Origin of the sequence: Arthrobacter sp. NamB2 (assembly GCF_005281365.1) — a bacterium.
GTDB lineage: Bacteria > Actinomycetota > Actinomycetes > Actinomycetales > Micrococcaceae > Arthrobacter_D.
Genome location: NZ_SZWI01000003.1, coordinates 1 through 229,122 on the forward strand (window position 1 = coordinate 1; position 229,122 = coordinate 229,122).

At 67.9% G+C, this 229,122-nt stretch carries 212 protein-coding genes, 2 tRNA genes, 1 pseudogene and 2 riboswitches (1 of these 217 only partly in view); of the genes and pseudogenes, 96 read left to right on the plus strand and 119 right to left on the minus strand.

Translation table 11 applies throughout. The annotated features are described in order from the left end of the window. Positions 1–761 (plus strand): annotated as a pseudogene (locus tag FDK12_RS15030) (hypothetical protein); the annotation flags it as partial. Positions 762–1,530: 769 nt separating this feature from the next. Here the strand turns inward: FDK12_RS15030 and pth are convergent. Together pth and FDK12_RS06535 are read right to left on the minus strand one after the other, a co-directional pair. After that, positions 1,531–2,115 carry an aminoacyl-tRNA hydrolase gene (gene pth / locus FDK12_RS06530; protein ID WP_137368834.1) on the minus strand — a complete coding sequence of 195 codons (585 nt, stop codon included), beginning with the start codon at positions 2,113–2,115 and terminating at the stop codon, positions 1,531–1,533. Between the two features lie 14 nt (positions 2,116–2,129). Beyond that, positions 2,130–2,780 carry a 50S ribosomal protein L25/general stress protein Ctc gene (locus tag FDK12_RS06535; protein WP_137368835.1) on the minus strand — a complete coding sequence of 217 codons (651 nt, stop codon included), beginning with the start codon at positions 2,778–2,780 and terminating at the stop codon, positions 2,130–2,132. 486 nt (positions 2,781–3,266) lie between these two features. Between FDK12_RS06535 and FDK12_RS06540 the strand changes: the two genes are divergently transcribed. Beyond that, entirely contained in the window at positions 3,267–4,580 is a 1,314-nt protein-coding gene (locus FDK12_RS06540; RefSeq protein ID WP_137368836.1) for a UDP-glucose dehydrogenase family protein, read from the plus strand. Positions 4,581–4,861: 281 nt separating this feature from the next. On the opposite strand, the gene FDK12_RS06545 is transcribed toward FDK12_RS06540, so the two are convergent. The 9 genes from FDK12_RS06545 to FDK12_RS06585 all read right to left on the minus strand — a co-directional run bounded on the left by FDK12_RS06545 (position 4,862) and on the right by FDK12_RS06585 (position 15,083). Then, entirely contained in the window at positions 4,862–5,842 is a 981-nt protein-coding gene (locus tag FDK12_RS06545) for a ribose-phosphate diphosphokinase (protein ID WP_104117842.1), read from the minus strand. Next, positions 5,839–7,257: a bifunctional UDP-N-acetylglucosamine diphosphorylase/glucosamine-1-phosphate N-acetyltransferase GlmU gene (gene glmU / locus FDK12_RS06550; RefSeq protein WP_411266154.1), complete on the minus strand. Its 1,419-nt coding sequence runs from the start codon at positions 7,255–7,257 to the stop codon at positions 5,839–5,841. The genes FDK12_RS06545 and glmU overlap by 4 nt, the downstream gene beginning before the upstream one ends. Positions 7,258–7,425: 168 nt before the next feature. Then, positions 7,426–7,497, minus strand: a tRNA-Gln gene (locus FDK12_RS06555). 114 nt (positions 7,498–7,611) lie between these two features. Beyond that, the gene (locus tag FDK12_RS06560; protein WP_137368838.1) at positions 7,612–8,688 is read right to left on the minus strand and encodes a glycoside hydrolase family 26 protein; all 1,077 of its coding nucleotides are present in this window, start codon (positions 8,686–8,688) and stop codon (positions 7,612–7,614) included. Positions 8,689–8,718: 30 nt separating this feature from the next. Further along, positions 8,719–10,539: an ABC-F family ATP-binding cassette domain-containing protein gene (locus FDK12_RS06565; RefSeq protein ID WP_137368839.1), complete on the minus strand. Its 1,821-nt coding sequence runs from the start codon at positions 10,537–10,539 to the stop codon at positions 8,719–8,721. A gap of 33 nt (positions 10,540–10,572) precedes the next feature. Further along, a complete protein-coding gene (locus tag FDK12_RS06570; RefSeq protein ID WP_137368840.1) occupies positions 10,573–11,520 on the minus strand; it encodes a 4-(cytidine 5'-diphospho)-2-C-methyl-D-erythritol kinase in 948 nt (315 codons plus the stop codon). Between the two features lie 47 nt (positions 11,521–11,567). After that, positions 11,568–12,458 (minus strand): 16S rRNA (adenine(1518)-N(6)/adenine(1519)-N(6))-dimethyltransferase RsmA, encoded by an 891-nt coding sequence (rsmA, locus tag FDK12_RS06575; protein WP_137368841.1) that lies wholly within the window; start codon positions 12,456–12,458, stop codon positions 11,568–11,570. Positions 12,459–12,508: 50 nt separating this feature from the next. After that, positions 12,509–13,759, minus strand: a complete 1,251-nt coding sequence (locus FDK12_RS15400; protein ID WP_317616719.1) for a transglycosylase family protein — start codon at positions 13,757–13,759, stop codon at positions 12,509–12,511. 334 nt (positions 13,760–14,093) lie between these two features. Further along, positions 14,094–15,083: a TatD family hydrolase gene (locus tag FDK12_RS06585; protein ID WP_137368842.1), complete on the minus strand. Its 990-nt coding sequence runs from the start codon at positions 15,081–15,083 to the stop codon at positions 14,094–14,096. A 185-nt stretch (positions 15,084–15,268) separates the two neighbouring features. Here FDK12_RS06585 and FDK12_RS06590 point away from each other — a divergent pair, with 185 nt between their 5' ends. The 3 genes from FDK12_RS06590 to FDK12_RS06600 are packed head-to-tail and all read left to right on the plus strand — an operon-like array spanning position 15,269 to position 20,291. After that, positions 15,269–16,294 carry an AAA family ATPase gene (locus tag FDK12_RS06590; RefSeq protein ID WP_137368843.1) on the plus strand — a complete coding sequence of 342 codons (1,026 nt, stop codon included), beginning with the start codon at positions 15,269–15,271 and terminating at the stop codon, positions 16,292–16,294. Positions 16,295–16,332: 38 nt separating this feature from the next. Then, the gene (locus FDK12_RS06595) at positions 16,333–17,877 is read left to right on the plus strand and encodes a DUF58 domain-containing protein (RefSeq protein ID WP_137368844.1); all 1,545 of its coding nucleotides are present in this window, start codon (positions 16,333–16,335) and stop codon (positions 17,875–17,877) included. Further along, positions 17,874–20,291 carry a transglutaminaseTgpA domain-containing protein gene (locus tag FDK12_RS06600; RefSeq protein WP_137368845.1) on the plus strand — a complete coding sequence of 806 codons (2,418 nt, stop codon included), beginning with the start codon at positions 17,874–17,876 and terminating at the stop codon, positions 20,289–20,291. The genes FDK12_RS06595 and FDK12_RS06600 overlap by 4 nt, the downstream gene beginning before the upstream one ends. 140 nt (positions 20,292–20,431) lie before the next feature. Here FDK12_RS06600 and FDK12_RS06605 read toward each other — a convergent pair whose 3' ends face one another. Both FDK12_RS06605 and rsmI read right to left on the minus strand, forming a co-directional pair. After that, positions 20,432–21,913 carry an NAD-dependent succinate-semialdehyde dehydrogenase gene (locus tag FDK12_RS06605; RefSeq protein WP_137368846.1) on the minus strand — a complete coding sequence of 494 codons (1,482 nt, stop codon included), beginning with the start codon at positions 21,911–21,913 and terminating at the stop codon, positions 20,432–20,434. Between the two features lie 144 nt (positions 21,914–22,057). Next, entirely contained in the window at positions 22,058–22,849 is a 792-nt protein-coding gene (rsmI, locus tag FDK12_RS06610; RefSeq protein WP_411266155.1) for a 16S rRNA (cytidine(1402)-2'-O)-methyltransferase, read from the minus strand. Between the two features lie 302 nt (positions 22,850–23,151). On the opposite strand from rsmI, the gene FDK12_RS06615 reads away from it, so the two are divergent. Next, the gene (locus tag FDK12_RS06615; protein WP_137368848.1) at positions 23,152–24,783 is read left to right on the plus strand and encodes a dolichyl-phosphate-mannose--protein mannosyltransferase; all 1,632 of its coding nucleotides are present in this window, start codon (positions 23,152–23,154) and stop codon (positions 24,781–24,783) included. 51 nt (positions 24,784–24,834) lie between these two features. Further along, positions 24,835–26,673, plus strand: a complete 1,839-nt coding sequence (locus FDK12_RS06620) for an AMP-dependent synthetase/ligase (protein WP_137368849.1) — start codon at positions 24,835–24,837, stop codon at positions 26,671–26,673. 116 nt (positions 26,674–26,789) lie between these two features. Here the strand turns inward: FDK12_RS06620 and FDK12_RS06625 are convergent, their stop codons facing one another. Beyond that, positions 26,790–27,080 carry a hypothetical protein gene (locus tag FDK12_RS06625; protein WP_137368850.1) on the minus strand — a complete coding sequence of 97 codons (291 nt, stop codon included), beginning with the start codon at positions 27,078–27,080 and terminating at the stop codon, positions 26,790–26,792. A 14-nt stretch (positions 27,081–27,094) separates the two neighbouring features. Here FDK12_RS06625 and FDK12_RS15035 point away from each other — a divergent pair, with 14 nt between their 5' ends. Further along, positions 27,095–27,268 carry a hypothetical protein gene (locus FDK12_RS15035; RefSeq protein WP_189636282.1) on the plus strand — a complete coding sequence of 58 codons (174 nt, stop codon included), beginning with the start codon at positions 27,095–27,097 and terminating at the stop codon, positions 27,266–27,268. A gap of 223 nt (positions 27,269–27,491) precedes the next feature. Here the strand turns inward: FDK12_RS15035 and FDK12_RS06630 are convergent, their stop codons facing one another. The 3 genes from FDK12_RS06630 to FDK12_RS06640 are packed head-to-tail and all read right to left on the minus strand — an operon-like array spanning position 27,492 to position 28,964. Beyond that, a complete protein-coding gene (locus FDK12_RS06630) occupies positions 27,492–28,010 on the minus strand; it encodes a hypothetical protein (RefSeq protein WP_137368851.1) in 519 nt (172 codons plus the stop codon). Next, positions 28,000–28,419 carry a hypothetical protein gene (locus FDK12_RS06635; RefSeq protein ID WP_137368852.1) on the minus strand — a complete coding sequence of 140 codons (420 nt, stop codon included), beginning with the start codon at positions 28,417–28,419 and terminating at the stop codon, positions 28,000–28,002. Before FDK12_RS06635 ends, FDK12_RS06630 begins: the two co-directional genes overlap by 11 nt. Then, positions 28,416–28,964 carry a hypothetical protein gene (locus FDK12_RS06640; RefSeq protein ID WP_137368853.1) on the minus strand — a complete coding sequence of 183 codons (549 nt, stop codon included), beginning with the start codon at positions 28,962–28,964 and terminating at the stop codon, positions 28,416–28,418. The genes FDK12_RS06635 and FDK12_RS06640 overlap by 4 nt, the downstream gene beginning before the upstream one ends. Before the next feature lie 436 nt (positions 28,965–29,400). Between FDK12_RS06640 and FDK12_RS15440 the strand changes: the two genes are divergently transcribed. Both FDK12_RS15440 and FDK12_RS06650 read left to right on the plus strand, forming a co-directional pair. After that, the gene (locus FDK12_RS15440) at positions 29,401–29,769 is read left to right on the plus strand and encodes a histone-like nucleoid-structuring protein Lsr2 (protein WP_137369196.1); all 369 of its coding nucleotides are present in this window, start codon (positions 29,401–29,403) and stop codon (positions 29,767–29,769) included. Between the two features lie 105 nt (positions 29,770–29,874). Further along, complete coding sequence (locus FDK12_RS06650) at positions 29,875–30,246, plus strand: hypothetical protein (RefSeq protein WP_137368854.1); 372 nt, start codon at positions 29,875–29,877, stop codon at positions 30,244–30,246. Between the two features lie 331 nt (positions 30,247–30,577). Here FDK12_RS06650 and FDK12_RS06655 read toward each other — a convergent pair whose 3' ends face one another. Together FDK12_RS06655 and FDK12_RS06660 are read right to left on the minus strand one after the other, a co-directional pair. Further along, a complete protein-coding gene (locus tag FDK12_RS06655) occupies positions 30,578–32,011 on the minus strand; it encodes a DUF1461 domain-containing protein (RefSeq protein ID WP_223263145.1) in 1,434 nt (477 codons plus the stop codon). A gap of 114 nt (positions 32,012–32,125) precedes the next feature. After that, positions 32,126–33,118 carry a stage II sporulation protein M gene (locus FDK12_RS06660; RefSeq protein WP_137368855.1) on the minus strand — a complete coding sequence of 331 codons (993 nt, stop codon included), beginning with the start codon at positions 33,116–33,118 and terminating at the stop codon, positions 32,126–32,128. Positions 33,119–33,292: 174 nt separating this feature from the next. Between FDK12_RS06660 and FDK12_RS06665 the strand changes: the two genes are divergently transcribed. Continuing rightward, on the plus strand, positions 33,293–34,093 hold the full coding sequence (locus tag FDK12_RS06665; RefSeq protein ID WP_137368856.1) for an RDD family protein: 801 nt from the start codon (positions 33,293–33,295) through the stop codon (positions 34,091–34,093). Between the two features lie 35 nt (positions 34,094–34,128). On the opposite strand, the gene FDK12_RS06670 is transcribed toward FDK12_RS06665, so the two are convergent. The 4 genes from FDK12_RS06670 to FDK12_RS06685 all read right to left on the minus strand — a co-directional run bounded on the left by FDK12_RS06670 (position 34,129) and on the right by FDK12_RS06685 (position 37,818). Next, positions 34,129–35,418 (minus strand): Ig-like domain-containing protein, encoded by a 1,290-nt coding sequence (locus FDK12_RS06670; protein ID WP_189636283.1) that lies wholly within the window; start codon positions 35,416–35,418, stop codon positions 34,129–34,131. Positions 35,419–35,575: 157 nt separating this feature from the next. Beyond that, positions 35,576–37,075 (minus strand): adenosylhomocysteinase, encoded by a 1,500-nt coding sequence (ahcY, locus tag FDK12_RS06675; RefSeq protein ID WP_223263146.1) that lies wholly within the window; start codon positions 37,073–37,075, stop codon positions 35,576–35,578. 64 nt (positions 37,076–37,139) lie between these two features. After that, entirely contained in the window at positions 37,140–37,334 is a 195-nt protein-coding gene (locus FDK12_RS06680) for a hypothetical protein (RefSeq protein WP_104117862.1), read from the minus strand. Positions 37,335–37,431: 97 nt separating this feature from the next. Further along, on the minus strand, positions 37,432–37,818 hold the full coding sequence (locus tag FDK12_RS06685) for a DUF3499 domain-containing protein (protein WP_137368859.1): 387 nt from the start codon (positions 37,816–37,818) through the stop codon (positions 37,432–37,434). Positions 37,819–37,939: 121 nt separating this feature from the next. Between FDK12_RS06685 and FDK12_RS06690 the strand changes: the two genes are divergently transcribed. Beyond that, on the plus strand, positions 37,940–38,434 hold the full coding sequence (locus FDK12_RS06690; protein WP_104117870.1) for a metallopeptidase family protein: 495 nt from the start codon (positions 37,940–37,942) through the stop codon (positions 38,432–38,434). A gap of 59 nt (positions 38,435–38,493) precedes the next feature. Here the strand turns inward: FDK12_RS06690 and FDK12_RS06695 are convergent, their stop codons facing one another. The 3 genes from FDK12_RS06695 to FDK12_RS15345 are packed head-to-tail and all read right to left on the minus strand — an operon-like array spanning position 38,494 to position 44,623. Then, on the minus strand, positions 38,494–40,593 hold the full coding sequence (locus tag FDK12_RS06695) for a DUF5719 family protein (protein ID WP_137368860.1): 2,100 nt from the start codon (positions 40,591–40,593) through the stop codon (positions 38,494–38,496). After that, on the minus strand, positions 40,590–44,051 hold the full coding sequence (locus tag FDK12_RS06700; RefSeq protein WP_411266156.1) for a glycosyltransferase: 3,462 nt from the start codon (positions 44,049–44,051) through the stop codon (positions 40,590–40,592). Before FDK12_RS06700 ends, FDK12_RS06695 begins: the two co-directional genes overlap by 4 nt. Then, positions 44,030–44,623, minus strand: coding sequence for a WhiB family transcriptional regulator (locus tag FDK12_RS15345; protein WP_137368862.1), 594 nt, complete (start codon positions 44,621–44,623; stop codon positions 44,030–44,032). The genes FDK12_RS06700 and FDK12_RS15345 overlap by 22 nt, the downstream gene beginning before the upstream one ends. Before the next feature lie 230 nt (positions 44,624–44,853). Between FDK12_RS15345 and FDK12_RS06710 the strand changes: the two genes are divergently transcribed. Next, positions 44,854–45,654, plus strand: coding sequence for a TIGR03089 family protein (locus FDK12_RS06710; RefSeq protein ID WP_137368863.1), 801 nt, complete (start codon positions 44,854–44,856; stop codon positions 45,652–45,654). Here FDK12_RS06710 and FDK12_RS06715 read toward each other — a convergent pair. Beyond that, the gene (locus FDK12_RS06715) at positions 45,629–46,183 is read right to left on the minus strand and encodes a GtrA family protein (RefSeq protein WP_137369198.1); all 555 of its coding nucleotides are present in this window, start codon (positions 46,181–46,183) and stop codon (positions 45,629–45,631) included. The genes FDK12_RS06710 and FDK12_RS06715 overlap by 26 nt on opposite strands. 302 nt (positions 46,184–46,485) lie before the next feature. Here FDK12_RS06715 and FDK12_RS06720 point away from each other — a divergent pair, with 302 nt between their 5' ends. The 4 genes from FDK12_RS06720 (at position 46,486) to manA (ending at position 51,290) form a co-directional block, all read left to right on the plus strand. After that, complete coding sequence (locus FDK12_RS06720) at positions 46,486–47,661, plus strand: 5-(carboxyamino)imidazole ribonucleotide synthase (RefSeq protein WP_189636284.1); 1,176 nt, start codon at positions 46,486–46,488, stop codon at positions 47,659–47,661. Between the two features lie 41 nt (positions 47,662–47,702). Further along, positions 47,703–48,206 (plus strand): 5-(carboxyamino)imidazole ribonucleotide mutase, encoded by a 504-nt coding sequence (purE, locus tag FDK12_RS06725; protein ID WP_411266157.1) that lies wholly within the window; start codon positions 47,703–47,705, stop codon positions 48,204–48,206. After that, on the plus strand, positions 48,203–49,792 hold the full coding sequence (locus FDK12_RS06730) for an LCP family protein (protein WP_137368866.1): 1,590 nt from the start codon (positions 48,203–48,205) through the stop codon (positions 49,790–49,792). The genes purE and FDK12_RS06730 overlap by 4 nt, the downstream gene beginning before the upstream one ends. A 94-nt stretch (positions 49,793–49,886) precedes the next feature. Then, positions 49,887–51,290: a mannose-6-phosphate isomerase, class I gene (gene manA / locus FDK12_RS06735; protein WP_137368867.1), complete on the plus strand. Its 1,404-nt coding sequence runs from the start codon at positions 49,887–49,889 to the stop codon at positions 51,288–51,290. On the opposite strand, the gene FDK12_RS06740 is transcribed toward manA, so the two are convergent. Both FDK12_RS06740 and glpX read right to left on the minus strand, forming a co-directional pair. After that, complete coding sequence (locus FDK12_RS06740; RefSeq protein ID WP_137368868.1) at positions 51,287–52,327, minus strand: lipid II:glycine glycyltransferase FemX; 1,041 nt, start codon at positions 52,325–52,327, stop codon at positions 51,287–51,289. The genes manA and FDK12_RS06740 overlap by 4 nt on opposite strands. A 66-nt stretch (positions 52,328–52,393) precedes the next feature. Then, positions 52,394–53,443 carry a class II fructose-bisphosphatase gene (gene glpX, locus FDK12_RS06745; RefSeq protein WP_137368869.1) on the minus strand — a complete coding sequence of 350 codons (1,050 nt, stop codon included), beginning with the start codon at positions 53,441–53,443 and terminating at the stop codon, positions 52,394–52,396. A gap of 154 nt (positions 53,444–53,597) precedes the next feature. On the opposite strand from glpX, the gene FDK12_RS06750 reads away from it, so the two are divergent. The 5 genes from FDK12_RS06750 (at position 53,598) to FDK12_RS06770 (ending at position 58,960) form a co-directional block, all read left to right on the plus strand. Further along, positions 53,598–54,335: a DUF4245 domain-containing protein gene (locus FDK12_RS06750; protein ID WP_223263147.1), complete on the plus strand. Its 738-nt coding sequence runs from the start codon at positions 53,598–53,600 to the stop codon at positions 54,333–54,335. Between the two features lie 19 nt (positions 54,336–54,354). Beyond that, entirely contained in the window at positions 54,355–54,969 is a 615-nt protein-coding gene (locus tag FDK12_RS06755) for a carbonic anhydrase (protein ID WP_137368871.1), read from the plus strand. A gap of 22 nt (positions 54,970–54,991) precedes the next feature. Further along, positions 54,992–56,467 carry a class II fumarate hydratase gene (locus tag FDK12_RS06760; protein ID WP_223263148.1) on the plus strand — a complete coding sequence of 492 codons (1,476 nt, stop codon included), beginning with the start codon at positions 54,992–54,994 and terminating at the stop codon, positions 56,465–56,467. Between the two features lie 127 nt (positions 56,468–56,594). Further along, positions 56,595–57,251 carry a TetR/AcrR family transcriptional regulator gene (locus FDK12_RS06765; protein ID WP_189636285.1) on the plus strand — a complete coding sequence of 219 codons (657 nt, stop codon included), beginning with the start codon at positions 56,595–56,597 and terminating at the stop codon, positions 57,249–57,251. Further along, a complete protein-coding gene (locus FDK12_RS06770) occupies positions 57,248–58,960 on the plus strand; it encodes an MDR family MFS transporter (protein WP_137368873.1) in 1,713 nt (570 codons plus the stop codon). The genes FDK12_RS06765 and FDK12_RS06770 overlap by 4 nt, the downstream gene beginning before the upstream one ends. Positions 58,961–59,040: 80 nt before the next feature. On the opposite strand, the gene FDK12_RS06775 is transcribed toward FDK12_RS06770, so the two are convergent. Next, positions 59,041–59,511: an NUDIX hydrolase gene (locus FDK12_RS06775; RefSeq protein WP_137368874.1), complete on the minus strand. Its 471-nt coding sequence runs from the start codon at positions 59,509–59,511 to the stop codon at positions 59,041–59,043. A 5-nt stretch (positions 59,512–59,516) separates the two neighbouring features. Continuing rightward, entirely contained in the window at positions 59,517–60,023 is a 507-nt protein-coding gene (locus tag FDK12_RS06780) for a prepilin peptidase (RefSeq protein ID WP_137368875.1), read from the minus strand. 59 nt (positions 60,024–60,082) lie between these two features. Here FDK12_RS06780 and FDK12_RS06785 point away from each other — a divergent pair, with 59 nt between their 5' ends. After that, complete coding sequence (locus FDK12_RS06785; protein WP_137368876.1) at positions 60,083–60,838, plus strand: hypothetical protein; 756 nt, start codon at positions 60,083–60,085, stop codon at positions 60,836–60,838. Between the two features lie 65 nt (positions 60,839–60,903). Here the strand turns inward: FDK12_RS06785 and FDK12_RS06790 are convergent, their stop codons facing one another. Together FDK12_RS06790 and FDK12_RS06795 are read right to left on the minus strand one after the other, a co-directional pair. Continuing rightward, complete coding sequence (locus FDK12_RS06790) at positions 60,904–62,244, minus strand: PhoH family protein (RefSeq protein WP_104117945.1); 1,341 nt, start codon at positions 62,242–62,244, stop codon at positions 60,904–60,906. A 275-nt stretch (positions 62,245–62,519) separates the two neighbouring features. Then, a complete protein-coding gene (locus FDK12_RS06795; protein ID WP_137368877.1) occupies positions 62,520–63,287 on the minus strand; it encodes an isoprenyl transferase in 768 nt (255 codons plus the stop codon). 304 nt (positions 63,288–63,591) lie between these two features. Here FDK12_RS06795 and trhA point away from each other — a divergent pair, with 304 nt between their 5' ends. Then, entirely contained in the window at positions 63,592–64,233 is a 642-nt protein-coding gene (gene trhA / locus FDK12_RS06800) for a PAQR family membrane homeostasis protein TrhA (protein ID WP_223263184.1), read from the plus strand. A 141-nt stretch (positions 64,234–64,374) separates the two neighbouring features. Here the strand turns inward: trhA and FDK12_RS06805 are convergent, their stop codons facing one another. Both FDK12_RS06805 and mca read right to left on the minus strand, forming a co-directional pair. Beyond that, the gene (locus tag FDK12_RS06805; RefSeq protein WP_137368879.1) at positions 64,375–64,689 is read right to left on the minus strand and encodes a hypothetical protein; all 315 of its coding nucleotides are present in this window, start codon (positions 64,687–64,689) and stop codon (positions 64,375–64,377) included. A 109-nt stretch (positions 64,690–64,798) separates the two neighbouring features. Beyond that, complete coding sequence (mca, locus tag FDK12_RS06810) at positions 64,799–65,698, minus strand: mycothiol conjugate amidase Mca (protein WP_137368880.1); 900 nt, start codon at positions 65,696–65,698, stop codon at positions 64,799–64,801. 109 nt (positions 65,699–65,807) lie between these two features. On the opposite strand from mca, the gene FDK12_RS06815 reads away from it, so the two are divergent. Together FDK12_RS06815 and greA are read left to right on the plus strand one after the other, a co-directional pair. Beyond that, the gene (locus tag FDK12_RS06815; RefSeq protein ID WP_137368881.1) at positions 65,808–66,242 is read left to right on the plus strand and encodes a DUF4307 domain-containing protein; all 435 of its coding nucleotides are present in this window, start codon (positions 65,808–65,810) and stop codon (positions 66,240–66,242) included. Between the two features lie 205 nt (positions 66,243–66,447). Then, complete coding sequence (gene greA / locus FDK12_RS06820; protein ID WP_223263149.1) at positions 66,448–66,939, plus strand: transcription elongation factor GreA; 492 nt, start codon at positions 66,448–66,450, stop codon at positions 66,937–66,939. Between the two features lie 21 nt (positions 66,940–66,960). Here the strand turns inward: greA and FDK12_RS06825 are convergent, their stop codons facing one another. Genes FDK12_RS06825 through FDK12_RS06840 form a run of 4 tightly spaced genes read right to left on the minus strand, consistent with a single transcriptional unit; the run spans position 66,961 to position 71,206 of the window. Further along, complete coding sequence (locus FDK12_RS06825) at positions 66,961–67,560, minus strand: rhomboid family intramembrane serine protease (RefSeq protein WP_137368882.1); 600 nt, start codon at positions 67,558–67,560, stop codon at positions 66,961–66,963. Between the two features lie 10 nt (positions 67,561–67,570). Beyond that, positions 67,571–68,926: a threonine ammonia-lyase gene (gene ilvA, locus FDK12_RS06830; protein WP_223263150.1), complete on the minus strand. Its 1,356-nt coding sequence runs from the start codon at positions 68,924–68,926 to the stop codon at positions 67,571–67,573. After that, complete coding sequence (locus FDK12_RS06835) at positions 68,923–70,254, minus strand: AI-2E family transporter (protein ID WP_137368883.1); 1,332 nt, start codon at positions 70,252–70,254, stop codon at positions 68,923–68,925. The genes ilvA and FDK12_RS06835 overlap by 4 nt, the downstream gene beginning before the upstream one ends. Before the next feature lie 34 nt (positions 70,255–70,288). Continuing rightward, positions 70,289–71,206 (minus strand): aldose 1-epimerase family protein, encoded by a 918-nt coding sequence (locus tag FDK12_RS06840; RefSeq protein ID WP_137368884.1) that lies wholly within the window; start codon positions 71,204–71,206, stop codon positions 70,289–70,291. Between the two features lie 132 nt (positions 71,207–71,338). On the opposite strand from FDK12_RS06840, the gene FDK12_RS06845 reads away from it, so the two are divergent. From FDK12_RS06845 to galK, 3 genes are read left to right on the plus strand one after another with little or no spacing between them, the layout of a single operon-like run. Further along, on the plus strand, positions 71,339–72,139 hold the full coding sequence (locus FDK12_RS06845) for a DeoR/GlpR family DNA-binding transcription regulator (RefSeq protein ID WP_137368885.1): 801 nt from the start codon (positions 71,339–71,341) through the stop codon (positions 72,137–72,139). Next, positions 72,136–73,266 (plus strand): galactose-1-phosphate uridylyltransferase, encoded by a 1,131-nt coding sequence (gene galT, locus FDK12_RS06850; RefSeq protein ID WP_137368886.1) that lies wholly within the window; start codon positions 72,136–72,138, stop codon positions 73,264–73,266. The genes FDK12_RS06845 and galT overlap by 4 nt, the downstream gene beginning before the upstream one ends. Next, the gene (gene galK / locus FDK12_RS06855) at positions 73,263–74,420 is read left to right on the plus strand and encodes a galactokinase (protein WP_137368887.1); all 1,158 of its coding nucleotides are present in this window, start codon (positions 73,263–73,265) and stop codon (positions 74,418–74,420) included. The genes galT and galK overlap by 4 nt, the downstream gene beginning before the upstream one ends. 128 nt (positions 74,421–74,548) lie before the next feature. Here the strand turns inward: galK and FDK12_RS06860 are convergent, their stop codons facing one another. Further along, positions 74,549–75,418, minus strand: a complete 870-nt coding sequence (locus FDK12_RS06860; protein WP_104117895.1) for a Bax inhibitor-1/YccA family protein — start codon at positions 75,416–75,418, stop codon at positions 74,549–74,551. 295 nt (positions 75,419–75,713) lie between these two features. On the opposite strand from FDK12_RS06860, the gene FDK12_RS06865 reads away from it, so the two are divergent. The 5 genes from FDK12_RS06865 to FDK12_RS06885 all read left to right on the plus strand — a co-directional run bounded on the left by FDK12_RS06865 (position 75,714) and on the right by FDK12_RS06885 (position 80,834). Beyond that, the gene (locus FDK12_RS06865) at positions 75,714–77,054 is read left to right on the plus strand and encodes an ABC transporter permease subunit (RefSeq protein WP_137368888.1); all 1,341 of its coding nucleotides are present in this window, start codon (positions 75,714–75,716) and stop codon (positions 77,052–77,054) included. 9 nt (positions 77,055–77,063) lie between these two features. Further along, on the plus strand, positions 77,064–78,044 hold the full coding sequence (locus FDK12_RS06870) for a branched-chain amino acid ABC transporter permease (RefSeq protein WP_104117896.1): 981 nt from the start codon (positions 77,064–77,066) through the stop codon (positions 78,042–78,044). Positions 78,045–78,226: 182 nt separating this feature from the next. After that, positions 78,227–79,222 (plus strand): ABC transporter ATP-binding protein, encoded by a 996-nt coding sequence (locus FDK12_RS06875; protein ID WP_104117951.1) that lies wholly within the window; start codon positions 78,227–78,229, stop codon positions 79,220–79,222. Next, entirely contained in the window at positions 79,222–79,962 is a 741-nt protein-coding gene (locus tag FDK12_RS06880; RefSeq protein WP_104117897.1) for an ABC transporter ATP-binding protein, read from the plus strand. The genes FDK12_RS06875 and FDK12_RS06880 overlap by 1 nt, the downstream gene beginning before the upstream one ends. A gap of 161 nt (positions 79,963–80,123) precedes the next feature. Beyond that, positions 80,124–80,834 (plus strand): hypothetical protein, encoded by a 711-nt coding sequence (locus FDK12_RS06885; protein ID WP_223263151.1) that lies wholly within the window; start codon positions 80,124–80,126, stop codon positions 80,832–80,834. A gap of 189 nt (positions 80,835–81,023) precedes the next feature. On the opposite strand, the gene FDK12_RS06890 is transcribed toward FDK12_RS06885, so the two are convergent. From FDK12_RS06890 to FDK12_RS06980, 19 genes are all read right to left on the minus strand, one after another. Then, a complete protein-coding gene (locus FDK12_RS06890; protein WP_137368889.1) occupies positions 81,024–82,421 on the minus strand; it encodes an ABC transporter substrate-binding protein in 1,398 nt (465 codons plus the stop codon). 263 nt (positions 82,422–82,684) lie between these two features. Next, a tRNA-Leu gene (locus FDK12_RS06895) sits at positions 82,685–82,757 on the minus strand. Between the two features lie 131 nt (positions 82,758–82,888). Beyond that, a complete protein-coding gene (locus tag FDK12_RS06900; protein WP_137368890.1) occupies positions 82,889–84,328 on the minus strand; it encodes an NAD(P)/FAD-dependent oxidoreductase in 1,440 nt (479 codons plus the stop codon). A 34-nt stretch (positions 84,329–84,362) separates the two neighbouring features. Continuing rightward, entirely contained in the window at positions 84,363–85,868 is a 1,506-nt protein-coding gene (locus FDK12_RS06905; RefSeq protein WP_137368891.1) for a S8 family serine peptidase, read from the minus strand. A gap of 4 nt (positions 85,869–85,872) precedes the next feature. Further along, positions 85,873–86,817 carry a Ppx/GppA phosphatase family protein gene (locus FDK12_RS06910; protein ID WP_137368892.1) on the minus strand — a complete coding sequence of 315 codons (945 nt, stop codon included), beginning with the start codon at positions 86,815–86,817 and terminating at the stop codon, positions 85,873–85,875. After that, entirely contained in the window at positions 86,817–87,575 is a 759-nt protein-coding gene (locus FDK12_RS06915) for a DUF501 domain-containing protein (RefSeq protein WP_189636286.1), read from the minus strand. Before FDK12_RS06915 ends, FDK12_RS06910 begins: the two co-directional genes overlap by 1 nt. A 91-nt stretch (positions 87,576–87,666) precedes the next feature. Then, complete coding sequence (locus tag FDK12_RS06920; RefSeq protein ID WP_137368894.1) at positions 87,667–88,554, minus strand: septum formation initiator family protein; 888 nt, start codon at positions 88,552–88,554, stop codon at positions 87,667–87,669. 97 nt (positions 88,555–88,651) lie between these two features. After that, positions 88,652–89,932 carry a phosphopyruvate hydratase gene (gene eno / locus FDK12_RS06925; RefSeq protein ID WP_137368895.1) on the minus strand — a complete coding sequence of 427 codons (1,281 nt, stop codon included), beginning with the start codon at positions 89,930–89,932 and terminating at the stop codon, positions 88,652–88,654. Positions 89,933–90,075: 143 nt separating this feature from the next. Then, positions 90,076–90,789 carry a MazG nucleotide pyrophosphohydrolase domain-containing protein gene (locus FDK12_RS06930; protein WP_223263152.1) on the minus strand — a complete coding sequence of 238 codons (714 nt, stop codon included), beginning with the start codon at positions 90,787–90,789 and terminating at the stop codon, positions 90,076–90,078. A 20-nt stretch (positions 90,790–90,809) separates the two neighbouring features. Continuing rightward, the gene (locus FDK12_RS06935; protein ID WP_137368896.1) at positions 90,810–91,967 is read right to left on the minus strand and encodes an adenosine deaminase; all 1,158 of its coding nucleotides are present in this window, start codon (positions 91,965–91,967) and stop codon (positions 90,810–90,812) included. A gap of 24 nt (positions 91,968–91,991) precedes the next feature. Beyond that, the gene (locus FDK12_RS06940) at positions 91,992–92,675 is read right to left on the minus strand and encodes a DedA family protein (protein ID WP_137368897.1); all 684 of its coding nucleotides are present in this window, start codon (positions 92,673–92,675) and stop codon (positions 91,992–91,994) included. Positions 92,676–92,946: 271 nt separating this feature from the next. Then, entirely contained in the window at positions 92,947–94,233 is a 1,287-nt protein-coding gene (locus FDK12_RS06945) for a thymidine phosphorylase (protein ID WP_137368898.1), read from the minus strand. 118 nt (positions 94,234–94,351) lie between these two features. Continuing rightward, on the minus strand, positions 94,352–94,747 hold the full coding sequence (locus FDK12_RS06950; RefSeq protein ID WP_137368899.1) for a cytidine deaminase: 396 nt from the start codon (positions 94,745–94,747) through the stop codon (positions 94,352–94,354). Positions 94,748–94,754: 7 nt separating this feature from the next. After that, a complete protein-coding gene (locus tag FDK12_RS06955) occupies positions 94,755–96,047 on the minus strand; it encodes an ABC transporter permease (RefSeq protein WP_137368900.1) in 1,293 nt (430 codons plus the stop codon). Continuing rightward, positions 96,044–97,441: an ABC transporter permease gene (locus FDK12_RS06960; protein ID WP_137368901.1), complete on the minus strand. Its 1,398-nt coding sequence runs from the start codon at positions 97,439–97,441 to the stop codon at positions 96,044–96,046. The genes FDK12_RS06955 and FDK12_RS06960 overlap by 4 nt, the downstream gene beginning before the upstream one ends. Next, entirely contained in the window at positions 97,438–98,982 is a 1,545-nt protein-coding gene (locus FDK12_RS06965) for an ABC transporter ATP-binding protein (RefSeq protein ID WP_137368902.1), read from the minus strand. Before FDK12_RS06965 ends, FDK12_RS06960 begins: the two co-directional genes overlap by 4 nt. Positions 98,983–99,135: 153 nt before the next feature. Beyond that, positions 99,136–100,242, minus strand: a complete 1,107-nt coding sequence (locus FDK12_RS06970) for a BMP family protein (RefSeq protein WP_137368903.1) — start codon at positions 100,240–100,242, stop codon at positions 99,136–99,138. Positions 100,243–100,509: 267 nt separating this feature from the next. After that, positions 100,510–101,715, minus strand: a complete 1,206-nt coding sequence (locus tag FDK12_RS06975; protein ID WP_137368904.1) for an amidohydrolase — start codon at positions 101,713–101,715, stop codon at positions 100,510–100,512. A gap of 79 nt (positions 101,716–101,794) precedes the next feature. Beyond that, entirely contained in the window at positions 101,795–102,940 is a 1,146-nt protein-coding gene (locus FDK12_RS06980) for a mannose-1-phosphate guanylyltransferase (RefSeq protein WP_137368905.1), read from the minus strand. Between the two features lie 235 nt (positions 102,941–103,175). Between FDK12_RS06980 and sdhC the strand changes: the two genes are divergently transcribed. The 4 genes from sdhC (at position 103,176) to FDK12_RS07000 (ending at position 106,690) form a co-directional block, all read left to right on the plus strand. Continuing rightward, positions 103,176–103,559, plus strand: coding sequence for a succinate dehydrogenase, cytochrome b556 subunit (gene sdhC / locus FDK12_RS06985; protein ID WP_104117914.1), 384 nt, complete (start codon positions 103,176–103,178; stop codon positions 103,557–103,559). A 6-nt stretch (positions 103,560–103,565) separates the two neighbouring features. Further along, positions 103,566–104,033: a succinate dehydrogenase hydrophobic membrane anchor subunit gene (locus FDK12_RS06990; RefSeq protein WP_104117915.1), complete on the plus strand. Its 468-nt coding sequence runs from the start codon at positions 103,566–103,568 to the stop codon at positions 104,031–104,033. A 93-nt stretch (positions 104,034–104,126) separates the two neighbouring features. Beyond that, complete coding sequence (sdhA, locus tag FDK12_RS06995) at positions 104,127–105,905, plus strand: succinate dehydrogenase flavoprotein subunit (RefSeq protein WP_137368906.1); 1,779 nt, start codon at positions 104,127–104,129, stop codon at positions 105,903–105,905. Further along, entirely contained in the window at positions 105,905–106,690 is a 786-nt protein-coding gene (locus tag FDK12_RS07000) for a succinate dehydrogenase iron-sulfur subunit (RefSeq protein WP_104117917.1), read from the plus strand. Before sdhA ends, FDK12_RS07000 begins: the two co-directional genes overlap by 1 nt. A 127-nt stretch (positions 106,691–106,817) precedes the next feature. On the opposite strand, the gene FDK12_RS07005 is transcribed toward FDK12_RS07000, so the two are convergent. The 5 genes from FDK12_RS07005 to FDK12_RS07025 all read right to left on the minus strand — a co-directional run bounded on the left by FDK12_RS07005 (position 106,818) and on the right by FDK12_RS07025 (position 110,913). Then, positions 106,818–107,915 carry a YihY/virulence factor BrkB family protein gene (locus FDK12_RS07005; RefSeq protein ID WP_137368907.1) on the minus strand — a complete coding sequence of 366 codons (1,098 nt, stop codon included), beginning with the start codon at positions 107,913–107,915 and terminating at the stop codon, positions 106,818–106,820. Continuing rightward, positions 107,875–108,402 carry a 2'-5' RNA ligase family protein gene (locus FDK12_RS07010; RefSeq protein WP_317616720.1) on the minus strand — a complete coding sequence of 176 codons (528 nt, stop codon included), beginning with the start codon at positions 108,400–108,402 and terminating at the stop codon, positions 107,875–107,877. Before FDK12_RS07010 ends, FDK12_RS07005 begins: the two co-directional genes overlap by 41 nt. A 75-nt stretch (positions 108,403–108,477) precedes the next feature. Beyond that, a complete protein-coding gene (gene trpS / locus FDK12_RS07015; protein WP_137368909.1) occupies positions 108,478–109,533 on the minus strand; it encodes a tryptophan--tRNA ligase in 1,056 nt (351 codons plus the stop codon). Then, the gene (locus tag FDK12_RS07020) at positions 109,530–110,384 is read right to left on the minus strand and encodes an exodeoxyribonuclease III (RefSeq protein ID WP_223263185.1); all 855 of its coding nucleotides are present in this window, start codon (positions 110,382–110,384) and stop codon (positions 109,530–109,532) included. The genes trpS and FDK12_RS07020 overlap by 4 nt, the downstream gene beginning before the upstream one ends. 43 nt (positions 110,385–110,427) lie before the next feature. Next, entirely contained in the window at positions 110,428–110,913 is a 486-nt protein-coding gene (locus FDK12_RS07025; RefSeq protein ID WP_104117922.1) for a hypothetical protein, read from the minus strand. A 171-nt stretch (positions 110,914–111,084) separates the two neighbouring features. Here FDK12_RS07025 and FDK12_RS07030 point away from each other — a divergent pair, with 171 nt between their 5' ends. Next, positions 111,085–111,864: a hypothetical protein gene (locus tag FDK12_RS07030; protein ID WP_137368911.1), complete on the plus strand. Its 780-nt coding sequence runs from the start codon at positions 111,085–111,087 to the stop codon at positions 111,862–111,864. A gap of 14 nt (positions 111,865–111,878) precedes the next feature. Continuing rightward, positions 111,879–112,577: a class F sortase gene (locus tag FDK12_RS07035; RefSeq protein WP_137368912.1), complete on the plus strand. Its 699-nt coding sequence runs from the start codon at positions 111,879–111,881 to the stop codon at positions 112,575–112,577. A 55-nt stretch (positions 112,578–112,632) separates the two neighbouring features. Here the strand turns inward: FDK12_RS07035 and FDK12_RS07040 are convergent, their stop codons facing one another. The 5 genes from FDK12_RS07040 to glyA form a co-directional block, all read right to left on the minus strand. After that, positions 112,633–113,466, minus strand: coding sequence for an ABC transporter permease (locus FDK12_RS07040; protein WP_137368913.1), 834 nt, complete (start codon positions 113,464–113,466; stop codon positions 112,633–112,635). After that, on the minus strand, positions 113,463–114,338 hold the full coding sequence (locus tag FDK12_RS07045) for an ABC transporter permease (protein ID WP_223263153.1): 876 nt from the start codon (positions 114,336–114,338) through the stop codon (positions 113,463–113,465). The genes FDK12_RS07040 and FDK12_RS07045 overlap by 4 nt, the downstream gene beginning before the upstream one ends. Then, positions 114,331–115,272, minus strand: a complete 942-nt coding sequence (locus FDK12_RS07050; protein ID WP_137368914.1) for an ABC transporter ATP-binding protein — start codon at positions 115,270–115,272, stop codon at positions 114,331–114,333. Before FDK12_RS07050 ends, FDK12_RS07045 begins: the two co-directional genes overlap by 8 nt. Before the next feature lie 59 nt (positions 115,273–115,331). Continuing rightward, positions 115,332–116,225 (minus strand): bifunctional methylenetetrahydrofolate dehydrogenase/methenyltetrahydrofolate cyclohydrolase, encoded by an 894-nt coding sequence (locus FDK12_RS07055; RefSeq protein WP_137368915.1) that lies wholly within the window; start codon positions 116,223–116,225, stop codon positions 115,332–115,334. A 141-nt stretch (positions 116,226–116,366) separates the two neighbouring features. After that, complete coding sequence (glyA, locus tag FDK12_RS07060) at positions 116,367–117,674, minus strand: serine hydroxymethyltransferase (RefSeq protein ID WP_137368916.1); 1,308 nt, start codon at positions 117,672–117,674, stop codon at positions 116,367–116,369. Positions 117,675–118,069: 395 nt separating this feature from the next. Between glyA and FDK12_RS07065 the strand changes: the two genes are divergently transcribed. The 7 genes from FDK12_RS07065 to FDK12_RS07095 all read left to right on the plus strand — a co-directional run bounded on the left by FDK12_RS07065 (position 118,070) and on the right by FDK12_RS07095 (position 126,921). Further along, positions 118,070–119,272 carry an FAD-dependent oxidoreductase gene (locus FDK12_RS07065; protein WP_137368917.1) on the plus strand — a complete coding sequence of 401 codons (1,203 nt, stop codon included), beginning with the start codon at positions 118,070–118,072 and terminating at the stop codon, positions 119,270–119,272. Beyond that, complete coding sequence (gene purU, locus FDK12_RS07070; RefSeq protein ID WP_137368918.1) at positions 119,273–120,133, plus strand: formyltetrahydrofolate deformylase; 861 nt, start codon at positions 119,273–119,275, stop codon at positions 120,131–120,133. 112 nt (positions 120,134–120,245) lie between these two features. Further along, entirely contained in the window at positions 120,246–121,493 is a 1,248-nt protein-coding gene (locus FDK12_RS07075) for an ROK family transcriptional regulator (RefSeq protein WP_223263154.1), read from the plus strand. A gap of 100 nt (positions 121,494–121,593) precedes the next feature. Further along, entirely contained in the window at positions 121,594–123,132 is a 1,539-nt protein-coding gene (gene mmsA, locus FDK12_RS07080; protein WP_104118654.1) for a multiple monosaccharide ABC transporter ATP-binding protein, read from the plus strand. Positions 123,133–123,157: 25 nt separating this feature from the next. Further along, on the plus strand, positions 123,158–124,459 hold the full coding sequence (mmsB, locus tag FDK12_RS07085) for a multiple monosaccharide ABC transporter permease (protein WP_137368919.1): 1,302 nt from the start codon (positions 123,158–123,160) through the stop codon (positions 124,457–124,459). Positions 124,460–124,538: 79 nt separating this feature from the next. Further along, complete coding sequence (locus FDK12_RS07090; protein ID WP_137368920.1) at positions 124,539–125,633, plus strand: sugar-binding protein; 1,095 nt, start codon at positions 124,539–124,541, stop codon at positions 125,631–125,633. Positions 125,634–125,844: 211 nt separating this feature from the next. Continuing rightward, positions 125,845–126,921: a Gfo/Idh/MocA family protein gene (locus tag FDK12_RS07095; RefSeq protein ID WP_137368921.1), complete on the plus strand. Its 1,077-nt coding sequence runs from the start codon at positions 125,845–125,847 to the stop codon at positions 126,919–126,921. 93 nt (positions 126,922–127,014) lie between these two features. On the opposite strand, the gene FDK12_RS07100 is transcribed toward FDK12_RS07095, so the two are convergent. The 4 genes from FDK12_RS07100 to purH all read right to left on the minus strand — a co-directional run bounded on the left by FDK12_RS07100 (position 127,015) and on the right by purH (position 134,743). Beyond that, entirely contained in the window at positions 127,015–129,405 is a 2,391-nt protein-coding gene (locus FDK12_RS07100) for a beta strand repeat-containing protein (RefSeq protein ID WP_137368922.1), read from the minus strand. An 86-nt stretch (positions 129,406–129,491) separates the two neighbouring features. Further along, the gene (locus FDK12_RS07105; protein WP_189636287.1) at positions 129,492–130,586 is read right to left on the minus strand and encodes a hypothetical protein; all 1,095 of its coding nucleotides are present in this window, start codon (positions 130,584–130,586) and stop codon (positions 129,492–129,494) included. 168 nt (positions 130,587–130,754) lie between these two features. After that, positions 130,755–132,977, minus strand: coding sequence for an NADP-dependent isocitrate dehydrogenase (locus FDK12_RS07110; RefSeq protein ID WP_137368924.1), 2,223 nt, complete (start codon positions 132,975–132,977; stop codon positions 130,755–130,757). Positions 132,978–133,138: 161 nt separating this feature from the next. Next, positions 133,139–134,743, minus strand: coding sequence for a bifunctional phosphoribosylaminoimidazolecarboxamide formyltransferase/IMP cyclohydrolase (gene purH / locus FDK12_RS07115; RefSeq protein ID WP_189636288.1), 1,605 nt, complete (start codon positions 134,741–134,743; stop codon positions 133,139–133,141). A 153-nt stretch (positions 134,744–134,896) separates the two neighbouring features. Between purH and FDK12_RS07120 the strand changes: the two genes are divergently transcribed. Beyond that, a complete protein-coding gene (locus tag FDK12_RS07120; RefSeq protein WP_137368926.1) occupies positions 134,897–136,249 on the plus strand; it encodes an MFS transporter in 1,353 nt (450 codons plus the stop codon). Between the two features lie 106 nt (positions 136,250–136,355). Here the strand turns inward: FDK12_RS07120 and FDK12_RS07125 are convergent, their stop codons facing one another. The 3 genes from FDK12_RS07125 to purN form a co-directional block, all read right to left on the minus strand. Beyond that, on the minus strand, positions 136,356–136,958 hold the full coding sequence (locus FDK12_RS07125) for a DUF6318 family protein (RefSeq protein ID WP_137368927.1): 603 nt from the start codon (positions 136,956–136,958) through the stop codon (positions 136,356–136,358). Positions 136,959–137,057: 99 nt separating this feature from the next. Further along, entirely contained in the window at positions 137,058–138,074 is a 1,017-nt protein-coding gene (gene corA, locus FDK12_RS07130) for a magnesium/cobalt transporter CorA (RefSeq protein WP_137368928.1), read from the minus strand. Between the two features lies 1 nt (position 138,075). After that, the gene (gene purN / locus FDK12_RS07135) at positions 138,076–138,657 is read right to left on the minus strand and encodes a phosphoribosylglycinamide formyltransferase (RefSeq protein ID WP_137368929.1); all 582 of its coding nucleotides are present in this window, start codon (positions 138,655–138,657) and stop codon (positions 138,076–138,078) included. Positions 138,658–138,713: 56 nt separating this feature from the next. Between purN and FDK12_RS07140 the strand changes: the two genes are divergently transcribed. After that, positions 138,714–139,160, plus strand: a complete 447-nt coding sequence (locus tag FDK12_RS07140; protein WP_137368930.1) for a hypothetical protein — start codon at positions 138,714–138,716, stop codon at positions 139,158–139,160. A 35-nt stretch (positions 139,161–139,195) separates the two neighbouring features. Here the strand turns inward: FDK12_RS07140 and FDK12_RS07145 are convergent, their stop codons facing one another. Together FDK12_RS07145 and FDK12_RS07150 are read right to left on the minus strand one after the other, a co-directional pair. Beyond that, a complete protein-coding gene (locus tag FDK12_RS07145) occupies positions 139,196–140,476 on the minus strand; it encodes a DUF6350 family protein (RefSeq protein WP_137368931.1) in 1,281 nt (426 codons plus the stop codon). A gap of 80 nt (positions 140,477–140,556) precedes the next feature. Then, positions 140,557–141,309 (minus strand): sulfite exporter TauE/SafE family protein, encoded by a 753-nt coding sequence (locus tag FDK12_RS07150; protein ID WP_104118642.1) that lies wholly within the window; start codon positions 141,307–141,309, stop codon positions 140,557–140,559. An 80-nt stretch (positions 141,310–141,389) separates the two neighbouring features. Here FDK12_RS07150 and FDK12_RS07155 point away from each other — a divergent pair, with 80 nt between their 5' ends. From FDK12_RS07155 to FDK12_RS07170, 4 genes are all read left to right on the plus strand, one after another. Further along, complete coding sequence (locus FDK12_RS07155) at positions 141,390–142,025, plus strand: DUF1684 domain-containing protein (protein ID WP_137368932.1); 636 nt, start codon at positions 141,390–141,392, stop codon at positions 142,023–142,025. Between the two features lie 81 nt (positions 142,026–142,106). Next, positions 142,107–143,279 (plus strand): glycosyltransferase family 4 protein, encoded by a 1,173-nt coding sequence (locus FDK12_RS07160; RefSeq protein ID WP_137368933.1) that lies wholly within the window; start codon positions 142,107–142,109, stop codon positions 143,277–143,279. 84 nt (positions 143,280–143,363) lie between these two features. Beyond that, positions 143,364–144,995, plus strand: a complete 1,632-nt coding sequence (locus tag FDK12_RS07165) for a stealth family protein (protein WP_189636289.1) — start codon at positions 143,364–143,366, stop codon at positions 144,993–144,995. A gap of 42 nt (positions 144,996–145,037) precedes the next feature. Further along, positions 145,038–145,847 (plus strand): MSMEG_6728 family protein, encoded by an 810-nt coding sequence (locus FDK12_RS07170; RefSeq protein ID WP_137368934.1) that lies wholly within the window; start codon positions 145,038–145,040, stop codon positions 145,845–145,847. A gap of 59 nt (positions 145,848–145,906) precedes the next feature. On the opposite strand, the gene FDK12_RS07175 is transcribed toward FDK12_RS07170, so the two are convergent. Beyond that, a complete protein-coding gene (locus tag FDK12_RS07175; RefSeq protein WP_317616721.1) occupies positions 145,907–146,776 on the minus strand; it encodes a phosphodiesterase in 870 nt (289 codons plus the stop codon). 224 nt (positions 146,777–147,000) lie between these two features. Between FDK12_RS07175 and FDK12_RS07180 the strand changes: the two genes are divergently transcribed. Both FDK12_RS07180 and FDK12_RS07185 read left to right on the plus strand, forming a co-directional pair. Next, complete coding sequence (locus tag FDK12_RS07180; RefSeq protein ID WP_308662921.1) at positions 147,001–147,483, plus strand: hypothetical protein; 483 nt, start codon at positions 147,001–147,003, stop codon at positions 147,481–147,483. Between the two features lie 73 nt (positions 147,484–147,556). Then, positions 147,557–148,312 (plus strand): SOS response-associated peptidase, encoded by a 756-nt coding sequence (locus FDK12_RS07185; protein ID WP_137368936.1) that lies wholly within the window; start codon positions 147,557–147,559, stop codon positions 148,310–148,312. A 17-nt stretch (positions 148,313–148,329) separates the two neighbouring features. Here the strand turns inward: FDK12_RS07185 and FDK12_RS07190 are convergent, their stop codons facing one another. Next, positions 148,330–148,593 (minus strand): hypothetical protein, encoded by a 264-nt coding sequence (locus tag FDK12_RS07190; RefSeq protein WP_137368937.1) that lies wholly within the window; start codon positions 148,591–148,593, stop codon positions 148,330–148,332. Between the two features lie 194 nt (positions 148,594–148,787). Here FDK12_RS07190 and FDK12_RS07195 point away from each other — a divergent pair, with 194 nt between their 5' ends. Together FDK12_RS07195 and FDK12_RS07200 are read left to right on the plus strand one after the other, a co-directional pair. Next, positions 148,788–149,531 carry an MBL fold metallo-hydrolase gene (locus tag FDK12_RS07195; protein WP_137368938.1) on the plus strand — a complete coding sequence of 248 codons (744 nt, stop codon included), beginning with the start codon at positions 148,788–148,790 and terminating at the stop codon, positions 149,529–149,531. A gap of 98 nt (positions 149,532–149,629) precedes the next feature. Then, a complete protein-coding gene (locus FDK12_RS07200; RefSeq protein WP_137368939.1) occupies positions 149,630–150,886 on the plus strand; it encodes a phospholipase D-like domain-containing protein in 1,257 nt (418 codons plus the stop codon). Between the two features lie 46 nt (positions 150,887–150,932). On the opposite strand, the gene FDK12_RS07205 is transcribed toward FDK12_RS07200, so the two are convergent. Then, positions 150,933–152,741: a gamma-glutamyltransferase family protein gene (locus FDK12_RS07205; RefSeq protein ID WP_137368940.1), complete on the minus strand. Its 1,809-nt coding sequence runs from the start codon at positions 152,739–152,741 to the stop codon at positions 150,933–150,935. Positions 152,742–152,841: 100 nt separating this feature from the next. Here FDK12_RS07205 and FDK12_RS07210 point away from each other — a divergent pair, with 100 nt between their 5' ends. Continuing rightward, positions 152,842–153,564 carry a YoaK family protein gene (locus FDK12_RS07210; RefSeq protein ID WP_137368941.1) on the plus strand — a complete coding sequence of 241 codons (723 nt, stop codon included), beginning with the start codon at positions 152,842–152,844 and terminating at the stop codon, positions 153,562–153,564. A 4-nt stretch (positions 153,565–153,568) separates the two neighbouring features. Beyond that, on the plus strand, positions 153,569–154,966 hold the full coding sequence (locus tag FDK12_RS07215) for a CPBP family intramembrane glutamic endopeptidase (protein WP_137368942.1): 1,398 nt from the start codon (positions 153,569–153,571) through the stop codon (positions 154,964–154,966). A gap of 100 nt (positions 154,967–155,066) precedes the next feature. Here FDK12_RS07215 and FDK12_RS07220 read toward each other — a convergent pair whose 3' ends face one another. Beyond that, positions 155,067–155,738, minus strand: coding sequence for a pentapeptide repeat-containing protein (locus FDK12_RS07220; protein ID WP_137368943.1), 672 nt, complete (start codon positions 155,736–155,738; stop codon positions 155,067–155,069). Positions 155,739–155,925: 187 nt separating this feature from the next. On the opposite strand from FDK12_RS07220, the gene FDK12_RS07225 reads away from it, so the two are divergent. The 3 genes from FDK12_RS07225 to glsA all read left to right on the plus strand — a co-directional run bounded on the left by FDK12_RS07225 (position 155,926) and on the right by glsA (position 159,838). Continuing rightward, on the plus strand, positions 155,926–157,377 hold the full coding sequence (locus tag FDK12_RS07225; protein WP_137368944.1) for an APC family permease: 1,452 nt from the start codon (positions 155,926–155,928) through the stop codon (positions 157,375–157,377). A gap of 69 nt (positions 157,378–157,446) precedes the next feature. Continuing rightward, complete coding sequence (locus FDK12_RS07230) at positions 157,447–157,911, plus strand: hypothetical protein (protein WP_137368945.1); 465 nt, start codon at positions 157,447–157,449, stop codon at positions 157,909–157,911. A gap of 112 nt (positions 157,912–158,023) precedes the next feature. After that, positions 158,024–159,838 (plus strand): glutaminase A, encoded by a 1,815-nt coding sequence (gene glsA, locus FDK12_RS07235; protein WP_137368946.1) that lies wholly within the window; start codon positions 158,024–158,026, stop codon positions 159,836–159,838. Here the strand turns inward: glsA and FDK12_RS07240 are convergent. Further along, complete coding sequence (locus FDK12_RS07240; RefSeq protein ID WP_137368947.1) at positions 159,835–160,344, minus strand: SRPBCC family protein; 510 nt, start codon at positions 160,342–160,344, stop codon at positions 159,835–159,837. The two genes, glsA and FDK12_RS07240, sit on opposite strands and share 4 nt — an antisense overlap. 145 nt (positions 160,345–160,489) lie before the next feature. Here FDK12_RS07240 and FDK12_RS07245 point away from each other — a divergent pair, with 145 nt between their 5' ends. Further along, positions 160,490–161,335 carry an NAD-dependent epimerase/dehydratase family protein gene (locus FDK12_RS07245; protein WP_137368948.1) on the plus strand — a complete coding sequence of 282 codons (846 nt, stop codon included), beginning with the start codon at positions 160,490–160,492 and terminating at the stop codon, positions 161,333–161,335. On the opposite strand, the gene FDK12_RS07250 is transcribed toward FDK12_RS07245, so the two are convergent. Next, positions 161,322–162,578 carry a glycosyltransferase 87 family protein gene (locus tag FDK12_RS07250; RefSeq protein ID WP_137368949.1) on the minus strand — a complete coding sequence of 419 codons (1,257 nt, stop codon included), beginning with the start codon at positions 162,576–162,578 and terminating at the stop codon, positions 161,322–161,324. The genes FDK12_RS07245 and FDK12_RS07250 overlap by 14 nt on opposite strands. A 99-nt stretch (positions 162,579–162,677) precedes the next feature. After that, positions 162,678–163,388 (minus strand): TetR/AcrR family transcriptional regulator, encoded by a 711-nt coding sequence (locus tag FDK12_RS07255; protein WP_137368950.1) that lies wholly within the window; start codon positions 163,386–163,388, stop codon positions 162,678–162,680. 129 nt (positions 163,389–163,517) lie between these two features. On the opposite strand from FDK12_RS07255, the gene FDK12_RS07260 reads away from it, so the two are divergent. Then, a complete protein-coding gene (locus FDK12_RS07260; RefSeq protein WP_137368951.1) occupies positions 163,518–164,471 on the plus strand; it encodes an NAD-dependent epimerase/dehydratase family protein in 954 nt (317 codons plus the stop codon). Positions 164,472–164,511: 40 nt separating this feature from the next. On the opposite strand, the gene FDK12_RS07265 is transcribed toward FDK12_RS07260, so the two are convergent. Then, complete coding sequence (locus tag FDK12_RS07265) at positions 164,512–165,492, minus strand: D-2-hydroxyacid dehydrogenase (RefSeq protein WP_137368952.1); 981 nt, start codon at positions 165,490–165,492, stop codon at positions 164,512–164,514. Beyond that, the gene (locus FDK12_RS07270) at positions 165,485–166,816 is read right to left on the minus strand and encodes an AI-2E family transporter (protein WP_137368953.1); all 1,332 of its coding nucleotides are present in this window, start codon (positions 166,814–166,816) and stop codon (positions 165,485–165,487) included. Before FDK12_RS07270 ends, FDK12_RS07265 begins: the two co-directional genes overlap by 8 nt. A gap of 271 nt (positions 166,817–167,087) precedes the next feature. On the opposite strand from FDK12_RS07270, the gene FDK12_RS07275 reads away from it, so the two are divergent. From FDK12_RS07275 to FDK12_RS07295, 5 genes are all read left to right on the plus strand, one after another. Further along, on the plus strand, positions 167,088–167,732 hold the full coding sequence (locus FDK12_RS07275) for a ScbR family autoregulator-binding transcription factor (RefSeq protein WP_137368954.1): 645 nt from the start codon (positions 167,088–167,090) through the stop codon (positions 167,730–167,732). A gap of 248 nt (positions 167,733–167,980) precedes the next feature. Continuing rightward, complete coding sequence (locus FDK12_RS07280; protein ID WP_137368955.1) at positions 167,981–168,955, plus strand: aldo/keto reductase; 975 nt, start codon at positions 167,981–167,983, stop codon at positions 168,953–168,955. Between the two features lie 165 nt (positions 168,956–169,120). Then, entirely contained in the window at positions 169,121–170,428 is a 1,308-nt protein-coding gene (locus FDK12_RS07285; RefSeq protein ID WP_137368956.1) for an ABC transporter substrate-binding protein, read from the plus strand. Continuing rightward, entirely contained in the window at positions 170,428–171,393 is a 966-nt protein-coding gene (locus tag FDK12_RS07290; protein ID WP_137368957.1) for a carbohydrate ABC transporter permease, read from the plus strand. Before FDK12_RS07285 ends, FDK12_RS07290 begins: the two co-directional genes overlap by 1 nt. Positions 171,394–171,440: 47 nt before the next feature. Continuing rightward, on the plus strand, positions 171,441–172,361 hold the full coding sequence (locus FDK12_RS07295) for a carbohydrate ABC transporter permease (RefSeq protein WP_137368958.1): 921 nt from the start codon (positions 171,441–171,443) through the stop codon (positions 172,359–172,361). Between the two features lie 18 nt (positions 172,362–172,379). On the opposite strand, the gene FDK12_RS07300 is transcribed toward FDK12_RS07295, so the two are convergent. Continuing rightward, the gene (locus tag FDK12_RS07300; RefSeq protein WP_137368959.1) at positions 172,380–173,192 is read right to left on the minus strand and encodes an SDR family oxidoreductase; all 813 of its coding nucleotides are present in this window, start codon (positions 173,190–173,192) and stop codon (positions 172,380–172,382) included. Between the two features lie 74 nt (positions 173,193–173,266). Here FDK12_RS07300 and FDK12_RS07305 point away from each other — a divergent pair, with 74 nt between their 5' ends. Continuing rightward, positions 173,267–173,713: a hypothetical protein gene (locus FDK12_RS07305; protein WP_137368960.1), complete on the plus strand. Its 447-nt coding sequence runs from the start codon at positions 173,267–173,269 to the stop codon at positions 173,711–173,713. Positions 173,714–173,862: 149 nt separating this feature from the next. Next, on the plus strand, positions 173,863–174,105 hold the full coding sequence (locus tag FDK12_RS07310; protein WP_104118614.1) for a hypothetical protein: 243 nt from the start codon (positions 173,863–173,865) through the stop codon (positions 174,103–174,105). On the opposite strand, the gene FDK12_RS15040 is transcribed toward FDK12_RS07310, so the two are convergent. Further along, positions 174,102–174,266 (minus strand): hypothetical protein, encoded by a 165-nt coding sequence (locus FDK12_RS15040; protein WP_189636310.1) that lies wholly within the window; start codon positions 174,264–174,266, stop codon positions 174,102–174,104. The genes FDK12_RS07310 and FDK12_RS15040 overlap by 4 nt on opposite strands. Positions 174,267–174,408: 142 nt before the next feature. Continuing rightward, entirely contained in the window at positions 174,409–175,218 is an 810-nt protein-coding gene (locus tag FDK12_RS07315) for a hemerythrin domain-containing protein (protein WP_137368961.1), read from the minus strand. 236 nt (positions 175,219–175,454) lie between these two features. Between FDK12_RS07315 and FDK12_RS15445 the strand changes: the two genes are divergently transcribed. The 3 genes from FDK12_RS15445 to FDK12_RS07325 all read left to right on the plus strand — a co-directional run bounded on the left by FDK12_RS15445 (position 175,455) and on the right by FDK12_RS07325 (position 176,827). Further along, positions 175,455–175,733: a DUF3592 domain-containing protein gene (locus tag FDK12_RS15445; RefSeq protein ID WP_411266158.1), complete on the plus strand. Its 279-nt coding sequence runs from the start codon at positions 175,455–175,457 to the stop codon at positions 175,731–175,733. 282 nt (positions 175,734–176,015) lie between these two features. After that, positions 176,016–176,420 carry a hypothetical protein gene (locus tag FDK12_RS07320; RefSeq protein ID WP_137368962.1) on the plus strand — a complete coding sequence of 135 codons (405 nt, stop codon included), beginning with the start codon at positions 176,016–176,018 and terminating at the stop codon, positions 176,418–176,420. An 89-nt stretch (positions 176,421–176,509) separates the two neighbouring features. Further along, positions 176,510–176,827, plus strand: a complete 318-nt coding sequence (locus FDK12_RS07325) for an STAS/SEC14 domain-containing protein (protein WP_137368963.1) — start codon at positions 176,510–176,512, stop codon at positions 176,825–176,827. A 195-nt stretch (positions 176,828–177,022) separates the two neighbouring features. Here the strand turns inward: FDK12_RS07325 and FDK12_RS07330 are convergent, their stop codons facing one another. The 4 genes from FDK12_RS07330 to FDK12_RS07345 all read right to left on the minus strand — a co-directional run bounded on the left by FDK12_RS07330 (position 177,023) and on the right by FDK12_RS07345 (position 180,747). Continuing rightward, entirely contained in the window at positions 177,023–177,682 is a 660-nt protein-coding gene (locus tag FDK12_RS07330; protein ID WP_137368964.1) for a methionine ABC transporter permease, read from the minus strand. Further along, positions 177,682–178,710 carry a methionine ABC transporter ATP-binding protein gene (locus tag FDK12_RS07335; protein ID WP_137368965.1) on the minus strand — a complete coding sequence of 343 codons (1,029 nt, stop codon included), beginning with the start codon at positions 178,708–178,710 and terminating at the stop codon, positions 177,682–177,684. Before FDK12_RS07335 ends, FDK12_RS07330 begins: the two co-directional genes overlap by 1 nt. A gap of 72 nt (positions 178,711–178,782) precedes the next feature. Further along, entirely contained in the window at positions 178,783–179,670 is an 888-nt protein-coding gene (locus FDK12_RS07340) for a MetQ/NlpA family ABC transporter substrate-binding protein (RefSeq protein WP_137368966.1), read from the minus strand. Positions 179,671–179,827: 157 nt separating this feature from the next. Further along, positions 179,828–179,943: riboswitch (SAM riboswitch) on the minus strand. A 165-nt stretch (positions 179,944–180,108) separates the two neighbouring features. Then, positions 180,109–180,747 carry a maleylpyruvate isomerase family mycothiol-dependent enzyme gene (locus tag FDK12_RS07345; protein ID WP_137368967.1) on the minus strand — a complete coding sequence of 213 codons (639 nt, stop codon included), beginning with the start codon at positions 180,745–180,747 and terminating at the stop codon, positions 180,109–180,111. 105 nt (positions 180,748–180,852) lie between these two features. Here FDK12_RS07345 and FDK12_RS07350 point away from each other — a divergent pair, with 105 nt between their 5' ends. The 3 genes from FDK12_RS07350 to FDK12_RS07360 all read left to right on the plus strand — a co-directional run bounded on the left by FDK12_RS07350 (position 180,853) and on the right by FDK12_RS07360 (position 183,565). Next, positions 180,853–181,770, plus strand: coding sequence for a hypothetical protein (locus tag FDK12_RS07350; RefSeq protein WP_137368968.1), 918 nt, complete (start codon positions 180,853–180,855; stop codon positions 181,768–181,770). Between the two features lie 89 nt (positions 181,771–181,859). Further along, positions 181,860–182,570: a GAF and ANTAR domain-containing protein gene (locus FDK12_RS07355; RefSeq protein WP_137368969.1), complete on the plus strand. Its 711-nt coding sequence runs from the start codon at positions 181,860–181,862 to the stop codon at positions 182,568–182,570. Positions 182,571–182,836: 266 nt separating this feature from the next. Further along, positions 182,837–183,565 (plus strand): GAF and ANTAR domain-containing protein, encoded by a 729-nt coding sequence (locus FDK12_RS07360; protein WP_189636291.1) that lies wholly within the window; start codon positions 182,837–182,839, stop codon positions 183,563–183,565. Positions 183,566–183,688: 123 nt separating this feature from the next. Here the strand turns inward: FDK12_RS07360 and FDK12_RS07365 are convergent, their stop codons facing one another. From FDK12_RS07365 to FDK12_RS07405, 9 genes are all read right to left on the minus strand, one after another. Then, positions 183,689–184,606 (minus strand): alpha/beta hydrolase family protein, encoded by a 918-nt coding sequence (locus tag FDK12_RS07365; RefSeq protein WP_137368971.1) that lies wholly within the window; start codon positions 184,604–184,606, stop codon positions 183,689–183,691. 225 nt (positions 184,607–184,831) lie between these two features. Beyond that, positions 184,832–185,851: an LLM class flavin-dependent oxidoreductase gene (locus tag FDK12_RS07370; RefSeq protein WP_137368972.1), complete on the minus strand. Its 1,020-nt coding sequence runs from the start codon at positions 185,849–185,851 to the stop codon at positions 184,832–184,834. 59 nt (positions 185,852–185,910) lie between these two features. Continuing rightward, positions 185,911–186,672, minus strand: a complete 762-nt coding sequence (locus FDK12_RS07375; RefSeq protein WP_262983290.1) for an ABC transporter permease — start codon at positions 186,670–186,672, stop codon at positions 185,911–185,913. An 88-nt stretch (positions 186,673–186,760) separates the two neighbouring features. Further along, complete coding sequence (locus FDK12_RS07380) at positions 186,761–187,192, minus strand: hypothetical protein (RefSeq protein WP_137368973.1); 432 nt, start codon at positions 187,190–187,192, stop codon at positions 186,761–186,763. A gap of 59 nt (positions 187,193–187,251) precedes the next feature. Beyond that, positions 187,252–187,788: a GAF domain-containing protein gene (locus tag FDK12_RS07385; protein ID WP_189636292.1), complete on the minus strand. Its 537-nt coding sequence runs from the start codon at positions 187,786–187,788 to the stop codon at positions 187,252–187,254. 220 nt (positions 187,789–188,008) lie between these two features. Then, complete coding sequence (locus FDK12_RS07390) at positions 188,009–188,404, minus strand: universal stress protein (protein ID WP_137368975.1); 396 nt, start codon at positions 188,402–188,404, stop codon at positions 188,009–188,011. Beyond that, positions 188,401–190,047 carry a tripartite tricarboxylate transporter permease gene (locus FDK12_RS07395; protein ID WP_137368976.1) on the minus strand — a complete coding sequence of 549 codons (1,647 nt, stop codon included), beginning with the start codon at positions 190,045–190,047 and terminating at the stop codon, positions 188,401–188,403. The genes FDK12_RS07390 and FDK12_RS07395 overlap by 4 nt, the downstream gene beginning before the upstream one ends. Then, on the minus strand, positions 190,040–190,582 hold the full coding sequence (locus tag FDK12_RS07400) for a tripartite tricarboxylate transporter TctB family protein (RefSeq protein ID WP_104118595.1): 543 nt from the start codon (positions 190,580–190,582) through the stop codon (positions 190,040–190,042). Before FDK12_RS07400 ends, FDK12_RS07395 begins: the two co-directional genes overlap by 8 nt. 3 nt (positions 190,583–190,585) lie before the next feature. Then, positions 190,586–191,593 carry a Bug family tripartite tricarboxylate transporter substrate binding protein gene (locus FDK12_RS07405; protein WP_137368977.1) on the minus strand — a complete coding sequence of 336 codons (1,008 nt, stop codon included), beginning with the start codon at positions 191,591–191,593 and terminating at the stop codon, positions 190,586–190,588. A 195-nt stretch (positions 191,594–191,788) separates the two neighbouring features. Here FDK12_RS07405 and FDK12_RS07410 point away from each other — a divergent pair, with 195 nt between their 5' ends. Genes FDK12_RS07410 through FDK12_RS07420 form a run of 3 tightly spaced genes read left to right on the plus strand, consistent with a single transcriptional unit; the run spans position 191,789 to position 194,857 of the window. Beyond that, positions 191,789–193,381: a sensor histidine kinase gene (locus FDK12_RS07410; RefSeq protein WP_223263155.1), complete on the plus strand. Its 1,593-nt coding sequence runs from the start codon at positions 191,789–191,791 to the stop codon at positions 193,379–193,381. Next, the gene (locus FDK12_RS07415; protein WP_189636293.1) at positions 193,378–194,136 is read left to right on the plus strand and encodes a response regulator; all 759 of its coding nucleotides are present in this window, start codon (positions 193,378–193,380) and stop codon (positions 194,134–194,136) included. Before FDK12_RS07410 ends, FDK12_RS07415 begins: the two co-directional genes overlap by 4 nt. Positions 194,137–194,170: 34 nt before the next feature. Then, positions 194,171–194,857 (plus strand): NADPH-dependent F420 reductase, encoded by a 687-nt coding sequence (locus FDK12_RS07420; protein ID WP_137368979.1) that lies wholly within the window; start codon positions 194,171–194,173, stop codon positions 194,855–194,857. A gap of 114 nt (positions 194,858–194,971) precedes the next feature. Here the strand turns inward: FDK12_RS07420 and FDK12_RS15215 are convergent, their stop codons facing one another. Next, positions 194,972–196,144: a hypothetical protein gene (locus FDK12_RS15215; protein ID WP_223263156.1), complete on the minus strand. Its 1,173-nt coding sequence runs from the start codon at positions 196,142–196,144 to the stop codon at positions 194,972–194,974. A gap of 17 nt (positions 196,145–196,161) precedes the next feature. Beyond that, a riboswitch (cyclic di-GMP riboswitch) is annotated at positions 196,162–196,236 on the minus strand. Between the two features lie 277 nt (positions 196,237–196,513). Between FDK12_RS15215 and FDK12_RS07430 the strand changes: the two genes are divergently transcribed. Further along, entirely contained in the window at positions 196,514–198,586 is a 2,073-nt protein-coding gene (locus tag FDK12_RS07430; protein WP_137368980.1) for a glycosyltransferase, read from the plus strand. Between the two features lie 7 nt (positions 198,587–198,593). Here the strand turns inward: FDK12_RS07430 and FDK12_RS07435 are convergent, their stop codons facing one another. The 5 genes from FDK12_RS07435 to FDK12_RS07455 form a co-directional block, all read right to left on the minus strand. Then, positions 198,594–199,124, minus strand: coding sequence for a DUF1992 domain-containing protein (locus tag FDK12_RS07435; RefSeq protein WP_137368981.1), 531 nt, complete (start codon positions 199,122–199,124; stop codon positions 198,594–198,596). Between the two features lie 408 nt (positions 199,125–199,532). Beyond that, a complete protein-coding gene (locus FDK12_RS07440) occupies positions 199,533–201,191 on the minus strand; it encodes a glycoside hydrolase family 13 protein (RefSeq protein WP_137369208.1) in 1,659 nt (552 codons plus the stop codon). Between the two features lie 118 nt (positions 201,192–201,309). Continuing rightward, positions 201,310–202,215 (minus strand): carbohydrate ABC transporter permease, encoded by a 906-nt coding sequence (locus tag FDK12_RS07445; protein WP_137368982.1) that lies wholly within the window; start codon positions 202,213–202,215, stop codon positions 201,310–201,312. Then, positions 202,215–203,141, minus strand: a complete 927-nt coding sequence (locus FDK12_RS07450; RefSeq protein WP_137368983.1) for a carbohydrate ABC transporter permease — start codon at positions 203,139–203,141, stop codon at positions 202,215–202,217. Before FDK12_RS07450 ends, FDK12_RS07445 begins: the two co-directional genes overlap by 1 nt. 1 nt (position 203,142) lies before the next feature. Further along, positions 203,143–204,429, minus strand: coding sequence for an ABC transporter substrate-binding protein (locus FDK12_RS07455; RefSeq protein WP_189636294.1), 1,287 nt, complete (start codon positions 204,427–204,429; stop codon positions 203,143–203,145). 209 nt (positions 204,430–204,638) lie between these two features. Here FDK12_RS07455 and FDK12_RS07460 point away from each other — a divergent pair, with 209 nt between their 5' ends. Then, on the plus strand, positions 204,639–205,778 hold the full coding sequence (locus FDK12_RS07460; protein WP_137368985.1) for an ROK family transcriptional regulator: 1,140 nt from the start codon (positions 204,639–204,641) through the stop codon (positions 205,776–205,778). 58 nt (positions 205,779–205,836) lie between these two features. Next, the gene (locus FDK12_RS07465; protein WP_137368986.1) at positions 205,837–206,502 is read left to right on the plus strand and encodes an SDR family NAD(P)-dependent oxidoreductase; all 666 of its coding nucleotides are present in this window, start codon (positions 205,837–205,839) and stop codon (positions 206,500–206,502) included. Between the two features lie 120 nt (positions 206,503–206,622). Here FDK12_RS07465 and FDK12_RS07470 read toward each other — a convergent pair whose 3' ends face one another. Genes FDK12_RS07470 through FDK12_RS07480 form a run of 3 tightly spaced genes read right to left on the minus strand, consistent with a single transcriptional unit; the run spans position 206,623 to position 209,700 of the window. Then, entirely contained in the window at positions 206,623–207,459 is an 837-nt protein-coding gene (locus tag FDK12_RS07470; RefSeq protein ID WP_137368987.1) for a carbohydrate ABC transporter permease, read from the minus strand. Further along, positions 207,453–208,415, minus strand: a complete 963-nt coding sequence (locus FDK12_RS07475) for a carbohydrate ABC transporter permease (RefSeq protein ID WP_137368988.1) — start codon at positions 208,413–208,415, stop codon at positions 207,453–207,455. The genes FDK12_RS07470 and FDK12_RS07475 overlap by 7 nt, the downstream gene beginning before the upstream one ends. Next, entirely contained in the window at positions 208,384–209,700 is a 1,317-nt protein-coding gene (locus FDK12_RS07480; RefSeq protein ID WP_137368989.1) for an ABC transporter substrate-binding protein, read from the minus strand. The genes FDK12_RS07475 and FDK12_RS07480 overlap by 32 nt, the downstream gene beginning before the upstream one ends. A 276-nt stretch (positions 209,701–209,976) precedes the next feature. Here FDK12_RS07480 and FDK12_RS07485 point away from each other — a divergent pair, with 276 nt between their 5' ends. From FDK12_RS07485 to FDK12_RS07495, 3 genes are all read left to right on the plus strand, one after another. Further along, a complete protein-coding gene (locus tag FDK12_RS07485; RefSeq protein WP_137368990.1) occupies positions 209,977–210,972 on the plus strand; it encodes an SIS domain-containing protein in 996 nt (331 codons plus the stop codon). Between the two features lie 109 nt (positions 210,973–211,081). Beyond that, complete coding sequence (locus tag FDK12_RS07490) at positions 211,082–212,011, plus strand: PfkB family carbohydrate kinase (RefSeq protein ID WP_137368991.1); 930 nt, start codon at positions 211,082–211,084, stop codon at positions 212,009–212,011. Between the two features lie 3 nt (positions 212,012–212,014). After that, on the plus strand, positions 212,015–213,142 hold the full coding sequence (locus FDK12_RS07495) for a LacI family DNA-binding transcriptional regulator (RefSeq protein WP_137368992.1): 1,128 nt from the start codon (positions 212,015–212,017) through the stop codon (positions 213,140–213,142). 36 nt (positions 213,143–213,178) lie between these two features. On the opposite strand, the gene FDK12_RS07500 is transcribed toward FDK12_RS07495, so the two are convergent. The 5 genes from FDK12_RS07500 to FDK12_RS07520 are packed head-to-tail and all read right to left on the minus strand — an operon-like array spanning position 213,179 to position 217,880. After that, positions 213,179–214,300 carry an NAD(P)/FAD-dependent oxidoreductase gene (locus FDK12_RS07500; RefSeq protein WP_137368993.1) on the minus strand — a complete coding sequence of 374 codons (1,122 nt, stop codon included), beginning with the start codon at positions 214,298–214,300 and terminating at the stop codon, positions 213,179–213,181. Beyond that, entirely contained in the window at positions 214,287–215,411 is a 1,125-nt protein-coding gene (locus tag FDK12_RS07505; RefSeq protein ID WP_137368994.1) for a Gfo/Idh/MocA family oxidoreductase, read from the minus strand. Before FDK12_RS07505 ends, FDK12_RS07500 begins: the two co-directional genes overlap by 14 nt. Next, the gene (locus tag FDK12_RS07510) at positions 215,411–216,178 is read right to left on the minus strand and encodes an amino acid ABC transporter ATP-binding protein (protein WP_137368995.1); all 768 of its coding nucleotides are present in this window, start codon (positions 216,176–216,178) and stop codon (positions 215,411–215,413) included. The genes FDK12_RS07505 and FDK12_RS07510 overlap by 1 nt, the downstream gene beginning before the upstream one ends. Then, positions 216,175–216,963, minus strand: a complete 789-nt coding sequence (locus FDK12_RS07515) for an amino acid ABC transporter permease (protein WP_137368996.1) — start codon at positions 216,961–216,963, stop codon at positions 216,175–216,177. Before FDK12_RS07515 ends, FDK12_RS07510 begins: the two co-directional genes overlap by 4 nt. A 59-nt stretch (positions 216,964–217,022) precedes the next feature. Continuing rightward, a complete protein-coding gene (locus tag FDK12_RS07520) occupies positions 217,023–217,880 on the minus strand; it encodes an ABC transporter substrate-binding protein (protein WP_137369209.1) in 858 nt (285 codons plus the stop codon). A gap of 175 nt (positions 217,881–218,055) precedes the next feature. On the opposite strand from FDK12_RS07520, the gene FDK12_RS07525 reads away from it, so the two are divergent. The 8 genes from FDK12_RS07525 to FDK12_RS07560 all read left to right on the plus strand — a co-directional run bounded on the left by FDK12_RS07525 (position 218,056) and on the right by FDK12_RS07560 (position 227,176). Then, entirely contained in the window at positions 218,056–219,156 is a 1,101-nt protein-coding gene (locus FDK12_RS07525; protein ID WP_137368997.1) for a LacI family DNA-binding transcriptional regulator, read from the plus strand. 79 nt (positions 219,157–219,235) lie between these two features. Next, positions 219,236–220,081 carry an NAD(P)-dependent oxidoreductase gene (locus FDK12_RS07530; protein WP_137368998.1) on the plus strand — a complete coding sequence of 282 codons (846 nt, stop codon included), beginning with the start codon at positions 219,236–219,238 and terminating at the stop codon, positions 220,079–220,081. A 390-nt stretch (positions 220,082–220,471) separates the two neighbouring features. Beyond that, positions 220,472–220,831 (plus strand): heavy-metal-associated domain-containing protein, encoded by a 360-nt coding sequence (locus FDK12_RS07535; protein WP_137368999.1) that lies wholly within the window; start codon positions 220,472–220,474, stop codon positions 220,829–220,831. Positions 220,832–220,960: 129 nt separating this feature from the next. Beyond that, positions 220,961–223,117: a copper-translocating P-type ATPase gene (locus FDK12_RS07540; protein WP_137369210.1), complete on the plus strand. Its 2,157-nt coding sequence runs from the start codon at positions 220,961–220,963 to the stop codon at positions 223,115–223,117. A 73-nt stretch (positions 223,118–223,190) separates the two neighbouring features. Then, positions 223,191–223,913: a DUF305 domain-containing protein gene (locus FDK12_RS07545; RefSeq protein WP_137369000.1), complete on the plus strand. Its 723-nt coding sequence runs from the start codon at positions 223,191–223,193 to the stop codon at positions 223,911–223,913. A gap of 123 nt (positions 223,914–224,036) precedes the next feature. Continuing rightward, complete coding sequence (locus FDK12_RS07550; protein ID WP_104116801.1) at positions 224,037–224,486, plus strand: hypothetical protein; 450 nt, start codon at positions 224,037–224,039, stop codon at positions 224,484–224,486. An 83-nt stretch (positions 224,487–224,569) separates the two neighbouring features. Beyond that, positions 224,570–225,793, plus strand: coding sequence for an MFS transporter (locus FDK12_RS07555; RefSeq protein ID WP_137369001.1), 1,224 nt, complete (start codon positions 224,570–224,572; stop codon positions 225,791–225,793). 165 nt (positions 225,794–225,958) lie between these two features. Further along, a complete protein-coding gene (locus FDK12_RS07560; protein ID WP_137369002.1) occupies positions 225,959–227,176 on the plus strand; it encodes a helix-turn-helix domain-containing protein in 1,218 nt (405 codons plus the stop codon). 18 nt (positions 227,177–227,194) lie between these two features. On the opposite strand, the gene FDK12_RS07565 is transcribed toward FDK12_RS07560, so the two are convergent. Then, a complete protein-coding gene (locus FDK12_RS07565) occupies positions 227,195–227,599 on the minus strand; it encodes a four-helix bundle copper-binding protein (RefSeq protein WP_137369003.1) in 405 nt (134 codons plus the stop codon). 109 nt (positions 227,600–227,708) lie between these two features. Further along, the gene (locus FDK12_RS07570) at positions 227,709–228,209 is read right to left on the minus strand and encodes a PGPGW domain-containing protein (RefSeq protein WP_137369004.1); all 501 of its coding nucleotides are present in this window, start codon (positions 228,207–228,209) and stop codon (positions 227,709–227,711) included. Positions 228,210–228,388: 179 nt separating this feature from the next. Between FDK12_RS07570 and FDK12_RS07575 the strand changes: the two genes are divergently transcribed. After that, complete coding sequence (locus FDK12_RS07575; protein WP_137369005.1) at positions 228,389–228,655, plus strand: GlsB/YeaQ/YmgE family stress response membrane protein; 267 nt, start codon at positions 228,389–228,391, stop codon at positions 228,653–228,655. A gap of 205 nt (positions 228,656–228,860) precedes the next feature. Further along, positions 228,861–229,122: the start of a LolA family protein gene (locus FDK12_RS07580; RefSeq protein WP_137369006.1), read on the plus strand. It continues 929 nt past the right edge of the window; only the first 262 of its 1,191 coding nucleotides appear in the window; the start codon lies at positions 228,861–228,863; its stop codon lies beyond the right edge, outside the window.

The following is a 229,122-nucleotide window of genomic DNA, read 5'->3' on the forward strand; positions in this document are numbered from 1 at the left end:
TTGCCATTGCCCGGGTTGCCATTGCCCGGGTTGCCATTGCCCGGGTTGCCATTGCCCGGGCCGGCCGGGCACGTGTCATTAGCGGGGTTCACCAGATCCTCGGCATGATCCTCGTGACCATTGAGTCCGTTAACGCTGACCTCGATCAGAACGAAAGGATTTGTGGCCGAGCCCGTAGCGTGGCAGATGAAGACTTTCTCGTTGCCACCGCCATTGCCAGCACCGTTACCGCCGCCGTTGTTTGGAGGAACCTCACCCGGAGCACCACCGCCGCCGCCGTTGCCGCCGCCGCCGTTGCCGCCGTTACCACCGCCACCATTGGCCGGAGGCTCAACCGGAGCACCACCACCGCCACCGTTACCACCGCCGCCGTTGCCGCCGCCGCCGTTACCACCGCCACCATTGGCCGGAGGCTCAACCGGAGCACCACCACCGTTACCACCGCCGCCGTTACCACCGCCACCATTGGCCGGAGGCTCAACCGGAGCACCACCACCGCCACCGTTACCACCGCCGCCGTTACCACCGCCACCATTGGCCGGAGGCTCAACCGGAGCACCACCACCGCCACCGTTACCACCGCCGCCGTTACCACCGCCACCACTGGCCGGAGGCTCAACCGGAGCACCACCACCGCCACCGTTACCGCCGCCACCGTTACCACCGCCGCCACCATTGGCCGGAGGCTCGACCGGAGCACCCGGCGGAGCGCCACCAGGGTTTGGATTGCCACCATCACCGGTGTCGGTGATCGTGCCTGAAGGACCGGGTTCCGCCGATGCTGGCGCCGCAGTGAAGAAGACTCCACCCGAGACAAGAGCGACCGCGGAACCTGCAGCGAGTAAACGATTACGATTTATCATCAGAATCTCCCACCAAGGACCGGAAGGCTCCCCGGAGAGCTCCGGAGAGCCGGGAGCCACTCCCCCGCAGGAGCTCCTACGCCCATGTCACACCCGCTGAATCACGGAGGTAACCTCTGGAACGGAAGACACGTAGGCCCGGTTGGAGGTCGGGCATAGTGCCCCTGGAAGGAAGTACCGCATGGGGATATTGGAGTAGCGTCGGCGCAACGACGGGTAGGCGCTACTCGGGACGCGCCAGCACCCCCGCCCGTAGGTTTGACGTGTGGGCAGTGCCCACAAATGGAGTCGGCGGCGCTTGGCCTTCCTGAGACCGAGGCCGTCCCCAGCCGCCGCCGGCTCCGTCCACCCTCGTTACGCCCTCGTGGTTGCGCGGTCGCGAAGCGCTCCTGCCGCTATTGCGCCGGGACGAGCACTCCAGGTGTGGACACAGCTTCTGCAGCCACTAGCTCGGGCTATAGGTCGTCGACGACGTTCACGTGCGGTTGAGGCTCCGCGTGCTCCCGCATTCTGGCCGAGACGATTCGCGCACGGCCTGTGCCGTCGACAGCTACCGCACGAGGGCGAGACGAACGAGGCCTCCGGTGAAGTGGATGCGGAACACGCCGGAGGTCCTTGGATCGGGCGTCGCCATGCCTCGTACTGCCATGGCTCGACGGCGGTTGAACTAGGCCGGTGCGTGGAACTTCTGCTGCGCGTCGACGAGGCCCTTGGTGATCAGCATCTCGACGGCGTCGGCGGCGTCGTCGAGCAGGAACGGCAGTTCCTTCTTCTCGAAAGCGCTGAAGTCCTTGAGGACGAAATCGGCGGCGTCCTGGCGCCCAGGCGGCCGCCCGACGCCAACGCGCACACGGTAATAATCCTTGGTGCCGAGTGCCTTGCTGATGTCGCGCAGGCCGTTGTGCCCGCCCTCTCCCCCGCCGTACTTGAGCTTCAGGGTGTTGAAGGGGATGTCGATCTCGTCGTGCACCGCGATCACGTGGTCGGGCGCGACGTCGTGGAAGCGAGCCAGTGCGGACACCGGGCCACCCGTGAGGTTCATGTAGGTCAGGGGCTTGGCGAGGACGAGCCGCGGCCCGCCGATGCCGAGGCGTCCCTCGAGCGTGACCGCCTGCGCTTTCGAGGACGTGAAGCGGCCGCCCAACCGGCCCGCGAGCAAATCGAGGACCATCTGCCCGACGTTGTGCCGATTGCCGGCGTAGCCGGGCCCGGGATTCCCGAGCCCGACTACGAGCCAGGTGTCAGTGGACACCGCGCAGATCCTGCTTACTGCTCGTCGGCGTCGGTGATGACGGCGTCGGCGTCAGCGTGCGAGGCCGTGGCGCCTTCGGAGGTGCCTTCGGTGTCGGCGTCGGACTCAGGGGTCTCGCCGAGGTCCTGCTCGGTCTCACCGGCGAGGTTGACGATGAGGGTGTCCGCATCGACCAGCAGGGTGACGCCCGAGGGAAGGACGATGTCCGAGGCAAGGACGTGCTCTCCGACCTGACGGCCCTCGATGTTGACGGTGAGGGTCTCGGGAAGGTTGGTGGCGTCGGCCTCGATGAGGACCGTGGTGGCCTCGAGGTTCGAGGTGACGTCGGCGGCGGGCTCGCCCTCGACGTGGATGGCGACGTCGACCTGGACGGTCTCGCCGCGGCGAACGGTCAGGAGGTCGAGGTGCTCGACGATGCGCTTGAGCTGGTTGCGCTGGATGTCCTTGACGAGGGCCAGGTGGTCCTCACCGTCGATCTCGAGGGTCAGCAACGCGTTGGGCGTGCGGACGGCGAGGGTGGTGGCCTTCGCGGGCAGGAGGACGTGGATGGGATCGGCGCCGTGACCGTAGATGACGGCGGGAATCTGGTTGGCGCGGCGGGCCTGGCGGGCCGAGCCCTTGCCGAATTCGGTGCGGATGTGCGCTGCGAGCTTCTGCTCAGACATGGTTTCTCCTGGACGTTGCGGCTCGTCGCACTTTGCGTGAGCACTGGGACGTTGCCGGGGCGGAGGGAACACGCGAGTGGGGCAGTCGTCTAGAAACCAAGTGCGTCACTAGCCACCGTCGATCACGGAGTACGGCCGGAATCATACAATCCGGCCCGCTCCCTCGCCTAGGCATCGTCATCAATCCTACAGGACGGAGTACTGCCTGCTGTCCCCGGCTCCGAGGGCCCCGACGCAGCGACGTCTCCGTCGGCCGGACTCGACGTACTCACCCTCGTTGTCGACGAACCACCTACGGTGATTCTTGCCGCTCGCGCCCGGCGGCAACGGCGAATGCTCGCCCGCCTGCTGCTGCCGATCGGCCGCCTGCCTCGAACGCCCTAGGTTTCACCCACTGTTCAACCCTTCATCGCTCCAGCTCCCTCGGCGCTTTCCCACTGCGGGCTAACGTCGGCGACGATTCAGTCACACGCGGTAGGAGTGGACATGCGCATATCCGTCATTGGTTGCGGCTATCTGGGAGCGGTGCACGCAGCGTGCATGGCGAAGTTGGGCCATGACGTGGTGGGCATCGACGTCGATGCCCGGAAGATCGACGAGCTACAGGCAGGGCGGGCGCCGTTCTTCGAGCCGGCCCTGCCGGAACTACTCGAAGAAGTGCTCGCGACAGGGCGTCTGAAGTTCACCTCCAGCATGGCCGACGCGAAGGGTGCCGAGGTCCACTTCCTCTGCGTCGGCACACCACAGCGCAAAGGCGAGTACGCAGCGGACATGCAGTATGTGGATAGCGCCTTCATGTCGCTGCTGGACTCGCTCGAACCTGGGAACGTGGTGGTCGGGAAATCGACCGTGCCGGTGGGAACTGCGGCACGCCTGGCTGACATCCTGGCTGCTCGCAGGCCCGATGCGGTGCTGGCTTGGAACCCCGAATTCCTCCGGGAGGGTTTCGCGGTCAAGGACACGCTCTCACCTGATCGGTTCGTCTACGGAGTGCCTCATGGTGAAGGAGGCTCCCGTGCCACGTCGGCGCTCGACGAGGTGTACAGCACTCCCCTCTCGCTCGGTACGCGTCGGCTTGTCGCTGACTATGGCACGGCCGAACTGGTCAAAGCAGCGGCGAACTCCTTCCTCGCCACGAAAATCTCCTTCATCAACGCGATGGCCGAGGTGTGCGAGGTCACCGGGGCCGACGTAACAGTTCTGGCCGACGCCATCGGGATGGACGAGCGCATCGGCCGCACGTTCCTCAACGCGGGTATCGGCTTCGGTGGCGGTTGCCTCCCGAAGGACATCCGCGCCTTCATGGCGCGGGCAGGCGAGCTTGGAGCAGACCAGGCACTCACCTTCCTCCGCGAGGTGGACGACATCAACGTCCGCCGTCGCATCCGTGTCGTGGAACTGACGCGCCGCCTGGTCGGCGGGTCCCTCCTCGGCAAGCGGATCACCGTTTTGGGCGCAGCCTTCAAACCCAACAGTGACGATGTCCGGGACTCGCCTGCATTGAACATCGCGGCCCAGCTGCAACTTCAGGGAGCGGAGGTGACTGTCACCGACCCCCAGGCGATCACCGGAGCTCAGGCTCGGTTCCCGGAACTGGCCTACGAGCGGGACACATCCGCCGCGATGTCCTCTGCGGACGCACTGCTCCTGTTGACCGAGTGGGAGGAGTACAAGGCTCTGACACCGCACCATGCCGCCAGCCTGGTGCGCACCAAGAACATTTTGGACGGGCGCAACGTGCTGGACCGCGACATGTGGCGCGCTGGTGGCTGGAACTACAAGGGAATCGGCCGGCCCTAGGACGATCGTGAGTTGCCAGGTGTCAGTTGTCACTAACGAATACTCGTGATTCGACGACGGCTGCCGAGTACTGCGACCCTGCTCGCCCGGTCGGTGAGGTCCTCTGAGTCCGATCACAAGGGCACGACCGGAATCTTGATCAGGGCGCGTGGCCCCGAAACACCCCGCAGCCCTGCTGTTGAGACAATGTGGTCTCCCTACGGGGCGAACATCCGCGCGCATGCGTCGACGCTCCTACCGCAAGGGAGCAGTTGCCTCGCTGCCCCGCACGGTCACCGGACCTACGCGTTGCCGTCGAACAGGCTGGTCACGGATCCGTCGTCGAACACTTCGCGGATGGCGCGCGCGATCAGGGGCGCGATCGACAGGACCGTGAGCTGCGGGAAGCGCTTCTCGGACGGGATCGGCAGGGTGTTCGTCACCACGACCTCGCGAGCACCCGACTCCGCCAGACGGCGTGACGCGGGCTCGGAAAACACTGCGTGCGTCGCCGCGATGATGACGTCCTTGGCTCCCGCGTTCTTGAGCACCTGGACGGCGCCGGAGATGGTGCCGCCCGTATCGATCATGTCGTCGATGAGCACGCAGGTGCGTCCCTCAATCTGCCCGACGACCTGCTTGGACACTGCCTGGTTCGGCACCGTGAGGTCGCGGCTCTTGTGCACGAAGGCCAGGGGCGCGCCGCCGAGCCGCTCCGCCCACTGCTCGGCCACCCGCACGCGGCCGGTGTCCGGCGACACCACGGTGACGTTGTCGGCATCCACCCGGGTCCGGATGTAGTCCGCGAGCAGCGGGATGGCCATCAGGTGGTCCACCGGTCCGTCGAAGAATCCCTGGATCTGCGAGGTGTGGAGGTCCACGGACATGAGCCGGTTGGCGCCGGCGGTCTTGTACAGGTCCGCGACGAGCCTGGCGGAGATCGGCTCGCGGCCACGGCCCTTCTTGTCCTGGCGGGCGTACGGATAGAAGGGCGAGACGACGGTGATGCGCTTGGCCGAAGCCCGCTTTAGGGAATCCACCATGATGAGCTGCTCCATCAGCCAGTTGTTGAGCGGAGCAGGGTGGGCCTGGATGACGAAGACGTCGGTACCTCGGACGCTTTCGCCCGAACGCACGTAGATCTCACCGTTCGCGAAGTCGTAGGCCGAAACCGGCAGGAGCTCCGTTCCCAGCCAGGAGGCGATCTCCTCGGCAAGCTCGGGGTGTGCCCGCCCGGAAGCAAGCACCAGTTTCTTCTCGCCGCGTGCCGTGATCTCGCTCATGACTGACCGCTTTCCTGGGGTTCCTGGTGTTCTGCTGTGGGGGTGGCACTGGCGGCGGCCGCGTCAGCCGAAGCTGTGCCGGGCCGTCGGGACGCTGTCCAGCCGTCGAGGTTCCGCTGGGGAGCGACACTGATGCCAAGCGCTCCTGCGGGCACGTCCTTGCGGACCACCGCGCCGGCTCCGGTGTAGGCGCCGTCCCCGACCGTCACCGGGGCGACGAAGACCGTGTTCGAACTTGTCCTGACGTGGGACCCGATGACCGTCCGGTGCTTGTTGACGCCGTCGTAGTTGGCCGTGATGTTGCCGCAACCGATATTGGTGTACTCGCCGATCTCGGCGTCACCGGCGTAGCCCAGGTGGGAGAGCTTCGAGCCGCGCCCGATCGTGACGTTCTTGGTCTCGTAGAAAGCGCCGATCTTTCCCTCTTCGCCGAGCACGGTGCCGGGCCGCAGGTAGGTGAAGGGTCCGACATGCGCGCCGGCGCCGATCCGGGAGCCGCTGCCGTGCGTTCGCACGACCTGCGCGCCGCTTCCGACCACGACGTCCGTGAGCGTGCTGTCCGGCCCGATCACGGCGTCGCGGGAGATGACGCTTGCTCCGTGCAGTTGCGTTCCCGGCAGGATGGTGACGTCCTCGTCGAGCTCGACCGTCGCGTCGATCCAGGTTGCCGCGGGGTCCACGATGGTGACACCGGCCCGCATCCAGCGCTCCAGGATCCTGCGGTTCAACTCCGCACCGAGGTGGGCGAGCTGGACGCGGTCGTTGGCGCCCTCCACCTGCCACCGGTCCTCCACTACGAGCCCGGCAACGCGGCCGTCGTCGCCGCGGGCGATTCCGAGGACATCGGTGAGGTAGAGCTCCCCCTGCGCGTTGCTCGCGTCGACGCGGCCCAGCGCGGAGCGCAGCACCGCTGCGTCGAAGGCGTAGATTCCCGAGTTGACCTCCCGGATGGCGCGCTGGCCCTCGTCCGCGTCCTTGTGCTCCACGATGCCGAGCACCGAGCCATCGGCGGCCCTGACGATCCGGCCATACCCTGTGGCGTCGTCGAGCACGGCGGTGAGCACCGTCACGGCGTTGCCGTCCCGAGCGTGGGCGGCGACCAGGGCGTCGAGGGTCGACGTCTCGAGCAGCGGGACGTCCCCGTAGGTCACCACGACAGTACCCTCGATCGTTCCCCGCGCGTCGAGGGCCTCGAGGGCCACCTGCACGGCTCGACCGGTGCCCGGGATGTCGTCCTGGTCCACGAGCAGCGCCTCGGGTTCGATCGCGAGGACGTGCGCGGCGACCAGTTCACGCTCGTGACGGACGACGACGGCGAGTTCCTGCGGCGAGAGGCCCCGTGCAGCTGAGAGCGCGTGCCCGACCATGGAGCGTCCGGCGAGGGTGTGGAGGATCTTCGGAGTGCGGGACTTCATGCGCGTTCCCGCGCCGGCAGCCAGGACGATGACCGCCGCTGGCCCGCTCAGGATGTGCTGGGACGTCGTCGCGGTCTCTTCGCTCTGGGGGCTCACGAAGCGGGCACTCCTACTGTTGTCTCTGGGCGGTCCGGGATCCATCGGGGATGGGCACCGGGGCTTGCGCCGTTCCGCCCATAGGATTCGAACCTATACTCCACAGCTCCAAAGGCTGGGGTGCTGCCATTACACCAGGGCGGACCATGCGGCAGCTACACCTCCAGCGGAAGGCACGTGCGCACGGTTATCTAGTTTGCCATGGAGTTGAAAGGACAGCGGCATTTTCGTTTCGGCAACCGGGGGCGGCCGCTCCCGCTAGCGGGTGGAGAGAGCAGCCTCGAAAGCGTCCCGCGCCGAGTCGCTGCTGGTGAACCGCCAGTCGGACTCCTTCCGGTAGTGGAACCAGATGAAGCCCTCGACATCTGGTTGCGCGCCGAGATAGGCGACCAGTTCGGTGATCCAGTCGGCCTTCGACCCGCCGGACTCGGTCGACGACGTCTCGCCGATCAGGATCGGCTTCTCCGGCGCCAGCTCGCGCACCTGCCGTAGCCCTTCGGCGAAGAGCTCCTCGGGCGTGAGCCACCGTTCGCCCTCGCGGGTCGTACCCCAGTTGTAGGCATCGAGCGCTACGACGTCGACGTAGTCGTTTCCCGGAAAGAAGGCCCGCAACTCGCCGGAGTCGCACGTCGGGGCCTGGGGGTTCCATACCCACGAGACGTTGGTCACGCCCGCGTCCTCGAACAGGTCGTGCACATGGCGCCAGCTCTCGACGTAGTCCTCAGGCGCGTTGCCGCTGGTTCCGGCCCCCCACGGGTACCACGGGAAGTTCATCTCGTGAGCGAACCGGATCAGGACCGGTTCGCCGTAGGAGCGGAGCGTGTTCGCCCACTCCCGCAGGTAGGGGTCATGATGCCCGTCCACGATCGTCGTCAGGCCGAAGCGGGTCTGGTCCGGTCCCGCCGCCGGATCCCACGGCTCCCAGGTCAGGACGGGCGTCGCCCCCCGTGCGGCAACTGCCTCGAGCCCGGCCAGCGGAACGGGTTCGAGGAAGCTGGAGTACGCCATGATCAGGGAGGGGCTCTCGCCGACGGTGCGGGCAACCTCGTCCCATTGGGAGGGTGAACCGAAGCCGCCGTCCGTCGCGACCCCGAATGCCGGACGCTTGCCACTGATGGTCGGTGCGCCGGCCTCGCTTCCAGTATCGGCTGCCTGGAGGCCAGCGGCGCCCTGCACCGCTTCCGGTGCCGGCGCCGGGACGCTTCTACATGCAGTGTCCCGGGCGGTGCCGGGGTCGGTTCCGGGGTCGGTTCCGGTAGGACGCTGCATGAGGACGACTATCCCCAGACAGAGGATGACCGCCGCGGTCACGGCCAGAATGACCATGCGCTTCATGGAGATGCTCCTGTCTCGGCAGGTGAAGGCCTACTCCCCCAGGATCTCGGCGGCTTCCATCCATTGTGCCTCGAGGTCCTCGATCTCGGCCTGCAATTCCTTGAGGCGGGTGTCGAGCTCGGCGATGTGGCCGAAATCCGCGTCGACCTTCGCACCGGCGTCGTTCATCTGCTGCTGCAGCTTGCCCTTCTGGGCATCGACCTTGGTGATCTGCCGCTCGATGCGGGCGAGGTCCTTGCGGGCCTGCCTCAGCTCCGCCTCCGAGGAGCCCCCGGTGGAACCGCCACTGATGGCCGGTGACGCTGCGCTTCCGGTGGCCGTCATGGGGCCCGCGGCGTTGCGCAGCTCGAGGTACTGGTCGACGCCGCCGGGCAGGTCACGCAACCTTCCATCGCCCAGCAGTGCCATCTGGGTGTCCGTGACGCGCTCGAGCAGGTAGCGGTCGTGTGAGACCACCACGAGCGTGCCGGGCCAGCCGTCGAGCACGTCCTCGATGGCGGACAGCGTGTCGGTGTCGAGGTCATTGGTCGGTTCATCGAGCATCAGCACGTTGGGCTCCCCCACCAGGAGGCGCAGCAACTGCAGGCGACGACGCTCGCCGCCGGAGAGCTCGCTGACCCGCGTCCACTGCTTCTCGTTCGTGAAGCCGAGCTGCTCCACGAGCTGGCTGGCGGACACCTCCTTGCCGCCTACCGCGAAGACCCGCTTCTCCGACTCGATGACCTCGATGACGCGGCTGTCGCTGACGTCGTCGAGTTCGCGTACCTCCTGGGAGAGCACGGCGGTCTGGACGGTCTTCCCCTTCTTCACCTTGCCCGCCGTTGGCTGGAGCTCCCCGTTGAGGAGCCGCAACAGGGTCGTCTTGCCGGACCCGTTGACGCCCACGAGCCCGAGGCGCTGGCCGGGCGCGAGCCGCAGCGTGATCTTGTCGAACAGCTGCCGGTCCTGGCCCTCGCCGTCGTTGATCGTCAGGCTGACGTCCTCGAGATCGAGGACGTCCTTGCCCAGGCGGGACATGGCCATCTTGCTGAGCGCCAGGGAGTCGCGTGGTTCGGGGACGTCGGCGATCAGCTCGTTCGCCGCCTCGATGCGGAACTTCGGCTTGGCGGTCCGAGCGGGGGCACCACGGCGGAGCCACGCGAGTTCCTTCTTGACGAGCTGCACGCGCTTCGATTCGACCACCGAGGCCATGCGGTCGCGCTCGGCGCGCGCCAGGACGTAGGCCGCGTAGCCGCCGTCGAAGTCGTCCACCATGGCGTCGTGCACTTCCCACGTGTGGTTGCAGATCTCGTCGAGGAACCAGCGGTCGTGGGTCACCACGAGGAGGCCGCCCTCCGTGGGACGCCAGCGCTGCCTCAGGTGGCGCGCGAGCCAGGCGACCCCTTCGACGTCGAGGTGGTTGGTGGGCTCGTCGAGCATGATGACGTCGTCGTCGCCGATGAGGAGCTTCGCGAGGGCGACGCGCCGCTTCTGGCCACCGGAGAGCGACGACACCTTCGCGTGCCAGTCCACCTCGCTGACGAGGCCTCCCATGACGTCGCGGATCTTCGGATTGGACGCCCATTCGTGGTCCGCCTGGTCGCCCACGATCGCGCGGCCGACCTCGAGGTCGCCGTCGAGCACGTCCGACTGGTCGAGGTATCCCACGGAGACGTCGCGCCGCTTGGTCACGCGGCCGGAGTCGGGGACGCTGCGCTGCGCGAGCAGGCGCATGAGGGTGGACTTGCCGTCACCGTTGCGCCCCACCATGCCGATGCGGTCGCCGTCCTCGAGTCCGAGGGACACGTTGTCCAGGATGGTGCGGGTGACGAAGGCGACGCTGAGGCTTTCGGCGCCGAGGAGGTGAGCCAAGGAGTACTGCTTTCGGTTGGAACGGTGGTGCGGTCAGGCCGCGAAGTCTGTGGCGATGCGGGCCCCGTGCGCGGGGCCGTGGACGGACGTCGCCTGCAGTCCCTCGATCCCGAGGAGGGACTCCAGTTCGGCGGCGTGGCCGGAGCTCTGGGCCAGGAAGGCGATGGTGGGACCGGAGCCGGAGACGATACCGGCGAGTGCACCGGCGGCCTTTCCCGTATCAAGGATATCGCCCAGCGCCGGAGCCAGTTCCAGGGACGCCTGCTGGAGGTCGTTGTGGAGCAGCGGGGCGAGGCCTGCTGCATCTCCTGCTCGCATCGCTCCGAGGATCGCGGGATCGATGTCCGGCTGCGGATCGGGGGTCACGCCGTCCCGCAGGCGTATCTCGTCGAGCGCCCGGTAGACCTCGGGCGTCGACAGACCGTAGTCGGAGGTCACCAGAACCCAGTGAAGGGGGGTCTTCGAGATGGCCGGTGTCAGTTGGTCCCCGACCCCGAGCCCGACGGCGGTGCCCCCGACGAGCGCGAAGGGCACGTCCGCCCCGAGGTCGACAGCGATCTTCGCCAGCTCGTCACGGGAGAAGCCGCTGCCCCAGAGCGCGTCACAGGCGAGCAGGGCCGCTGCGGCGTCCGCCGACCCGCCGCCCATGCCGCCCGAGATCGGGACACGCTTGGTGATGTCGAGATGAACCCCGGTCCGGCCCGGGCTGACCTCCGCCAGGAGTTCAGCCGCGCGTACTGCGAGGTTGGTCCGGTCCAGCGGAATCGACGCGGCCGGCAGGTTCAGCGTGCCCTGACCGTTGACGGTGACGGTGATGCCGTCGCCGGTCGTCTCCGTCGCCGTGACCTCCTCGTACAGGGACACCGCGAGGAAGACACTGGCGATGCCGTGGTACCCGTCCTCCCGCGGTGGACCGACCTTCAGCGAGACGTTGATCTTCCCGGGGGCCCTGACGCGCACCGAGCGCGTACCGGTACGCATGTCGACTGTTCTGCCCGGGACCATACCCACCAACCTAGCCCACCGGCTCAGTTCGTGGCGGGCGCATCCGCTGCCACGGCTCGGGCTTCCGCGATCCGCGCGAAGGCCCCGATGTCCAGCACTTCCCCCCGCGCCGTGGGGTCCACACCCGCGGTCCGGAGCGCCTGTTCCGCGAGGACGGGGCTGCCGGCCCACCCGGCGAGCGCTGCCCGCAGGGTCTTCCTGCGCTGCGCGAAGGCGGCGTCGATGACGGCGAACACCTGCTCGCGCGTCGCCGTGGTGGCGGGCGACTCCCTGCGTGTGAAGCGCACGAGGCCGGAGGCGATCTTGGGAGCCGGCCAGAAGACGTTCATGCCGATCACGCCGGCCTTGGACATGCTCGAGTACCACGCCGCCTTGACGGAGGGGACACCGTAGGTCTTGGAGCCGGGCGGAGCCGCCAGCCTGTCCGCGACCTCGTCCTGCACCATGACGAGGCCGTGGCGCAGGGAGGGGAAGCGCTCGAGCAGGTTGAGGACCACCGGCACGGCGACGTTGTAGGGAAGGTTGGCCACCAGCGCCGTGGGCTGGTGTGGAAGCTCCGTCACGCGCAGCGCGTCCTTCAGCACGACGTCGAGTGCTGCGGCACGGTCAGGACGCCACTGGGCGATCGTGCCGGGAAGCTTCGCTGCGAGGACCGGGTCGATCTCGACGGCGACGACCCTCTCCGCGGCATCGAGCAGGCCCAGTGTCAGGGAACCGAGACCTGGCCCGACCTCGAGGACGGTCTCGTCCGCCCCGAGGTTCGCGGCAGCCACGATCCTGCGGATCGTGTTCCCGTCGATCACGAAGTTCTGCCCGAGCGTCTTCGTGGGCCTGATGTCCACCTCTGCCGCGAGGCGCCGGATGTCTGCGGCTCCGAAGAGCGGTGCGGGCGGGCGGGCAGGGGGAATTGTCACCGTGCCATCGTATCGGTCCGGGGAGCGGCCGTTGCCGCAGGGGCTCACGACTAGAGGAGACCGAGCTTCCGGGCGCAGGACGGCCAGTGGCCCCAGCCACCACTCTGGCGGAGCACCTCCGCCGTCGCAATCTGCTGCTCGGGCGTGGCCTGGTTCGGCAGCGGCGCATACTGTCCACCGCCGGCTCCGATCCAGCTGGACCGGCTGAACTGCAGCCCACCGTAGTACCCGTTGCCGGAGTCGATCGACCAGTTGCCACCGGACTCGCACTGGGCGAGGGCAGCCCAAGGGCCCCCTGCAGGGGCAGGTCCGGCCGCCGACGCAGGAGCTGCCGCGGCGCCCCCGGACTGCTTCTGGCCGGCGGAAGCAGCCTCCGCTTCCCGTGCTGCGGCTTCCTCCGCCTCCCGCGCCTCGGCCTCCTCGGCTGCCTTCGCTGCTGGGTCCAGCGAGCCGACCCGGACCACGGCGGCCACCGGCTCGCGCGTCACGGTCTCCTGCACCAGGCGCCGGGACACCTCCCTGCCATCGACGCTGTCCACCGCGAAAGTCCGCGTGCGCTCGCCGTCGACGCCCTCCACGTCGACTTCCCTCTCGCCGAGGAGCAGCGTGGCGTCGTCCCTCTCGGTGACCGGGAACGTCATGGATTCCTTCTCCGTCACGGTGGCCCCCTTCACGACGCGCGTGATCTTGAGGCCGAGGCCGTCGACGACGGCGGAGGACGCCGGGATGGACAGGCGGTCGTCGGCGCCGAGCGTGAGCCCGAGTTCGTCGAGGAGCTCCGGTAGCCACGCCACCAGGGTGGTGTGCGTCGAGGTCTTGCCGTCGACGACGACGGTGACGTCCTTCTCCGTCAGCACTGTGATCCGGTCGCTGAGCGTCACGAGCTTCGTGTCCAGGGGAACCGAGACGCGGGCCGCGCCGGCCACGCCGAGTTCGACGACGAGGTCCCCGACCGTCTCGCCCGTGGTGTGGATCGTGGTCCCCGAGCCGTCGAGGAGGAGATCCACGGGGTGCGCGTGACTGACCGTGATGGTGCTTCCGTCGGTGACGGGTGAATCGAGGGCGGGGCTCACCTCGTCCTCCGCGCCCACGTGCACGTCAGCCTTGGCGAGCGCCTCGGCGACGGTACCGCCGTAGGTCTGCACGGTGCGGCCGGCGCCGTCGACGGTGAGGTGCACTTCCTTCCCCGTGCCCACGAAGGCCACGAGGCCGGCTCCGAGGGTCACCATGACCACGGACTGGCCCGTCAACCTCAGCCAGCGCTTGTGCCTGGACCTCGCCGATGTCGCCCTCGTCGCCACAGATTCCTCGCGTGTTGAAGCATCCGGGCACGGGGAACCTCCGATCCGGGTGCGGTGCACGACCAGCCCGATGGAACTACCGGGTCAGGGCGCACGCGAACCCGGCCTGCGCAGGGATCTGCGCGGGCAGGAGGGGCACGACATGGAACGGTTCCCCCGGGCAGGCTGGGACCCCTCGGGCCCTGCCTGCAGGGAGATACGTCGAATGGACGGTACTAGACCGGATGCCTTCCCCGACCCCGGCTAGTAGCTGCTAACCGTAATCGACCCGTGATTCGGCTGCAAGCACGCCGGTTGCGCGGGCACCGTGCCCCACCCCCAGCTGCCGCGGCGCTCAGTCCCAGCTGCCGTACACGGCTTCGGTGTTCGTCGTCAGCCGTGCACACAGGGCGTCGAGCGCGGTGTCCAGGATCCCGGCCATGGCACGCACGGTGTAGGGCACCGCATAGGACGCATTCGGGTGGCCGCGGTGCGGGTGCGGGGTGAGGAACGGCGCGTCGGTCTCGGTCAGCACGAGCGCAGGGTCGGCGACGAGCAACGCCTCCCGCAGGTTCTCCGCATTCTTGAAGGTGACCGTTCCGGCGAAGGACATGTACCAGCCTTGCTCGTTGCACGTGCGGGCGAGATCCGCGCCACTCGAGAAGCAGTGCAGCACCACACGGTCGGGAGCGCCATCCGCGAGAAGCGTCTTCACGACGTCGTCGTGGGCGTCCCGGTCGTGGATCTGCAGCGCCTTGCCCAGCCGCTTCGCGATGTCGATGTGGCTGCGGAAGGAGGACAACTGGCTCCCGCGGCCTTCCTCGCCCGTCCGGAAGTAGTCCAGGCCCGTCTCCCCGAGCGCCCGGACACGCTCACCGGAGGCGAGCAACTCGATCTCGGAGAGGGCGTCGTCGAGCGTTCCCGCGCCGGCCAGGAGGGGGGCTTCATTGGGATGGAGAGCGACCGCCCCGAGGAGTCTCGCGTCCTGCTCGACGACGGCCGCCGTGAAGCGCGACGACTCCAGATCGGTTCCTACCTGTACCGCCCCCCTGACACCGGCCGCTCCAGCGGCGTCCAGCGCTTCGCCGATCGACACCTCGACGGATCCGTCCCGGAAGTCGAAGTGCGTGTGGTTGTCGATCACGGGAAGAGGCAACGGCTCCGGCAGCGGCGGGTACCCGCCCTTGCGCCGTCGTCGGGCGGCCGCAGCGTCGCCGTCGTCGCTCGCGCCCCCTGCTTCACCCGTGCCGCCGGGGCTTGCACCGGCGTCCTCCGGCTCCCGATAGGCCGGCGGCGTCTCACCCGGCGTGTAGGGGTGGCGGACCGATGCTGCGCTGTTACACATGGTTCAAGCCTAATCAGCGCGCGGAACTTATCCCCCGGGGATCAAGTTGAGCTAGTAATCTGTTGAATCATTCAGCCCGGCCTGTCCTGCTCAGTGCAGGACAGGCCGCGGCCGTTACCTGCGTCCCGATCGCACGGCTGTCCGGCCTGCGCTTGCCGCCGCAGCCGCACGCATGGAAGGCACCCATGGACGTCCAGCACAACATCGCCGAGGTCGCAGAGGATCTCCGGCCGGCGGCACCAGCGGACCCGGACGTTCCCGGAGCGCGATTCCACGACATCAGCTCGCGTATCCTCCGCTCGATCGACACCGTCATCGACGGCAAGCCCGAAGCCGCGCGTCTGGCCCTCACCGTCCTGCTGGCGCAGGGGCACCTGCTTCTCGAGGACGTGCCCGGCGTCGGCAAGACGATGCTGGCGAAGACGCTGGCCCGCACGATCGACTGCACCGTCAACCGCATCCAGTTCACTCCCGACCTGCTGCCCTCCGACGTCACGGGGGTGTCCATCTTCAACCAGGATTCCCGCCGGTTCGAGTTCCGGCCCGGTCCGGTCTTCGCGAACATCGTCATCGGCGACGAGATCAACCGCGCGTCCGCGAAGACGCAGTCCTCGCTGCTCGAATGCATGGAGGAGCACCAGGTCACGGTGGACGGACACACCCATTCGCTCGGGGAACCGTTCATGGTGGTCGCGACGCAGAATCCGATCGAGATGGAGGGGACGTATCCCCTGCCCGAGGCCCAGCGCGATCGCTTCATGGCGCGGATCTCCATGGGCTACCCGGACGCCCGCGCCGAGGCTGCCATGCTCGAGGCCCATCAGTCGGTGTCCCCGCTCGAGGCGATCCGCCCTGTGGCGAGCGTGGCCGACATCGCAGCCATGATGCGCCAGGTCCGGGGCGTCTACGTCTCGCCCGCCGTGAAGGACTACACGGTCGCGATCGGACGCACCACGCGCGAGCATCCGCGGCTGAGGCTCGGCGCGAGCCCGCGGTCCCTCCTGCAGCTCCTGAGGGCCGCGAAGGCGGGAGCAGCGCTCGAGGGCCGCGACTTCGTGCTCCCCGACGACGTCGCGGCGATCGCCGACGCCGTCCTGGCGCACCGGCTCCTGCTCGACCGCAAGGCCACCAGCGCCGGGGAGACGGCATCGACCATCGTTGCCGACGTCCTTGCCCGGGTACCGGTGGCCCGCGAGGCCCAGCGGCGCTGACGATCATGACGCACCCCTTCTAGCTCCGGCGGTTCCCGATGGTCCTCCTCGACAAGCTTCCTTCCCGCATCCTCACGGTGCGCGGGTGGGGCTTCGTCCTCACAGCCGTCCTGGCCCTGCTGTTCGCGCAGATACTCGGCCGCCGCGACCTCCTGTACGTGGGCGTGCTGCTCCTGGCACTGCCGATGGCCTCGATCCTCGTCCTGAGGATCGTCAAACCCCGCTTCACCGTGAGCAGGCGCTTCCAGCCGCAGTCGATGGAGATCGGCTCGACGACGACCGTCACGTTGTCGCTCACCGCTTCCGTGGCGGGCGGCGCCAGCATCTCGATGGAGGAGCAGCTGCCGCCGCGGTTCGGACAGGCGCCCCGGTTCACCTATCCGTCGCGCAATCCGACCCGGGAGGGCGTCTCCCTCTACGAGTACCGCCTGCGCTCCGCCTACCGAGGGGTCTACGGCATCGGGCCGGTGACCGCCGAGTTCACCGACCCCTTCGGTCTGGGGAAGTCGCGCCACGTCCTCGGGGGCGAGGATGCCCTCGTCGTCACGCCCGCGCCCGTCGAACTGCTCGCCTCCCCGCTGTCCGGGTCCCGCGGGAACGACGGCTTGGCCGCCACGCGCCGCCAGGCGAATCCGAGCGACGACGACGTCATGACGCGCGAGTACCGGCACGGTGATTCCATGCGACGCGTCCACTGGGCCGCGACGGCGCGCCACAGCGAGCTGATGGTCCGGCAGGAGGAATCCGTGACGACGCCCCAGGCGACCCTGCTCATGGATCAGCGGCACGGCAGCTTCAGCACGGGGTTCATGGCCTTCGGGGCGGACGGCAACGGGCTCTCCACCTCCCCCACGTTCGAATGGGCCGTCACGGCCGTGATGTCGATCAGCACGCACCTCCTGGAGCGCAACTACGCACTGCGCTTCCTCGACCACCACGGAGCTCCCGCCCTGCTGCACTCCCCCTCCGCACCGTTCCCGTCGGAGGAGGAACACCAGGGCCAGGGTGCCGTCGCCGGCATCGCCGAGGGGCTGGCGGCACTCGAGCTCGCCCCCGAGGGCGGTCGCCGGTCCCAGGCGGAGGAGCGCGCGGGCAGCACCGTCATCCGCGCGGGTGAAGCGGCGCGCCAGGCCGCGCGCAGAATCCGCCGCTCCGCTGCGGACACGCCGCAGGGCGTTCATCATGCCGCCGCATTCGGTGACGACCTGCTGGACAAGCTCGTTGCGATGCGGCACCGTGGTCCGCTCATCGCCGTCCTCGGCGTCATCACCACCGAGGAGGCGCGCTCCCTCGCCTCGGCCTCCGACTACGGGTCGGCAGCGTACGCCATCATCGTCGCCGAGCGGCCTGCTGAATGCCAGCGGCAGCTTGACATCCTGCGCGATGCGGGCTGGCACGCCACGGCGGCTTCCCCCGCAGCCCGCCTGCCCGCGATCTGGGCCGGACTCGAGTACGCGGTCGGCCAGGCGCGCAACGGGAACGCCACCAGCTCCAGTACATCCGGGACATCCGGGACATCTGGCACATCCGGTACCGCACCGTCCCACCCTTCCCGCACCAGGACGCACAGGGGGAACGCATGACCTCGACACTGACCCGCCCGACGCCCGCCGCCGCGGCTGCACCGCGTACGCCGCAGCGCGCCTACCTCGCCGATCCATGGCACTGGGCCGTGACGGGTGCTTCCCTGCTCGCCGTCCTCGCCGCGGCGACCAGCCTGAACGGGGTCGTGGAACCATGGACCTGGCTTCCTCCAGTGCTCAGTACTCTCGTTCCGGTGCTGCTGGCAATGGCCCTGACCCGGACCCTGCGCCTGGGCGGAGCGCTCTCAGCCCTCGTCGGCGTGCTGGCACTCGTCGGTGCGCTCACTGCCCAGTTCTTCCCACGCCAGAGCATCGTCGGCGTGATGCCGGGGCCGGGAACGTCACGGGAACTGGGGCGGCTTCTCGCGCAGGCCGAGGAGACCGTCGTCTCGCAGGTCGCGCCCGTACTCCCGAGCGCGGGCATCTTCCTGGTCATGTGCGCCGCGCTGGGCCTGATCGCCATCATCGTGGACGTCTTCTCGACGACGATGCGCATGCCGGCCGCGAGCGGGCTGGGGCTCTTCACCGTCATGGTGGCACCGGCCATCGTGAAGCCGAACGGCGTCGGGATGTTCGCGTTCATCGTCACGGTGCTCGCCTTCCTCCTGCTCCTCGCCGCGGCGCAGTGGCGCGAGAACCGCCTCGCGTCCGGCGGCGCCCGTGCCTCGTCCGGCTTTGCCGGCCGCAGCGTGGCGATCGGCGCGGCGGCCCTCGCCGTGACCATCGTCCTGCCCATGTTCGTCCCGGGTTTCAACTCCGGGGCCTTTCCGCAGGGCTCTCGCATGAATGTGTGGGGCAACGCCACGGGCCTCAATCCCGCGGTCACCCTCGGCAATGATCTTCGCAATCCCACGGGCTTCGGCCGCATCGCGTACTCCACCAATTCGGATGCCCCGGTGTATCTGCGGGCCGTGACACTGGAGGACTTCAGCGGTCGCCGCTGGGAGCCCGATCAGCGCCTCGACGACCGCGAGGCGGGCGTCGCCGAGATTGGGACGGAGCAGGGCTCCCCCAGCGCCACTCCTGCCGGCAGTACCGTCTTCACCCGCATCACCACGCAGAGCTACGCCAGCCCCTGGCTGCTCTCGCCCTACGCGCCCGTCGCCATCTCGGACCTGACCGGGAACTGGGCATGGGACCCGGCGAACCTGTCCGTCCTCGCCACCGACGGAGGATCGACCGCACGGCAGGAGTACGTGGTGGAAAGCCGCTCGGCCGAGCTCACGCGCGAGGGCCTGGGCGTCATCGGCCCCTCGGAGCGCGAGCCGGTGCCGGAGGTGTTCACGCAGCTGCCGGACGACACGCCGGAGATCGTCCGCACGACGACGGAGGACGTGGCCGGCGAGTTCGTGAACCCGTACGACAAGGCGCTCGCCATCCAGAGCTACCTGCGCAGCTCCGAATTCACCTACTCGGTCGAGGCCCCTGTCGACGGCGGGTACGACGGCAGCGGCATGGACGTCATGGCGCGCTTCCTCGAGTCGAAGTCCGGGTACTGCGTGCACTACGCAGGCACCATGGCCGTCATGGCGCGGGCGGCCGGTATTCCCAGCCGTGTCGCCATCGGTTACACGCCCGGTAGCCCCACGGGTAACACGGAGGAGGGCCCCGACGGCGAGGAGCTGCGCGAGTTCGTCGTCGATTCCCGCAACGCACACGCGTGGCCCGAGTTGTACTTCGAGGGCGTCGGCTGGGTGCAGTTCGAACCGACCCCCTCCCGCGGCGTCGTCCCGACCTACGCCCAACAGGCCTTCGCACCGGTGGGGCCCCGCGCGGACGATTCCGATTCCCTCAACCCCGGCGCCCGCCCGGGCGCCCTCCAGCCGACGGGGTCGGCAACAGCACCTGCCGAGAACTCCGAGGAAAGCCAGGCCAGCGGACCCGGTGACGAGACGCAACCCGTCGCCGGTCTGCTCGCAGTCGCCGGGATCGGGCTCCTCGCTCTCCTGCCCCTGCTCCTCCGGACCGCGAGGACTCGATCGCGGCGCCGCTCGGTCATGGTCCCGAGTGCCTCGACGGGCAGCGGGGGCGCCGCGACCTCCGCCTGGGCCGAGACCACGGAGATCGCCGGCGACTACGGGTACCCCCTCGAGGCGACGGACACACCTCGGACCTTCGCAGGCCGCCTGAGCCGCGAGGCGGCCCTCGACGGCGAATCGGCCGGGGCGCTCGTGCGGCTGCGGTCCGCGTACGAGTACGAGGAGTACGCCGACCACGGAAGGCCCCTCGGGTCGTCGCCCGCGGCCCGGCCCTCCGTCCCGACCCTCGTCCGAGCGGTGGCACCCCCGCGGTGGGACGACGTGGACACCGTCACGCGCGCGGTCCGCAGCCGGTCCTCCTTCTCCACCCGGCTGAAGGCGCGCCTGTTTCCGCAGTCCCTCCTCAACCGGTTCCGGTCCGGCTCCCCGCGCTGATCGTCAGGACCACCGGCCAGCGGGTGTCCGCCACAGCCACCCGGCCCGCGCGAGCTCGTCAAGACCAGAGCCTGCCTGGAAGCAGGAAGGCCGGCACCCTGCAGCAGGTGCCGGCCTTCCGTCGTCGGACGGGATGTCCCCTAGGACGCGTAGGGGTCCGCGATGCCCACGTACTGCGTGTACAGGTACTCCTCGATGCCTTCCGCGCCGCCCTCGCGGCCGAGACCGGACTGCTTCACCCCGCCGAACGGGGCAGCCGCATTGGACACGACGCCCGCGTTGAGGCCCAGCATGCCGGTCTCGAGGCGTTCGCCGATGCGCAGGCCCCGGTTGAGGTCGCGGGTGAAGACGTAGGCGACGAGGCCGTACTCGGTGTCGTTCGCGAGGTCCACGGCTTCGTCCTCCGTGCTGAACGTGATGATCGGCGCGACGGGTCCGAAGATCTCCTCCTGCATGATGCGCGCGGTCCGCGGCACGTTCTTGAGCACGGTGGCCGGGTAGAAGTATCCGTCGCCCGTGACCGGCGAACCACCCGTGACCGTCTCCGCGCCGTCACCGACAGCCGCTGTCACCAGTTCGTGCACCTTGTCCCGGCTCTTCTGGTCGATCAGCGGGCCGAGCTTCGACTCGTCCTCCGTACCCCGGGCGGTCGTCATGCCGCCCATACGCTCGGCAAGGGCCGCGGCGAAGCGATCCGCCACCGATTCGTGCACGATGAAGCGGTTCGCGGCGGTGCAGGCCTCACCCATGTTCCGGAGCTTCGCGAGCATGGCACCGGTGACCGCCGCATCCAGGTCGGCGTCCTCGAACACGAGGAAGGGGGCATTGCCCCCGAGCTCCATGGAGGTCCGCAGGACGTTCTTCGAGGCGGCTGCCAGCAGGTTCCGCCCCACCGGGGTGGAGCCGGTGAACGAGAGCTTCCGGAGGCGGGAATCCTCGATGAGCGGTCCCGTGACATCCCCCGCGGTCGTGGTGTTCACGATGTTCAGGACACCGGCGGGGAGGCCCGCTTCCTGGAGGACGGTCGCGAACAGCGACGACGTCAAGGGCGTCAGATTAGCCGGCTTGAGCACCATCGTGCAGCCCGCGGCGATTGCCGGAGCGATCTTCCGCGTCGCCATGGCAAGCGGGAAGTTCCACGGCGTGATGAGCAGGCAGGGCCCCACGGGCTTCTTGCTGACGAGCAGCCGGGACTTGCCGTCGGGCGACATGGAGTAGCGGCCGGAGGCGCGGACGGCTTCTTCCGAGAACCAGCGCAGGAACTCGGCTCCGTAGGTAACCTCTCCGCGCGCTTCGGCGAGAGGCTTACCCATCTCGAGGGTCATCAGCAGGGCGAACTCGTCCGCCCGGGCAGTGACCAGGTCGAAGGCGCGCCGGAGGATCTCACCCCGTTCACGGGGTGAGACGCGCGCCCAGTCGGCCTGGGCGGCAGCGGCTGCGTCGAGTGCAGCCATGCCGTCCGCGGGGGTGGCGTCCGCGAGCGACAGGAGCGTGCGTCCGGTCGCCGGATCCTCGACGTCGAACGTGGCACCCGACGACGACGCCCGCCATTCCCCGCCGATGAAGAGCCCGGTGGGCACCTTGTCGAGTACAGCCTTCTCCTGGTCGGCTGTGACAGCCATAGTGAGCTCCTTCGCGAGGTTACGGGGCGCGCCCCGAGGGGGCATTCCCGCTCACGCTAGACCCGGCGGCGAAGGGGTGTCCAGTGATTGCTGCACGGCAGGTCGGCACTTCCTCTGGACATCTGCACAATGCCTGCAGCGCCCTCAGCGTGCGGCGATCACCGCCGCATACAGCTCGCGCTTGCTGACGCGGCTCTCGGCCGCCACGGCCGCGACGGCGTCCTTGAGCCTCATACCGCCCGCGATCAGGGCGTTGACGTCCGTCACGTGATCCTCCGGGCTGGACGGTAGGGCTTCGGGGGCACCCGCGACGACGACGGCGATCTCGCCTCGCACCTCGCTTGCCTGGGCCCACTGCAGGAGTTCGAGGAGCGATCCGCGGATCACCTGCTCATGGACCTTCGTCAGCTCGCGCGCCACCGCGGCCCCGCGATCCGATCCGAACGCCTGCTGCAGCGAGCGCAGCATCGGTTCCAGGCGGTGGGGTGCCTCGAAGAAGACCATGGTCCTGCGCTCGGCGGCGAGATCGGCCAGGCGCCCGGCGCGCACTCCCGGCTTGCGGGGCAGGAAGCCCTCGAAGCAGAACCTGTCCGTGGGCAGTCCGGAGAGGGCCAGGGCTGCCAGGACCGCGGAAGCTCCCGGCACCGCCGTGAGGTCGAGCCCTTCGGCGACCGCCGCCTCCACGAGCCGGTAGCCTGGGTCGGAGACGGAGGGCATGCCGGCGTCGGTCACCATCAGCAGCGTCGCTCCGTCGCGGACCAGATCGAGGAGTTCCGCGGTCCGTTCCGCTTCGTTGTGTTCGTGATAGCTGATGACGCGGCCCGACACGGTCACGCCGAGCGCCTGCACGAGCCGGTGGAGGCGGCGCGTGTCCTCCGCCGCGACCACGTCTGCCGTGTGGAGGAGTCCGATCAGCCGTTCGGTCGCGTCACCCATGTTGCCGATCGGAGTCGCCGCCAGGACGATCCTTCCCCTGCCACTGCCGTCCCCGGCTGTTCCCCGGTAGGCGGTGACGGGGGCACGGGTCTCCGCCTGCTCCTCGCCCGCGGCGTCGGGGTGCTCCCCTGCGCCCTCGTCCGTCAGGTCAGGGTCGGTGTCGTTAGGCTGGTTCACCGCTCCAGCCTAGCCCGCGGGGCCCCCGCTGCCCCTCCCGCCCTGCGGCATCCAGGACAGCTGGAACCCGGGAGCCGGTCCAGCACGTGAGGAGAACGCGCAAATGCCGCCGGTAGCATGTCAGTGTGAGCCACACCGCCGTCCGCCCTGACCAGGACAGTCCGAAGCACCGTGGCTCCTGGGTCGTTCCTCCCACTGAGGCTTACACCCTCCGGGCGCTGACGTCCCGACTCCTCGGCGCGGCTTCGGCAGGCGGCGCTCTCCTGTGGATCCTGCCGCTCGCCATGGCTCTCCTCGGCGGCGTCCTGCGTTTCGTCCGCCTCGGTGAGCCGGGATCACTCGTGTTCGACGAGACGTACTACGTCAAGGACGCCTACTCGATGCTGCAGTCGGGGTACGAGCGCGAGTGGCCCGAGAACGCCAACGATTCGTTCAACGCCGGCAACCCCGACGTCCTGCTCGACACACCCAACTACGTGGTGCATCCTCCCGTCGGCAAATGGATGATCGCCGTCGGCATGATGCTGTTCGGTGCGGACAACGCGTTCGGCTGGAGATTCTCCGCAGCGGTGATCGGCACGCTGTCGGTCCTCCTGCTCGCCCTCGTCGCGCAGCGGTTGTTCGGCTCGGCACTGCTCGGTGCCGCCGCCGGTCTGCTCCTCGCCGTCGACGGCCACCATCTGGTCGAATCCCGGACGTCGCTGCTCGACATCTTCCTCAGTTTCTGGATCCTGGCCGCCTTCGCAGCCCTCCTCGTCGATCGTGACGACGGGCGACGACGACTCGCGCGCCGTCTCGCGGCCCTGGCAGGAAGGGGCGACGGCGCCGTACCGTCGCGTCGGGATCTCTCCTACGGGCCGTTCCTGGGGTTCCGTCCCTGGCGGTTGGCCGCGGGCGTATGCCTCGGGCTGGCACTGGGCACCAAGTGGTCCGCCCTCCCGTTCATCGCGGCCTTCGGGCTGATGTCGGTCGCCTGGGACATGAGCGCCCGCCGCATCGCGGGTGTGCACCACTGGTTCCTCGGCGGTGCGGTCAAGGACGGACTGCTGGCCTTCATCTGCGTCGTCCCGGTGGCGCTACTGACCTACCTCGCCACCTGGGCGGGCTGGCTGCTCTCCGATGACGCCTACGACCGCACCTGGGCGGAGCGGAACCCTTCGGCACAGTGGGGCTGGGTGCCGGGTTCCCTGCACTCCCTCGCCGAATACCACCGCAGCGCCTACACGTTCCACCAGGGGCTCGGCTCCGACCACCCCTACGAGGCAACCGCCTGGTCGTGGCTGGTGATGGGCCGGCCGACGTCGTTCTTCTACGAGAAGCCCTCGGGCTGCGGAGCCGAAGCGTGCTCGCAGGCCGTCACCGTGCTGGGCAACCCGCTCATCTGGTGGACCGCGTCGCTCTCCCTCCTCGCGCTGCTGTTCTTCTGGCTCGGACGCCGCGACTGGCGCGCCTCCGCCATCCTCACGGGTGTCGCCGCCGGCTACCTGCCGTGGTTCCTGTACCCGGAGCGCACCACCTTCTACTTCTACGCCGTGGCCTTCGAACCGTTCCTCGTGCTGTCACTGGTCTACTGCCTCGGGGTCGTACTGGGCGGGCCGGGGTCGAGCCGTGCCCGGCGCCGACGAGGTATCGTGCTCGTGGGGGTCTTCCTGGCCGCCGTCGTCGCGCTGTCGGCGTACTTCCTCCCCATCTGGACGGCCGAAGTCATCCCCTACGACCAGTGGCGCATGCGCATGTGGCTTCCGAGCTGGATCTAGGCCCGCACCCCGCACCCCGCACCCCGCACCCCGCAATGAAAGCGAGCAACCGTGCGCGAGTCCATCAGTGAACTCCTGGTCCATCTCCCGTCGACCAGCAACACCACGGACCTCCTGCTGAGAACCCACGACGCCGATCCATGGCGACCGCTGTACGCGTTGCGGGAGGGCACTCTGTGGCGGGATGTCTCGGCCGCCGAGTTCCTGCAGCAGGTGACCGGGCTGGCCAAGGGCCTCATCGCGCACGGCGTGCAGCCTGGGGATGCCGTGGCTGTGATGTCGAAGACGCGCTACGAGTGGACACTTGCCGACGTCGCCATCTGGTTCGCCGGGGCGGTCACCGTCCCGATCTACGAAACCTCCTCCGCCCACCAGGTCGCCTGGATCCTCGAGGACGCCCGTCCCGCCGTCGTCTTCGTGGAGGACAGGCGCATGGCCGACGTCGTCCTCGATGCCGCCGGACGGGCCGGACGCCTGGACTCGACGACGGTCGTGCGCCTGACCACCGAGCCCTTCGACGGCGCGAGCCTCACCTCGATGACCGACGCCGGTGCCGCCGTCACCGACGGTGACCTGGAGACGGCGCGCTCTTCCCGCGGACTCGCCGACACCGCCTCCATCGTCTACACCTCGGGTACCACGGGCAGGCCCAAGGGCTGTGTCATCACGCACGGCAACTTCGCGCTCTTCGCCGTCAACACCCTGGAGTTCCTGCCCGAGTTCCTGAAGGAGGAGCATGCCCGGACCCTGATGTTCCTGCCCCTCGCCCATGTGCTGGCGCGGGCGGTGCAGGTGGTGTGCTTCACCGGCGGCATCACGCTGGCGCATTCGGGGTCGGCGGCGCAACTGCTGGAGGATCTGACGACCTTCCGCCCCACCTTTCTCCTCGCGGTTCCCCGCATTTTCGAGAAGATTCACGCGACGGCCGGGCAACGGGCAGCCGAGGCCGGCAAGGGACGACTCTTCGCGGCCGCGGAGCGCACCGCCGTCGCCTACTCGCGGGCTGTGGACGCACGTGGCCGGGGCGGGAGCGGGCCTTCGCCCGTCCTCCGGGTCTCGCACGCGGTCTTCGACCGTATCCTCTACCCGAAGCTGCGCAGTGTGTTCGGCGGCGACGTCAGGTACACCGTCTCGGGTGCCAGTCCGCTCAGCGAACACCTCGCGCACTTCTTCCGAGGTGCGGGCATCATGGTCCAGGAGGGCTACGGGCTGACTGAGAGCACAGCCCCCTGCACCGTGAACACCGTGCGGTTGACGCGCGTCGGATCGGTCGGCATCCCGATGCCGGGGACGAGCATCCGGCTCGACGCCGACGGCGAGGTCCAGGTCAGGGGTGTCGGTATCTTCGCGGGCTACCACCGCAACGACGAAGCGACAGCGGAAGCGTTCACCACGGACGGCTACTTCCGCACCGGCGACATCGGCTCTCTGGACGACGACGGATTCCTCACGATCACCGGCCGCAAGAAGGACCTGCTCGTGACGGCAGGCGGCAAGAACGTCGCACCCGGACCCCTCGAGGAGAAGCTCCGGGAGTGCCCGCTGGTTGCACAAGCTGTCGTGGTCGGCGAGGGCAGGCCCTTCATCGGGGCGCTGATCGCCCTGGACCGCGAGGCCGTCGCCGCCTGGGCCGCAGGGCACGGCAAGCCTGGGCTGACCACGCGGCAGGCCACCACGGATGCCGACATCCTGGCCGAGCTGCAGGCCGCTGTCGATGCCGCCAACACCACGGTGTCCCGGCCAGAGCAGATCCGGCGCTTCACGGTGCTGGACGCCGAGTTCACCGTCGAATCCGGGCACCTGACGCCGACCCTCAAACTCAAACGTGCCGCCGTCGTCGCCGACTACGCCGATGCTCTCGAGGAGCTGTACGGCGCGGCAGGGCGCTGACGCCCGGGTGTACGGCGGACGGTGGCACCGAACGGCACTGCGTTCCCGCCGGCGCCGCGCGCCCGGGCCCGCTTCTCCCACGGGCGGCGTGCCAAGTGTGCAGTGAAAGCGTTGTCTCAGTCCCGCAGCTCGAGGTGCTCCATCGCGAGATTCGAGCATCTCGCGGCCGGCGTCGCGGCGGCACCGCGGGTGAACAGGACGGTGGCCAGCAGTGAGGCCAGCGCCTGCGGCGAGGAGAGCACATCGTTGAACGCTTCAGCCGGGGTGGTTGCCGCAGTGCGGACTTCCAAACCATTCATCGTGGCGTCATCAACGCGCTGCACCAGGAACTGCCGGGCGATCTCCCGTGCTGCGTCGGAGTCGAGGATGTCCAGGTCGAACTCTGCCTTGATGCGGTAGGTAGCCATGATCCGATGATGGCATGTACCGGGTACACGATCCGGGCGGCTCGCGGCTGAGCACAGCCGAGATGAACCGGGCCCTGGACGGTGCCGGCACCAGCTCGCCGGCCGTCGAATCACAGACCGAGCCGGCGCTGGCGTCGACAGCGGACGACGTCGCGGAGCAGGTTGCCGCCGAGACGAAGGCTGCATAGTCAGCGGGTGGTCAGCATCGTGGATGGTGGCCATGGGTTGCACTTGTTCGCTCGTAGGGTGAGGGTGGGATTCCGTACCCGCGCGTCCCGCATTACCGCCCTCCGGGCTGGACCTGAGGCTTCTCAGGAACCTCCGGAACGAGGACCACGGGTGCGTCGAAGACCACCTGAACTCAGAGCCTGGCTCTGGGGCTCCTTCTTTGTCCTGTTCCTGCGTCCCGGGCTACCGGCTGGCAGGCGTCGCATACTGATCCGCGCTGCCCGCCGCAACCAGCTGGCGCTGTGTGTAGGACGTCGCCCAGGCCGTGCCGAAGAACCAGACGGCAGCCAGTGCGCTGAGGGGAGCTGCCACACCTCTGGAGGCGTCGTTCATCGGCACGAAGAGCAGGACGACAGTGGTGATGGCCAGCAGTACGCCGGCAGCCCTGCAGAACCTGGCGAACGGAGGGTTCGTGTGCAGGGCCCAGCCCAGACGGATCATGTCCCTGGCCGACTTCGGTGGTGTCTTCGAGTACCGCTTTCCGAGGGTGACCAGCCACATCAGGAGCGTCAGCACGGACCCGATGATGATGAAGACGATGCCGATCTCCAGGGTCTGCTGCAGGAGCAGCGACACCAGCAGGTGCGCGACGCCGCCAAGGGCCGTAAGCGTGGGAAACCAGATGGCGGAGAACAGCAGGGTCTTCCGCTGGGCGATCGCCACAGCCTGGGCGTAGCCGCTCTCAGTGTGCTCAGTGGTCATGCTGAGGTCCTCTCGGTTGTTCGTCAGGTGCAGGGAGGCCCGTGAGCCTGTGCCGGTATTTGACCGCGGCGGCGTCGGTGCCGTTCTTCAGCCGCTCATCGGAGTCCTTCATCCACTGTGGCTGCAGGGGGCGGGGCATCCAGAAGCAGCCGATGAGTGCCGCCGCCAGGCAGATGATCAGGAAGATCGAGATCATCCCGCTCAGTGGCTTTGGAAGAGCGGTGATCCAGTCGCTGAAGGGAACCAGCATCATCAGGATGCCGTTGGGCAGCATCGCCAGGCTCGGCTTGCCCGGCAGGAAGGAGTCCGCGACCAGCAGGTACATCCACTTCTGCCGGAGCATCGAGATGCTCGCCCATGTTAGGAAGATGCCCAGGGGAAGCACGGTGAAGACGAGGAGCGGGTTCACCTGCTGATCTCGACGACGATCGCTGCCTTGCGGGGCCAGATGGTGTAGCTGAGTGCCCAGATGAACTCCGCGACCACGGCGATTCCGAGGATGCGATACCAGCCGGTAAGCGCTTCAGTCCGGGAAGGATCATCGACCCACCAGGTGATGATCAGAAGAATGCCCGCGGCGATGGAAGCTGCGCCGAGGGTCCGCACGAAGTCACCCCAGCACCGCTGGGTGTACTCGCGTCCGGTCGTCCTCAAGGGAGCGGGCCCGCCGGCGAACCAGTGGGCGAACCGGGTGTCAGCCCAAGCAATCATCCGGTGTCCGTGGGTGACGGAAAACCCGATATACAACGCTGCGAGCCCGTGGTGCCAGGACGCCGTGGCGCCGGCTACCAGGTGCACAGTGACGGCTACCAGGAGCACCACGTCGATCAACGGGGCGATCAGGAGCAGAGCTGCACCAAGCCGCTTGTTCCCCCTGATGTACCGCATGGCCAATCCGGCAAGAATGGCGACGCAGAAGCCGATCTCACACGCGATGATCAGAGCCAGAATCATTGTTCCCCCATAGTGATGTGAATGTGGCGGCGAGGAGCAGGTTTAGTCGCCGATCTCGAGGGCGCCTGTCGGACGGTGCGGTCGGCTGGGTGTCCTGCCAACCATCAGCATGAGGCCCTCGTGCATCGGGACAACCGGTGGGTGATCTTGGAGGAACACCTCCGGCTCCCGGCTGAATGCCTGACGGTACAGCTCCAGCAGGGTTGCCGACCATTCGGGGGTGCCCATCATGTCCTCCGCCCACCGCGTGAACACCGTCCACCATCACCATTGTGCGTGGTGCGAGGTGCCTCAGCCATTATCAGACGGTGTCGTTGGAGAACGTGTCGTTCGCTCCCGCGTCGAGAACCGCAGGGCCATGGACTTCCCCAAGCCGAGGCGAAATAACGTCTGGATCCGCTATCCGCCAAAGGAACCGCGGATGCAGGCCCACGCCATGGCGTACACCAGGACCGCCGTACTGGTGGAACTGGTCGACGATCTGAATGGCGAAACGGCACAGGAGATTGTCCGCTCCACAGTGGACGGCGTTGGATATGAGATCAGCCTGATAACGGAGAAAGCTGGAGTACTGCGCTCCTTCATCACCGAATATGCAAGCAAAGGTCGGAAGGCCGGGAACCGGGAACCGGGAACCGGGAACCGGGAACCGGGAACCGGGAACCGGGAACCGGGAACCGGGAACCGGGAACCGGAAGAATGGTATTCGTCCTCAGGGGTGCTCGGGCGGTGCCTTTGGGACCGAGGTAGGGCAGAGTGGTCTGCATCTGACAGGGCAACCACGGGGCACGCAGGTACGAGATGAGTGATGACACGATGATCGCGCTGCCGGTTGACCAGCTACGACTGGTGGTCGACCGGGTCCTTGAGCACACCAGCCCTTTTGCCGGCGACGCACAGCTTTTCGCCGATGAGATCCTTCGCCTACGTGATGCCGGCCAGCTGTCCAGGGGGACCGCGCGATACCTGGCGTGGTTCATCTACCAGCGCCAACAGGGATGGCGAAGAGGAACGTGCGGCGCCGCCCTTCGTCGTGGTGGATCTCCTCGACGACTTGAAAGCCGCGCTTCAGCAGCCCGGCACCGGAACGTGGTTGTCATTGGTCATGACACTGTCGGCCTCGGGCACGTTGGACATCGACGACAACTACGACGAGAAACCTGACTTCGGTTTCGAGGTCAGCGCCCACGACTACTCCCTTGAGCTGCAGAGATTCCCGCGCGCTGATGAAGCGGTGCCAGCCTGGTGGCAGGAACGCATCGCGCAGGGTGGCCCGTCGTGACCAACACCAAGCCTGTCACGATGTTCGGCGCCCTGCTGTGCTCCAGCCTGCTGAGGGTGCTGACAGGGTGCGCTGCTTCGGACACAACCGACGCCGCCCGGCGACGTTCAGTGATGCCCGGGGCGGAGCACGTCGAGGCGCCGGGCACCAGGCTTCCGAGTCTCGCCAGGACCCCCACTAAACCCTTCTCCACGGGTGCATGCACGTGCCGGGGAGCCGACACGGAACTGGCGGCCACCATGATGTCTCAGGCCATGCAAGGGATTACGTGAACAGGGCTGTACGACGCCAACCGCTACGGCAGCAATTCGGAGCCCCGAGTGCACCACGGTCAGGACGCGTCGAGCGCCTTCCGGTACCGGGACTGCGCGGATTCCTGTGCCAGCATCGAGCGTTCGCGTCGCCCCCTGGTGGGCCAGGTGAGGACGAGGGTGAGAAGGGTTGCCGCGAGCACGAGCACGGCGACCGTGACGGCTGAGTCCGTCCAGAACTGTTCGGGGAACAGACGGATCAACGTGTCGTCGACGCGGAAGGTCCAGGTCCCGTCGGCGAAGAACAGGGCGTGCACCTGCGTGAAGAAGGTCTCCCAGGCCAGTACCGCGAGGACCGTCAGGACGGCGATGCCCGCGAGCGTCAGGACGGCTCCCGCGAAAAGGGCCCTCCTCACGCCACCCTTGTACCGCCGGGCGAGGTAGACACACGCGAGGACCGCCAGCACGAAGAGCACCAGCGCGATGGCGAAGGACAGGCCGAGGACACCTTTGACGTCCGCCATGTGGCCCACTTCCGAGGCGAGGAACAGCGGTTCCCCCTCCGGCGTCACCAGACCGCCCAGGTATCTGGGCGGCGCGAAGTTCATGACGTAGTCGAGGGCGTACGAACCGTACGTCATGCGGTCATCGAGGGAGAAGCCGAACCGGTCGGCGGGAAAACCGGGCCGGTGGTATTCGAGCCACAGGAACGACGACGTCGCGACGGCCCGCACGGCGGCCGCGACGACGATGATGGGGAAGAAGAGCGCGACGACCACCTGCAGGAACCGGGCCAGACCCGGTTTCGCCATGACCGCCTGATCGCGCGCTGCGGCCCGTCGCGCGGCTTCGTGGCCTCCCCCGCCCGGTGGTGCGGCGTCGGCGCGTTCCACCCCTTCACCGACGGACCGAACGCCGCCGTCGGAGTCACCGGTCGTACCGTCGGCGACGGAAGGAACGGCGACCGACGAACCGGTCGTACCGTCGGTGCCGGACGGAACAGCGGAAGGAACGGCGACCGACGAACCGGTCGTACCGTCGGTGCCGGACGGAACAGCGGAAGGAACGGCGACCGACGAACCGGTCGTACCGTCGGTGCCGGACGGAACAGCGGAAGGAGCGGCGACCGACGAACCGGTCGTTCCGTCAGGGCCGCCGGAGTGCTCCGCTCCGGTCGTGCTCGTCGCATCAGGAGCGGAACCGCCCGGAGCCATCGGGATCGTCCTGGTCGCGGGCGGCGTGCTGCCGGTGGTGGCTGCGTCCCTTGAGGAGCCGCCGTCCGGGTCCTCGTCCCGCAGGCCGGACAGGTCCGGCAGGGTGCTCGCCCGCCGTCGCGGGAGATTGTGGCGCTGTGCCACTCCGTACGCTGCATCACCAGGCGCTGCGTCATCTGGCGCTGCGCTACCGGGCGCTGCGTCACCCGATGGGGTGCCGGTCCTGCCGATCGCAGGATCGTCGTCGTTCAGGCGTCGAGCACCGGACGCGCCGGATCGCGGACTATCGATCTCTGCCACTGCACTGTCTCCTCGTTGACTGCCGCCGGCGGTGACTCCGGCGACTCCGACACTACCGGGCTCGAGCCTGCCTGGCGGGGAGGCTCCCCGCCCGAAGCACCGCGCCCGCAGCGCTCAGGAAGTGATGACGGTATCGCCCCGATCGACGATGCCCAGGTCTCCACTGTGCCCCGTAGCGAAAGCCCGCCGACCGAGTATCAGCGTGTAGGCCCAGTACGCCGCGAAGACCAGGAACCCGATCGACAGTCGCAGCCACGGCGGCAGCGCGCTCGGGGTCACGAACCCCTCGACGAGCCCGGAGACGAGCAGGACCAGCACGAGCCCGAGTGCGACCGTGATCAGGGCCCGACCCTCCTCGGCCAGAGCGACCGCTCGCAACCTGCGCCCTGGCGCCGCCCACGCCCAGAAGATCCGCAGGCCCGCCGCCGTCGCGATGAAGATCGCCGTGAGCTCCATGAAGCCGTGGGGCAGGATGTAGAGGAAGAAGACATCGAGCCGGTCGTAGGAGGCCATCATCCCGGCGGTGATGCCGATGCCCTGCGCGTTCTGGTACAGGATGAAGGCCGGCCAGATGCCGGAGACGCCGAAGGCGACAGCCTGCAGGGCTATCCAGGCGTTGTTCGTCCAGACCAGGCCCGCGAAGGAGGCCGCAGGGTTCTCCGAGTAGTAGTTGGTGAAGTCCTCCTCCACATAGCGCCGGAGGTCCTCGTCCGTCCCGAGCGCCTGGATGACCCCGGGGGTCCCGGCGACCCAGAGGGCGTAGAGCGCCGTCACCGCGAGGAAGAGCACTCCTACCGAGACCGTGAGCCACCGGACGCGGTAGAAGGCGGCGGGCAGGGAGTTCACGAAGAACTGCGCGATGTCCTCCGTGACGTTCGATCTCGCACCGGTGAACCGCGTCCTCGCCCGCGAGAGGCGCGTGGACAGTGCACCGGACAGGGCGCTCTCCGGATCCACCGAGCGGATGATGGACAAGTGCGTCGACACGCGCTGGTACAGCACGAGCAGTTCGTCCGCCTCCGCGCCGTTCAGCCGGCGCCTGCGCACGAGGTCGTCGAGGCGTTGCCAATCGCTGCGATGCACCGCGATGAATGCGTCCACGTCCATGGGCCAACCCTATAGTCCGACTCCCGCACCGTGCGGCAGGGTCCGCTCACCCGGCTGCGGGCACCGCTCAAATGCCTCCCCTGGACACCCGGCGATAGGCTGGGCGGGAGGTCCGGCCGCGAGAACCGCTGCCCACACCGGAAGCGCTCGTCAGCACCTGCCGAAGGGGAACACATGAGTTCGGTCGTCACCGGCGAAGCGGTCGTGCTCGAACTGAGGCCGGCCGGATTCGCGGCGCGCGGATTGAGTGTCATCATCGACATCACCGCTCAGATCATCCTGGCGATCCTGCTCGTGCTGCTGATCGGGAGGGTCTTCGGCGGAGTCCTCGACCCGGCACTGACCAACGCCCTCCTGCTGTCCGTCGTCGTCCTGCTGCTCCTCGTCGTCCCGGTGACCGTGGAGACCGTGACGCGCGGCAAATCCCTCGGACGGCTCGTGATGGGACTGCGGATAGTGCGCGACGACGGAGGGGCCATCCGCTTCCGCCATGCGTTCATCCGCGGAATGGTCGCCATCCTGGAGATCTACATGCTCGGCGGGTCGCTCGCGTTCCTCGTCTCCCTGTTCAACGAGCGGTCCAAGCGCCTCGGCGACCTGCTGGCGGGAACCTATTCTATGCGGGAGCGCGTGGTCGCCGCCCCGCGCACACTGGCCGTGATGCCGCCACGGCTGCAGCAGTGGTCCGAGACCGCCGACATCGGGCGCCTCCCGGATGCACTCGCCCGCAGGATGTCCCAGTTCCTCGCCGAGGCACCGAGGCTCACCCAGCAGGCGCGCCACAGGCTCGCCCTCGACCTCGCGGCCGAGGCCAGCCACCACGTCTCACCACCTCCGCCGGGCACTACCCATCCGGAGGAGTTCCTGCATGCCGTCATCGCGTCACGCCGGGAGCGCGACTACACCGCCATGATGCGCCAGCGCGAACGCTCGGAGAAGACAGCGAAGAGGCTCCACACACTGCCTTTCAGCTAGCGTGCGGAGCCTCGCGAACGATCGGGTGAGCGGACCTACGGCTGGTTGACCCACTCGTTCCAGGGCACGTTCCAGTCGCCGAAGCCGTCCCAGACGTACATCGGCCCGTAGTCGGTGTTGAGGATCTGGACCACATCGCCGGGCCCGAACGTGTTGTAGAAGTACTCCGCGCCTTCCGGGGACATACCGATGCAGCCATGGGAGACGTTGATGTTGCCGAGGGCCACCTGCGCCGCCGGCAGTGCCTCGTGGACGAAGGCACCGCCGTTGCTCAGCCGGCTGGCATGGTTGACGACGGTCGGCGGGTAGTAGGCAGGGTCACCGGGCTTGAGCCCGATCGACTCGGCTGTGAACCTCGTGGTCTCGTAGCGCTCCATGACCACCATGTACCCCTCGGTGGATGGCCACTCGTCGGTGCCGAGCGTGACCGGGAAGGTCCGGTCCAGCTTGCCGTCGAGATAGACGTTCATGGTCTTCGTGGTGTTGTCGACCACCGCAAGGCGGGTGTTGTGCGTCTTCACCGTCATGGTCTTGTCGAAGTTGCCGATCATGCCGTTGCCGAAGTCGACGCCGAACAGGTTCAGGTCGACCGTGATGGTGCTGTTCGGAGCCCAGAAGGTCTCCGGACGGTAGCGCACCTTGGTGTCCGACAGCCAGTAGAAAGCGCCGGGCTGCCCACTCGTGCTGGTCACCGTGATGGCCTTCTCCACGGCATCGCGCTTGGTGACCGGCTCACTGAAGGTGAACTCGAACGGCTGTCCGGTACCCACGGTGCTGCCGTCCAGGGGGAACATCGCGGCATCCGCTTCGTTGGCCGGTTCCACGGTGGTAAACCTCGACGTCTCGCGTCGCTCGTTCCCGCCCGAATCGAGCACCGTGTAGGAGAACTCGTACTCGGTGTCGAACGCCAGCCGCTCCGTCGCCGTCCAGCTCGCGCCGTCGGCGGATACGGTTCCGGCGATCGGGGTGCCACCTGCGCGCGGCGCCAGCTCGACGGCGTCGAGCGTGGCGCCCTCCACGGTCACGGCAGCTACGGTGACCGGGTTGACGCCGAAGGCTCCGTTGGTCGGTGTGAGCCCGACGGTGTACGGCTCGGCCCGCGCCGAGGAGGCCGACGGGCTGGGTGCTGCCGATCCTGGTGAACCGGAGGCCTCCGCGGAGGTGGAGGACGAGGGCAAGGACGAGGACGATGGCGACGCGTCGTTCCAGGGCGATGCCGTGGCGATACCGACGCCACCGCCGACCACGACGACCGCCGCGGCACCGATGGCTGCGATCTTCCAGCCCTTCCGGTTCGCCGCGGCCTTGCTCGACTCCTGCTTCATGCGCATGCTTCTGTGCCCCTCGACGTAGCTGCCCTGAGCGATTTTACGCGACCGGGTGGGGCACACCGGGTAGGCGGCATGCGGGTGTCTTTCCGATGCGGCCGCAGCCGGCGCCCGGGTGGCTCCGTCTGCGGCCGATCTGAGACAGCGGAGGAAATCAGTAGCGGTACTGCTCGGGCTTGTACGGTCCGGCGACGTCGATGTCGAGGTACTCCGCCTGGCCCTTGGTGAGCTCCGTGAGTTCGACGCCCAGTGCGTCCAGGTGCAGGCGCGCGACCTTCTCGTCGAGGATCTTCGGCAGGACGTAGACCTCGTTCTCGTACTCGCGGTTCCCCTCGGCGTCGTCCTGCTCGAACTTCGTGTAGAGCTCGATCTGGGCGATCGTCTGGTTCGCGAAGGAGTTGCTCATTACGAAGGAAGGGTGCCCGGTGGCATTCCCGAGATTCAGCAGGCGTCCCTCGGACAGCATGATGATCGAGTGCTGCTTCACGCCCTCGGTCTCGTCGGCGGGGATGACCCACTCGTGCACCTGCGGCTTGATCTCGATCTTCTCCACGCCGGGGATCCGGGCGAGACCTGCGATGTCGATCTCGTTGTCGAAGTGGCCGATGTTGCCGACGATGGCCTGGTGCTTCATACCCGCCATGTGGCGCGCCATGATGACGTCCTTGTTGCCCGTGGTCGTGATGAAGATGTCGCCCAGTGCGAGCACCGTTTCGAGCTTCGCGACCTGATACCCGTCCATCGCGGCCTGGAGTGCGCAGATGGGATCGATCTCCGTGACGATCACGCGCGCGCCCTGGCCACGCAGGGCCTCGGCGGCACCCTTGCCGACGTCGCCGTAGCCGCACACCACGGCCACCTTGCCGCCGATGAGCACGTCCGTGGCGCGGTTCAGTCCGTCGGGCAGGGAATGGCGGATGCCGTACTTGTTGTCGAACTTCGACTTCGTGACGGAGTCGTTGACGTTGATCGCCGGGAACAGGAGCTTGCCCTGGGCCGCGAGCTGGTACAGGCGATGCACGCCCGTCGTCGTCTCCTCGGTGACGCCCTTGATCCCTGCGGCGATGGTGGTCCACTTCTGCGGCTCGGACTCAATGGTCGAGCGGAGCGTGTCGAGGAAGACGGTGTACTCGTGCGAGTAGTCCGCATCACCCTCCTGTGGGTTGGCCGGGACTGCTCCGAGAGCCTCGAACTCGACGCCCTTGTGGACGAGCATCGTGGCGTCACCGCCGTCATCGAGGATCATGTTGGGACCGAGGTCCTCCGCCTGGCCTGGCCAGGTCAGGATCTGGGTCGCGGTCCACCAGTAGTCCTCGAGGCTCTCGTTCTTCCAGGCGAAGACGGGGACACCCGCGGGCTCCTCGACGGTGCCCGCTCCCACGACGACGGCCGCGGCGGCCTCGTCCTGCGTGGAGAAGATGTTGCAGGATGCCCAGCGGACCTCTGCCCCGAGGGCGATGAGCGTCTCGATGAGGACTGCTGTCTGCACGGTCATGTGCAGCGACCCGGCGATGCGGGCGCCCGCCAGGGGCTGCGCCTCGGCGTACTCGCGGCGCAGGGCCATGAGACCCGGCATCTCGTGCTCCGCGAGGCGGATCTGGTGGCGCCCCGCCTCCGCGAGAGAAAGGTCGGCAACTTTGTAGTCGAACGTCATGGTCTGCTGTTCCTTGCTTCGGGTTCGGGGAGTACGGGGGCGATGCGCGGAGAAGCGCGTCGGCCTAGGAGGCGCGGGCGGCACCATCGAGGAGTTCGGGGCGCAGCAGCACAGGGATGCCCTCATCGAGCCCGTACGTCAGCGGCTCCCCATCGGGGCCCGGAGATGATGACCGGAGCACGTCGCCGTCCTGAACGAGTTTCGACCCTGTGACGGGGCATCTGAGGACGTCGAGCAGCTGTGCTGGGATATTCGCCATGGAGAAGCTTTCGCTCGGGAGGGGTGGCTTTTGTACCTCCAAGTCTAACGCGGAAGCTCCACCCGTCCTTCATCCGGCGACGCCGATGAGCGCCCCGTCAGGGCTCGCGCAGGATCCTGAGATGGCCCCGACGGGGACCGTTGACGGCGGCAGGCGGCTCGATGGGTGACCTGCTCCCGCGCTGTCCCGTCGTCAGCTGCTCCGGCGAGGGCTCGGCCGCCGCTTCGCGCACCGCATTCGCCAGGGCAAGCAGGTCGTCCGAGTTGTGCTCGGGCGCAGCCTCCGGGAGCGTCAGCCGTACTACTTCCCATCCGCGCGGAACCGTCAGCCTCTCCGCGTGGACGGCGCAGAGATCGTACGTGTGGGGCTCGGCGTACATGGCGAGCGGGCCGAGCACTGCAGTCGAGTCGGCGTAGACATACGTGAGGGTAGCCACCGCCGGCCGCTGGCAGGCTGATCTGGAGCATTGACGGAGTGATCCCACGATGGGAAAGCCTACCGGGCATTGCAGCAGGCGGAGGTCAGGACGCGCACCGGGTGCCACAACCCTGGATGCCTCGGTTGTGGGGAGTGCGGGCGAGGTGTTCAAGGCTTAGAGTCTTTACATGCAGGATGCTTCCACTTTTTCGGTCAACCTGACCGATCCGACGTCCACTGGCGGGCGTCCGGCGCGGTCGTTCTACGAACGCCGGCGGAACCGTCGGGGGCGCGGCATGCGGGGTGAACTGCTTCCGCAGCACCTGCCCGGCTCACGCTCCAGGTCGGAACAATTCGACGACTGGGTGATGGAATCGGCCCAGCGGCTCGAGCGCCTGTGGGGCGAACGCATCCAGGACCTGCAGATCGTGGTGCAGGAGATACCGGACGGCCTCGAGGACATGACGCCCGAGACACTCCGCGGCCTCCTCGGGTCCTGCTCCCCTGCCGCGCCCGGCCGGCCGGCCGTCATCACGATCTACCGTCATCCCGTGCTCATGGCTGCCAAGGCGCTCATGCCGGTCAACGAACTGGTCCACGACGTCGTGGTCGAGCAGGCTGCCGAACTGATGGGACTCGCGCCCGAGGTGGTCGACCCGGCCTACGGTCGCTCCCAGGCCTGAGGTACGACGGCGTCGGCTCGGTTGTCCCAGGAGCGGGCAGCCACCGAACCGCACAGGAGCTAGTAGCCGAGTTCCACGGGAATGCTCTGTGGCCCCGTCGCTCCGGCCGGAACGCTGACGACCGAGACTCCGGCCCTCGCTCCCGGCAGTGTCGCGATCTGCGCACCGTAGACCGGATCGCCGGTCGCGTCGATGATGACACCAGCCGGCGTCGGGCCGAAGGACGACGACGGCACCGTCACGGAGGTGCCGCCGGCGATGCCGATCACCACCGGTTTCCCGAGTGCCCCGTCAGCGGCCACGGGGGTCAGCGTGACTTCTCCCCGCCCGCTCGGCGCGCCCAGTACGAGGGACACATCGGCGCCCTCGGCAAGCGCTAGCGCATGGTCGCTGCCGAGCCGGACTGCTGCAGGAGCACCGGCGAAGTCGACAGGCTCGCCGTCGTCGACGCCGCGAGTCACCTGCGCTGATGCCACCACGGAGACATCCGAAGTGACGGCGATCGTGTAGTTCCCCCCAGGCAGGGACTCGAGCGGCACCGCCGTGACCGACCCGGCCGCGGCCGTCACGACTCCCCCGCCCGGCCGTGCCACTTCCCCGTCGGGGCCGTAGACCTTGATGTCGAGCACGGCATCGCTCGAGCCCGGGACGAGTACCTGGAGCTGGGGGGCTGCGGAACCGTACCCCTCCTGCTCGCGAATGCGGCGGGCCGTAGCCTCGTCCTGTACGACGACGCCGGGCACCACCTGGGTGACCCCGGCCGGGCCGCTCGGCGCCAGCAGTTCGACGCCGCCGGGCGTGAGGCCGCGCAGGACGCTCTGCTGGATGAATCCCGCGATCCGTCCTCCATCGCTGCGGACCCGCACGGCGACCTGGTCCTGGTTGCCGGACACCCCGGCGAGGACGATCTGGCGTGTCTCCCCCGGTGCCACGAGCTGGCCCCTGGTACCGGCAGCCTCGATCGGCCCATCCTGGCCATAGAGCTCCAGTGCCACGGTGGCGGGCGTCTCGGTCGGGTTGGTCAGGATCAGGATCGAGGACTGGCCGACCGTCGTGGAAGCTCCCATGAGCCAGAAATCGCTCGAGGGCACCTGGCAGCCCGTCGCTGCAAGGCCCCGCAGGTCGCCGTCCGTGGCGGTGTACGTGGACGTGGCGGCTGCCACGGGAGTCAGTCCGCCCTGCGGCTGCGCGCGGAAGACGGACGGAGCGTCGACGGACATCCCTCGTGCCACACCCGCGGTGCGACCTGTCAGGCCGTCCTCGTTACTGCTGGCGGGCTGCTCTGCAGCTGGGTTCGGCTCGGGCGAGAACTCCTCGATCATCCTGATCGGCTCGCCGCCATCCGCCTGCAGCAGCCCACTGCCGGTGAGCGTCGCGCTGAGGTCACTGAGCACCAGTAGGGCGACGGTGGTCTTCGCGGTGGCGGAGGCAGGGCTGTACTCCGGATCCGATCCCTCCACTGCAGCCTGAAGCAGGCGGGGCGGCGCAGGACAGACCGCAGTGTAATCACCGGCGGGAACGGCGGCCGTCGGCACCGCGAGGCCTGTCCCGGGGGTGCGGATGAGTGTCTCGGTCACGGTCCCTGACGCGATCGCGGCCGTGGCCGCCAGCAGCATGACCCCGGTCGCCACACCGACCGCTGTCCCTGCGCGGGTTCGGCGGCGCGTACCGGCACCGCTTCCGGCCGCCCGGTCGCGCGCGACCGCGCGAGCGGCAACGGCGGCATCGACCCGCTCGGGTTCCGCGGCAGAATCCGTTCTCGCCCCATTGTCGGCGACACCTGCCGTCCTGCTCTCGGTCACCGGGGGCTCGACGGCGGCACCGGCCGGCGTGGCGTCGATATCGGCATCAGCCCGCTCCGATTCTGCGGCAGGATCCGCTGTCGCCTCGCTGTCGGCGACACCTGCAGTCCGGCTCTCCGTCACCCGGGGGTCGACGGCGGCACCGGCCGGCGTGGCGTCGATATCGGCATCAGCCCGCTCCGGTTCCGCGGCGGTGCCACTCACCGACGCTCCGCCTACCGGGGCTCCATCGGCCGGGGTCGTCGCTGCCGAGGACTCCTCCTGCAGGCGCTGGGCACTGTCCCCTGCCGATTGAGCGTCCGCGTTCTCAGCCGTGACACCTTCCATGGTGGTGTCGCGCTTGCGTCCCCAGATCACATCGAGCTTCTTCCGCTGGTTGCCGGCTGGTGATCGTCCTCGTGGGTCTCCACGTCCTCGCCACCAGCAGTGTGGCGGTCGGTCGGAGAGGGCGGTCGATGGCGTGCAGCAGGCTGCGATCGGCGGCTCCCCTTGGGTCGGGCGACTCCCGGCCTCGAGGGGATCGGAATTGCCAAAAGCACGGTCAGCGCCAGGACGAGCGCCTGGACCGCCTCAACCCAGGGCTGGTAGGGGCTCACGTAGGAGACGTCCACAGTTCCGCCCTCGGGCGGGAGGACGAATGCCTGCTGCCATCCGACGGACACCGGATCGAGCTGTCGTCCGTCGAGGCTGGCCTGCCAGCCGGGATCAACCTCCTCGGCGAGCACCAGTGTCCTGCCGTCGGCACCCGGCTCGATCGCACCGTGGGCACCGATCGCGGCGGACGGGACGACCGAGGTCGTGCGCCCGTCGGCGTCGACCACGCGGACGCGTGCGGTGCGATCACCCTCGTCCTCGGTGCCGTCGTCGAGCGTGGCAGGAACGACGCGCCACAGGCGCCCGGCGTCGGTATCGCCGACGGCGGTGAGGCCCGGAACGGAATCGATGCGCCCGCTGAGGAAGTCTCCCGCAGTGTCGGACTGCTGGAGGACGACGAACCCGACGCCGAGGTCGCGGAGGCTCGGGCGGGGGTCGGCACCGGTCGAGCCGACGATCACGGCGACAGCCGTGCGGAGTACGCGCGCGGACTCGCTGTCCTCACGTACTGTCACATCCTCCGCGCCCTGCAGGCTGCGTGCGGCGAACAGCGGGTTGAGCGCGTCGAGGGTCGTGCCCGATCCGCGCATGAGCGACGCGGCCACGTTGTCGTCCTCGTCCACCGTGATCACGAGGGTGCGGGTCCGCTCGGGACCGGCGCCCCGATCCGCGGCGGTTGCAGGCAGAGGACGTTCAGCGACGGGCTCGAGGACGACGCGCGTGCCGAAATCAGAGCTGTCGGCCGGCACCCGGGCCTCCTGTTCCGGGGCTCCCGGGATGGTGACGGGCTGCGTGACAGCAGCCGGAGGGCCGGAGCCCTCGGGCGCGAGCCACAGGCCCAGGCTGAGGACGGGACCGACGGCGAGGGCGATGCCCCCGGCAACCCGCAGCGACCGACGGCTGCCGCGAGGCTCGTCGAGCGGATCGGCCCCGCCCCGCTGGAAGGCCCGCCCCGAGAGCGCAGCCGCCAGCAGGCACAGCGATACGGCGGAGACGAGCGGACCGGGGAACACCCCGATGAGGGATGTCCTTCCCGCAGCGACGGGGAAGGCGGCCGCGAGAGCCGCCAGGGCCAGGGCCAGAACCGCCAGGACCCAGAACGAGCGCACCGCCGTGCCGCGCCCGCCCCGCCCGAACAGCGCGAGGGCAGCGAGGACCACGACGGGTGCACCGATGACGATGGCCGCGACGAGGGACCACGGCCCGGCGAGGAAGTCCAGTGCTGCGAGGGGCAGCAACGGCTCGAACGACACCGGGAAACCCAGGAGCTGCTGCCACGGCTCCGCCGCGTCGAAACCCACCGGCACCCCTGGGTCGCCGAGGAGCCCGCGGGGCTCCCGCACCGCTGACAGCGCGTACGGCAGGTGCAGCGCGACGACCGGCAGGAGAGTCCACCACAGGGTCCGGGTACGCCGGCGTCCGACGATCAGTGCCAGGACCAGCATGGCGAGCACGAAGGGAAGGAGGGACGGCGCCGAGGCCGTGACGATCGCGAGCACCAGGCCCGCGGCGGCGGCGGCGGTCCAGCTGCGGGTGCCCCCGACGCCGGGCTTGGCGATCTGCTCGGGCAACGGACGGTCGACGATCGCGCCGCCGACGGCCCGGACGACGCCGAGCAGCGCCAGCGGCAGCAGGATGTGGGCGATCAGTGCGCCGAGGCGCCCGCTTCCGAGCGCGACCTGCAAGGCGGGCGCGGCGCCCCAGAACAGGGCGGCCCACAGGCGCAGGCCGCGCGACCTCGTCAGCGCTCCGGCAGCGAACCATGCGGAGAGGCCGGCCAGCGGCAGTGCGCAGACGACGGCGACGACGACCGCCGTGTTCGCCGAACCCAGGCCGAGGAGGGAGAGCAGCCACAGCACGTAGGCGAACGGCGAGCCGTGAGCGGCGAAGCCCGTGCCGAGTATGGTCCACCACGACGTCGCGCTGTCCCAGATAGCACCCGGCGTCTCCGCGACGGGAAGCAGCGCACCGCCCGCCAGCGCCGACGCGCCGACCAGTCGGTGCAGCCCGACGAGCGAAACGGCCAGGAGCACGACGACGGCAGCGACTGCGCCCGCACCCACCCACAGCCGGGCAGGAGTCGCGAGTGCGGCGAAATCGTCGTTGCTGTCACCGGAAGGGATGTATTCCTCGGTGCCCACCGGACCGTGGGCTCCGCTCGCGCCGCGGGAGGTGAAGGCGTCGATGACGGACCGGCGATGCGACCAGACGTCGCGGCGCGGGGTCATCAGCGGTCGCACGATGGAGCGCGGCCGCTGCCTGGTCCGCCGTGCCGAGCGGCGTGACCGCCACAGGCTGACAGGGCGGAAGGCGCCTCCGATACTGCCCAGGAGCTGGCCCGTGCCGTGCGCGGGGTCCTTGGCCAGGAGTCCGAGCAGCAGCCGCGCTACGCCCCCGAGCACCGCTCCGACCGCGAGGAAGGGCACATTCCATGCGGCCGTGTGCTTGAGCCGCAGATAGACTTCGGCGGCCCGCGCGGAGTGCGGTGTGGAAAGAGGGTGCTGCCTGGAGGTGGCGTGCCGGACGACGGCGCCGGGGACGACGACGACGCGGTGGCCGGCGAGGCGGTTCCGCCAGCAGAAGTCGAGGTCGTCGCCCACACCGTGCAGCGCCGGGTCGAAGCCGTCCAGCGCATCCCACACGTCCCGACGCACCAGCATGCCCGCCGAATTCACTGCGAAGACGTCGCTCCGGGCATCGTACTGGCCCTGGTCGTGCTCATCGACGTCGATGAGGGTCAGCCGCTCGGCCCACCTGCTGATGGAGAGCCCCACATCGAGGAGTTCGCGGCGATCGTCCCAGGCGACCTGCTTGGTGCCGGCCACGGTCACCGAGGGAGCACGCTCGACGGCCAGGAGAAGCTCTGCGAGCGCATCGGGCTCCGGGGCTGAGTCATCGTGGAGGAGCCACAGCCACTCATGGGCCCTCCCCTCGTGCGAGTCCTTCCGGGCGGGAATCTCTGCAACGGCGGTGCGGACCGCAGTGCCGAAACCTGCACGGGGCGGAGCTCCTACGACAGGGCTCCCCGTGGGCAGGTGGAGCTGGAGGATGGAAGCCGACTGGTCCGTGGAGCCGGTGTCCACACCGACGCAGAAGTCTGCCGGGCGGGTCTGGCGTTCGAGGGCCTCGAGTGTCTCGGGAAGGTACTCAGCGCCGTTGTGGGCAACGACGACGGCGGTGACGCGACGGTGGAACTGAATCAGACTGCTCGCTTTCGCAATCTGCGCCGTTCGCGCTCGGAGAGCCCACCCCAGATGCCGAAGCGCTCATCGTTCTCCAGCGCGTACTCGAGGCACTCGGACTTCACCATGCACGAGCCGCACACCTTCTTGGCGTCGCGGGTGGAGCCACCCTTCTCGGGGAAGAACGCCTCGGGGTCGGTCTGCGCGCAGAGGGCGTCGGCCTGCCAGGACAGTTCGCCGTCGTCGTCCCCGTTGCCGGGCGCCATGGGCAGCCCGATCCAGACCGGCTGCGCTGCGGGTGAGCCCTGGGGCCGTGCATCTTCCTGCACGTCCGGCAGGAGCTGGTCGATCTCGGGGTCGAAGGTCGGCAGCACGAGGAGACTGCTCGGGCCCTCCTCGACATTCGGAAGCCCGGCGAGCGCCTCGTGGGCGGCGAGGAAAGCGGTCGCTTGGTCGTCGAGCGTCGAACGGCTGCCCTCGCGGTACCGTTCGGCTGCCATCGGGTCTGCAGGGTCGATGAACCAGTCCGCAGGCACGCCCCTCGAACCGTAGCGAGCCGAAGCCTGCGCTGCGATGTCTGGTCGTTCCTGTATGCGTTCTGCCTGCCCCATGGTCAGCCCTCCCGGTGTTGCCGTTCCAACATCAGCATGGGTCGACCCTCGCGCCCCGCTGCTGGAACAAATCCGATGCCTAATTACACGGGTGTAAGTCGGAATCCGTCAAGCCGCGGAGGGAATCTTATAGAGTCGGAGCCGCACCCCCCCGGCCGCCACGCCGAGGCGCGTACCTGTTCTCGTCGGCGCGTCGGCGGGAGCCACCATCGATCCGGAAGATGAGCACCATGTCACAGACACCAGCAGCGATCCTGGCCCGGATGCGGTCTGTCAGCCCATCCTCGCCCCGCCTCATCTGGCACGGGCGGGAGGGCCGGATCGAGCTGTCGGGGCGTGTCTTCGACAACTGGGTGGCCAAGAGCTCGAACCTCCTGGTCGACGAGCTCGACGCGGCGAACGGGACCGTCGTCGAGCTCGACCTGCCGGTGCACTGGAAATCCCTCGCGCTCGCTTTCGCATGCTGGCAGGTGGGCTGCGTGGTCGTCCTGCCGGACGACGCCGGCCAGGACACAGACGCCGGCCCGGGCACAGCGGCCTCGCCGGACGACAGGGAGAAGATCGGGGACGTCATCATGACCTCGCGGGCCATACCGGCCGTCGATCCCCCGCGCCTCCTCGTCTGCGTGGCGCTCGGCTCGCTCGCCCTGCGGTGGGACGGCCCCCTGCCCAGTGGCGCCGTGGATTACGCAGCGGAGATCCGTTCGCACGGCGACGTGTACTTCGGGGAGGAGGACGACGCAACCGCACCGCTCGTGCATGCCGGTCCAGCGATGCTGAACGCCGGGGACATGGCCTCGCTCGTGGACACGCCGCCACCCGGCGGTGGATCGGACAGCGCCTCACCGGACAGCGCCTCCCAGAACCCCACCCTGCTCCTGGAACCGGGCACGGATCTTCTGCACGCCCTTGCAGCGGCACTCGCCGTATGGCAGCAGGACGGGGCGATCGTCCTCGTCGAGGACGGCGTACCCGTCACCGACCGATTGCTTTCCGGGGAACGCGTTACGGCCCGGTCGGGGACTGCTTGACGGGTTCGCCCTCGGGCGACTGCCTGCTCCGGCCCGCTTCGCCGGACGTGCCGGCGTGCGGGTGGAGAAGCTCCTGGTCGTGGCTGAACTCGGGTTCGGCGTCGAGTTCGACGTTGAACACCCAGAACCGGTAGGCCACGAAGCGCACCAGTGTGGCGAGCACCGTCCCGAAGATACCGACGACGAAGATGGTGCTCGGTTCTTCCACCGAGAAACCATACTTGGCGACAGCGACGCAGCCCGCGGCGATGCCCATGCCGATGACGTTGATGAAGACGAACATGACGAGTTCACGCGCCGCGTTGGGCTGGCGGCGGTGCCGGAAGGTCCAGTAGCGGTTGGCGACCCAGGCGAAGATGGTGGCGACGCCAGCAGAGACGAACCGTGCCTTGACCTCACTGCCGCTCATGGGCCCGTGAATCAGGTACCAGTACAGGCCGTTGTCTATGACGAAGGCCACTCCGCCAACGGCTCCGAACTTCGCGACCTCGCGCCAAAAGAGGGATGCGAGGCCCCTGATCCGGTCCATGAGTCCTGCCACTGCCTACCTCCGCGGTTCGGTACGAACGCCGTGCCCGCCGGGCGTGATCCCCGGCGGTTGCAGGACGAACCGCGACAGGGGCCAGCAGAGCGAGCCACCCCGGCTGACCTTTGCATGGCGTGTTTCGGACTATTTTACGGTCTCCGGTGCCGCCGCGCGTCGGAATCCCGCAGCGTGGGGCTGGCAGTTGCCCGGCAGAACGAGGGGAACCAGCCGATTCCACCCGGGGTCGGGGCTCTCTCGGACGGTCGGTGGCAGAGCCGGGGGCACACGGTAGGTACCCTGTGATGGTGACTTTTCCCGTGATAGGCGTGGTGGGCGGCGGCCAACTCGCGCGCATGATGGCCGGTCCCGCCGTCGAACTGGGCCTCGAACTCCATGTCCTGGCCGAGGGGCCCGGTGTTTCGGCGGTAGCCGCGGTGGCCCACGCGGAGGTCGGCGACTACCGGGATCCGCAGACACTGCGAGCCTTCGCGGCAGGTGTCGATGTGGTGACTTTCGACCACGAGCACGTCCCGGGTGAGCTGCTCGAGGAGCTGGCCGGTAAAGGCGTCGCCATCCACCCATCCCCTGCGGCGCTTCGGCACGCACAGGACAAACTGGTGATGCGGCGCGCCGTCGAGGAACTCGGCCTGCCCAATCCGCGCTGGAGCGCCGTCAGCACGGCGGCAGAGGTCGAGGCCTTCGCTGCCGCGACGGGCTGGCCCGTGGTCCTCAAGACCCCCCGCGGCGGCTACGACGGCAAGGGCGTGCTCGTGCTGCGGGACGCGTCCGGATTGGCCGCGGCGGACGATTGGTTCACCGGCGGTGACCTCCTGGTCGAGCAGTTCGTCCCGTTCAGCCGGGAGCTCTCCGTGCTGGTGGCCAGGCGTCCGTCGGGTGAGGCCGTCACCTGGCCGGTCGTGGAATCCATCCAGGTCGACAGCGTGTGCGACGAGGTGATCGCGCCGGCTCCGGAGTTGCCCGTCGAGGTCGCCGACGCCGTGACCGCCGCAGCACTGCTCCTCGCGGAACGCCTCGACGTCACCGGCGTCATGGCCGTCGAGCTGTTCGAGACACCCGGCTCGGGGGCGGGCTATCTGGTCAATGAGCTCGCGATGCGCCCGCACAATTCGGGCCACTGGACGATGGACGGCGCGGTGACGGGCCAGTTCGAGCAACACCTTCGCGCCGTTCTCGACCTCCCGCTGGGCGCCACCGACGCCGTCGGAACGCATACCGTCATGAAGAACGTGCTCGGTGGAGCGAACACCGACATCTACGCGGCCTACCAATCAGCGATGTCCTCGGGGCCATCGGCTAAAGTGCACTTCTATGGCAAGGACGTGCGTCCCGGGCGCAAGATCGGCCATGTGAACGCGCTGGCGGGCCCGGGAGAACCCCTCGCCGCCGTCCGCGCACGTGCCACCAGGGTTGCTGCAATACTGCGTGACGGTACCGACGTGCCCTCCGCAGACCAGGAATGACCGAAGGGAACGCAGTGACGAACGCGCAGGTGGGCCTCGTGATGGGCTCGGACTCCGACTGGCCCGTCATGGAAGCCGCCGCAGCCGCACTGGCCGAGTTCTCCATCCCCTACGAGGCCGACGTCGTCTCCGCCCATCGCATGCCGGCAGCCATGATCGACTACGGCCGCACGGCCCACGAACGAGGACTGCGGGTCATCATCGCCGGGGCCGGCGGCGCCGCGCACCTCCCGGGCATGCTCGCCTCCGTGACTCCCCTGCCCGTGATCGGTGTGCCGGTCCCCCTGCGGTACCTCGACGGCATGGATTCCCTGCTCTCCATCGTGCAGATGCCTGCAGGCGTCCCCGTCGCGACCGTCTCCATCGGTGGCGCCCGCAACGCGGGGCTTCTCGCCGTCCGGATGCTGGCTGCGGGCACCGACGACCAGGCGCAGACGCTCCGCCGGCAACTCGTCGACTTCGCGGACGCACTGCGGGGGACGGCGGAGGCCAAGGGCGCGGCGCTCCGATCCCGCATCGCGGCGTCGACGACGGACCACGCATGATCACGGGCACGCGTGTCGCGGGTACCGGCGGCGGGGGCGCCGGGGGCAGTGGCACGACCGGCCTCACCGATCCCGTCAGGTATCCCCAGTCGGCGTCGCCCGCCGTCCGCACCAAAAGGGCGTTCGTCCTCCTGGCCATGACGCTCGTCCTTCCAGGGTCGGCGCAGGTCGTGGCGGGCAACCGGCGGCTCGGTCGGCGCGCCCTGAGGACGACCTTCACCTGCTGGGCGCTCGTCCTCCTCGCACTCGTCCTCGCGCTGACCGATCGCAGCCTCGTCGTCGGCATCGTCACCCACCGCTGGTGGTCGCTGCTGCTCATCGTGGCGATGCTGGGCCTCGCACTCGCGTGGGCGCTGCTCTTCGTCAACACGCTGCGCCTGATCCGGATGCCCCTGCTCGATCGCGGCGTGCGCCCGCTCGTGGCCGGCACGCTGGCACTGCTCATGGTGCTCACCAGCGGGTCGCTCGCCTACGGCGCCTACGTACTGAACGTGGGCCGTTCCACCGTCGGTTCGATCTTCCAGTCCGGGCCCGCGTTCGATCCCGTGGACGGGCGGTACAACTTCCTGCTCATGGGCGGCGACGCCGGCGAGGACCGCACGGGACGCAGACCGGACAGCATCTCCGTGATCAGCGTCGACGCCGCCACGGGCGCGACGGTGACCTTCAGCATCCCGCGCAACTTCCAGAACGCCCAGTTCTCTGCGGACTCGCCGCTCTGGGAGGTCTACCCCGAGGGTTACAACTGCGGTGATCCCTGCATCATCAACAGCCTGTACACCGACGTGGCGCAGAACTACCCCGACCTGTACCCCGGTGCCACGGATCCGGGGGCGGAGGCGATGATGGACGCCGCGAGCGGCGTGCTCGGGATCGAGGTCCAGGCCTACCTCCTGGTCGACATGGGCGGCTTCGAACAGCTCGTGGACGCAATGGGCGGCATCCGCATCGATGCCGGTGGCTGGGTGCCCATCACCGCGGGCGAGATCCCGGGTACCGACCCGATCCGCCACTATCCCCCGGACGGGTGGATCAAGCCGGGCGTGCAGACGCTCGACGGCTACCACGCGCTCTGGTACGCGAGGTCGCGCGAGTTCGTCACGGACTACGACCGCATCGCCCGCCAGCAGTGCGTCCAGCAGGCAATGATCGCCCAGCTCGATCCGGCGACCGTCCTCACCCGCTTCCAATCCATCGCGGCAGCCGGCACGCAGATCGTCGAGACGGACATCCCGCAGGACCAGCTGGCGAGCTTCGTGGACCTCGGGCTGAAGGCCCAGGGCCAGGAGACGCGCCGCCTGACGATCGGTCCCCCGGACTTCGGCACCCCCGCCGACAACTTCGTGACCTACCCCGACTTCGACCTCATCCACAGCCGCGTGCAGGAGATGTTCGTGCAGGAGCCGGCCGACCCTGCCGCGGACGCTCACCTGCAGCTGGAACGCGCGGTCGTCGTCGCGCAGCTGCCGGCGCAGACCACGGACGGAGAGATCACCGAGGAGTACCTGCAGGAACTCGCCACCATCGGCGACGACGCCACCCTCGGTGACCTGCTGGCCAACAACGGCCAGTGCTCCCCCGCCTGACCGACGCCTGCTACCGCTGACTGCGGCCGGCTGCTCCCGTTGAGCGGGCCACACGCCGGACGAACACACCTCCACGAGCCGAAGGAACCCGACGATGTACCTCCTGCACAACACGCTGCGCCCCTACGCCTGGGGATCGGAGAGCGCCATCGCCGAGCTGCTCGGACGGGAGCCGTCGGGCGGGCCCGAAGCCGAACTGTGGGTCGGGGCTCACCCCGATTCTCCGTCGCACGCGGTGTTCACGGACGGCAGCAGGCGCAGCCTCCAGGACCTGATCAGCCAGGATCCGCAGGGCCTTCTCGGGGAGACGGTCGCCGAGCGGTTCGACAACCGCCTGCCGTTCCTGATGAAAGTACTCGCTGCCGGATCCGCACTGTCCCTGCAGGTCCATCCGAGCCTCGAGCAGGCCGCTGCGGGCTACGACGCCGAGGAGGCCGCCGGGGTCCCCCAGGGCGCGCCGCACCGCAACTACCGCGACCGCAACCACAAGCCGGAGATGATCTACGCGCTGACGCCGTTCGAGGCCCTCTGCGGTTTCCGGCCGCTGCCCGAGGCGGTCGACATCTTCACGTTCCTGGCCTCCGCCGTCGGACCGGGCTCGCCCGCGCACGAACTCCTGGACAGCGTCGCCGGATACCTCGCGGCCGGTGACACCGCGGCCCTGCGCTCAGCCTTCACGCTCCTGCTCGAGGCACCGCAGGACGTCGTGATGGACGTCGAGAGGGCGGTCGCCGGCCGCACTGGTCCGTCGGACCAGGACCCGGACGCCGTCGCGCGTGACCTCAGGACCGTCACCGAGCTGAGCGGCCAGTACCCGGGAGATCCGGGCGTGCTCGTGGCGCTCCTGCTCAACCGTGTCTCCCTCGAGCCGGGAGAGGCGCTCTACCTTCCGGCCGGCAACATCCACGCCTACCTCAACGGGCTGGGCATCGAGGTGATGGCGTCGTCGGACAACGTGCTGCGCGGCGGCCTGACGCCGAAGCACGTGGACACGGACGAACTGCTCTCCACCGTGGTCTTCGAGCCCCTCGCGCCCCCCGCACTGTCACCCGAGTACACCCTCCTCGACCAGGAGCTCTACCGACCGCCCTTCGACGAGTTCCAGTTGCAGCGCATCGTGCTGGCGGACAGCGCCGCCGGTCCGGACGGGCAGCCCGCCGACGGAGTGGAGGCCGGGGTGGACGGCGGGGTGGACGCCGGGGTGGACACGGGAGTCAACGGCGGCCATGCCGACACGGCTCTTCCCTCCGATGAGAGCCTCACCCCCGCCCATGTCCCGGTGGTGCAGAACGGTCCCGTGGTGGTCCTCGCGGTCACCGGACCGATCCTGCTCGACACCCCGAATTCGACGCTCTCGGTGCCCCGCGGTGGGAGCGCCTTCGTCGCAGCATCGGAGGCCCCGCTCGTCGTCCGACCCGCAGCCGACGGATCCGGGGCGACGGACGGCCCCGTGCTGGCCTTCGCCGTCACGGTGGGCGGGGAGATGCCGGCGCTCTAGCGTGCCGCGCAGACTCCCCGTACGGCACCGACCAGACGACCGGCCTGCTTGCGGCCCACCTGCATACCGCGCTTCGCGACCGGCAGCGCGCGGCTGAACAGCGGATGGAACGGTGAGAGCGGCAGGTCCCAGGTGCCGGCGAGCTGGTCCTCGTGTTTCGCCCAGCCCATCTTGAAACGCGAGACGCCGTCGTTGAGCAGGCCGTTGAAATCGTAGCGGGACACCCCTCGGGCCTTCATCTCCTGGATGGCGAACCACTTGAGCGCGTAGTTCGCTCGTAGCCGCTCGCCCTCGTCGGTCATTCCGCCGTAGAGCTCGAAGGAGGTCGTGTCCGTCGTCGAGAGCCAGAGGAACGCGACGACGTCCTCCCCCTGGAAGGCCGCGTACACGGGCGAGGCATCGCCGAGGTTGTCGAAGATGTCGAGGTAGTAGGTGTCCTCGTGGATCCCGAATCCGGCGCGCTCTGCCGTCAGCCGGTACACGTCGAGGCATGCGCCGATCTCGCTGCGGACGACCCGCCGAATCTCCAGTCCCTCCCGGCCGGACTTGCGGATGTACTGGCGGTGCTTCTTCGTCATGTCCGCCAGCAGTTCGTCCTCCGACCGGTTGAGGTCCAGGATGAGCGTCCGACCGATCAGGATGGTGTTCGTGCTGGCCTTCCAGCCGGCACCCGGAAGCGCGCGTACGACGTCGCTCCCGGCATCCCAGTCCGGCTCGATGGACAGCGCCACCGACCGGTGCGCGGCGCGTACGTAGCCGGCAATGGCCTCGAGGACCTCGATCTCGCGCCCTTGCACCGTCTGCGGACCGCGCGGGATGTAGGCGAGGCTCCGGAGCGGCAGGGGCAGCGATTTGCACACGATCTGGGCGGCACCGACGACCACGCCGTTCTCCGCGACCAGCACCCGGTCGGCACTCCAGCCGTGCGCGGCCTTGGTCTCGCCCCAGCCCCATAGTTGCTGGGGATGGCCGGCCAGCTGGTTGACGGTGGTGTCCCAGAGGGCACGATCATGGCAGGGCGACACGGAAAGACTCATCGGACCAGCCTATAGGGGCACATCACGGACCCGCTGCGCCGGGGCTCGCGACGCGACGGGCGGGGTCTACTTGATGCGGGCGTAGGTCTCCCACTTGTGGGCCTGGTGCTCGCCGTCGACGACGCGGATGGTGCCAGACTTCGAGCGCATGACCATGGACTGGGTGAGGACCTTGTCCTTGCTGTAGCGCACGCCGCGCAGCAGGTCGCCGTCGGTGATGCCGGTGGCGGCGAAGTAGCAGTTGTCGCTGGTGACGAGGTCGTTGGTCGAGAGGACGCGGTCCAGGTCGTGGCCGGCGTCGAGGGCTTTCTGCTTCTCGTCGTCGCTCGTGGGCCAGAGCCTGCCCTGGATGACGCCGCCGAGGGACTTGATGGCGCATGCCGCGACGATCCCCTCCGGCGTGCCGCCGATGCCCATGAGGGCGTCGACGTCGGTACCTTCGCGAGCAGCCGCGATGGCTCCCGCCACGTCGCCGTCCATGATGAACTTCGTGCGCGCACCGGCTGCCCGGATCTCCTCGACGAGCGGCTTGTGGCGGTCGCGGTCCAGGATCATGACGTTGAGCTGACTGACCTTCTTGCCGCTCGCCTTCGCGATGAGGTGGAGGTTCTGCTTGACCGGCAGGCGCAGGTCCACCATGTCGGCGGCTTCCGGGCCGGTGACGAGCTTCTCCATATAGAACACGGCGGACGGGTCGAACATCGAGCCGCGCTCGGCCACCGCGAGGACGGCGAGCGCGTTGTTGATGCCCAGGGCGGTCAGGCGGGTCCCGTCGATCGGGTCGACGGCGACGTCGCACTCGGGTCCGCTGCCGTCGCCCACGCGCTCACCGTTGAACAGCATGGGCGCTTCGTCCTTCTCGCCCTCGCCGATGACCACGACGCCGTTGAAGTGGACGGTCTGCAGGAGGGAACGCATGGCATCCACAGCGGCGCCGTCGGCGAGGTTCTTGTCACCGAAGCCGACCCAGTGGCCGCCTGCGATCGCCGCTGCCTCCGTGACGCGTACGAGTTCCAGCGCGAGGTTGCGGTCCGGCTCGTCGTCCCCGACGGCAAGAGCCGGCGACAGTGTCGAGTACTGGGCGTTCGTAGCGTTCTGGGACACGTTTATCCTCATCGTCGAAGGTGTTCAGGCAGTACGCGGGCGTACCTGTTCCGTGCTGTCATCATAGGCGGGCACCGCCCCGCCCGCCCTGTGATGACGCGTACATGCATCCCGATGCGGCGCTCTCCGGTTAGGCAGCATGGCCGGTATCAGCGAAAATGGAAGGGTGAGCGAACACGGCGATGAGCGGACCACCCCAGCAACCGAGCCCGGTGCGGGTGCCGGCAGGGACGCGGCCGCGCACCCTGGGCAGCGCCCGGGTACGGACCCCCGGCTCGAGGCGGAGCTCGGTGACGACGCGCCTCCCATCACACTCACCCCGAACCAGGCGAAGCGCGCGAGCTCGACGGTGCGCGGCATGCTGCTCGCCACTGGCGCGACGATCGCCGTCGTGCTCCCCGTCTACTTCCTGAACCCCACCTACACGGCTGAGACGTACCGGCGCGACATCGACGTCGCCACCGTTGCCCGCCAGGCGGCGGGCGACGCCGGCTACCTCCCCGCTGCACCGAGCCTGCCCGATGGCTGGTCGTCCAACTACGCGCGCTGGGTCACAGGCCGCAGTGACAGCGTGGATTTCTGGGAGGTGGGCTTCCTGACGGCGGACACCGGCTTCATCCAGCTCACCCAGACCGACGACGCCAATCCCACCTGGATCGCGCAGCGGATCGGTGATGCACAGGTATCGGGAACACGGTCCATCGGCGGCCTCGAATGGGAACTGCTCGACGCGCCGGACGGCGATTCCGTGCTGACGGCCGACGTCGACGGCTCCACCGTCATCCTCAACGGCGAGGCGAGCCTCACGGAGTTCGACACCATGGGAGCGGCAGTCGTGGAGGAGGTCCGGCAGAACGCGGTCGAGGAGGCCGAGCGCCTGTCATCTTCGCGAGCGGACGGCTGATCCCAGTACAGTGGGCGGCGTGACTCAGCAATTGACGCCCGCCGCGGCGTGGCACCGGCTGCAGGAGGGTAACGCGCGGTTCGTCGCCGCCGACGTCTCCCACCCCAACCAGGACGCCTCCCGCCGCACCGCCCTCGTGAACAACCAGAATCCGTTCGCCGTGATCTTCGGGTGCTCGGATTCACGCCTCGCTGCGGAGATCATCTTCGATCTCGGCCTCGGAGACGTCTTCGTGGTGCGTACAGCCGGTCAGGTGATCGACGACGCCGTCCTCGGCTCGCTCGAGTACAGCGTCAGCGTCCTCAAGGTGCCGCTGATCGTGATCCTCGGGCATGACAATTGCGGCGCCGTCACGGCGACCATGAACGCCGTCGACACCGGGGACATGCCGACCGGTTTCCTCCGCGACCTCGTCGAGCGGATCACGCCGTCGGTCCTGACCGCTCGCCGGGCCGGGATCACGGAGGTGAATCCCACAGTGATCGAGCACACGAAGCAGACCTCCAAGCGGCTCGTCGACAGTTCGCGCGTGATCGCCGAAGCCGTCGCGGACGGCAGCGTGGCTGTCCTGGGCGTCTCCTACCGCCTCGATGAGGGCAAGGCCGTGCTCGTGTCAGGATTTGGCGCACTGTAGCGGCGAGGGCGAGAATTGCCGCATGACTCCAACGCCTGCAGCCAGCCCTGAATCCAGCTCCACGACCGGCGCTACGCCGGGCACGGGGGGTGCGGAGTACCGCATCGAGCACGACACGATGGGCGAGGTGCGCGTTCCCGTCAACGCCCTCTACCGTGCCCAGACGCAGCGCGCCGTCGAGAACTTCCCGATCTCGGGCACCACCCTCGAACGCGCGCACATCGAGGCGCTGGCCCGCATCAAGAAGGCCGCGGCGACGGCCAACGCCGAACTGGGGGTGCTCGACGAGGAGCGCGCCCGGGCCATCGAGGCCGCCGCGGAGGACGTCGCTTCGGGCAGGTACGACGGCGACTTCCCCGTCGACATCTACCAGACCGGTTCGGGGACCTCCTCGAACATGAATGCCAACGAGGTCATCGCGACCCTCGCGAGCCGCGCGCTCGAAGCCGCGGGCAGCACGACGACGGTCCACCCGAACGACCACGTGAACGCGTCGCAGTCCTCGAACGACGTGTTTCCCACCTCGGTCCACGTCGCCGCGACATCGGCTCTCGTCAAGGACCTCGTTCCCGCACTGGCGCACCTCGCCGAGGCCCTCGAACGCAAGGCCGAGGAGTTCAGCACCGTCGTGAAATCGGGCAGGACCCACCTGATGGACGCCACGCCTGTCACCCTCGGCCAGGAGTTCGGCGGCTATGCGGCTCAGGTACGCTACGGCATCGAACGCATCCAGGCGTCCCTCCCCCGCGTCGCCGAGGTGCCCCTGGGCGGTACTGCCGTCGGCACCGGCATCAACACTCCCGCCGGTTTCTCCGCGCGGGTCATCGAGCTGCTCGCCGAGGACACCGGGCTCCCCCTCACCGAGGCGCGCGATCATTTCGAGGCCCAGGCCAACAGGGACTCCCTCGTCGAGGTCTCGGGCATGCTGCGGACGATCGCCGTCTCGCTCACGAAGATCCACAACGACCTGCGCTGGCTCGGCTCGGGACCGAACACCGGGCTCGGCGAGATCGCTCTCCCCGATCTCCAGCCCGGTTCGTCCATCATGCCCGGCAAGGTGAACCCGGTGATCGCCGAGGCTGTCATCATGGTGTGCGCCCAGGTGGTCGGGAACGACGCCACTGTCGCGTGGTCCGGCACGAACGGCGCATTCGAACTCAACGTCGGCATCCCCGTGATCGCGCGCAACGTGCTCGAATCGATCCGCCTCCTCAGCAACTCGACCCGGGTGTCGGCCGACCGGATGATCGACGGCATCACCGCCAACGTCGAACGTGCCCGGTTCCTCGCCGAGGCGTCCCCTTCGATCGTGACGCCACTCAACAAGTACATCGGCTACGAGAACGCGGCAAAGATCGCCAAGAAGGCAGTCGCCGAGGGTCTGACGGTGCGCGAGGCCGTCCTCGCACTCGGCTTCGTCGAGAGAGGCGAGCTGACCGAGGAGCAGCTCGATTCGGCCCTGGATGTACTGTCCATGACTCGACCTCCGCAGGCCTGAAGCTCGTAGGTCAACCGCCGGCCGTCAAAGGTCGTCGCACGAAGGGGCGCACCTGTGGGTGCGCCCCTTCTGCGTACCAGGAATGATCAATTTGCACTGCTCATTCGATAGTGCAATTATGTACTCCGTGTCCACCAGTGCAAAAGCCGATGAACTCGGGCTCCGCGAACGCAAGCGCCGCACCACCCGGACCTCCGTGGTGGCGGTCGCCCGGCGGCTGACTCTGGAGCACGGCTTCAGCGGCTTCACCATCGAGCGATTGTGCGATGAGGTCGGTATCTCGAGGCGGACCTTCTTCAACTACTTCCCGTCCAAGGAGGACGCCGTCCTCGGCCACCCCGACGAGAGCCCGGCCGAGGAGCTGCTCGCCGCATTTGCCGAGTCCGGGCGCAGCAGCACGCCGGTTCCCCTCCTCGACGCGCTCACCACCCTGTTCGTGGAGTTCGGCGCCAGGATGGGGATCTCCCGCGAGGAATACGAGTCGATGTCCGCCGTTCTCCACCGCGAACCGCACCTCATGGCCCGGATGTTCGCCCAGGCCGAGTCCAAATCGCAGGTCCTGACCGAGCTCATCGCCGCTCGTGAGGGACTGCCCCCGGACCACCCGCGGGCCCGCGTCGCCACGTTCGTCCTCGGCGGGATCGCCCGCCGTTCCATGGACGAGTTCTTCACCGAGGGCAACGACCTCACCTACGCGCAGATCTTCGTCCGCAACGTCGACGCCCTCCGCTCACTCTTCACGACCCCCGACCCGACAGCGTCCCAGAACGAGGAAACAGCATGAGTACAACGACGGCGCCTGACGGGCCACTTCTCCTGACGCAGAAACGCATCTGGATCATCTTCTCGGCCCTGATCGCCGGGATGCTCCTGTCCAGCCTCGACCAGACCATCGTCTCGACGGCGATGCCCACCATCGTCGGGCAGCTCGGTGGGGTCGAGCACCAGACCTGGATCACGACCGCGTACCTCCTCGCCACCACGATCGTGATGCCCATCTACGGCAAGTTCGGTGACGTCCTCGGTCGGCGCAACCTCTTCCTCTTCGCCATCGCGCTCTTCACCATCGCGTCCATCGGATGCGCCTTCGCCACCGACTTCTGGGCCTTCGTCATCTTCCGCGCCATGCAGGGGCTCGGCGGCGGGGGGCTCATGATCCTGTCGCAGGCGATCATCGCCGACATCGTGCCGGCCAACGAGCGCGGCAAGTACATGGGGCCCCTCGGCGGGATCTTCGGTCTCAGTGCCGTCGCCGGCCCGCTCCTCGGCGGGTACTTCGTCGACCACCTGACCTGGAACTGGGCTTTCTACATCAACATCCCGATCGGTATCGCCGCCTTCGCGATCGCCTGGTTCACGCTGCGCCTGCCGTCCAGGAAGGCGACGAAGCGCATCGACATCCCCGGCGTCGTCCTGCTGTCCATCGCCACGACGTGCCTGATCTTCTTCACGGACTTCGGCGGGGACGCTGCTGAGGGCTGGACCTCGCCGCTCACCTGGGCCTTCGGCGTCGGCATGGTCCTCGCGGTGGTCGCCTTCATCATGGTGGAGCGCCGCGCGGAGGACCCGATCATCCCGCTCGAGCTCTTCCGCAACCGCACTTTCGTCAACAGCACCGGGATCGGCCTGACCCTCGGCCTCGGGATGTTCGCCGCACTGGCCTTCATGCCGACGTTCCTCCAGATGGCGTCGGGTACCTCCGCGGCAGTATCGGGTCTGCTCCTCGTCCCCATGATCGCCGGACTCATGGGCACCTCGATCTACTCCGGTATCGCCATCTCGCGCTCCGGCCGCTACCGCAAGTATCCGATCATCGGCGTCTCGCTGACGCTGGCGAGCCTGCTCTGGATGTCCACCCTGACCGCGGCCACTCCCATCTGGGTCATCTGCACGATGCTCTTCTTCTTCGGCGCGGGCCTCGGCCTCATCATGCAGGTCATCGTCCTCGTGGTGCAGAACTCGGTGGCACCCACGATGATCGGCGTCGCGACGAGCACCAACAACTACTTCCGCGAGGTCGGTGCCTCCCTCGGTGTCGCCGTCTTCGGGGCCATCTTCACGAGTCGGCTCTCCGAGCGTCTCAACGGGACCTTCGCCTCCTTCGGCGCCAGCCCCGAGGCGGCAGGACAGGCGACGTCGACCCTGGATCCGGCGGCCCTGAACGCACTGGCGGCCCCCGTCCGGGACGCCGTCGTCAGTGACTACGCCGAATCGCTGGCACCCGTGTTCCTCTACCTCGTGCCGTTCCTTGTGATTGCGCTGGTACTCGCGCTGCTCCTGCGTGAGATTCCGTTGTCCGAGACCTCGGGGATGGTCGCGCGGGGCGAGGCGATCGGCGGCGAGGACGCAGTCCGCCTCGAGCGCGAACGGGCGGCAGGCATCGTCGTCGGAAGCGCACCCAGCGATGCGGCCGGCGCTGCAACCCTTGATGGGTCACGGACCGGCCCCACCTCCGGGTCGGGCAGCCGCGGCGCGGAGCCCGCCGACTCCTGACCGCGTCGCGGGGGCAGACGCCACGCTCTCACCTTCGGCCCGGCAGTCGTCGGGCGAGGCCTGCCGGGCAGGCCGCCGTGTCACCGGACGAAACGCGTGCGTCCGTCGAAGGAGCCCGCGCCCTGCACGAGCGCGAGGTGACGGGCGTTCAGGGCGGGCAGGCCGTCCAGTGGGAACCATCGGACGGCGAGCGATTCGTCGTCGTTCACCCGGGCGGTCCCGCTGACCCACCGGCACCTGAAGTCGAGGTTGAGGAAGGTGCACACGTCCCCATTGGGAAAGGTGATGGGACCGACGACACCGGCGTCCAACAGGCACTCGACCTCGACGATGACTCCCGTCTCCTCCTCGATCTCCCGTCGCAGCGCAACCGCCGGTTCCTCTCCCGGCTCGACCATCCCGGTGATGATGGTCCAGGCACCGGTGTCGGCGCGTTGTCCGAGCAGGACATCCCCTTCATCGTTGAACACGACTCCCCCGACGCCCGGGAGCCACAGCGGATCATGACCGATCTTGCGGCGCAGGGCGAGGACGAACTCCGGGGTGGGCACGCTTTTCAGCGTAGTACAGCGAGGGTGAGGCCTGCCCCCGCGACGAGGAACGGGCCGAATGCCACCGATGAGCCGAGGGTCGCCCGCCGGGCGAGGACGAGCGCGACGCTCCACGTCCCGCCCAGCAGGATCGCGAGGAAGGGCCCCCACCACAGCGCGGGCCAACCGGCGAACCCCAGATAGAGGCCGAGGAGTCCGGCGAGCTTCACGTCCCCGAAACCCAGTCCGCGTCGGTACAGCAGGTGCAGTGCCGCGAACCCGGTCCACAGGAGCGCTGCCCCCACCAGCATCCCGAGGACGCGGTGCCATTCGCCGGCAGCGCCTGCCGAGCCAGCCAGCAGGAGGATGGCTGCGGGATAGGACGGCAGGACGATCCGGTCGGGTAGGCGGTGGGTGCGCCAGTCGATGACACTCAGACGGGCACCGACGGCGAGGAAGCCGGCCAGTGCGACGGCGAGGAGGACGAAGGCGAAGGGCTCCTCCTCCAGGTACGCTGCGAGCACGGCGGTCATGGCTCCCACGCTACGCGACGGCCCTGATCGGTCGGTGTGGAGGCGGTTACACTGTGGAAATGTCGGCCCAGCGCAGCTCCAGTTCCGAGGAATCGTTCCGCTCGCTCTGCCGCTCCTCGCCCTGGCGCTGGGAGACGCTCCGCTTCACCATCACCTGGCGGGCGCCGTCGGCGGAGGGCATCGACACGCCCGCACCGCTGAAGGCGTGGGTGAGACGCCCTGCTGCCCTGCGCGTCGAGGCGGCGGATGGCACCCTGCTGCATTCCACGACGGGCAACGAGACGTCCCGCGACGCGTTGTACGTCAGCGCCACCCGGAAGTCCTGGCTCCTGGCGCCACGCCTCGTCACGCCCGTGTACGACGACGCCGGTCTCGTGCGGCGCCGACCCGAAGCCGCCTACGGAGAGGTGGTGTTCGGCGACCCGCGCTGGTCCTCCATGCTCGACCCGGTCGAACTCGCCGGCAGTTCACCCGTCGCGATGGCCTATCCCGGAGCGAACCGGGTGGAGGTGCTCGACCTGGCGGAGGAGACCTTCGCAGGCCGGCCGGTGCTCGCCGCCACCGTGACCCGCAACGCCTCCTACGAGCCGGCCGCGCCGGGCAGGCCGCTCGTCGGCGAGGGACATACACGGGTGCTGATCGACGTCGGCACGGCCGTCTGCGTCTCGACGACCGCACTGGACGGTCCGTCGCAGGGCGCCGGACACGATCTCCACCTCCTCGGAGTGGACGAGTACCTGACCGACGACTACTTCCGTGCGGCTCCACCGGAACTCAGCGACGTGAGCAGACACGTTCCCTGGGTGGTCGGCTGATTGCAGTCCGGCGCCTTCCACGCGCAGTCGGCTGGGGGTCCCGGACGGGCCCCCCAGCCCGGGACCTAGATCTCCGCGCCCTCCAGCAGTTCCGTTACGAGGGCCGCGATGGGCGAGCGCTCGGACCGCGTGAGCGTGACATGGCCGAACAGCGGATGGCCCTTGAGGGTCTCCACGACGGCCGCGATCCCGTCGTGGCGTCCCACGCGGAGGTTGTCGCGCTGGGCGACGTCGTGGGTCAGGACGATCCGGGAGTTCTGGCCGATGCGGCTCATGACCGTGAGCAGGACGTTCTTCTCGAGGGATTGCGCCTCGTCGACGATCACGAAGGAGTCGTGCAGGCTCCGCCCGCGGATGTGGGTCAGGGGCAGCACTTCCAGCATGCCGCGGTCCATGACCTCCTCCACGACCTCCTGCGACACGAGCGCCCCGAGGGTGTCGAAGACAGCCTGGGCCCACGGATTCATCTTCTCGTTCTCGCTGCCGGGCAGGTAGCCGAGTTCCTGGCCCCCGACCGCATACAGGGGACGGAAGACGACGACCTTGCGGTGCTCCCGCCGCTCGAGGACGGCTTCGAGTCCCGCACACAGGGCCAGCGCCGACTTCCCGGTACCCGCTCGCCCCCCGAGGGAGACGATCCCCACTTCCGGATCCATGAGGAGATCGATGGCCAGGCGCTGCTCTGCCGACCGCCCGTGCAATCCGAAGACGTCCCGGTCCCCACGGACGAGCCGGACCTGCTTGTCGGCCCCGACCCTTCCGAGCGCAGACCCACGCGGCGACAGCATGATCACGCCGGTGTTGACGGGCTGCTCGGCTCCGGCCGGGATGAAGACCGCTTCATGGTCGTACAGGGCGTTGACCTCCTCCACCGTCGCGTCGAGCTCAGCCACTCCCGTCCATCCGGAGTCCTTGACGAACTCGTTGCGGTACTCATCGGCCCGCAGACCCATGGCGGAGGCCTTCACGCGCATCGGCAGGTCCTTGGAGACGACGACGACGTCGCGCCCCTCCACTGCCAGGTTCTTCGCCACCGCGAGGATGCGCGAGTCGTTGTCCCCGCTCCTGAAGCCGACGGGCAGTACCTCCGGCGAGACGTGGTTCAGTTCGACCCGCAGGGTTCCTCCCTCTTCCCCGAGGGGGACGTCCTTGTCGAGGCCGCCGTTCTCGACCCTGAGGTCGTCCAGCAGCCTCAGGGCCTTCCGGGCGAAGTAGCCGAGTTCCGGGTCGTGGCGCTTGCCCTCGAGTTCGGATATCACGACCACGGGCAGGATCACTTCGTGTTCGGCGAACCGCAGGATCGCGCGGGGGTCGGACAACAGCACCGACGTATCGACGACGTAGCTCCGGCGGGACGCCGATGCGCCGCCGTCGGTGGCAGAGCGGACCGGCTCAGGGGTTCCGATGCTGCCGGCGTCCTGCTGGGAGGTGTTGGTTGTAGCCACGTGAACTCCGCTCCGGGGTGGGCACACCCCGAATTCGTAGGGTTGGGGTGGGCGTTCCGGCCTGGAGGCCGGCGCGGCCTCCCCGACTCGTACGAGATGCCTGTCAGCACCGTCGGCGTCATCAGCGGCCTTCCATCGGCGGATCTGGACTCCCGTCGATGGCTCGACCCTACGCCGTCCGCCCCCCGTGGCGCAGGTCTCTTTTCTCGTGTCGACCGTTAAGGGCTGGTGAACTCTCAGGATCCGAAGCGGCGTTGTCTGCGCCCGAAGTCACGCAGCGCGCGCAGGAAGTCGACGCGGCGGAAATCCGGCCACAACGCTTCGCAGAAGTAGAACTCGCTGTAGGCGCTCTGCCACATGAGGAAACCGGACAAACGCTGCTCTCCCGACGTGCGGATCACGAGGTCCGGGTCCTGCTGGCCGCGAGTGTAGAGGAAGGAGGAGATGTGCTGGTCGGTCAGTTCCTCGGCGAGGGTCTCGAGCGACATCCCCTTTCCTGCTGCGTCACGCATCAGTTCCTTCACGGCGTCGACGATCTCCCGCCGTCCGCCGTACCCCACCGCCACGTTGACGTGGAGTCCGTCGATCTTTTCTGTGGACCGTGCGAGGTCGACGAGCTTCCGGCTCAGGTCCTCCGGAAGGAGGTCGAGTGCCCCGACCGGCTGAACCCGCACCCGGTTGCTCTCGCCCAGTCGGTCCAGGGTGTTGGCGATGATGTCGAGAAGCTGGTCGATCTCCTCCTGCGGCCGTCCCATGTTGTCCGTGGACAGCATGTACAGCGTGACGACGTCGACGCCGAGTTCCTCGCACCAGCCGAGGAACTCGTGGATCTTGTCCGCGCCGGCCTGATGCCCATGGCTTGTCGGAGCACCCGCGAGCTTGGCCCACCGGCGGTTGCCGTCCACCATGACGCCGATGTGATGCGGGATGCGCTCAGGGGCCAGATTGCGCTGCAACCTGCGCTCGTAGAAGCTGTAGCCGACTTCGGGGAACGTCCATGTCACGCCCGGTTGCCCTCCCCTGGTCCACGCTCCGGCCCGGCCGGAGGATTCCTCTCGCGGGACACCTGCGCCCCGACTGACTCCTCTTACCGTACCGGCAGTTGCCCCACAAAGGGCCGCATGGGGCACTGCTGCCCATCACCCACCGCACCGTTGCCCACGGGGAGCACCCACTCCGGTCGACTAGAATCCGAGCATGACCTCGCGCCATCCGACCCCTACCCCGGGCCCTTCGGAGCCGGGCGGAAACAGCGGCTCAACCCTGGGGGACGCCGTCGAATCGATTGCCGGCCCCCTCGCGGATGCCATGGCGATCAAGCCCCTCTGGCGCGGCTGGATCCACGCCGTCGCCACCCCGCTGGCGGTCGTGGCGGGGATCGTCCTGGTGGCGCTCGCGACGACGACGGAACTCAAGGTCGCGTCCGCGGTCTACGCCCTCACCGGCGTGCTGCTGTTCGGCGTGAGCGCGGTCTACCACCGGGGCAACTGGAATCCACGCGTCAAGGTCATCCTGAAGCGGCTCGACCACACGAACATCATGCTCGTCATCGCCGGCTCCTACACGCCCCTGGCATGGGCCCTGCTCGACAGGGGGAAAGCCGAGACCCTCCTGTGGATCATCTGGGGTGGTGCGATCGCCGGAGTGCTTTTCAGGAACCTCTGGGTGAATGCCCCCCGGTGGCTCTACGTGCCGATCTATGTGGCCCTGGGCCTCGGCTCCGTGTTCTACATGCCCGATTTCTTTGCGGCGAACGTACTCGCGGCTACCCTGATCTGTGTGGGCGGCGTCCTGTACATCGCCGGAGCCGTGTTCTACGGCATCAAACGACCGAACTTCTCGCTCCGCGTCTTCGGGTTCCACGAACTGTTCCACGCGCTCACGGTAGCGGCCTTCGCTGCGCACTTCATCGCGATCATGCTGGCGGTCCTTCACCCCGTCCAGGCCTGACAACCCGACCGGAGGGTCCGCAGGAACCGGTCCGCAGGGACCTGTCTGTGGGGACTCCACCGTGGTGCCCGGACCGTGTGCCGTGCCGAGACCGTTCGGCAGCGGACTCCTCGCGAAACCCTCTGGGACGAATCCAGCGGTTCAGCGGTTGTCCGGCCCGTGCTTCCCGCCCGGCATAGGACGGTCCACACCCGAGCCATCCGGCGAAGCGCCGGCGGCCCGTGTACCGTCCGCGACCGGTGGCACCTCACCCGTGGTCGACACCTCGCGCTGCTCCCGCTCCTGCTGCACCTCGGCAGCGTACCGGACCCGCCGGACGCGCTTGGTCATGTCCCGGATCAGGAAGATCACCAGGACGACGACGAAGAGGGTCGCCAGGAACCCCAGCGTGCCCGGCGTCACCGACGCCGGATCGAGACCGGGCTTCAGCGTCGGGTCGCCCGACGGCGTCGTCATCGCAGCCAGGCTGAGGGAAGGAAACACGCACGCACCACTTTCGGGATCGCCTGCGGATCGGGGTGTCCGCAGGATGCAATTCTACGCGGGATAGAAATGATCGGCGGACCTAGGATCCGGCGGTGACGCCCGCGAAGAAATCGTCCTCGGGCAGGGACGTGCCGACCCGTGAGGTGATGAGCGAGTAGTCCTCCCACGGCCACACCTTCTGCTGCAGTTCGACCGAGACGGCGAAGAAGAAGCCTTCCGGGTCCACCTGGGTCCGGTGTGCGAGAAGGGCCCGCTCCCGGTGGCCGAAGAAGTCGCCGCAGTCGATCTGGGTCGTCGTCTCGTGGGCCGGGGCAGGGGGCTGATGGCCCTCCGCGTCCGCCTCGAGCCACTGCGCGATCCGCTCCGCGTAGGGCGACTGCAGCCCGGCCTCCTCCAGTGCGAAGTGCAGGGCGCGGAAGCGTTCCGGGTTGAACGCGCGGTCGTAGTAGAGCTTGGAAACGCTCCAGGCCTCACCGGTACCGGGGTACCTCGCCGGGTCCGCCGCAGCTTCGAAGGCCTCGACGGCGATCCGGTGGGCCATGATGTGGTCCGGGTGCGGGTAGCCGCCGTTCTCGTCGTAGCTGACGATCACGTGGGGGCGGAATTCACGGACGAGTTTCACGAGGGGCGCGGCCGCCCGTTCGAGGGGCTGCAGCGCGAAGCAGCCGAAGGGCAGGTCGGGAAGTGGATCCCCCTCCGGCAGGCCCGAATCCGTGAAGCCGAGCCAGCGCTGCTGAACGCCGAGCTCGGCGACGGCTCGCGCCATCTCGATCCTCCGCAGGCCCGGCAGGTCGCGCTTGCCGTGCGGATCGCCGTCCATCGCAGCATTGAGGATGTCGCCCCGCTCGCCACCGGTGCAGGTGGCGACCATGACGTCGGCGCCCGCTGCGACGTAGCTGGCCATCGTGGCCGCGCCCTTGCTCGACTCGTCGTCCGGGTGGGCATGGACCGCGAGGAGGCGGAAACCCTCACGGGACACGCGGGGATGATCCTGGCTTGGCAACACGTGCTCCTGGCTTCGCGGGGGTATGGGAAGCGGCCGAGATGGCCGCGGCGGCGGACGGTGGAGCGGACAGTAAAATGAAGGGATGAGCTCCGCCTATACGCCAACTCTAAGAGTAGCCAATCGCTACGGCACCCCAAAGCCGAAGAAGCCCCTGGGGCGGCTGCGGCTGCTGGTCATCGCGGTGATCCTCGCGTCGGTGGCTGCGGTGGCCGCCGTCGCCCTCACGACGGGCAACCCGGAGGTGTCCTCCAAGGACGTCGGCTTCTCCCTTGCCGGTGACGGCAGCGCGAGTGTCGACTTCGAGGTGACGAAGGAGCGCTCTGCCACCGCGCAGTGCGCCGTGCAGGTGCTGAGCGAGAACTACGCCGTCGTCGGCTGGAAGGTCGTCACGATCGGCCCGAATGGTGCCGAGGAGGGCGCCAACGGCGGCGACACCACCGCCCACCGAGCGGACGTCCGCACGGATTCGCCGGCCGTGACGGGCGGTGTCAACGCCTGCTGGCTCGTCGAGGACTGACGTGCACGGCCGGCGTTCTTGGGTTCTGGCCCTCCCCCGCCTAGAATGAAGGGATACGTATCGCCCCGCTTCACCGGCGTACCGGCCTTCCGGTCCCACGAGGCGGGGTGTTTGCTTGCCGGTGGTGATGGCTCCGCCATCGTCCGGTCGAGCGACCAAGTGCTTCCACCGGTTCCGATGGAGGCCGTACCGAAGGAGTTATCCCGTGTCCACTAACAGCGCCCCTGTCGCCTGGCTCACACAGGAGTCCTACAACCGGCTCAAGAGCGAGTTGGAGCACCTGTCGGGTCCCGGCCGTACCGAGATCGTCGCGCGCATCGAGCAGGCCCGTTCCGAGGGAGACCTCAAGGAGAACGGCGGCTACCACGCGGCCAAGGAGGAGCAGGGCAAGGCAGAGGCCCGCATCCGCCAGCTGACCCACCTCCTGAACAACGCCCACGTGGGCGAGGCACCGGCGGACAACGGCGTCGTCGAGCCGGGCATGATGGTGTCCGCCAGGATCGCAGGCGACGTCGAGAACTTCCTGCTCGGCAGCCGCGAGGTCGCCGGTGACACCGACATCGACGTCTACAGCGAGAAGTCGCCGCTGGGCGCCGCGATCCAGGGAAAGAAGGCAGGGGACACCGTCACCTACGCCGCGCCCAACGGAAAGCAGATCACCGTGGAGATCATCTCGGCTACGCCGTACGTCGGCTGACGGACGGGCGGCGTCGAGCGCCTACGAGCCGAGACCGAAGCGGTCCGTTCCCCCGGGAGCGGGCCGCTTCCGTTTGAGCAGGAACGCTGCGAGCACGCCTCCGAGCGCCCCGAAGAGGTGCGCCTGCCAGGAGATGTTCGAACCGACCGTGGGAAGGATCCCCCACAGGATGGACCCGTAGACGGAGAACAGGAGGACCGCCAGGAGGATCTGCTTCCAGTCCCGGTTGTAGAAGCCTCGCGCGACCAGGTAGGTGAAGAGGCCGAACACGACCCCCGAGGCGCCGATGGTCAGTCCTCCACCGAAGAGCCAGGTGCCGATGCCCGAGGCGACCCAGCTGATCCCTACTGCCAGGGCGAACCGCCGCGCACCCTCGAGGAACGCGAGGAACCCGAGGACGAGCAGCGGCAGCGTGTTGCTGGCCAGATGGGCGATTCCGCCATGGAGGAGCGGTGCAAAGACCACTCCGTCGAGTCCGTCCACGCGGCGTGGCGCGATCCCCAGGGTCATCACGAGGAGGTTCCCGAGCAGCGCGTTCAGCACGAACACCGCCCACATCACGGCGACGAGTCCGACGACCGTGACCAGGCCTGCCTGCGCGCGGCGAGCGAGCTCCCCCATGTCCCTCCCCTCAGCCCTGGATGACCACCGGCTGGAAGCCCTCGGCGCGCAGGTTGCTGAGGACCTGCTCGCAGTGCTCGTCGCCCTTGGTCTCCATGTTGATGGTGATGGCGACATCGCCCATGCTGATCGATCCGCCGACGCGCGTGTGGTCCACGCCCGTGACGTTGGCATCTGACTCCGCGATGATGCGTGAGATGGTCGCCAGGGACCCGGGGCGGTCGTCGAGCAGCATGCGCACCACGAGGTAGCGGCCGGCGGCGGCGAGACCTCGCTGGATGACCTTGAGCATGAGCATGGGGTCGATGTTGCCGCCCGAGAGAACGATGACCGTATTGCCCGGCGTGGCGCCGTTCTCTGTCAGCTTGCCGTCCAGCAGGGCCGCGACCCCGACGGCTCCAGCAGGTTCCACCACCATCTTGGCCCGTTCGAGCAGGAAGATGAGCGCCCTGGCGAGGGAGTCCTCGCTGACGGTGACGACGTCGTCCACGAGTTCCCGGATGATCGAGAACGGCAGCTGGCCAGGGCGTCCTACCGCGATGCCGTCGGCGATGGTCGAGACCTTGGTGAGCGGCACGAGGGCGTCGGCGGCGAGGGACGGCGGGTAGGCGGCCGCGTTCTCGGCCTGGACGCCGATGATCCGGATCTCGCGGCCGAGTTCCTTCGCCTTCGCCTTGATCGCCACCGCAACCCCGGCCAGCAGTCCACCTCCGCCGACGCCCATGAGGATCGTGTCGACGTCGGGCACCTGCTCGAGGATTTCGAGGCCTATGGTCCCTTGCCCTGCCACGACGTCCACGTTGTCGAACGGATGGACGAAGACCGCGCCGGTCTCGTCGGCGTACCTCTTCGCTTCGGTCAGCGCCTCATCGACGTTGTGGCCGTGCAGGACGACCTCCGCGCCATGTCCGCGCGTCGCGGCGAGCTTCGGCAACGCCACACCGAGCGGCATGTAGATGCGGGCGGAGATGCCCAGCCGCGCGGCCGCCACCGCCACACCCTGCGCATGGTTGCCCGCGGAGGCGGCCACGACGCCGCGTGCGCGCTCGGCTTCGCTGAGCTTCGCCATCCTGTTGTACGCGCCGCGGACCTTGAAGGATCCGGCGCGCTGCAGGTTCTCGCACTTGAAGGAGACGGTGGAGCCAGTTAGGCGGCCGAGGGCGCGGGACTGCTCGATGGGCGTGCGCGCGATGACGCCGTCGAGCGTGCGGTGGGCAGCCTCGACGTCGGCCAGTGTCACGGGGAGCGCGGCGGCGGGGGCGACACCGAGGACGGACGTCGCGGGTGCGGCCGCCGCCGGTGGGGTCGCCGACAGTGTGGTGGTCGCGGCTGGAGTGAGGGGTGCTGCAACAGCCTGCTCGGTCATTGGGAGGTCTCTTCCTGGAGGGCTGGCGCCGATGGAGCGGCGTGAGGTTCCGGGGTGCTGGCCGGCGATGCCGGGGCGTCAAGCCCCGCCGTCGCCGGCCCGCTAATGCCTTGTCCCTCCCCGAGCGGACGGTGGTCCTGCGCCACCTCCGGATCATATTCCCAGGCCCGCTGCGCGATGTAGCGCACGGATGTGTTGAGCACCGCCAGGAGCGGGACGGAGAAGAGCGCGCCGGGGATACCCGCCAACAGGGTGCCGCCGGCAACCGCGAGCACGACGGCGAGCGGGTGCAGTGCGACGGCCGGGCCCATGATGAGGGGTTGGAGGACGTGACCCTCGAGCTGCTGGACCAGGAGCACGATCGCGAGCATGACGAGCGCGTTGACCCACCCGTTGGCCACGAGGGCCAGCAGGACGGCGACAGAGCCCGTCGCCAGCGCGCCGACGATCGGGATGAACGACCCGAGGAAGACCAGCACCCCGAGCGGCAGGGCCAACGGCACACCGATGATCGCGGCGCCTATACCGATGCCGATCGCGTCGACGGCGGCGACGAGCATCTGGACCCGGACGTAGCTGGCCATGGAAGCCCAGCCCCTGCGGCCGGCGCCGTCCACGGCTGCCCGCGCGCGCAGGGGTGCGAGGCCGACGACGAAGCGCCAGATCCGTCCGCCGTCGAGCAGGAAGAAGATCAGGGTGAACACCGTGAGCAGCGTGCCGGCGGCGACGTGCCCCGCCGTCGTACCGAAGGAGAGAGCACCGCTGAGGATCGAGGCGCTGTTGTTCTGCGCGGCGTTGCCGATGTCCTGGAGGTACTGGTCGATCTGCGACGTCGTGAGTTGCAGTGGCCCCTGGGCCAGCCAGTCCAGCATCTGCTGGATACCGGCGCGGGCCTCACCCCAGAGACTGGAGAAGCCGAGCGCCAGCTGCCGTCCTACGAGCGAGAGGGCTGTCGCGATGATGCCGAAGAAGCCGACGAGCGTGACGGCGACAGCGAGACCGTTGGGCACCCGCCGTCGTCGGAGCAGGTTCTTCAGCGGCATCAGCAGCGCCGCGAGCAACCCGGCGACCATGAGCGGTATAACCAGCAGGGACACCTTGCCGAGAAGGTAGACCAGCACGCCGCTGACCACGATGACGAGCCCGAGCCGCCAGGACCAGGAGGCGGCGACGCGCAGCGCGAAGGGAACGTCGGTGCGGTCGTCCGCGCGCAGGGCCGGCCGTGCACCCGCGGGTTGCTCCGGCAGTGGACTCGGCAGTGCAGCGGCCCCGCGACTCACTGCGCGCTGGAGGGCGCGCTGGGGTTTCGCTCCGGGGAGACGCTGCATGGGCCAATCTTTCCATAGAAGGCCCTGGCGCCGGTTATCCGAGACCTGGCAGTATCCCCCAACTCGCCGAGAACGAGGTCCCGGGTGGCAGCCACCGCAGGCCCTCGCCCGAGTTGAACGCGTTGGCCGGCGCCGTCATCGGCTCGATCGCCACGGCCCTGCTGACTCCGGGGTAGATGGTGCTGATGTAGACGTGGGCGTAGGCGAAGGCCGGGTCCGCCCACAGGGTGACGCGCCGGCCGTCCGGAGCCGACAGGACGTGCTCGTGACGCCCGGACACCGGCTCGAGGTCCGTGAAGGCCGCGTCGAACTGGATGTCTCCGACGCGGCGGCCCGATCGCAGGTCGAACTGTCCGGAGACGGGCGCGGTACCGGTGGGGATCGACTGGTCGTCGGACTCGAAAACCGTCGCAGCCCGCACGGTCAAGGTGAGGTCCTCGGTCGGCACGTCCGAGATCTTGAGGTAGGGGTGTGCACCGAGGGCGAAGGGGGCATCCTCGGACGACAGGTTGGTGAGCTCCTGGGTAACCGTCAACTGCTGCTCCGTGAGCTCGTAGGCGGCGCGGTGCAGAAGGTGGAAGGGGTAGCCGTGCTGGGGGAAGACCTCGGCTTCCAGGACCACATGGGAAGGCGCTGCCTCGACCTCCTGGTACCCCGCGTTGCGCAGGAGCCCGTGGATGGCGTTCCCCTTCGACGGCTCCGTGATGTCGAGGCGCTGCTCCTTCCCGTGCAGCGTCCATCGGCCGTCGGCCACGCGGTTGGGCCAGGGCGCCAGCAGGATGCCGCCACCGCCTGCAGGGATGTCGCCGTCACCCCAGGTCTCGGTGAGGGCGACGCCGTCGTGCTCATAGGACCTGAGGGCCGCGGCGAGGCTCGCCACGACGACGGTCGACGCACCCGCCGTGAGCGTGTAGTTGGTTCCGCTGGCCAATCGTGGGGACGCCTGAGTCATGCAGCGATGCTACCGCCGGGCGTCCCCCGCCCGCCCCCTTACTCCTGCTGGCCCAGCGGCTTATGATAGGTTTTGTTCGATTTAGTTCGTACCCGTTCGCTTCGCGTACCCCCGACGCTCCGAAGGAGGACCATGCTTGCAGCAGAGCGCCAGGCGGCGATCCTCGACAGGCTCACGCATCAGCCTGCCGTGCGGGTGAGCGGGCTGGCCCTCGCCCTCGGCGTCTCGGAGATGACGGTACGCCGGGACATCGATACCCTCGAGGCTCGCGGTGCGCTGGTGCGTGTCCACGGCGGAGCCGTTCGGATCGGCAGCCTCAGCTCGGTCGAAGCGGGTTTCGACGCCAACCGGACGCGCGGAGGCCTGGCGAAGCAGCAGATCGCCGTGACAGCGGTCTCGCTCCTGACGCCCGGCATGACGGTGTCCATCACGGGAGGCACCACGACCTACGCCCTCGCTCCCCTCCTGGCGCGGGTCCAGGGACTCACCATCATCACCAATTCCCTTCCACTGGCGGACGAACTCCACCGCCTGAAGTCCGCAGGCCCGAGCGACGGCGCGCCCGAGGTCCTGCTCTCGGGCGGTCAACTCACGCCGTCGAAGGCGCTCGTCGGGCCGATCGCCACCAGCACCATCTCCTCCCTCCGCGCGGACCTCTGCTTCATGGGTGCCCATGGCGTTGATGCGGCCGCCGGCATCACGACCCCGAACCTCGCCGAGGCGGACACGAACAGGGCGTTCGCGAGGGCGTGCGGCGAGCTCGTCATCCTCGCCGACGCCACGAAGATCGGCGTTGTCAGCCTCGCCCGGGTGGCTGCGCTCGACTCCGCTACAGCCCTGGTCACCGATCAGCCACCCGACGGCGACTACGGCACCCTCACCCGCATCCTCTGCGAACCCGTCCCCGACCCCCCTCTGGAAGAGCGTCCATGACCCATGTCACCCCCACCCGCCTGTCCGACGGGCGCGAGCTGATCTACTTCGACGCGCGCGAGGACAGCGTGGCACGCCACCGCGACGCGTCCCTCGTCCGCGACGCGCGAGGGCTTCCTGCACGCGGGCCCGCCGGTACCGCGCGCTTCGACGCACTGTCCGGAGAATGGATAGCCGTTGCGGCGCACCGCCAGTCTCGGACGCATCTGCCGCCCGCCGACCAGTGCCCACTCTGCCCGACGACGCCTGCAAACCTGTCGGAGATCCCGGCGTCCGACTACGAGGTCGTGGTGTTCGAAAACCGGTTCTCCTCGTTCGGCCCGGATCTCGGCGAGCTCCCGGGCACGCCGGGATGGGGTACGACGGCGACAGCGTACGGGCGGTGTGAGGTCGTCGCGTTCGATTCCGCGCACGAGGGCTCCTTCGGCTCGCTCAGCGCCGAGCGCGCCAGGACGGTCATCGATGCCTGGGCCCAGCGCACCGAGGCGCTGTCCGCGATGCCCGGAATCAAGCAGGTCTTCTGCTTCGAGAACCGCGGCGCGGATATCGGCGTCACGCTCCTGCACCCCCACGGGCAGATCTACGCGTACCCGTTCATCCCGCCGCGCGCCGCGACGCTTGCAGCGCGTGCCGCGGCGTACTTCGATGCGACCGATGGGAAGCAGACCCTCATGGGGCACGCCCTCGCGAGCGAGCGGAGCGCGGGCGACCGCATGGTCATCGAGGGCGAGCACTTCAGCGCCTTCGTGCCGTTCGCCGCCCGATGGCCGCTCGAGGTACACCTTGTCCCCCACCGCCAGGTGGCCGACCTCTCGGGCCTGACGGGCGAGGAGCGCGACGAGCTGACGACGGTCTACCTCGACCTCCTCGGCAGGCTCGACGCCCTCTATCCGACACCTACGCCGTACATCGCAGCATGGCAGCAGGCGCCGATCGATAACGCCCTCCGGCCGGCGAGCTACCTGCACCTCCAGCTGACCTCGCCCCGGCGGGCTGCGGACAAGCTGAAGTTCCTCGCGGGCTCGGAAGCCGCGATGGGCGCCTTCATCAACGACACCACGCCGGAGAAGGTCGCGGAAGCACTCCGTAGCGCCGTTCCCGGCACACCCCGGAAGGACCAGGCATGAACTCCACCCCCCTCGACCTCGCGGCGGCTTTCACCGACCGCTTCGGCACCGAGCCGGACGGCCTGTGGTCCGCTCCGGGGCGCGTCAACCTCATCGGTGAGCACACCGATTACAACGACGGCTTCGTGCTCCCGTTCGCCATCAAGCACTCGACGACGGTCGCGGCGGCCGTCCGGAAGGACCGTATGGTACGGGTCGCGTCGACGTTCGCGCCTGACGAGGACCCGGTGACGGCCGATCTCGACACCCTGGCGGAAGGTGCCGTGCACGGCTGGGCGGCGTATCCGTTGGGAGTCCTGTGGGCCATGGAGCAGTCGGGCTACCGCTGCCCCGGGATGGACCTCCTGGTGGACTCCTCCGTCCCGGTCGGAGCCGGACTCTCCTCGTCGGCGGCGCTCGAGTGCTCCGTCGCGGTCGCTGCGAACGAGCTCTCACAGGGGGGCGCGTCGCGCCGCGAACTCGCTGCGATCGGGCAACTGGCCGAGAACAGGATGGTGGGGGCGCCCACCGGGATCATGGACCAGTCGGCTTCGCTGCTGGGTGAGTCCGGGCACGCCGTCTTCCTCGACTGCCGCTCCGGCGACTCACGGCTCGTCCCCCTCGACCTCGAGGGCGCAGGGCTGGAGCTCATGGTCATCGACACCCGCGTCAGCCATTCCCACTCCACCGGCGGGTACGCGGCGCGCAGGCGCTCGTGCGAGCTCGGAGCGGAGCTCATGGGCGTTCCCGCGCTCCGTGACCTCTCGGTCAAGGATCTCGCTGAGGCAGCCGGAGTCCTCGACGAGGAGACCTTCCGGCGGGTTCGTCATGTCGTGACGGAGAACGCGCGGGTCGAGGACGCCGTCGAGGTGCTCGCGACCAAGGGACCAGCCCAGCTCGGATCGCTGCTCATCGCGAGCCACGCCTCGATGCGCGACGATTTCGAGATCTCCTGTCCCGAACTGGACGCCGCCGTGGATGCATCCCTCGAGGCAGGCGCGATCGGCGCCCGCATGACCGGGGGCGGTTTCGGCGGTGCTGCCATCGCCCTGGCTCGTGTGGATGACGTACCCGCCATCCGGTCGGCCGTCGAGCAGGCATTCTCCTCGGCCGGCTTCCGGTCGCCGGTCATCTTCAGCGTTCTGCCCGGCGCGGGCGCCGGACGCATAGCCTGACGCTCCAGCACCTGCCGCACAAGGAGAAGGGCCCGCAACCGTGAGGTTTGCGGGCCCTTCTCCTTGTTCGACTGTTCGTCGACGGACGGATCCCGTGCACCTAGCGCACGGGATCCGACGTCGTCGTGCTAGTCGTCGCCGCGAAGAATCGCGAGGAGGCGGAGGATCTCGACGTAGAGCCATACCAGCGTCACGGTCAAACCGAACGCCGCCGTCCAGGAGTACTTCTGCGGAGCGCCGTGGCGGACACCCTCGCTGATCGACGTGAAGTCGATGATCAGGGAGAAGGCCGCCAGCCCGATGGCGAAGATCCCGATGACGACGCCGAAGGGGATCCCCGTCCCCAGGAAGTCCGCGCCTCGGAGGCCCCAGGGGTCATCGTTGAGACCGAAGACCATGAGTCCCAGGTTCACCAGCGAGAAGGCCATGTAGCTGATGATCGCGATCATGAAGAACTTCATGGCGCGTGGCGTGGCGCGCACCTTGCCGCTCTTGAAGAGTGCTAGGGTGACGCCGAAGACGACCAGGGTACCGAGCACGGCCTGCATCGCGATGCCGGGGAACATGCTCTCCAGGAACATCGTGATACCGCCGACGAACAGTCCCTCGAGGGCTGCATAGGCCAGGATCAGCGCGGGCGAGGGCTCGCGCTTGAAGGAGTTGACGAGGCCCAGCACGAAACCGCCGAGCGCCCCGATCACCATCAGGGGAAGTGCGAGGCCAGGAACCACGAACGCCGGGATGGCCGCCCCGACGAGCACGACACCCAGGCAGAGCAGGGTCTTGACGATGACGTCGTCGAAGGTCATCCGGCCTGTCTGGGCAGGGCCGGCGGACGGCTGGTTGTACATGTGCTCCAGCTGATGCTGGTTAGCCATCGCCTGGCCTGCGTACGTCGCAGTGCCCATTCCCGCAGTACCGAACCCCGCCGTCTGGTTGCCCCGGGTAGCGGAGCGGAAGGTCTTCCCGTTGAATACCGGATTACCGCCAAGTGCCATTTCTGTTAGTCCTCCAATAGGGGGCTGAGTGTTCTTGCAACCCTACCAATCTCAACGGTTCTGCTGGGGGTTTGTTCCCCGCAGGCGTCTGCCGCTTGGCTTGTAGGCCCGGGAATTACAACACCAAGGCGCCTTGGTAAAACTTTCGTTACCGAATCGCTACCTCGGTGCGGAGCTTTTGCGAAATGACGAAACATGCCGCTAGTAACATGAACCCCACGCCCGTGACACTCGTCACAACTGTTGATCCTGGCGGCTTGCCGTCGGGCCTGCCCCCACCGTGGAGGTTCCCATCTTGAACACCCTATCGACGCCTGCTCGGATCAGGAGATCCCTGCTGCTGGTGCTCGGTCTCCTGGCCACAGTGCTGCTCGGCGCCACGTCCGCGCAGGCGTCCTCCCAGCCGCCCGTCCCGGCGTTGCATCCGGTCCACATCCCCGCGACCATCCATGCGCAGAACGTCGACTATCGGATCGGAGGTGTCCTCCGTGGCGTCGACGGTCCGATCGCCGACGCCACCGTCACCGTGACCGGCAATGGATTCGAAGGCGAAGCGACGTCCGGCGCAAATGGCGCCTGGAGCATCACGGTGCCGGAGCAGGGCACCTACGAAGTCGCCCTGGACGAGGACACCCTCCCCGACGGCATCGCTCTTGCCGAAGGGCAGGAGAACCCGCGTGAAGTCACCTTCGCCAACACCTCCAGCGCCACCACGCTCTTCCTCTTCGGTGAGGGCATCGTGTCGCAGCAGACGTCCTTCCTGGAGACACTCACCGAGCGCGCCCTGGCCGGCTTCAGTTTCGGCCTGCTCCTGGCGCTCAGCGCCGTCGGCCTCTCGCTGATCTTCGGGACCACCGGGCTCACGAACTTCGCCCACGGCGAGATGGTGACCCTCGGGGCGGTCCTGGCGTTCGCCTTCGCTGCCGCGGGGCTCCCGATCGCGGTCGCGATCGTCCTGGCCGTCATCGGCGGAGGGCTGCTGGGCTACGTGCAGGACGCCGGGCTCTGGAAGCCGCTGCGCAGGCGCGGCACAGGGCTCGTCCCGATGATGATCGTCAGCATCGGCTTCGCCCTCGCGCTGCGCTATGTCATCCAGTTCTTCTTCGGCGGCGCCACCCGGCAGTTGCCCGGCTCGCAGAGCGAGATCATCGACATCGGTTCGGTCTCCATCTCCCGTAACGACCTCACGTCGCTGATCATCAGCCTCGTCGTCATCCTCGTCGTCGCGTTCCTGCTGCTCCGGACGCGCATCGGCAAGGCCACCCGCGCCGTCGCGGACAATCCGGCCCTCGCGGCCGCCTCCGGCATCGACGTCGACCGCGTCATCCGCATCGTCTGGGTCATCGGAGGCATGCTGGCCGCGCTCGGCGGCATCCTCTGGGCGTACTACCGTCCCGGCGTCTCCTACAACATGGGTCAGCAGATCCTGCTGCTCATCTTCGCCGGCGTGACACTGGGCGGTCTGGGCACCGTCTTCGGCGCCCTCGTCGGCTCCATCATCGTCGGCCTCTTCGTGGAGATCTCCACGATCTGGCTCGAGGCAGACCTCAAATACGTGGGAGCGCTGCTGATCATGATTCTCGTGCTCCTGTTCCGGCCGCAGGGTATCCTCGGCCGCCGAGAGCGCATAGGTTAGGGGCTCTTCATGGACTTCGGAAACATCCTTGTCAACGCCTTCGGCGAGCTGATCAGCCCGACGACGGCGGCTTACGCACTCGCAGCCCTTGGCCTCGCGGTGCACTTCGGCTACTCGGGCCTCCTCAACTTCGGCCAGGCCGGCTTCATGGCTGTCGGAGCGTACGGGTACGCCATCTCGACGCTCAGCTTCAATGCCCCACTGCCCGTGGCCGTCTTGGTCGCACTCCTGGCCTCGGTGGTGTTCGCGATCGTGCTCGGCATACCGACCCTGCGCCTGCGCGCCGACTACCTCGCCATCGTGACGATCGCCGCAGCCGAGATCATCCGCTACATCGTGACCACCAACGGACTCACGGACGTCACCGGGTCGGCCAACGGCCTGGCTGCGTTCGAGGGCGGTTTCTACGATCTCAACCCGTTCCCCCCGGGCACCTACAACGTCGGCCCCCTAGGCATGAACGAGCGCGACTTCTGGATCCGGATCGTCGGGTGGAGCGTCGTGATCATCGCGTGCCTCGTCGTCTGGCTGCTCATGCGCAGTCCTTGGGGGCGTGTCCTCAAGGGCATCCGGGAGGACGAGAACGCCGTGCGCTCCCTCGGCAAGAACGTGTACGCCTACAAGATGCAGGCACTCGTGATCGGCGGTGTCCTCGGTTCCCTGGCGGGCATCATCTTCACGCTGCCGCGAGGCGCGGTCCAGCCTGCCAACTACGCCACGGAACTCACGTTCTTCCTCTACACATGCCTCCTTCTCGGCGGCATGGCCACTGTCCTCGGACCGGTCATCGGAGCGATGATCTTCTGGGTAGTGCTCTCGTTGACGCAGGGACTCCTGTACGGCGCGATCGAGGTCGGCGCCATCACGTTCCTGTCGAACTCGCAGGCGGGCCAGCTGCGCTACATCCTCGTGGGTGTGGCACTGATGCTGCTCATGGTCTTCAGGCCGCAGGGCGTCCTGGGTAACAAGAAGGAGTTGGCGTTCGCATGACGACGAACCACAGCGACAGCACCACCGGAGACAGCGGCGCCAGGGGTGCCGCCGGAGCCCATGCGGCGGACGTCCCGGAGGACGGCGGCCAGGGTGGAACCGGCGGAGCACACGCCGCAGGCTCTCCCACCGTCGCACCAGGCAGCGGAAGCTCGACGGGTGCAGCGCCCGGGCAGGACCACATGACCGACTCCGCCCCGATCACCACCGACGCCGCCGGGCCGGGGTGCCGCAAGCGTGACCCCATCGTGATCGCCCGGAACGTGACGCGGAGCTTCGGTGGCATCAACGCCGTCGACGTCGAACACCTCGAGATCCCCCGGCACAAGATCACGGCCCTTATCGGGCCCAACGGAGCCGGAAAGACCACACTGTTCAATCTGCTGACCGGGTTCGACATCCCGAACAGCGGCGACTGGGAGTTCGACGGCAAGCCCCTCGCGAAGGTCGCTTCGCACAAGGTCGCGCGCATGGGCATGGTCCGCACCTTCCAGCTGACCAAGGTCATGGGCAAGCTCACGGTGATGGAGAACATGCGTCTGGGCGCTACGGACCAGCCGGGCGAGAGTCTCGCCCGCGCCCTGTTCAAAGGCATCTGGGGCGGTCGCGAGCGCGAGATCACGCAGCAGGCCGAGGTGCTGCTGCAGAAGTTCAAGCTCGACACCAAGCGTGACGACTATGCTGCATCACTCTCGGGCGGCCAGCGCAAGCTCCTCGAGATGGCGCGAGCGCTCATGGTCCGCCCGAGGCTCGTGATGCTGGATGAGCCGATGGCAGGCGTCAACCCCGCGCTGACGCAGTCCCTCCTCGACCACATCAAGAACCTCAAGGCGGAAGGCATGACCGTGCTGTTCGTCGAGCACGATATGCACATGGTCCGCCATATTGCGGACTGGGTGGTCGTCATGGCCGAGGGCAAGGTCGTCGCGGAGGGACCGCCCGACATCGTCATGAAGGATCAGGCAGTGATCGACGCCTACCTGGGCGCCCACCACGACGTGGACCTCGGCGACTCCACCGGCATCGAGCGCCTTGAGGAGGAGCTCGCCAACGACGAGGAGTCGGTCGTCGGCACCGAGGACGAGGGCATCCTCGGACACGGGGTCACCGAGGTCGCGGGCGGCGCCCCGTCCGCCGGCCCCGCCCACCCTGCCCACCCCGACGAGGAGAAGAGATAATGGCTGAATTCGAGGGAGACTCTGTCGTCAAGGTCACCGATCTCGTCGCGGGCTACCTTCCCGGCGTGAACATCCTGAACGGCTGCAGCATCGAGGCACGCCGAGGCGAGCTCATCGGCATCATCGGCCCGAACGGTGCCGGGAAGTCGACGCTCCTGAAGGCGATGTTCGGCCTCGTGAAGGTCCATTCGGGCACCGTCGTGGTGCGTGGACAGGACCTCACAGGGCTCAAGGCGAACCGGCTCGTGAGCCGCGGCGTCGGGTTCGTCCCGCAGAACAACAACGTGTTCGGGACGCTGACCATCGAGGAGAATCTCCAGATGGGCATGTACCAGCGTCCCAAGGACTTCAAGGAGCGGTTCGACTTCGTCACCAGCCTCTTCCCCGAACTGGGCAAGAGGAGGGCACAGCGAGCGGGCTCGCTCTCGGGAGGTGAGCGGCAGATGGTCGCGATGGGCCGCGCGCTCATGATGGATCCGGCCGTCCTGCTGCTCGACGAACCCTCCGCCGGGCTCTCGCCCGTGAAGCAGGACGAGACGTTCCTGCGCGTCCACGAGATCAACCGCGCCGGTGTCTCCGTCATCATGGTGGAGCAGAACGCACGCCGGTGCCTGCAGATCTGTGATCGGGCCTACGTGCTGGACCAGGGGAAGGATGCGTACACAGGCACAGGCCGCGAACTGATGAAGGATCCGAAGGTAATCCAGCTGTACCTCGGAACCCTCGCGGATACCGCCTGATTCCTGCCGCAGCGCGGCAGGTGGAACCAGGATGACGTAGGCGCACGAAAGCGCAAGGGGTGGGCGGGACCGGTGACGGTTCCGCCCACTGTCGTTGGACGCCCAGTAGGTTTGGAACGAGGACGGGGAAGCGACACCGACGAAGGAAGGACGCCCGGCACATGGCAGGATTGCCCAGCAGCGCGATCGGCAAGGGCTTCGAGCTCGTATTCCGCGGCATCAAGCACGTGCGACGGCATCGCCCCATCCATTCGAGGGGCCTCCGGCTCGACGGCGCGGTGGTTGTCGAGGGCCACGCAAGGCGAAGTGGTATCTCCTGGATCGACCAGCCGGGCGCCGCAGGGGTGACGGCACGCGTCTCGCGATCCGCAGGTACTCCCGACGGGCTGCCCGACATCGTGGGCCTCGCGCTGCGGATCCACCACCCGGACGCCGGACCGGCACCATCGACGTTCTCGGACATCCTGCTGTCCTCGACGGGGTGGTCCGTCCCGGGGCGCTTCGTCCTCATGCCGCGGCTCGGGATATCCAGGGCGCCGCTCACCACGATGATGCCCTACCGGGGCGAGGAGGGCCCCGTACTGATCGGGGCCAGGACGCTCGCGCCTGCCGGTCTGCCGTCCTCCCTCCGGGGCTTCCGGCGATCCCTCGGTGCTTCTGCGTGGCAGCTCGGCCTGTTCTTCACAACGCCGTCAGGGCGGTGGCACCGCTTCGGCACTGTCACGCTGCGCCTCAACGAAGGAGCGGAGGAGAAGGACCTGCGCTTCGACGCCGTCCTTCACCCCCTGGCAGGAGCGCAGACGTACGAGTGGGCCCGGAAGGTACGCGAGCCCTCCTATGCCCTCTCCAGGCGCGAGCCCGGGGACTCCTGACCGTTTCGTCCCGCCACACTCGGGCACCTACCGCTCGACGGTGCTGGGTCACGGAACGGTGCTGTGTCACGGAACGTCTCGCGGCAACTGGTCCCGGACAGCAGGAGGCCCCGGCTGCACCTTCCGAGGAAGGGCGGCCGGGGCCTCCTGCTTGCGTCCGTCAGGGGCGGAACCCCGTCGGGTCAGACCCTAGAGCTGTCCGACCTCGGAGCGGCTCGGCTGGGGCTTGTTGTCGGCGTCGTACTTGTAGATGCCGATGGCCGCCTCGGTGGGATCACCGTTCTCGTCGAAGGACACGGGACCGGAGATGCCGTCGTAGTCGATGTCCTCGCCGTTGCGCAGCAGCGTGACGCAGCCTGCGAAGTCGAAGCACTTGGTGCCCTCCTTGGAGACCGCTTCGAGCTGCTCGGCGATTGCCGCTCCCTCGACGCTTCCCGCAGCCTCTGCGGCGAGCGAGATCAGGTTCACGGCGTCATAGCTCTCACCGGCGTACGCGAAGCTGTTGAGGTTGGGATCAACAGTGGCCAGGGCTTCCTGGAAGCCGGTGCCGGTGAAGGGGCCGGGGATGGTGCCCTGGGCGCCTTCGAGGGTTCCGGGATCGAGGTCCGCGCTGTAGTCGGAGGTGTTGCCGTCGACCATGAAGAGCGTGCTGGCATCGATGCCCTTCGCGACGAGCAGCGGGACGATGCTCTTGGCCTCGTCGAAGCTGATGAGCACGATCGCATCCGGCTTCGCCGCCGCGATGGCGTCCACCTGGCTCGAGAACTGCGAGTCGCCGGTGTTGAACATCTCGTTGGCGACGACCTGGCCTCCGGCAGCCTCGACGGTCTCCTGGATGTTGCTCTGCAGGCCGGTGCCGTAGGAGTCGTTCAAGGTGATCATGCCGACCGTCTGGGCGCCACACGTCATGATGTAGTTGCCGAGGGTGCGTCCCTGGAGCACGTCCGAGGGAGCGGTGCGGAAGTACAGGCCCTTGTCGTCCCAGGTGGTGAATTCGGGCGACGTGTTGGCGGGCGAGAACTGCACCACGCCTGCACCGGTGATCTGGTTGATGACGGTCTTCGAGACACCCGAGGACGCAGCTCCGATGATGGCGCTGACGTTCTGGGACAGCAGATCCGTGACGGACTGCGTCGCGATGTCGGTGGTCGTATCGCCCGAGTCGCGGTGGGTGATGGAGATGTCCTGGCCCAGCACACCGCCGGCCTCGTTGACTTCCTTGACAGCGAGGTTGACGCCGGCGATCTCGGGCGGGCCGAGGAACGCAAGGGTTCCGGTGGTGGGCAGGATGGAACCGAGCTTCAAAGGTTCGGGGCTGGTGGTCTCACTGGCGGGAACGGCTGCGGGGTCACCCTTCTCGCCCTGTTCCTCGCCTGCGCCTCCCTCGCTCTCGGGGCATGCCAGCGCCGACGTCGCAGCAGCAGCACTGGTCTCGGTGTCGCCACCCTCACCCTCGGAACCCGTGGTTCCGCCGCCGCCGCAGCCGGAGGCAAAGAGCGCGATGCCCAGGCCCAGGGCAGCGACCTTTGCCGCGCGCGGGGTCATCTCCCCGATGCCAGACCGCGCGGGATTGCGTGTTGCAGTCATGAATTAGTCTCCTCGACCGAAAGGCTCTTGCTGCCTTTGTTGCGTTCGCCAAGTGTTCCTGGCTTGTAGGAAAAGCTAATGCAATTTTGTGTCGGAGATAAGGGAATCCGGTTACATCCTTGTAACGCTCATCACACCGTGGGGAGCGCACTCTTGACAGCGCGCACTACTCAGCGCACTGCGCATCCGTCATCGCCGTGTCGGGGGTGCCGCGATGGCTCACTTCCCGCTTCGACGAGCCTCCTCGCGAGTGCGGGAGGACGTGCCCCAGCAGGGACTCGAACCCTGACTGAACAGATTTTAAGTCTGCTGCCTCTGCCATTGGGCTACTGGGGCCTTTCAGCCGGTTCAGCCTACCCCGGACGCCGGCGCGACTCGCCGCGCACAGGTGGAGACACAGAACGACGGCGACCCCCAGGAAGGCGGTCGCCGTCGTTCTCGTGCGTGTCCGGATGAACCGGAAGGCGTCAGGCAGAGGCCTTCGCGGCTGCCGTCTGCCCGGCCGGCGTGGGCGGCTGGCTCTGCAGCGCGGTGTCCTTCTTCGGCGGCGGGGTCGCCGCTTCGCGGAACTGGCGCTGCGGGTTCTGCAGATCCGACAGCGGCGCGAGGTCGCGACCGAAGAGGAAGCTCATGCTCCAGTTGATGATGACGCGCGCCTTGCGCTCGTACATCGGCATCGCGAAGCCGTGGTAGCCACGGTGGGCGAGCCAGGCCGGGAAGCCCTTCATGCCGAAGCCCATGATGTTCGCGACACCCTTGAACTGGCCGAAACCCGCGACGGCGCCGAGGTTGGTGTGCTTGTACTCCGTGACCTCGCCGAGGCCGTAGTTGGCCGCGAGGATGTTGGCGGCCAGCAGCTTCGCCTGTCGGACGGCGTGCTGGGCGTTGGGGACGCAGAAGCCTCCCACGCCCCCACCGGTGAGGTCGGGAACAGCCGCGACGTCGCCTGCGGTCCATGCGTGCTCGATGGGCCCGTCGTCGCCCGTGATCCGGAGTTCGGCGCTGGCACGGACACGGCCGCGCTCGTCCACCGGGAAGTCCGTCGAGCGGACCACCGGGTTCGCCTGCACTCCGGCGGTCCAGATGAGGGTGTCGGTCTCGAACTCGTCAGCCGGCGTCTTGTCCGGCATGTTGATGAGCTTCAGCGTGCCACCCACGGCGCTCGAGAGCGACGTGTTCAGCAGGACCTCGATCTCCCGCGAGCGAAGGTGGGAGACGACCCATTCGGCCTGCTCGGCGGTGACCTCGGGCATGATGCGCCCCATGGCCTCGACGAGCACGAAGCGGAGGTCGGAGCGGCTGAGGCGGGCGTTGGCCTTGACGGCGTCGCGCGCGGCATCCTCCATCTCCGTGATGGTCTCGATCCCAGCGAAGCCGCCACCCACCACGACGAAGGTGAGGGCGCGGTCCCGCTCGGGACCCTCCGGCATCACGGACGCGGTCTCGATGCGCTCGAGCATCTTGTTGCGCAGCGCCACCGCCTCCTCGATGGTCTTCAGGCCGATGCCCTGGTCCTTCAGGCCATCGATCGGGAAGGTGCGAGTGATGGAACCTGCTGCCACGACGACGTCGGTGTAGCCGAGTTCGAAGGAGTCGCCGCCACCGGTGGGCGCGATGGTGGCCGTGCGTCCGGCGTGGTTGATCGATGTCACCTTGCCCGAGATCAGCTCGGTCTTCCGCAGGTGCTTGCGGTGCGAGACGATCGCGTGGCGAGGCTCGATGCTTCCGGCGGCGACCTCGGGGAGGAAGGGCTGGTAGGTCATGTAGGGCAGGGGATCCACGAGCGTGACGATGCCGCCGTGGTCCTTGACCTTGTTCTGCAGCCTGTGAGCGACGTACAGGCCTACGTAGCCGCCGCCGACGACGAGGATGCGCGGGCGGTCAGAGAAGTGTTGGTTCGATGCCATTCCTCGATGCTACCGGAGTTTGTGAAAATCTTCACTAGCTCGGCGACGTCCTTGGAACTCCCCCGGCTCCCTGCTCGTTACCGCCTCCCTGGACTCGCTCGATCCGTCCGGTGTCGTCGTCCAGAGGCGCTGCAGGACGGCGCCTGACACGCGCCACGTGGAGTGCTCCTCCGGCGATCACCGCGAGCAGGAGCCCTCCGAACCCGAGCACCACGAACGCGGGCACGGTGTGGACGGAAGCGAGGGGATCCTCGGCCTGCGGGACGGGCGGAGCAGGGATGACCTCAGCGGCTGGTTCCCGCGACGGAACCGGCGCCGGAGCGGGAGTCTGGCCGCTCCGCCTGTAGAGCTGGATCCATTCAGCCATGCTTCCGAGGCGGTTCTGCTCCGGCACTGCGATCTCGCTGCCGACGGCCGCCGCGACATCGAGGACGCCGTGCCCGTACAGCGTGTCGAAGCCGGGCGCCCCGGCGTCCCTGGCCGTACCGACGATACGGTTGACGACCTGCGCCGCCGACAGCTCGGGGTACTTGGCGCGGATGAGCGCGGCGACTCCGGAGACCAGTGGCGCGGCACCGGACGTGCCCGACCAGTCGGCGTAGAAGCCGCCCGGCAGACCACCGACGAGGTTCTCCGACGGAGCGGCGACCGCGATGCTGATTCCCTCCGACGAGGCCTCGGCACTCGCGATCCCCGACCGGTCGAGCCCGGCGACGGCGAGCACCCCGGGGATCGTCGCGGGTGCTCCGACCTGGGTCAGCCCTCCGGCACGGTTGCCGGCGGCCGCCACGATGACGACGTCGTTCTGCTCCGCGTACAGGAACGCCTGGTCCCAGCTCTCGGGCCACGCCGTGCTGGTGCTGCCGAGGGACATGTTGATGACGTCCGCACCGTTGTCCACCGCCCAGCGGACCGCGTTCGGAACCTGCTCATCGACCGTCACGCCTGCCGGATTGGGCCCGCTGTTCTGTCCCTCGATCCAGACGGAGATGGCGAGCAGATCCGCCTTCGGTGCGACTCCGACAATGCCGTCCGGTCCGGTGCCGTACTGGCTGAAGGGTGACGGCTTCGGCTCCGGGGTGGGTTGGGGGGCCGCCGATCCGGTGCTGCCGCCCGAGGGCTCGGGCTTGGACTCGGGCTCCGGCTTGGACTCGGGCTCCGGGGCGGGCGCGGGCGCGGGCGGCTCCGGATCGGTGTGCCCGCGTCCGGCGAGCAGCGTCGCGACGAGCGTGCCGTGCCCCGGTACTTCCCCGATGCCGCGCTGCCCGCCCGGATCGCCTGCACCGGATGCATCCGTGCCGCCGACCACCGCTCCTGCCAGATCGGGGTGATTGCCGTCGACGCCGCTGTCGATGACGGCTACCGTGACGCCCTCCCCCTGCGTGCTCTTCCAGGCCTCGGCGATCCCGTAGTCCTCCAGCCAGTACTCCTTGCCACGGACCTCGTCCGCAGCCGCAGGGCCGGCAGCCGGCAGCAGCACAGCGACGCAGGCGACGACGACGGCCGCCGCAGAGCGGGTGACGCGAGCTGGGGTGTTCATCAGTTCACCCGTCCCGCTCCGCAACGCTGAGGGCGATCCCGTCGAGGATGTCGTGCTCACTGGTGACCGCGGTCGTGACACGACCGTCCGTCACCGCGGCGACGCGTTCCACGATGGCCCGCCAGATCAGCGCCCCGGCTCCGATCACGTCGACACGACCGGGATGCATGTACGGCAGGGCGGCCTTGGCCGACCGCGGCATGTGCAGCAGGTCGGACGCCGCCGAGGAGACCGTACTGATGGGCAGCTCGGCGCCGTGGATACGTTCGGCCTGGTACTCCGGCAGGCCGAGGGCGTGCGCCGTCACCGTGGTGACGCTTCCGGCGACACCCACGATCTTCGTGATGCGCTCGAGGGGAACCTGTGCGGCCGCCTCGTCCATGAGGCGGGCGATCTCGGCGTCCATGGCTTCGATCTGCTCCGGCGTCGGCGGGTCGTCCTGCAGGAAGCGCTCGGTGTAGCGCACGCAACCCATGTTCGTGCTCCGCGCGGCGATCAGGCCGTCCATCGTCCCGGCAACGAACTCCGTACTTCCACCGCCGAGATCGATGACCAGCACCGTCTCGTCCCGGGCGGTCGCGAGGACGCTGACGGCGCCGTTGAAGGACAGCCGCGCCTCCTCGTCGCCCGAGATGACCTCTGGCTCGACTCCGAGCCGCGCTCGGATGCCGTCGACGAAGACCTGGCGGTTCTCGGCATCACGCGATGCTGACGTGGCGACGAATCGCACGGGCGGGCTGCCGTGCCGCTCGATGAGCGTGGCGTACTCCTCCGCAGCGGCGAAGGTCCTTGCCAACGCGGCGTCGGACAGGCGCCCCGTGGCGTCGACGCCCTCGCCGAGGCGTACCACGCGCATCAGGCGGACGACGTCGGTCAGGACTCCGCCGTCGACATCCGCGATCAGCAACCGGATGGAATTGGTACCGCAGTCGATCGCAGCTGTTCGCATTACTTCTCCTTGCTCGGGCCGGTCGATCCGGACGGTTCGGTCGGTCCGGGCTGGTCGGTGGGCTCGTCGTTCCCCGGCCCTCCGGTGCCCGGAGTGGATTCGCGGCGACGCGCGGCGCGCTTCGCCTCGAGCTCCTCGGGACTCAGGCCCTGGGTGCGGGTGTGCCTGCTGAGGTCGGCGTCGGGCGCCTGGCCCGAGGTGTCCCAGGCACCCTCGCAGTAGCAGACCTCTCTGGTCCACCAGGGCGCTATCCGCGCGATCGCCTCGTCGCCCAGGGGGTTGACGCCAGGACCTGCGGCGAGGGAATGCCCCACGAGGACATGGAGGCACTTCACCCGCGTAGGCATCCCTCCGGCGGATACGCCCTCGATCTCGGGCACAGCGCCGGTACCGGCACGCTCTCCCACGGCTTCCCGTGCGGCCAGGTAGGCCTGGTGAGCGGCACGGTACCGGCCGGCGAGGTCTCCGTCGGAGGTCAGCCGCTCGCTCATCTCGGTCATGACGCCGTCGGCCTCGAGCCTCGACACGGCAGAGGTGATGACGGGGTGGGTGAGGTAGTAGGTCGTTGGGAACGGGATGCCGTTCGACAGCCGGGGAGCAGTGGTCGCCACGAGCGCATTGCCGCAGACGCACCGCGCACCGATCTCGACGACGTCCCGGACCGGCCTCCCGAGCTGACGGCTGAGGACGTCCAGATCGCGCTCACTGGGAGTCCTCGGGTCCTGGTCCTTCTCGTCCTGATGGTGCTGCTGGGTCACGCTTGTTCCTTCCTGGGACGCCACGCGGGCGTACAGCGCACGGCCATGGGCCGCGCGGTGGCTGGTGCCGGTCGCTACTGCTCGGAACCGCTCAGTCCGTCGCTGCGCGGGCGATGGAGCTCCAGAGCGAGTCGACCCAGGGCAGGTCGGTGGGTGCGGTGGCAGATCCCTCTCCCGTGCTCTCCTCGATGCCGTCGCCGCCCTTCACGAGATAGCGGGTCTCCCCCGGCATCACGAGGAAGATACGCTCGCGCGCCTGCTGCTTCACGAAGGCCGGGTCGTCCCAGCGCGCGAGTTCGGACTGGTAGTCCGCCTGCTCCTGTTGCTGCCGGGCGATGTCCGCGCGCAGCGCGTCGAGTTCGGCCTGCTGCTGCGCATAACGGCTCACCGACGGGGCGAGCAGGACGATCACGGCGATGAGGACGACGGCGAGGGCGAGGAGCCGGCCGGAGAAGGACTTCGCCGGGATGGGCGTCGCTTCCTCTGCCGGCTGGATGGCTGACTCGGCCCGTCGCGAGCCGAGCCGTCCACGGCGGATGTTCCCTGCGAGTTGCGAGCGCTCCGCGGCCCGCGACTCCGACCGCACTGCGGACTGCGACGCCGACGGAGAGGTGCGCCGCGGTGCGGCCGTGCGTGTCGGCCGTGCCGGCGTCGTGCTGGTGGTGCCAGCGCCTGCGCGGGCGTTCCTCGCGCCCGTGCCACCGTCGGCGATGCGTGGGTCCTTCGTGGCCGAAGGCCCCGCCGCACGGGGTGCCGGCGGCCGGCGCTGCGCAGGTCCTGCCGCTCTGGCCCGGACCGCTTCGGGGGGATTCGACGTGTGACCGGCTCCGCGCGTCCCCGTGCCACCGGCAGCCGGGGATGACGCCGCCTTGGCGACGCGGACAGGGGGCTGACCCTTGGCCGTCCCGGCGGCCGGCCGCTCCTCCGCCTGGGGCGAGGGACGGCCGGCTCTCGGCACGTTGGGTCGGCGGGCAGTCATGGAGCTCCTCGGAAATGCTTGCGCGTGGGTTCGCACCGGGTTCCTCGCGGAACCCGTCTAACGAGGGTAACTGCCCTCTCGATCAACTACTGATCAACTAGGCCGTGAAACGCGGGAAGGCGCTGCGACCGGCGTAGCGTGCGGCGTCGTCGAGCTCCTCCTCGATGCGCAGCAGCTGGTTGTACTTCGCGACGCGCTCGCTGCGGGCCGGTGCACCGGTCTTGATCTGGCCGGCATTCGTGGCGACGCAGATGTCGGCGATCGTGGTGTCTTCGGTCTCGCCGGAGCGGTGCGAGGTGATCGTGGTGTAGCCGGCGCGCTGTGCCATCGAGATGGCGTCGAGCGTCTCGGTCAGGGTGCCGATCTGGTTCACCTTGACGAGCAGCGAGTTCGCGGTCTGGTTCTGGATGCCCTTGGCGAGGCGGACAGGATTGGTGACGAACAGGTCGTCGCCGACCAGCTGCACCTTGTCGCCGATCGAGTCGGTGAGGTGCTTCCAGCCCTCCCAGTCGTCCTCGTCGAGGGGGTCCTCGATGGAGACCAGCGGGTAGTCGCGGACGAGCTCCACGTAGTAGGCGCTCATCTCCTCGGTGCTGAGGGCCTTGCCCTCGAACTGGTAGGCACCGTCCTTGTAGAACTCGGAGGCAGCGACGTCGAGTGCGAAAGCGATGTCCGTGCCCGGCGTGTAGCCGGCGCGCTCGACGGCGGTCGTGATGAGGTCCAGCGCGTCGCGGTTGGACGGCAGGTTCGGGGCGAAGCCGCCCTCGTCGCCGAGGCCCGTCGCCAGGCCCTTCTCCTTCAGGACCGACTTGAGCTCGTGGTAGACCTCGACGCCCCAGCGGAGGCCCTCGGAATAGGACTGCGCGCCGAGCGGGACGATCATGAATTCCTGGATGTCCACGTCGGAGTCCGCGTGGGAGCCGCCGTTGAGGATGTTCATGAGGGGCACCGGCAGGACGTGCGCGTTCGGCCCGCCGAGGTAGCGGTAGAGCGGCAGGGCCGAGGACTCGGCGGCGGCGCGGGCGATCGCGAGCGACACACCGAGCATGGCGTTGGCGCCGAGGTTCGACTTGTTCTCAGTGCCATCGAGGTCGATCATCGCCTGGTCGATGGCGCGCTGATCCGCGGCGTCGAAGCCGAGGAGCGCGGGCTGGATCTGCTCGATGACGGCTTCGACGGCCTGCAGGACGCCCTTGCCGAGGTAGCGGTCCTTCTCGCCGTCGCGCCGCTCGTTGGCCTCGAACGCACCGGTGGATGCGCCGGAGGGAACGGCCGCACGCCCGAACGTGTCGTCGTCGAGCAGTACCTCGACCTCGACCGTGGGGTTGCCGCGGGAATCGAGGATTTCCCTCGCGTGGATGGCATCGATGATGGCCATGGATTTTGCTCCTCTTCGTTGGAGTGTAGGAATTCACATCGTGTTGGGACGTCTTTGTCAGAGCAACGGAGGTGTTGCCACCAGCCTAGTTCACGTGCGTCCGACGTGGGCTGGGTCACCGGCGTGTGACGTCGGCGCGTGGGTCACGCGGTGGCTTCCGGGTCACCCGCAGCGTGGCGCTGGTAGTCCAGCGTGGCTCGCCTGAGCGCCCGCTCCGGATCGACGCCGGCGCTCAGAGCACGCCGCGTCAGTGCCAGGAGCTGCCTGCCGACCTCGGCCTCGTCGTCGTCCGGAGGGGCTTCGCCTCCACGCTCCTCCCCCGCTCGCTGGAGGGTCTTGGCGGCGAAGGCCAGAGCGGGAAGGTGGTGGGGAATGCCGTCGAAGGGGGAGGTACGGGCCGGCGTCTCCCGCTCCTTCACCGCCTGCCAGGTCGCGACGATGTCGTCCACCGATGCAGGGCGGGCAGAGCGAAGAACGCCCTCCGGCGAGAAGACGTGCGGATTGCGGCGCACGAGCTTCGCCGTGAGGCCCTCGGCGACCTCGGCCAGTCCGAAGGACCCTGCTTCAGCGCGGAGTTGCGCGTGGAGGACCACCTGGAACAGGACGTCCCCGAGCTCGCCGCGGAGGTCCTCGAGGAGTTCATCGTCCGGCTCATCCGTCCGGGCGACGTCATCGACGACCTCGTAGAGCTCGTAGGTCTCCTCCACGAGGTACTGGAGCAGGTTCGCGTGGTCCAGTGCCGCTGTCCACGGACAGTGCCGGCGCAGGAGGGCGACGACCTCGACGAGACGCTCGACCGCCACGCCCGGGGGCTTCCCCGGCGTGGCGTCGGACTCCCGGTATGCAGCGTCGGTCACGGCGGCCGTCGTCGGAAGGGCTAGGCGGAAGCCTGGCGTGCGGCCGCGTCGAAACTGGATGCGATGTGCTCGGCCAGCGCCTCGCGGTCCTCGAGCGGCAGGAACGCGGCGTCGACCGCGTTGAGCGTCAGGTCCAGCAGGTCGGCGAGGTCGTAGCCGAAGGTGTCGACGAGGAGTTCGAACTCCCCCGTCAGGGTCACTCCGCTCATGAGCCGGTTGTCGGTGTTGACCGTCACCTTGAAGCCGAGCTGGTACAGGAGGTCGAACGGGTGGGCGTCGATGGTGGTGCCGAAGGTGGCGACGGCGCCGGTCTGCAGGTTCGACGACGGGCACAGTTCGAGGGGGATCCCGCGATCACGGACCCACGATGCGATGAGCCCGAGGTTCGCGATACCGACTTCCTCGCCGTCGCCCGCCTCCTCGTCCGCCGATTCCTCGATTTCGATGTCCTCCGCGATGCGGACGCCATGGCCGAGGCGTAGCGCGCGTCCGGCGACGAGGGCGTCCTTGATGCTCTCCAGACCCGCTGCCTCCCCTGCGTGGATGGTCACCGGGAACTGCTGGGAGGCGAGGAAGGTGAAGGCATCGGCGAAGCGCGAGGGCAGGAAGCCGTTCTCCGCGCCCGCGATATCGAAGCCGACGGCTCCGCTGTCCCGGTGCCGGACGGCGAGTTCCGCGATCTCCTGGCCACGGTCGGCGTGGCGCATGGCGGTGATGAGCTGTCCCACCTGGATGACGCGACCCGAGGCGATGGCGGCGGCTGCACCCGACTCGAGCCCCTCCTGGACGGCCTCGACGGCCTCATCGAGCGTCAGGCCCTTCTGCGTGTGTTGCTCCGGGGCCCAGCGCACCTCTCCGTACACGACGCCGTCGGCCGCGAGGTCCTCGACGAACTCACGGGCTACCCGGACGAGGCCTTCGCGCGTCTGCATGACGGCGATGGTGTGGTCGAACGTCTCGAGGTAGCGCTCCAGCGATCCGGAATCCGCGGATTCCCGGAACCACGCGCCGAGGGACTCGGCGTCCGACGCCGGCAATTCGTGCCCTATCTCGGTTGCCAGCTCCAGGATGGTCGCCGGCCGCAACCCTCCGTCGAGGTGATCGTGGAGGGAGACTTTCGGGAGGGTCCGGATGTCGATGGCAGCGTCGGAAACGACGTCGTTCTGGGTCTGGGTCACGCTGCCAAGCCTACGCGATGCACGTCACCGGGGGCTGGTCTCACGGGCGGGCTCAGGCTGTTCCTGGGAGTCGACCACAGCAGCGTCTAGCGGCGTCGAACCCCGGACGAGGGCGATCACGCGGTCCACGACGACCCCGATCACGACGGCGATCGCTATGGCCACGGCCACGCCCAGCAGGTGGTTGTGCTGGAACCAGGTGCCGGCCACCGCCCCGATCCCCACCGAGTAGGCGGCCCAGACGACTCCCGAGAGCGCCGTCAGGGCGACGAAGCGCCGCTGGGAGTACCCCGTGGCGCCCGCCGTCAGGTTCACCGCCACCCGCCCGATCGGGATGAACCGCGCCACCAGGATGAGCGACGCGGCCCGTTTCGCGAGTTCGTTGCCGGCCCAGGCGAAGGATCGCTGCATCCTCGGACGCCTCATCCACCGGAAGCGCGTGGTGCCTATGCCTCTGCCGAGGAGGAAGGCGATGTTGTCGCCGAGGAAGGCACCGAGTGCGGCGACCAGGATCAGCAGCCACGGGTTCGGGATCCCCTGGGTGATCACGAGGGAGGCCAGGCCGACGACGACCGATTCACTGGGGATCGGCGGGAAGAAGCCGTCCACCACGCAGCACACGAGGACGAGGAGGTACACCCAGGGCTGCTCGGCGGCCGCGAGCACGAAGTCACTGATGCCGTTGAGTGCACTGGTGATCGCATCCATCGTGGGCTCCTCCGCCGTCACGTCCCGTGCAACCCGCCACCAGGGGTGGAAGCTGTGGTCGGAACGGGATCCGACGCCGGCTGCCGCGGTTCCGGTCGAACCGCAATGGACTGCCGTGCGTCGCTTCCGACGCTACCGGCGGGCCCTGCCGTGCGTCGTCGGCCTTCCGGGCGACATGCATAGCAGCATGCCTCACCCCACGGGATGAGTGTTCCCCGGGATGCCCTAAGGGTTCACCCCGAGGGCATTCCCGGCTCCGGCGCCCCTGCTGCTAGGCGATGCGGTCGATGATCAGCTGGTGCGCCGGCCGCGAGCCCTCGGGGGCTATGACCACGGCGTCGGCCAGGGCCTCGCGTGCACGCTCGAACTTCTCCGGGGTGTCGGTCAGCAGGGTCATGAGCGGCTCCCCGGCGCGCACGGATGCCCCGGGCTTCGCGTGCATCCGCACGCCGGCCCCCGCCTGCACCTCGTCCTCCTTGCGCGCGCGGCCTGCCCCGAGCCGCCATGCGGCGACGCCGACCGAGAGCGCGTCCAGGCCCACGAGCACGCCGTCGGCCGGCGCGAGGATGACCTCGGATTCCTTAGCGACGGGCAGGGCGGCGCGCGGGTCCCCGCCCTGCGCCTCGATCATCCTGTTCCAGACGTCCATGGCACGACCGTCCTTCAGGGCGGCAGCGGGGTCGGCGCCGTGCACGCCGGCGCATGCAAGCATCTCCTCGGCGAGGCGCACGGTGAGTTCGACGACGTCGGAAGGGCCTCCTCCCGCGAGGACCTCCACGGATTCCTCGACCTCAATGGCGTTCCCCGCGGTGAGCCCGAGCGGCGTGCTCATGTCGGTCAGGAGGGCCACCGTGTTCACTCCGGCGTCCTTGCCGAGCGCCACCATGGTCTCGGCGAGCTCACGCGCCTGGTCGACGTCCTTCATGAACGCCCCACTGCCCACCTTCACGTCCAGGACCAGCGATCCTGTGCCCTCGGCGATCTTCTTGCTCATGATCGAGGACGCGATGAGGGGAATGGCCTCGACGGTCCCGGTGACGTCCCGGAGTGCGTAGAGCTTCTTGTCGGCGGGAGCGAGGCCCGTGCCCGCTGCGCAGATGACGGCACCGACCTCGGCGAGCTGGCGCAGCATGTCCTCGTTGCTCAGGTGTGCCCGCCAGCCGGGGATGGACTCGAGCTTGTCCAGCGTGCCGCCGGTGTGGCCGAGTCCACGCCCCGAGAGCTGCGGCACGGCCACGCCGAAGACGGCGACGAGCGGCGCCAGCGGCAGGGTGATCTTGTCACCGACACCGCCGGTCGAATGCTTGTCACTCGTGGGGCGGCCGAGCGAGGAGAAGTCCATGCGCTCCCCGGAGGCGATCATCGCCGCCGTCCACCGGGAGATCTCCGCCCGGTCCATCCCATTGAGCAGGATCGCCATGTTGAGGGCAGCCATCTGCTCGTCGGCGATGACCCCGCGGGTGTAGGCATCGATGGTCCAGTCGATCTGTTCGGGTGAGAGCGTGCCCCGGTCACGTTTGGTGCGGATGATGTCGACGGCGTCGAACGCTTCGGTCATGGGAGATCCTCTTGGATTGTGCGGATGGCGTGCACGGACGGTCGGGCTCGTCGTGGGAGCCCACCGGGACCGTGACGGTGGAAGGGAAGGTGCCCGGCCGGTCGGCCGCGCCCCTTCGTCAGGCGAGGTGCTGGGGCCCGAAGGCGTCCGGCAGGACCTCGTCCATGGTCCGGATGCCGCTGACGGTCATGAGCACCATGTCGGGTGCGCGGAACTCGTAGAGGAGCTGGCGGCAACGACCGCACGGCATCAGCGTGTTCCCCTCGCCGTCCACGCAGCTGAAGGCCCTGATGCGCCCTCCACCACTCATGGCCAGCGCACTGACGAGGGCGCATTCGGCGCACAGGGTCAGCCCGTAGGACGCGTTCTCCACGTTGCAGCCGGAGATGATTCGGCCGTCGTCGAGCAGTGCCGCCGCTCCCACGGGGTACTTCGAATACGGGACGTAGGCCTTCATCATGGCGTCCTTCGCCGTGGCGGCGAGGTCGTCCCAGGGGATGTCATTCTCTCTCATGCTGGTCCTAACCCTTGATGTACGGAATACCGCTGGCTCCCGGTGCCCGCGAACGGCCCACCAGGCCGGCGACGGCGAAGACCGTCACCACGTAGGGCAGCATGCGCAGGAACTGGTCCGGCACCGGCGTGCCGAGAAGGCTCAGCACGTTGGACAGGTTGGTGGCGAATCCGAACAGCAACGCCGCGAAGAACGCTCCGATGGGGTTCCACCGCCCGAAGATCAGAGCCGCAAGGGCGATGTACCCCTGGCCCGCCGTCATGTCCCGGCCGAAGCCCGACACGGCTACGAGCGTGAAGAACGAACCGCCGACGCCCGCGACCACGCCCGCGAGCAGGACGTTCATGAAGCGCATCCGGTTCACGTTCACGCCGAGGGTGTCAGCGGCCTTCGGGTGCTCCCCGACGGCACGCGTGCGCAGGCCCCAGCGCGAGTGGTAAAGGGCCACGTAGACGACGGCGACCGCGATGTACATGAGATATCCCACGACGGTCTGCTGGAAGAGGATCGGGCCGATCACCGGGATGTCCGCGAGCAGGGGGATCTCGATGACGGGCAGCCGCGGCGGCGAGTTCCACCGCTCGGAGTCCTCGCTGAGGACGGCGGAGAACAGGAACCCGGTGAGGCCGGACACCAGCACGTTGAGCACGACGCCGACGATCACCTGGTTCACGACGTAGCGGATGCTGAAGACGGCCAGGACGAGCGATACGAGCACGCCGGCGACAGCCGCTGCGAACAGTCCGACGATCGCACTGCCGGAGAGGGAGGCCGCCACCGCGGCCGCGAAGGCACCGAACAGCAATTGCCCCTCGATCGCGATGTTCACGACACCGGAACGCTCGCAGAGCACGCCCGAGAGCGAACCGAAGATCAGGGGGACGGCGAGGGTCACCGAACCGGCGAGGAGTCCGTAGAGCGCCACGTTCGGCGTGCGCGCACTGCCGACCACCCACGTCAGGAACGCGACGAGGAACAGGACGGCGAACACGGCCAGCACCCAGGTGGGTACCTTCTGCCCGGAGCGCGTCCGGAGGATCGCGTAGACGGCCAGGGCGATCATCGCGAGGGCCGCGATCCACCCGATGACCGGCGCCGACACCACGATCGACGGCAGGACGATCGGGTCGTTCTCCTCGGAGAGCCTGAACGTGACATCGTTGCGCGGCGCGCCGAGCGCGAACACGAGGGACGCGATGACGGCGACGACGGAGAGGATGATCGGGTTCTTCCAGCTCCGCACCGTGGCGGTACCGGTTGCGTCGTGTCGCTCGTCGCGGGCGGTGGTTGCTGTGCTCATGCTGCTGCTCCGGTCGAGGCTGGCGTGCGGGTCGAGGCGCTTCCCTTGCCGGCGCGCGTGGCGCCGGGTGCCGGGAGGCGGAACAGCGCGCGGACGAGGGGCGGCGCTGCAATGAAGAGGACGATGAGCGACTGCACCACGAGGACGATGTCGATGCTGGTCCCGGTCGAGGCCTGCATGGCCACTCCCCCTGCACGGAACGCGCCGAAGAGGATGCCCGCTGCGAACGTCCCCCAGGGCGAGGAGCGACCGAGCAACGCCACCGTGATGGCGTCGAAGCCGAAGCTCGCGGCCACTCCCGAAGTCAGTACCTTCTCCGTCCCGGACACCTGGGCCACGCCGGCCAGCCCCGCCAGGGCACCGGCGATGGCCATGGCGAGGATGTAACCCTTGCTGACGTTGACGCCGGCGGTGCGGGCCGCGCTCGCGTTGGCTCCGACCGCGCGGAGCTCGAAGCCGACCGTGGAGCGGTTCAGCAGCCACCACACGAAGATGGTGGCCAGGACGGCGACGACGAAGCCCCAGTGCAGGCGGAATGCTGGTCCGAGGAGCGGCGGATACAGGGCCGTCGCATCGAGCTGGGGGCTGATCGGGTTCGTCGACCCGGGCCGCTGGAACGCCGGAGTGCTCAGGAAGTACAGCACGAGGTTCGTCGCGATGTAGTTGAACATGATCGTCAGGATGACCTCGTGCGCCCCGGTACGGGCCTTGAGGAGTCCCACGAGCCCGGCCCAGACAGCGCCACCGACCATGCCCGCGAGGATCACGAGCAGCAGATGGACACCGACCGGGAGGTGCAGCGTGAACCCGATCCATCCGGCGAACGTCGCCCCGATCAGGATCTGGCCCTGCGCACCGATGTTGAAGAGGCCCGCCCGGAAGGCGAGGGCGACACCGAGGCCTGCGCAGATGAGCGGCGTTGCCACGGTGAGGGTCTGCGTCAGGGGGTAGACCATCCGCGTGAAGGTCTCGCCCTCGAAGTTGAAGACGGAACCCTGGAAGAGCGCGAAGTAGGCGCTCGATGCGGCCGTCCAGGCCGCACCGAGGGTGTCCTGTGGCCGGCTGAAGAAGTACGACGACGCACGTGCGACGTCCTGGTCGGTGACCGCGATGAGCAGCCCGCCGAGGATCAGCGACAGCACCACGGACAGGAACGCCACGAGCGCGTTCCCGGTCATGATGCGCTGCATCAGACCGGCCTCCGGCCCTGGTCCGGCACCGAGGCCTGCGGCGGTGGCGGGCACCGCGGGTGGCGGTAGTTCCCCTCCTGCCGTCTCGGCCGCGTTCTCGAGGCGCACCTCGTCCTGGCGTGCGGCGTCCTTGCTCTGCCGGCGCGTCGGCGGGGTTCCGCCGTCGCTGACCGGGGATACCGGACGATCGTCCTGCGGGGTCACAGATTTCCTCCTTGAACGTCGTGTGCCTGCTCGAGGGCTTCGTCGGCGGGCATACCGGCCATCATGAGGCCGAGGAGATCACGGGACACCGTTCCGGGCACGATCCCCATGAGGCGTCCGCGGTACAGCACCGCGATGCGGTCGGCGAGCTCCAGGACCTCGTCGAGTTCGGTGGAGACGATGATGACCGGCGTGCCGCCGTCGCGCTCGGCGACGATCCGGCGATGCAGGAACTCGATGGATCCGACGTCGACGCCGCGCGTGGGCTGCGACGCGATGAACAGTTTGAGTGGCCGCGAGAACTCGCGGGCCATGACGACTTTCTGCTGGTTGCCGCCCGAGAGCGTGCCGGCCGCCGCGGACGCGGACTGCGTGCGGACGTCGTACTCGGCGATCTTCTCGTCGGCATTCTTGTCGATGGCCGACGGCGACATCGAAAGGCCCTTGGCGAATGGGGCGTCGTCGTACCGGTTCAGGATGAGGTTCTCGGCGACGGAGAACGTGCCGACGAGTCCTTCGACGCTGCGGTCCTCGGGCACGAAGCCGACGCCCGCGCGGATGATGTCCTTGACCCTGCGGCCGACGAGTTCGTTCCCATCGAGGATGATCGATCCCGTGACATGGTCCTGCAGGCCCATGATGGCTTCGGTGAGCTCGGTCTGACCGTTGCCCTGGACCCCGGCGACGGCGAGGATCTCGCCCTGCGCGACATCGAAGCTGAGCCCGTCCACGACGCGCTGGCCGTTGGCGGCCTGAACCGTCAGGTCGCGGACCCTGAAGGTCGTCTCGCCGGGGGTCGCCGGCTTCTTGTCGAGCGTCAGGCTGACCGAGCGGCCGACCATGAGGGACGCGAGTTCGGTGGTGGGAGCACTGGGATCCGCGGTGCCGACGACCTTGCCCCGGCGGACCACGGTGATGACGTCGGACACCGCCTTGACCTCCCGCAGTTTGTGGGAGATGAAGACGATCGATTTCCCGTCAGCCTTGAGCTGAGCCATGATGCCGAGCAGCTCGTCGGTCTCCTTCGGCGTCAGCACGGCCGTGGGTTCGTCCAGGATCAGGACCTCCGCGTCGCGTACGAGCGCCTTGATGATCTCCACGCGCTGCTGCACACCGACGGGCAGGTCCTCGACGACGGCGTCGGGATCGACGTCGAACCCGTACTGGTCCGAGATCTGCCGGATCCGCGACCGCGTGGTCTGCAGGTTGAGCATGCCGCCCGCCTTCGTGGCCTCGTTGCCGAGGGCCACGTTCTCCGCGACGGTGAAGACCGGCACGAGCATGAAGTGCTGGTGCACCATCCCGATGCCGGCGGCCATCGCGTCACCGGGACCCTTGAAGGTCACGGGCTTGCCATTGACGAGGATCTCACCCTCGGTCGGGTCGTACAGTCCGTACAGCACGTTCATCAGCGTGGACTTGCCGGCCCCGTTCTCGCCGAGCAGGCTGTGGACCTGTCCGGGCTCCACCACGAGATCGATGGAGTCGTTGGCAACGAGCGATCCGAAGCGCTTCGTGATGCCGATCAGTTCGAGTTTCACAACTCAACCAGCCTGTTCTGTTCTGTTGTCTTCGGTGAAAGTCAGGTGAAGGATACCGGCTGCGGCTTCGGGGCACGCACCCGGGGCAAACGCAAACCGCCTTCCTCCCGGCGTGGATCCGCAGGAGGAAGGCGGTTCTCTGGCGTCGCTGTGCTACTTGGGGCTGGCGGCCGAATCGACCGTGATCTCGCCCGCGATGATCTGTTCCTTCAGCTCGTCGAGAATGGACTGCAGATCCGCGGGGACGTTGGCCTCCTGGTCGTGGAAGGGAGCCAGTGCTACCCCGCCGTTCTCCAGCGTGCCGACGTACGGCGTGTTGTCGAAGTTGCCCTCGACGTCGGTGCTGATGACGTCCTCGACGGCGTCGCCCATGAGCTTCATGACCGAGGTGAGGATGAATTCCTCGCCCTTGCCGGCGGTCTCGTAGCCGTCCGAGTCGACCCAGATCGCCTTGACGTCCTTGCCTGCGGCATTCGCCTCGATGACGGCGTCGAGCGTGCCCGAACCGACCGGTCCTGCAACCGGCATGATGATGTCGGCGCCCTCGTTGATGAAGTTCTGGGTGTTGGTCTTGCCGGCGGCGGCATCCTCGAAGTTGCCCACGAAGGTGCCGTTCTGGCTCTCCTTGTCCCATCCGAGCAGCTGGACGTCCCCGCCCGTCTCCTCGTTGAAGTGGGCGACGCCCTCGGCGAACCCGTCCATGAAGATGGTCACGGTCGGGATGTTGATGCCGCCGTAGGTGGCCACCTTGCCCGTCTCGCTGGTCGCCGCCGCGGCGTAGCCGGCGAGGAACGCGGCCTGCGCCGTGTCGTAGATGATCGGCTTCACGTTGGGCAGGTCGATCGAGTTGTCGTCCACGATGGCGAAGTTCGCCTCGGGGTTCTGCTCCGCGGCGGCCTTCGTGGTGTCCGCCAGCAGGAAGCCCACGGTGACGGTGAGGTTGCAGCCGGTCTGGACCATCTGGTCGACGTTGGGGCCGAAGTCGGTCTCGGCCTGCGACTCGGCTTGGTTGATCTCGATACCGAGGTCGGCCTCGGCCTTCTTCAGTCCCTCGTAGCTGGACTGGTTGAACGAGCGGTCGTCGAATCCACCGGAGTCGGAGACGATGCAGCCGAGGTAGTCCGAACCGGCTTCGGCTCCGCCGCCGGACGAATCCTCGGCCGGCGGTGCGCCGCAGCCGGAAAGGACGAGGGCCGATACGCCGAGAACGGCGGCGGACAGGCCTGTGCCGCGCGAAAACTTGCGCAGTGAGTTCTTCAAAATGCCTCCAGGAAAGAAATGCGCCACGGGGACGAATACCAGTGAGTGTCCATCACGGGTCGAGATCGATCCGAGGCTCTGTTGTCACTGGAAGACCGTGGCGCCGCGACACCGTCGGTGCAGCACGTATGCGAACATCCTAAGGGCCGCGTGACGGGGAACACTACACGGGCCTCCCGACCGGACCGATCGTTCGACTTTCGTTATGCACAGCCGGCTGCACAGGTCCGAGCCGGGCCACGACGTCCGGGTGGGAGTACGCGAAGGTCAGTGGTCCCGACCGAGCACGGCCTGCAGGGCCGCTGCAGCCATGACCCGGATCCCGCACGCGATGGCGCGTTCGTCGGGCACGTAGTCGCCGCGGTGGAGGTCGAACGTCTCCCCGCCGGGCGTGCGCGTTCCGAGCCGCATCATGGCGCCGGGCACCTGCTGCGTCATCCACGCGAAATCCTCGCCGCCCATGGACTGTGGGGTGAGCACCACGGCGCCCGCCCCGAGTTCCGCGCGCGCCGCGGCTTCGAGGAGCCCTGTCTCGGCCTCCTGGTTCACCACAGGTGGGACGCCCCGGATGTGCTCGAGCTTCACGTCCACGCCGAAGGGTGCAGCCACCTCGCGCACCGCGCGGTCGAGCAGCTCGCCGGCGGACTCCCACGCCTCGCCGTCGAGGCAGCGAAGGGTCCCGGACATGAATCCATGGGCAGGAATCGCGTTGGGCGCGGATCCGGCGTGGATCTGCCCCCACACCACGGACACCGCGCTGCGCACGTCGATGCGCCGGGAGAGGACTGCCGGCACGTTCACCGCGATGGATGCCAGTGCGAACACGAGGTCCTCGGTCAGGTGCGGGCGGGAGGTGTGCCCTCCGCGGCCGCTCAATTCGACCCGGATGGTGTCCGATGCGGAGGTGATCGCGCCGATACGGGTCCCGACGAGCCCGACGTCGATCCTGGGGTCGCAGTGCAGTGCCAGGATCCGCGGCAGGCCCTCCAGCACGCCCTGCGCGATGACGTCGATCGCTCCACCCGGCATCATCTCCTCGGCGGGCTGGAAGATGACCCGGACGGTCCCGGGCAGCGGCGTCTCGGCGTCCAGCTCGGCGAGCACGAGGGCGACGCCGAGCATCACCGTCGTGTGGATGTCGTGCCCGCACGCGTGGGTGACGCCGGTCGACGCGGACTCGTACGGCAGGCCCGTCTCCTCGATGATGGGCAGCGCATCGATGTCCGCGCGCAATCCGAGACGCAGCGGCCCCTGTCCGATGTCGACGAACACGCCCGTGCCCTCCAGGCGCCGCGGCACGAGCCCTGCCTGCGCGAGCCTGGCGACGATGAGGTCCGTGGTGCGGTGTTCCTTGTAGGACAGTTCCGGGTGGCGGTGGATGTCCCGTCGGATCTCGGTCAGCTCGGCGAGGAGCGGCCCGAGGGATGCGCCCACGCGGGAGGTCGGCGGGCTCTGGGTGCTGAACGTTTCCACGCCCTCAGCCTACCGACCGACACGGGGCGGTCCTCAAACGGGGTCATCCGGAGCCGTCATGGACTGATCGGCGGTCGTCCTACAGGACGTCGGTGTCCCCACTCGCCCTCAGCCGCTCGACGGCGGTCTTGACCTCCTGGGCGTGTTCCTTCGTCGTCACGAGCAGCGCGTCCGGAGTGTCCACGATGACGACGTCGTCGATCCCGATCAGCGCGATGACGCGCTTGGTGTCCGAGACGACGATTCCGGAGGCGTTCTCGGAGAAGACGCGCGCGCCCTCCCCCATGACGGTGAGCTCGCTGTTCTCCTCCGCAGGGTTCAGGCGGCCGATCGCGGCGAAGTCACCGACGTCGTCCCAGCTGAACTCGCCCGGGATCATCGCCACGTCACCTGCGGCGGCGGCGGGTTCCGCGACGGCATAGTCGATGGCGATCTTGGGCAGCGTGGGCCAGACCCGGCGGGCGACCTCGACCCGGCGCGGAGTGTCCCATGCCTCGGCGATCTCCATGAGTCCCGCATAGAGCTCTGGCTCGTTGGCCGAGAGGTGCTTCAGCATGAGGTCCACGGGCGCCACGAACATGCCGGCGTTCCAGGAGTAGTTGCCGCTCTCGATGTAGCCGTCGGCGACCTCCTGCGAGGGCTTCTCGACGAACTCGATCACGGCGCGGGCGCTGGGAGCTCCCACGGCGGCGAGGGTGTCACCGGCGCGGATGTAGCCGAACCCGGTGGACGCATGCGTGGGCTTGATGCCGATGGTCACGATGTAGCCTCGGGCGGCGGTGTGGATGGCCTCCCGGACCGCGGCCTGGAAGACCTCCACCGGCGCGATCACCTGATCGGCCGCGAAGGACCCCATGATGATGTTCGGGTCGCGCTGGTGCAGGATCGCGGCTGCCAGGCCGATGGCCGCTCCCGAGTCCTTCGGCTCCGACTCGAGCACGAGGTTCATGTCCTCGATCTCCGGGAGCTGCTCGAGGACCGCCCGCCGGTGCACCACGCCCGTCACCACCATAGTGCGGCCGTCGCAGAGCGGGCGGAGCCGGTCGTAGGTCGCACGGATCAGCGTGCTGCCGGAACCGGTCAGGTCGTGGAGGAACTTCGGGGCCGCAGCCCGCGAGAGCGGCCACAGGCGCGTGCCCGTGCCGCCTGCGGGTATGACGCCGTGGAAGCGATCCATCACATTGTCATTGTCAGGGGTGTGGGCAGCCGCCCTCTCGGTACTCATCCGTTCCACGGTAACCGACGCATCGCGGTGAGCGGCGTTCCACCCGGCGGAAGCCGCACAGTGCACCGCTGACACCAGCCGCCACCGGTGTTAACAAGGTCACAGGTGAGGCGCCCCTAAATTGAACGGGAAGTGTCACCGGCCTACATTATTCTTATCTGAAGAGTGCTGTCGCACCGGCGTAATCCCTGCGTATAACGCGCTAACGCCCATGCGATGCAGGGAGGTAATTTCAATGCCGAAGACACTGACACCAGCAGGCACCCTCTACCGTGGCCGGGAAGGCCAATGGTCCTGGGTGGCCCATCGCATCACCGGGGTAGTGATTTTCTTCTTCCTCCTCGTCCACGTCCTGGACACGTCCCTCGTACGCGTTTCGCCCGAAGCCTACGACGCCGTCATCGCCTCGTACAAGAACCCGATCATGGGGCTCGGGGAACTCGGCCTCGTCGCTGCGATCGTGTTCCACGCCTTCAACGGGATCCGCCTCATACTCGTGGATTTCTGGAAGAAGGGCCCCAAGTACCACCGCCAGATGCTCTGGAGCGTCGTAGGCCTCTGGGCGGTCGTCATGATCGCTTTCTCGATCCGCCATCTCTCGCACGTCTTCGGAGGTTAGTACGCCATGGCTACGCCAACCATTGATAGCCCCCGGTCGGGGCGCGTGAGCCCGGGCTACTCGCGCACATCCAGCTCGCGCGGCAATTTCGAGATGATCGCGTGGCTGTTCATGCGTCTCTCGGGTGCCATCCTCGTCGTGCTGATCTTCGTGCATCTCTACATCAACCTGGTCGCCGGTGACGGCATCACCGGGATCGACTTCGGATTCGTCGCGGGCAAGTGGGCCGATCCCTTCTGGCAGGTATGGGACCTGACGCTGCTGTGGCTGTCCATGCTGCACGGCACGAACGGCATCCGCGTGATCATCAACGACTACGCCGACAAGAACAGCACGCGTATGTGGCTCAAGGGAGTTCTGTACACGGCGACCGTCGTGATCGTGGTGCTCGGCACCCTGGTGATCTTCACCTTCGATCCCTGCCCCGTGATCGACGGAGTCGCGCACGTAGCGGACTACTGCCCCGCCCCGTAACCCCCGCCCCACCTCGGCACTACCCGCACGACCGTCCGCCCTCTGGGGCGCCGTCGTGCAGTCTCAACGGTTTCAACAGAAAGAGCGACCAGCATGCAGGTCCACAAGTACGACGTCGTCATCGTCGGCGCCGGTGGCGCGGGAATGCGCGCAGCCATCGAATCGGGACAGCGCGCCCGCACCGCCGTCCTGACGAAGCTCTACCCCACCCGATCCCACACGGGTGCGGCGCAGGGCGGCATGTGCGCGGCACTCGCCAACGTCGAGGAGGACAACTGGGAGTGGCACACCTTCGACACGGTCAAGGGTGGTGACTACCTCGTCGACCAGGACGCCGCCGAGGTCATGGCGAAGGAAGCCATCGAGGCCGTCCTCGATCTCGAGAAGATGGGGCTGCCGTTCAACCGCACGCCCGAGGGACGCATCGACCAGCGGCGCTTCGGTGGCCACACCCGCGACCACGGCAAGGCGCCCGTCCGCCGCTCCTGCTATGCAGCGGACCGCACAGGACACATGATCCTGCAGACCCTGTACCAGAACTGCGTCAAGCACAACGTCGAGTTCTACAACGAGTACTACGTGCTCGACCTGCTGATGGTGGACCAGGAAGTCACGGTCGACGGCGTGACCCGCATCCAGAAGCGCGTCGCCGGCGTGGTCTCGTACGACCTGGCCTCGGGTGAGCTGCACGTCTTCCAGGCCAAGTCCGTCGTCTTCGCCTCGGGCGGCGTGGGCAAGGTCTACAAGACCACGTCGAACGCCCACACCCTCACGGGTGACGGCATGGGCATCGCCTTCCGACGCGGCATCCCCCTCGAGGACATGGAGTTCTTCCAGTTCCACCCGACCGGCCTCGCCGGACTGGGCATTCTCCTCTCCGAAGCCGCTCGCGGTGAAGGAGCGATCCTCCGCAACTCCGAGGGTGAGCGCTTCATGGAGCGGTACGCCCCTACTATCAAGGACCTCGCCCCCCGTGACATCGTTGCGCGCTCGATGGCGAACGAGGTCCGTGAGGGCCGTGGTGCCGGGCCGAACAAGGACTACGTCCTGCTCGACCTGACCCACCTCGAGCCGGCCCACATCGACGCGAAACTCCCCGACATCACCGAGTTCGCGCGGACGTACCTCGGCGTCGAGCCCTACACGGAGCCCGTGCCGGTCTTCCCGACGGCCCACTACGCGATGGGTGGCATCCCGACCAACATCAAGGCCGAGGTGCTGTCGGACAACGACACCGTGGTTCCCGGCCTCTATGCGGCCGGCGAGGTCGCCTGCGTCTCCGTGCACGGGTCCAACCGCCTCGGGACCAACTCGCTCCTCGACATCAACGTCTTCGGCAAGCGGGCAGGCCTCGCTGCAGCGGAGTACGCCCTGACGGCCGATTTCGTGGAGATCCCCGAGAACCCGACGACCGAGACCGAAGAGCTCCTCAACCGGGCGCGCAGCTCGGAGGGCGGGGAGCGCGTCGCGCAGATCCGCAAGGAACTGCAGGACGTCATGGACGCGAATGTCCAGGTATTCCGTACGGAGCAGACGCTGCTCGAGGCGCTGCGCGTGATCGATACGCTGGAAGAGCGCTACACACGCATCACCGTGCAGGACAAGGGCAAGCGGTTCAACCTCGACCTGCTCGAGGCCGTGGAGCTCGGATTCCTCCTCGACATGGCGAAGGTCATGACCGCGGCGGCCCTGCACCGGAAGGAATCACGCGGTGGACACTTCCGCGAGGATTACCCCGAGCGTGATGACGAGAATTTCATGACCCATTCCATGGCCTACAAGGATCCGAGCGCCACCGAGACAAGCGGCGTCCGCCTTGAGACCAAACCGGTGATCTTCACCCGATACCAGCCCATGGAGCGTAAGTACTGATGAGCACTGAAACCGTAGAGAAAGAGCCGGCGTCGAAGATCGATCTCGGTCCGGAGGTCGCGGGCGGGGAGATCCCCACGTTCGACATCACCCTCAAGGTCCGCCGCTACAACCCCGAGGTGTCCGACGAGGCACACTGGGACGAATGGCAGCTGACCATGTACGGCACGGACCGCGTGCTGGACGCCCTGCACAAGGTGAAGTGGGAGCACGACGGCTCTGTGTCCTTCCGCCGCTCCTGCGCCCACGGCGTCTGCGGCTCCGACGCGATGCGGATCAACGGCCGCAACCGGCTTGCCTGCAAGACCCTGCTGAAGGACCTCGACACGTCCAAGCCGATCCTCGTGGAGCCCATCAAGGGCCTGCCCGTGGAGAAGGACCTGATCGTGGACATGGAACCGTTCTTCCAGTCCTACCGCGAGATCATGCCGTTCCTGATCACCAAGGGCCACGAGCCGACGAAGGAGCGCCTGCAGTCCGCCGAGGAACGCGATCGCTACGACGACACCACCAAGTGCATCCTGTGCGCGGCGTGCACGTCGTCGTGCCCTGTGTTCTGGACCGACGGCCAGTACTTCGGGCCGGCCGCGATCGTCAACGCGCACCGATTCATCTTCGACTCGCGTGACGACGCCGGCGACATGCGCCTGGAGATCCTGAACGACAAGGAGGGCGTCTGGCGCTGCCGGACCACCTTCAACTGCTCGGAAGCCTGCCCCCGCGGTATCCAGGTCACCAAGGCCATCTCCGAGGTCAAGCAGGCGATCCTGACCCGCAAGGTCTGATCCCGCACGAGGCAATCGGCGTCCATCGCCATGGGAAGGGCGGTCCGCACCAGCGGGCCGCCCTTCGCCGTTCCGATGATGCGTCATGGCGGCTCCTGGCCGCGACCACAGCTTGGGAGGAGACCTGTCAGGTGGGAGGATTCCCGGTTCCGGCCCGGCGGCGGCTGCGTTGCCGCAGGGTGCCGCCCTTCGCCTCATGGTGGCGATCCGCACGCACTTCTGCGTCTGCCGACATGACGGCACACCAGGCTGTTGCGATGAGGTAGACCTGGCTGAGGAAGAAGAACCAGACGAACAGGCCAAGGATCACCGCGAACTGCAGCAGGATCGCATTGCGGCCGAGACCGGACAACAGCAGGGTCGAGAAGGTCCGCAGCAGCGTGCTTCCGATGCCCGCGATCACGGCACCCTGCACCAGGAACCGGCGGGGCATCTCGATCGCCGACGCCGAGCGCAGCAGGACCACGGCGACGAGGATATCGAGGACGATCATCACGGCGAACCCGGCGAGCTGCGTGAGGACCCTGCTGGCCTCGCTCAGGTGGAGGAACGACAGGAGCGCGCCGAGGGTATTGCTGGCGAGGACGCTGAGCGCGGTCGTCACGAGCATCACGACCCCGAGCAGGGCCAGGGTGCCGAGGTCCCTCACCTTGAGCAGGAGGGGGTTGGTTACCACTGGCGGCAGAGCGAACATGCCGCGCATCGCCTCGCGCATCCCCGCGACCCAGCCGAGGGAGGTGGCGAGCATGATCGCGCCGGATATGACCAGGGCGAGCCCGAAGCCGCCTGTTCCCTCGAACAAGGTCTCCGGTTTGGCCAATCCCCCGTCACCCGTGTCGATCAGACCTGGAACGGCGTTCTCGAGCGTCTCCACGATGAGCGATTGGAGCGGCTCGTTACCGGCGATGACCAGGCCCAGTGTTGCGAAGCCTGCCGCCAGCAGGGCTGCGATCGCGAAGAACAGGCGGTACGCCAGCCCGGCGGCCATGAGGGGACCGTTGCGCAGCATGTAGAGCTGGATGACCCGCACCGGCCGCAGCGTGTTCAGCCTCGAGAGTGCGAGATCCATCCTGGCGAGGAGGACTTCGCCTCCCCCGGCTCCGGCTCGGGTCAACCGTCCGAGCTTCACCTGGGCGTCGACGACCTTCCGTCGGAGGTCGGGCAGGCTCGCCGGGGACGGCTGGTCAGCTGGTGGTGGTTTCGGAGCCGTCAGCGACCTGGCCAAAGTGCAGCTCCTCCCTCAGTTTCCACAGTCCCGACGGCACGTGCTCGTACAGCCCCATGGAGCGAACCTCGAACGAGGCCTCGAACTCGTCGAGTTCCTCGACGGCCGCATCCATGCCCGCTTCCGAAACATCGTGCGCCACGGTGACATGGGGATGGAAGGGAAAGTCGAGCTCGCGTTCGAGCGGTCCGGCCTGGAGCTTCGAGTGCAGGTCCACGCACTCCTCGAACCCGTCGACGAGTTTGAGGAACACGACGGGCGACACCGGCCGGAAGGATCCCGTACTCCGCAGCCGCACCAGGAAGGGTTTCTGCTCACGAGCCACGTCACGCACGTGCTCGACGGTGGCGTCCCAGTCCGAGGCCGGCGTCGTCGTGATGAGGGTGATGTGAGGCGGCACCACGGCAGCCATCGGATCACCGAAGGACGCTCGCCACGACTCCAGGGAGCTTGCGAGAGGCTCGGGAATCGGGATCGTGATACCCACGCAGCAACCGTCCAGGTTGGAGGCGGACATGGCTGTCCGGGTTCCGATGGTCCGACCGGTGGGCGCGCACATGGATCAGAGGACTCCGACGGCCGGGAGGAAACCCACGCGGGCGTAGACATCCGCCAGGGTCGGAGCCGCCAGGCTGCGCGCTTTGGCCGCACCCTTGGCCAGCAGCCGATCGAGTTCGGCCGGGTCTGCCAGCAGTTCCTCGGCCCGGGTCCGGATCGGTGTCAGCGCGTCCACGACGACCTCGGCGAGGTCCACCTTGAGATGCCCGTACATGCGGCCCTCGTACTCAGCCTCGAGCTCTGCGATGCCTCTGCCCGACAGCGCCGAGTAGATCGCGAGCAGGTTCGAGATTCCCGGCTTCTCCGCGGTGTCGAACCGGATCTCGGTTCCGGCATCGGTGACGGCGGAACGGATGCGCTTGGACGTCACCTTGGGATCGTCGAGCAGGTTGATTAGACCGGCAGCGGAGGCAGCCGATTTGGACATCTTCGCCGTCGGATTCTGCAGATCGTAAATCTTTGCCGACTCCCTCTGGATGAAGGGCTTCGGAAGGACGAAGGTCTCGCCGAAACGGGAGTTGAAGCGCTGCGCCAGATCCCGGCTCAGTTCCACGTGCTGCCGCTGGTCCTCGCCGACCGGTACGCCGTCGGGCTGGTAGAGCAGGATGTCCGCGGCCTGGAGGATCGGGTAGGTGAACAGACCCACGCTGGCGGAATCCGTCCCCTGCTTCGACGCCTTGTCCTTGAACTGCGTCATCCGGGAGGCCTCGCCGAAACCGGTGAAGCAGTTGAGCACCCACGCGAGTTGCGCATGCTCGGGCACGTGGGACTGCACGAAGAGCGTTGCCTTGTCCGGGTCGACGCCGCCAGCGATGTACTGCGCCGCCGTGATCCGGGTACGGTGCGCCAGTTCCTGCGGGTCCTGCGGCACGGTGATGGCGTGCAGGTCCGGGATGAAGAAGACGGCGTCGTATGTCTCCTGCAGGCGTACCCAGTGGACGAGTGCGCCGAGGTAGTTGCCGAGGTGGAGGGAGCCGGCGGACGGCTGCATACCGGACAGGATGCGCTGGCGCCGGTCGGTGCCCGGCGCAGTGGCAGGGTCGGTGGTCAGGGTTGTCATGGGGTCTGTCCTGGATCCTGGAGCTGGTAGTCGACGACGAGCGGTGCGTGATCCGAGAACCTGGTGTCCCAGCTCGGCGCCCTGTCGACGTCGGCGGTCACTGCACTCTTCGCGAGCGCCTGCGTCGCCATCTGGTAGTCGATACGCCAGCCGGTGTCGTTGTCGAAGGCCTTCCCCCGCCACGACCACCACGTGTAGGGGCCATCGACGTCACCGGCCAGCAGCCTCGCCACGTCGACGAAACCGCACTCCTCCGAGAAGAAGCGGTCGAAGTAGGCGCGCTCCTCGGGCAGGAAGCCGGCGTTCTTGACGTTGCCCTTCCAGTTCCTGATGTCGTGCTCGGTATGGCCGACATTGAGATCGCCCATCACCACCGCATGATCGGCACCGTCCCTGAGCTGTGGCAGGCGCGTGACCATCGCATCGAGGAAGCGGTACTTGTCATCCTGCTTCTGCGTGCCGACCTCACCCGAGTGCACGTACGCGCTCGCGACGGTGAGGGTCGCGCCGTCGACCGCGAAGTCCGCCTCGACCCATCGACCGGCGGTGTCGAAGTAGCTGTCCCCGATGGTGGTCCTCGTGGCCGTCGGCTCCTGGCGGGAGGCGATCGCTACGCCCGCCCTGCCCTTGGCCTCCGCCTCGGTGTGGAGGATGTGCCAGTCGTCGCCGAGCAGGCTGCGGACCACCGCATCAGGGGCCCGGACTTCCTGCAGGCAGAGGATGTCGACGTCGCGTCCATCGAGCCATTCCTGCATACCGCGCTTGTAAGCGGCGCGGATTCCGTTGACGTTGACGGATGCGATGCGCAGGGATTTCTGCGGAGGATTCGTTGCCGGACTCACTCGATCCACCTTACCCCGCAGGGTTTTCTGATTCATCCCGGGAGCAGGCTCCTCAGTCGACGACAGTGCCCTCGACGGGGCCTTCGCTGGAACCCTTCATCATGGAACGTGCGTTGTGGGACGTGATCTCGATCGTCTCGAGCGCGCGCTCCACCATCCCCTCGTCCTTGCCGAGGTAGTCACGCACGACGCCGACCTGCACCTGGACGATCTTGAAGCTGTGGTCGAGCTTCAGGTCACGTGCGCGGTCGACGGCCACGGGGGCTGACGACTGCCCGGACCCGCCAGGACCCGCATGCCCCTGCAGGCGAGCCGCAGCCTTCCGCGCGGCCGATCGAAGGCTGAACACCACGAAAGCGAAGATCAGGAGCCACCCGAGGGAGATGATCACCACCAGCCATCCGACGACGTCGTTCTGGTTCGCCGCGAAGACGACGGCAACCAGGAACACGACCAGCATGACGGCCATCCCGGCACTGCCCATGCGCATGCTCACACCCCGGCCCGCGGGCCGCCCATTACTCCCTAGTGACTGCATTCCTCCATTCTCCCGCATCACCAGATGCCGTCCTGTTCCTTCCACCGCGGGCGAACTGTCAGCCTTTTCAAAGTTCCTGCACATCTCGACCCATCCGTGATCGGGGTCACCCCGAAGTACAGTCATGCGCGCCCCACGGTGCGCTTCATTCGCACAATGGAGGAATTTCCGATGAACAAGAAGATGCGTTTCCTCGCAGTACCAGCCCTCGCCGTCAGCGCCGTTGCTATGGCAGGCTCCCCCGCTATGGCAGGCCATGACGGCACGTACTCCTCGACCCTGGGTCAGCTCAGCGGTACCACCGGAACCGGGACCGTATCCATCAGCGTCCAGGGTGACCAGGCACAGCTGAAGCTGCAGGTCAACGGCCTCGCCCAGACCTTCATGGACGCGCCATACCCCCACGTCCAGCACATCCACGGTGGAGCGCAGGGCAAGTGCCCCACCCCCGCCGATGACGCCAACGCCGACGGGATCCTCAGCACGACCGAGGGCGCCGCTTCCTACGGTGGCATCCTGACGACGCTCACCACCTCCGGTGCAACGACGCCCGCTGAGGGCCTCAACCTCCAGCTCGGTGGTCAGGGTGGCAGCTACACCATCGACCGCACCATCACCCTTGACAAGGCGACGCAGGAAGCCCTCGGCGCCGGCACTGCCGTCGTCGTTGTTCACGGCCTGGACCCCGCCACCGTCACCGCATCGGCTGAAGCATTCAACGCACCGAGCGACCTCGAGCCCTCCCTGCCCCTCGGCGCAACCTCGCCCGCCCTGTGCGGTGTCCTGACCGAGCAGCAGATGGGCGCAATGCCCAGCGGTGGCGCTGACACCGGTGTTGCCACCGAGTCCTCCAACACCGCAGGCATGATCGCCCTCGGTGGCGGACTGGTCCTCGCCGCAGCAGCCGGTGGAACCTACGCCGTGCGTCGCCGCGCAGAGCACAACGCGTAATACTGATCCCCACCATGATCAGTAAAGAAAACGGCCACCGCTGGGGCTTCACGGCCCCGGCGGTGGCCGCCCTTTTCCTGCTTGCCGCCTGCGGATCCTCGGACACTGCCACGACACCGACCGAACCCGCGCCCAGCATCTCCGCGCCCAGCATCTCCGCGACCACCGAGGCACCCGCACCGGGTGCGCCGTCGACGGCAGCCTCGCAACCGGCCGCTGCTGCTCCTGCGCCCGCCTCCCCGGAACAGCCTGCCGTGCTGCCAGCCTCCGCGCCGGTCTCACTCGAGATCCCCTCCATCGGCGTGCGCACCGACCTGCTGACCCTCGGACTGCGGGAAAATCGTAGCCTCGAGGTTCCGCCGGACGGACCCGGAGCACCCGCCAGCTGGTACGACCAGTCACCGACGCCCGGCGAACGCGGTCCCGCCGTCATGCTCGGCCATGTCAACGCGACGGACGGCGGCAAGGGTGTGTTCGCGGATCTTCGCGCCCTCAAGGCCGGGGACCGGATGAACGTCACCCGCGAGGACGGCTCGACCGCGGTCTTCGAGTTCCAGCGTGGCGAGGCCTACCAGAAGGACGAGTTCCCCACCCTCACGGTGTACGGGAATACTCCCGGATCGGAACTCCGTCTCATCACCTGCGACGGATACAACCCGGACACGGGCGATTTCGACGACAACTACGTCGTGTACGCAACGCTCGTGATCTAGCGTCCGTCCGACGAGTGATCGCGTCCGCGTGATCGGTGCCCTGGCGATTCGGTGGCTACCGGAGGAAGAGCTTCCGCAGTCGCAGGGTGGTGAGCAGCATGCCAACCGCGATCATCACGAGGAAATAGCTCAGGTGCACCACCGTCGCCGGCGTGAACGAGGCGACGCTGATCTGTCGCAGCAGCTCCACGCCGTGCCATAGCGGCAGGGCCTGGATGAACCACTGGATCCCCTGCGGGTAGACGCTGAGGGGATAGAAGGTCGCCGAGAAGAGGAACATCGGCAGCATCACGAAGTTGATCCATTCCATCTGCTGGAAGGTCTTCATGAAACTGGTGATCCCCATGCCGAAGGACGCGAACCCGAACGCGATCACGACCGAGGCCGGGATCATGAGCAGTGCGACCGGCGTCGTGATGAGTCCCATGATGCCCATGACCGCAGTGAAACCCGTCGCGTACATGGCGCCGCGCAGGAGCGCGAGGAAGATCTCGCCGAGCGCGACGTCGAGGGGACCGAGCGAGGTGTAGAGCATTCCCTGGTACAGCTTGGCGAAGTTCATCTTGAAGAACACGTTCCAGGTGCTGTCGTACACGGCTCCGTTCATGGCGGAGACGGCGAGCAGTGCGGGAGCGATGTACGCCGCGTAGCTGATCGCCTGTCCGCTCGGACCCTCCACCGTCCCGACGAGGGCCCCCAGTCCGACGCCCATGGAGACGAGGTAGAGCACGGGCTCGAAGAAGCCGGACACCATGATGAGCCAGTTGCTGCTCCGGGTGGCGAGCAGGCCGCGGGCGATGACTGCCCTCGCATTGCGGGAGTACAGCGCGGCCAGCGGCCGCTTCGACCCTTCCAGCGCATAGTCCTGCGCAGTAAGTTGCGCGCTCACTTCCCGAGCCTCCTCGCATAGATGGACCGTGCAAGGCGCAGGCCGACGACGGCGAGGACCACGAGGTACAGGACATGGACGACGGCGAGCCACACCGGGATATCGTGCCCGTAGGTGAGCGCCCGCCCCAGCTCGGTGCCGTGCCACAGCGGGGATATCCAGCCGATCCAGCGCAGGAACACCGGAAGGGTGTCCAGCGGGAAGAAGGTCCCCGAGAAGAGGAACAGCGGCGTCACGATGAAACGCATGACGAGCGCGAACTGCCCCTTGTCCTCCTCGACGCTCGCCGAATAAGCCATCAGCGGCAGGCCGAAGGCGAGACCGCTCAGCACGGCCACGGGGATGGCGACGACGCCTGCGGGCGACGGCGACGCACCGAACGCGGCGACGATGGCGAAGTAGATGATCGTGGTGGCCGCCAGCCGGACCGTGACCGCGATGACGTGGCCGTTGACGATCTGAGCGGTGCCCAGCGGTGAGGCATGCGGACCGTAGTACACCCTCCTCCACTTGAAGCCGTCCATCACCGGATAGGTGAACTCGTTCGCTGCGATCATGATCGTCGCCGAGGCGAGCAGGGCAGGGGCGATGAAGGCAAGGTAGCTGACACCGCCGAACGCACCGGCGGAGTTCCGGTCGACGAGCGTGGCCAGCCCGACCCCCATCGCGAAGAGATACATCACCGGCGTTCCGACACTGGAGGCCAGCAGGGTCCAGCGGTAGCTGTTCATGGACCGCAGGACGTGCTCGGCGTAGTACCAGGAGCCGAACTTCCGCGCTCGGCTCGCCGACACCTCCGGCTTGTGCGCGTGCAGGCGGTAGGGCCGGTCGACGACCGACTCCGCGGACGGGGCTGCTCCGTGCTCAGTCAACGAGGCTCCTCCCGGTCAGGCGGAGGAAGACGTCCTCGAGGGAAGAGCGCCGGACGAGGGAGGTGAGCGGTTTCAGGCCGCGGGACGTGACCTGTTCCAGCGCCGCCTCGCCGTCGTGTGCATAGATGAGCACGCGGTCCGGCAACGGCTCGAGCCGCTCCCCGATCCCCTGCAGGTCCACCGCGACCGTCGTGTTGCGTTCGGATCCGAAGCGCAGTTCGAGGACCTCGCGCGTGGAGTGCTCCCGGATGAGCTGCGCCGGCGAACCCTCGGCCATGATCCGGCCCTTGTCGACCACGACGAGCCGGTCACAGAGCTGTTCGGCCTCGTCCATGTAGTGCGTCGTGAGGATCAGCGTGACGCCGGACTCCTTCAGGCGGAACAGGCGGTCCCACAGGATGTGGCGTGCCTGGGGATCGAGGCCGGTCGTCGGTTCGTCCAGCAGGAGGATCTTCGGCTCGTTGATGAGCGAGCGCGCGATGGTCAGGCGCCGCTTCATACCCCCGGACAGGGAATCGACCTTCGCCGAAGCCTTGTCCGTGAGCTGGGCGAACTCGAGCAGCTCGTCCGCCTTCGGCTTCAGGTAGCTCATCGGCAAGCCGAAGTACCGCCCGTACACGAGGAGGTTGTCGCGCACGCGGAGCTCCTCGTCGAGGTTGTCCTGCTGCGGCACGACGCCGAGGTGCGCCCGCACCTCGGGGCCGTGGTCCTCCGGATCGAGGCCCATGATCGTGAGTCCGCCGGACGTGCGCTGGGAGACGCCCCCGATCATGCGCATCGTCGTCGACTTGCCGGCTCCGTTGGGGCCGAGCAGGCCGAAGGACTCACCCGCCGGTACCTCGAAGGAGATTCCGTCGACGGCCTTGAAGTCGCCGTAGTGCTTGCTGAGCTGCTGGGCGGAGATGACCGGCGGACCGGCGGGAAGAGGAGGCACCCGCCCAGCCTAGGCGGGAACTCCCATCGGGAGAAGCCAATGGGAGCTCCCGAGGGGGATCAGGCGCGCGCTGCCGTGCGCTCCGCAGCCTCGACGACGTTGGTCAGGAGCATGGCGCGCGTCATCGGCCCGACTCCCCCAGGGTTCGGTGAGAGCCAGCTGGCCACGGAAGCCGCGGCCGGATCGACGTCGCCCGTGAGCCTCGCCTTCCCCGTTTCCGGGTCCTCGACGCGGCTCACGCCGACGTCGAGCACGATCGCGCCCGGCTTGAGCTGGTCCGCGGTGATCATGTGCGGGATCCCCGCTGCCGCGACGACGACATCGGCTCGCTTGAGGTGCTCGGCGAGGTCTACGGTTCCAGTGTGTGCCAGCGTGACCGTCGCGTTGATCTGCTTCCGGGTCAGCAGCAGGCCCAGCGGACGCCCGACCGTGACCCCGCGCCCGACGACGAGCACGTCGAGGCCCTTCAGGGTCAGGTTGTGCCGGAGCAGGAGCTCCACGATGCCGTGCGGCGTGCAGGGCAGCGGTGATTCCATCGGCGCGTTGACGTTGAGGACGAGCTTGCCCAGGTTGGTCGGATGCAGGCCATCGGCGTCCTTCGCCGGATCGATCCGCTCGAGGATCGCGTTCGTGTCGATGTGCGCCGGCAGGGGAAGCTGCACGATGTAGCCGGTCGTGGCGTCGTCGTTGTTAAGCTCGTCGAGGACGGCCTCGAGCTCTTCCTGCGTGATGGTCTCCGGAAGGTCCCGCCGCACCGAGGTGATGCCGACCTCCGCGCAGTCACGGTGCTTGCCCGCGACATAGGAGCGGCTTCCGGGATCGTCACCGACGAGGACCGTGCCGAGGCCCGGTGTCACCCCGAGTCCACGCAGCGCCGTGACGCGTTCGGCGAGTTCGGTTTTGATGCGGGCAGCGGTTGCCTTCCCGTCAAGGATGCGGGCTGTTGTACTCATGCGAATCGTCCTTCTCCAGTTGCTCGAGCAGGAATGCCTTGCCGCGATCGCAGCAGCCGGTGAAGCAGCACTCCTCGGTGGGGATGTCGTAGCCCGGTGACGCGGCTGCCCTCGAGCCGAGGGCGCCGGGCGGGAACCGACCTACCACTCCTCCTGGCCCGGGTAGAGGGGGAAGTTCGCGGCGAGCGCGGACACGCGGGCGCGAAGGGCCTCGACATCGGGCGACGGCTTGAGCGCAGCGGCGATGATCTCTCCGACCTCGGTGAACTCGGTGGCACCGAAACCGCGCGTCGCGAGTGCGGGCGTGCCGATCCGGAGACCGGAGGTGACCATCGGCGGGCGGGGGTCGAAGGGAACCGCGTTGCGGTTGACCGTGATGCCCACCGAATGCAGGACGTCCTCGGCCTGCTGGCCGTCGAGCGACGATATGCGCAGGTCCACCAGGACCAGGTGAACGTCGGTGCCGCCGGTGAGGACGGAGACGCCGTGCTCGGCGACGTCGGACGCGGTGAGGCGCTCGGCGATGATTCGGGCGCCCTCGAGGACGCGCTCCTGGCGTTCCTTGAACTCGGCGGAACCCGCGATCTTGAACGCTGTCGCCTTGCCCGCGATAACGTGCATCAGCGGGCCACCCTGCTGGCCCGGGAAGACGTTCGAATTGATCTTCTTCGCCCACTCCTGCTTCGCGAGGATCACGCCGGAGCGGGGTCCTGCGAGTGTCTTGTGCACCGTGGAGGTGACGACGTCGGAGTGAGGGACCGGGCTGGGATGCACACCTGCGGCAACGAGGCCGGCGAAGTGCGCCATGTCGGTCCACAGCAGCGCCCCGACCTCGTCGGCGATGGAGCGGAATGCTGCGAAGTCCAGCTGGCGGGGGTAGGCGGACCAGCCGGCGATGATCACCTGCGGCTTCTCCGCGAGGGCCTGCGCCCGGACACGCTCCATGTCGAGCCGGTGGGTGTCCTCCTCGACACCGTAGGCCGCGACCTCGTAGAGCTTGCCCGAGAAGTTGAGCTTCATGCCGTGGGTCAGGTGCCCGCCGTGTGCCAGTGACAGACCCATGATCTTGTCCCCGGGCTTGATCATGGCGGAAAGGGCCGCCGCGTTGGCCTGGGCGCCGGAGTGGGGCTGGACGTTCGCGAACTCGGCGCCGAACAGCGCCTTGACGCGGTCGATCGCGAGGTTCTCGGCGACGTCCACATGCTCGCAACCGCCGTAGTAGCGGCGACCGGGGTAGCCCTCCGCGTACTTGTTCGTAAGCACACTGCCCTGGGCCTCGAGGACGGCACGCGGCGCGAAGTTCTCGGAGGCGATCATCTCGAGGGTGTCGCGCTGTCGGGCGAGCTCGTTCCGCAGGACGGCCGCGATCTCCGGGTCCACCTCGGACAGGGGTGCGTTGGTGACGGAATCAGCGGCAGCGTGAAACGGAGCCGTGGGGGAAGTGGTCATCGGTCGATCCTTCTCTGGGTCTCGCAAGGGGTCAGCGTGAGTCGCGGGCGCCCGGATCAGTGTCCGTGCGCGGCCGCTCGTGAAACGTGACCCGCGGCCCAGGCGTGCGATCCGTGGTCTGCACTGGAAGCAAGGCTCACCCGGAGGACGATCCCGACTCCATGCCGCTTCCTGGTGGTTGCCCACCCTACGCCAGTCGCGACGGTCCCATGCTAGCCGTACCGCCGCCCGGGCCGCCACCGGGGTCCACCCTCACCAGGGGCCCGCCGCGTACGTCCGGCGCACCTGTGCGTCAGAGGGCACCAGCACCCTCGGAATACGGGGAGGGACCGGGCCGTTCTGTACGCGTGGAGCGGTAGCCCGAGTGGCGGGGCCGGTCCGGGAAGGTCGGACAAATGCGCAGATCGGGAACGGACCAGTCCGGGGGCGAACAGGTACACCGGGTGGGCGTCGTCGTGATCGGCGCCGGCCAGGCGGGCCTGAGCAGCGCCTACCATCTGAAGCGCCGCGGTCTCGAGCCCCAGCGTGACTTCGTGGTCCTGGACGCCAACCCCGCTCCCGGCGGTGCGTGGTTGCACCGCTGGCCTGCCCTGACCTTCGACGCCGCCCACGCACTGCACGATCTCCCCGGCCTGCCCCTCGGGACGCCGGATCCCAAGGAACCCGCGTCCGACGTCGTCAGCCGGTACTACGGCTCGTACGAGCGGCAGTTCGATCTGCCGGTGGTCCGGCCTGTGTCGGTGATCCGGGTCGAGCCGGAGGAGTCCGCCGTCGGACCCGACGACGGCGCTCCGGGGGGCAGCCGCGACGACGGCCATCCGGGCAGTCCGAGCGGAGCCCTCGGCCCGCTGCGTGTCACGACCAAGGGGGGCAGCTGGACCGCGGACGTTGTCATCAGTGCTACCGGCACGTGGGACCGCCCCTACTGGCCCTACTACCGCGGTCGCGACATCTTCGAGGGACGCCAGCTGCACACCCACGATTACCGGTCCGCAACCGAGTTCGAGGGCCAGCGCGTGCTCGTCGTGGGCGGCGGGACGTCCGCGGTGCAGTTCGTGCTCCACCTCCATGACGCCGGCGCGTTCCCCATCTGGTCCACGCGCCGCGCCCCGAGCTTCACGCGGAAGCCGTTCGACCCCGAGTGGGGACGGGAGGTCGAGGCCGAGGTGAATGCCCGGACGAGCGCCGGGCTCCCGCCGGCCAGCGTCGTCTCGGTCACCGGGCTGTCCCTCACTCCGCAGTACCAGGCAGGGATCGATGCCGGCATCCTGGTCTCGCGGGGCCCACTGGCGGAGCTCCGGGAGAGGTCTGCCGTCTTCGCCGACGGCGCGGAGGAGCAGATAGACGCCGTGCTGTGGGCCACGGGATTCAGAGCGGCACTGGATCATCTCGCGCCCCTGCGCCTCCGCGAACCGGGCGGCGGCATACTGATGGACGGCGTCCACGTCGTGAGGGAGCCCCGCCTGCTGCTCGTCGGCTACGGAGCTTCCGCGTCCACGCTCGGTGCGTCGAGGGCAGGCCGGGCCGCGGCGATCGCCGCCGTCGGCCGGCTGCGAGATATCGCGTCACACACCGAAGCGGCCGGTAATCTGGCTTAGGTGACCTACCCCGACGCATTCCGCTCCTACTCGCTGACGCTGTCCTGCCCCGACAGGCCCGGAATCGTCCACGGCGTCTCCGGAGCACTGGTGGACGTCGGCGCCAACATCACCGAGTCCCAGCAGTACGGCAGCCCGGAGACCGGCACCTTCTTCATGCGGGTTGCGCTCGCCACCGACGCCACGGACCAGGACCTCCGCGCGGCGCTCGAGCCCGTCGCGGCGGAGTTCGGCATGGACTGGTCGCTCGCGGAGGCCACCCGACGCACGCGAACCCTGATCATGGTGTCCAAGGCGGCTCACTGCCTCAACGACCTCCTCTTCCAGCACCGCTCGGGTACGCTGCCCATCGACATCCCCGTCATCGTCTCCAACCACCGCGACCTCGAGGACCTGGCGGCCTTCTACGGCGTCGAGTTCCACCACATCCCGGTGACTCCCGAGACCAAGGAGGACGCCGAGGACGCGCTGCGCGCCCTGATGGACCAGCACGACATCGAATTGGTGGTACTGGCCCGGTACATGCAGATCCTCAGCGACAAGCTCTGCGAGGACCTGCTGGGCCGCGCCATCAACATCCATCACTCTTTCCTGCCATCCTTCAAGGGCGCCCGGCCGTACCACCAGGCCCACGCGCGCGGGGTCAAGCTCATCGGCGCCACCGCGCACTACGTCACGGGGGCGCTCGACGAGGGGCCCATCATCGAGCAGGAAGTCATCCGCGTCGACCACGCCCGGACGGCGGAACAGTTGACCTCGATCGGGCGCGAGCTCGAGGGGCGCGCCCTCGTTCAGGCCGTTCAGTGGCACGCGGAGCGCCGCGTCCTGCTGGACGGCCGCAGGACCATCGTCTTCAACTGACCCCCGCGGTTTATCTGACCGCCGTGCTGACGTGCCTGTTCCCGCACGACGAAGCACTACGTCAAGCGTTAACTTCTTGACTACAACGGGTGCCTGGGGCACCCTAGTGATCATGCCCGCAGACTCCCCCTCGATGGCGAGGACGAACTCGAGCGCCGTGCTTCCGAAGCCGGGCTCCCAATCCGCACTGCGAGAGCAGAACCAGCAGCGCGTGATCGCTGCCCTGATGAGCGGTGGACCGCAGACGCAGGCGGAACTCTCCCGGCAGACAGGGCTCTCGACCGCCACCGTGTCCAACATCGTCAAGGTGATGGCGGGCTCGGGAATCGTCAGTACCGCACCGACCACCAGTTCCGGACGCCGGGCCCTGTCCGTGATCCTCAACGACAACGGCCAGGTCGCAGCGGGTATCGACATCGGCCGCCGGCATCTCCGGGTCGTGCTTGCGAGCCCCAACTACCGCGTCCTCCAGGAAGCAGCCGTCACCCTGCCCCTCGGGCACAGTGCGGTCGAGGGACTCAGGGCCGCGTCCGATCTCCTGGATGCGCTGCTGGAGAAAGGCGGAATCAACCGCAGCGCCCTGCTCGGGGCGGGTATCGGGATTCCGGGGCCCATCGACCGCCGAACGGGGACGGTGGTGCAGGGCGCCATCCTGCCGGAATGGGTCGGCATCAACATCCACGACACCTTCGGCGAGCAGTTGCAGGTGCCCGTATTCATCGACAACGACGCCAACCTCGGCGCCTTGGCTCAGGTGACGTGGGGCCCGCACAGCGGCGTCGACAACCTCATGTTCATGAAGGTCGGCTCCGGGATCGGTGCCGGCCTCGTCCTCAACGGGTCGCTCTACTACGGGAACGTGGGCGTCACGGGAGAACTGGGCCATACGACCATCAACGAACAGGGCCTGGTCTGCCGGTGCGGCAACCGTGGGTGCCTGGAGACCGTCGCGTCGACGTCCACGATGATCGAGCTTCTGAGCCGGGGCAGCAACGAGACGGTGGACACCCAACGCATCATCGACTGGGCCCTCACGGGAGACACCGCGGCACTGCGCGTGCTCGACGACGCCGGCGTGGCCATCGGCCGGGCACTGGCCCACATGGCCAACCTCATCAATCCGGAGACGATCGTGATCGGCGGACCACTGACGAGCCTGGGCGAGATCCTGCTTGGCCCTATCCGCCGTGGTCTGGCCCGTCACGCGGTGCCGATCATCGGTGAGACGACAAGCGTCTGCATGTCCTCGCTCGGTGACCGGGCCGAGGCACTGGGGGGCGCTGCCGTCGTCCTCGCCCAGCCCGGCCTGTCCCCGGCCCTACCGGGTTCCACCTCAACGTTTTCTCTGTTTTCGCCGTAGTTTGTGTTCAACAGTTGACGACAAGGCACTCCGACGTGTTCAATTCTTTCGGGCCGAGGTTGGGCCTGCACCAAGACAACGCCGTCACGCGGGAGGCTCCATGAACAACCACACCATCCTTGAGATGCGCTCCATCACCAAGGAGTTTCCGGGAGTCAAGGCCCTCTCCGACGTGTCGATCGAGGTCCGGGCCGGCGAGATCCACGCGATCTGCGGTGAGAACGGAGCCGGCAAGTCCACCCTCATGAAGGTGCTCTCCGGGCTCTACCCGTACGGCGACTACTCCGGTCAGATCTTCTTCCAGGGCGAGGAAGTCCAGTTCAAGGACATCCGCTCCAGTGAAGCCGCGGGAATCGTCATCATCCACCAGGAGCTCGCACTCATCCCCGAGCTCTCGATCGCCGAGAACATCTTCCTCGGCAACGAGCCCACCCGTTTCGGTGTCATCGACTGGGACTTCGTCAACCGTACGACCCTCGAGCTGATGGCCAGGGTCGGCCTGAGCGAGGACCCGACCACGAGGGTCAAGGACATCGGTGTCGGCAAGCAGCAGCTCGTCGAGATCGCGAAGGCCCTGAACAAGTCGGTGAAGCTGCTCATCCTCGACGAGCCCACCGCCGCCCTCAACGAATCGGATTCGCAGCACCTGCTGGACCTGATGTCCGGCCTGCGCTCGAAGGGCATCTCCTGCATCATGATCTCGCACAAGCTCAACGAGATCGAGCAGATCGCCGACTCGATCACGATCATCCGCGACGGCAAGTCGATCGAGACACTGCACGTCAAGGAGGACGGGGTCGACGAGGACCGCATCATCCGCGGGATGGTGGGCCGCTCGCTCGAGTCGCGGTTCCCGGACCACACGCCGACGATCGGTGAGACGTTCTTCGAGGTGCGCAACTGGACGGTCGGTCACCCCACCGTGTCCGACCGGCTGGTGTGCAAGAACGAGAGCTTCCATGTCCGGCGCGGCGAGATCGTAGGATTCGCCGGGCTGATGGGCGCCGGACGCACCGAGCTCGCGCGCTCCGTGTTCGGCCGGTCCTACGGCAACTTCAAGTCCGGCCAGATCTTCATCAACGGCAAGGAGGTCACGCTCCGCTCCGTGCCGCAGGCGATCAACGCAGGGCTCGCGTACGTCACCGAGGACCGTAAGTCGCTCGGGCTGAACCTCCTCGACGACATCAAGACCACCACGGTGTCGGCCGACCTCAGGAGGATCACGCACGGGCTCGTCGTGGACAAGGACGAGGAGTTCCGCGTCGCGGAGGAGTACAGGAAGTCCCTGCGCACCAAGACGCCGAGCGTCAACGAAGGGGTGGCGAAACTCTCGGGAGGCAACCAGCAGAAGGTCGTCCTCGCGAAGTGGATGTTCACAGACCCCGACCTGCTCATCCTCGACGAGCCCACGCGCGGCATCGACGTCGGAGCGAAGTACGAGATCTACGGCATCATCCAAAAGCTGGCGGACCAGGGGAAGGGCGTCATCGTCATCTCCTCGGAGCTGCCCGAACTGCTCGGCCTCTCGGACCGGATCTACACGATCTTCGAAGGCGCGATTACGGGAGAACTGACACGCGAGGAAGCGAACCAGGAATCCCTGATGAAACTCATGACCGCCAGCAGGAAATCTGCCTGACCGTAGCTCCCCTAGGAAAGACACCATGAATTCCCTCAAACAAATCTTCGGCGGGAACACCCGCCAGTTCGGGATGATCTTCGCCCTGGTCGCGCTTGTCGTGTTCTTCCAGTGGCGCACGGGCGGCAAGACGCTGACGTCCGGGAACCTGATGAACCTCTTCAACGGCAACTCGTACATCCTGATCCTGGCCATCGGCATGGTCCTCGTGATCATCGCCGGTCACATCGACCTCTCGGTCGGCTCGATCGCAGCATTCGTCGGCATCGTCGTCGCCATCGCCATGCGGGACTGGGGCATCCCCTGGTACCTCGGCGTGCTGCTCGGCCTGGCCCTCGGGGCGATCATCGGAATCTGGCAGGGCTTCTGGGTCGCCTACGTCGGCATACCCGCCTTCATCGTCACGCTCGCCGGCATGTTGCTCTTCCGCGGCGCCAACCAGGCCGTCGGCGATTCGAACACGGTGCCGGTCCCCGAGGGGTTCCAGTACCTCGGAGCCGGATACCTGCCGGAGATCGGACCGAACACCGGGTACAACAACCTGACCCTCCTGATCGGTTTCGCGCTGGTCGCCTTCGTGATCTACAACGAGGTGCGCGGTCGCCGGAAGGCCCAGAAGATCGGCACCGAGTTGCCTCCCACGTGGGTACCCGTGGCCAAGGTGGCGCTCCTCTCCGCTGTCATCCTCTATGCGACGTACATGTTCGCGACAGGCCGCCCCGGCACGTCCTTCCCGGTCCCCGGCATCATCCTCGGGCTCCTCGTGATCGTCTACGCGTTCATCTCGAACAAGACGATCCTCGGCCGCCACGTCTACGCCGTCGGCGGCAATCGCCACGCAGCCGAACTGTCCGGCGTGCAGAGCAAGCGCGTGAACTTCCTGGTCATGATGAACATGTCCATCCTCGCGGCCCTCGCCGGCATGATCTTCGTCGGCCGTTCCACCGCATCCGGTCCGTTCGACGGGACCGGGTGGGAGCTCGACGCCATCGCTGCTGTCTTCATCGGCGGAGCAGCTGTCACCGGCGGCGTCGGCACGGTGGTCGGCTCGATCATCGGCGGACTCGTCATGGCGGTCCTCAACAACGGACTCCAGCTGCTCGGTGCCGGCGCCGACGACACGCAGATCATCAAGGGCCTCGTCCTTCTCGTCGCCGTTGCCTTCGACGTCTACAACAAGAGCCAGGGCAAGCCGTCGATCATCGGCCTGCTCACCAGGAACTTCGGTGGAGGGGGCGGCAGCAGGAAGGCCGAAACCTCCACGCCGCAACCCGCTCCCACGGAGCAAGCCGTCGGAACGAAGGAAGTCATCTCCCACGACGTCTGACAGTCGGAACCCTCCGACCGTCAGTCACCACCGCTCCACCCCGTCCACCAAAGCAAGAGCGAAAGAAAGAGAATGCACAATGCGTAAATTCGCAAAGTCCGTCGCGGCGATCGCTGCGATTTCAGCACTGGCGCTGACAGGATGCGGTCGCGAAGAAGCGGCCCCCGCAGAGGGCGGCGACGCCGCAGCCTCCGGTTTCGAAGCAGGATCTGCCATCGGTGTCGCTCTCCCGCAGAAGACGTCGGAGAACTGGGTCCTCGCTGAGACACTCTTCAACGACGGCCTGACCGAGGCCGGCTACGAGCCGAACGTCCAGTTCGCCAACGGCGGCGTCTCGGAGCAGCAGAACCAGGTCAGCTCCATGATCACGAACGGCGTGAAGGTCCTCGTCATCGGCGCGATCGACAGCGCGCAGCTCGGCACCCAGCTGGCCCAGGCCAAGGAAGCCGGCATCCCGGTCATCGCCTACGACCGCCTCCTGACCAACACCGAGAACGTCGACTACTACGTGGCCTACGACAACTTCCAGGTCGGCGAGCTGCAGGGTCAGGCGCTGCTCGATGGCATGAAGGCTGCCAAGCCCGAGGGCCCGTACAACATCGAGCTGTTCGCCGGCTCGCCGGACGACGCCAACGCGAAGGTGTTCTTCGACGGAGCCATGAGTGTCCTGCAGCCCGAGATCGACAACGGCAACCTCGTTGTCACCTCCGGCCAGGAGACCTTCGAGCAGGCTGTCACCCAGGGCTGGAAGGCGGAGAACGCCCAGCGCCGCATGGACACCCTGCTGTCCGGCAGCTACGGATCCACCGAACTCCACGGCGTCCTCTCCCCCAACGACACGCTCGCCCGTGCGATCCTGACGTCGGTGGAGGGTGCGGGCAAGCCCCTGCCCGTCGTCACCGGTCAGGATTCCGAGGTCGAATCCGTGAAGCTCATCATGGAAGGCAAGCAGTACTCCACCATCAACAAGGACACGCGCGCACTCGTTGAGCACGTCATCGAGATGGTCGGCAACCTGCAGGCCGGCGAGGAGCCCGAGATCAACGATCCCGACTCCTACGACAACGGCGTGAAGACCGTTCCCGCCTACCTCCTCGAGCCACAGATCGTGACCAAGGACAACGCGGCCGAGGCGTACGCGAACGATCCCACGCTGTCGGCACTCACGAAGTAGTTCCACCCGGATCCTCCGGCAGCAGTCCACGAAGCGCCCCGGCTCCCGCCGGGGCGCTTCTGTGTGTGGAGGGCGACGGTCATCCCCCGAACCGCCGTGACGGTCCGCACCGAGTCGGCGTGCTGGTCACCGTGCCCCGGGTGCACGTCGCTCATGTGTGCTGCGGTCCGGCAGGATGGACGTGGACCCGACCAGCGGCAAGGATAGGACGATGAACCCTCAGACCCGCATAGCCGTTCCCCCCTGCGCTGAAGCAGGAGCTCCCAGCCCCGTCGTCGCCACGGGCCGCCCCCTGAAATGGGGCGTCGTCGCAACCGGCGGCATCGCCGCGAAGGTCACTCAGGACATCGCACTGCTGGAAGACGCCGTGCTGCACGCGGTGAGCTCACGCAGTGCGGACAGTGCTGCTGAGTTCGCCCAGCGCTTCGGCTTCGCCACCAGCTACGGGAACGACGGCGACGTGGCGGGCTACCAGCAGCTGGTCAATGATCCCGAGGTCGACGTCGTGTACATCACGACGCCGCACGGACAGCACCACGAGGTGGCGAAGGCCGCGCTCACGAGTGGCAAACACGTTCTGTGCGAGAAACCCTTCACGATCAACGCTGCGGAGGCCGAGGAACTCGCTGCCATCGCAGCCGATCGCGGGTTGTTCCTCATGGAGGCGGTCTGGACGAGGTTCTTGCCCAGCATCAACAGGGCCTGGGACATCGTCTACTCCGGTGAGCTCGGTGACATCCGATGGGTCCAGGGCGACTTGGGCTTCACCGCGCCTGACGACCCCACGAGCCGGCTCTGGGACCCGAAGGCTGGTGGAGGAGCTCTCATGGACCTCACGGTGTACCCGCTGACGTGGGCCCTCGGGCCCCTCGGATTCCCCGATTCGGTGTCGGCCGTGGGAACACTCAACAGCGACGGCGTCGATCTGCAGAACGCCGTGACTCTCAGTTATGCGAGCGGCGCGTATGCACAGCTGTCGTCGTCGTTCGTGGCATCTTGCCCCGGTCAGGCCACTGTCTGTGGATCGAACGGGTGGATGAAGACCGGAGGTGGCCCACTGCACAATCCGAGGGAGCTGACCATCAAGACCGGCCAGGACGATCCCCGGGTGGAGCAGTTCGAGCAGGTTGGCGGTGGGTACACGTACGAACTACGCGAGGTTACGCGCTGTATCCAGGAGGGCTTGACCGAGAGCCCGACCATGCCTGTCGGCGACACCGTGAGGACGATGCGGCTGCTCGACGGCGTGAGGGCCCAGATCGGACTGCGGTACACGAACGACGCCTGAGCGTTCCTCCACGTGCTTCGGCCTGATTCAGGCCGCCGAAGGACGGGTGCCCTACTCGAGGGCACCCGTCCTTTCTATGCGGTCCAGTCGCCCTCAGGCAGTGACCTTCGACCGACGAGCGATCAGCAGTCCAGCCGCGCCGCTCAGCAGCAGAAGCGCCGCGAACACAACGGTCTGCTGCTCGTCGAACCCGGTGGAGGCCAGGATCTTCGAAGCCACGGGGGCTGATACTGCCTTCGCCGCCGGAGCTGATTGCAGCACACTCGCGCTTGCCACGGAAACTACTCCCGGTGCTGTACCCGTGCCGGTGCCGGCGCCGGTGCCGGTGCCGGCGCCGGTGCTACCACCCGGGATCACGCCAACCGTAGTGGCCCCCGGTGTCGGATCCTTCGGGTCGACGCCCGCTGCAGGGGCGTCAGGCGTCGTCGGGTTAGTCGGCGTCGTCGGGTTAGTCGGCGTCGTCGGGTTGGTCGGCGTCGTCGGGTTGGTCGGCGTCGTTGGATTAGTCGGCGTCGTCGGGTTGGTCGGCGTCGTCGGGTTAGTCGGCGTCGTCGGGTTAGTCGGCGTCGTCGGGTTAGTCGGCGTCGTCGGGTCAGTCACTGAACAGTCGGTGTTGCTGTCACCGATGAGGGACACGGCGTTACATCCGACGTTTATGGGAGCAATGATCTGAGGCGAAACCACATTCCCGTTCAGGATGCCGCCGTTCAGGATCCCACCGTCGAGAAGACCTCCATCGAGGAGACCGCCATCGGTCGTTGACCCACCGGTCGCTCCACCGGTGCTGTCACCGTCCGTCGTCCCGGCCAGGCTAGAGTCTCCGGTCGAGGACGAATCCCCGATCACGGACACCGCGTTGCCGGACACATTCACCGGAGCGGCGATCTGAGGCGAAACCACATTCCCGTTCAGGATGCCGCCGTTCAGGATCCCGCCATCAAGGAGACCGCCGTCGGTCGAGCCGCCGGTCGTTGTGCCACCGGTGCTGTCACCGGAGGTGGTGCCGGCCACGGCTGAATCTCCGGTTGCGGACGAATCCCCAATTACAGACACCGCGTTGCCGGACACATTCACCGGAGCGGCGATCTGAGGCGAAACCACATTCCCGTTCAGGATGCCGCCGTTCAGGATCCCACCGTCGAGAAGACCTCCATCGAGGAGACCGCCATCGGTCGTTGACCCACCCGTCGCTCCACCGGTGCTGTCACCGTCCGTCGTCCCAGCCAGGCTAGAGTCTCCGGTCGAGGACGAATCCCCGTTCACGGACACCGCGTTGCCGGACACATTCACCGGAGCGGCAACCTGGGGCGAGACGACATTCCCGTTCAGAATGCCGCCGTTCAGGATTCCGCCGTCGGCTGAGCCGCCGGTCGTTGTGCCACCGGTGCTGTCACCGGAGGTGGTGCCGGCCACGGCTGAATCTCCGGTTGCGGACGAATCCCCGACCACAGACACCGCGTTGCCGGACACATTCACCGGAACGGCAACCTGGGGCGAGACCACATTCCCGTTCAGGATCCCGCCGTCAAGGAGGCCGCCATCGGTCGAACCGCCGGCCGTTGTGCCACCGGCGCTGTCACCACCCTTCGTTCCCGCCACAGCCGAATTCCCGGTCGAGGAAGAATCCCCGATCACAGACACCGCATTGCCGGACACATTCACCGGAACGGCAACCTGAGGCGAGACTACGTTCCCGTTGAGAACGCCGCCCCCGATGAAACCGCCGTCGGTCGATCCACCGGTCGTTCCACCCGTGCTATCGCCGGACGTGGTGCCGGCAACGGCTGAATCTCCGGTTGCGGACGAATCCCCAACCACAGACACCGCGTTGCCGGACACATTCACCGGAACGGCAACCTGAGGCGAAACTGCGTTCCCGTTCAGGATCCCGCCGTCAAGGAGGCCGCCATCGGTCGAACCGCCGGCCGTTGTGCCACCGGCGCTGTCACCACCCTTCGTTCCGGCCACAGCCGAATTCCCGGTCGAGGAAGAATCCCCGATCACAGACACCGCATTGCCGGACACATTCACCGGAACGGCAACCTGAGGCGAGACTACGTTCCCGTTGAGAACGCCGCCCCCGATGAAACCGCCGTCGGTCGATCCACCGGTCGTTCCACCCGTGCTATCGCCGGACGTGGTGCCGGCAACGGCTGAATCTCCGGTCGAGGACGAATCCCCAACCACAGACACCGCGTTGCCGGACACATTCACCGGAACGGCAACCTGAGGCGAAACTGCGTTCCCGATGAGAACGCCGCTCCCGAGGTGCTCACCATCAGTGGTGATGATGCTCTCCTCGATGATCGACCCACTGGTGGTGCCCGTCTGGAGAGGAACTGTGATGACTGCCCCGAGACCGGCGGTGGCCTGGGAGTCTGTCGTTGTTGAAAGGTCAGCAGCTGTCGCTGCTCCTGCTCCGAGGACGACGATGCCCCCGGCTAGAAGGGCTCCGTAGAGTCCCCGCTGCACGCATGTGCGCATGATGTTCTCCTGTAAAAAAAGTGGAAGAGGTGGTGCTATGGGCACCGTGGGCGTCAGCCGTGCACAGAGGCACGGCGGGGCCACCACTAATCAGGAGATGAACCGGGATCGTAACTTGGGCCGGCAGGCAGGTCAGCCGACGCAGACCGGCGGGCTTTGCCGCTCAGCATCATGAACATCAGCAGCGCCAGGCCGCCAAGAGCAGCCAGAGGCGCCCCGGTGCCAGCACCGGTCATCGAGGACAGGGCGCCACCGAAGGTCACGGAGGCCGTGAAGGGCGCGCCCGGCAGGTCGGGCTCACCGTGGGCTATCGAAACGGCGCCCGCCAGTGCGGGCAGTACGCCGCCGAGGGACACGGCTGGTTCGAAAGCCTCACGCAGCACCCCGAGCGACTCGAGTCCTTCAGCTGCTCTGCTGCGCTTTACCCCTACAACGGCCTCGGCACCAGCGGAACCGCGCGCTGCTGCTGGATCGGAATCCTTCGTCTCCGCTGGATCGACCGGTGATGCAGGAGCGGACGGCACGGAGCCGTTCGCTCCGGCAGAGGCCGGATCGGCAACGGCGCCGGAAGGACCAGCGTCTGAGACCGGTGGAACGAGGCCGACCACCGGGTCGAGGACCCCGGAGACCGGAGGGACGAGGCCGACCACCGGGTCGAGGACCTCCGCGACCGGGGTGACAATCTCGAGCACCGGTTCGATGACCTCCGTGACCGGAGCGACAACGTCGAGCACTGGCGCGGTGATGACGCCTGCAGCTCCGTCCACGGCCCCGACGACGGGCGACGTGACGTCGGTGACTGTTCCTGCGGGAACGAGCGTCTGCACGATCGGCACCTGGGACACCACTCCGTCGACCCGCGATGTAACGGGCGGCAGAACGGTCCCCGCTGGCTGCGTGACCAGCTGAGGCACGTGGGCAACGACCTCGGAAAGCGACGGCTCTGCGTCGAGCAGGGGCCCGGCGGTACCTGGCTCAGGCAGCACTTCCACGGTCACCGCTTGGAGCGGAGAGGTAAGAGCTGACACAGCGGATGCGGCAGGCGTGCTGACACTGTCGACGACGCCGGATACAGAACCGGCGAGACCGAGGGCGCTGGGCTCCTCAGCGGCCGATGCGCCCGCCGCTCCGAGCGTTATCCAGCCGACGGCTCCTAGTCCTGCGAAGAGGGAAAGGCGCACGGTGGTAGCGAGAGAACGACGCTTGTGCATCTTCATCCCGAACTCACCCCCGTGATTGAACCGTGATCCAAACCTAAACCGGCGATCCCGCCGTTGTACACGAGAAATTTTAAACACGTCAGCCGATGTACCGCTCACTGCGGACACCGGCTGACGTGGTGGGTGTTCCTACTTTGCGAGGATCGCGAGCACCTCGGACAGCTTCGCCGACGGGCGCATCACCTGTGTGACCTTCGTGACGTCGGGGTGGTAGTACCCGCCGATGTCGACAGGTGAGCCCTGGACGGCGAGCAGCTCGGACACGATCGTGTCCTCGTTCCCGGTGAGGGCTTCCGCCACCCGCGAGAAGCTTTCCGCCAGCTCGGCGTCCTGCTCCTGCTTGGCAAGCTCTTCGGCCCAGTAGCGAGCCAGGAAGTAGTGGCTGCCGCGGTTGTCGATCTCGCCGACCCGACGGCTGGGCGACTTGTTCTCCAGCAGGAACGTGCCGGTTGCGCGATCGAGCGTGTCCGCGAGGACCTGCGCCCGGGCGTTGCCGGTCGACGTCGCGAGGTGTTCGAAACTCACGGCGAGGGCGAGGAACTCGCCCAGGCTGTCCCAGCGCAGGTGGTTCTCCTTCACAAGCTGCTGCACGTGCTTGGGCGCCGACCCGCCGGCCCCGGTCTCGAAGAGGCCACCGCCGTTCATCAGCGGCACCACCGAGAGCATCTTGGCACTCGTACCGAGTTCGAGGATCGGGAAGAGGTCGGTGAGGTAGTCGCGCAGGACGTTACCGGTCACCGAGATGGTGTCGGCTCCTTCACGGATGCGCTTGAGGGTGAAGGCCGTCGCGTCGACGGGCGTCATGATCTCGAGCGTGACATCGTCGGTGTCGTGCTCGCCCAGGTACTCCCTGACCTTGGAGATCAGGTTGGCGTCGTGCGCGCGGCCCTCGTCCAGCCAGAAGACGGCCGGCGTCGCCGAGGCGCGGGCACGCGTGACGGCGAGCTTCACCCAGTCGCGGATCGCGGCGTCCTTGGTCTGGCAGGCGCGCCAGATGTCACCGGGAGCGACGTCGTGCTCGGTAAGCACGGCGCCGTCGGCGTCGAGGATCTGGACCTTGCCCTCCGACTGAATCTCGAAGGTCTTGTCGTGGCTGCCGTATTCCTCGGCCGCCTGCGCCATCAGGCCCACGTTGGGCACCGTACCCATGGTGGTCGGATCGAAGGCGCCGTTGGCACGGCAATCGTCGATCACGACCTGGTAGATGCCGGCGTAGCTGCTGTCGGGGATGACGGCGAGGGTGTCGGCTTCCTTGCCGTCCGGGCCCCACATGTGGCCGGACGAGCGGATCATCGCGGGCATCGAGGCGTCGACGATGACATCGCTGGGCACGTGCAGGTTGGTGATGCCCTTGTCCGAATCCACCATCGCGATCGCAGGGCCGTCCTCCATGCCCTTTGTGATGGCCTGCCGGACTCCTTCGCGGACATCCTCGGGCAGCTTGTCGAGTCCGCCGAGGATCGAGGCCAGGCCGTTGTTGGGGCTGAGGCCCGCAGCGGACAACTGCTCGCCGTAGGTCTCGAACAGCTCGGGCAGGAAGGAGCGGACGACGTGACCGAAGATGATGGGGTCCGAGACCTTCATCATCGTGGCCTTCAGGTGCGCGGAGAAGAGCACTCCCTCGTCCTTCGCCCGGGCTACCTGCGCCTTGAGGAACTCGTTGAGTGCAGCCGCACGCATGACGGTCCCGTCGACGACCTCGCCCTTGAGCACGGGGAACGAGTCCTTGAGGACGGTGACGGATCCGTCCGGTCCGACGTGCTGGATGCTGATCGTGCCATCGGCCGGGATGACGACGGACTGCTCGTTCGAGCGGAAGTCGTCGGCGGTCATGTGCGCGACGTTCGTCTTCGACTCAGGCGTCCAGGCACCCATGCTGTGCGGGTTCTGGCGTGCGTAGTTCTTGACGGACGCAGGCGCGCGCCGGTCGGAGTTGCCCTCGCGGAGGACGGGATTCACTGCACTGCCCTTGACCTTGTCGTACCGCGCGCGGACGTCCTTCTCCTCGTCCGTAACCGGGTGGTCGGGGTAGTCCGGGAGCGCATAACCCTGCTCCTGGAGCTCGGCGATGGCTGCCTTGAGCTGCGGGATCGAGGCGCTGATGTTCGGCAGCTTGATGATGTTGGCCTCCGGCGTCTTCGCCAGAGCACCGAGCTCGGCCAGCGCGTCAGCCATCCGCTGGTCCTCGGTCAGGTAGTCGTCGAACAGCGAGATGATGCGCCCGGAGAGCGAGATGTCCCTGGTCTCCACCTCGACACCCGCCGTCGACGCGAAAGCCTCGATGATCGGCAGGAACGAATAGGTAGCCAGCATCGGCGCTTCGTCGGTGTGGGTGTAAATGATCTTGGCCATGGGTTGGCGTCTCCCTGGTGCTCTGCGTTGTGCGGTCGGGTGGGGGTTGCCCATCGGCTCTAACTTACCGAGGTCCTCAGTCCTCTGCCTAACAGCGGCACCTGCGGAACGACGGCGTTGACGGGCGGGGCGGGAGCGCCGGTCGGCGCTCCCGCGGAGAATCAGTGGAAGAAGTGGCGCGCGCCGGTGAAGTACAGCGCCACCCCTGCGGCGTTCGCTGCATCCATCACTTCCTGGTCACGCACGGAACCTCCGGGCTGGACGACGGCGCGGACGCCGGCGTCGATCAGGATCTGCAGTCCGTCAGCGAAGGGGAAGAAGGCATCGGAGGCAGCAACGGATCCGCGCGCCCGCTCCGAGTCGGCAAGGCTGTTGGCGCGCTCCACGGCAAGCCGGCAGGAATCGACCCTGTTGACCTGACCCATACCGACACCGACGGACGCGCCGTCGCGAGCCAGCAGGATGGCGTTGGATTTGGCCGCCCGGCACGCCGTCCAGGCGAAGCTGAGATCGGCGAGCGTCGCGGCGTCGGCGGCTTCACCCGCTGCGAGGGTCCAGGTGGCGGGATCGTCGCCGTCGGCGTCCAACGTGTCGGCGACCTGCAGGAGCACGCCCCCGGACACCTGGCGGAACTCCACCGGGTTGCGTCCGTAACCCTCGGGCAGGGTCAGCAGCCGGATGTTCTTCTTCTGGGACAGGATCTCCACGGCTTCGGCGGAGAACGATGGAGCGATGACGACTTCCGTGAAGATGTCCTTCACGGTCCGGGCCATTCCTTCGGTGACCTCGCGGTTCGCGGCGATTACGCCGCCGAACGCGGACACGGGATCGCAGGCGTGGGCCTTGGCGTGCGCTTCGGCGATCGGGTCCTCCGCGTCCGCCGAGCCGATAGCCACACCGCACGGATTCGCATGCTTGATGATCGCGACGGCGGGCTCGTCGAAATCGAAGGCTGCGCGAAGGGCCGCATCGGCGTCGACGAAGTTGTTGTAGCTCATGGCCTTGCCGTGCAGCTGGTCCGCCTGGGCGATGCCGGGCGTGGCGCCCTTCTCGACGTAGAGCGCGGCCTGCTGGTGCGGGTTCTCGCCGTAGCGCAATACCTCGGAGCGTTCCAGCGCGAGGCCGGCATAGCCCGGCCAGCTGAAGGCGTCGTCGTCCGTGTCGAACTGCTCCGCCGTCCAGGAGGCGACGGCGGTGTCATACGCGGCGGTGTGCGCGAAGGCGAGCGCGGCCAGACGACGTCGTGCCCTGAGGTCGAACCCGCCCTCGGCGGCAGCCGTGACGACGTCAGCGTAGCGGGCGGGGTCGACGACGATGGCCACGGAGGGGTGGTTTTTCGCCGCGGACCGCACCATCGCCGGCCCCCCGATGTCGATCTGCTCGACGACGGCGTCGGGCTCCGCGCCCGAGCGCACCGTCTCGACGAAGGGGTACAGGTTCACGACGACGAGGTCGAACGCTTCGATGTCGAGCTCGGCGAGCTGGTCGACGTGCTCCTGGCGTCGGCGATCGGCCAGGATGCCGGCATGCACCTTCGGGTGCAGGGTCTTCACGCGACCGTCGAGTGTTTCCTGGAAACCGGTCACCTCTGAGACCTCGGTGACCGGGACGCCGGCCGCAGCGATGCGCTGCGCGGTGGAGCCGGTGGACACGATCGAGACACCCGCGCGGTGCAGGCCCTGCGCCAACTCCTCCAGACCGGTCTTGTCGAACACCGAGATGAGTGCTCGGCGGATAGGGACACGGTCGAGGTGGGTCAGGCTCACGCAGGTCTCCGTCAGTAGAACGTCGCTGGGGTCGCGCATAAGTCTATAGTGCGGCCGGGTGCTCGCCCGCGGGACGACGCATCAGCCGGGGCAGGCCACGAGGCCCGCTGGCGGTACAGTTCTCGCAGTACTCGGCCCCTCGACGAAGGCACCATGAGCATCAATACGCAGCTTCCCACCGGCGACCAGGTGGTTCAGGACCTCCCCTGGCGCTGGAGAGTCCAGGGGAAGATCTTCCTCATCGGCGGTCTCGGCTTCATGTTCGACGCCTGGGACGTCACCCTCAACGCCTACCTGATTCCGCTGCTGATCGGCGACTGGGGCCTCTCCCCCGGCCAGGCGGCCTGGATCGCGACGTCGAACCTCATCGGCATGGCTGTAGGCGCCTTCGCCTGGGGATCCGTCGCGGACATCATCGGGCGCAAGAAGGCGTTCACCCTCACCCTGCTCGTCTTCTCGGTCTTCACCGTGCTCGGAGCGTTCTCCCCCGACATCGTCTGGTTCTGCGTGTTCCGTTTCCTCGCAGGCTTCGGGCTTGGCGGGTGCATCCCCGTGGACTACGCGCTGGTCGGCGAGTTCACCCCCCGGCGTCAGCGGGGCCGGGTCCTCACCGCGATGGACGCGTGGTGGCCTATCGGCGCGTTCCTCTGCGGTGTCGTGACGACGGCGGTCGTCGCCCAGTTCGGCGACTGGCGCTACGCGATGATCGTCATGGTGCTGCCCGCGCTCCTCGTGTTCTGGGTGCGCCGCGGCGTCCCGGAGTCGCCGCTCTACCTCGTCCAGCGCGGGCGGCGCGAGGAAGCCCGAGCCGTCATCGACGACCTCGTCAGGCGGACCGGTGGCGAGCAGCGGGAGTGGCGCCTCCCGGATCCCGAGGAGACCCCCCGGCTGTCCCTCGGGAGTATCTCGGGACAGCTCACGGGCCTCTGGCGCTACAACTGGCGCATCACGCTCACGGCGTGGAGCCTGTTCCTCACGATCCTCCTGGTCTACTACGGCGCGCTGACCTGGATGCCGCGCATCCTGATCGCCTCCGGGTACGCGCAGTCGGTCGCCTTCATCACGACGACCTTCATGACGGGCGTCGGCTTCCTCGGCGTCATCGCGGCGGCCCTGCTCGTCGAACGCGTCGGCCGGAAGTGGCTGCTGGCCATCACCGGGCCCGGTTCGGCCGCGCTCCTCGTCGCCTTCGCGCTCACACTGGACCTGCCGGCGGTCGCGACCGCCTGGTTGCTGGCTTTCGGTTTCGTGGTGCAGGTGGCGATCCCCGTCCTCTACACCTACGTCTCGGAGCTGTACCCGACCGAGCTGCGGGGAAGTGGGTTCGGCTGGGCCTCGACGATCTCGCGCATCGGGGCGGGCCTGGTGCCACTGATCTTCGGGACCCTGCTGTGGCCCTACCTCGGTTTGCCGCTCACCTTCGCGCTGACGGGGGGACTCGTACTCCTCGCCGTCCTGTTCATGGCGTTCAACGCACCCGAGACACGGAGCACCGAACTCCACTGACCCTGACACTGACCCGACGGACGACGACGAAGGGGGTGCCGCGGCAACGGCCGCAGCACCCCCTTCGTCGTAATTCCGGTTCAGTGTGATTCCGGTGTGGAGCGGACTATGCCTCGGGCAGTTCCGCGTCCGGGGTCTCCTCGAGGGAAGCGATCTTCCAGGCGCCGTCGGAGTACCGGATGGTCGCCGTGTAGATGGTGCCCGCCGGGGAGAACGGACGCTGTTCGCTGATAGAGCCGTCCTCGGCGAATTCCGTGTAGGCGTCGGGATTGACGGGAACCACGGCCGTGACATCGGCGCCTTCGGAGACCTCTTCCTCCGGCGTGATGAGGTAGACGTTCTCCACCTTCGGCTGACCGCCCAGCACCCAGCCGCCGTCGTCGTACAACGCCTGGAGGCGTTCGGCCTCGGCCTGCTCCGCAGCGGCGCCGTCCGTGTGCTGGAGCAGGGCCGCGCTGTCACCGGTCTGCAGCACGTAGGACTTCAGCTCGAAGTAGTAGTAGAGGAACGCGCGCGCTCCCTCCGGCGTCGCCTCGCCCACGAGGTCGTTGGTGGCCGGTGCCTGGATGTTCACGGCCGGAGCCGACGAGCTGGCCGGCGAGGGCTTCGTGTCGGCGGAGGTTGCCGGCGTTGCTTCCGGGGTGCCTGCACAGGCGGTGAGTGCAAGGAGCGTGAGAGCGGCGGTGGCCGCGGTGCGCGAGATGTTCATGGTGGTCCCAACGAGGTTCGAGAAACGGGAAGGCCCAAGGGCCTCCCCTACCCTACCGGTGCCCCAGGCAACTTCCGAGCCGGGATGCGTCGCCCTGCGCTACAGCCAGTCGTTGCGCTTGAAGGCCCAGTAGAGGCCTGTGCCCATGGCGACCATGAGGACGAGCGCGAAGGGGTAGCCGAAGGTCCAGTGCAGCTCCGGCATGACATCGAAGTTCATCCCGTAGATCGAGGCGATCAATGTCGGCGCGAAGAGGATGGCGGCCCAGGAGGAGATGCGCTTCACTTCCTCCCCCTGCGTCAGGGAGGTCTCCGTCAGCCGGGTCATCTCCTCGTTCTGCCGTTGGGCCACGAGAGTCGAGTGGACGGTCAGCGCGTTCTGCAGCAGCGCGCGGAACGTGTTGACGCGTTCGACGACGCGGATCACGTGGTCCTGGACGTCGCGCAGGTTGCGACTGAGTTCCGCATCCATCTCGTATTTCTCGGATCCGCGCAGCAACGCGTCCATCATGATCTGGAGGGGCTGGGTAGCACGCTGGAACTCGATGACCTCACGGTGCAGCTCATAGATCCTGCGCGACACGTCAGGGGCACCGCTGAACAGCTCGTCCTCGATCTCGTCGATGTCGTTCTCGAGCCCCTGCACCACCGGCTCGTACTCGTCGACGACCTGGTCGAGCAAGGCGTACAGGACGGCCTGGGGTCCGGTGCAGAGCAACGCCGGGTCCCCCTCGAGCCTGCGCCGCACGATGCCGAGGTCGGGAGACTCCGCGTGCCGGATGGTCACGACGAAGTCCTTTCCGATGAAGATGTGGAGTTCACCGAACTCCACCTTCTCCTCGGCGTCGAGGTAGCGGGCGGGCCGCAGCACCACGAAGAGGGTGTCGCCGTAACGCTCGAGCTTTGCGCGCTGGTGCCCGTTCGTCGCGTCCTCCACGGCGAGGGGATGCAGCCCGAACTCGGCCTCGACCGCGTGGATCTCGGCCCGCTCGGGACGGTACAGGCCGATCCAGCCCATTCCACCGCTCTGCCGCATGATCTCGAACGTCTGGTCGAGTGTCTCGGGATTGATGCGCTTCGTCCCCCCGACGTAGACCGCATTGGCGACAAGGGACACGTCAGGCCCCGACCGTCGACCGGGCGGCCGCGAGACCAGCCAGCGTCTCGATTAGGAGCCTCCGCTCCTCGACCTTGATCCTCTCGTGGAGCGTCTCCTCGGTGTCCTCGGGCAGGACGGCGACAGGGGCCTGGGCCAGGATGGGCCCCGTGTCGACACCGGCGTCGGCAATCATCACGGTGCACCCGGTCACTTTCACGCCATAAGCCAGTGCGTCGCGAACGCCGTGAGCCCCGGGAAAGCTCGGCAGCAGGGCAGGATGCGTGTTCAGATACCGGTTCGGGAACCGGTCGAGGAAGTGCTGATCGACGATCCTCATGAACCCGGAGGACACGACGTAGTCCGGCGCGTGTGCGGCGACCGCCTCGGTCAGGGCGCGGTTCCAGTCCGCGCGCTCGTCGTACTTCCGGAAGTCGACCTCGAACGTCGCGATGCCTGCTTCGGCCGCCCGCCGGACCCCGCCGGTCCCGGGCCGGTCGGCACCCACGGCGGCGATGGTAACCGGCAGCGTGCCGGCGGCGACGGCGTCGATGACGGCCTGGAGGTTCGATCCGCTTCCGGAGACGAGGACTACGATGCGCATGGCTCAACCTTAGGGTCTCGCCTCGCCTAGGGTTGAACCATGCCGAGGGAGAGACGATGACGAAGCAGGACACCAGGGGACACGATCAGCGCAGGCCAGGAACAGGACGGGAAGGTACGGACGACGCCGCGAAGGCGCCGGCCGCTTCGGCCGGCCTGTGGCTGCGGCTCTTCCTGCTGGCCCTGCTCGCAGGAGTGCTGGCCAGTACCCTCATGCTCCCGTGGAAGGTCCTCGGACTCGTTCTCTCGCTGGTTGCACTCGGCACGGGCGTGGTCGCGCTCGTGAAGGCGATCAGCGCGAAGCTTCCGCGGTTCGTGGTGCTCGCGACGTCCCTCGGTCTCGCCGCGGCACTGTTCCTGACGGCAGGCACCGGCGCATCCGTCCTCCTGTGGCCCGTCACACAGACCTACGAGGACTGCATGTCTCGCGCCCTGACCCTCCAGGCCCAGAGTGAGTGCGAGGAAGGGCTACGGAAACTCGAGGGATTCCGGACGGGGAACTGAGGCGTCCGAGCAGGGCCGTCCCTCCCCCACTCCGGTCAACTGCGCCGCGGTTCGCGCTCGAGCAGGGGCCCCGCAGCGTGGCCGAGGATGGCGCCGACCGCGACCTCCAGCGCGAGCCACAGACCGACGGACAGCGGATCCGGCCCGAGATCGGTGAAGCGGCCGAGGCCGAGCGAGGCGCGCGAGACGAGGGCGGCGACAGCGCCGAGGAGTCCCGCAGTGATACCTATCAGACCTGCGAGCGCGAGGGTCGAGACCGTCGAGGTCAGCCAGCGCTGGCCGCTGTGCAGCGCCAGCCACTCGTCGAAGTGGTTCTCGCCTTCCCGGAAGAACCACCACCCGGCTAGGAGCCCCGCGAGCACGGGAATGGCCAGGGCCGCGTACCCGTGGTCGAGGGTGCCGGCCGGTAGCGCGCCCAGGATGGGCAGGGCCGGCAGCGGCCCGACAGTACTGGCGAGCGGCGTGAGTGAGCTGCCGGACCCCAGCGCGAAGCCTGCGCCGGTGCACCAGGACATCGTCCACACCGCGAGGTTGGGGAGGAGCCCGAGTTGCAGCAGGGTCACCACCGAGGCTCCCGCGATCCCGCCGTCGATCCGCTCGTAGATGGCCGCGATGCCGGTCCAGTTCAGCCCGATCGCGACCGCGAGCAGCGCTGCCGCCAGGGACGCGGCAACCATCACCGCGAGGAAGCCCGACCGGAGTATCGACCAGGCGTAGGACCCTGCCCACCGCGAGTGCTGGCTCGTGCGTCCCACCCAGGCCGCGAAGTCAACACCGACGAGGCGACTCCACGCGCCTGCTTCGCGGTAGGCTCCCGTGACCAGACCGACACCCGCCGACACCGGCGGAATGAGAGCTGCCGCCACGAGGGGCGCCGAGGCTTCGGGTGTCGTCGAGACGTACGCGATCACCGCACCGATGATGGCGTAGGTGGCCAGAGCCCCGAGGAATGCCTGCCACAGCTGGTCCGTGTAGGAGGCGCGGGCCAGCCGGCGCCCGGCGCGCCAGGCCAGCAGCAGTGGCACCAGGACCAGGCCGAGGGGAATCACGTGCAGAAGTCCCGCGACGGCGTCTGCCCCGGCCAGCCCGGCGGGGAACTGCAGGACGAGCGGCACCCCGTGCATGACGAGCCAGCCCTGCCCTGCCAACCGGGCGGCTGACTCGGGAGTGCGGTCCGCGAATCCACCGGTGAACCAGACAGCGGCGACCGGGATGACGACGAGCAGCGCCGAGATCACGGCGGCCTGGCCGAGCTCGAACACCCCCTGCAGCCACAGGGGCATCGGAAGGGCGCGGAGTGTGGTGGGAAGTTTCATCCCCTCCATGGTGCCACCGGCGGGCGCTCCTCCAGCAGACCGACGCGGGAGGGTGGCCGGCCCGTGAAGGGCCCCCGGCCCTACCCGAGGATGTCGACGAGGCCCTTGATGACGGCCACGCCGGCGCCGATGAACGCGATGACGACGACGAACACCCGCGCCTGGTCGTCCCGCACGAAGCGCCCGAGTTTCTCTCCCGCGAAGATACCGGCCACGATCACCAGCCCGATGGTGATCCACATCCACGGAGCGAGCACCGGAGCCTGGGACGGGTCCAGGAGCATCTTGGCCACCAGCGTCACGATGCCTATGCAGACGAAGAACGGCTGCAGGGTCGCGGCGAAGGGGCGCTGCGGCCATCGGGAGAGGACTGCGTAGGCACTGACGGCCGGGCCACCGACGCCGGCCATGGAGTTGGTCAGGCCCGCGGTGAAGCCCGCGACGACTTTCGGCGCATTGCCCCGGACGACGACGTCGGAGCGCTGGAGCACCAGGGAGACGGTCAGCGCGATGAGGACGACGGCACCGACGGTGACCGACAGGGGGGCGGACGGAACCGCCACCGCGAGCACCGAACCGGGGATCGACCCGAACAACGACGGAACCACCATCCACCGGAACATGCTCCAGTCGATGTCCTTCCACACCCTGCCCACGATGATCGCCGAGGACACCACGCCGCAGATGTTCACGAGGAGGACGCCGGCATGCGGTCCGAGGATGACCACGAGGAACGGCGCTATCAGCAGGGCGAACCCGAGGCCCGCGATGCGCTGGGCGATGGCCCCCACCAGGATCGAGGCCAGCACGATGCAGAAGATGCCGAGGGTCACCCCGCTACAGTACGCCCAGGCAACCGCTTCTTCCCTCCAGGCCCTGCCGCATGCCGGGCTACCGGCGGTAGCCTGATGCGATGACGGCCCTCACCACCGCACTTGCCACGGCAGACTGGCGCCGTCGCGTCTTCGGCCTCTACGAGGACGTCCGTGAGCGTGCCGTGTCCGAGTCCCCCGAGGCCGCGCACGCACTGTGGCAGGCCGGCCGCGACGAACTCTTCCGCGGCCACCCGGCGTCCGCCATCCCAGCCGACGCGAGGGCGGCCTTCCCCGGCCTCGCCATCGCGCCCTACGATCCCTCGTTCCGCTTCGAGGCCATCCTGTCCGACGACGGCGCGGGTGAGGTGATGGACGTGGCGACCGGAACCGACGGCGTCGTACCGTTCCGCCGCCTCGGCACCCTGGCCCTGCCGGGGCTCGGGCACCTGGCCCTGTGGAAGCTCGCGTCCTACGGCGGAGGGCTCTTCCTGCCCCTGCGTGACGGCGCCTCCGGCCGGCCGGCCGGCAGCTATGGCGGGGGCCGCTACGTGCTGGACACGATCAAGGGCGCCCACCTCGGCGAGGGCCGCGCTCCGGGCAGCCTCGTCGTCGACCTCAACTTCGCCTACAACCCGTCCTGCGCCTACGACGAGGAGTGGGCGTGCCCGCTGCCGGGTCCTGACAACCGGCTGCAGGACGACGTCCCGGTCGGGGAGCTCTACAGGGAGTACTGACGGAAGGGATTTTTCCTGCCGTTCACCGGACCTCCATCCGTCGGTGTCCGCCCCTCCGCCTTCCGGTGCGAGCCTTGCCACGTGAGGATCGCCGTTGTCGCAGAATCATTCCTGCCCCACATGAACGGGGTCACCCACTCGCTGCTCAAGGTGCTCGCGCACCTGCGCAGTCGGGGCGACGACGTGCTGGTGATCGCGCCGTCGTCGTCCTGGCTCGACGACGAGGCGCCGGCGACGGTGGAAGGCTATCCCGTCCATTCCCTTCCCTCGGTGCCCTTGTCGGGGTACGCGAACGTGCGCCTGGCGGCGGGGACGGTGGCCCGCGTGCGCCGGATCCTCGCGGAGTTCGGGCCCGACGTCGTCCATGTCGCCTCACCCTTCGTTCTCGGGTGGCGGGCTGTGCAGGCCTGTGAGCAGCTCGGCATCCCGACCGTCTCCGTCTACCAGACAGAGGTCCCGGCGTACGCAGCCCGCTATGGGTTCCCCTGGCTCGAGTCCCTGCTCTGGCAGCGTGTCGAGAACATCCACGATGCCTCGACGCTCACCCTCGTCCCGTCTTCCTTCGCCCTCGACCAGTTGCGGTCCCACGGCGTCCAGAGGCTCAACCTGTGGCGGCGCGGGGTCGACACCGACAGGTTCTCCCCCACCCGGTACGACGCCGGATGGCGGGCCAGCGTCGCCGAGCCCCATGAGCGCATCATCGGTTATGTGGGGCGGCTGGCCCCTGAGAAGCAGGTCGAGGACCTCGCGGTGCTCGATTCGCTGCCGGGGACACGGCTCGTGATCATCGGTTCGGGGCCCCAGAAGGAGAGCCTGCGCGCGCAGTTGCCCCGCGCTCACTTCGCGGGCTTCCAGGGCGGCCTCGACCTCGCGCGCATGGTGGCCACGTTCGACCTCTTCGTCCATCCCGGTGAGTCCGAGACGTTCTGCCAGACGATCCAGGAGGCCATGGCCTCCGGGGTCCCCGTCGTCGCGGTAGGCAGGGGCGGGCCCCTCGACCTCGTCGACCCGTCCCGCACGGGCTGGATCTACGGGCCGGGCGACCTGCAGGGCCTCCGCGCCGCCGTCGTCGACCTCACCGGCGACGACGCCAAGCGGCGGGCTTTCGGCCGTGCGGCGCACGCCTCCGTCCAGGGCCGCACGTGGCCCGTGCTCTGCGAGCAGCTGGTCGGCTACTACGCCAAGGCCGTGGCCGTGCAGGCGCGCCGCGCGGAGGTCGCGGACCGGGTGCGGCGGGCCCCTCAGCAACCCTGATTTCCTCACGCAGGAAGCTGGACGGCGTCAGCCCGAAGGGGTATGGTGCCCACTTGCAACTGCGACCTGCCGACAGGCCCTATCATGGGGGAGGTCACACACCCACTTCCGGAGGTTCCGATTACAGACACGGCTGCCCAACACGACATTTATTTCGGTGCACCCGAACCGGAGAATGAAGCCGAGATCCTCGAGTCGGCGTCTCGCGCGGCGGTAGCCCGTTTCGAAGGCCGTTCCGACATCACGACCGTGAAACGGCGCTTCACCCTGATCAACCAGGACCGCACGCCGCACCAGGCTATGGTGGAGGACCTGCTGTTCATCCGCGCGGCGCTGGACACCGCCGGCATCGAGTTCCTCCTCGTCCGCGGCAACGACCAGCGGCCCGTGATCGCCGTGGACCTCAACGACCGGGAGAAGCTCCGCGCCGCCCTCGTCGAGGCGTGCCGCGATGAGCCCTTCTACTCGCGAACGGTGGACACCAAGCGCCGCACCACCCTCCTGGTGAGCGACGGCGAGCTCTCGAGGACCGGCAAGGCCCGCATCTTCCGCCTTTTCCGCCCGCGCATCGAGCCACTCGGAGGTTTGTCCTACGGCCCGTCCGCAGGTGTGCAGATCGAGCTCTGGGCCCTGGGCGACACCGCGATCGAACTCCCCGTCGAGAACTCGCTGACCCGCCGCACGCTGCCCGCGGCGGAAGTGGTTCGTGGTGAGGTGGTGCGCCACGGCCTCACCTGGCCCACCATCGACAACATGTTCGCGGACCACGCCACGGACATCGATTTCGACATCGACATCGTCTTCTCCTGGGTGGACGGCAGCAGCCCCGAATACCAGGCTGCCCGGGCCGCACGCATGCAGGGTGTGGTAGTGGGTGAGGGTGACGACCACGAGGCGCGCTTCCGCCAGATCAACGAGCTCAAGTACGCCCTGCGGTCCGTCTACATGTTCGCTCCATGGGTCCGCCGCATCTTCATCGCCACCGACTCGGAGCGCCCGGAGTGGCTCGCGGACCACCCGTCGGTGACCCTCGTACGGTCCGAGGAGCACTTCAGGGATCCGTCCGTCCTGCCGACCCACAACTCGCAGGCCGTCGAGGCGCAGCTCCAGCACATCCCGGGGCTCTCCGAGTACTTCCTCTACTCGAACGACGACATGTTCTTCGGCCGCCCCGTGGCGCCGGACATGTTCTTCTCCCCCGGCGGGATCACGAAGTTCATCGAGGCGGACACACGGATCGGGCTCGGGGAGAACGACGCCGAGCGAAGCGGCTTCGAGAATGCGGCGCGGGTCAACCGCCGGCTGCTCCACGAGCGTTTCGGCCGGATCACCACGAGGCACCTCGAGCACACGGCCGCACCCCTGCGGAAGAGCGTGCTGTTCGAGATGGAGAAGGAGTTTGAGGCCGAGTTCGAGGCGACCGCCGCCTCACGGTTCCGGGCCAAGGACAACATCTCGGTCACCAACTCGCTGTACCACTACTACGCGCTGCTCACCGGCCGCGCCGTCACCCAGGAGATGGCGAAGGTCAAGTACGTGGACACGACCCTCCGGTCCGGCCTGAAGAGCCTCAACAAGATGCTCGACAAGCGCAACCAGGACTTCTTCTGCCTCAACGACGGCAGTTTCCCCGAGGTCCCGGCCGAAGAACGCGCGTATCTGGTGACGGAGTTCCTCGAGAAGTACTTCCCGGTCAAGGCTCCCTGGGAGTTGTGACCTGCCCGGCGGGGCGTTCCGGGTGCATGCAAGACTGGCGCAATGCAGACCTTCCTGCCGTACCCCGACTTCGCGGCGAGCGCCGCGGTACTGGACCAGGCGAGGCTCGGAAAGCAGCGCGTCGAGACACTTCAGGCGCTGCGCGCCCTCGTGATACCGGACTACGGCTGGCGGCAGCACCCCGCCATCCGCATGTGGATGGGGTACGTCCCGGCGCTCACGGTGTATGGACTGGCGATGGTCTCGGAGTGGGTCTCCCGCGGCCACGCCGACTCCACGCACCGGCAGATCCTCGAGTTCGCTCCACACGTCCTCGAGGATCCCGACGTGCCGATGCCGCCATGGCTCGGTGAGCCGGCCCTCCATGTGAGCCACCAGTCCAACCTCATCCAAAAGGCACCCGAGATCTACAGGAGCAGGTTCCCGGGCGTGCCGGAGGACCTTCCGTACTACTGGCCGGAACCCGAGCAGGTACGCGTACCCGCGGAGCCGGACGGCAGGCGCCTCTGGATCTGGCGGGCTGCGGCACACCCGCCGGAGGGCGACGCGACGTTGCTCATGCCGCCCGACCCGCCCGGCGGACGAGCCGCACCGAAGTGGGAGCGGCAGCTCCACACGTTCGAGGAAGGCATCGAGGACGGCGACGCCGTCGCCATCGCGGACCCGGACGGAGAGCACTTCCGCACGGGCCACGTGGGTCCGGTCCTGATGCACGAGGACGGACTGCTGCGCCCGGCGCGCCTGCACGGCTGGCTGCGGCGCTCCGACTTCGACCCACCGGCCCTGCTGCAGGACCCGCGCACGCTCTTCAGCGTGGGTCTTCCAGGCGCGCTGCGATCCGGGCCCAGCTGACCTCCTGGCCCAGCTGACCTCGGGCTCTGCTACGTCCCGTCAGCGGCTGTACCCGGTGCCTACGCCGAGGCGAGCTGCCGGGTACGGCTCCCGTCGGCGATCGTCACACCGTGCGCCTCGAGCCGCCGCCGCGTCTCCTCCCGGGGTACGACCTCCCCGACGGACGCGTGGCGGCCGGCCGGCACCACCGAGTGCACGATCGTCTCCTCGTAGACGTGCACGAGGTTGTACGACTGGGCGCCGTCGCGGCCGCGGGTACCACCGCCGTCGAAGAGTAGATCCTGGGTGTAGCAGGTGGCGCTGGCCACGGAGACGGGAACGCCCGCGAACATCGCCGTCGTGGAGTAGTGGAGGTGGCCTGCGAGGATCGTCCGCACGTCAGAACCCCGCACGACGTCGGCGAGCGAGCGCTGGTCGCGCAGCTCCACGAGGACCGCGAGATCCTGCACGCTGGGTACGGGCGGGTGGTGCAGGGCGAGAATCGTCCCGTGGGGAGCGGGAACCGCGAGTTCGTGGGCGAGCCAGCGACGTTGCGCGTCCGTGAACTCCCCGTGGTGGTGGCCGGGCACGGTTGAGTCCATCGTGATGATGCGCAGTCCGTCGATGAAGTGCACCGCGTCCACAGGAGCGTCAGGCCGAGCCGGTGACCTCTCGTCGAGGAGGCCGGCCCTGAAGGACGCGCGGTCGTCGTGGTTGCCCATGGCCCAGATGACCCTTGCCCCCAGCCGTGCTGCTGCCGGATCCACGATCGCCCGGAGCTTCGCATAGGCGCCCGGTTCCCCCTTGTCCGCGAGATCGCCGGTGAAGACGATCGCCTGGGGACGCGCCCCGGATCGCTCCAGGTCGTCGAAGACCTCACGAAGCCGCTGCTCACTGTCCACCGCCCCGTACAGGGGTGCTTCCCCGTCGAGCAGGTGCGTGTCGCTCATATGCAGGATGAAGTGCTGGGGCCGGGGGTGTTCTGCTGTCCGGGGGACCATGAAACCTACTCCGCTAGCTGTGGTCGGGCACTCCGACCATCACACCAGAGGCACAGGTGATTCTCGTGAACCACCTGCGGCAGGCCGAGGAACATTGCGGAAACTTATGCCCACGTGCTCGCGTTGGACAGCCCGACCACGAGCTCCCGGGGCGGTGCACGGGCACTGGCGGCGTGGGACGGCGCGTCGTAGGCTTCGAGAACGAGCAGCTCCTTCCCCCGACTCCCGCAGCGAAAGGCACCACCATGGGATTCCGCCCCAGCCACATTCCCCTCCGTCTCACCACCGGTGCGTTCATCCTCAACTCCGGCCTCGGGAAGACCAGCCTCGACGAAGGCTCCGCGGGCTACATGCAGGCCATGGCGTCCAAGGCCTTCCCCCAGATCAGCCAGCTCGACGCGCAGCAGTTCGGCAAGGCGCTCGCAGCCTCGGAGATCGCCATCGGCTCGGCGCTGCTGGCTCCGTTCATCCCGAGCAGGCTGGCCGGCCTCGGTCTGCTGGCCTTCTCCGCGGGCATGATCACCATGTACCTCCGCACCCCGGAGCTGACGCAGGAGGACGGCATCCGGCCGACCCAGGACGGCACCTCCGTGGCCAAGGACATTTGGCTGGTCGGCATCGCGCTGTCCCTCATCCTCGACCGCAAGAAGAAGTAGGTCCGTACAGCAGGATGCCCCCGCCGCCGCGGGGGCATCCTGCTCGGGACGCTGGACAAGGAGGGCATCGGACATGTGCGGACGCTTCGTCATCGCCGGTAACAGGGCGGACCTCATCGACGCGTTCGAGATCGACGAGTCCGTGGAGGACGAGGTCGAACCTTCCTGGAACGTCGCGCCGACCGACACCGTGCAACTCGTCGTCGAGCGGCTCGACCCGGACAGCGGGGAGCTCACGCGTCGCCTCGAACCTGCTCGCTGGGGTCTCATCCCCTCGTGGTCGAAATCCGCAACGGTCGGGGCGCGCATGATCAACGCCCGCAGCGAGACTGTGCTCGAGAAGCCGTCCTTCCGTGCCGCCGCGCTCAAACGCCGCGGGATCGTACCCGCTGACGGGTACTACGAATGGCGGAAGAACGACGACGGCTCGAAGACCCCTATCTACCTGCACGGGCCGGACGGCAACCACCTCGGCTTCGCCGGGCTCTACGAGTTCTGGCGGGACCCGGCGACGGCGTCCGAGGACCATCCGCAGGGGTCATGGGTGGTGAGCTGCACGATCATCACCCGCCCGGCCAGTGATGCGCTCGGCGAGATCCACGACCGCACGCCGGTGATCGTGCCTCCGCAGTTGCGGGGCGACTGGCTCGATCCGCGCAACGACTCCCGCCCGGCCGTGCAGGAACTGCTGGATGCCATCCCCGACCCGCACCTAGTGCCACGGCGCGTGGGGACCCGCGTGGGATCGGTGCGCAACAACGGTCCGGATCTCATCGAGCCCCTGCCAGGGGACATCACGGCCGACGGCGAACAGCAGACCCTCCTCTAGCCGCGGCTAGAGGTGTGTCAGCTGCGCTCGGTGCCGCTGTAGGGCGCTCGGGGGGCGGGCGGCAGGTCGGAGATGTACTCGTTGACCGCCAGCGCGAGCATGTCGCGCTCGAAGGGTGGGAGCAGCAGCGAACTGTAGAGGTAGGCGTCGATCTCCTCCTCCCCCGCGTTGCCGCCGAGGCTGAAGTACCGGAGCCAGAGATCGTAGGTGGACAGGCTCCTCGAGCGGAAGGCCGCGCACGTGCGGCGCTGCTGTTCCTGCTCGCCCATTCCCGTTGCCACGATCAACACCTTCCCGGATCATCCAGCCGACGCTCCTGCGTACGGGCGGAGCGTCGTGTCCTCGCCTGTCGAGCCGATTCTCAACGTAGCCATGTGAGCCCCATAAGGGAACCCCGCGACCACGCCGGCTTCTTCCCTTGTCGTCCAGGCGCGCCCTGCCTAGGGTCGGAGGCAGCGCCAAGCTAAGGAGACGCATGATCAGGACGGACATCGCCCCCGGTATCCACTACGTCGAGCACGCTCGGACCAATGTGTACCTGGTGGAGGACGACGACGGGGTGCTGCTGGTGGACACGGGCCTTCCACGGTCCAAGGCCCTGATGCTGCAGGCCCTGTCCCGCATCGGCAGGTCGGTGAAGGACGTGCGAGGAATCATCCTGACGCACGGGCACTTCGACCATGTCGGCACCGCGGAGCACCTGCGGACCCGGTACGGGATCCCGGTGTACTGCCACCCGGACGACGCACACATCGCCGCCCACCCCTACAGCTACCAGCGCGAACGCTCCCCGTTCCTCTACCCGTTACGGTACCCCCGCGCCATCCCCGGTCTGGTGAGGATGACTGCGGCGGGTGCCGTGGAGGTCAAGGGAGTCCGCGACACCCTGCCACTCACGCCGGAGGCGGCTGCGGCGCTGCCGGGGGCGCCGATCCTCGTTCCGACCCCCGGGCACACCAAGGGCCACTGCGGCCTGCACTTCCCGGACCGCGACGCCGTCATCAGTGGGGATGCACTCGTCACCCTCGACCCGTACACGGGCCATCCCGGCCCCCAGGTGGTGGCCCGCGCGGCGACCGCCGATACCGCGACGGCCCTCAGGTCCCTGGACGCTCTCCGTTCGACCCGAGCGCGAGTGGTGCTGCCCGGACACGGGTTCCCCTGGCGAGCCGGAGTGGACTCCGCCGTGTCGCAGGCGCTGGAGGTCGGCGGCCACTAGGCTGCCGCTGAAGCCCTCGCAGGATCCGCCCTGTCGGCGCGTCCGTACCGCTCGCACGCCACAGCACATGCGCTCCTGTGAGGCGATACGCTGGGCGCATGGGCTGGTTGAAGCGTCAAACGATCATGGGGTTCGCACGCGGCACGGTGAAACGTGCAGCCATCACCCTGTTCTCGGCACAGGCCGTGGTCATCGCGGGACTGGTGGGCGTGGATGCGTACCAGAAGCTCCAGCGCACCAAGCGGGAGGGCTTTCCCCAGCCGGGCACCTTCCACACGACGATCGCCCATACGGAGACCACGGTCTACACCTACGGCGAGGACCTCTTCGACGCCATGATCGAGGCGATCGACAACGCCGAGTTCCAGGTCCTCCTGGAAACCTATATCTGGAAGGGCGACGAGGTGGGCGCCCGGTTCCGCGACGCCGTGAACCGGGCGGCCGAACGCGGGGTGAAGGTCTTCGTCATCTACGACGGCTTCGCGAACCTCGTCGTGAACCCGTTCTTCTACGATTTCCATCCTCTCGTGAACGCCTACCGCTTCCCCGTCCTGCGTCCGTCGATCGTCTTCACCAACATCCGCGGGACCGGCTTCGACCACCGGAAGGTGCTCGTGGTGGACGACAAGGTGGGCTTCGTGGGCGGTTACAACCTGGGATCGGTCTACGCGACCAAGTGGCGAGACACCCACCTGGAGCTTCGCGGTCCGTCCGTCTGGGAACTCCGCGAGGCCTTCGTCAACTTCTGGAATCTCCGGGCGATCCCGCGACGACCGCAACTACCGGATCTCAGCGCGGACTTCTGGGAACCCAGGATCCGCGCGGTCAACAACATCCCCGCCCTTTTGGTGTTCCCCATCCGCGGCATCTACCTCGAAGCCATCAACCGGGCACAGAAGCACATCTACATCACGACGGCCTACTTCATCCCCGACCAGCAGATCCTGGACGCGCTCCTTCGGGCGAGCCGCCGCGGCGTCGACGTCCGGGTGATCCTTCCGGAGGACTCCAACCACGTGGTGTCGGACTGGCTGTCCCGCGGGTTCTACTCGTCGCTGATCAGCGCGGGCGTGCAGATCCTGCTGTACCAGAACTCCATGATCCACGCGAAGACCGCCACCATCGATGGCGAGTGGAGCACCGTGGGCACGGCCAACATCGACCGGCTCAGCCTCACCGGGAACTACGAGATCAACCTCGAGATCTTCGACCGCGACCTCGCCGCCACGATGGAAGAGATCTTCGCGGTCGATTCCTCGAACAGCCGGGTGCTGACCCAGGAGGAGTGGTCGAGCCGCCCGGTCGTCGCGCGGGTCAGCGAACTCATCCTCGCTCCGCTGCGTCCGTTCCTGTGACCCGGCACGGAGCGGGGACTGCTCCGGTCCGGGTCAGTGCCGGGCCTCAGCGGCCGGCAGCATAGCCCTGCGCTCCCCGCGGGTTCGCCGCGGCGGACAGCACGCCGGTCTCATGGTCCTTGGCGACGGCGGAGAGCCGACCGAGTGACCACTCCCCTGCCCGCGTGACCACATGGCCCCGACGTTCGAGGTCCTCGATGACGTCCTCGCCCAGCCGGTCCTCGACGACCGCGCCGCCCGGTTCCCACGTCCGCGGCCAGAAGGATCCGGGGATGGACGTCGTGTGCAGGGAGGGGGCGTCGATGGCCTGTTGCGGCGTGTATCCCCCGACGATCGTGCGGAGGATGTAGAGCAGTTGCCACTGATCCTGCTGATCGCCGCCCGGCGAACCCAGTGCGACGACGGGCTTGCCGTCCTTCAGGATCAGTGTCGGCGTGAGCGTGGTGCGTGGCCTCCTGCCCGCCTGGAGTGTGGACGGACCGCCCTCCTCGAGCCAGCTCATCTGCAGCCGGGAGCCGAGGCAGAACCCGAGCTCCGGAATGGTCGGCGAGGACTGCAGCCAGCCACCGCTCGGGGTGGCGGACACCATGTTGCCCGCCGAGTCCACCACGTCGATGTGGCAGGTGTCGCCGCGTGTTTCCCCGCTGCGCGAGACCGTCGGTTCGCCGACCCCGGCGAAGCCGCTGCTGCCGGCGAGGGCCGGGGGCGTGTAGTCGGTGCGCAGCGGAGGGGTGAAGGGCGTGAGGCCCGGCACCGTCCCGGGCCGGAACTCGAGCGACGCGTGATCACCGATCAGTGATCGGCGCTCGGCCGCATACTCCGGTGAGAGCAGGTAGTCCATGGGAACCTCGGCGTCGCCGTAGTAGGCCTCGCGATCCGCGATGGCGAGCTTCTGCGCCTCGAGGATGGTGTGCGCTCCGATCGCCGTGGACGGGTCGAGGCGTTCGTCGTCGAACCCGTCGAGGATGGCGAGGGTCTGCAGCAGCGCCGGACCCTGGCCCCACGGGCCCGTCTTGGCGATGACGTGGCCTCTGAACTCGAAGGTGGTCGCCTCCTCGTAGCCCGCCTCGAAGCCTGCGAAGTCCTCGACGGTGATGACGCCGGCGTGGTCGAGCCCGGAGGAGTGCCGGTGCGGTGTCCGCACGAACTCGGCGGCGGCCTGCGCCACGAGTCCGGTCCGCCATTCGAGCCGGGCAGCGTCGATGCGCTCGCTCCGGGTGGCTCCGTCCGCCGCCGCGCTGACGAGGGACCCGAGGACACGGGCGTAGGCCTCGTTCCGGATGACTTCACCCTCGCGCGGCGCCCTGCCCTCGGGCATCCAGAGCGCGGCCGACGTCGGCCAGTGCTCGGTGAAGAGGTCCGCGACGGCGGCGATGGTGGCTCCGACGCGGCCGACGACGGGATGGCCGTCGCGAGCGTACCCGATCGCGAACGCCAGCACGTCCCCGAGTTCCCAGGTGCCATGGTCGCGCAGCAGGACCAGCCAGGCGTCGACTGCAGCAGGTACGGCGGCGGCCAGGGCGCCCGCACCCGGGACGAGTTCGAAGCCCTCTGCGAGGTAGTGCTCGCGCGTCGCCGCGGCGGGAGCAGGCCCCTGCCCCATGAGGACGACCGGCCTGCCCGGCGCCTCGGCCGTCGCGAAGACCCCGGTCATGTCTCCACCGGGACCGTTGAGGTGAGGTTCGACGACGTGCAGGACGAAGGCCCCGGCGACGGCGGCGTCGAAGGCGTTCCCGCCGCGCTCGAGGACCGCCTGGGCGGACGCGGTGGCGAGCCAGTGCGTCGATGCGCTCATCCCGAAGGTGCCCTGCAAAGTAGGCCGCGTGGTGAAGGAAGGGGGAGGTGTGTACGTCATCGGATCACTTTCGGCTGTCCTGGCGGGCGGGCTGCACGGCTCTGTACGACGATAGGCTCTGTATACAGTCGTTTCAAGGTCGTTGCCAAAGGAAATCATCGTGAAGAAGAACCGGGTGGCGACGGATCGCCTCCATCTGTGGCTCATGCTCGTCCTGACGTTCTCCACGGGAGTGATCGACGCCGTCGGCTACCTCGGCCTCGACCGCGTCTTCACGGGCAACATGACGGGCAACGTGGTACTGCTCGGCATGGCCTTCGCGGGCGGCGCCGACCTGCCGATACTTAGGCCCGCCCTCGCCCTCGTCTTCTTCATGGTCGGTGCAGCTCTTGCGGGCCGGGTGCTCCGGAAGGGACCTGAGGGCTGGTCCGGCCGCACGTCCAGCGCCCTGCTCACGGTGACGATCGGGCTGACAGCCCTGGCGGTCTTCGTCGCGGTGGTGGACGTACACGCCGACGAGGCGCTGGGCAGCATCACGACGTCGGTGCTCGCAGCGATGATGGGCATCCAGGCCGCCACCGCGAAGCGCCTGAAGGTCGCTGAGATCACCACCGTCGTCGTCACCTCCACCATCACCGGCCTCGCGTCCGACTCCCGCCTCGCGGGTGGAAAGAGCCCGTTCTGGGCCCGGCGCTCCTCCGCGATCGCGCTCATCATGGCCGGTGCCGTCGTGGGCGCACTGACGCTGAAGGTGGACCTCTGGCTCGGCGTCGCCGTCTCCGCGGCGCTTTCCGCCGTCGTCACCCTGCTCGGACACCTCCGTCACCGGCGGGACCGCGAGGAACGTGTCGCAGAAGACGCCAAGGAATCCGCACTACGGTAGAGCCATGGAACAGGTTGACCGGCAGTTCGAATTCCACCGCCTCGCCCGATCGTGGCCGCGCTACCGCTGGTGGAGACCACTCCTGACCGCGTTGCTGGGGATGGCCTTCTACCTGGCCTTCACCGTCGTCCTGCTACTCGTCGGACTCATCGCGGCACTCGCCACGTCTGCCGATCTCGAGCAGTACATGGAGGCCGCGGCGACGATCGACCTCAGCAACCCGGTGATCTTCGCCTTCACCCTGATCTCGCTGATCCTCATGATTCCCGCGCTCGCGCTCGCCACACTGATCGTGGGACCGAAACCCATCGGCCTGCTGTCCTCGGTTGCCGGGCGCATCCGCTGGGGCTGGCTCTCCGTCTGTACGCTGGTTGCGACAGCCGTGTTCCTGGTGAGCCTCGCCGTCTCGACCGTGATCGGTTTCTTCTTCCCTGAGGAGGCGGTCCCGCTTCCCGCACAGCCGGACACCCCGACCCTGCTGATCATGCTCGCCCTGTCCATCCTCGCCGTGCCGTTCCAGGCCGCGGCCGAGGAATACGTGTTCCGCGGCTTCCTGATGCAGGCCATCGGCAGCTGGTTGCGGCACCCCGCCTTCGCGATCCTGCTGCCCGTGCCGCTCTTCGTCCTCGGACACGGTTACGATCCGCTCGGCCAGACGGACGTCGCGATCTTCGCGATCTTCGCGGGGTGGATCAGCTGGCGCACGGGCGGGCTTGAAGCGGCTATCGCGGTCCACGCCATCAACAACATGACCATCTTCATCCTCGGCGCCTTCGGGCTGGTGGACGTCAATTCGACCGAGGGCTCGGTCAGCGGACTCATCATCTCCGGAGCGACCATGGCGGTGACCGCTGTCGTCATCATCCGCCTCGCGAACCGCAGGGGCATCGGCCGGACCCGGACGGTGTCCTCTGAACCCGTGCAGGCCGGTTACCCCTTCCCTGCCGCCCCGTTCCCCGGAGGTGCTGTTCCGCCGGCGGTCACCTCTGAGCCGGGCGCCCAGGGGCCGGTCGCTCCCTCCGACCCCTGGGCGACCGCACAGGGCCCGCGGATCCAGAACCAGCAGCAGGCCGGGCAGCCTCTGGCCGGCCCCTACGAGCCATCGCAGTACGGCCGCTCCCACGCACCGGGCTCCGGAGCTCCACCGGTACCCGTGATCCCCCGGACCCTGCCCGCTGAGGAACAGCCGGCGGAGCACGGTTCGGCGGCCGCGCCCCCGGCGCCTTCGTCGTCGGATGGCAGGGACTACAGGGCCGACCGCCACCCTTCCGGGCCTGCTCACCCTGCCGGCCCTGGCTATCCTCCCGGCACGCCGCATCCCGCCGGTCCGGGCCACCCCGGCCCCGACCCGGCCACGAGTGGTCCTGCCGACGGCCAGGAGGACCGGCCGCGCGGTTCGTGACGAGCGACCGTCCGGCGTCGACCAGCCATGGCAGGACGTCGCACCGGCGTCGTCGACCGCGCTGATTCCGGTACCGACGCCGTGAGCAGCGCCCGCCGGCTCACCCCTCGACGCGCAGGCCCATGCTCTCGGCCAGGAACGGAGCCAGGAGCTGCAGCTGGTGCTCGTCGATCGTGGCGCCGCGCAGCCCGTCGAGCCCGCTGATGCTGCGGAAGCTGCTGGTCCGCAGGTCGGCGTCCTTGAGCTGGGCGCCGTCGAGCGTGAGGGCGCCGATGGTGCAGTCCTGCAGCGCGACGCGCGTCGCCCGCACGCCCGTGAGGTCCAGTTCCCCGATGATGCAGCCTCTGACGAGGACATCGGTCAGGTGGGAACTGCGGAGATTGACGTAGTCGAGCTTTCCACCGTCGAGATGGACGCCGTCGAATCGGCTGTCGTACAACTCCGCCGATCCCCAGCGGGTGCTGCGCAGGGACGTCTCGCGCCAGCTGCTCCGGGCCGCGCGGAGCACCGGAGCGAAGAGGTCCTCGATGGCGCACTCGATGAAGCGTGCGCCGCGCAGTTCCGTGTCGTTGAGCGATACGCCCTCCAGCACACACTCCTGCAGCGTGATGCCTGCCAGGTCCTCGCCGTCCAGTGTGAGCCGTCCGTAGTGCTCACCCTCGCGATGGTCGCCGTCCAGCAGGCCCGGCTCCTCGACGCGCGTGACCCCCTGCGGTGCCCTGAGTGAGAGGCGAGGGGCATTCGTGGCGCTACGCCTGGTTCTCGGTGGCATGCCGTCGTCCGATCGTCGTCCCGGCTACACCTCCTGCAGCCGCTCCCATCCAACCATCCAGCGGTGTCACAGCCATTCACCCGGAACGATCGATCCCCTACAGTGGATCAACCCCGTCTCCGGACGCCGCCACCAGCCATCGGTCGGCGCGGGAACAGCACGGGCCACCGAAGGAGGACGACTCGCGATGCCGACACCGGACAGGACAGCAGACACGACGAGCGGACAGGACGCCTCGCTCCTGAGGGTGCTCGGCAACTGGGACGCGCTCGCCCTCGGTTTCGGCGCGATGATCGGTTTCGGGTGGGTGGTGCTCACGGGCGGGTGGATCGCCTCGGCGGGTACCGGAGGCGCCATGCTGGCCATGGTCACAGGCGGTGTCATCATGGGCGTCGTCGGTCTGACCTACGCCGAGCTCACGGCCGCCATGCCCAAGGCGGGCGGCGAACACAACTTCCTCCTCAGGGGCATGGGACCCCGCTGGTCCTTCGTCGGTTCCTGGGCGATCACCGGGGGCTATGTCACGATCGTCGCCTTCGAGGCCGTGGCTCTCCCCAGGACCGCCGAGTACATCTTCCCGAACCTCAGCCATATACCGCTCTGGACGGTCGCAGGCGATCAGGTGCACCTGACCTGGGCGCTCGTGGGCGCAGTCGCAGCAGTCGTCATCACTCTGATCAACATCCGCGGCGTGAAGATCGCCGGCGCCGCGCAGACGTTCGTCGTCGTCTTCCTGCTCGTCATCGGGCTCGTCCTCGTCCTCGGCAGCGTCACCGGCGGGTCGGTGTCCAACATGCAGCCGTTCCTCACGGGCGGCTCAGCGGGCTTCTTCGCCGTCCTGGTCGTGGTGCCGTTCCTTTTCGTCGGCTTCGACGTGATTCCGCAGTCCGCGGAGGAGGTGAACATCCCGGCCCGGCAGATCGGCAGGCTCGTCGTCGTCGCCGTCATCCTTGCGACCATCTGGTACGTGATGACGATCCTGACGACGTCGTCCGCGATGCCCGCCGGCGAACTCGCCACCGCGGACATCGCTACCGCAGATGCCATGGGCACGATGTTCGGGACCGACATCATGGCGAAGGTCCTGATCGCGGGCGGGATCGCGGGCATCCTCACCTCCTGGAACTCCCTGCTCCTCGGTGCGTCCCGACTCATGTACTCGATGTCGCGCTCGGGGATGCTCCCGCGCTGGTTCGGGGTGCTGCACCCGCTGTACAGGACTCCGGTCAACGCCCTCATCTTCATCGGCGCGCTCTCCTTCGCCGCCCCGTTCTTCGGCACACAGATGCTCGGCTGGCTCGTCGATTCCGGCGCACCGAGCATCGTCCTCGCCTACATCCTCGTGTCCCTCGTCTTCGTCATCCTGCGCCGGCGGGAACCGGCGATGGAGCGTCCGCTGCGCATCGGCGGGGCGGGGAACGGCGGAACCGTGATCGGCTGGATCGCCGTCGTGCTCTGCGTGGGCCTGCTGAGCCTGTACCTCCCCGGTATGCCGGCAGCGCTCACGCCTCCACCGTGGATACTCTTCGGCCTGTGGTGGGTGCTCGGGATCGTCTTCCTGCTCCGGATCCCGCGCGGCATCGCGCCGGGGCACGACGCCGAGGAGCGGCTCCTCGCCGAGCTGTCCGATCGCCGCTGACGCACGTCCGTTCACGACCGGAGCCGTGCTTTACTGGGGTCATTCGTCAGTCCAGGGGGAGGAAGACCGATGAGCGGCGACCGGGTGCAGGACACGTACGATCCGCGCTTCGACGGCATCTACCAGCGTGGCGGGAGCACAGCGGCGGCGTCACCAGCGCCACCGCCCCCTCCCCTGCCGTACGCGCCCGAGACTCCGCCGATCCCGTCCGCCCCGGCGGTGATCCGCGAAGTCGGCGACGGCGCCGTGCCTCCACCGCAGGCAGGAGCGAGGAATCCCTATGACGTGTGGTTGTGGATCGTCGCCGGAGTCTCCCTGGCGCTCGGGGTGTACTTCCTGTGGGCGCCGGCGCTCCACGAGCAGGCCTACATGGAGAGCGTCATCTCCGTGGGACCGGCGAGCACGAGCTACCAGGGGCCACCGTGGTTCAGCTACACGGTGGCAGCAGGCCCGCCGCTGATCTTCCTCGGCGGCGCTGCGGCCGTCGGGCAGCTCGCCCTCCTGTCGCTGCGCCACACCCGGCAGACCTCCTAGTCGGCGCGCAGGGCGTCGCCCTCGGCACCGCTGCGAGGGGCACGTTCGGGAGAAGCACGTTCGTGAGAGGCACGAGCCCGACCGCGGAGTGCCTGCCCGTAGGGTGGACAGCATGGAATCGCCGATCGAAAGCTACCTGAGGACCATCCACCGGGAGATCTCCGACCTCAGGGACGGAAAGCCGTACAGCACCATCCCCGCCATGGCGAACGTCGATCCCGACAACTTCGGCATCTGCCTCACCACGGTGGACGGCTACATGTACGAGGTCGGCGACACACGCGAGGAATTCACCATCCAGTCGATCTCGAAGCCCTTCACCTACGGACTGGCACTGGCGGACCTGGGCATGGAGGCCGTGGACGCGAAGGTGGACGTCGAGCCCTCCGGTGATTCGTTCAACGAGATCTCGCTCGCGCCGGGCAGCGGGCGGCCGTCGAACGCGATGATCAACGCGGGCGCGCTGACCGCGACGTCGCTCGTCCAGTCCCGGCGCGGCAACTCGCGCTTCAAGCGCATCCTGACCACGTACTCCCAGTTCGCCGGCCGGCAGCTGGGCGTGGACGAGCAGATCTTCCGCTCCGAGCTGGAGCACGGCCACCGCAACCGCGCCCTCGCCTACCTCCTGCGGTCCTTCGACATCATCGAGGACGATCCGACGCCGGTCATCGAGGACTATTTCCGCCAGTGCTCCGTCATGGTCAACTGCATCGACCTGTCCATCATGGCCGCGACGCTCGCCAACTCCGGCCGGAACCCCCTGACCGGCGTGGAGGCCATGGATCTGCTGGCGGTGGAGAGGGTCCTGTCCGTGATGACCACGTGCGGGATGTACGACGACGCAGGCTCCTGGATCAGCACCGTGGGCATGCCCGCCAAGAGCGGAGTGGGCGGCGGCACGATCGCCGTCCTGCCCGGCCAGGTGGGTCTCGCCGTCTATTCGCCGCCACTCGACGAGCACGGCAGCAGCGTGCGCGGCATGGCCACGAGCCAGCGGCTGTCGCGCGACATGGAACTCCACTTCGTTCGGGCGGCACGCGCCGGCCGCTCGGCGATCAGGGCGACCTACGACATCACGGCCGCGCCGTCCGGCATCCGCCGGACCGACGAGGCCATGGACGTGCTCCGCGATCACGGGCACCGCGCGATGGTCATCGAACTCAACGGCGACCTCCTCTTCGCCGGCACCGAATCGATGGTGCGCGAGCTCAGCGGGCTGGACGACGACGTCGACTTCGTGATCCTCGACATGCGGCGCGTCGACGAGGTCGCGGACGTCTCCCTCCGCCTGCTCGGCGAGGTGCGGGAGAACCTCTCGAAGGTGGACCGCGACCTGGTGCTCATCGACGGCGAGGGCACCCTTGCGGAGACCTTCAAGGAGGTCGACCGGCCCGTTCCCACCTTCGACACCCGCACCGCCGCCGTGGAATGGTGCGAGAACGAACTCATCACCCGGTACGGGGCCGACCTCCTCCTCCCATCGGAAGTGGAGGTGGCGCAGTGCCCGGCGCTGGCTCCCCTCACGGACGACGACGTCGAGGCCCTGACCGCCCGCATGGAGGATCGCACCTACGAGAAGGGACACGTGGTGCGACGCGTCGGGCAACCCTTCGGCGGGGTGTACTTCATCCTCTCGGGGAAGATCGTCACATCGGTTCCCGGGCCCACCGGCGAGCGCCTCAAGCTGACCACCCTGAGTGCAGGCATGACCTTCGGGGAACTTGCGCTCGGCAGCGACGACCGGCAGGAAACCACGGTCAAGGCGCTGGAGGACGTCCATGTGATGGTGCTGACCGCGCAGGCCATCCGGACGCTCGAGAAGGAGGATCCGCGGCTCGCCGTCGAACTGTGGAAGGCGCTGACGCGGGACGCCTACACGCGGGTGGACCTGTACCTGCGGGAGACGGCCGTGCGGATCCGCGACTAGCGCGCGGCGTCCGCGTCAGCCGCCGCCTTGAGGTTCCGCAGCGTCCGGCGGATGTTGCCGCGCTGGAACGCGGCGAAGGTCGTTCCGCCGGTGGCGACGTAGTCGAAGGCCCGGGCGACGCCGTCCGGCCAGGGGCGATCGTCCGTCCATGACTCCGTCACGAGGGTCCCGCCCTCGTGCTCCGCGAAGGTGTATCGCCAGGTTGCGATGCGCGCGGGAAGCAGGTGCCTCGTGCCTCCGATGGCATGCACGCGGAAGGCGAACTCGCGGCCGGGATACGCCGCCGTCACGGTGCAGCGTGTCGTCCACCTGACGCGACCGCGTCTGTTGGCGCCGTCGAAGACCGCTCCGACGGACACGCCCCCGCCCCCGCCCCCGGCGAGCACCCCTCCCCTGTTCTCCGGGCTCCACTCGCCCATTCTCGTGATGTCACTGACCATGGCGTAGAGCACCTGCGGCGGGCGTCCGATCACCACGCTGTCCGAGACCGACCTCACGCGTTCCATGGTCCCCCTCACCGTCGTCCGCGCTTCCCTGCATCGGGTTCCGCCGCGGGCCAGTCTACGGCCGCCGGCCGGGGGACGCCGCGCACCTAGACTTGCGACGGGTGGGCCGCCGGAACAGGCGGCCGGGCGGAAGGACGGATGGACGATGACGGTACTCATAGCAGGCTGCGGCGATCTCGGAACCGAGGTGGGCCTTCGGCTCGCCGCACGTGGTGAGCGCGTCGTCGGGTGGCGCCGATCGGCGGACCGGCTGCCGGACGCCATCGAAGGAGTGTCCGCCGACCTGACCCGGGCGCTGCCGCCGATCCCCAGGGATACCGACGTCGTCGTTGTCGCTACCGCCGCCGCGGATCGCAGCGAAGCGGCATACCGGAGCGCGTACGTCGATGCCACGCGCAACGTCCTGGACGCCCTGGAACGCGACGGGGTCCGCCCCCGCCGTCTTCTCTTCGTGTCCTCCACGGCGGTGTACGGGGACTTCGACGGGGACTGGGTCACCGAGCAGTCACCGGCGGAGAGCGCCGCCCCGACGGCGCGGCTCATCCGCGAGGCCGAGCAGCTGCTCCTCGGCCGCTCCGACCGCGCGATCGTCCTCCGGCTCTCGGGGATCTACGGCCCGGGACGCACCCGACTGATCGACCAGGTCACCGGCGGGACAGCCGTCCTTCCCACCGAACCGCAGTGGACGAACCGCATCCATCGCGACGACGCCGCGGGCGCGATCGTCCACCTGGTCATGGACGTCGACGACCCCGCGCCGATCTATCTCGGCAGCGACCGGCTACCCGTGGACCTCGGCGAGGTGCTGCAGTTCCTCGCGCGCGAGCTCGACCTGCCCGAACCGCCGCGCGGCAGGACGGCGTCGACCCGCGGCGGCGCGCGCCGCGTGGACAGCAGCCTGCTGCGATCCACGGGGTTCTCCTTCGCGTACCCGACCTACCGCGAGGGCTACCGGGCGGTTCTCGCCGGGCAGGGAGTCAGGCACCCGTAGGGGGAACCGCCGCCGGCACGCGGGCGTTCGCCGTCAGGCGAGCCAGCCGCACGAGTGACCAGAGGAAGATGCTGATGACGAGCAGGTTGCGGAGGGTCAGCAGGACGGCGACAGCGGGGTTGAGCTCGTAGCGCAGCGCGTCATAGAAGACCGGGTACACCAGGGTGGTCAGGCCCGCCGTCGCGAGCATCGCGAGCGCGGGGTAGCGCCAATCACGCGCACGGTCGAGCACGAGTCCGCCGGCGATCACCGCCGCGATCCACAGCATGAACTGCGGCGAGCCGACCTTGTTGAAGACCACGAGGGTACAGACGAGGGCCAGTGACCCGGTCGCAAGCAGGGCATGGGCCTCAGCGCCGCGATGGAGGGCGATGGCCAGAAAGGCGGCGACCAGGACGACGGTCAGGGCGAGCAGCGGTGTCATCAGGTTCCCGACCACGCCACTGAGCGCACCGCGGACCTCCATGGTGTTGATCACCTCGTCCTCGAAGAAGTAGGCACCCGAGGTTCCGGTGATCGCCTGCCACACTCCCGGCGTGCTGAGCGGAGCCTCGAGCTGCATGCCGCGGGCGCCCTGGGCGCTCAGGAACCCGGTGAGGTTGCGAACGTCACCGAAGGCCGCGACCACGGCGGCACATGCCGCGGTGACCGCGAGACCGGCGCCGAGGATCCGGAGCCTGCCGGAACGCACGACGACGAGCGATGCGAGCACGACGGCGGCGGGCCACACCTTCATCCAGGTCGCGGCGCTGAGCACGAGGGACGCGACGAACGGGCGGGCAGCGACGATGAGCAGTGCCGACAGGACAAGCGGCGCCGTCAGTCCGTCGATCCTGCCGACGGCGACCGGACCGAGCAGCGCGGTAGCGGCGAGCCACCAGTAGGCGGCAGTGAACGACGACGCAGTCCCTCGCTGGAGGAGGACGGCCGTGCCGACGGCGTTGAGTCCGGCGAAGAGTGCGAACCAGGCGAGCTGGTACAGGGACGGACCGAAGACCGCGGCGACGACCATCGGTGCAAGAGCCCCGACGGGGTACACCCATGCGGTGTCGATGCCCTGCCAGACGCCGCCGTCCAGGGCGAGGTAGGCCCACTCGCGGTAGAAACGGATGTCGCTGAGCACTCCGCCGCCGATGATGAAGGGCAGCAGCCGAGCGAGGAAGCCGGCGTGGATGAGGGCGAAGAACAACCAGACCGTACGCGCACTGTCGAGGGTCTCCGGACGGGGCAGGCGGATGCGCACGGAAGGCTCCTGGTAGGCGGGTGACGGCAGCCGCAAGTCTCTCACCCGCGCGATGGCCCGCGCCAATCCCCCACCGGTTCCGGTGCTGCTGCGTCCGGCTCAGTCCGCTCCGTCGTCGCTGGGGCCGAGTCCGAGCTGCGCTGCAATCCGCCCGAGCGTGTCCTCGAAGAGGACGTCGAGGTTTGCGAAGGTGTTCGGGCCGAACTGCCCGAACACCTCGAACGACACTGCGCCGAACAGTGCGGACCATGCCTGGACCGTTGCCGCGATGACGGATTCCGGCAGGGTCAGGGACAGTTGGTCGCGGATGGCCTGGTAGTCCGGTGCGAGAGCGGCAGGGGCAGGACGGTGACCGGCGCTGACCTCACCCGATCGCCAGGCGTCGTCCATGATGTGCGCCAGGAGCGTGACCACGCGCGTGCCCTGGGCCGTCGTCCTCTCGGCCGGTGCCGCGTACCCGGGAACCGGGCTGCCGTACAGGAGTGCGTAGCGCGACGGCTCGCGCACTGCCCAGGCACGGACCGCCCGCGCGAGTGCGCTGAAGCGGTCGGCACCCGACGGTCCCGCTGTCGCCACGGCGTCGTCCACCTCGTCCCCGAGCTCCGTGTACGCGTCGACGACCAGCAGCGTCAGCAGTTCGTCCCTGTCGGCGACGTAGCGGTAGACGGCGGAGGACACCACACCGAGCTCACGGGCGACGGCGCGCAGGGAGAGAGCGGCTGCCCCCACCTCACCGAGCTGGCGGCGGCCGATCCGGGTGATGTCCTCGAGAGTCTGTCGGCGAGCACGTTCGCGGGGTGTTCCTGCCATGACCTCAGCCTCCCATCGGAGCGAGAGCAGTGTCAACAAATAAGAGCAGTGCTCTTGACTTCGTCGTCCGTGGCGTTCACTCTGATGATGAGAGCACTGCTCTCGCTTCCGACTCCCGAAAGGCACACCATGAGCACCTATGCAGTCACCGGAGCAGGACCCGTCGGCTGGAGCATCGCCGAACAGCTCGCAGCGCGGGGGGACACGGTCCGCATCCTCACGAGGTCCGGCAGTGGTCCCGATCACCCCCTGATCGAACGACGGCGCGTGGACGCCTCGGATGCCTCAGCCCTCGAGGCGGCCGTTACAGGGGCGGCAGCCGTCTTCCACTGCATCCATGCGAGCGCCTATAGCGAAGCAGCATGGAAGCGGGAGCTGCCCGCTGCCGAGGCAGTGGTGCTCGAGGCCGCAGGCCGTCAGGGCGCCGTCGTCGTCTTCCCCGAGAGCCTGTACTCCTACAGCCGGCCGGACACCGTCATGACCGAGGACAGCGAGCGGGCCGCCGACAGCGGAAAGCGCGGTGTCCGCACGGCCCTCCTGGCCACCCGCGCCGCCTCCGCGACGGACACCGTCTCCGTCGTCGCCTCCGACTTCTTCGGCCCGCGGGTGCGCACCGCGCATGCCGGCGAGCGCATGGTTCCCGCCATCCTGCAGGGCAAGCCGATCCAGCTCATCGGCAGCGCGGACATGCCGCACTCGTTCACCTACACCCCCGATCTCGCCGCTGCGATGATCGCGGCCGCTGACCTGCCGCGGACCCGGGACAGGATCCTGCATGCTCCTACGCTCCCGGCCCTCACACAGCGCGAGCTGGTGGCCGCGTTCGCTGCGGCAGCAGGGGTTCGGGCGCCCAAGCTCCGGGGGACACCGGGCTGGACGCTCCGCGCCCTCGGCGCCGTCCTCCCATCGATGCGCGAACTGGCGGAGATGACCTACCAGTTCGACCTGCCGTTCGTGATGGATTCGACCGCTTCCACGCAGGTGCTGGGCCTGGAGCCCACGGCCCTGGATGCGGCCATCGCGGATACGCTCCTGTGGTGGCGCAGCGAACTCGGCGCTGCGGTGCCGAGCGGGTCGGCATAGGCCCTGCTGCCCGCCGGCCTGCAGCGCCTGCCCGCGGCGGTCACGCCCGGCCGTACCCCGACGGCACGTACCCGAGCACCTTGTCCACGACGCCGGGTAGCGCTCGCCCCTCGACCCACAGCAGGAAGTTCCGCTCGAACTGCGCCGCGAGGTCGTCCAGCCAGGAATCCGCGTTGCTCGCCATGTGCGGGGTGACGAGCACCGAGGGCAGCGACCACAGGGAATTCGCCTGCGGCAACGGCTCGACGGCGAAGGTGTCCAGGACGGCGCCGCCTAGTGTTCCTGCCCGCAAGCGGCGCACGAGGGCGTCCTCGTCCACGAGCCGGCCGCGGCCGACATTGATGAGGACCGCGGAGGGCTTCATGGCGTCGATGACCTCCGCGCTCACGAGATTCACGGTCGCAGGGGTCAGGGGCGCGACCAGGACCAGCCAGTCGACGTCCTCCACCACCCGCACCAGGTTCCCCGACGCGTGGATACGGCCGAAGTCCTCGTCGTCCTCCGCGGCGGTCCGCCCTACCCCTTCGACCCGCACCCCGACCGCCCTGAGGAGGCGTGCCGTATGACGACCGATGCTGCCCGTGCCCACGACCATCGCACGGGTCCCCGCGATATTGCGTCCTTCGCGCCACGACCACTGCGCCTCGCGCTGCTGGTCCCGCAACGGCCCGAATCCCTTGGCCGCGTGCAGCACCGCCCCCAGGACGTACTCGGCCATCGGCTGGTCGAAGATTCCGTGCGCGTTCGTCACCGTGACGTCGGAGGACACCAGTCCCGGGAAGAGCAGCTTGTCCACTCCGGCGGCTGCTACGTGCAGCCAGCGCAGGGAGCCCGCGGCATGCCAGGCCGCAGGCAGCGCCCCGGAGAAGTAGTCCCACAGGTACAGCACGTCGGCGCCGTCGAGCGCCCCGGCGAGTCCGTCCGCCTTCGTGACCCGGATGTCGGCGAGCTCCGCGACACGCTCGAGTCCCCGCACCGGCCGTGCCCCTTCCAGCACTGCGACCACCGGACGCCTAGTCATCCTGGGGCTCCGCTCGGTGTCCTACCGCGCCCGCGTCCGGCACGGCGTCCGCCCGCTCATGCGGCCGGTCCCGATCATCGGGACTGACGGGCTTCGCCTCAGGATCACCGGAGGCGACGCCGGTCTCGGGGAGGTTCTCGATCGACTGGTCCCTGAGGTATCGCAGCACCACGATGGCCACCGCGGTCGTGGGAACGGCGAAGAACGCCCCGATGATGCCGAACAGGGTCCCGCCGGCGGTGACGGACGCCAGCACGACCGCCGGGTGGATCTCCAGCGTGCGTCCCACGAGCAGCGGCTGGATGAAGTTGCTCTCGAGCTGCTGTACGAGGACCACGAGCCCCAGCACGATCAGGGCCGTGACCCAGCCGTACGCGAGGAACGCCACGAGTGTCGCCACGAGGCCTGAGACGATGGCGCCCACCACGGGGATGAAGGCGGAGAAGAACACGAGGACGGCCAGCGGGATGGCCAGCGGGATATCGAGGAGAACGAGCCCCAGCCCGATGAACACGGCGTCCACGAGCGCGACCGTGGCCTGCGCGAAGATGTACGAGGACAGCGTCTTCCAGGTCCCGCCGGCGATCGTCGAGGCATGCGAGTATGCGGCTGAATTGGTCCAGCGGGCCGCCCACGGCAGGAAGCGGTCGCCGTCCTTCAGGCAGAAGAAGGTGAACACGAGCGCCAGGAGCACGACGACCGTTCCGGAGGTCAGCTCGCTCAGGCCCGTCGTGATGCCCGTGACGACGTTCCCCACGTTCGACTGCAGCTGCGTCAGGGCGGTGTCGACGATCTCGTCGAGGTTCGCACCGTCCAGGTTGAACGGCGGACCGGCCGCGAATTCCGCGAGGCCCGCGACGTTGTCCCGCGCCAGGCCGGACAACTCGGTGATGCCGGTCGCGATGGCCGGCACCGTGAGTGCTCCGATGCCGACGACGGCGCCGATGAATCCGAACAGCGTGACGATGGCGGCGAAGACCCTGGGCAGGCCCCGGCGCAGGAACCGGTTGACCGGCCAGAGGACGGATGCGAGAAGCAGGGCGAACAGCGTGGGCAGCACGATGGACCACAGGGCCCTCGTGACGTACCAGAGGATCACGAGGCCTGCAAGGACGATGATGCCGCGGGCGGTCCAGACCGCACTGACCCTCAGCCCGTCCGCGAAGGCGTGGGGCCGGAAACGGCGCGCCACCGAGGATCCGTGCGGCTCGGGCGCTGCACCCGGGTCGACGACGCCGGAGGCTGCGCGAACTCTCGCTCGCCGGGGCGTTCGTCCTGGTGCAGGAGTGGAGTCGTCGGGCTTTCCGGTATGGGCGCTTGTCACCTCTTCATCCTGCCCTAGTCATGATCGCGCGTGCGCGCTCCGTGTGCCTGCCCGCCCCCTACCCCGTCGCCGGATGGCGCTGGGAACCCCTGCGGGCGGACAAACGGGCGGACAAACGGGCGGACAATGGGAGCATGAGTCGAGCTTTACCAGCGCGCGGATACTCCGCGCCGGACCCTTCCCCGGGATCCTCACGCAGTCGCCCGGAACCGGAGGGGTCGGGAACGACGCCGGGATCCGGCGGGTACGCGCCGCCCGCCCGGAGCACCTGATGGCACAGCAGGAGCGTGCCCGGTCCACGCGGTCCGCCATCATCCGCGCTGCTGCCAGGGTGTTCGAGGAGCAGGGCTACGGGGGCGCCTCGCTGGCCGCCGTGGCCACCGGCGCCGGGGTGACCAAGGGCGCGCTCTACTTCCATTTCACCGCCAAGGAAGACCTCGCTGTCGCTGTTATCGAGGAGCAGCACGCGATCGCCTCCGCTGCCGGTGCGCGGGTGCAGGCACTCGGTCGGCCCGCTCTCGAGACGATGATCCTCACCTGCCGCGGTTTCGCCGTGCAGCTCATGGAGCACCCCGTGATGCGCGCTGGCATCCGGTTGACCTTCGAGGCTTCCGCCTTCGGCCACGATGTCCGCCAGCCGTACCTGGACTGGGCGATGCGCTTCGGCGAGCTCGCGCGGGAGGGCCAGCAGGACGGCGATCTGCGCGCGGATCTTGATACCGAGGCCTTCGCCCTCCTCATCGTCGGTGCCTATACAGGCGTGCAGATGGTCTCCAACATCCTGACCGGCCGGCAGGACGTCTTCGACCGGCTGCGGGATCTGTGGCAGCTGCTGCTGCCCGGCGTGATGGCAGCGGACAGGCATCACGACATCCCGCGCCTCGTCGCGCTGTTGCGCGAGGAGCAGACCCCGTAAACCGGTTGTCCGGTTTGTTTTGTGAGCGCGAGGGGATACTCTTCTTTTTGGCATGGCAGGGGCTCCGTGGGGGAAGCTCCCTCCCCGATCCCGAGGGATCCCGCCTGCGGGCACCCGCGGACGCGAACGGCGTCCGCGGGTCGCCCGCCCTGTGCCGGCCCCGATGGTCCAGGCGGCTGGTTTCCCCCGTCTCGCAGCGCCCGTCGGACTAGGGTGAGGGAAAGCCCTCCGACACAGCAAAGGTGATCATGCGCTACGTGAAACTCGGATCGACAGGCCTCGGCATCTCGCCGCTCGCCCTCGGCTGCATGAGTTACGGCACTCCGGATCGCGGGAACCACTCGTGGACCCTGCCTGAGGACGAGAGCCGGCCGCTGATCAAGGCGGCCGTCGAGGCCGGCATCAACTTCTTCGACACAGCGAACGTCTACTCGGACGGATCCAGCGAGGAGATCGTCGGACGCGCGCTGGCTGACTTCACGCGCCGTGAGGAGACGGTCATCGCCACGAAGGTCCACGGCCGCATGCACGAGGGCCCCAACGGAGCCGGGCTGTCCCGGAAGGCGATCCTGGCCGAGCTCGACAACAGCCTCCGCCGGCTCGGCACCGATTACGTGGACCTGTACCAGATCCACCGATTCGACCCGGAGACCCCGCTCGAGGAGACCCTCGAGGCCCTGCACGACGTGGTCAGGGCAGGCAAGGTGCGCTACATCGGCGCGTCCTCGATGTACGCCTGGCAGTTCTCGAAGGCGTTGTACCTGCAGCGCCTCAACGGCTGGACGCGCTTCGTCTCGATGCAGGACCACTACAACCTGATCAACCGCGAGGAGGAGCGCGAGATGTATGGCCTCTGCGCCGACCAGGGCATCGGTGTGCTGCCCTGGAGCCCGCTCGCGCGCGGCAAGCTGGCCAGGCCCTGGGACGAGACGACGTCGCGCTCGGAGACGGACCAGTTCGGCAAGAGCCTCTACGGCACGCTCGATTCCGATCGCCGCGTCTCGGACGCCGTCGGGGCCGTGGCGCAGTCGCGCGGCGTGACCCGCGCACAGGTCGCGCTCGCCTGGGTGTCGCGCAATCCCGTCGTGTCCGCGCCCATCGTGGGCGTGGGCAAGCCGCGCCACCTGGACGACGCGCTCGCGTCACTCGAACTCGAGCTGACGCAGGACGAGGTCCATGCCCTCGAGGAGCACTACGTACCTCATCCCGTCGTCGGATTCTGACGTCGGGGATCCGACGTCGGCACCCACGCCGGCCGTTCCTCGGCCGACAGGCGCCATGGGCAGTCGGCAGTGGCCACTACTGCAGGAGACGCTCGGACACAAGGGGGTGAGCGCGAGTGCAGGGGTGCTGTAGGTTGTCATCACCCCGACGCGGAAGGCACCACGATGACCATCTCCAGACGGCAGATTCTCGGCGGAGCAGGATTCCTTGCAGCAGCAGCCGCCCTCAACGGCTGTGCAGGTTTCTCGGGGGGTGGGACCGACGACGGCGACGAGGGCGGGGCCGACACCCTCACCTTCACCACCTGGGGCAGTCCGGCCGAGGAGGAGGGTTTCCGCCGCGGCATCGACGCCTTCAAGGCCGCCAATGCGGGCGTGGACGTGAAACTGAATCTCGTGCCCTACGAACAGATCTTCCAGAACATCGACGCCCAGCTGCAGGCCGGCACCGCACCGGACCTGTTCCGGGTGGACTACGGCACCATCGGCGCCTACAGCAGCCAGGACCAGCTCCTCGACCTCAGTAGCTTCTTCGACACCGCGGCCAGCGAAGAATTCCTCCCCGCGATGTGGCAGGCCGTGCAGTACGACGGCAAACCGTACGGCGTGCCCCACCAGACGGATACCTCCGCCCTCGTCTACCGCACCGATCTCTTCGAGCAGGCGGGCATCACGAGTGTCCCGGACAGCCTCGAATCCGCCTGGTCCTGGGACGAGTTCCGGCAGGTCGCCGAGCAGCTCCGCGGGTCCCTGCCCCAGGACCTCTACCCCTTCGTCTACAACTGGCAGCTCGGCGGGTCCACGCGGTGGTTGAGCTGGCTGTTCCAGGCGGGCGGCCGCCTCTTCGACGAGGACCTCGCCGGGCCCGCCATCGAATCCGATGCGGGAGCAAAGGCCCTGTCGTTCACGCAGAACTTCTTCACCGACGGGCTGGTCCCTCCCAGCAGCTCGGTGAAGTCCTCCACCTACGCCGACAACGCGTTCGCCGCCGGTTCGACGGCGATGGCGTTCGTGGGCAATTTCGTCCTGCCGAGCCTCGACGAGGCGGTCAAGGACTTCGAATGGGGAGCCACCTACCTGCCACGCGACGAACGCGGTGCCTGCGATCTGGGCGGCAATGCCCTCGTGGCCACGAAGAATGCCCGCAATCCCGACCTCGCGGCGGAGTTCCTGAAGTTCATGACGCAGCCCGACCAGATGTCGGACTTCTGCGCGCGTGCCATGGAGCTGCCCACCCTGAACAGCCTGGTCGGGACGGAGCTGGACTACCAGACGCGTCCGGACATCGCGGGGATCTTCGTCGAGCAGGCCACCACCCTGGAGCCCGGCGACGTCCAGCAGCTCACCTCCCCCGCCATGGCTGCGATCAACCCGAAGATGCGGGACGAGCTGGAAGCGGCATTCACCCAGGGGCAGCCCGTCGAGAAGACCCTCGCGAACATCGCGGCCGCTGTCGATGAGGCACTCGGCTGATGTCCGCCGGCACCTCCGCCCGGGAGGAGTCGACCGACACAGGGCCGCCGTCCTCCCCGGCAGCGACCTACGCCGTGCAGCCCGGGAGGACCTCCCGGCAGAGGCGGGCCACCCTGACCTCCTACGGCTTCCTCGGACCCAACCTGATCCTGCTGGGTATCTTCCTGTTCCTGCCCCTGGGCTGGGCGTTCCTCATCAGCTTCCAGGAATCGGGCGGCTTCGGGGCGAGCGGCTGGGTGGGACTCGAGAACTACCAGCGCCTCGTCGCCGACTCCACGTTCTGGCAGTCCGCGTGGAACACCGCCGTGTTCACCCTCATCACCGTCCCCCTGAGCCTGGCCCTCGGGCTGGGCCTCGCTGTGCTCATGAACTCCGTGCTGCCCGTGCGGAAACTGTTCCGCACCCTCATCTACCTGCCGATGGTGATCTCGGGCGTCGCTACCGCACTCATGGGCGTGCTGCTGTTCGACGAGGCGACGGGCATCATCAACAAGCTGCTGCGCGAGGGCGGCCTGGCTACCGTCCCGTGGCAGTCGCAGGGCTCCGCGGCCTTCGCATCGATCATCCTGGTGACCCTCTGGATCCGCGTGGGATTCAACATGGTCATCTACCTGGCGGGCCTGCAGGGCATCTCTCCCGAACTCTACGAGGCCGCCCGGCTCGAGGGCGCCGGATCCTGGCAGCAGTTCCGGTACCTCACCGTGCCGCTCGTCGGTCCGTCCACCTTCTTCCTGCTGATCATGGACGTCATCTATTCCTTCCAGGTCTTCGACACCATCTTCGTGATGACGGGGGGCGGCCCGGGACGCTCGACGTCGGTGCTCGTCACCTACGCCTACGAGAACGGATTCGTGACGCGCGACCAGAGCTATGCTGCGGCGATCGGCATCGTGATCTTCCTGCTCACCCTCGCCTTCACGGCGATCCAGTGGCGCAGTAACCGTTCACGCGACACCGCGGGATGACACGCAGGACGACCGCCCGCCCCCGGACGACCAGGACAGGAGTGCCGATGGCTCACCCACTTTCCGCGCAGGGCAATAGCGCTCCGGCCCGGCCGGCCGCGGTCGACGTCGGCCCCGCCGCTCTCGTCCCGCGCACCAAGCGCGTGCCACCGGCCCAGCGGGCATCGGCCGTCGCCCGCCTCGTCGCCGCGGTCGTCGTCGGACTGGTGATGATGTTCCCGCTCTACTGGATGGTCACCCTCGCCTTCTCCCCGAACGCTGACGTCTTCAGCCGCGAGCTGCGCATCTGGCCGTCCTCGTGGACGCTCGACAACTTCAGGACGGTGTTCGGCAGCTTCCCCACGTCGACCTGGTTCGGGAACTCGGTGGTGATCACCGCGATCGTCACGGTCCTGACGGTCAGCGTGAACCTGCTCGCGGGCTATGCGTTCGCCAAGCTGGACTTCCGTGGGAAAGGTGCCATCTTCCTCCTGGTGCTGAGCACCATGATGATCCCCGTGCAGGTGCTGATGGTGGCGCAGTTCCGCCTCGTCACCGAACTCGGCATCTACGGCACCTTCTGGGCCGTCATCCTCCCATCGGCGGCTTCGGCCTTCGGGATCTTCCTCGCGCGGCAGTTCATCATCGCCATACCGGACGAACTCATCGAGGCCGCGAAGGTCGACGGCGCCGGTACGCTCCGGATCTTCCTGCAGATCGTCCTGCCGCTGTGCAGACCGCTCATCGCGGTCCTCGTGCTGCTGACGGTCATGTACCAGTGGAACGATTTCGCATGGCCGCTGATCGCGCTCAAGGACAGCCAGCTGTTCACGCTCCCCATCGGCCTGCTGTACCTGCGGGGCCAGTACGGCGCTGACTACGGCGCCATCATGGCTCTGGCGCTGGTCTCGATCACGCCGATCATCATCATGTTCCTGGCCTTCCAAAAGTACTTCGTGCAGGGCCTTGCCCGCAGCGGCATCCGGTGATGGATCAGCGGGAGGGCTTCACCACCTCCGGAAGCCACCTTCCGTGCTGAGGACCTGACCGACCATCCAGCGGCCCTCATCGCTGAGCAGCCAGGCGATGAGGCGCGCAGGATCGTCGGGTTCCCCGAACCGACCGGACGGGAAATGGTCGAGAACCTCTCGGAGTGTGTCAAGCGGGCGGTCGGCGGTGTCGTCGTCGAGGTAGCCCGTATTGACCGGTCCGGGGTTCACGGTGTTGAGCAGGATGCCCCGGTCCACGAGGTCGTCGGCCACGGACGCGGTCAGTCCGGCGAGCGCGGCCTTCGACGCAGCGTAGGCGATCTCGCCGGTCATCGGGCCGCTGACCTGGCCCGAGGTCATCCAGATGACGCGGCCACCCTCGCGCCCGTCGTGCTGTTCCGCGAAGTGCTTCGTGGCCAGGATGGTGGAGCGCGTGTTGACCTGCCAGTGCGCATCGAGCTCCAACGAGGAGATATCCGCGAGCCGCCCGTCTCCCCCGCTCCTCGCGTGGTTGCAGACGAGTCCGTCGAGGTGGCCCAGGGCGTCACGTGCCTGCATGATCAGCCGCTCCCCGCCGTCGTGCCGGCCGAGGTCGATCCCGCCGTCGGCGAGGGCCGCACCGTCCTGTAATCGAGCACGGATGCCGCCGGTGACGTCCTCGATACTGTCCGCGCCCCAGGGCTGCTCGGCGTCATGCAGAGCGTAGTGGTGCAGGTAGAGGCTGGCACCCATGCTTGCGAGGCGGGACGCTACTGCGTAGCCGATGCCCTTGCGGCGGCTCACCCCGGTGACGACGAACGTACGTCCGGACAGTGGCTTCGAGGAATCCATGGCCCCAGCCTAGGTGGCACCCGCCGCTAGGCTGGAAGCACCACCTGCCGTCCAGCAACCTATCGAGGAGACGCATGCCCACGCTGCCCGTCCGTTCCAGTCTCGTGGTGGCTGTCGTGACCCTCCTTGCGTTCTGTGTCACCGGCTGTTCGACCGGCCCGGTACTGGGCCTCCTGCAGCAGGAACAGTCCGACCAGGACATCCCGACCATCCGGACGGACCTCGACGGAGTGGACCTCGGCAGCACCCGGTTCCTCGCGCAGCGTGACGGCGTCGAGTACTTCGCGGCGACGCCGGAGCCGGGCAGCGGAAGCGACGCCGTCTGCCTGCTCGTCGAGGAGGGTATCGGCGTCGGGTTGGAGTGCGCACCGCTCGAGCGCGGAACGGCGGGGGCGACGATCCGCGACAGCAGGGTCACCGCGGTACTGCTGCCGGACGACATCGATCGGGATGCGCTGAGGGACGAGGGCTTCGAGCTGCTGCACCCGAATCTCGCAATCCGTCCTGCGGATGCCGGCTGAATCGACGCACCGGCAGGTGACGCGCCAGCACCCTGGCTGGACGGACACGTCGCAAGCCCGACGTGCGCGACGGACCGGTACTGGACACCGCCGTCCCGCACGCGCCTAGCATGGGAGGAAACCGGTCAGCCCGACGAAGGAGTGAAGCCATGGCAATTGCACAGGATGACGGCGGCGAGCTGATCGTCGGTGACGTCACGCAGACCGGCGGGCGGGCGCTCGCTGTCGGACTGTCCAGCTCCGAGGACAGTCAGGGACGGCCGCTGGTCAGCGTCGGCTGGGTCGAACAGGGTGAACGCCTCGAACTCACCGTCCGCGAGGCCGAGGCGCTGCGGGACGAGCTCACTCGCATCATCGAGGATGCGGATGCCGGAGCTCGGGGAACCGCCTAGGCCTGAACCTGCGACGTCCCGACGGTGACGCGGTGGTTCTGCTCGCACTGGAAGACCGCGATCGTTCCGGCGGGCACGGGCCCCTCGGCGGGCCACTGGTCCTCGCCCAGTTCCAGCAGGTCGGAGCCGCACGTGGGGCATCGGGTGTCCATCGGTGTCATCCTCTCCTCGCATCAGGTCCGCGGCCGCCGTCGATTGCAGCGTGCGGGTACCGCTGTCGCCCCAGTACACACCGGTTCGGTCCGACGGCGCCACGTGCCACCCGTTATACGGCGTGGTGGTGGACGGACGGTATGCGAAGCGCTAGGACCGACGCCCGGCGGTCGACCGGATCGCGGCGGCAGCCAGGCCGGCAGCGGCGGCGGCTACGACGACGGTCCCCCAGGGGAACGGCGGCCTGCCCCCGATGAACCGAGTGGAGGGATCCTCACCTGATCGCATGATGGGAAGCACTTCCACGCTGTGCGAGGCTCGTGCCAGCACCGAACTCGTCCCGTGCAGCAGGGGCGCCAACCGCTCCGGAGCACGCAGGACGGCATGGTCCACGACATCGCGTGCCCGGTCGAGCACCGACAGCGGCAGAGCGGCGACCACGTTGCCGGGCGGCCGCCGGGCCACGACGGGATGGGCACGTGTCGGGGCGATGCTCCGGACTGCTTCCCATAGCACGCCCAGCACCTGCAACTCCCTCCGCGAGACCCGAGCCTGAAGCCGCGGGAACAGCGCGTCCTCCTCGTCGCGGACGTCATCGTCGAGGACCTCCACGAGCCGCGCCAGGACGTCTGCCCGTTCCGGCGAGCCGTCCTCGAGTCCCTCGAGTGTCGTCACGAGCTCGTTGACCTCCTGGTGCTCGCGTTCCACCTCGAGGGTGAGTTCGCCGCCGTCGGGCAGTACCCGGCGCATGACGGGCCAGAGGACGGACTCCTCCGCGAAGGCGTGAGGAAACACCAGGCGGTAGACGTCGAGCAGCACGGACGCCTGTGCTTCCCCGGACGTCCCGCGCAGTTCCTCGAGCAGCCCGTTGAGCTTCACGTGGTCACGCTTCTGCCGCACGAGGACACTGAGCGGTCCGCCGAGCTGGTCGGTGGTCTGGTCTGCGACCGAGGTGTACAACGATTCTCCCTGGGCTGTGAGCGTCGGGTGGGGCCGTTCCCGCACCTTCTCCATCTGTACCCGTCGCCGGGTCACGAACACAGGGACACTTCGGCCTGTCGCCTCGCGGTACGCATACCTATAATCGCCGCCCGACCGCTTCTTCAATGCCACGCGATACGTACGACGCGACGGCAGGAGCGCGCTGTCGCCGCCTGGCCGCGCACAGCTGCCACCATCACCGGGCATGTCATGGGATGGAGCAGCGATGCTGGCGGGTTGACCCCGAGGCGCCGCTATTACCCCGCATACCGGTTCGTGGACGACCACGGGACGGTCTTTGCGGGCCAGTCGGAGATCCCCAGCGGCCAGGTACCGTTCCCGGACGCACCATCGAGGTGGCCTATAACCCGACGAGTCCCTCCCAGTCATTCCACCAGTCGTCCCAGACCCGCCAGACGCTCGGGTGCGCCATTCCCTTCCTGGGGGCAACCGCGCTGGCGTTCTATTTCTTCATCGGCCTCTTCCCGGAATGACCATGGACATCACGGGTGTCTTTTTGATCGTTCCCGTTCTCGCTGATTCTGCCCGGTCAGCCGTAACCGTCCCCGCCGCCCGCCAGCGGCTGTCGACCGGACTCCTCTGTGTGCTCTTCGGGTGGTGGGGCTGGCCCTGTTCCGGTCTTTCCTGCAGTAGGCACAACGAGCACTGCTGCGTGTTGACCGCCCGTTCCCATCCGTTCGGGCTGCGGCTCCGAAGAGGGTGTCGAAGGGGATGGACCCCCGGAAGAGAAGCATGCCTGCAGGAGGAGTTGGGTTGTGACCGTTGTGCTGACGAGGACCCGCCACGAGGAGTACGTCGAGGCGGCGGAAGAGGCCTTCGCGCACTGCCCGGAGGTCAGGAATCTGAGCCTGGTATCGGTGGAGGTCCGCTCCGGCCTGCTGACCGCGCACTTCGAAGGACGCCGGGGCGACTTCCGGGGCCCGTTCGGGATCGCGGTCCGCCTGCCCCAGGACGCATTCGAGCGGCAGCCGTCGGAGCGCGTTGCACGGGACTCTGTCCGGGAATGGGTGCACCGGAACCTCGTCACACGGGCGTCCGAGGCGTACCAGGCGAGCATCGGCCACCAGCGGGGGTACACGCCTGACGGCGTCTGGTGGCTGGTGAGGGAACGGACTGTGCCACGAGGAGCACGCTCGGCAAACGCGGCCTCACTGAACTGAACGGGGACTTCGATGGGTGATCTGGAGTGACAGCGGAATCGATGCTGGTCGCAGGAGGCAGAGGCCGGCTGACCAGACTCGACGACGGGATGATCCGTCTGACCTGGCAGCCGGGCACGATCGTGGAGGTTGAGGATGCACAGGACGTGCTGGAGAGCAGCTTCCTGTTCGTCGACAGCGTGCCCTATGCGATCCTGATCGACCTGGGCGGAATCTTCAGCATCAGCGCCGCCGCGAGTTATGCATTCGCGGACGATCATCGTGTCCTTGCCGCAGCAATGCTGGGTGACACCCCCGTGGACCGTGTGCTGGCGGCGCAGAGCTCCCGCGCCATCCACTCGACCAGGCTCTTCTCGTCCGAGCCGGACGCCGTCGCCTGGCTCGCGGGTTACCTCCTCGGGGAGTAGCCGTCGGGGCCGGCCTGGCCGGAGCGACCACGCATGGCGGGCGGCTCAGCACTGCCACGATGCCAGTGGCGCGGAGCAGGTCCTCGACCCAGCTGGCAGCGGCAGGGCACAACCCGCGGTGACAGGACCGCCGCCGACACGCCGGCGGTCCCCGGGCAGCTCACAGGCGGACGGCGTCCTGCCGGCCCGAGGCGATCAGCGCCTGAGTACTCGGCGAGCCAAGACGTTGCCCAGTAGCTGGACGGCCTGGACGAGCAGGACGATCACGATGACCGCGGCCCAGGTCACCACCGGGTTGAACTGCCGGTAGCCGTACTGGATGGCGAAGTTGCCCAGTCCACCGCCACCGACGCTTCCGGCCACTGCTGACATGTCGACGAGGGCCACGAAGATGAAAGTGTAGCCCAGGATCAGGGGTCCCAGGGCCTCCGGGATGAGGATGGTCAGGATGATCCGCAGGCGTCCGGCCCCGACGGACCGCGCCGCTTCGATGACGCCGGGCTGGACGGTCAGCAGGTTCTGCTCGACGATCCGGCTGATGCCGAAGGTGGCCGCGAGTGACAGCGTGAAGATGATCGCGCTGTTGCCGATTCCGGTTCCCGTGACCGCCCGGGCGAGGGGTTGGGCGGCCGCCAGGAAGATGATGAACGGGATCGGCCGGAAGATGTTGACGATGACGTTCAAGGTACGGAACACCGCGCGGTTGCCCAGGATGCTGCCGGACCTGGTGGTGTAGAGGCCGATACCCAGGAGGAGCCCACCCAGACCTCCGAAGAGGAGGCTCAGCCCGACGATGTAGAGCGTCTCGTAGGTGGCTTCCCAGAGTTGCGGGGTCAGGGGAATGAGGTCTTCCATCAGGCAAGCTCCTTCACGGCGATCCGGCCGGCCATGGTCTGCAGTGTCGAGGTGATGACGGCGTCCTGTCCGGTCAGGGCAAGGGTCAGGTGACCGAAGGCACGTCCGCGGATGTCGTTGATCCCGCCGTAGACGAGTTCGAACTCCACGCCCGCGGCGGCCAGCTCGAGGAAGACAGATGCCTGCGAGGAGTCGCCGTCACGGAAGGAGAAGGTGACGATGCGCCCGGTATGCCGCTCGCGGAGGACGGACAGTTCGTCGGGCGACGGGATTCCGCGCACCACCGTGGAGACGAACCGTCGGGACGACGCCTCGCGGGGATTGGAGAAGACGTCGAACACCTCTCCCTGCTCCACGATGCGTCCTCCGTCCATGACCGCCACCTTGGTGGCGAGGGTCTGGATGACATCCATCTCGTGGGTGATGACCACGATGGTGATCCCCAGCTCCTCATTGACCCGGCGCAGGAGCCGGAGCACTTCGTGCGTGGTCTCAGGATCAAGGGCCGACGTCGCCTCGTCGGCGAGGAGGATCTTGGGCGAGGTCGCCAGGGCGCGAGCGATGCCGACGCGCTGCTTCTGCCCGCCGGAGAGCTGCTCGGGATAATTCGAGGCCTTGTCCGCGAGCCCCACGAAGTCCAGCAGCTCGGTGACGCGGGCCTGGATCTCATCCCGCGTCCTGCCCGCGACGCGGAGGGGATACGCCACGTTGTTCCAGACAGTCTTAGCGTTGAAGAGGTTGAACTGCTGGAAGATCATGCCGATGTCCAGGCGCAGTGTCCGCAACTGGCGGTCAGGAACCTTCGTGACCTGGTGTCCGTCGACGACGATCTCGCCGCTCGTGGCCTTCTCGAGGGCATTGATCAATCGGACCAGCGTGCTCTTGCCTGCTCCGGAGTACCCGATGATCCCGAAGATCTCCCCTGCCTCGATGTCCAGGCTGACGTTGTCGATGGCATGGACAAGGGGATCGCCGCGGCGTCCCGGGGGAAAGCTCTTGGTGACGTTCCGCAGTGAGATGAGTGGCATGGTCTTCCTAGCTGGAGTAGTAGTGTGGCCGGCCAGGATCACCGGCCGGCCACACCGAGGGGAAACGAATCGTCAGCCTTGGGCCTTCGTGTCTTCCTCGACGGTGTCCAGACTCGTTTTCAGCTCCTCCACGGGGACCTTCAGGAACTCGGCGGTACCGCCCGAGGTCTCCTGCACCGCATCGAGGACTTCCTGGGTGTCCTGGTAGATGCTCACGAGCTTCTGGTAGGTCTCGTTGTTCTCCTCGCCTGCACGGGAGGCGAAGACGTTCACATAGGCAGCCGCAGCAGGATCCGCGGGATCGTCCTTCGCGATGGCGTCGTCGAAGCTGAGCCCGGCGTCCTGGACGAAGTCGTTGTTGATGATCGCCGCCGCGACGTCGGGAAGGGAGGTCGGGGTGAGCGACGCGTCCAGCGTGGTGACGGTGACCTTCGAGGCCTCTTCGTCGATGTCGTCGATCGTGGAGAACGCGCTGCCGCCGTCCTTGAGCACAACCAGTCCTGCGGACTGGAGAACGAGGAGGCCACGCGCAAGATTGCTCTCGTCATTGGGAACAGCAACCGTCGAACCCTCCGGAATCTCCTCCACCGAACCGTGCTTCGTGGAGTACAGCCCCAGCGGGTAGATCGCCGTCGATCCGACGGGGGTCAGTTCTTCGCCGCTGGAGACGTTGTAGCGCGCCAGGTAGACGAGGTGCTGGAACTGGTTGAGATCGAGGTCGCCCTCCGTCAACGCGGGGTTCGGCTGCGTGTACTCGGCGAAGTCGACCACTTCGAGGTCGATGCCCTCCTCGGCAGCGGCATCGGTGAGGATGGCCCATTCCGGGTCACTGGCCCCGACGACGCCGAGGCGCACTTTCTCGTCCCCTCCTTCGGAACTGGCTGCCGAGGAACCGCACGCGACGGTCACTGCAAGGAACGGGACGACGGCGATAGCCAAAAGCCTGCGGGAGTGAATCATTGGTCTTCTTTCTCGAACATCGGGAACGGAACGAGCAAGCCGTTGGTGCCGCCGCCGGAAGGCGTTGTGCACCTCGGAGGAACTACCCGACCGCGGCACGCTGGCTTGCTTCCATGTAGTGCGGGCGCAAACCATCACCGCTTGAGCAGCTCCGGAAACGCCGTACTTGCCAACCGGAAAATATCTCGGCGGCCGAATCTTCACCTGGAGCACCCCACTACGGGAGAGGGTTGCTGTCCAACCGGCCAGGGCCTGTGGCTGGAACTCTTGATTCTTCATCCGACGCTAATTCACGGCTCGGGACCGGTCAAAATGAACCGGCTCGCTACGTCACAAACGACGTGCACGTCCCTCGTGCTGGTGCCCACACGAGGGAACTGATATACCCGGGCGCCTCCGGCGTCGAACGGGACAGCCGGGAAGGCCGGCCGCGGTGTCCTATCGTCCGTCCAGCCGCCCGGCCAGCCGTTCCACGCCGGGGCCGGTCAGCCGCGCGAGCCCGACCGGACGGCCGGCCGCGACGAGGAGCAGGTCCTTCACGCTCCCTTCCACCCGGAGCCCCTCACCCGATGACCACTCCGCATCGGTCGCGACCAGCTCGAGTCCCAGAAGCCGCTCGGGAGCGCCCAGCATCCGGTTCCCCACGACGTAGGTCAGCACAGGAACGGCGACGTCGAGGCGCACGCGGTAGGCGCGGCCGAGCGCCTGGGCGATGTCCTGTCCGTGCACGAGCAGGTCGGTCAACGGGTCCATGGGAGCGCTGCCCGGGATGCGCCGGGAGGACTCCGCGCTCTCGCGCAACTGTTGGACGAGCTCGGCCGCGGTGAACCTCGCCGCACGGATGCGCGCGGTATCCGCGATCATCCGGTGGAAATTGCCGCGAGCTCTGATGGCCGCCACGACGAGGAATCCCACCGACGCCCTGGTCGGGATCGTCAGGTGGGCCACCACCTCCCGCACGGTCCAAGCAGAACACAGGGACGGTGCGGTCCACTCGGCGTCGTCGAGTGTCTCCAGGAAGCCGCACAGGTGCTGCCGTTCGGCTCTCACCGCCACCGCTATCTCATCTGGTTGCATGGTAGGGGCTCCCTGGTTGGCCGTACGGTGACAGGAGCAGTGTTCCATCCGGGGTGCGGGAGCACCAGAGCACTGCACGGTAGTCATCGGGAGGATGCAGCAGACATGGATTTCTTGGAGGAGGTGGCGAGGCTCTACGCCCTGCCGCTGGACCAGTTCACCGCTGCTCGGAACACCGCTGCGAAGCAGGCTACGCAGCACGGCGACAAGACGCTCGCCGGGACGCTGCGCAAGCTGCCGAAGCCGGCGTCGGCGGCCTGGCTCGTCAACGTACTCGTCAATCGCCGCCGGGATGAGGTGGAGCAGGTGCTGGAGCTCGGCGCGTCGCTCAAGGCGGCGCAGGTCAGCCTGGACCGAGCCCAGCTGAACGCGCTCGGCCAGCAACGCCAGCGCCTCCTCGCCGCCGTCGCGCGGCAATCCCTCGATGCGGCCGCCGAGGTGGGACACGACGTCGGGGCCGCCGCCCTCCCCGGTGTCGAGCAGACCCTGCGAGCCGCCCTCGCCGATCCCGCCGCCGCAGCAGCGGTGCTCACGGGCCGCCTCGTGCGGACGCTGGAGGCTACCGGTTGGGACCCGGTGGACCTCGAGGGGGCGGTGGCGGGACCCTTCGACCCGCCGTCCACCGCAGCCGACGCCGACGACGAGGGCCGGGATCCGCAGGCCAATGCAGGGACGCCGACCGGCGCCACGGATGGATCACGCAAGGCGCAGCAGCTGTCGCTTGCGCACCGGCGCCGTCAGGCCCAGGCCCGGCTCGACGCAGCCCGTGAAGCATCAGCCGAGGTGGAGGCAGAGGCATCCGGCATCCGCCGGCGGCTCGAGCGGCTCTCCGTTCGCCGTGATGGACTGACGGCAACCATCGAGGACCTGAACGAACGATTGGAGATCCTGAAGCGTGAACTCGCCGACGTCGACGGCCAGGCGGCAGGGCTCGACGAACAGGCGGCCGAGGCCGGTCGCTCCCTGAAGGAGGCGAGGGACGAGGAAGAAGCAGCAGAGGCTCTCCTCGAGGAACTGGGGTGACCATTCGGCACTGCGGGAGAAATCAGGCGTTGCCGGCCCGGCGTAGAGTGGAACGACATCAGCGGTATTCGTCGGGCCGGGAAGAAACCATGACCGAGCAAGAAGTTCTGAGCGATATCAACGACGAGCTGTTCGCCCTCTTGACCGAGACCGCGGGTATCCAGCAGTTCCTCGACGAACTAGCCCTCATCGCAGCACGCAGACTGTCGACGACGGGCGACGTGTCCTGTGCCATCACCCTGGTACGGCGAAGAAGGGCAGGCACACTGGCCGCGAGTGACGACGTCGGCCGGCACGCGGACGAGTTCCAGAACCGGTTCAGCGAGGGGCCCTGCCTCGAGGCGGCCGAGACGCAGCGCCCGGTCTACTGCGCAGACACCTCCACCGACACGCGCTGGCCTGCCTACCTGGGCAAGCTCGACAGCTCCCGCGTCCGGTCCATCCTCGGCGTGTCCTTCCCCCTCGACGACAGTGGGCGGGCTGCCCTGAACCTGTACTGCCCGCGTCCGGACGGCTTCCCCCCTGCCAGTGTCCAGGCTGCCGAAGCCCTCGCCGAAGCCGCGTCCTCATCCCTCAGGTTCGCCCTGCGCGCTGCCACGACCGGCGAAGAGCAGCACCACCTCGAGGCCGCACTGGCTTCGCGGCGGACCATCAACACCGCCGCCGGGATCATCATGTTCCAGAACAAGTGCTCGCAGGACGAAGCGTTCGCCATCCTGCAGCGTGCCTCCAGCAGCAGGAACATGAAGCTGCGGCTGGTCGCGGAGCGCGTCATCCGGTCCGCCAGCGAGCGGTCCTAGGCGCCGGGCCAACGGGCGGGTACGCGAAGTCGATCGCGCGAGCCACGACATCGACGGTCCTGCGCGCAGCCGCCTCGATGCAGGGTCCGTCGTCGAATCCGGGCCGGACACCAGCGGATCGGCCGGCGGGTCACGCAGGTACCGGCGATCGTGAGCCGCCGGCGGATTTGCCCCCGGCGCACAGCAGTGACTATCTTGAACGACGTCTAGAAGTGGGCGCCGTGCATCGCCGGCCTGCCCGGCTTCAGGACTTCTCGAGGCCTATTGTGGAATCCGAGCCCACCCTCAACGAACTCGCCGTCGTCTTCGGCCGTGTTCGGGGGCATCTCCTCACCGAAGAAACAGTGCAGCACGCCGTTGACCTTCTGGCCGAAGCTGCCCGGGATCTGATCCCCGGCGCCACCGGCGCTGGTGTTTCCCTCATCCACCATGGTCGGAGGACCAGCACCGGCGCAACGGACAACCTGGTCAAGCGGGCCGACGAGCTGCAGTACGAACTGTCCGAGGGACCCTGCCTCAGCGCCTGGTCTACCGGGCAGCCCGCACGGTCGGACGACACGACCTCCCCCGGGCAGGCCTGGGCACGCTGGGCCTCGGCCGCGGCAGCGATGTCGGTCCGGTCCTGCCAGAGCGTGCCGCTCATCCAGGGACGCACGACGATCGGGGCGATGAAGGTCTACTCGACCGAGGCGGGAGCCTTCGACGACACGACGGAGCGAGCCCTCACCCGCTTCGCCGTACCGGCAGCCACCCTGCTGAGTCACGTCCAGACCAGGGAGACGCCCCAGCAGATCCGCTCCGAACTCTCGGCGGCCCTGCAGATGCGGGACCGTGTCGGCATGGCCAAGGGGATACTCATGGCGCAGCTCGGCCTGGATGACCGGGCGGCCTTCCGAGAACTGGTCGCGCGAGCCGAGCGCGACCGGCGGTCCGTGGCCGAGATCGCGGCGGAGCTGACGAGTGGCCCTGCTTCCCGTGGGGCTGATTCCCGGTAGTACTGCGGCTGCACTCCATCGACCACGACCGACCGCGACCGCGACTGACAGCTTCCCCGCCCGCGGTGCGGGGAGGCCGGGAATTCAGTGCCGGCCGTCGGTCCTCCGCCACCCTCGGATGGATCAGTAGCCGCAGTCGGTCCGGTAGTCCGAGATGGCCGTGCTGACCGTCGGCGCGGGGCAGAGGAACTGCGAGTACCGCAGGTCGTCATCCACGAACCGCTTCAGCCAGGGAATGCTGGAGGACGCGATCGTGGTGTTGCTGGTGTTCGGGGCGTAGTGCGAGGCCCCCCGCAACTCGAGGTACGCCTTTTGCGGCAGGCTGGTCAGCCCGTTGTAGAAGGGGATGGAGTGGCGGCTGACAGGGGCGACGTCGTCGTTCTGCGCTCCGATGATCAGGCTGGGCGTCGTGATCTCGGGCCAGCTCTTGTCGAGGTTGTAGGGGGTCATGCCGATCGTGGCCCGGAGCGCGGGGTTGTCCTTCGCCGCCTCCAGGGTGCCGCCTCCGCCCATCGAGTGTCCCATCACGGCAAGCCGCGAGGGATCGATACGGTCGCGGACGGCGCTGGACCGGGTCAGGTAGGTAAGTGCGGCGTTGAGCTGGTCACCGCGCTCCGCGGGCTGGTCGTAGCGGGACAGCGTGTCGATGGTGATGACCACGAATCCCTGGGACGCCAGGCGAGGCCCGAGCCAGGAGATGCTCGACTGCGCGGCCGTATAGCCCGGGGAGATCGCCACGGCACCGAAGGTACCCGACGTCGTCGATGTCGGGTAGTAGATGGTCCCGCCACCGAAGGAACCGGCGGCGAAGCGCGATACCGTCGTCGTCGCGGTCGCGAAGCTACCGCGTGGCGCCTCGATGCTCGCCCTGCTGGGAGCGGGCCCGCGCTCGTACGGGTTGGCCGTGATGACGGCGGCGGAGCCGTCACCGGTCGACACCGCGGGAAGGGTTGCCGCGGAGCCGCTGAGCGCGGTACCGAGGAGGAGTGACGCTACGGCGGCGGTCGTGGCTGCGGTGCGGGTGAAGCGGATCGATCTCAAGGAAGAGCTCCTCCGGGAGGTGGCGAACAGGCGTCGCGACGGGATGGTGGGACAGGTCTCGGGTGGCCGTGGGAGTACTCGCGCCCTCGGCGATGCAGTGCCGGGGAGGCCGATTCGCGCACCACGCTAGGTTCCTGGCCCCCGCTGCGACAACAAATTCCGTGGACTCTGGCCTTTCCTCCACCCTCGTGAGACGGTGACAGGTTGGCTCGGTAAGCCCGTCCGTCAGCGCAGCCCTGCCGCCGGCCCGACGAGCTGGACGATGTTCCCCAGGAGCGCAGCGTTGAAGTCGACGCCGAGCTGGTTCGGGATGGTCACGAGCAATGTGTCGGCAGCCTGGACGGCGGCATCGGCAGCGAGCTGTTCCGCGATGACGTCCGGCGCCCCGATGTAGCTGCGACCGAAGCGGGACCGCGCGCCGTCGAGGATGCCCACCTGGTCCGTCGATTCCTGCTGCGCGCGGAGACCGAAGTAGTACTCATCCCTCTCGCTGACGATGGGCAGGATGCTGCGGCTGACCGAGACTCTCGGCGCCCAGCCGTGGCCTGCGTCCGCCCACGCCTTCCGGAAGATCTCGATCTGCTCGGCCTGCAACTCGTCGAACGGCACACCGGTGTCTTCCGTCAGGAGCGTCGAACTCATCAGGTTCATCCCCTGCTCTCCCGCCCATTGCGCTGTCGCACGGGTGCCGGATCCCCACCAGATGCGCTCGGACAGTCCGGGCGAGAGCGGATCGATCGGCAGCTTGCCTGTGCTGCCGGTCATGCGCGGATTGGCGTCGGCGACGCCGTGCCCTGCAATCGCCCGTCGGAACAGGGCGGCCTTGTCCCGCGCGAGGTCGGCGTCCGTGGTGCCTTCCTCCGGGACGTAGCCGAACGAACGCGAGCCGTCGATGGCGGTCTCGGGCGATCCCCTGCTGATCCCGAGCTGCAGGCGGCGGTTGCTGATGAGGTCGGTGACGGCCGCTTCCTCGGCCATGTAGAGCGGGTTCTCGTAGCGCATGTCGATCACGCCGGTTCCCAATTCGATGGTCTTCGTCCGGGCGGCCATGGCGGCCAGCAGCGGAAACGGCGCCGAGTACTGCGGCGCGAAGTGGTGCACGCGCATGTAGGCGCCGTCGACGCCGAGCTCTTCCGCTGCGACGGCGAGTTCGACGGCCTGGACCAGTGCCTCGCGTGCGGTGGGCACGCGCGAGCCCCGCACGTCCTGGTAGTGCCCGAATGACAGGAAACCGATCTTCTTCATGCCCGGTGAAGCGCTGGCGGAGCGCGCCGCATTCCCGGGGTCCCGGCGTCGTCCCCCGATCAGTCCGGCGCGTCCGGCCTGAGGGTCGCCGGCGCCAGCCCACGTACCAGCACGACGGCGGTCAGTGCACCCGCTGCCATGATCGACGCGAGGACGACGATCTGGAAGCGACCCGCCTCCAGGGGTGAGATGCCGCCGAAGATGGCGCCGACGAATGCGCCCGGCAGCGTGACCAGACCGGTGGTCTTCGTCTGGTCGGTCGAGGGGATCAGGGCCGAATAGACGGCAGCGCGTGCGAGGTCGAGCGTGGCCTGCCGGGGGGTGGCACCGAGCGCCAGCCAGCCCTCCACCTCGTCCCATCGCTCGGACGTCGATTCGCGCAGGCGGCGCCCGGCCAGGGTCGCGATGGACATGGTGTTGCCGATGACGATTCCACCGAGCGCCAGCAGATACCGGGGCTGGGCCTCGATCGCGCCCGTGGCGAAGACGATCACGAGTGTCACGACGACGCCCAGCGCCATGCCCAGTGCCATGAGGGCGAAGTGCTCACGGCTGAACCCGATGCGCCGGGTCGCCGTCATCGCGGCGACGGTGAACATCACCAGGAGCGCACAGGCCACCCACATCGGACTCGTGATGACCCCGCCCAGGACGAGGCTGATGAGTCCGAGCTGCACTGCCCCACGGATGACGGCGAGCGCCGGGGCGAACCGGTGGGGCGACCTCGACCAGGTGAGGACCCCGACGGTGATCACCATGAGCAGGACGACGGCGCCCGCAGTCGGTGCGAGCACGGCGAGCGTTCCTCCGACGGACGTCACGAGGCCGCTCCGACCGTCGTCCGCGCCGCCTGCCGGGTTGCCGTGAAGCAGCTGGTCACGTCATACGCCATTCCAGGACGCGACCGGCTCAGCGGGCTGCACCGGGGCACCGCCGGCGGAGGACCGCGTTCAGCGTGGCGGCGATGCCCAGCAGCAGCCCCGCGCCGAGTGCGGACCCGGCAGCGACGAGCACCGCGCCGATGACCCAGAGCCCCGAGGAATCAGCAGCCGCCGCCGTGATGATCCAGGCCAATGTGAAGAAGGCCGGGAGCACGAGGAACGCCGCTGCGAAGCGCAGGAGCCGGTAGGCCAGCGCCGCCACCACGACACCGCAGAGAAGAGCTCCGGCTCCCTGCCACACCTCGTAGGGTCCGGTCGTCCTGCCGGTGGCCGCGTCGTACTGGTACTCGGTATCCCACCCGAACCAGCCGAACCAGAGACCGGCCGCCAGGACTGCCACGACGGCGACGGCGCCCCACTGCTGGCCGGGCGGTCGGTTCGGGTTCCGGGTAAGGCGCATGCTCCCACTGTAGGGCGCGGCCGGACTGCGGGAAGCCGGCGTCCGGCTCGGCACGAGGATCAGCGGCGGGTGTTCATCTCGAGCTCGACCTCGTCGGCCAGTCGACGGAGGCGCTCCTGTTCCCGTCCGTGGAGCTCACGCGGCATCGTATCGAGGATGCACATGCTCCCCACGAACCAGCCGCCCGGTCCGCGCAGGGGCACCCCGGCGTAGAAGCGCACGAAGGGCTCGCCGACCACGAGGGGATTGTCCCGGAACCGTTCGTCCGCCCGGAGATCGGGTACCACGAGCAGGTCCTCACCCACGATGGTGACATTGCAGAACGCCTCGTCCCTCCGGAGGTTGCGCGGGAAGGAACCGACGAAGGACTTGAGGTACTGCCGATCCGCGTCGAGGAGGGAGATGATCGCCGTACTCACCTTGAACTGGGCGCAGGCTTTGCGCGTGAGCCGGTCGAACCGCTCGTCGTCGCCCGAGTCGAGGAGACCGGACCGCTCGAGCGATCGAAGCCGCTGCCGCTCGAACTCGCGGGATGCAGGCAGGGACTTCGGGAGGACCGGTCGGGCTGGTTCCCCGGAGGAGGAGAGAAAGGGCAAGAAGGAGTTCCGCTCGGTTCGGTGTGGTCGTGATTCCGTGCTCAAGGCAACCGGATACCTCAATACTCCACCCTCAACCTCAATCCGAGCGTCACTAGGGGTTCGCGGGACGCAAGGTTTGGAGAACTTTTGCCGTGGGGACGGTCAGGACATGAGGTACGACGACGACGGCGGACCACCCCTTCCGGAGCTGTCCGCCGTCGTAGGCCTTCCCGCTGTATCAGGGCAGTTTTACCGCCAGGACATTGCAGCGCGCCGAGAGCAGGATCGTCTGGGCCGTCGAGCCCATGATCAGCTTGCCCACCGGCGTGCGGTGCCGCAGGCCGATCACGATCAACTCCGCATCCAGTTCCTCCGCCGTGTCCACGACCTCCTCCGCCGCAGTGGCTTCGGAGATGCTGTGCCGCACGGAGTACGGCACGCCGGTGGCATCGAGCATGACCTCCAGCTTCGAGACGTCCTCCGAGTCGGCGTAGGCCGGATTGACGAGCCGGTCCGCGCGCGTGGTGTTGATGACCACGAGGGCTGCGTTCCGCCGTCGTGCCTCCGCGACCGCCTCGATGACGGCCGCATCCCCCAGGGCGTTGGGCACGTAGCCCACCACGATGGTGCTCATCGGTCGTTGTCCTCTCGGTCGGGGGTCGCGCTGGTGGACCTGCTGGTGGATGTGCCGGTCGCCGCCGGTGCGACGACCGCTTCAGGCCCGGCCGCCGACCCGCGGACGACGTCGGGGGCGTCGGCGTTCGCGGCCACCATGGCCTCGAACTGGCGCTGGCGGCGCTTGAGCAGGAAGGACAGCGCGAAGATCACGATGAGGACGACGTAGATCGTCGCCGCGACGGGCGACTGCACGAGGGCGACGGGATCGCCCTGCGAGATCGCCAGCGACCTGCGGAGCTGGCTCTCGAAGATCGGGCCCAGGATCAGGCCCACCACCATCGGCGCGATCGGGTAGCCGAAGCGCCGCATGAAGAACCCGAGGATGCCGACGATCAACAGGATGATCACGTCGATCGGGGTGAAGTTCACCGAGAAGGCGCCCAGCACGGCGAACACCAGGATGCCCGAGTAGAGATACGGGCGCGGGATCTGCAGGATCTTGACCCAGATGCCCACGAGCGGAAGGTTCAGGACGAGCAGCATCAGGTTGCCCACGTAGAGGCTCGCGATGAGCGCCCAGACGAGCGCACTGTTCGACTCGAAGAGCTGGGGCCCCACCGGGATCTGGTAACGCTGGAAGGCCACGAGCATCATGGCGGCGGTGGCCGTCGTCGGGATCCCGAGCGTCAGGAGTGGCACGAGGACACCGGCGGCAGCCGCGTTGTTCGCGGCCTCCGGACCGGCGACGCCCTCGATCGCTCCCTTGCCGAACTGCTTTTTGTTCTCGCCCTTGGCGAGCTTGCGCTCCGAGGCGTAGGAGAGGAACGTTGCGACGTCGGCGCCGCCGGCAGGAATGGTACCGACCGGGAAACCGATCAGCGTGCCGCGGAGCCAGGGCTTCCAGGACCGGCGGAGATCGTCCCTGCGGAGCCAGCTGGTCCAGCCGCCCGTCACCGGGATGACCTTGATCGGCCCGTGCCGGAGGCGCGACGCCACGTAGAGGGCCTCGCCGACGGCGAAGAGTGCGACCGCCACGAGGACGACGTCGATCCCGTCCGCGAGGAACGGGCTGCCGAAGGTGTAGCGCTGCTGGGCGGTGAGCGAATCGAAGCCGACGAGTGCGATGAACAGGCCGAGGCCGAGGGACGCGAGGCCGCGCAGCACGGACGAGCCGAGCAGCGCACCGACCGTCAGGAAGGCCACGACCATCAGCGCCACGTACTCGACCGGGCCGATCTGCACCGCGAAGGCCGCCACGAACGGAGCCACGAAACTCAGCAGGACCGTGGCGATGGTGCCTGCCACGAAGGAGCCGACAGCCGCCGTCGCGAGCGCCGCCGCTCCCCTGCCGGCCTTGGCCATCTTGTTGCCCTCGAGCGCCGTGACGATCGAGGACGATTCTCCGGGTGTGTTCAGCAGGATCGACGTCGTCGACCCGCCGTACATGCCGCCGTAGTAGATACCCGCGAAGACGATGATCGCCGCCGTCGGTTCGAGGCTGTAGGTGATCGGCATGAGCAGGGCGACCGTCATGGCCGGGCCGATGCCCGGCAGCACGCCGACTGCAGTGCCGACGAGCACGCCGCCGAGCGCGAAGAGGAGATAGATGGGCTGCATCGCCGTGGCGAAGCCCTCCATCAGCATGAAGAAGTTATCCACCGAAGACACCGATCCCTTCGAGGAAACCAGGGGGCAGGGAGACGCCGAGCAGCCCGCCGAAGACGAACTGCAGCACGAGGGCGAGGACGATGGCCGTCACGAGGTTGCGCCACCAGGGGCGGGCCCCGAGGGACCATGCTGCTCCGAAGAAGAGGATCGCCGCCGCGACGGGCCAGCCGAGCGGGACGATCAGGAACGCGTGCAGCAACACGAACCCGGCGAGCTTCCCGACGGTCAGCCAGTCGGTCTTCGCGTCGGGGTCGACGTCCTCCCCCTCGTCCGCCGCACCCCGGTGGCCGCGCAGCACCTGGAACACCAGGCCCGCTCCGACGACGACGAGCAGTGCCGAGACGGCGAAGGGGAAGGCACGCGGGCCGATGTCACTGGCCGACGGCGGCGTCTGGATACCGGCGCCCGCCACGAAACCGACGACGCCGATGCTGACGATGATGAGCGCGAAGACCAGCTCACCGATCGGCTTGCCGGGAGCGGCGGACGTGCCGCTCCCGGGGGCGTTCTGGACGGAGGTACTCATGGCCTAGAGCAGTCCGATGTCGGTGAGGGTGGTCTTGACGCTGGCGATGTCCTCGTCGAGGAAGGTCTGGAACTCCTCGCCCGCCAGGAAGGCATCCGACCAGTTGTTCTTCTCGAGGGTGGCCTTCCAGGTGTCGGTCTCGTGCAGGTCGGTGACGAGCTGGGTCAGCTTTTCCGCCTGCGCCTCGTCGATGGACCCGGGCGCGACGACGCCGCGCCAGTTGGTGAGCACCAGGTCGATACCTTCCTCGGTGAGGGTCGGGGTGTCGGGCAGCTGGGGCGCGGCCTCCTCGCCCGAGACCGCGAGGGCGCGCAGCTTTCCGGCCTCGACCTGCTCCGCGTACTCGCCGACACCGGAGATGCCCGCGTTGACCTTGTTGCCGAGCAGTGCCGCGAGGGACTCGCCGCCGCCCGAGTACGGGATGTAGTTCAGGTTGTCGGGCGAGATGCCGGCTTCCTTGAGTACGCTGCCCGCGAGGATGTGGTCGGCGCCGCCGGCCGAACCGCCCGTGATCGAGACGCCCTGGCCCTTGGCCTCGATGTCGTCGAGGAGGTCCTGCATCGTCTGGTAGGGCGAGTCCGCGGGGACGACGATCACGAGGGGCTCCTCGGTGAGGCGGGCGATCGGCGTCGTGTCCTCGATGCGGTTGGCTGCGTTGTTCGTCTCGACCGCACCGACCATGACGTAGCCCATCACCATCAGGGTGTCGGGATCGGTCTCCGTGGCGAGTTGTGCAAGGCCGTTGGTGCCACCGGCACCACCGACGTTGACCACGGAGGCGTTGCCTACCAGCTCGTTCTCCTTGAGGTCCGTCTCCATGGCGCGGCCCGTCTGGTCCCAGCCGCCACCGGGATCAGCGGGTACCACGATGTTGAGCTTCTCGATGGTGCCTTCGGCGTCCGAGGCGGTGGTGCTCTGCGTCATCGAGCTGCAGGCCGAGAGGGCGAGCGCGGAGACGAGTGCGAGGGTTGTGAGGGTCGAACGGCGCGCCGTTGTGCGATCGATCGTCATGATGTTCTCTTCCTTGAGATGTGCTGCGAGATGTGATGCGGGTCACCACTGCTGATTCCACGGTAGGGAAGCTGTCGTCGGGCCGTACAGCATGCGGTCGTAGTGCTCGTATTGGTCTTTGTGGTCACGGGAGCACCGGCAATCGGCCGATTGTGACCCGTTTCGGCGTGTCACACTAAGAGGATGGTCAGGACGATGTCGCTTCGATCGCAGTTGTTCCTCCTGCAGCTCGCCATCGTGCTCGTCATCGTCGCCGTCGCCGGTTCCACCGCCGTCGCGATGCAGCGATTGCAGATCCGCGAGCAGTACGAGGACCGCATGGTCGGCGTGGCCCAATCGGTCGCGCAGCTGCCCTCCGTGATCGAGGCCTTCGACGAGGAGGACCCGAGCGCGACGATCCAGCCCATCGCGGATCTCATCCGCCAGTCGACCGGCGTGACCTACGTCGTCGTCACGGACGAGCAGGGCATCCGGTACTCCCACCCGAATACGGAGCTCATCGGCGAGGTCGTCTCCACCGATCCGTCGGTACCCCTCTCAGGAGAGACCTTCGTCGGCACCCAGACCGGCACCCTCGGTGAGTCCTGGCGCGTGAAGGTGCCGATCTACGGCGGTGACGGCCGCATCATCGGTACCGCGTCGGTCGGCACCCTGGAATCCGAGCTCGACGCCGATCTCTACGAGGATCTCCCCCGGCTGCTGGCCTGGCTGATCGTCGCGGCACTCGTCGGTTCGGCGGGAGCCATCTGGATCTCGCGCCTCGTGTGGCGCCGCATCTACCGCCTCGAGCCCGAGCAGATAGCCTCCCTCCTCGAGACGCGCGACGCCATGATCCACGGCATCAGCGAGGGCATGGTCGCCGTCGATGAGCACCACCGGATCGCACTGCTCAACGATGAGGCTAAGCGGCTGCTGGACCTCGACGACGACGCCACAGGCCGGCCGGCCGACAAAGTCATGGAACCCGCCCTCGCGCAGCTCCTCACCGATCCCGCGGACACCGACGAGACGGTCCTGTCCGGCGAGCGGGTGCTGCTTGCCCGCATCTCCGATGCACAGGTCGACGGAAAGCGCGTGGGACGCGTCATGATCCTCCGCGACCGCACCGAACTGTACCAGTTGCTCACCGACCTCGACGGCGAGCGCGATGCGACGCAGGCTCTGCGGGCCCAGGCGCACGAATTCGCCAACCGCATGCACACCATCTCGGGACTGCTCGAACTGGGACGGACCGAGCAGGCCGTCGACTTCATCTCCCGTTCGGGGCACGGCGGCTCGCTGGTGTCCGGAACGATCGCCCCCGGCATCCAGGACCCCGACGCCGCGAGCCTGCTCATGACCAAGAGCACCATCGCCGCCGAGAAGGGCATCACCCTGTCCATCGACGAGTCCTCGACGCTCCATCCCGACGGCACCACCGACGTCGTCACGATCCTCGGCATCCTGATCGACAACGCGATGGAAGCCGTGACGGGCAGTGGGCGGACCGACGGCCTCATAGCGGTGCACCTCGTCTCGGACGACGACGCCCTGCGGATCGAGGTCTCGGACAACGGCCCCGGCGTGGCCCCGGGCGACGTCGACGGCATCTTCTCCTCCGGCTACTCGACGAAGGACGGCGGCCACACCGGGACGCGCGGCTTCGGCCTAGCGCTGGTGGACCGGATAGCGCGACGGCGCTCCGGTCACGTCGTCGTCGACGACGCCGACCTCGGCGGTGCCGAGTTCACGGTGTGGCTCGCTCCCTCGCTCGTCGAGGCTCCCCGGCCTCCGTTGCAGGTGCCATGACCCGCGCTGTCCCGCTGATCCCCACGCTCGTGGTCGACGACGACCACCAGGTCGCCGGGATCCACACCGGCTTCCTGCTCGCGCACGGAGCCTTCGACGTCGTCGGCGCCGCCCACACGGGCGCCCGCGCGCTCGAACTCGTCGACGAGCTGCACCCCCGGCTGGTGCTGCTGGATATCCACCTGCCGGACATGACCGGTATCGAGGTCCTGCGCGCGCTGCGGAATCGGCCGGGTGAGCCCCTCGACGTCATCGCCATCACGGCCGCCCGCGAGCTCGACACCGTGCGGGCCGCCGTCGCGGGCGGCGTCCTGCACTACCTCGTGAAGCCGTTCAACGCGGCCGTACTGAACCAGCGGCTGGATCACTACGTGGCATACAGGCGTGACGTGGATACCCATGCGGCCGACGGCGCGGCGTCGCTCGACCAGGGGAGGATCGACCAGCTCCTGCGCACGACGGCGGGAACAGACAGCGGCAGTACGCCGTCGGGCTCCCTTCCGGCTCCGACCGTCGCCACGCCCAAGGGCCTCTCGGCTCCGACGCTCGACGCGGTCATGCTGGACCTGCGCAGCCACGGACGCGGCACCTCCGCCTCGGATGTCGCCGATCGGCTCGGGATGGCGCGCGTCAGTGCCCGCCGCTACCTGGAGTTCCTGGTGTCGCGCGGCCAAGCCCGGATCGTGCCGCAATACGGGTCGGCAGGGCGCCCCGAGAAGTTCTACGTCTGGACCGACGGTTCGCGGGGTACATGAGGAATAACTACGACTCGAGGAGGTTGTTCTGGTCATGACAGAGAACACGACGCCGCAGAACGGCGCACAGCGCAGCACCATCGGTTTCATCGGCAGCGGCAACATCGGCTCGCAGCTCGCGCGCCTCGCTGTCGCCCGCGGCTACCGGGTCATCATGAGCAACTCCCGTGGCCCGGAGACACTGCAGGGACTCGTCGGAGAGCTCGGTGATGCGGCGCGTGCCGGCACCGTGGAGGACGCCGCGAGGGAGGGCGACGTCGTCGTCGTCACCATCCCGCTGAAGGACATCGGCTCCGTGCCCGTGGAGCCCCTCGCCGGCAAGCTCGCCATCGACACATGCAACTACTACCCGCAGCGCGACGGCCAGATCGCCGAGCTGGACGACGAGAGCACGACGACGAGTGAGCTGGTACAGCGCCACCTTCCCGGCGCGTCCGTGGTCAAGGTCTTCAACAACATCCTCGCCGCGCAGCTCACCACGGACGGCTCACCGGCCGGGACCCCGCATCGCCGGGCCCTTCCGATCGCGGGCGACGACTCCGACGCGAAGCAGGCCGTCGTGGAGCTCCTCGACGAGTTCGGCTTCGACGCCGTGGACGCCGGCCCGCTCGCGGAGGGGTGGCGCTTCCAGCGCGACACTCCCGGCTACGGCACGGTGCACGACGCCGACGGCATGCGCGAGGCGCTGGCGCAGGCGAAGCGCTACGCCGAGATGGGCTGAGCCGGGCGGAAACGCGTCCCCGGGAGCACCGGCTCGTGGAGCCGGTGCTCCTGGGCGGCAGCCACCGAAGACGCGCGTACCTCGGGTCAGGTCCGCTCGCGCGTGGCGGTCGTCCTACTTCGCGCCGAGGACCACGGGTGAGCACCGCGTCGCGTCACACACCTGGTATCGAACGGAACTGGTCTTGGTCGTCGCCGTGTAGCGGCCGGTGTTCGGTATCGCGCGCCGCACACCGTCGGCCACCAGCGACACCGTGGAGCCCTGGGCCCCCGTCCACGTGAGGGTCGTCGACCTGAGGGGGCCCGCCTTGGAGTTGGTCGCCTTCAGCGTGATTGCGGGGGCCGGTGCCGGAGTCGGAGTCGGGGTTGCCGTCGGGGTTGCCGTCGGAGTCGGAGTCGGAGTCGGCGTCGGCGTCGGCGTCACACCAGGCTGCGCGGCGGCGGGCACGAACGAGAAGTCCCGCACGACCACCTGCTCCGGCTTCACCTGGGCAGGGTTGCCGCCACCGCCGCCGGTCACCCAGAGGTTGAAGTGGATCGCTTCGCGCGCCGGCTCGGGGACGTTCTCGCCCTGCAGCACGGTGCGCTTGAGCAGGGGGCCGGTGTAGCCCTCCCCCGCAAAGGTCTCGAACGTGAGCTTGTTCGGTTCCCACACCATGCGGTGTGTGAGGACGGGGTTGGTGGTGACGTCGAAGGTGACGGTCTGGTTGCCGAGTCCCGGAGCCTTGCTGGCGTCGAACCAGTAGCCGTGACCCTGGGTGACGGGCCAGTTCTCGCCATAGCTGGCTCCGCCACCCCAGGCGCTGGCCTCGCACAGGTCTATCTCGTTGAACCCAGGGGCTGCGGCAGGATCGTAGGTGAAGAGGCAGCCCCACACCACCTCGTCCTGCAGCGTCGTGAGGTCCTTCTCGATGGTGGTGCTGTAGGTTCCATACCCGAAGCCCTGCCGCGTGGTGCTGAATTCGGCTCCCACTGCGGCTTGTCCGGTCGGGTTGGAGAGCTTCATCGTTACGTGGCCATTGGTGTCCGGGTTGCTCACGTTGGCGGCATCGAACAACTTGCTGTAGTTCGGTGCACCACTCCAGAAACGCTTCTTCCAGTTGAAGCCGTTCCACGCGAAGTCACCCACGGGCCCCGGATCGGCTGCCGGCGCAGTGGTGTCGGCGGCGGCGACGGGCACGGACACGGACGTTGCCATCAGGACCGCTGCCAGAGCGGCGCCAAGAACGAATCTCCGCCTGCCGCGCATCGGTCGGCCGGCAACGGGCACTGCGGTTGATGAGAGCATGACTGAACCCCTTGCTGTTCGGTAGCCCGGCGAACCTCGAGGGTTCCGTGGCTTTGCGTCACCGGTTCGCACCGGCTTTGCCCTTTCGCTGAGCGGCTGCCCTAGCGCGCCTTCGGCCCGCTCAGCTGGTCGTCGGCATCTCGATCCTTCCGTACCGAGTGCTGGAGTCGTGACGCAAAATCCGCAGAACTTCCACAGTATTGGCGCACCTCCGCGACGCACTACGCCGACCGCTGCACTCGGGTACCTTTGTTCCATGCTTCGGGGGCCCGCAACGACCGGTTGACCGGCACGTCGGGCAATCCCGGCGCTCCCGCGTCACGAAGCAGTGCCAGAGGCAGACGAGCAGGATATGGAGCGTGCTGGAGTATGGCGACGACACCGCCGGCGGATGGATCCGTGGGCAGCACCCGTAATCCGGAGTCCGAGCCGTCATCGAGCGGCAGGACTCTCCTTATTCGGGCCATCGTGCTCGTGACGGCGGTCCTCGGCCTCAACTACATCGTCTGGAGATGGCTCTACTCCATCAATTGGGACGCCTGGTGGATCGCCATCCCCTTGGTCCTGGCCGAGACCTACTCGCTGATCGACTCACTGCTGTTCGGCTTCACGGTGTGGAAGCTGAAGAAACGCCGGGCCCCGGAGGCTCCTGCAGGTCTCACCGTGGACGTCTTCATCACCACCTACAACGAGCCGCTGGACCTGGTCCTGACCACGGCGCGGGCTGCGAAGAACATCCGCTACCCGCACAAGACCTGGATCCTCGACGACGGCAACCGCGCCGAGGTACGAGCCGCTGCAGAAGCCGAAGGCATCGGCTGGATCACGCGGTCCGCGGACTGGAAGGACATGCCGCGGCACGCCAAAGCCGGCAACCTGAACAACGCGCTGATGTCCACGGACGGCGAGTTCCTGGTCATCCTCGATGCCGACCAGATCCCCGATCCCCTCCTCCTCGACAAGACCCTCGGGTACTTCACCAACGAGAAGATGGCGCTGGTACAGACTCCGCAGGTCTTCATCAATGTGCCGGAGTCGGACCCGCTGGGCAGTCAGGCGCCGCTGTTCTACGGCCCCATCCAGCAGGGCAAGGACGGCTGGAACGCCGCCTTCTTCTGCGGCTCGAACGCCATCATCCGCCGGGAGGCGCTGATGCAGCTCGGCGTCACGCGTTACGTCACCGAGATCGAACTCGCCCTGCACAAGGCTCTGAAGACCTCGGACAAGGTCATCGCGAAGGCCAAGAAGACCCTCGGTCCGGGGAACGAACGCGTCAGTGAAGCGCTGGATCTCGTGGCCAAGGACCTGCGCCGGGTGCGGCGCAGGCTGCGGAACGGGGATGGCATCTCCGAGGTCACCTACGAGTTCCAGCAGCGCGTCGCCGCCGTCACGCGCAGCCTGGTTGCTGCGGATATAGCCGCTTTCCACGAGGACCTCGCATCGTTGGCGGATCTCGACATCGAGGGGCTCGACGCCGGCCTGCAGGACGCGTCCGCGAGCACGCCAGGCCTCGCCGTCGTCGACGACAATGCGCTCGACCAGCTCGCTCAGCGTTCCTGGTCCCCGCTCGCCGCCATCGACGCGGTCCGTGTCCTGATCGAATCGGTCAACGCTGACCGCAGCGGCGAGGCACAGGCCGTCATGCCGATGGCCACCATCTCCGTCACCGAAGACATGGCTACCTGCATGCGGCTGCACGCGCTCGGCTGGGAGACGGCCTACCACCACGAGAAGCTCGCGGACGGCCTGGCACCGGAGGACCTCAACTCCATGCTGACCCAGCGCCTTCGCTGGGCCCAGGGCACCATCCAGGTGATGTTCCGCGAGAACCCGTGGGCGCAGAAGGGTCTGACGCTCGCCCAGAAGCTCATGTACTGGGCGACGATGTGGAGCTACCTCTCGGGCTTCGCCGCCGTCGTCTATCTCGCCGCGCCGATCATCTACCTGCTCTTCGGGATCCTGCCGGTCAACTCGATCAGCACAGAGTTCTTCGTCCGGCTGATTCCGTTCCTGCTGGTCAACCAGTTGCTCTTCGTGGTGGTGGGCAAGGGTGTGAAGACCTGGCGAGGCCAGCAGTACTCCCTTGCCCTGTTCCCTGTCTGGATCCGTTCGATCACGTCGGCGTTCGGGAACGTCTACCTCGGGCGCAGCCTCGATTTCGCCGTGACCCCCAAGACCCTGCAACAGGACAAGCAGTTGCGGTGGGACCTCGTGAAGCCGCAGTTGTGGGCCATGGGGCTTCTCGTCGTAGCGACGATCGTGGGGATCATCCGGCTGGCGATGGGCGAGGCGGACCTGCTCGGGACGTCGGTCAACATCGTGTGGGTCATCTTCGACCTCGTCATCTTCAGCGTCATCATCGAGGCGGTCCGCTACCGCGGATACGAGCACTACCAGGCCGATATCGCGAAAGCGAAGGCGCGGCAGGACGCGTCCCGGTGATCCCGGCCTAGCTGGTTCCGCGCCAGATGCGCCGCCAGAAGGACACCTTCTCCGGGGCGGGCGGCGCAGCGGCCTCCATCGCGCGCCGTGCTGCGTCCCGGCGTTCGCGCCAGCGCTCCACCTCGGCGTCGATGTCGCGCAGTTTCGTGATGACAGGAGGTCCGCCGAGGAGCTGCCGCCGCGCGTCGACCACGCGGTAGTTGAAGTCCTCGAGGATCTCACGGACCTGTCCCTCCGTGTACTGGCGGTCGAGACGCTCGTCGAGTTCGGCGTCCTCCTTGCGCAGCAGGATGGCCCGCGGACCGAGCCCGGTGATGTTCTCGCGCTGGATGAGTCCCTTGACCCACCAGTCGGGGTCGTGGCTCTCCCCCAGCCCCGGGATGGGCTTCCCCGCAAGGGCGAGGTCGTCGAAGTCCCCTCGCGCGATCGCTCGATCCACGATGAGGCGGGCCCGCTTCGTCTCGTCCTCGCCCTCGCGCAGGGGCGCCATCCCACCGGGTGCATCACCGTCGTCGTTCTGGCGTTCCAGTTCGGCCATAGCGTCACCGGCCTGGCCCCTGGCCGCGCGGTACTGGGCCGCCTTGCGCAGCCTCTCCTCATGCTCCTGGGACCCGCTGATGCCGCTACCCTCCGCCTTCTCCGTTCCGGTCCCTCCAGTATTCCGACGCCGAGAACCGGCGTGCAACCGATTCCCCTGCCGACGAACTTGCTGGCGGCCCGAGGACTGCGGGCTCGTGCACGCGCTTCGAGGGCCACTGCTGGTTTCGTCGGCGTGTCCTGTCATGACACGCGCTTTCCGTCGCAAGCGCATGCACGAACCAGCTGCAGGACGCGGCGTCGCGGCAACCAGTGGTCGAATACCGGTTGACGACGACGGCGGGCCACCCCTTCCGAGGTGGACCGCCGCCGTGTGTGATTCCGGGCTGGAGTCGTCGCTGAATCCGGCCTAGACGAGCCAGACCGTCGTGTCGCCCGGCAGCTTGCGGTCCTCGAGCGGCGAACTGCTCAGCAGCACGGTGCCGGCGGGCAGGTCCGCCGGGGTCGAGCCGAAGTTGGTGACGCAGTGCCACCCACCCGGGCGCACGAAGTGCAGGACGTCGGCGGAGGACTCCTCGATCCACTCGAAGTCCTCCTCGCCCTGCAGCTCGCGTCGCAGTTCCAGCGCACGGCGGTAGAAGCTGAGGTGGGAGGACGGGTCGCTTTCCTGCACCTCGACCGCGTACTCCCCGAACCACGCCGGCTGCGGCAGGTGCGCACCCCCGAAGCCGAACCCGAAGGACTCACCGTCCTTCGTCCAGGGCAACGGGACGCGGCAGCCGTCGCGGCCCACGTCCACGCCCCTGTTACGGAAGAACGTAGGGTCCTGGCGGTCCTCGTCGGGAATGTCTGCGACCTCATGCAGCCCGAGCTCCTCGCCCTGGTACACGTAGGCGGAACCCGGCAGGGCCAGCATGAGCTGCGTGACCGCGCGGGCACGGCGTTCCCCGAGCTCACGATCCAGCGCCGGCTCCGTGCCGCCGCTCAGGAGCCAGGCCGAGCCGTCCTGACCGCCCTCACCGCCCTGGCCGGGCTTGCTCGTGGTGTCGGGGCCTGCCGGCGGCAGTCCGTAGCGCGTGGCGTGGCGGACGACGTCGTGGTTGGAGAAGACCCAGGTCGACGACGCACCGGAGGACTTGGCCTGGACGAGGTTGGTGGTGATGATGTCGCGGAACTGGCCGGAATTCCAGTCGGCCTTGAGGAGGTCGAAGTTGAATGCCTGGCCGAGCCCCTCGGGGCTCGCGTAGCGGGCGCGCCGGTCGGCGTGAACCCAGGCCTCCGCGACGGCCGTGCGCGGCGGGGTGTACTCGTCGAAGACCTTGCGCCATTCGGCGAAGACCTCGTGCACCTCGTCCCGGTCCCAGAACGGGTGCCTGCCGTTGTGGTTCTCGCCCTCCGGCCCGAGTTCCGCCTTGGACGGCAGGGGCTCGGACATGTCCTTGGTCAGGGCGTGCGCCACGTCGACCCGGAAACCGTCGACGCCGCGATCGGACCAGAAGCGCAGCGTGGTCAGGAAGTCGTCCCGGACTTCGCGGTTGTCCCAGTTCAGGTCTGGCTGTTCCTTCGCGAAGATGTGCATGTACCACTGGCCGTCCTCGGTCCGCTCCCAGGCGGGCCCGCCGAACACGGAGTCCCAGTCCGAGGGAGGCTCGCTCCCGTCGGGGCCCTTGCCGTCGCGGAAGATGTAACGGTCCCGGGCGGCGGAACCCTTCGGTGAGGCAAGGGCCTCCTGGAACCAGACGTGCCGGTTCGAGGTGTGGTTGGGCACGATGTCGGCGATGAGCTTGATGCCCGCAGCGTGCAGCGCAGCGACCATCTCGTCGAAGTCCTCGAGCGTGCCGAGTTTCGGATCGACGTCGCGGTAGTCGTCGACGTCGTAGCCCCCGTCAGCGAGCGCGGACGGGTAGAAGGGGCTCAGCCAGACGGCGTCCACGCCGAGGGACTTCAGGTACGGGATCCGGGACGTGATGCCCTTCAGGTCACCGATGCCGTCGCCGTTGGAATCGGCGAAGCTGCGCGGGTAGATCTGGTAGACGGCGGCCTGGCGCCACCAGTTCGGATCCTGCATGCGAGCAGCCAGTGCATCGGCGGAAAGCTCCGCGGCGGCATCGACTGCTGATTCGACGTCGGGATTGACGGTGGAAGTCACGAAGGTGATCCCCTTTCGGATGGAGGGTGGTGGGTCGTTATTTGGAGGATCCGCGCATCACGCCGGAGATGACCCAGCGCTGCGCGAAGAGGTAGACGATCAGCAACGGTGCCATCGCCATGAGGTAGGACGCGAATGCCACCGAGTAGTTCGTATTGAATTGCCCCTGGAAGATGAACTGTGCAAGGGGCAGGGTCTGTGCTGCGGGGTCGGAGAGGATAACCAGCGGCAGCATGAAGTCATTCCAGGCCCAGAGGCAGGTGAGGATGCCGACGGTTGCGTTCATGGGGCCGAGCAGCGGGAAGATGATGCACCAGAAGACGGTCCAGGTGGTGGCACCATCCGTCAGGGCCGCCTCCTCGAGCTCGAGCGGGATGGACCCGATGTAGGCGACGTACACGAAGATGTTGAACGAGAGCCCGTACACCGTGTAGAGCAGGATCAGTCCGAGCTGGTTGTCCAGTCCGAAGATCGCCGTCTGCTTCACCACGGGCAGCATGATGATCGGGAACGGCACGAACAGGGCGGCGATGAAGTAGAAGTACAGTCCCTTGAAGAACCTGCGGTGCATGTTCCGCGCGATCGCGTAGGCGACCATCGAGTTCGTGACGAGGGTCAGCAGCACCGTGCCCACGGTGACCAGTCCTGTGTTGAGCAGAGCTCGCGGGAAGCTGGTCAGCGTCCAGGCTTCGGCGAAGTTCTCCCAGCGGGCGGACGTCGGCAGTTCGAAGCCCGTTCCACCGAGCTGGTCGGGCGTCTTCAGCGCTGTCACGACGGTCAGGTAGAGCGGGACCAGCACCGTCAGCGCACACACTGCGACGAGGGCTGTCAGCCACCAGTTCACGCGGCGTCGGTCGGGCCGGAAGGTGCGCTCGACGACGTCGCCGCTCGGAGGTCGGTCCGCGAGGACGCGGCGTACCGCGGAGGGGGATGTGGCAGTCATCAGAACGAGGCCTCCCTGCGCTGCAGGATCCGCAGCTGGATGAATGAAATGGCGATGATCACGAAGAGGTAGATGACGGCGTTGGCGGTCTGGTAGCCGTACTCCCCGCCCTGGAAGCCTCCGCGGTAGATGAGCAGCGAGATCGATTCCGTCGAGGTACCGGGTCCGCCGGCGGTCAGCGAGATGATCTGGTCGAAGACCTGCAGGAAGTTCTTGAGGCTCAGCACCATGTTGATGGTGAAGAACGCGCCGATCATCGGAAACGTTATGGACGTGAACTGCTTCCAGGGCGATGCTCCGTCCAGGGACGCCGCTTCGTAGAGCTCGCCCGGAATGGTTTGGAGTCCGGCGAGGTAGATGATGATGTTGAAGGCAGCCGCCTGCCAGACGGACAGGATGACGACGCCGATCCACGCGGTGTCGGGGCTCGCGAGGATGCTCGTGGTCAGCGACGTGATGCCGAGTGCTTCGGCGATCGCGGGGACCGAGTTGGAGAAGAGGTAGTTGAAGACGTAGCCGACGATCAGGATCGACAGGATGTTCGGAATGAAGAAGATACCCCGAAATCCGGTCTTGAAGCGGATGCGTCCGTTGAGCGCGATGGCGACGGCGAGGGCGATGATGTTCACCGCCACCGTGGAGACGATCGCGAACAGGAAGGTGAATCCGTAGGCACCGTAGATGCGGTCGTCGCCGAAGAGGTTGACGTAGTTCCGCAGTCCCACGAAGGACCACTCGCCGTACCCCGCATAGTTCGTGAGGCTGAAGAACATGCCCGTGAGGAGGGGTACGGTGTGGAACACCGCGAAGAGCGCGAGGGCGGGCAGCACCATCAGGTAGAAGACCCGAGGCACGCGCCGGTCCTGGCGCAACGACGGCGGGGCCGTCGTACCCGGCTCTGCCGGGCGGCTTCCAATGGTGCTCATGTCAGTCCTTCTCGTTCGGGATGGTGCGCGCGGCGATCTTGCTCCACTCGCGGTCCATGGCAGCCAGGAAGTCCTCGGTGTGTCCGCCGAGGACCAGTTGTTGCAGGTACTGCGGCAGGGGAAGGCTCGCGGGCAGTTGGTGGTCGATGAAACCGATGACGCGGTTGTCGTCGAAGTAGGGGGCGAGGCCCGCGAGGGCCGGATCGGTCGTTCCCGTGCTCGTGGCGAGCGGTGAGAACGCGCTCTGCTCCTGCGCATAGCGATCGACGATGTCCTGCGACATCAGGAACTCGACGAATCTCCTCGCCTCCTCCGGGTGCTCGGTGTCGCGCCCGATGGACAGCCCGACGTCGACGCCGGACACCACGACCGTCCGATCCGGCGAGTTCGTGGCTGGGTAGGGGAAGGAGCCGATGTTGACGTCCGGGTTCGAGGCGCGAATCGCAGGGATGGCGTAGCTGCCCTGCATGTACATCGCGGACTCCCCCGCCGCGAACGCCGCGTTCCCCGCGTTGTAGTCGCGGCCGGAGGCGCCGTCCTGGCCGAACCCGTACAGGGTGGTGAGTTTCTCCATCGCCTCCGGGTAGTCCTTGGAGAAGGACACCTCACCCGAGGCGACATCCGACCCCTCGGCGCGGAGGCGGTCGAAGAAATCCTCCGGCTGGAGTGCGCCGCCGAGGTTCACGAAGGCCGGGCTGATCGTCCAGGCATCCTTGATGGTCGCGTAGAACGGGGTGACGCCGGCCTGCTCGAAGGTGCGCGCCACCTCCAGCAGTTCGTCCCAGGTTGCGGGTACCTCGACGCCGTGCTGCTCGAAGAGGTTCTTGTTGTAGAGGATGCCGCTCGCGTTGTTCGAGAACGGCACGGCATTGACCTCGTTCCTGCTGCAGGAGCCGAGGTCGGCGATGATGTCGCTGACGGCCGGCCGGACCTGATCGACGACGGGCAGGTCCGAGAGGTCGGCGAAGACGCACGCCTTGGCGAGGTCCCCGTAGCGCCCATTGCCGTTGAGCGTGAGGACGTCCGGCGTCTTGTCCTTGACCAGCAGGGTCCGGATGGCGGTGTCGGCGTCCGGCACGTGGTTCTGCACCACGCGGACGCCCGGGTTGGCGGCTTCGAACTCGTCGATGATGGCGTCGAAGGTCGCTACCGCTTCAGGTTTGAACTGGAAGAAGTCGAGGGTCACGACCTCGTCCTGTGCGGCACATCCCGGGAGGACCAGCACCAGGGCGGCCACTCCGGCCGCGCATCGAAGGGCCCGCTTCGCAGGTCCGGGGGGAAGCTTCACAACTGGCTCTCCTTTGTGCGTGTGTGATGTGGTGCCGCGTTGGCTTTGAGGGCGAACAGCCGCACGAGTTATTTTTACGGCAGAAATAAGAAACGTGTCAACCGTCACCTTCTCCGGCCTTCCCGCGCTCGGTGAGCAACGGATGCGTGGGAGAGGAGGGTCATTAGCGCTAGTCTGAAAATAAGTAGCCCTCTTTCGAACGGATCATCATGGACGCGGTCACCTCGCTGGCGCCCTCCAGCCCCGCCCGCGCCCTCGCGCGCGAAGTGCTGATCCGCGGCCCCATCTCCCGCGCCGACCTCGCGTCGCGCCTCAATCTGTCCGTGGCCAGCCTCACGCGACTGAGCAAACCGCTCCTGGATGCGGGCGTCCTGCGCGAATCGGACGAAGCCGCGGCGGCGGCGATCGGCAGGCCCGTCCGTCCGCTGGAGATCAGCCCGGACGCGCACCGGTTCGTCGGCATCAAACTCACCGGGGATTCCGCCGCAGCCGTCGCCACGAACCTCAAGGCCGACGTCGTCGGCTCCAGCGAGCGCGCACTGCCGAGCCACGACGTCGCGGACGTAGTCGGCGCCATCGTGGAGGCCGTAACGGACCTCGGTCCCGTGCACCGGTTCAGCGGCATGGGTGTCAGCATCGGCGGCAAGGTCGGGACCGAATCAGAGGTGCTCCGCGCCCCGTTCCTCAACTGGCGGGACGTCCCGCTCGCCGCCCTCCTGCACGAACGGACGGGCCTGCCCGTCGTCGTCGAGAACGACGTCGTGGCGCTCACCATCGCCGAGCAATGGTTCGGCGCGGGGCGCGGGGAGAAGGACTTCGCGGTCCTGACCATCGGCGCCGGCGTCGGCTACGGGCTCGTGATCAACGACGCGGTCATCGCGCCACCCGACGCCGGGCTAGGCCTCGTGGGCCACTATCCCCTCGACCCCTCCGGTCCGCGGTGCGTCGAGGGACACCGCGGCTGCTCCTCAGGCGTCCTGACCATCGGGTCCATCTGCTCGCAGTTCGCGGCAGCCACAGGCGAGCAGCGGTCCTACGCCGAGATCCTGGGGCTCGCGGCCGAAGGGCATCCCGTGGCCGGCGCGGTGGTGCAGGGAGCGGGCACGGCCCTCGGTCTGCTGGTCGCGGCGGTCGCCAACCTCACGATGGTCGAGCTCATCGTGCTGTCCGGCGAGGGCATGGACCTGGCGGACGTGGCTGCCGCGTCCCTGCAGGAGTCCATCGACTATCACCGGGATCCCGAGGCAGCGCCCATCAGGTTGAGCCGCCAGCCGTCCGACTTCGCGCAATGGGCCCGCGGCGCTGCCGCCGTCGCCATCCAGCGCACCATCCTCGGAACACTGCACTAGGAGCAGCATCAGCGGGAGGTCACGGAATTATCAAGGCGCTCCGGCGATTGCACAGAGAATGACTACTCTCGCAATCATCGGAGCAGGACGCGGCCTCGGAGCCGCCGTGGCACGGCGTTTCGGAGCCGAAGGGTTCTCCATCGCCCTCATCTCCCGAAGCCAGGGCAAGGTCGACGCCCTTGCGGAAGACCTCGGCAAGGCCGGTATCCACGCCCGGGGCTTCGCCGCGGACGTCCGCGATCCTGCATCCATCGCCGCGGCGCTCGAAGCGGCCACCGAGACGCTCGGCCCGATCGAGGTGCTGCAGTACAGCCCCCTCCCCCAGAAGGACTTCATGCGGCCCGTCCTCGAGACGACGCCGGAGGACCTCAAGGGTCCCGTCGAGTTCTCGATCTACGGGCCCGTCGCCGCCGTGCACCAGGTCCTGCCCGGCATGCGGTTCCTCGGCGAGAACCGAGGCACCATCCTCTTCGTCAACGGAGGATCCGCCGTCAAGCCCGGCCGCGGCGTCACCGGCACCTCGGTGGCGTTCGCGGGACAGGCCGCCTACGCGCAACTGCTGCACGAGGTGCTCGGCGAGGAGGGCATCCATGTGTCGCAGCTCATCATCGGCGGCCGCATCGTGGAAGGTGATCCGGAGAAGGGCCCGGACGTCCTCGCCGGCATCCTGTGGGACCTCCACACGCGGCGCGACACCTTCCGCCACCAGGTCAGCTCCGACTAGGACGGGACTCGTCGCACCGGTCCGGTCCAACTGGATCGGTCCGATCCGGCTGGACCGGGCCGAACCGGACGACGTCGCACCGCTCGGCGACGATCCCAGGTGGAACGACGCGCCCGGTACCTATTTTCCGACGCCGTCCGCGAGTCCCCGCACGAAGTACTTCTGCGTGAGGAAGAAGAGCAGGATCACCGGGACGGCGGCTATGGTCATCCCCGCGAACACGACCGGGTATTCGGCTCCGTGCTTGCTCATCAGGTTCGTCAGCCCGATGGGGAGCGTCTGGAGGTCCCCTCCGCTGGTGAACACCATGGCGAACAGGTATTCGTTCCACGTGAACAGGATGTTCAGGATGACGCTGGACACGAGGATCGGTTTGCACATGGGCAGGATGATGCTCCAGAACGCCCTCGCCTTGCCGGCACCGTCGACCGCTGCCGCCTCGTCGATCTCGAGCGGCAGATCGACCATGTAGGCGCGGATCAGGAAGGTGGTGAAGGGGATGCGGAATGCGACGTACAGGATCAGCAGCGCCCAGAACGTGTTGTAGAGCCCGAGTGCCTGGAACATCCTGACGAGCGGGATCAGTGCGACGGCGGGAGCGAGCATGAGCCCGCCGAGGATCAGCGCGAGGACCGTCCGGCTGAACGGCAGCTGCATCCGGGTGAGGCCGTACGCGGCCCACGCGCTGATGAAGACCGTGGCGATGGTCGACGTGACGGTGACCAGGATGCTCGTCACGAGGTAGTTGCTGACACCGCGGTTCCAGGCCTTGACATAGTTGTCCCAGGTGAACTGCAGAGGCAGCGCGAAAGGGTTCCCGAAGAGCTCACCGTTGGTCTTGAAGCCGTTCAGGACCATCCACAGCAGCGGGTAGATCACGACGACGGCCAGGGCGAGCAGGAACGACGCGATGAAGGTGCGCAGGACGACCCCCAGGAGTCCGGTACGACTTACCATTCGACCCTCCTCCTCCGTGTGATGGACAGCTGCAGCAGCGCGACACCCAGCGTCAGGATGAAGATCACCGTCGCGATGGCGGCGGCATAGCCGAAATCGTTGCGGCCGAATCCCATCCGGTACAGCCACGAGACCAGCACCTGGCTCGAATTGTTCGGGCCACCGCTGGTCATCACCATGACCTCGTTGAACACTTGGAACGCTCCCGAGAGCGTGACGATGATCATCAGGCCGGTCATCTCGCGCGTGAGCGGGACGGTGACCTGCAGGAACTTCCGGACCGGCCCGATGCCGTCGAGCGCGGCAGCATCGTAGAGATCCTGTGGAATGCGCTGAATGGCGATCGCGAACAGCAGCGTGGAGTAGCCGAAGCCCTGCCACTGGCTCATCGCGATCACGGCCCAGATCGCCGTACCCTCCTGCCCCAGCCAGGCCTGCGTCAGGGAGTCGAGTCCGACACCCCTCAGGAACGCGTTCAGGATGCCCAGTTCCGGCTCGTAGATGAAGTAGAACAGCAGCCCGGCGACCGTCAGGGAGATCGCGGACGGGACGAAGTAGATGGCGCGGAGTGCACGCCGCCAGCGTTCCGACCGCAGGCCCTCGACCAGCGCGGCGAGCAGCAGCGCACCGAAGACCTGGCAGATCAGGGAGACCGCGGCGTAGGCCGAGTTGTTGAGCAGGGCCCGCCAGAACACCGGGTCGTGAACCAGCTTTTCGTAGTTCGCCAGTCCCACGAAGGAGGATCCCCCTGCGTAGATGTCCCACTCCATGACGCTGTATTGCAGGTTCTGCAGCAGCGGCAGGTAGACGAAGGCGCCCAGCACCAGGAGCGCCGGCACCACCCACGCCCAGCCGCGCGAAGTGCGGTGCCGCCGCACGCCCTCCTCCACGGGCTGGTGGAGGAGGGGTGCTGCGGCGGCCGTCCTACTTGGCGCTGTCTGAAGCGGCGCGGACATTGCTCAGGACCTCTTCGGGAGTTTCGGATCCGGACACCAGAGCCTCGCCACCGGCGAGCCACGCGTCGGCGACGTCGGGCACCGTGACGGCGTCGAGCCACCCGAGGAGATAGCTGGCTTCGTTGAGCTTCGCGACTCCCTCGACGACGGCCGGACTGGCCGTCGACTCAGACACTGCTCCCACGATGGTGCTCGGCTGGCTGAAGGGGGCCCCCGCGAGCTTCCCCGCATTCGCCTTGCTGGTGGCGAACTTGAGGAAGTCGACGGCGAGCGCCTGGCGTGGGGACCGCGCGTTGACCATCATGCCTTCGGGAGATCCTTCGAGGGCGGCAGGATCACCCTGCGCACCCTCGGGCGCGGGCAGGGCGAAGATCCCGAAATCCTCGGCAGTGATCTCGGAGGTGTCCGTGACCACCGAATCGAACTCCAGGATCTCCTGGAAGTACATCGCAGCCTTGCCTGCGGACTGGGCCTGCTGAGCCGTCGAGTACAGAACGCCGTTGGAATCGCTCCCTGTCCTGGTGCACTCCTGCACCACTTCCTGGAACTGCTCGAGCGACGTCACGTACCCGGGATGGTCCCAGGTGGCCGTCGCGGGGACGAAGTCGTCCTCCAGAACGTCCTGCGGCACGTTGTAGGCGAAAAGTTGCTGAAGGAAATGCAGGCCCGGCCAGCCGTCCTTGTTGCCGAAGGCCAGGGGCTCCACGCCCTGCGCTTCCAGCTTTGGGCACGCCGCGAGCAGTTCCTCGAAGGTCGTGGGGACGCCGACCCCGGCGGCGTCGAAGATCGCCTTGTTGTAGCCCATGAACTTGCCGTTGTTGTAGAGGGGGACGGCGTAGTACTTGCCCTCCTTCGCGAACGCGTCGAGGGATGCGGCCCCGAAGTCGGCGCCCCATTCCGACTCCGGCGACAGGACGGAGCTGAGGTCCGCGGCGAGACCTCCCTCGATGAACTTGTCGGCGTAGTCACCGGTCCACGAGAAGTAGATGTCGGGCAGTGCGGATGAGGCGACAAGCGTCTTCGTCTTGTCCTTGATGCTCTGGTCGGTCTCCTGGATGATCTCGAAGTCGACATCCGGATGCAGGGACGTGTATTCGGCCGCGAGGTCCTCGAAGTAGGGCGAGAGAGGCTCTCCCCCGAATTTCGTGAGGATCGACAGGGTGCCGTCGTACTCGGGTGCGGCGGTGAGGTCGGCGGCCTCTACCTCTGTTCCCCCGCCGCAGGCCGTGAGGCCCATCAGTGCCGCTGCGGACACCGCGCACATGTTCAGTCGGACGTTCTTCATGGCCGAGCCTCCTTCTTTGACCGGGACCTGCCCGGGAGCCTTCGCTGCGGGTGGTCGGCAGCTGCCCGGTGGGACTGCACTTCCGCGTGGTGCGGATCACAGTAGCGCAAGTTTGATACCGGTACCAGAGGGAGGACGCGGCGATCTCGAAGATGACGTGTTCGACAGACAGCAGCAGGCTCTATCGATTGACGTTCCGGATTTCAGCATGCAACGATGTGCCGGTGATACCGGTATCAATATGTATCGACCGCCGCAATTCCCGAAAGGATCGTCATGCTGAAGTTCGATGAGGACCAGTTCCTCAGACGCGCCCACAGTTTCCTGGCCCTGCAGCCGCAGATCGAAGACATCGTGGGGGGCCTCTCCGACGTCGAGGCGGTCTTCCTCATCGGCTCGGGCGGAACCTACGCAGCGATGTGGCCCTACGAGCACCTCCTGCGCAGGAGCACCACCGTGCCCGTCCGCTCCGCCATCGCCGCCGAACTCGTCCTGTCCGGTGACGCCCTGCTGAACGAGCGTTCCGTGGCCGTCTTCGCGTCCGCGTCCGGCACCACCGAGGACGTCGTCCAGTGCATCGAGTACTGCCGCGCCCGAGGTGTCCGTACCGTCGGGTTCACGGGGATCGCCGACAGTCCGATCGCGCAGGCAGTGGATCACGCGCTCATCACCGAGCCCGATGCCTGGCCCTTCGATCTCGGGCTGCTGCTGTTCACCACCCGCTTCCTCTCAGAGCGCGGCGAGTTCGCCGGCTACGACAAGCTGGTCAACCAGCTGCCCGCCGTGCCTCAGGCCCTCGTAGGCGTGGCGCAGCAGGCAGAACCGGTGGCGGAGGCCTTCGCGGAACGGCACAAACCAACCGACTTCCACTTCGTCGTCGGTAGCGGCAACCTCTGGGGACACGCCTACCTGTACTCCATGTGCATCCTCGAGGAGATGCAGTGGCTGCACACCACCAGGGTGCACGGCGCGGAGTTCTTCCATGGGTCACTCGAACTGATCGAGCCGGACACCAGCGTCCTGCTCTTCGTTGGCGAGGACGAGACCCGTCCCCTCATGGAGCGGGTCGTCAGATTCTCCGAGAAGTACTCGCAGGCCACCACCGTCCTCGATACCGCGGACTATCCGCTGGAGGGGGTCGACGACGAGTTCCGGGGGCTGCTGGGCCCGCTGGTCATGGACACGATCACCAGCCGGATCAGCAAGCACCTCGAGAAGCAGCGCGACCACTCGCTCGACCTGCGCCGGTACTACCGGGTTGTGGAGTACTGATTTGACCCGGTCCTGATCCGGTCCGGTACTGATCAGTCGGTGAACTTCCGCCACCGGCCGGGTGCACGCCACCCGGCCGGTGGTCCTCCCTTCGAGCAGCAAGGCACCCATGCGCGTTCTCGGCTATGGCGACAATATCGTCGACCGCTTCATCGACCGCCGCACGTCCTATCCCGGCGGCAACAGCGTCAACTTCTCCGTCTTCGCGCGTCGGCTGGGAGCCGACGCGGCCTATCTCGGCGTCTTCGGCAACGACCGGTTCGGCGATCTGCTGAAGGACTCCCTCATCGCCGAATCGGTCGACATCTCGCGCTCCATCACCCGCAACGGACCGAGTGGCTGGACAAACATCCGGCTGCAGAACGGCGAGCGCCAGTTCCTGGACTGGAACGGCGGAGGCGTCACCCTCGCGGAGCCCCTCCGACCCTCGGCCGCCGATCTGGACTACATGACCGGCTTCGACGTAGTGCACTCCAGCGTCTACTCGGGCATTGAGGAGCACCTTCCTGCCCTGCGTGCCGCGGTTCCGCGCGTCAGCTTCGACTTCTCGTCCGACGACGACCGGCGCTCGGACTCGTACCTTGCCTCCGTGTGCCCCTTCGTGGACCTCGCGCAGTTCTCCTGCGCCGACCTCACCTTCCGGGACTCGAGACGTCTGCTCCTGGCAGCTGTGCGCCACGGTGCCGGTGCCGCACTCGCGACGCGCGGCACCGAGGGCGCTCTTCTCCTGGCTGGCAGCACCTTTCACGAGGGAGCCTCCGAGTACGTTACGCCGTCGTCGGTCGTGGACACGATGGGGTGCGGAGATGCCTACCTCACCGCGTTCCTCCTCGGTCTGCTGCAAAGGGGCTGGTCGCAGAACCGACAGCTGGACGCCGGCGACATAGCGGCCGCGATGAGCGCGGCCGCCCTCTATTCCGCCCGGCAATGCACCGTCGAGGGCGCCTTCGGCCGTGGCTGGCCGTTCTCCGAGGCGGACCCTGACGAGGCCCGGGCCGCCCTCGCCGGACCCAGCGTCCCGCTGCCTCGTTACCATTAGCCCATGGCGTCCGAGCATCCTTCCAGCAGCGCTCCCACCATCTCAGACGTCGCGGCGGAAGCCGGGGTCGGGCGCGCGACGGCGGCGCGCACGCTGGGCGGCTACGGATCGGTCAGCGCCGTCGCCCGCGAGCGGGTCTTGGCAGCGGCGGAGCGGCTAGGCTACCGGTCCAACATCCTAGCCCGAAGCATGACCACGGGAGTCACGAACTCCCTCGGCATCGTCGTCGCGGACATCGGCAACACCTTCTTCTCCGGCCTCATCCGCGGAGCCTCCGACGCTGCGAGCGCGCGGAACCTGGACGTCATCGTCATCAGCACCTACGAGGATCTGGCAGCCGAGCGCCACGCCGTGGGTGTCCTGCTCGACAAGCAGGTGGACGGCATCGTGGTGTCCTCGGCGGCGGTCGGCGCGCCCGAGGCGGAGCACCTCACCGAGGCGACCCGGCGCGGCACACCCGTGGTGCTGATCGACCGGCTCGTTCCGGGGCTGCACCTCGACGCCGTCGTCGTCGACAACCGCGCGGAAACGCGACGCGTGACGCGGACGCTCATCGAGGCGGGCCACCGGCGCATCGGGTTCATGTGGGGTCCCACCACCGATGCGGCGGTCGACACCCTGGACGATCTCCTGACCGTCAACACCCGCAGTCTCTGGAGCGACGCCGAGCGGCTGCGGGGGTATTTGGATGCTCTTCAGGATGCCGGGATCCCCTACTCACCGGCCCTCATCACCACCGGCGCGAAGACCGAGGAGTCCGCAGCGACGGCGGCAGTGGCAATGCTCGAAGCCTCCGATCCTCCCACCGCCATCTTCGCGACCGAGGCGGAAGCGCTCATCGGCGCGCTCCGCGCGGTGCAGGACCTCGGACTCTCCTACCCCCGCGACGTCTCCCTCGTGGGCTTCGACGACACGAGCTGGGCGACAGTCATGCAGCCGCCCCTCACGATGATCGCCCAGCCCGTGGATGCCATGGGCAGGCTCGCCGTGGAGCAGGTCGTGTCGCGCATCGGCGCCGCGGAGTACGAGCCGCGGCTCCACATGCTTCCGGCCGAGCTCATGGCCCGGTCCTCCATTGCACCGCCATCCCGTGCGCAGCACGCGCAGACGGCACCGGCGGGGAGTGCCTGAGCCCTCCCCGCCGGTGCCGTTCCGCTACTTCCCCGGTCAGGCGAAGCGACCGGGCCGGAAGGTCTCGAGCATGGGGTGCCTGCGGCCGGTGACGATCTCGTTGGCCAGCAGTTCGCCCGCGATGAGCCCGAGTGTCGCCCCGGAGTGCGTGAAGGCGACGAAGCAGCCCGGGACGCCCTCGAGCTCCCCGAACACCGGCTCGCCGTCGCCCGGAATAGGCTTCCGTCCGATCTTCCAGGATGCCGCGGTGAGCTGCGGCCGGCCCTCGAGCAGCTTGGCGGCCTCGTCGGCGAGTTGCTCCACGACGTCCTCCGGGATCGAATACGTCCCGTCCGCGTCCTGCGTGATGCTCTCCTCGTACCAGTCGTGGTCGAGCGCGAAGGTATTGCCCGGGTTCGGGCGCACAGCCGCCCGCGGCGTGTTCAGGACCGTCTTCGCGGGGTGGTCGACGGGAGCGGTGGTCACGAGCATCGACACCGGTGAGGCGTCGGGGATCTCGACGCCCAGTTCGGCGACGACGGCGGGGGTCTGCGGTCCGCAGGCCACCACGACGTCTTTCGCCGGGAAGAAACCGGCGCTGTCGGTGTCGATGCCGGCGGCGCGTCCCTCCTCGACCCGGACGCGCGCGGTACCGGCGTTCGTCACGAGCTCGCCTCCGCGGGAGGTGAACTCCTGCATCAGGAACTCGATCAGGTGCGGCAGGCTGACCCAGCCCTCGCCGGGGTTGAAGATCGAGGCCTCGCCGACCGCGTCCGTGCTGATACCGGGCGTGTGGTCGTCCACGCTCCCGGGAGACACCAGCACGGAGTCGTAGGCGTGGGCCTTCTCGTACTCGTGCCGTGCAACCGTGTCCTGCTCGGAACCTGCTTCCGCCCAGTGGAGGCCGCCGTCGAAGCGCAGCCAGTCGCGGGACGGGTCCGATGCGAACAGCGTCCGGTACCGGTCGATGCCGCACACCCGCAACTGGTGGTACGGCGTGGTCCGCTCCCCCGCGCTGTTGAGCCAGGACAGCGACCTGCCCGAGGCTCCGCTCGCGAGCTCGGCCTCCGTGACCAGGACGACCGACGCGCCCTCACGCAGGAGGTGCACCGCCGTCGAGACCCCGAGGATGCCACCGCCGAGAACTGCGACGCGTCGTGTTGGTTCAGCCGTGCTCATGGGTTGGTTCCTTCGTGTTGGATGACGTGTTGAATGACGTGTTGGATGAGGTTGATGGAGCCGGAGCGTGCTCGCTCCGGTGATGCAGTTCCTCGATGATCCGCAGGACGTCGATGCTGTCCTGCGGGTCGACGGGCAGGGGTCCCTCGCCGCGCAGGGCGCGCGCCAGGAGCTCGTAGAACGCGGGGTAGGCCCCCCGCTCGGGCCGGACGCGGCGTCGGGTGCTCCCGTTCGAGACGGTGCCCCAGGCTTCCTCCGTCTCGACGCCGTACTCCTCGGCGGTCGGATCCGCACCTGCTGCCAGCGCGGGCTCCTGTCCGTCGAGCCCCCACTTCACGTAGGCGCCGAGCGAGCCGGAGACGGAGAAGCGGGCACCCGGCAGGGCGGCGAAACCACTCATCCACAACCGTGACCGCACACCCGACGCGTGGAGCAGCGAGACGAAGCTGTCCTGGTCCGCAGCAGCTCCCTCCGTCCTGCGGTCCAGTTCGCCGTAGGCTTCCTGCACCGGGCCGAACAGCTGGATGGCCTGGTCGATGAGGTGGGCTCCGAGATCGTGGAGGATGCCGCCGCCCTCCGCGACGGTCGTCGTGTCACGCCAGTTGCCGAAGCCTTCGGGCAACCACCACTCGAAGCGGCTCTCGAAGGAGTGGACCTCGCCGAGCTCCCCCGAGGCCAGGAGCTTCCCGAGGGTCAGGAAGTCCGCGTCCCACCGGCGGTTCTGGAAGACGGTGAGCAGCACGCCGGCCTCCGCCGCCTCCCGCAGCAGGAGTGCACCCTCCGAGCTGGTGGGTACGAACGGCTTGTCCGCGACGACATGGAGTCCCCGCGCAAAGGCCTGCCGCGCCTGCTCGGCGTGGGTTCCCGGCGGAGTGCCGAGCACGACGACGTCCAGCTCGACCTCCCCGGAATCGATCAGCGCGAAGAGCTCGGCGGAGGTCCCGACAATGCGGGCGGCCGGATAGCTGGCCCGGGCGTCCTGCGCGCGCTGCGGATCAGCGGTCACGATCACGTCGAGGCTGAAGTCCCCGTTCGCGGCGACGAGCGGAGCGTGGAAGACCTTGCCGGAGATCCCGAACCCGAGGATCGCGGTGCGGAAGGGCCGGGGCATCAGAGCACCTCCGAGAGGAAACGCTGCAGGCGGGCGCTGCGGGGATTGTCGAACAGGTCCTCCGGGCGACCCGCCTCGACGATCTCGCCCTCGTCCATGAAGACCACCTGGTCGGCGACCCTGCGGGCGAACCCCATCTCGTGCGTCACGACCGCCATCGTCATGCCCCGCTCGCACAGTCCCGCCATGAGGGTGAGGACCCCCTTGACCAGTTCCGGGTCGAGGGCGGACGTCGCCTCGTCGAAGAGCATGACCTCGGGTTCCATCGCCAGAGCACGCGCGATGGCCACCCGCTGCTGCTGTCCGCCGGACAGGTCGCGCGGCCGGTGGTCGGCGCGCTCCCCCAGGCCGACTTCCGTGAGTTGTCGTCGGGCACGCTCCGTCGCCTCGCTCTTCGACATCCCCTTGACCTTCCACAGCGCCAGGGCGACGTTCTCCAGCGCGGTGTGGTCCGGAAAGAGGTTGAAGTGCTGGAACACCATCCCGATCCTGCGGCGCAGGACGTCCGGCCGGACGCGCAGGGCATCCTCGCCGTCGAGCAGGACGCCGCCGGAGCTGGGCTCGTGCAGCCGGTTGATGCCCCGCAGCAGGGTCGACTTGCCGGACCCCGACGGACCGATGATGCAGGTGGTGGTGCCGGGAGCGATCTCGAGGCTGACGTCGCGGATGACGGGGATGTCGCCGTACGCCATGCACAGGTTCTTCAGCTGCAGGCTGGAGCCGCGGAAGGTGAGCTGGTCGGCGGAGGTGCTGGTGGTGCTGCTCATGTGTTGCTCCCTGTGGTGAGCGGGCTGACCGCGTCGAGTTCTGTGACTTCCTTCAGTCCGCTCGTCGGCGCGGTAGGCCGGCGGCGACCGCTGCGGAAGCGCTGGTCGAAGTAGTTCACGAGGTGTGTGAGCGGAACGGTGACGACGAGGTAGAAGATGCCGGCCAGCACGAGCGGGGAGAGATTACCCGTGTTCACCGCCGCATCCTGGCCGACGCGGAAGAGCTCACGCTCCGAGACGAGCAGTCCCAGGAAGTAGACCAGGGACGAGTCCTTGACGATCGCGATGAACTGGTTGACGAGTGCGGGCAGCACGCGCCGCACGCCCTGCGGGATGACGACAAGCACCATGGCCCGTCCGTAATTCATGCCGAGGGCGCGGCAGGCCTCCAGTTGCCCCTTGTCCACGCTCTGGATCCCGGCGCGGAAGATCTCGCCGATATAGGCGCTGGCGATGAGGCTCAGCGCGATGATCCCCAGCGGGTACGGTGACGGCCCGAAGATGCTCTGGCTGAACTTCGCGAAACCCTGCCCGATCAGGAGGATGGTCAGGATCGCAGGGAGCCCCCGGAAGAGATCCGTGTAGATGCGCGCCGGGATCCGCAGCCAGCGGGAGGTGGAGATGCCCATCACGGCGACCACCATCCCGAGGACGAGGCCGATGACTGTGGAGGCGGCGGAGATGACGAGCGTGTTCACGAGGCCCACCGTCAGGAGCTGTGGTGCGACGGTGAGCATCGAGTCGACGTCGAAGAAGGTCTTGACGAGGTTGTCGAGGAAGTCCATGAGGGGCTCTCAGTTTGTCGGGTGCAACACCGGGGAGGTGTGCGTGCCTTGCCGTGCGGCTACTTGCTGGTGGGAGCCGGGGTCGCCGTCTGCTCGGCGCTCGGCAGGTACTGCTGCGGCATCGGGGAACCCGGGAACCACTTCTCGTAGAGTTCCTTCCACGTGCCGTCCTCCATGGCGTCGCCGAGCGCCTCGTTGAGCGCGGCCTTGAACTCCTCCTTGTCCTTGCCGATGGCGAATCCTGCCGGTGCATCGAAGGACGGGATGTCCGCTGCGGACACCAGGCCGTACTGCTCCATGTAGTCCTGCGCGGCTTCGTAGTCGAGGAAGTGTGCGTCGACGGAGCCGCTGTTGACCGCGGCGATCGCGGTGTTGTTGTCGGGGAACCGCACGAGGTCCGACTCCGTGAAGTTCTTCACCGCGTAGGCCTCCTGGAGCGTTCCCTGGACAACCCCCAGTCGGTGGCCCGCAACGCTCTTCTCGTCGGTGATGCCGGAATCCTCGCGGGTGATGAGGGTCAGGTAGCCGGCGAGGTATCCATCGGAGAAGTCCACCGTCTGCTGGCGTTCCTCGGTGATCCCGATCGCGGCTACTCCCACGTCGAACTGCTCGTTGGCGACGGCGGAGAGCAGGCCGGAGAAGTCCTGGCCGGTGAAGACGACGTCCTCGACGCCGATGCGGTGCGCGACGTCGGTGAACAGTTCGACGTCGAAGCCCGTGAAGTTCCCCGACTCGTCGGTGAAGGTGTACGGCTTCGAGTCCCCGAGGCTCGCAACGCGGATCGTGCCGGGCTCGATCAGGCTGTAGGGGTTGTCCTCTTCGCTCGAGGCCGCGCTACCGCCGCAGCCACTCAGGGCGAGAGTTGCTGCGAGGGCGGCCGCAGCCAGGGCGAAGGGGCGGGAGATGGTGCGCATCATGTCCGGGTACTCCAAAGGTGTCGGGTGAGTGGTGGGGCCCATGCTCGCTGCTGCAATGCCTTCGCCTTGCTTGTTGAGTCCGGTCTCACCTGCTTAGAATGAGACCGGACTCACACGGGTTGGTGAAGAACGTACCCCGCACTCCGGAGTTGGTCAACTGTTTCGAGAGGGCTTCATGGAATCTTCTTCAACGTCCCGGTACACGACGGTGGCGGACGTCGCACAACTCGCCCAGGTGTCGAAGGCACAGGCCGCGCGGGCTCTCGGCGGCTACGGCGCCGTCAGCGACGAGGTGCGCTCACGCGTCCTCGCCGCTGCGGAGACGCTGCAGTACCACCCCAACGAACTGGCCAGAAGCATGAACACCGGTCGCTCGAAGACGATCGGCGTCGTGGTCGGGGACATCGAGAACCCCTACTTCAGTCTTGCGATGCGCGGCATCTACGACACCTGCAAGGCGGGCGGCTTCGACGTCATCCTGATCAATACCGGAGAGGACCTGTCCACCGAGATCGACGCCGTGAACGTCCTGCTGGACAAGCGCGTGGACGGAATGATCGTCGCGCCCGTCACGCGGTCCCCCAGCACCCACCTCAAGCGTGTGGTCGACTCGGGGCGGCCGGTCGTCCTGCTGGACCGGAAGGTGCCGAGCCTGCCGGTGGACACCGTCGTCGCCGAGATGCAGCAGGTGTCCTACCAGGCCGCGCGCCATCTCCTCGACGAGGGGCACACGCGGGTCGGCTACATCTCCTCGCTCGACGTCGGTGGCGCCGACTTCACGGTGGATCTGGACCTCGGCAGCAATCCCGTCGCCGAGAGGATCGCGGGTATGCGCCGCGCGTTCGACGAGGGAGGCGTGGCCCTGCCGGTCGACCTGATCCGCCTGGGTGCAGGCAAGCAGCACAGCATTGCCGACCTCGTGGACGCGCTGCTCGCAGGCCCGGATCCGGCTACCGCCATCGTCGCCTCCGACAGCGTGATCGCGCTCGAGGCCCTCGCGGAACTCCAGCGTGCCGGGATACGGATTCCCGACGATGTCTCCTTCCTCATGTTCGACGAGTTGCCCTGGGCTGGCCTGATGACGCCGCCGATCACGGTGGTCGCCCAGCCCGTCTACGACCAGGGCGTGGCTGCAGCGGAGATACTGCTCCGGCGCATCGGCGGGGACCGCAGCGAACCGGAGCACCTGGCCCTGCCGTCCCGGCTGATAGTGCGGGGATCCGTCGCCGCGATTGGTTCCCCCGTCGATCCCGTGACTACCGGCGCCTCCGCCTGACACGATGGCCCGGTTCCCGGACTGCGCGCCGGAGGATCGATACTGGCTGTACCACCCCTACTCCCCGGAGGACCTCCACATGAAGATCGCACTGCTCGGCGTCGGACGCATGGGCCATGAACTCGGCGTACACCTGCTGACGGCCGGCCACGAGGTCACCGCCTGGAACCGCACGGCGAGCGCCGTCGAACGCCTCCGAGATGCGGGTGCGCTCCAGGCGGAGTCGCCCGAGGAGGCCGTCCGTGACGCCGACGTCGTTATGACCGTGCTCTTCGGCCCGGACACGGTGCGCGAGGTGGTGCTCTCGGGACTGGAACTTCCCGCCGAAGCCGTCTGGTTCGACGTCACGACGGTCTCCCCCGAGGACGCGCGCGAGTTCGCCGACTACGCCGTCGCCGCAGGCGTCCGCTACGTCCACGGTCCGGTCATCGGCAGCCTCGCCCCTGCCCGTGCGGGCCAGCTCGGCGTCCTGCTCGGTGGTGCGTCCAAGGACGTCGACGTCGTCGAACCGCTGGCCGCCCTGTGGGGCGACGCCGAGCGCCTGCGCCGCGTCGCCACGCCGTCGGACGCTGCCACCGGCAAGCTGCTCGCGAACCTCGCGCTCGGCGTCACGCTGCAGGGACTCGTCGAGGCCCTGCGCCTGGGGACCGCGAACGGGCTCGACGCCGCGGGCGTGCTCGACCTGCTCAAGGAAACCGGCCTCGGGGTCATCGCCGGCATGAAAGGCGCCGTCATCACGGAGGGGACGTTCGGCGACACCCAGTTCTCCGCGGACCTGCTCGCGAAGGATGCACGGCTCATGCTGCGCTCCACTCCCCTCCCGCTGCCGGCGGTCACCGCGGTACTGCAGTCGCTCACCGACGCGCAGCGCGCGGGCGCGGGCGACCACGACATCGCGGTGATCACGAAGCCCGAACTGGGCTAGAAGCGGAGTCGGCTGCGCCGGGACACCAGCAGGCCCCGGACACCTCGGCCGGGGCGACGCTCAGATTGCTTGCGACGCTCTTCGACAGCCGGTGATGGCGGGTTCGCCGGGTGCTGCGCTGGAATCCCTGCAGCCCCGAACCGAACCCCGAGCCCCCCCCTGTGCCGCGGGCCCATCCGCACCTACCGGTGGACGGCTTGGCCGTGCTATACCGCACCATACCTTGACGGATACCCCCCGGGGGTATAAGTTGGGTTCTACCTCATACCCCGGGACGTACGCCGTACAGGTCATCTGCACCGCGATGGAACCAGGGCCTCACCCAGGGTCGCCCGTTCTCCGCTGCGGCTACCTTGAGAATTCGCTGCTCACCAACTGCAGGAGACCACCATGACCGACACTGTCAGGACCCCCATCAACCTCACCGACGTCAGCGGGAACCAAAACTCCGACGCGACCCCTTCCGCGGAAGGTTCCTGTGGGTGCTGCGCACCCCAGCAGGCCACTGCAGCGCAGCCGGCGACCGAAGGCACCGTGTCTGCCGACTATTCGGTCACCGGCCTGACCTGTGGTTCCTGCGCAGGCCGGGTCAGCAGCGCCATCGGCGCCCTGGACGGCGTGGAGAATGTCCAGATCGCTCTCGTTCCTGGCGGCGTATCAACCGTCAGCGTCACCAGCAACCAGCGCCTTGACGCGTCGTCCATTCGGGACGCCGTCGAGAAGGCCGGCTACCAGCTCACGACCGCCTGAGCCGACAGGCAGAGGCACGGGCCCCTCTCCTCGAGCGGGGCCGGAGGAAAAGTCATCATGAGCAAGAACCAGAACACCACCAACCAGCATCGTCACCCAGGCGGACCGGAATCAACGCACGGTCAGGCCATGCCGGAAAGCCACGCCCATTCGGCAATCTCCACCCCGGAGCATCCCGAGGGAAGCCACGGACCCGAACCGTACATGAACCGCAGCGGGCACGCGGGTCACCAGGGTCACGGGACGAGCCATGGCACGGATGAGGATCATCAGGTCCATTCGCAGGGGGAGCATGCCGGGCACTCGACCGCGATGTTCAAGGACCGATTCTGGATCAGCCTGGTCCTCGCGGTCCCCGTGGTCGCGTTCAGCCCCATGTTCACCATGCTCCTCGGGTACATGCCGGCCGAGTTCCCGGGCTCCACCTGGATTGCGCCGATCCTTGGCACTGTCATCTTCGTCTACGGCGGCACCCCGTTCCTGAAGGGCGGGGGAACGGAGCTGAGGACCCGGCAGCCAGGCATGATGCTGCTGATCGCAATGGCGATCAGTGTCGCGTTCATCGCCTCCTGGGTCACGACCCTCGGCATCGGCGGCTTCGATCTGGACTTCTGGTGGGAGCTCGCCCTGCTGGTCGTCATCATGCTGCTCGGCCACTGGATGGAGATGCGCGCCCTCGGCTCCGCCGCCGGAGCCCTGGACGCGTTGGCGGCCCTGCTTCCCGATGAGGCCGACAAGGTCACTGAATCCGGCGTCGAAACCGTCCCCGTCAGCACCCTGGCAGCGGGTGATGCTGTGCTCGTGCGCTCCGGCGCACGCGTACCCGCTGACGGAAAGATCATCGACGGGACCGCGGAATTCGACGAGTCCATGATCACCGGCGAATCCCGCACCGTACCCCGCACCATCGGGGAGACCGTCGTCGCCGGAACCGTCGCCACGGATAACGCCGTCCGGGTGCAGGTCACCGCCGTCGGGTCCCAGACGACCCTGGCAGGGATCCAGCGTCTGGTCGCCGAAGCGCAGGCCTCCTCCTCGAGGGCGCAGGCCCTCGCAGACCGGGCCGCTGCCCTGCTGTTCTACTTCGCGCTCGGCGCCGGCATCCTGACCTTCATCGCCTGGATGCTCCTGGGCAGCCCGGATGATGCGGTCATCCGCACCGTCACCGTCCTGGTGATCGCCTGCCCGCACGCCCTGGGCCTGGCGATCCCCCTGGTCATCGCGATCTCCACCGAACGCGCCGCAAAGGCCGGCGTGCTGATCAAGAACCGCATCGCCCTGGAACGCATGCGCACCATCGACGTCGTCCTGTTCGACAAGACCGGCACGCTCACGCAAGGCCGGCACGCCGTCACTGGGACCACCACGACCACTGGTGTCACCGAGGCCGAGCTCCTCGCCCTGGCCGGTGCCGCGGAAGCAGACAGCGAACACCCCGTCGCCCGCGCCATCGTCACCGCAGCACAGTCCGACCCCGCCGCGGTCAGCCTTGATTACACGGGCACGAGTTTCGCGTCCATGACCGGACGCGGTGTCCAAGCGACCGTGAACAACCACCAGGTGTCCGTGGGCGGACCGAACATGCTCAAGGAGCTCGGCCTCACTACCCCTGCCGACATCGCCACGACGGTGGAGGAATGGGTGGGCCGTGGAGCGTCCGTGCTGCACATCGTTCGCGACGGCTCCGTGATCGGCGTGGTGCGGCTCGAGGACAAGGTCCGCGAAGAATCCAGGGCAGCAGTCAAGGCGCTGCAGGCCCGCGGGGTGAGGGTCGCGATGATCACCGGGGATGCGCGTCAGGTCGCAGACGTCGTCGGCGCGGAGCTGGGCATTGACGAGGTATTCGCCGATGTCCTGCCGCAGGACAAGGACACCAAGGTCACCGAGCTGCAGTCCCGCGGGCTGAAAGTGGCCATGGTCGGCGATGGCGTGAATGACGCCCCAGCCCTGGCCCGCGCCGAAGTGGGCATCGCGATCGGCGCCGGCACGGACGTTGCCATGGAATCAGCGGGCGTCGTCCTGGCCGGGAACGATCCCCGTTCGGTACTGGCAATGATCGATCTGTCCCGGGCCAGCTACCGCAAGATGATCCAGAACCTGATCTGGGCCACCGGATACAACGTGCTCGCCGTCCCCCTGGCCGCCGGGGTGCTGGCCTTCGCGGGGATCCTGCTCTCCCCCGCCGCCGGCGCGGTCCTCATGAGTGTCTCCACGATCGTGGTGGCCCTGAACGCGCAGCTGCTGCGTCGGATCGACCTCAGCCCGGAGCGGATCAGGATCGACTAGAACTGCCAGCATCTGCGTCCGGGCGGAAGGTACTGACAGCACACCCACCTGAGCTTTGAAGGATCTGACCACCATGAAGCGTTATTCGTCCCTCGCCGCTCTGAGTCTCGCGACGGCCCTCACCCTCGCCGCCTGCGGCACCGACTCCGGCAGCACCACCAGCACAGACACGACCAGCGCCGAAGCTGCAGCTCCTGCCTCGAGCGCAGCTGCTGATACGTCCCCGTCCGCTGACGCGTCAGGGACCACCAGTTCGGACGCCGTGTCGGAGGAGCACAACGATGCGGATGTCATGTTCGCGCAGATGATGATTCCCCATCACGAGCAAGCCGTGGAGATGAGCGAGATGATGCTCGCCAAGAATGGCATCAGCCCCGGGATCAAGGACCTCGCGACGAAGATCAAGCGCGCCCAGGGCCCTGAGATCGAGACGATGAGCGGCTGGCTTGAAGCCTGGGGCGAGCCCAGGGAGCCCGAAGCTGGCGCCGACCATGGCTCAGGAGGCCACGACATGGGCAATATGGGATCCCACTCCGAATCAGGCGCAGGTTCCAGCGCCGGCATGCCGGGAATGATGAGCCGGGACCAGATATCCGCCCTCGGATCCACCGAGGGTACCGAGGCGGCCCGCATGTTCCTCGAGTCCATGACCGCCCACCACGAGGGAGCAATTGAGATGGCCCAGATCGAGATCACCGACGGCGAGAACCCCGAAGCGGTCGAGCTGGCCGGAATCATCGTCGACGCCCAGCAGATCGAGATCGACGAGATGAACGAGCTGCTCGCGGGCCTCTAACCAGGGGTTCGTGTGTGCACCGTACTCGGCGTCGGGTTTGTCAGCCTTCGCACAGGATCATCAGTGTCCGGGTGATCAGGAAAGGCTGTCCAAGTCTCCGCGCATCTGGGTACGGTACGAAGTATGGCTACCCTCGACACTCCCGGTCCCGACGAAACCCACCAGCGCCCTGAGGGCGTCTCCGACATCACGGTCGAAGCTCTCGGCAAGCTCTCCGAAGCACTCGAGGTGCTGGAACACGCGCGTGGCTACCTGTACGGGTTCCACCGCCTCACCGGTACCGCGGACCTCAACCTCTCCGAGGCCGAGGAACTGTTCCGCGAGGCCGGCCACACGGAGATCGCCGACAGGCTCGCCAGCGAGATCATCGGACGCAACGTGATCGAGGGGCGCTGGACGTTCCAGATCGTCGAGGACTACGACGACCACTACTACTCCGAATTCAAGGCATTCGAGAAGGAGGCGCGGGACGCCCTCGTGCAGGGCAAGCGCCACCTCTTCGAAGCGGAGATGAAAGAGGACCGCCGCACCAAGGGCAAGAAGCACCACGAGGCACTGCCGCCGGAGGCCTGAGCACCCGGCCGCACCCCCTGCCCACCGGAACCCTGCTCGTCCTGTTCTGTTCGCCGCGCGGGCTCTGAGAGGATGGTCGGACCATGACCAGTTCCGTATCCGTCGAGCCGACCGAGCACAGCGCGCGCCGCCTCGGGCAGGCACGCCTCGCCGTCAGCGTCCTGTTCCTGACCAATGGCGCGATGTTCGCGAACATCCTGCCGCACTACCCGGCCATCAAGGACGGGCTGGACCTCAGCAACGCGGCCTTCGGCGTCTCGGTGGCGGCCTTTCCACTCGGCGCGATCACGGCCGGGCTCGCGTCCGGCGCCCTCGTCCGACGTTTCCGGTCCTCGCGGGTCGCGACCGTCGGCACGTGGTTCATCGGACTGTCGATCCTGCTTGCGGGCATCGCGCCGTCGTGGGCCGTCCTGACAGTCACCCTGTTCCTCGCGGGCGCCATGGACGCCATCACCGACGTCGCGCAGAACTCGCACGGGCTCCGGGTCCAGCGTCTCTACAAGCGCTCCATCCTCAACTCGTTCCACGCCGTGTGGAGCATCGGCGCGGTGCTCGGCGGGCTGATGGGGGCGACGGCGGCGGGCCTCGAGATTCCGCGCGGCCTGCACCTCGCGGTGTCCTTCGTGCTCTTCAGCGCCCTCACCCTCACGTGCTACCGCTTTCTCCTGCCGGGTGCCGAACCGGCGGAGCCCGAGGACGAAGCGCGGGACGCGGCAGCGCCCGTCGCGCGGCGCGCTTCGCTCGTCACGGTCGGCATCCTGGCGGCCCTCGTTGCGATCGGCATCGCCGGAGCGCTCGTGGAGGACGCCGGAAGCACCTGGGCCGCTGTGTACCTGACCGACGCCCTCGGCGCGACGCCAACCGTGGCCGGCCTCGGTTTCGTCGCCCTGGTCGGCCTGCAATTCGTCGGGCGCCTGTTCGGGGACCGCCTCGTGGACCGGTTCGGGCAACGGGCCGTGGCACAGACCGGCGGCGCACTGGCCGCCGTCGGCATGGGCACCGCCCTGCTCTTCCCGTCGATCCCGCTGACCATCCTCGGGTTCGGGCTGGCAGGGCTCGGCGTCGCCACAATCATCCCGGCGGCCATGCACAGTGCTGATGAGCTGCCCGGGCTGCGCCGCGGAACGGGACTGACCGTGATCAGCTGGCTGCTGCGCCTCGGGTTCCTGCTGTCCCCGCCGATCGTCGGTGCGATCGCCGACGCTTCGTCGTTGCGGGTGGGGCTGATCGTCGTTCCACTGGCAGGCATCCTGGCCCTGCTAGCATCACCCGTGCTACCGAAGCGCGTTCGCGGGCTGCCCTCCTGAGCGCGGACAGGGGCACGGCCACCGCCATCGAGCGTGCCGCTGCGCCTCACCGTGATCTCCGCGCTTCTCTGATGCGTCGAAGAATCTGCTACACAAGGAAGGTCACGGACACGCCTCGATACCGGGCGGTATCCGTGACCACTCACATGGGGACGAGAACTGCACATGCGATTCGGAGAGATGCTGCGTGAAGCGCGCAGCGCGAAGGGACTGTCCCGCGCCGAGCTGGGCGCAGGCGTCTATTCCACCCACTACATCTCGCTCCTCGAGCGCGGGCAGCGCCAGCCGACTCCCGAGATGGTGCACCACCTGGCCGGCGTCCTGGGGATGGACGCACAAATCCTCAACTGGTGGGTGGAGCAGCCCTCCGGCACGGATGAATCCGCCCTCGCGGTGGCGATGCACAACGCCAGCAACGCGCGCGATCTGCAGGATGATTCGCTGACGGCCTCCGAAGCCGGATATGCCGCGTCCATCGCACAGAAGCAGGGGAATGCTGCTGCGTGGTGGTCGATGGCGAATCTGCAAGCACAGGCCCTCGTGGCCCTGGGCAGGTACGACGACGCCGATGCAGTCCTCCGGACCCTATGCAGCAGCCCTCTCGCGGGGCAGAAGCCCGAACTCCAGGCTGTTGTACTCGCCCGCCAGTCCGTGGTCCTGCGGTCACGCGGCAGGCTGACCGAAGCCATCGAGGCCGCGCAGGCCGCCGTGGAGGTGGCTTCGGGCTTGCCCGGCCCCAGTGTCGTACGCCTGGAAGTCGCGTTCGTGCTTCTCGCCGCCCTGTCGGTTCAGGGACGCCTCGACGAGGCTTGGGAACTCATCACGGAGATGCACCTCGAGGCGGCGGATCCAGTACTGCCATCCCGGCTGATCGGTCGAGGAGCTTGGGCCGTGGGCAATGTAGCCTTTCGGCGCGGCGACGTCGAGATCGGCCTTACGCAGCATCGGCTCGCCGCTGAGCTGCTTTCAGCCAAGACCAATGTGGAGGAGTGGGCCGCGTTCCACAGTGCCTCTGCTGCGATGCGGCTCTCTGCCGGTCTCGCCGATGATGAGGTGTGGCAGTGCCTCCAGAACGCGCAGCTGGGCCGGCAGATTTCCGGCACCGATGAGCAGCGCCAGGAGGTAAAGCTGCAGGAAGCACACTTCCATCTGCGGACAGGGCACCCCGAGTTGGCCGGTCCGCTCCTGGAGGGTGTCGAGGCCACCGGCGGGTTGCGCTACTTCGAAAACGTCTCGCTGCTTGACCGGCTGTTGGGCGAGTACCACGCCGGCCAGGGCGACACCCCCCGCAGCCGGAAGTACTTCCAGCGAGCGATCACCCTCCTGGAGGAGGCCGGAGCCTTGGAGTCAGCGGCAGAAGTACGCGAGTTGCTGCGCGCCTAGTCCCTTGATGTACTCCGGCTACATCGAGGCGAGCAGCGCATCGCAGGCCTGCTCACAGCGTCGGCAGGCTTCCGCGCAGACACGGCAGTGCTCGTGCATCTCCGCATGCCGGGAGCACTCGTCCGCGCAGGCCCCGCATGCAGTACGGCAGGCCTCGAGGATCGCCCGGCTGAGGTTGGCGTCGTATCCGGTATGGCGGGACACCACGCGGCCGGTGGCTGCACAGATGTCCGCGCAGTCGAGATTGGTGCGGACACACTGCCGCAGCTCGGCCACCATGTCCTCGGCGAGGCAGGCGTCTGCGCAGGCGGTGCAGGCCTGTGCGCAGTCGAAGCACGCCTCGATGCACTCCGCCAGCAGGTCGGGGTCGAAGCCGTCGCGGTCCTGCGGGTAGGTGTCGAGCATGGCGCGGGCTTTGGACATGAGGTGCTCCTTCTTCGATGGGCTTGATGCGTCTGCAGCGAGGTAGTGCTGCCTTGCGGTGTCGGGGCCGGATGAGGTATTGGTCGCCAGGGCCGATCGCATCTCCGGGTCAGGTCCGGTCGAGGATCCCAGGACGGAATCGGCGGATGCTGTACAGGATGAACGCCGCTGCCAGGAGAGCGGAGAGGATGAGGCCCGAGCCCACGCTCCAGCCGCCCGGCAGCCACCAGCGGTCGTCGAGGGGCCACCAGGCAGGAACTGCCGGCTGGACGCCCCACAGCACGCCGATCAGCAGAAGGACCAAAGCCCCGAGGAAGCTGAGCGCGATATTGCGTGTGTTCCTCACGCCCTGGGCTGCGGCCGCGAAGGCCCTTCGCTTCACCGGCCGCAACCACCGCCGCGCCCACTCGTACTGCTGCGACAGAACGGCCAGCCCTGCAACCAGGGCCAGCAGCCCGGGACCGGGCAGTACGAGGGCGGCGAGGCCGACGAGCACCAGCAGCCAGCCCACCACCAGCCCGAAGATACGGCTCGCGCCGCGCGGTCTCGTCCGGCCGGCGAAGACGGACCCATGGGATGCGGCGCGGCGCTGCCGCGGATGCCGAGGCATCACGGATTCCTCAGTAGGCTTCGCATTCCTCTATCGTTGGAGTGAAGAACGCTCGTGGCAAGGCCTGACAGAGACCCCCTGTCGACTTGCTGCCCGGCAGAAAGTACGGGTACCGCCGCGTATAGGCAGCGAGTACAGATACTTCCCGCAGAAGAGCGGGCTACAGAAGGAGAACCACCATGATCGGATTCATCATCGCCGGCCTCATCATCGGCGCGCTCGCCCGGCTCATCAAGCCCGGCAAGCAGAACCTCGGCCTTCTCGCCACGCTGCTGCTCGGCCTCGTGGGATCCATCATCGGCGGCTCGATCGCGAGCCTCCTCGGCACCGGCGATATCTTCGAGCTCAACGTTTTCGGTTTCATCGTCTCCGTCATCGCCGCCGTCCTGCTGATCGGCGTCGCCGAAGCCCTCATGGGCCGCCGCCGCCACCGCGTCACCCGCTAGGCAGCAGCATGCAGAAGGGGCGGCTCCGGCCGCCCCTTTCGTGTGTGCCCGAGGCCCTGCCCGATCCCTGCACGCGCTTGCGCGGCCGGTGCGGCACGTCGTCATCCCCCCGCTCGTTCACCCACTGCACGTCCCCCACCGCGTGCAGCGACCAGGTGTAGCGTTGACAGTAGATGGGGCACAGATTCGTCCGGAGGGCTCAATCATGAACAAGAACTGGCGCTGGCTTCCCGCCGGTATCGTCCCGGTCGTCATCGCCGCTGCCGCCGTGAGCGCATCGACCGGCGCTGAAGCCCAGCCGCAGCTCCCCGCCCTGACCGCCCAGCAACTCCTCGAGTTCGTGGCCACCAGCGCGGATGACGCCTATTCCGGAACCGTCGAGCAGTCCTCGGACCTCGGCCTCCCGGACCTGAGCCTCGCAGCTCCTCCCGGCGGCTCGTCGGGGTCCGATCCCACCTCAGCCGCCC

Coding starts and splice junctions, on each gene's coding strand:
- FDK12_RS06535 (WP_137368835.1), bottom strand. CDS start 2,780: ATGTCTGAGCAGAAGCTCGCAGCGCACATCCGCACCGAATTCGGCAAG.
- FDK12_RS06540 (WP_137368836.1), top strand. CDS start 3,267: ATGCGCATATCCGTCATTGGTTGCGGCTATCTGGGAGCGGTGCACGCA.
- FDK12_RS06545 (WP_104117842.1), bottom strand. CDS start 5,842: ATGAGCGAGATCACGGCACGCGGCGAGAAGAAACTGGTGCTTGCTTCC.
- glmU (WP_411266154.1), bottom strand. CDS start 7,257: ATGAAGTCCCGCACTCCGAAGATCCTCCACACCCTCGCCGGACGCTCC.
- FDK12_RS06560 (WP_137368838.1), bottom strand. CDS start 8,688: ATGAAGCGCATGGTCATTCTGGCCGTGACCGCGGCGGTCATCCTCTGT.
- FDK12_RS06570 (WP_137368840.1), bottom strand. CDS start 11,520: ATGCGTACCGGTACGCGCTCGGTGCGCGTCAGGGCCCCCGGGAAGATC.
- FDK12_RS06585 (WP_137368842.1), bottom strand. CDS start 15,083: ATGTGTAACAGCGCAGCATCGGTCCGCCACCCCTACACGCCGGGTGAG.
- FDK12_RS06590 (WP_137368843.1), top strand. CDS start 15,269: ATGGACGTCCAGCACAACATCGCCGAGGTCGCAGAGGATCTCCGGCCG.
- FDK12_RS06595 (WP_137368844.1), top strand. CDS start 16,333: ATGGTCCTCCTCGACAAGCTTCCTTCCCGCATCCTCACGGTGCGCGGG.
- FDK12_RS06600 (WP_137368845.1), top strand. CDS start 17,874: ATGACCTCGACACTGACCCGCCCGACGCCCGCCGCCGCGGCTGCACCG.
- FDK12_RS06605 (WP_137368846.1), bottom strand. CDS start 21,913: ATGGCTGTCACAGCCGACCAGGAGAAGGCTGTACTCGACAAGGTGCCC.
- rsmI (WP_411266155.1), bottom strand. CDS start 22,849: ATGGGTGACGCGACCGAACGGCTGATCGGACTCCTCCACACGGCAGAC.
- FDK12_RS06625 (WP_137368850.1), bottom strand. CDS start 27,080: ATGGCTACCTACCGCATCAAGGCAGAGTTCGACCTGGACATCCTCGAC.
- FDK12_RS15035 (WP_189636282.1), top strand. CDS start 27,095: ATGTACCGGGTACACGATCCGGGCGGCTCGCGGCTGAGCACAGCCGAG.
- FDK12_RS06630 (WP_137368851.1), bottom strand. CDS start 28,010: ATGACCACTGAGCACACTGAGAGCGGCTACGCCCAGGCTGTGGCGATC.
- FDK12_RS06640 (WP_137368853.1), bottom strand. CDS start 28,964: ATGATTCTGGCTCTGATCATCGCGTGTGAGATCGGCTTCTGCGTCGCC.
- FDK12_RS15440 (WP_137369196.1), top strand. CDS start 29,401: ATGGCGTACACCAGGACCGCCGTACTGGTGGAACTGGTCGACGATCTG.
- FDK12_RS06650 (WP_137368854.1), top strand. CDS start 29,875: ATGAGATCCTTCGCCTACGTGATGCCGGCCAGCTGTCCAGGGGGACCG.
- FDK12_RS06660 (WP_137368855.1), bottom strand. CDS start 33,118: ATGGACGTGGACGCATTCATCGCGGTGCATCGCAGCGATTGGCAACGC.
- FDK12_RS06665 (WP_137368856.1), top strand. CDS start 33,293: ATGAGTTCGGTCGTCACCGGCGAAGCGGTCGTGCTCGAACTGAGGCCG.
- FDK12_RS06670 (WP_189636283.1), bottom strand. CDS start 35,418: ATGAAGCAGGAGTCGAGCAAGGCCGCGGCGAACCGGAAGGGCTGGAAG.
- ahcY (WP_223263146.1), bottom strand. CDS start 37,075: ATGACGTTCGACTACAAAGTTGCCGACCTTTCTCTCGCGGAGGCGGGG.
- FDK12_RS06680 (WP_104117862.1), bottom strand. CDS start 37,334: ATGGCGAATATCCCAGCACAGCTGCTCGACGTCCTCAGATGCCCCGTC.
- FDK12_RS06690 (WP_104117870.1), top strand. CDS start 37,940: ATGCAGGATGCTTCCACTTTTTCGGTCAACCTGACCGATCCGACGTCC.
- FDK12_RS15345 (WP_137368862.1), bottom strand. CDS start 44,623: ATGGGGCAGGCAGAACGCATACAGGAACGACCAGACATCGCAGCGCAG.
- FDK12_RS06710 (WP_137368863.1), top strand. CDS start 44,854: ATGTCACAGACACCAGCAGCGATCCTGGCCCGGATGCGGTCTGTCAGC.
- FDK12_RS06715 (WP_137369198.1), bottom strand. CDS start 46,183: ATGGACCGGATCAGGGGCCTCGCATCCCTCTTTTGGCGCGAGGTCGCG.
- purE (WP_411266157.1), top strand. CDS start 47,703: ATGGGCTCGGACTCCGACTGGCCCGTCATGGAAGCCGCCGCAGCCGCA.
- FDK12_RS06730 (WP_137368866.1), top strand. CDS start 48,203: ATGATCACGGGCACGCGTGTCGCGGGTACCGGCGGCGGGGGCGCCGGG.
- manA (WP_137368867.1), top strand. CDS start 49,887: ATGTACCTCCTGCACAACACGCTGCGCCCCTACGCCTGGGGATCGGAG.
- FDK12_RS06740 (WP_137368868.1), bottom strand. CDS start 52,327: ATGAGTCTTTCCGTGTCGCCCTGCCATGATCGTGCCCTCTGGGACACC.
- glpX (WP_137368869.1), bottom strand. CDS start 53,443: ATGAGGATAAACGTGTCCCAGAACGCTACGAACGCCCAGTACTCGACA.
- FDK12_RS06760 (WP_223263148.1), top strand. CDS start 54,992: ATGACTCCAACGCCTGCAGCCAGCCCTGAATCCAGCTCCACGACCGGC.
- FDK12_RS06770 (WP_137368873.1), top strand. CDS start 57,248: ATGAGTACAACGACGGCGCCTGACGGGCCACTTCTCCTGACGCAGAAA.
- FDK12_RS06780 (WP_137368875.1), bottom strand. CDS start 60,023: ATGACCGCCGTGCTCGCAGCGTACCTGGAGGAGGAGCCCTTCGCCTTC.
- FDK12_RS06785 (WP_137368876.1), top strand. CDS start 60,083: ATGTCGGCCCAGCGCAGCTCCAGTTCCGAGGAATCGTTCCGCTCGCTC.
- trhA (WP_223263184.1), top strand. CDS start 63,592: ATGGCGATCAAGCCCCTCTGGCGCGGCTGGATCCACGCCGTCGCCACC.
- FDK12_RS06805 (WP_137368879.1), bottom strand. CDS start 64,689: ATGACGACGCCGTCGGGCGACCCGACGCTGAAGCCCGGTCTCGATCCG.
- FDK12_RS06815 (WP_137368881.1), top strand. CDS start 65,808: ATGAGCTCCGCCTATACGCCAACTCTAAGAGTAGCCAATCGCTACGGC.
- FDK12_RS06825 (WP_137368882.1), bottom strand. CDS start 67,560: ATGGGGGAGCTCGCTCGCCGCGCGCAGGCAGGCCTGGTCACGGTCGTC.
- ilvA (WP_223263150.1), bottom strand. CDS start 68,926: ATGACCGAGCAGGCTGTTGCAGCACCCCTCACTCCAGCCGCGACCACC.
- FDK12_RS06835 (WP_137368883.1), bottom strand. CDS start 70,254: ATGCAGCGTCTCCCCGGAGCGAAACCCCAGCGCGCCCTCCAGCGCGCA.
- FDK12_RS06840 (WP_137368884.1), bottom strand. CDS start 71,206: ATGACTCAGGCGTCCCCACGATTGGCCAGCGGAACCAACTACACGCTC.
- FDK12_RS06845 (WP_137368885.1), top strand. CDS start 71,339: ATGCTTGCAGCAGAGCGCCAGGCGGCGATCCTCGACAGGCTCACGCAT.
- galT (WP_137368886.1), top strand. CDS start 72,136: ATGACCCATGTCACCCCCACCCGCCTGTCCGACGGGCGCGAGCTGATC.
- galK (WP_137368887.1), top strand. CDS start 73,263: ATGAACTCCACCCCCCTCGACCTCGCGGCGGCTTTCACCGACCGCTTC.
- FDK12_RS06860 (WP_104117895.1), bottom strand. CDS start 75,418: ATGGCACTTGGCGGTAATCCGGTATTCAACGGGAAGACCTTCCGCTCC.
- FDK12_RS06870 (WP_104117896.1), top strand. CDS start 77,064: ATGGACTTCGGAAACATCCTTGTCAACGCCTTCGGCGAGCTGATCAGC.
- FDK12_RS06875 (WP_104117951.1), top strand. CDS start 78,227: ATGACCGACTCCGCCCCGATCACCACCGACGCCGCCGGGCCGGGGTGC.
- FDK12_RS06880 (WP_104117897.1), top strand. CDS start 79,222: ATGGCTGAATTCGAGGGAGACTCTGTCGTCAAGGTCACCGATCTCGTC.
- FDK12_RS06885 (WP_223263151.1), top strand. CDS start 80,124: ATGGCAGGATTGCCCAGCAGCGCGATCGGCAAGGGCTTCGAGCTCGTA.
- FDK12_RS06890 (WP_137368889.1), bottom strand. CDS start 82,421: ATGACTGCAACACGCAATCCCGCGCGGTCTGGCATCGGGGAGATGACC.
- FDK12_RS06900 (WP_137368890.1), bottom strand. CDS start 84,328: ATGGCATCGAACCAACACTTCTCTGACCGCCCGCGCATCCTCGTCGTC.
- FDK12_RS06905 (WP_137368891.1), bottom strand. CDS start 85,868: ATGAACACCCCAGCTCGCGTCACCCGCTCTGCGGCGGCCGTCGTCGTC.
- FDK12_RS06910 (WP_137368892.1), bottom strand. CDS start 86,817: ATGCGAACAGCTGCGATCGACTGCGGTACCAATTCCATCCGGTTGCTG.
- FDK12_RS06920 (WP_137368894.1), bottom strand. CDS start 88,554: ATGACTGCCCGCCGACCCAACGTGCCGAGAGCCGGCCGTCCCTCGCCC.
- eno (WP_137368895.1), bottom strand. CDS start 89,932: ATGGCCATCATCGATGCCATCCACGCGAGGGAAATCCTCGATTCCCGC.
- FDK12_RS06940 (WP_137368897.1), bottom strand. CDS start 92,675: ATGGATGCGATCACCAGTGCACTCAACGGCATCAGTGACTTCGTGCTC.
- FDK12_RS06945 (WP_137368898.1), bottom strand. CDS start 94,233: ATGACCGAAGCGTTCGACGCCGTCGACATCATCCGCACCAAACGTGAC.
- FDK12_RS06950 (WP_137368899.1), bottom strand. CDS start 94,747: ATGAGAGAGAATGACATCCCCTGGGACGACCTCGCCGCCACGGCGAAG.
- FDK12_RS06955 (WP_137368900.1), bottom strand. CDS start 96,047: ATGAGCACAGCAACCACCGCCCGCGACGAGCGACACGACGCAACCGGT.
- FDK12_RS06980 (WP_137368905.1), bottom strand. CDS start 102,940: ATGAGTACCGAGAGGGCGGCTGCCCACACCCCTGACAATGACAATGTG.
- sdhC (WP_104117914.1), top strand. CDS start 103,176: ATGCCGAAGACACTGACACCAGCAGGCACCCTCTACCGTGGCCGGGAA.
- FDK12_RS06990 (WP_104117915.1), top strand. CDS start 103,566: ATGGCTACGCCAACCATTGATAGCCCCCGGTCGGGGCGCGTGAGCCCG.
- sdhA (WP_137368906.1), top strand. CDS start 104,127: ATGCAGGTCCACAAGTACGACGTCGTCATCGTCGGCGCCGGTGGCGCG.
- FDK12_RS07000 (WP_104117917.1), top strand. CDS start 105,905: ATGAGCACTGAAACCGTAGAGAAAGAGCCGGCGTCGAAGATCGATCTC.
- trpS (WP_137368909.1), bottom strand. CDS start 109,533: ATGACAACCCTGACCACCGACCCTGCCACTGCGCCGGGCACCGACCGG.
- FDK12_RS07025 (WP_104117922.1), bottom strand. CDS start 110,913: ATGCAGTCACTAGGGAGTAATGGGCGGCCCGCGGGCCGGGGTGTGAGC.
- FDK12_RS07030 (WP_137368911.1), top strand. CDS start 111,085: ATGAACAAGAAGATGCGTTTCCTCGCAGTACCAGCCCTCGCCGTCAGC.
- FDK12_RS07035 (WP_137368912.1), top strand. CDS start 111,879: ATGATCAGTAAAGAAAACGGCCACCGCTGGGGCTTCACGGCCCCGGCG.
- FDK12_RS07055 (WP_137368915.1), bottom strand. CDS start 116,225: ATGAGTACAACAGCCCGCATCCTTGACGGGAAGGCAACCGCTGCCCGC.
- glyA (WP_137368916.1), bottom strand. CDS start 117,674: ATGACCACTTCCCCCACGGCTCCGTTTCACGCTGCCGCTGATTCCGTC.
- FDK12_RS07065 (WP_137368917.1), top strand. CDS start 118,070: ATGCGCAGATCGGGAACGGACCAGTCCGGGGGCGAACAGGTACACCGG.
- FDK12_RS07075 (WP_223263154.1), top strand. CDS start 120,246: ATGCCCGCAGACTCCCCCTCGATGGCGAGGACGAACTCGAGCGCCGTG.
- mmsA (WP_104118654.1), top strand. CDS start 121,594: ATGAACAACCACACCATCCTTGAGATGCGCTCCATCACCAAGGAGTTT.
- mmsB (WP_137368919.1), top strand. CDS start 123,158: ATGAATTCCCTCAAACAAATCTTCGGCGGGAACACCCGCCAGTTCGGG.
- FDK12_RS07090 (WP_137368920.1), top strand. CDS start 124,539: ATGCGTAAATTCGCAAAGTCCGTCGCGGCGATCGCTGCGATTTCAGCA.
- FDK12_RS07095 (WP_137368921.1), top strand. CDS start 125,845: ATGAACCCTCAGACCCGCATAGCCGTTCCCCCCTGCGCTGAAGCAGGA.
- FDK12_RS07100 (WP_137368922.1), bottom strand. CDS start 129,405: ATGCGCACATGCGTGCAGCGGGGACTCTACGGAGCCCTTCTAGCCGGG.
- FDK12_RS07110 (WP_137368924.1), bottom strand. CDS start 132,977: ATGGCCAAGATCATTTACACCCACACCGACGAAGCGCCGATGCTGGCT.
- FDK12_RS07120 (WP_137368926.1), top strand. CDS start 134,897: ATGAGCATCAATACGCAGCTTCCCACCGGCGACCAGGTGGTTCAGGAC.
- FDK12_RS07125 (WP_137368927.1), bottom strand. CDS start 136,958: ATGAACATCTCGCGCACCGCGGCCACCGCCGCTCTCACGCTCCTTGCA.
- purN (WP_137368929.1), bottom strand. CDS start 138,657: ATGCGCATCGTAGTCCTCGTCTCCGGAAGCGGATCGAACCTCCAGGCC.
- FDK12_RS07140 (WP_137368930.1), top strand. CDS start 138,714: ATGACGAAGCAGGACACCAGGGGACACGATCAGCGCAGGCCAGGAACA.
- FDK12_RS07145 (WP_137368931.1), bottom strand. CDS start 140,476: ATGAAACTTCCCACCACACTCCGCGCCCTTCCGATGCCCCTGTGGCTG.
- FDK12_RS07155 (WP_137368932.1), top strand. CDS start 141,390: ATGACGGCCCTCACCACCGCACTTGCCACGGCAGACTGGCGCCGTCGC.
- FDK12_RS07165 (WP_189636289.1), top strand. CDS start 143,364: ATGGGGGAGGTCACACACCCACTTCCGGAGGTTCCGATTACAGACACG.
- FDK12_RS07170 (WP_137368934.1), top strand. CDS start 145,038: ATGCAGACCTTCCTGCCGTACCCCGACTTCGCGGCGAGCGCCGCGGTA.
- FDK12_RS07175 (WP_317616721.1), bottom strand. CDS start 146,776: ATGAGCGACACGCACCTGCTCGACGGGGAAGCACCCCTGTACGGGGCG.
- FDK12_RS07185 (WP_137368936.1), top strand. CDS start 147,557: ATGTGCGGACGCTTCGTCATCGCCGGTAACAGGGCGGACCTCATCGAC.
- FDK12_RS07195 (WP_137368938.1), top strand. CDS start 148,788: ATGATCAGGACGGACATCGCCCCCGGTATCCACTACGTCGAGCACGCT.
- FDK12_RS07200 (WP_137368939.1), top strand. CDS start 149,630: ATGGGCTGGTTGAAGCGTCAAACGATCATGGGGTTCGCACGCGGCACG.
- FDK12_RS07205 (WP_137368940.1), bottom strand. CDS start 152,741: ATGACGTACACACCTCCCCCTTCCTTCACCACGCGGCCTACTTTGCAG.
- FDK12_RS07215 (WP_137368942.1), top strand. CDS start 153,569: ATGGAACAGGTTGACCGGCAGTTCGAATTCCACCGCCTCGCCCGATCG.
- FDK12_RS07220 (WP_137368943.1), bottom strand. CDS start 155,738: ATGCCACCGAGAACCAGGCGTAGCGCCACGAATGCCCCTCGCCTCTCA.
- FDK12_RS07225 (WP_137368944.1), top strand. CDS start 155,926: ATGCCGACACCGGACAGGACAGCAGACACGACGAGCGGACAGGACGCC.
- FDK12_RS07230 (WP_137368945.1), top strand. CDS start 157,447: ATGAGCGGCGACCGGGTGCAGGACACGTACGATCCGCGCTTCGACGGC.
- glsA (WP_137368946.1), top strand. CDS start 158,024: ATGGAATCGCCGATCGAAAGCTACCTGAGGACCATCCACCGGGAGATC.
- FDK12_RS07240 (WP_137368947.1), bottom strand. CDS start 160,344: ATGGAACGCGTGAGGTCGGTCTCGGACAGCGTGGTGATCGGACGCCCG.
- FDK12_RS07245 (WP_137368948.1), top strand. CDS start 160,490: ATGACGGTACTCATAGCAGGCTGCGGCGATCTCGGAACCGAGGTGGGC.
- FDK12_RS07255 (WP_137368950.1), bottom strand. CDS start 163,388: ATGGCAGGAACACCCCGCGAACGTGCTCGCCGACAGACTCTCGAGGAC.
- FDK12_RS07260 (WP_137368951.1), top strand. CDS start 163,518: ATGAGCACCTATGCAGTCACCGGAGCAGGACCCGTCGGCTGGAGCATC.
- FDK12_RS07265 (WP_137368952.1), bottom strand. CDS start 165,492: ATGACTAGGCGTCCGGTGGTCGCAGTGCTGGAAGGGGCACGGCCGGTG.
- FDK12_RS07275 (WP_137368954.1), top strand. CDS start 167,088: ATGGCACAGCAGGAGCGTGCCCGGTCCACGCGGTCCGCCATCATCCGC.
- FDK12_RS07280 (WP_137368955.1), top strand. CDS start 167,981: ATGCGCTACGTGAAACTCGGATCGACAGGCCTCGGCATCTCGCCGCTC.
- FDK12_RS07285 (WP_137368956.1), top strand. CDS start 169,121: ATGACCATCTCCAGACGGCAGATTCTCGGCGGAGCAGGATTCCTTGCA.
- FDK12_RS07290 (WP_137368957.1), top strand. CDS start 170,428: ATGTCCGCCGGCACCTCCGCCCGGGAGGAGTCGACCGACACAGGGCCG.
- FDK12_RS07295 (WP_137368958.1), top strand. CDS start 171,441: ATGGCTCACCCACTTTCCGCGCAGGGCAATAGCGCTCCGGCCCGGCCG.
- FDK12_RS07300 (WP_137368959.1), bottom strand. CDS start 173,192: ATGGATTCCTCGAAGCCACTGTCCGGACGTACGTTCGTCGTCACCGGG.
- FDK12_RS07305 (WP_137368960.1), top strand. CDS start 173,267: ATGCCCACGCTGCCCGTCCGTTCCAGTCTCGTGGTGGCTGTCGTGACC.
- FDK12_RS07310 (WP_104118614.1), top strand. CDS start 173,863: ATGGCAATTGCACAGGATGACGGCGGCGAGCTGATCGTCGGTGACGTC.
- FDK12_RS15040 (WP_189636310.1), bottom strand. CDS start 174,266: ATGACACCGATGGACACCCGATGCCCCACGTGCGGCTCCGACCTGCTG.
- FDK12_RS15445 (WP_411266158.1), top strand. CDS start 175,455: ATGGAGCAGCGATGCTGGCGGGTTGACCCCGAGGCGCCGCTATTACCC.
- FDK12_RS07325 (WP_137368963.1), top strand. CDS start 176,510: ATGATCCGTCTGACCTGGCAGCCGGGCACGATCGTGGAGGTTGAGGAT.
- FDK12_RS07330 (WP_137368964.1), bottom strand. CDS start 177,682: ATGGAAGACCTCATTCCCCTGACCCCGCAACTCTGGGAAGCCACCTAC.
- FDK12_RS07335 (WP_137368965.1), bottom strand. CDS start 178,710: ATGCCACTCATCTCACTGCGGAACGTCACCAAGAGCTTTCCCCCGGGA.
- FDK12_RS07340 (WP_137368966.1), bottom strand. CDS start 179,670: ATGATTCACTCCCGCAGGCTTTTGGCTATCGCCGTCGTCCCGTTCCTT.
- FDK12_RS07345 (WP_137368967.1), bottom strand. CDS start 180,747: ATGCAACCAGATGAGATAGCGGTGGCGGTGAGAGCCGAACGGCAGCAC.
- FDK12_RS07350 (WP_137368968.1), top strand. CDS start 180,853: ATGGATTTCTTGGAGGAGGTGGCGAGGCTCTACGCCCTGCCGCTGGAC.
- FDK12_RS07355 (WP_137368969.1), top strand. CDS start 181,860: ATGACCGAGCAAGAAGTTCTGAGCGATATCAACGACGAGCTGTTCGCC.
- FDK12_RS07370 (WP_137368972.1), bottom strand. CDS start 185,851: ATGAAGAAGATCGGTTTCCTGTCATTCGGGCACTACCAGGACGTGCGG.
- FDK12_RS07380 (WP_137368973.1), bottom strand. CDS start 187,192: ATGCGCCTTACCCGGAACCCGAACCGACCGCCCGGCCAGCAGTGGGGC.
- FDK12_RS07390 (WP_137368975.1), bottom strand. CDS start 188,404: ATGAGCACCATCGTGGTGGGCTACGTGCCCAACGCCCTGGGGGATGCG.
- FDK12_RS07400 (WP_104118595.1), bottom strand. CDS start 190,582: ATGAGTACCTCCGTCCAGAACGCCCCCGGGAGCGGCACGTCCGCCGCT.
- FDK12_RS07405 (WP_137368977.1), bottom strand. CDS start 191,593: ATGACGATCGATCGCACAACGGCGCGCCGTTCGACCCTCACAACCCTC.
- FDK12_RS07410 (WP_223263155.1), top strand. CDS start 191,789: ATGTCGCTTCGATCGCAGTTGTTCCTCCTGCAGCTCGCCATCGTGCTC.
- FDK12_RS07415 (WP_189636293.1), top strand. CDS start 193,378: ATGACCCGCGCTGTCCCGCTGATCCCCACGCTCGTGGTCGACGACGAC.
- FDK12_RS07420 (WP_137368979.1), top strand. CDS start 194,171: ATGACAGAGAACACGACGCCGCAGAACGGCGCACAGCGCAGCACCATC.
- FDK12_RS15215 (WP_223263156.1), bottom strand. CDS start 196,144: ATGCTCTCATCAACCGCAGTGCCCGTTGCCGGCCGACCGATGCGCGGC.
- FDK12_RS07430 (WP_137368980.1), top strand. CDS start 196,514: ATGGCGACGACACCGCCGGCGGATGGATCCGTGGGCAGCACCCGTAAT.
- FDK12_RS07435 (WP_137368981.1), bottom strand. CDS start 199,124: ATGGCCGAACTGGAACGCCAGAACGACGACGGTGATGCACCCGGTGGG.
- FDK12_RS07440 (WP_137369208.1), bottom strand. CDS start 201,191: ATGCAGGATCCGAACTGGTGGCGCCAGGCCGCCGTCTACCAGATCTAC.
- FDK12_RS07445 (WP_137368982.1), bottom strand. CDS start 202,215: ATGACTGCCACATCCCCCTCCGCGGTACGCCGCGTCCTCGCGGACCGA.
- FDK12_RS07450 (WP_137368983.1), bottom strand. CDS start 203,141: ATGAGCACCATTGGAAGCCGCCCGGCAGAGCCGGGTACGACGGCCCCG.
- FDK12_RS07460 (WP_137368985.1), top strand. CDS start 204,639: ATGGACGCGGTCACCTCGCTGGCGCCCTCCAGCCCCGCCCGCGCCCTC.
- FDK12_RS07465 (WP_137368986.1), top strand. CDS start 205,837: ATGACTACTCTCGCAATCATCGGAGCAGGACGCGGCCTCGGAGCCGCC.
- FDK12_RS07470 (WP_137368987.1), bottom strand. CDS start 207,459: ATGGTAAGTCGTACCGGACTCCTGGGGGTCGTCCTGCGCACCTTCATC.
- FDK12_RS07475 (WP_137368988.1), bottom strand. CDS start 208,415: ATGTCCGCGCCGCTTCAGACAGCGCCAAGTAGGACGGCCGCCGCAGCA.
- FDK12_RS07480 (WP_137368989.1), bottom strand. CDS start 209,700: ATGAAGAACGTCCGACTGAACATGTGCGCGGTGTCCGCAGCGGCACTG.
- FDK12_RS07485 (WP_137368990.1), top strand. CDS start 209,977: ATGCTGAAGTTCGATGAGGACCAGTTCCTCAGACGCGCCCACAGTTTC.
- FDK12_RS07490 (WP_137368991.1), top strand. CDS start 211,082: ATGCGCGTTCTCGGCTATGGCGACAATATCGTCGACCGCTTCATCGAC.
- FDK12_RS07495 (WP_137368992.1), top strand. CDS start 212,015: ATGGCGTCCGAGCATCCTTCCAGCAGCGCTCCCACCATCTCAGACGTC.
- FDK12_RS07500 (WP_137368993.1), bottom strand. CDS start 214,300: ATGAGCACGGCTGAACCAACACGACGCGTCGCAGTTCTCGGCGGTGGC.
- FDK12_RS07505 (WP_137368994.1), bottom strand. CDS start 215,411: ATGCCCCGGCCCTTCCGCACCGCGATCCTCGGGTTCGGGATCTCCGGC.
- FDK12_RS07510 (WP_137368995.1), bottom strand. CDS start 216,178: ATGAGCAGCACCACCAGCACCTCCGCCGACCAGCTCACCTTCCGCGGC.
- FDK12_RS07515 (WP_137368996.1), bottom strand. CDS start 216,963: ATGGACTTCCTCGACAACCTCGTCAAGACCTTCTTCGACGTCGACTCG.
- FDK12_RS07520 (WP_137369209.1), bottom strand. CDS start 217,880: ATGATGCGCACCATCTCCCGCCCCTTCGCCCTGGCTGCGGCCGCCCTC.
- FDK12_RS07525 (WP_137368997.1), top strand. CDS start 218,056: ATGGAATCTTCTTCAACGTCCCGGTACACGACGGTGGCGGACGTCGCA.
- FDK12_RS07530 (WP_137368998.1), top strand. CDS start 219,236: ATGAAGATCGCACTGCTCGGCGTCGGACGCATGGGCCATGAACTCGGC.
- FDK12_RS07535 (WP_137368999.1), top strand. CDS start 220,472: ATGACCGACACTGTCAGGACCCCCATCAACCTCACCGACGTCAGCGGG.
- FDK12_RS07540 (WP_137369210.1), top strand. CDS start 220,961: ATGCCGGAAAGCCACGCCCATTCGGCAATCTCCACCCCGGAGCATCCC.
- FDK12_RS07545 (WP_137369000.1), top strand. CDS start 223,191: ATGAAGCGTTATTCGTCCCTCGCCGCTCTGAGTCTCGCGACGGCCCTC.
- FDK12_RS07550 (WP_104116801.1), top strand. CDS start 224,037: ATGGCTACCCTCGACACTCCCGGTCCCGACGAAACCCACCAGCGCCCT.
- FDK12_RS07555 (WP_137369001.1), top strand. CDS start 224,570: ATGACCAGTTCCGTATCCGTCGAGCCGACCGAGCACAGCGCGCGCCGC.
- FDK12_RS07560 (WP_137369002.1), top strand. CDS start 225,959: ATGCGATTCGGAGAGATGCTGCGTGAAGCGCGCAGCGCGAAGGGACTG.
- FDK12_RS07565 (WP_137369003.1), bottom strand. CDS start 227,599: ATGTCCAAAGCCCGCGCCATGCTCGACACCTACCCGCAGGACCGCGAC.
- FDK12_RS07570 (WP_137369004.1), bottom strand. CDS start 228,209: ATGCCTCGGCATCCGCGGCAGCGCCGCGCCGCATCCCATGGGTCCGTC.
- FDK12_RS07575 (WP_137369005.1), top strand. CDS start 228,389: ATGATCGGATTCATCATCGCCGGCCTCATCATCGGCGCGCTCGCCCGG.